This is a genomic window from Natrinema salinisoli, from assembly GCF_020405205.1.
In the GTDB taxonomy this organism is placed as follows: domain Archaea; phylum Halobacteriota; class Halobacteria; order Halobacteriales; family Natrialbaceae; genus Natrinema; species Natrinema salinisoli.
In genome coordinates, this window is the sequence record NZ_CP084470.1 from 1 (window position 1) to 230,686 (window position 230,686).

The following is a 230,686-nucleotide window of genomic DNA, read 5'->3' on the forward strand; positions in this document are numbered from 1 at the left end:
AAGATACTTAGAGATATGACTTAGATACTTATCTTTGACGAATTTCTTAGCTGGTAGTTCAACCGAAATCTGTCTGTTGGAGGTCTAAATACGCTGTATATGTTATCTGGGGCCCTAATCTAAGAATCTTAGATTAGTGTCTAAGGTATCTTACTTAGCTATCATTCTCACATACCTTGTCTTGCGAACTTTCATATCTCAGTAACTCATCGGAGACAGTATGCTCTCATACACAGTCTATTCCGAAGCAGGTGGCGTCGGAAAAACGTCGCTGACAGCAAATTTGGCCGCCGCGCACGCTCGTGCCGGTCTCAAACCGCTGGTCGTCCCGCTGGATCCGCAGGATGGCGATCTCAGTCGACTGTTCGGCGTCGACGATGACCGAGCCAACAGCGACGCAGACAACCTCGTCCGGCACATGGTCAACGCTCCGAAAGGCCCGTTCGAGAGTCTCGTCCGAACTGCGGGGGGCGTCGATATCATCCCGGAGCACAACATGCTCTCGGATCTCTCGGATCACCTCGCTCGGGAACAAAAGAAGGCCGAGGACTTCGGTGACGCGTACAACATCTACGCGCAGCTCCAGCGTGTTCTCGCCGACGCTGGTATCGCGGATCACTACGACGTCCTGATCTGTGATCCGCCGGCGACTGAATCGGACCACCTCTACAACGCGATCTATGCGACGCGGAACTTGGTGATCCCAGTCGAACCATCGGCGAAAGGTGAGGCGTCGGTCGAAGGTCTCGAGGAACTCGCGACGAACTTCGCCGACAAGCTGAACATCGAAGTGGGTGTGCTGGCCGCTGTGCCAAACGGTTTCAAGAATACAAACGACCAGCGCGACGTCATCGACGCGATCGAGTTCCCTACGCCCGAAATCATCGGCGACCGAACTTCGATGCTCGAGGGATGTTGGCGAAAGCAGTGTTCGGCGTTCCAGTACGTCCAAGAGCACCGTAGTCGCCAGCGTGACTACGAGATCGAGACGCTCGCCCAGTACGATCGGATCGCACGCTATCTCGAGAACGAGTCCGACGTCGAGGCACCGAACCCGCCAGAACCCGGCACGCTCGAGGTGGATGCATGACTGGATTCAAGAGCGGGAGTGCTGGGGATCCGTTCAGCAATAGCGGTGACAGCGACGATGACAACGATGAGCCCAGTGATCCTGCCCCGTCACTGAGGGACGATACGGAGCCACGTGCTGAGTCCAGTGTGAACCGTGACCAGCACCGGGACACCGATCGCACTGAGTCACCGTCAGTCGGCAACGGCCTCCCCTGGATCTACGAGCGCGACAGTATTACCGACGGGCGCGCGAAGACAGTGCAGCTCCACCTGCAGCAGTCGACGCTCGACCGGCAGCGTGAGGCTCGGACGGACGTCGGACACGTACTTGGGGAATCAGTGAAAAAAGCCGATCTTCGTGAGGCTGCCCTCTTGGTTGGCCTCGAGCAGATCGACGACGTCGCTGACCAGCTTCGGGAATGGGGCTACGATTTCGAATGAACCGCTTCTGGTTCAAGTAGTTCGAGATACTATCTTACGGGCTCTCCACTGAGAGCAAGCTGGGTATCTCATGGTTGACCTCAAGCGGTTCTCAGTTGTCCTCTCAATATCGGACATCACGAACCCCGGCTGCCCTGATATTCGTTGTATCCGGCTTTGAAGCCACTTTTCCCACCCTCGAGAGCGAATTACCCGATTGAACCGCGTAAGCATCTCGTCCTCGGACCCAAGCAGCATTTCGTTGGGAGTAGATCTGTCTTAGATATCTATCTTAGACAAGAATCTTAGATGTAGGTGGGACAAGAGAGGTACCGACAGCGGTCAAGAGAACCGGACAAGATCCGATCCGTTGACCGCGTAGAGTCCCTCGCTCGACGCGGCCAGTTCTGCGTTCATGACCGTATCGATCTCCTACTGTTTCGCACCTGTTCGTCGGTCGATTGCCGCTAGCGTCCGTCCCGTGGGAACATACAGTAAATAGTTGGGACGCGGTGACTGCCTCGAGCTCAAGTAGTAACGATCTGTGGGCACAACTCGGTGAAGCGGGTGGTGTCTCTGCTGAATCGAACGGAGTCTCGATCCAAGAAGAGAAATTTACTCTGATAATCACGACCACTTTCACGTACCCCGACGCTGTCCGGTAAGCACGAATCGTGGAACCACCTCACGATGCTGTTTCCCTTGCGTAAAGCCGACAAAACCGGGCTCCGAGTTTACTCTGGCACCCCTCAGCCAAAGTCGATAAGATGGCTAAGCGGTAGCTTCGATATAGGACTAATGATCTCAATCTATATTAAGACAGAGCACGAACTGAGTTGTATGACCGAAGATGAATTAAACTCCAAGGGTCTGATGAAACGCCAGACTACGGGCGAAGACCGTGTTCGGATGGTCGCCCGGCAACTATCTGAGCCACGGACAGCCAACTGGATCGCTTCCGAAGCGGGCTGGTCACACGAGCCGACCAAACGCGTCCTCGAACGGCTCGTCGATGATGGCATCCTCCACCGCGACGAAACCGGTACTCACACGACGTTTTACCCTGATTATCGCCGCCAAGCGCTGCAGGAGGCGATGCGTCTTCGAGACAGCGGGCACACTGTCGAGGAGCTTACAGACCGTCTTAGCGACATGAAGGCGGAGATCCGGGACTGGGAGGATGAATTTGGTGTCGAGTCACCGAACCAACTTCGCGGGACGCTCGCCGACGAGACACTGGACGCCGACGAGGAAGACCGTCGTCGTGAGATCGCACGCGATTGGGAGCACCTGCAGCGACACATCAAAATTGTCGGGTTCGCCATCCGCGAATGGGATTTCCTCGCCCCGACGTCAGAGCCCGCTGATGCCAGTAGCTAACGGATGTCGGTCCCACATCCGGGTAGCGACCCGAACGCGAATCTCTACGCCCAGCTGAAACGGGACGTTCTCGACCATGTGCCACAAATCAGTACGGTCGAATACGTTCCCGACGATATCGAGGCCAAGCAGCTGCGGGCGAGTTTCGATCCGGTCCGCCTTGACCCCCGACAGGCCCTGATTCGCCGGAACTGACCGTTAAGTGGTATCGGCAGGATCCTCACGATTGGTTTCGAGTCGATTACACCGATCCAAACACGGGATTTCACGCTGGCTGGCACCAGGATGTGGACCATCCCGATCTCGGGCGGGCGCATTTCCAATACTCTGCCGCCGATGAGGAGGACCGCTGGGGAATCACGTTCGAACACGTGATTCCCTCCCTGATCCTCTGGGAAATGGTCGACGAGCTCCTCGAGGACGTTCGTCCGACGTACCAGTACGCGAACGAGGAATCATGACTCCCGGCAAGACACTTTTGGTACTAAATCAAAATAGCGCGGTGGCTGATTGCACTGTCACAACTACTCGAAATCTCTGGGGCTGATAACACGTTGTTGAAGATGGAAATGGAGTTGGGTAGTGGCGGAGCTATACTTGTGTTTGCGCGGCGCCTGAGAGGCTACACTATCCGGGCACTCGGAAATGCTACGAATTAGTTGTCAGATCAATAAGAACGCATATTTGGAGAGCGCCTAAAGCAGTTTCCGCACTCCGGTTCGGCTGAAACCGCGCATTACAGCCCCGCTATACCCGCTGTAGTCTCAACCCCCTCACCCTCACAATTCTGTATAGCTATATTTAGTTTACTAGTTAGAATTCGGCCGTGTTGTGACTTCTAACCGGTGCTATTGTTGAAATAGGCCCACCATCAGAACACACTTGATTAGCTCAATAATCAAGTGTAGTTTTATGAGTGTCCACTCCCTCTGTGAATCACGAACGATGGTACCCAGCAGGAATCCGGGTCTCGAGGGTGATCGAACGTGAAATCCGAATCGACGTCGGTCGCCGACCCGCTCGAGGAATTCCTTCGATCGAAATCGAAGGGCGGTGAGGGAAGCGGGAACTACCGACGAAACCTCGAACGCTGTATCGAGGACTTCCTCGAGTGGCTCGAGGCAGATCCCCAATCGGGGGAAACGTTCGATGACCTGGACGCACGAACGTTCCGTCGGTACGCTCGTGAGCTCACGGGACGGGATCTCGCGCCGGGAACGGTACAGACGTACTACGCACAGGTCAGTGCCTACGTCGGCTGGTGCGTTCGGGAAGGGCTCCTCGAGGCGAACTACGCACAGCGCAACGTCGCGAAGGAACCGCTTCCGGAAAACGACGGACGTCGATCAGGGGATCAGCAGGCCTGGACCGACGAACACCGGCTGTTGATAACCCGTTACGTCGATACACGTGCTCACGATGCTGCCGACGAGAAGGGGCTGGGTGCGATCAAAGAGTTCCGTGACCGAGCGCTCGTCTACGTCCTGTGTTACTCCGGTGTCCGTGGTGGTGAAATCTTCGCGGACCCGAAAGACGATCGCCGTAATGGGCTCCAGTGGGGTGACGTCTCCTTCGAAGACCGGAAGATGACTGTCCTCTCGAAGAAACAAGACTGGTCCGATCGTTCGCTGACTGAGCAGGCCATAAATCCTATGCGACGATACAAAGATTTGCTCAGTCCCGCCACCGATGACTGGCCGGTATTTCCGACGTTTCACCTTCCAACGCTCTACGAGACCCTTCGAACGGGACTCCGGACCGAACACGGGTGGTCAGAAGGAAAAACCGAGACGTTCGTCGATGATCTCACTGGTCAACGCGAGGTGTTCGAGGCCCTTCGGGAGTACGAACTGGCTCCTCCCTCGATCAACACTGATGGGGCTCGTCGGATCATGCGACGGCTTTGTGAGGACGCAGATCTTGACCTCGAGGGGAAACACGGGTATCTCGCCCCACACGGTGGCAGGCGTGGAGCTGGCGAGGTGATGGTTCGGCAACGCGGCTTTACCGCCGCTGCTCGACTCTTGGACAATAGCGAAGCAGTCGTGCGAAAATCGTACTCCCATATCGAAGCGAAAGAGATGGCCAAAGACGCCGGCGATGCGTTTACCGAACACGACTCGTGAACCGCGTGACCGTCATCGGATTTAGCGCTGTAACTCGAACCGAGAACGGGAGGAACTGCACGAAGAAACTGTCATTTCGATCGTCTCCCGTCTTTGTTCTGGTCCTCTCGCTGAACCCATTTTGGCCGACGTGACCGACGTTGGCCTTCCATTCATATGACTGTAATAGTTGATCGACTCGTTACAGCATTTACATTCATATGTTTGTAAATCATGTGTTTCTCGTAACCCGATCGTAGTACCATTCGTTCCTGAAACCGCTATCGCCATCAGTTCCCCGTGAGCGTTACCTGGATCGATTTCGTCGTGCTCAGTACTTGTCCCGTAATATCTTCTTCGAGATATCTTCCGTTTAGCCGATCGACCGGGCCAGTGACACCGAGGGCAGCGGTCCGACAACCACCCGTCGTCGGAATTGTCGCTGCAATCCCGACGATCCCCTCGTAGTGTTCTCCTCTGCAGAACGCTGCGCCGTCGTCACGAATGCGTCGTACCTCTTTCATGAGGTCGGCGGAGTCAGTGATCGTTGCATCAGTAAACGATTCGCGGTCGTTCTTTTCGAGCATCGTCTCGAGTTTATCGTCCGACATCGATGCCATGAGGCACTTACCCGGCGCGTTGACGTGGAGCGGTAGCCGATCTCCGGCGTGAAATCGCGGTGTCCAATCCACATCGTCTTCGGCTATATATACCGGCACGGCGTAGTTCTCTTCCCTGATAAACAATGTCGCTGTCTCGCCAGTCGCCGTCGCCAGATTGTCGACTGCTTCCTTGCCAGTCTGGTAGATCGGCAGGTCGCTTCGTGCCCGTTTACCGAGTGATAGCATGCTTAGCGATGGTTCGTACTGCCCGTCGCGCTTGACCACGTACCCCTGTGCACGGAGCGTCGATAGATGGTTGTGGGCGACGCTCTTGGCTACATCGAGCTGGTCGGAGAGTGCCGTAACGCCCATCGGTTCCGGCGTCTCGACGAGCGTTTCGAGTATCTCCAGCGACGTTCTCGTCGCCTCGACCGCGTACTCTGGCGTTTCACTCATTCTGATATCGTCTACGATGTAGGGGACTAAAACACTGTTCACTATAGCAGAACGATTTCGCCCCGTGTCACCTCTTGGCACTTCGTGGGGTATACAATGATCTTTCATACGGGTTCAAATATTAGAAGAAACGAAGCTGCAATATTCGTGTTCATTTCTACAGAACAACTGGGGGCAGTCAATGAGACGACTGATAGCACCGTTCATATCCGGCCCCGGCTTACCCATCGCTCCAGTTGGAACAGCAGCCAACCATTGGTAGCCGACGAGGATATCGATAGAGGACTGTTCGACGCTTTCTCGAACTATTCGCCGACGGAAGTGATGGGTGCGTTGTTGTAACCGATCGACCGCTCTGTCTTCAGTACGGCTTCCGCGTTCGTGCCCCTCGGCGATTCTCATCTCGAGCCGTTCGGTAGCTCGATAGCGACAACATCCACGGAGAGGGTCGTCACAGATGGCCCCAATCGATTACTCTGAGTCGGGAATGACGACGTGTTTCAGTCCGTCGCCGTTCTCCATCCGCTCGAATGCCGTCGGTAAATCCTCGAGACTGATCTGGTCGGTAATCAGGGAATCGGCCTTGATCCGTTCGTGTTCGAGCAGCGTGACCGCCCGCTCGAAGTCTTCGGTCGTCAGTGAGTACGATCCTCGGTAGCCCACTTCGTCGAAGAAGACGTCGAAGGGGCTGATCTCCATCGTCGCGTCCTGGTCTGGAACGCCGAAAATGAGGGTCGAGCTGCCCTTCGCTGTCACTGCGTTGGCCTGTTCGATAGTTGGAACGAGTCCGATGGCCTCGACGCCGACGTCGACGGGTCCGCCCGCGGCCTCCTGGATAGCCGTCACCGGGTCGTCGGCTTCCGCTGGGTCGACAACGACGTCTGCCCCGAGTTCTGCGGCGAGCTCTCGGCGCGCTTCGTCGAGCTCTGAAACGACGATCGGTGCGGCACCGACGTTGCGGAACGACTGAAGCAAGAGCAGTCCGATCGGACCTGCGCCGATGATAGCGACGCTGTCCCCTGGATCACAGTCGACCTGACCGACCCCGTGGAGACAACAGGCCAACGGTTCGGCCAGTGCGGCTCGCTCGAACGGCATGTCACCGATCTCTTCGACGTTCGTCTGTGGAACCCTGACGTACTCGGCGAATGCGCCGTCGATGACGCTGTCGGCGGCCCCGCCGATGCTCGTGTTGTTCTCACAGAGGTGGGTCTCGCCGCGCTTGCAGTACGTACAGGCATTACACGGGACTGTCGGGTTGATCGCAACTCGATCGCCAGTCTCGTACCCGGTGACGTCCCTACCCACCTCGGCAACGGTCCCGGCGCTTTCGTGGCCTAACACCAGTGGGGTCTCCACCGCGAACGAGCCGTGATACATGTGAAAGTCGGTCATGCAGACGCCACACGCACCGACCTGAACCAGTAACTCGTCGTCGGCCGGAACCGGTCGATCGCGCTCCTGTACCTCCACCGATCCGACGTCTGTCAGCGTTGTCGCACGCATTGTTAGCTGTTCTCCGTCCGATAGTCTGCCGTCGATGCGATTCCACTCACGTACCGCGTGCAGTCTCTCGTTCTCATGATTCGTAATCGCTAGGCGTCGGCCCTGCTGGTTTCGTTCGGACAGCGCCGACACGAGGAGCACGTCGAGCGTGGCTGTCTCCCACTCTCGAGTGACGTCCTCTGAGCAGGCATTCTCGGATCCTCTATTAAAACTTGTCACGTCCTCGCGGCTACATGACCTGCGAGACGAACTGGAGAGGCGGTGGAACGTTGCTTTCGTGCCGATTTACGTTTTTAAGAAGTGTGACATAACTAATCAATGGATAGTTTTATTATTAGGCAGTAAGTCGGTTGGCAACGAGGTCGGCAAATATGACCAGCAAACGTAGCGGACGGAAGAGGCGTAACTTTATCAAAGCTACCGGTGTCGGACTGCTTGGCGGCCTTGCAGGTTGTACGCGAGGCGGCGACGAGGCCAGCGATGGCAACGGAGACGGGGCCGATGACGTCGATCTCTCCGTGAGCGAATTCCAGGATGCTGACATCGATTGGCAGCAGTTCGAGGGTTCGACGATCAATATCGGTGCTGTCCAGCACCCGTGGGTCGATGCAATCAAGCCGGCTATTCCCGTATTCGAGGAACTAACCGGGATCTCTGTCCAGTGGAACGTCCTGCCCGAGCAGGAATTCCGAACCAAGCGCCTCACTGACGTCAGCACCGGTGCTGGCGAGTGGGACGTGTTCTTCCTCGATCAGGTCGTCAACCAGTTCCGCGAGGCCGGGTGGCTCCAGCCGCTCGATCCCTACTTCGACGACGACAGTATGTACGACGAGGAGTGGTACACGATGGACGACCTCTTCGAGGCCACGCGCTGGCAGGCACACGGCGGTGGCTACAGCGATACGTGGACCGGCATCCCGATCACTGTCGAGGTCCAGACGCAGTTCTATCGGACGGACCTCTACGAGGAATACGACCTGGAGGTCGCCGAAACACTCGAGGAGTTCGTCTCGAACGCACAGACCATCCAGGAGAACGAGTCCGACATGGTCGGAACTGCCGGTCGCGGTCAGAAAGGATACGGGATGAACATCTACATCCTCAACACCTTCATCCGCGAATACGGGTCCCAGCTGTGGGATGACTACCCTGACGACTCGGGGCTAGACTCGGAGGGTGCCATTTCGGCGGCCGAGTGGTATGTTAGTCTGCTTCAGGACTACGGTCCGGACGGAGCCTCCAGCCAGACGTGGTCGGACGTCCTCTCGACGATGCAGTCCGGAAGTGCCGGCCACATCGTCTCGGACGCAAACCTGTTCTGGCCGAGCTTGACCGATCCGGAGGCCTCGGATGCAGCCGACAACATCGGGATCGCGAAAACGCCGGCACCGGCCGACGGCGAGTTCGCACCGAACGCATACTCCTGGCAGATCTCGACCTCGAAGAACGCCGATAACTCCGAGGCAGCGTTCCTGTTCATGCTGTGGGCGTCCTCGGAACCGACCAACACTTGGCTCCACCTGAACAGCAGTGCGGCGTTCTCGGTGCGTCAGTCCGTGTGGGAGAACGACGAGTTCCGTTCCCGTGTCGGCGACAACTTCGCACAGGTAACGCTGGAGTCGCTTCAGGCGGCCGCACCGGATCCGTTCGACGCCAAATATCCCGAGTGGGGACAGACCTACTCCGAGGAACTTCAAACCGCCATCGCCGGTGATCAGAGTGCCGAAGAGGCGCTGACCAACGCCGCGACTGCAGCGGAAGACACTGCTGACGAGTAATATCCGGTTGAGAGTATCCAAATGAGCACCCCAACTCAAACGACGAAGTCCGACCCGTCAGTACTGGTGAGGCTACGGGACCTGTGGAACGATTACCTGCCGTACTGGTTCATGGCGCCGATGGTGCTCGTGATGTTGCTGATCACGATCTTCCCGGGCGCGTATGACCTGTACCTGAGCCTCGTCGAGTACAAGCTCTCCGAGCCGGGGACGATGGGGCAGTTCAACGGGCTGGACAACTTCCGGACCGCGTTCACCAGTGGCGGCGCAGTCAACTCGTTCACCCTGACAATCATCTTCGTCAGCGGTGCGTTGGCGCTCGAGACCGTCCTCGGGTTCCTGCTTGCAGCACTCGTGACCGGCGTCAAGTCCGAGCGGATGAAGACGTTCTATCGCGTCGCGTTCATCCTCCCGATGGCAGTCGCACCGGTCTCGCTTGCGACGATCACCAGGATCATGTTGAACTCCGAGATCGGTGTCATTCCCTACATGATCACTCAGTATACGCCGTTCGCAGCGCCGAACTTCCTCAGCGACATCCCACTACTGACGGTGATGCTCGTGGATACGTGGAACTGGACGCCGTTCATGTTCATCATTTTCTACGCCGGCATGTCGTCAGTCCCCGAGACACTGCTCGAGGCCTCGAGGGTCGACGGCGCACCACTGTGGCGTCGCTACGTCCACGTCATCATTCCGTACATGAAGCCGGTGTTGTTCGTCGCCATTCTGATCCGGTTGATCGACCTGTTCCGAACGTTCGGATTGGTATTCAGCCTGACGAGCGGTGGTCCCGGAACCCAGACGGAACTGGTGAGCATCAATATCTTCCAGACCGGATTCACGTTCGTCGACCTCGGCGCTGCGAGTGCCATCGCGATCGTCTATCTGGTCGGGATCATTGCCCTGTGTAACATCCTGATTATCAAGATCGGGTTCGAGGGGGTGTGGGAATAATGGCAACCATCGATAGCCCGGAGAAACCTGAACGGCTGCTCTCGAGGACCACGCGGGAGCGTCTCGTCGCCGCGGGTCGACACGCTGCGTTGCTCGTGTGGTCCTTCGTGGTCCTCTTCCCGCTGTACTGGATCGTCTCGATGTCCCTCAAGCCGCCGAGCGAGGCGATCTCGCTTCCGCCAGACTGGATCTTCCTACCGACGGTGTACAACTACGTCCAGTTGCTCCAGCAGTCGAGTTTCATCACCGCGTTCGGGAACAGCGTCTTCATGGTGAGCACGTCGGTTGTACTCGTCTTGCTGATCGGTGTGCCGGCCGCGTACGTCCTGTCGCGGTACGACGTCCCGAAACAGCGGGACGTGCTCGTCTGGATCCTCTCCTCACGGATGCTTCCGCCGGTCGCCGTCGTCATCCCCTTCTTCGTCATCTTCCGGACGTTGAACCTTTACGACACGCGAATCGGGATGATATTCATGTACATTACGATCAATATCTCGGTCGTGATCTGGGTCATGAAGGCCTTCTTCGACGGTATCCCGGAAACGCTGGAAGAGGCAGCGCGCGTCGACGGTGCGACGCAGTTCCAGGCGTTCCGGAAGGTGATCCTACCGGCGGCCAAGCCCGGTATCTTCTCGGTCGCGATCATCAGCTTCATCTTCGCATGGATTGAGCTGCTGTTCTCGCTAGTGCTGACGAACAACAATGCCGTGACGGTGACGATGCAGGTCTACCAGTTCATCGGCGTGCGCCAGATCGAGTGGGGAATGCTCGCAGCAGCGACGACCGCGACGATCATTCCCATCGCGTTGTTCGTCATCGTAGTCAACAAATACCTCGCTGCCGGACTCAGCTTCGGCGTGGTGGTCAAAGAATGAGAACTCATCGCTTCCGATCGACAGTATCGATGCCGAACTACGCCCGCGCGGCGGGGCTAATCAGCTGCACTCTCGAGACAGAATAATGGCACGAATTGACATCGACGACGTGACGAAACAGTACGGAGCCGGCGGGAACGAGATCGTTGCCGTCGACGACGTTTCCCTGCAGATCCAGGACGGCGAATTCGTGGTTTTCGTCGGTCCGTCCGGGAGCGGAAAGTCGACGCTCCTCCGGATCGTCGCCGGCCTCGAAGAACAGACGGAGGGCGACGTTGTCATCGGCGACACGATCGTCAACGAACTCGAGCCCCGGGCGCGGAACATCGCGATGGTGTTCCAGAACTACGCGCTGTACCCGAACATGACGGTCGAAGAGAACATGTCGTTCGGGCTCAAGATGTCGACGGATCTCTCCGCCGACGAGATCGAGAGCCGCGTCCGCGAGACGGCCGATACGATGGGGATCGAACAGTTGCTGGATAACACGCCCGGGGAGATGTCGGGCGGCCAGCAACAGCGAGTGGCGCTGGGACGGGCCATCGTCCGCGATCCGGACATCTTCCTGATGGACGAGCCACTCAGTAACCTCGACGCGAAGCTCCGAACGGAGATGCGAACCGAAATCAACCGCCTCCAGAACGATCTCGACGTGACGACGCTGTACGTGACACACGATCAGACGGAGGCGATGACGATGGGCGATCGGCTCGTCGTTCTCAACCACGGAGAGATTCAGCAGGTCGGCACGCCACTGGAGTGTTTCTACCGACCAGCAAACCAGTTCGTCGCCGGTTTCCTCGGCTCACCCTCGATGAACTTCTTCAGCGGCACCGTCGAGGACGGAACGTTTGGGGCCGACGGCTTCGACTACGACCTGACAGAAGGGATGCAGATGGCGGTCGCCGATCGCGACGAGCTCGTACTCGGCATCAGACCCGAGGATTTGTCGCTCCACGAGACGGACAGCTCACCGCACGAGTTCGAGGCCGTCGTCGACGTCGTCGAACCGATGGGAAGCATCTCGTACGTCTACCTGCAAGCCCAGGACCAGTCCGGCGATCGAACGTTCATCGTCGAAACGGACGATCAGTATCCGATCACCGAGGGACAACACGTCTACGTCGAGATTCCGGATCAGAGTATTCATCTGTTCGACGCAGCTGGTGGTGAGACGATCCATCAACGCCAACTGGATGAGGGAGCCGAAGTCGCACTTCAGGAGCGAAAGCAGACCGTTACCAATCCAGCAGAGTGACGCCGAGCCACTAGCTGGCGCTGTTTCGGCCTCTTCGACCAACCGATTCACAACCGACGATTCACTTCACACGACACATGACAGACACACCCATTCAACATCACGAAACACGTAGCGACATTTGCGAGTACGGCCGCGGACTACTCGAGGACGACCTGACGACCGGTACCGGCGGGAACCTCAGCGCCAGACTCGATGAGAACCATATCGCAATCAGCCCGTCGGGGATCCCCTACGAGGAGATCGAACCAGAAGACGTGCCAGTCGTCGACATGGATGGCACGGTCGTCTCCGGCGACATCGATCCCTCGACCGAGCTCCCGATGCACTTGGCCGTCTACCGCGAACGGCCCGAAGTCGGCGGCGTCGTCCACACTCACTCGCCGTATGCGACGACGTTCGCTTCGCTCGGCGAGCCGATACCGGCCTCCCACTACCTCCTCTCCTTTACCGGGTCCGAGGTACCGGTAACGGAGTACCGCACTCACGCCACCGCGGAACTCGGCGAGGCTGCGGTCGACGCGCTCGGGGAGTCGTACAATGCGACACTGCTACGCAATCACGGCGTGTTGACTGCCGATGACACGCTGGACGACGCCTACACCGTTGCACAGATGGTGGAGTACTGCGCTCGCATCCACTATCAGGCCCGCGCCATCGGCGAGCCCGAGATCCTTCCGGACGACGAGATCGACCGACTGAGCGACAAACTCGACAGCTATGGCCAGTAAACGGCCGCACCTGATCCCATGAACCACGTGGCAATCGATCTCGGTGCCAGCGGCGGGACGGTGTTCCTCGGGAACGTCACCGCGTCGTCGTTCACCGTCGAAGAAGTCACCCGGTTCGACAACCGCCCCACCGAGAGCGACGGCCGATACGTCTGGGACCTCGAGTCGCTCGCCGATCACATCGTGGCCGGACTCGACGCCGCTGCCGATCAGGCCGACGGTCTCGACACGGTTGGAATAGATACCTGGGGGCTGGACTTCGGACTACTGGCGGACGGCGAGCTCCTGCGAGCCCCGACCTCGTATCGCGATCCCGAGGCGACGGCGACTCGCGAGGACCTGTTCGAAACCGTCGGGAAGCGACGGCTGTTCGAGGCTACTGGCATCGCGAACTGGAACACGCCGAACACGTTGTGGCAACTTCACACGATCGCCGAACGCGACCCCGAACTCCTCGAGCGGGCCGACGAGCTGCTCATGATACCGCAGCTGCTCTCGCACCTGTTGGGCGGCCGGCCGATCGGCGAGACGACGATCGCCTCGACCACGCAGATGGTCGATCCGGAGGGCCGTACCTGGGCGGGTGACCTCCTCGAGGAACTGGGACTGCCGACAGAGATACTCCCTTCGCTCACCGAACCCGGCGAACGGCTGGGGGCCGTCGACGAGCGATTCGCGCCGGACCCCGAGGTACCGCCCGAGCTCGTCACGCCCGCGAGCCACGACACCGCGGCGGCCGTCGCCGGGCTTCCGTTGACCGGCGATGCCGCGTTTCTCAACACCGGCTCGTGGTTCATTCTCGGCGTCGAGCGCGACGACCCGGTCCGCACGGATACGGCCTTCGAGTACTCGCTGTCGAACGAGCTGGGCGCGAACGGGACCGTCCGGCTGCTGAAAAACGTCAACGGGTTCTTCCTGCTGGAGGAATGCCGATCGGCGTGGCGCGAGGCCGGTGAGCCGACCGACTACGATCACCTCTTGTCGGCCGCCCGGCAGGCACCGCCGCGGGAGTCACTCGTCGATCCGGACGCCGACGCCTTCTCGATCGAGGGATCGATGCCCAAGCAGGTGCGATCGTACTGTCGGCAAACGGGACAGCCGGTCCCGTCCGGACAGGGCGGTATCGTCCGCTGCCTGCTAGATAGTCTCGTGACGAAAACGGCGCTCGTCTTCGACCAGTTGGCGACGGCCGTCGACGAGACGCCGGCCCGGATCACCCTCGGAGGCGGCGGGGTCCGCAACGAGTTGTTCTGCCAGCTCCTGGCCGACGCCACCGATCGGCCGGTGACGGCTGGCCCGGTAGAGGCGACTGCCGTCGGGAACCTCCTCACGCAAGCGGTTGCAGTCGGTCCGATCCCGAATCTCGAGACCGGGCGCAGATTGATCCGGACCTCGTTCGAACCGACGACCTACGACCCCGCGGGCGGACGTGATTGGGACGGCGCAAAAGAACGGCTTCGGGCGCTTCCGACGAACTGAGTTCCCAGTCGGATCGGTTCGTTCGGCGATTACCTCGACGTGTACCCGCCGTCCATCACGACCGTCTCGCCGGTCATGTACGACGACGCGTCCGAGGCGAGATAGACGACCAGTTCTCGCAGTTCCTCCGGTCGACCGAGCCGACCGATCGGCGTGTTCTCCAGCCATGTCTCTTCCATTTCCGGATTCTCCTCGAGTACCTCGTCTACGAGCTCCGTCCGCATGTACCCGGGTGCGATGGCGTTGACCCGGACGCCGCGGTCGCCCCACTCGACGGCCAGAGATTTCGTGAGCATCGAAACGCCGGCCTTCGTCGTGTTGTAGCTGGCCTGTTTCTGCGGAACGTTGACGTCGAAGCCGGACATCGAGGAGATATTGATGATACGGCCCTCCCCTCGATCTAACATCTGCTGGCCGACGTGTTTCGCACAGAGGAAGACGCCGTCGAGGTTGACCGCGAGGACTTGCCGCCAGGAGTCGATCGGCGTCTCTTCGGCCGGCGAATTTTCGACGATACCTGCGTTGTTAACGAGGATATCGATCGGCCCCAGTCGATCCGTCACTGTTTCGACCATCGACTCGACCGAGGCTTCGTCGGTCACGTCGACGTCGACGCTAATCACGTCCGTTTCACCGTCGAGTTCCGCCGCAGTCGTCGCCGCTTTCGCGGAATTCACGTCCGCGATGGCCACGTCGGCCCCCATTTCCGCGAGGCCAGTTGCCATCTGCTTGCCGAGTCCCTGTGCTGCACCGGTGACGATAGCCGTCTCTCCCTCGAGGGAGAAACTCTCCAGTACGCTCATGGTACACAGGTAGTGTGGTCTCACTGAATTTAAATGTGTGTGACATCCGCCCACGACCGTGTGATCCCGGCCATTCAAGTATACGGTCTCAGTTAACACGGCTATGCAAATCACGGACTACGAACTGTTCGCCGTCCCCCCGCGGTGGTTACTGCTCAAGTTAAAGACCGACGAGGGGATCGTCGGATGGGGGGAGCCGATCGTTCAGGGACGGCTCGAGACAGTCCGAACGGCAGTCGCTGAACTGATAGAGCGGTATCTCCTCGGGGAGGATCCGCTCCGGACGGAATATCACTGGCGAAAGCTCTATCAAGGCGGGTACTTCCGTGGCGGGCCGATTCTGATGAGCGCGCTGGCGGGGATCGATCACGCGCTGTGGGATATCAAGGGTCGACACTACGACGCGCCGGTCCACGAACTGCTCGGCGGTCACGTCCGCGACCGGATGCTCGTCTATCAATGGCTCGGTGGCGAGAATCCGGAAGGCATCGCGGCGTCCGCCCACGACGACTACCAGCGAGGGTATCGTGCGTTCAAGCTCAACTTCGTGCAGGACTTTCGACCGCTGGAGACGACCGCTGCCGTCGATCGCGCTCTCGAACGGGTGGCGGCGGTTCGGGATGCCATCGGTGACGAGGCCTTCCTCGGCGTCGACTTCCACGGTCGCGTTTCGAAGCCGATGGCCGTCGACCTCGTCCAGCGGCTCGAACAGTACGATCTGATGTTCATCGACCAACCGCTCCTGCCGGAACACACCGATGCATTCGCCGCGATAAGCGACCGAACGACGATTCCCATCGCTACGGGCGAGCGATTTTACTCCCGATACGAGTTCAAGCAACTGTTCGTCGATAACGCCGTCTCCGTAATCCAGCCGGACGTCACTCACGTCGGTGGCATCAGCGAACTGCGGAAAATCGCCTCGCTGGCCGAGTCGTTCGACGTGGCCGTCATCCCGCACTGTCCGCTTGGCCCGATCGCCTTCGCCGCCAGCCTCCAGGTCGGATTCTGCTCGCAGAACGTCGTCATGCAGGAGCAAGACCTCGGTATGCACGATCCGGATTCGAGTCAGCGTCTGGCACTGCTCGAGGATCCGGAGACGTTCACGTTCCGGGACGGCTACGTCGAGCGGCCGACGGGTCCCGGTCTCGGCATCGAAATCGACGAAGAGTACGTCCGCGAGCAGGCTCAGACCCAGGTTAACTGGTATAATCCGGTCTGGCACCACGAGGATGGCAGCCTCGCCGAGTGGTGACTGACCCACGGCCACCGCTACCGTGCTGTCCCGCGTAGTCCGTTACCCATACATTTTAGTTGTCAATACTCGACGTTTCCCGTATGCGAGCTGCTGTGTTAGTCGAACCGACGGAGTTCGAGCTGCAGGAACGTGATCGTCCGGAGCCCGGATCGAACGATGTACTCGTCGCGATACGAGACGTCGGTATCTGCGGTTCCGACGTTCACTATTACGAACACGGCCGTATCGGTGACTACGTCGTCGATGATCCGCTCGTCCTCGGTCATGAAAGCGCTGGCGAGGTCGTTGAGGTCGGTGAGAACGTTACCGATCTCGGACCCGGGGACCGCGTTGCGCTGGAACCCGGCGTCCCGTGTCGGCGCTGTGAGCACTGTAAGCGCGGCGACTATCACCTCTGCGAGGACGTGGTGTTCATGGCGACGCCACCACACGACGGTGCGTTCGCCGAGTACGTCTCCTGGCCGGCCGACTTCGCCTACGAACTTCCCGAGACCGTCTCGACCGTCGAGGGGGCGCTCTGTGAACCGCTCTCGGTCGGCATCCACGCCTGTCGTCGGGGCGATGTCGGGACCGGCGATACCGTTCTGGTCACCGGTGCGGGCCCCATCGGCCTGATGGTGGCCGAAGCGGCTCGTGCCGCCGGCGCGACGGACGTGATCATCACCGACGTCGTCCCGGAGAAGATCGAGTTCGCCCGTGAACGCGGCATCGATTTCGCAGTAAACGTCATGGAGACCGACCTCGAAACGGCCGTCGACGAATACACCGACGGTGTCGGCGCCGACGTCGTAGTCGAAGCCTCCGGCGCGAAACCGTCGATCGAATCAACGCTGGACGGCGTTCGGCGCGGGGGGACTATCGTGCTGGTCGGATTAGCTGACGAGGCGAACGTCCCGTTCGATTTCCTCGAGGTGATCGACAACGAACTCGATGTCCACGGGTCATTCCGGTACAAGAATACCTACGCTACGGCTGTCGACCTGTTGGCGGACGATGCCGTCGATGTCGAGGGAATCGTCGACTTCGAGTCCTCGCTGTCGGACGTCGACGACGCCTTCAACCAGGTCATGGAACCGGCCGTCGTCAAAGGGATGATTTCCCTCGACGATGAGTAGCCGCGTCCGGTTGCGACTCTGCACGGAATCGCTCTAGTGAACTCCATGAGGTGGAACTCCCGTCGAAATGGTGAACTGCGGTTCTCGCAGCTGCACGTGAATGTGGGTATTCACACAACCGCCGCTATTGAATGAACCCATAGATTTTACTCGAATCATTGTAAGTTAACCATATGGGACAGAGTATACCTGAAGAGCGACGGGCAGGGCTCCTCGCGACGCTCAGGCTTCAGTACCCTGATGGTCTGGCCGATCGTGGGTTTCGACTTATACACCCGGCGACGGGGGAGCTGTATACCGACCATCGTCGACATCTCGTCGCAACCTGCCGATCGATAGCGAACTTCTCGGCGGGAGTTCTGGCTGATGGTCCGGAGTGGTGTCTCGACGCAGCCGAACACGGGCTCGAATTCCTTCGTAACGGGCACGGTGCCGATGATGGGAGTGGGTATCACCTCGTCGTCGATGCCGACGGCGAACCACTCGAGCGGACTCGCTCCGCGTACGGGCACGCCTTCGCCCTGCTCGCGTACGCCCGTGCGACGGCCGCCGGTATCGAGGGGGCTGGGGCCGACCTCGAGGCGACTCACGAACTCCTCGAGGAGCGGTTCCGGGACGATGCCGGGATGCTCCGTAGCGATTGCGACGCTGACTGGCGTGAACTGGAAGCGTACCGGGGGCAGAACGCCAATATGCACGCCTGTGAGGCATATCTGGCCGCCTACGAGGCAACTAACGACGGGCGGTACCTCGAACGAGCACGCCATCTCGCCAGCACGATCTCGGTCGAACTCGCGGGCGACACTGACGGACTACTCTGGGAACACTACACCGACGAGTGGGATCACGACTTCGACTACAACGCGGACGAACCACGTCACCAGTTCCGGCCACCGGGGTACCAGCCCGGCCACCACGTCGAGTGGGCGAAGTTCTTCGCACTGCTCGACCGTTACGACGAGGGTGACACCGAGGCCGCACCCGACGAGGGATGGTTCGAGCGTGCGTTAGATCTATTCGACGCTGCGATCGAACTCGGATGGACCGAATCGGGATTCGCGTACACCGTCGACGCCGATGGAGACGTCATCGTTCCCGATCGGTACGGCTGGGCGCTCGCGGAAGCTATCGGTGCGTCTGCTGCACTCGCCGAACGAGCCGATGCGCACGGCCGAGCCGCCGACGTCGATCGACTTCGTCGCTGGGAGCGGCGGCTCGTCGACCGTACCGACGACTACCGCGGCCCCGCTGGCGTCTGGTACGAAAAGCGACTCGCACCGGACGAGAGTGGCGATCCCGTCCCACCGGACCCGCCGGTCGTCGAACCCGACTATCATCCCGCGAGTGCGTACTATGAGAGCTGGCGCTCCGCACGGAGAGTGAGCAACCGTGAGTGACGAGGTAACGTCCGACACTGACTCCGTAATACCAATAGGGACGGGAAATCGTGATTCGGATGAGATGGACCCAACCGTCATGTTGCCCCCGAAACCGGACCGACGCTGGACGATCGCGAAACAGCTCGGCCTCGACACGGCCGTCGTCCGGTTCTGGGGGGTCGACGAGTGGTGGGAGTACGACACGCTGATGCGGACGAAAACGCGCTTCGCTGATCACGGGTTCTCGCTCGATGTCGTCGAGGACCGCCCTCCGATGGAGAAGACCGTACTCGGAGAGGAGGGGCGCGACGAGGAGATCGCGACCGTCAAAACGCTCATCCGCAACATGGGCCGACTCGATATCGATACCTATTGCTGGGTGTGGACCGAGAACCCGCTCGGCGTGATCCGGACGTCCGATTCGTTGCCCGGTCGTGGTGACTCCCAGCGAATCGGCTACGATCACGAATGGATGGAGCGTGCTCCCGACCACGAGGCCGCAGGCATTACCGAGGAGGAACTGTGGGACAACCTCCAGTACTTCCTCGATCAGGTCGTTCCGGTCGCGGAGGAAGCAGGCGTGAACCTCGCGCTCCACCCGGACGATCCCCCGACCTCGCCGGTCCGTGGCGTCCCCCGTATCGTCAAATCCGTCGACGATTACCGACGTCTCCTCGATATGTACGACAGTCCACGCCACGGCGTGACGTTCTGTCAGGGGAACTTCTCCGCGATGGAGGCGGACATACCTGAGACGATCCGTGAATTCGGTGATCGGATCCATTTCGTCCATTTCCGCGACGTCGAGGGTGGCGAACGGAACTTCGTTGAAACCTGGCACGACGAGGGGCCAACCGACATGAAAGCCGCGATCGAGGCCTACCGAGACACAGGCTTCGACGGACCGATCCGTCCCGATCACGTCCCCCGGATGGTCGGTGAGGAGGACCGTGAAGATGCGATGGCCGGCTACACCGATATGGGTCGATTGTTCGCTATCGGCTACATCAAGGGACTACTGGAGTAACGCAATCCGACTACCGCAGCGACGACCAGACAGACACAGATGACACTCAACACGATCGCAGTCACTGGAGGTAACGGCACGATCGGATCAGCGATCCTCGAGGATCTCGACGATCACGGCTACGAAACCGCAAACATTTCACGCGGCAAGCGCCGCGAGGAAATCTCGGACACCTACATCACGACTGATCTACTCGACGCCGGTGAGACGTATAGTGCCATCGCGAAAACCGGCGCCGACGCCGTCATCCACATGGGTACCATCCCGGAACCCTATTATCATCCTGACTATCGGGTATACGAGAGCAGCGTGATGTCGGCGATGCACGTCCTCGAAGCGGCTGATTCTCTCGGTCTCGAATCGGTTTGTCTTCCATCCAGCATCAACGCTATCGGGAGCGAACATCAGGAACGGGAGGCCGACGTTCGATATCTCCCAGTTGACGAGGAGCACCCGCGTACGCCCGACGATTCGTACGGCATTGCGAAACACGCTATGGAGGTGACTGCCGACGGGTTCGGGCGTCGTCCCTCGACGGACCTAACCATCGCCTCGCTCCGATATCCGTGGGTGATGAACGAGGCCGAAATGGACGACCACTTTCTCGAGACGGACCGCTCGCTCGCGGCCCTCTCGGATGTCCATCAGGCAACCGGCCGTGACGTGTTGTTCTCGTACCTTCATACCGATGACGCAGCGACCGTGGCACGCAAGGCGGTCGAGGCTGATTTCGACGGGCACGAGACTTTCTGGGCCGTGGCGGGGGATACGACGGCAGACGCTCCGACGGAGGACGTGGTCGCGAAGTACTTCCCCGATGCCGAGGTCCGCGACGGATTTGAGGGGTACGATGGACTGTTTGATCTCTCGAAGGCTGCGGCCCTTCTCGACTGGGAACCGCAGCGGAGCTGGCGTGATCTCGCATAATCGGGTCAAACAGTAACGATTCACTTGCCAACGTCTTCCGAGTCAGCGACGGCGTACAGCCAAAACGCCGTCCGTTAATCGGAATCGCTGTTTTGTCGACTGCGGTTTGATTCGGAATTTTCCGGCATCTGGCTGTAAATCGTCTTTTTGCACCCGATCATGGTTCGTTTTCCGACTCCGTTTGACATCCAACGCATTGAGTAATTTGGCGGTATTCGTCAGCAACAGCCTTGCACCATGTGATTTGAATACTCAGTGCCATCGTTGTCTCGGGTGGCTACTCGCGTTCTACAAACTCCAAATCAATCCGGTCTCTACTTTCGCTGAAACGGCGATTCCTCAAATTAACTAACAAGAGTTTCTTCTACTATACTTTCGCACTTAACTAAACACTCCGCTCACGGTAACGTCTAAACAAGCTGACTCCATGCGAAGTCAAACGTTTTCGACAACGTATATGTAGTTTCTTTTCTGGCGCTGCTGAAATAGTCTGAGAAGCAGAGGGTACATAGAATTCTATATCAAAATATATTTTGACGCTGTTTTGGTATCCATGATTTCGCATCTGAAATTGAGACCGTGTCGAGAGTATGTGTCGTGGTGCGATGTTGCTCCATCAATTAGAAATCCGGTATCATTGATGTCGTGTTTCTCTCGTAGCTCGGCGAAGACCGCGTGAGAAAACAGTTGGTAAGCATTGGTTCCAGCTTTGTGTGGGACAAATCATTCGACGTAAGATCGACAGCAGCGTATAGCCAATATCGTTTGTTACCGAGTTCGATTACCGTTTCATCGACCGCAACGTGATCCAGATGTCGTTTATATTCCGGTTGTATATCGGTCTTAAGAACCCAGTCGTGAACAGTCGAACACGCCCTTTTAACACCAAAAATATAAAAAATCAGGATTATATACTAAAAAGATGCTTTAACGATATAGAGCGAATTCCGAAGTTAATAAACAGACTCAATGTTTCTTACCGTTCTACAGAATCTAATTCCGCCTATCGATACAACCGTTGGTATTAGGGTTTTCCGACATTGACACCTAGAAACCGCTAACCCTCTCCCTTTAATTCCAATCTGAACACGGCCTATCCAAGAGCCTGGACACTTTTTTCTATCAACGTTGAGAACGAACTTGATGGATCCATTCGCAATTACGGACTCAAACCCGTTCGCGCAGCTCCTTGGGATTGAATTGATCGAAGCGGAGGACGGCCATGCCGAAGCCCGGCTGCCGTTTCGAAATGAACTCTCGTCGAACTCCCACACCGAAATCGCACACGGCGGTGTGACCTACGCGTTGGCGGATCACGTTGGCGGGATGGCGATTATTTCAGCCGTCGAAGAAATCTGTCCGACAGTCGATATGCGAATCGATTACCTCGCACCGGTACGCAGCGATCTCCGAGCGACCGCGACCGTCGTTCGAAATGGGGGTCAGGTCGCTCCGGTCGATATCGACGTTCGCGATGGGGACGATACCCACGTGGCGACCGCCCGTGGCGTCTACAAGGTCGGTCGATCGTCGACAGATTCGACCGACGAGAATCCCTGGTCGAAAGGGTATGATGAAAGAGAGTGACGAAACCAGATTGGTGCTGTGCGCATAGTCTTATCGCAATATTACCGCTTGAGGCGTGGACTACCGAAATTCATTCAGGGATCTGAACCAACGTTCTTATTTATAACGCGTGAAAATATACTCACAATGAGTGAGTATGGTTGTAAAGTCTGCCGAGTATTAGATGAGTACGGAATGGAGCGCTACGAGGAGCAACTACTCGAGCAGTGGCAAGCAGACGCCTCTCAGCGGAAGGGATATCGGCAACTCGCTGAGTGGTTCAATACGCTCATGTTGCGCCGCGAGATGGACCGTGCGGGCCTTTCGACGCTCGGCGACGAAGCGGAGTCCAAGTACGAGCGGTTGCAGTCGGACGAGGCGGTCGCAGCGGAGGTCGCGACAGAATTAGAAAATGCAGGGATTCCGATTAATACACTACGGGACGATTTCGTTTCGTACGGTGTGATTCGGACACATCTGAAGGAGTGTCTCGAGTCCGATGTCGATCTTTCGAGCGGGGACTGGGAACAGAACGCGATCGAGATCTCACGGGACCATGCAACCACGAAAATTGAAGAGGCAGTCCGATCGCTCCGAAACAAGGGGCAGCTCACCGCCGGTGGTGACGTGAGTATTTCAGTTACTGTCGAACTCGAATGCGAGAACTGTCACGCCCGCGTTCCTTTCGATCGGGCGCTCCGTCGCGAATACATCTGCCGTTGTGATGATTAACCATGACTGACCGAACACTTCACCTTGAACTCGAGAATATTGGCGGCATCGAACACGAAGAGCTATCGATTACTGCGGGACCCACGTTCATCCAGGGTCCAAACGCCGCGAACAAGAGCTCGTTCCTCAAGGGACTGCTCTTCGCACTCGGGAGTACGACGGTTCCGATCCGAAGCGGGGCCGACGAGGCTCGGGCGGTGCTTTCGTCCGAGGAAAAACGCGTCGAGCGAACCGCTCGACGGACCGACGCCGGTATCGAGACGGCCGGCGAGGCGTGGATCACGGATCCCGACGAGATCACGCTTCTCGAGCGGTTCGCGGGTCTGTTGGAGACGAATTCACTCAGAAGCGCCGTCACTCGGAACGAAGACATCGAATCGCTCCTGAAGGAGCCGATGGACATAGAAGCACTCGAAGAGGAGCAAGCGTCGAAGATGGCTCGAAAGCGGGAGCTCACGACGGAGATCGAGTCGGCCGGTGACGTCGACGAGCGCCTCGAGGACCGAAAACGGGAACGTACCGAGAAACGGAACCGTCTCGACGAACTCGAGTCGACGCTTGAGGAACTGTACGATGAGCAGGACACCACCGATACCGACACTGACGATGTCGTCCAAGAATTGCGAGACGAACGAGCCGATCTACGGTCGGACGAAACCGAGTGCGAAACTCAGATAAACCAGCTCGAAGCTGCTATCGATCGCCTCGAAGGGCGACGGGACGAGATCGAAGACGAGCTCGAGGACGCTCGTGACGCCGTCGATGAGAACGATGTCGAATCCCTCAAACAGAAACGCGAGTCCGCTCGGTCCGAACTCGACGATGTGACGAAGCGTCTCGACGTATTGCAGTCGGTCCTCACCGCGAATCGTGAGATGGTCGATTCCGAGTTTACGGGGGTACTCGGTCGCGATACGGGATTGATGGGCGACGAAGTGACCTGCTGGACGTGTGGCCGATCAGCACCGGTCGAGGAACTCGAGGAAACGATTGAGGATCTGACGGCACTCGTCAAGGAAGACAAACGCCGAAAGCGAGAAAGAGAACCGGAGATCGAGGCGCTTACCGAACAGATCGAGGAAGTTCAACGCTCGAAAACGGAAATACAGCAGCTCGAAGCGGAGAAACAGGACGTTGAGCAGAAGCTAACGAACCGTCGTGACTCCCTCGAGGAACGACGTGACCAGCTAGAGGCGATTCGCGATCAACTCTCCGAACTCGACGACGAAATCGCCGATCAGGCGGCCGACCAGCGCTCTGAGCAGTCGGAGCTCACCGACGAAATCGAAGAGACACGAGTCGAAACAGAGACGCTTCGACGGGAGATCACGCGACTCGAGGAGACCATCGATTCCCTCCGCGAAACCCGCGAAGAACTGGAACGCAAACGAGAGAAGATCGACCAACTCTCCAACGAGATCTCCGCTTTGACCGATCGGATCGAAAACCTCGAAAGCGAACTCCGAGCGGTGTTCAACGAGACGATGGACGAATTGCTGGACGCGCTCGAATTCGAACGGATCGAACGTGTCTGGCTCGACGGGGAGTTCGAACTCGTGATCGCTCGGGAAGTCGATGGTCGAACACAATCGGATTCGATCGAACATCTCGCTGAGAGTGAACGGGAAATGATCGGCCTCGTCCTCGCACTCGCCGGATTCGTCACGTACGATGTTGACGCCGTGACACCGGTACTGGTTCTAGACTCACTGGGTGCGTTCGACGCGGAACGGACTCGCCGATTGGTCGATTATTTCGCCGACGAAACCGAGTATCTGATCGCGACGGCCCATCCGGAATCGACCGTCGATACCGCGTTTGATACCGTGACGTTCAAGCCACCAGTACAGAACTGATCTGACACTTACAACCCTTCTCCTTTCATTCTCCCGGTTCGAAATAGTTTTGATCCGGTTTGCCCCGATGTGATAATTTAAGAAAAACATCAGTAGACTGGTAGGTAATTCCTGATATTCACAGCGCGGTCTGTTTCGATGAAGTAATCGATTTCAGTCACCGAGTCGAGCGCCCGCATCTGGACGAGGAGGTCGTCGATCTCGGTGTTCGACTTCGCGGTGGCGATTCCGTACAGGTCGACGGTACCGAACCCTTCGGCGACGAACCAAAAATCCATGTTCGACATCTCCTCGAAGAGGTCTCTTTTCGAATTCGCCTCGTCGGCGGTTCTGGCCGTGACGAGGACGATTTCCCAGCTGTTGCGTTCCGGCCGGGGTAAAAAGAAACTCGTCATATTCTCGAGCAGCGATGTCACACGCCGGCGGACACCTTCGCTGCTCAGATCGATATCGTATTCGGTTAACTCATCAGCGATATCCGCATACGGACTCCGTGGATCGTTCGCGAGTATTTCGAGGATTCGGCGATCGATCTCGTCAATTTCGAGAAGGTCATCGTCAGAGTGATCCGCCATAGTCGAACACTGTGTGTACCAACTACTAAAATCTCTAGATCGTCGGAGATCGATATCGCCTACCGAGTTGACCCAAGCGGTAGCTCATCGGTGGATCAACACGGACGGATTGGCAGAACTCGAGTCGCGATCGACCGATGTATCGACTACGGCGCTAAGGCGGTCATCGTCTCGTGTACTTCCTCAGGCCCGGCACCCCGTGGGAACGAGACGTTGACGGCGTCCAGTCCGTTGAGATCGACGAATTCCTGCAGTTGGTCACGAGCCTCCGTCGGCGTTCCTGCGGCTCCCATCTGGTCGCGCAACTCCTTCCGTACGATCGCCGTGGCACGCTCTTTGTTCCCCTCCTGCCAGCTCTCGTAGATCTCGTGGGCGACCTCCTCGTACCCCTGCCGTGCGAGGTTGTCGCGATAGAACGTCCCCATTCCGCCGATATAGAAGGCGGTGTGTTGTGCGACGAGTTCGCGGGCGCGCTCGCCGTCTGCGAGGGCGCAGCAGCCCACGGCGAGCGTCACGCGGAGGTCGTTGGGGTCTCTACCGCCTAATTCAGCTCCGCGTCGGAGATCGTCGAGTCGCTCACTGAGGCCGTCTCTGGTGTAGTTGACGGCGTGCCAGCCGTCGGCGAAGCGCCCGGCGAGTTCGACGGCTTTCGGACCGAGTCCGGCCGCGTCGACCGGTGGCGCCGGTTCCGGTGGGTCACAGCGGAGTCGGAAGCCATCCAGCGAGAAGTACTCGCCGTCGTAGGAGACCGTCTCGCCGGAGAGAACCCGCTGGACGATCTCAATCGTTTCTCGCGTTCGACGCAGCGGATTGCCGAATTCCATTCCGTGCCAGTTCTCGACGACGAGGGGCCCGCTTGGACCGACGCCGAGGCGAAATCGACCGTCACTGGCCTCCTGCAGCGTCGCGGCCGTCTGCCCGAGCAGGGCCGGCGATCTGGAGTAAATATTCGCGATACTCGTTCCGATCCCGATTTCATCGGTCCGTTCAGCAGTGGTTGCCATCGCCGTGACGGCGTCTCGCCCCCAGGTTTCCGGAAACCAGACGCGGTCGTATCCTAACTCCTCGGCGGTGACCGCCTGATCGACGATATCCTCGAGGGTGGGTTGTGCGCCGACCGGCAGAAAGACATCCCTATCGGTCATGCTTGTCCCGTGTTTTGCATCCGTATTAAAAGTACGCGCCGGACCTGAACATTGCTCCCAAATCGCTATTTAACTAGATTCAGCTGAATGCGCCGTAACGGGTTCGCCTCGCTCATTCCAATAGTCCGTTCTGCTTGGCGATCGTGTTGAGTTGTAACTCGTCGGTTCCTTCAACGATACGGAGGAGGCGCGCGTAATTGAGGTGATCCATGAACCCGTAGTCTTCGCTGAGACCGTTGCCGCCGTGGATTTGGACGGCGGAATCCGCGGCCTCCCAGTAGGTCTGCGTTGCGAACCAATTGAAAATCGAGATGTCCTCGACAACTGACTCGTCTCGATCTAGCTTCCACGCACAGCGGAGGCCCGCGGAATCGGCTGCGTACTGTTTTGCACGGCCTCGAGCGACCTTCGACGAAATTTGCTGGAAGTTGCCGATCTGCTGGTCGAACGCTTCGCGCTCGCGGGCGTACTCGGTGGCTCGTTCCAACACGTACTCCGCGAGACCAACGGCCTGTGCGCCGAGCTCTAGTCGTCCGATAGAGAGGAAGTCCATCGCGTCGTAAAACGCGTGTCCGACTTCACCGAGGACGCGATCCGTCGGTAACCGAACGTCGTCGAACCGAAGCTCCGCCTGTTGGCCGATCTCGGCGGGAGTGTTGTTGAGCGAACCGAGTTCCCACTCGTCCGATTCGACGATGAAGCAGGTGATCCCGCCGTACCGTCCGGCCTCTTCTCGCGACGAGGTCCTCGCGAATACCTGCGCGAAATCGGCGTACGGGGCGTTCGTAATCCACTGCTTCTGTCCGTTGAGAACCCACTCGTCGCCGTCTCGCTCCGCGGTCGTCTGCATTGCCGGGGAGTCCGAGCCTGCGGTCGGTTCGGTCTGTGCGAATGCCGTTGATTTCCCGCCCCTGACAACCGGTTCGACGTACTCGGCGCGCTGATCGTCGTCGCCGAGCAACAACAACGGCTTCGGCCCTTCGGGGCCTGCCAGAACGTGCTGGTTCAATCCCCGTCCTTTGGCGAAAACGTGGGCGATCGCCCGATACCACGTCACGTACGACACGTCAGAACCGCCGACGTCTTCGGGCATATTCATTGCGTAGAACCCCGCGTCCGCGGACTTCTTTCGGACCGTCTCGATGAGGTCGAGGTATTCGTCAGTGAGGAGCCCGTCTTCCTCGTGACCAGTTCTCGGGTTCGTCAGGATGTCTTCGTACTCAGCTTCGAGCGGATCGATCTCCTGTTCGATAAACCTATCAAGACTCTCGAGAATCAGTTCGGTTTCCTCGTCGGTATCGAAAGCGACTCCGCTTTCGCTAGTCGGTGAACTCATACTGGTAGTTGTCAGACAGACTGCGGAAGTCAAATACCTTCGGGTCACCCCCACGCTGTGTGCCGACTATCGATCTATCATCGTATGACTCGATGCCGTCGTCGACCTCGATGTACCTGAGGAGATGATCAGTGATGGGATTTATGCGCACACGCCACACAGTAGGAGTCGATGACACGAGCGAGTGTCGTAGGTGCCGGAATGACGACGTTCGGCCCCCACGAACGGACGCTTGCGGAACTGTTCGCCGAAGCCGCATTCGAGGCCCTAGACGATGCAGGGGCGACGAACGATAGAATCGATGCGTTCTATCTCGGGAACACGCTCGGCGGAATGACAGAAAACGAGACCCATCTCGCGCCGAAACTGGCGACGCACGTGGGGATCAACGGCGTGCCCGCACAGCGCTTCGAGGACGCCTGTGCGACGTCCTCGAACGCGTTCAAGCACGCGGTTCAGGCGGTAGAGAACGGAATCCATGACGTTGTCCTCGTCGGCGGGGTGGAGCGATGTACACCGGAGACGGGACTCGATACGCCGCGGATGACCGAGATATTCGCTAGTGCGTCGGACAAACAGTACGAGCAACCTGCGGGACTCACCTTTCCCGGTGTATTCGCGTTGCTGACCAAACGACATATGCACGAGTACGGAACGACGGAGGAACAACTCGCCAGCGTCGCCGTCAAGAACCACGCCAACGGGCAGCACAATCCCCACGCGCACTTCGGGAAAGAAACGACCGTCGAGGAGGTTCTGGAGTCGCCACTGATCGCGGACCCGTTTCGATTGATGGATTGCTGCCCCTTCTCGGACGGAGCGAGCGCGGTCGTCGTCACCAGTTCGGATGCGGCCGATTCGTTCGACTCACCGGTCGATGTCAAAGGGATCGGCCACGCTACGGGTACCGTTCCGGCCGCAGATAAAGAGTCACTGACCGCGACCCAGCCGGCCCGCGATGCGGCGGCGTCCGCATACGAGCAATCCGGCCGCAGTGCCGCCGATGTCGACTTCGCCGAAGTCCACGACTGTTTCACCGGTGCCGAGATACTCGCGACGGAAGCGCTCGGGTTCTTCGACGACGGTGAAGGTGGCCCCGCCGCCGAAGCGGGGCGAACCGCTCTCGACGGTGAGATACCGATCAACCCCAGCGGTGGGTTGAAAGCGAAAGGTCACCCCATCGGGGCCACTGGAACTGCACAGATCGTCGAACTAACGACACAGCTTCGCGGTGAGGCCGGCGATCGACAGATTACCGGCGCTGAAACGGGACTCGCGCACAATCTCGGCGGCGACGCCGGAACGACCCTCGTAACGCTCATGGAGGCGCGAGCATGAGCGCCGACGAACTGGTCGACGGCGATCTGACGTACGCGTCTTGGAAACGGTCGCTCCGGGACGGCGTCCTCCTCGGACAGGAGTGTCGGGATTGCCGTCACGCCACCGCGGCACCGAAGGCCGCGTGCGCACACTGTGGATCCCGCGAGCTCGAGGCGGTCGAACTACCGACTACGGGGGTCGTTTATTCCGAAACCACGATCACCGTCCCACCGCGACAGTTCAGTGATGACGATCCCTATCAGGTGGCGATCGTCGAACTGGACGAGGCGCGCGTGATGGCGCATATAGACGGATCGGTTGAGATCGGCGATGAGGTTCGCCTCCAGGGATCGATCGAAGCAGACGACGAACCGGCACCGCTTTTCGGTTGACAGGAACGGAGGCCGTGATCTCCGTGTCGCGGTCCACAGACAGTCCCTCCGTCGACAGTAACTATATTACGGAGGGGACAAATGATAGCGGTGAGGTTTGACACAGCATGAATGTTGCAGTCCTGGGAGCTGGCGCTATGGGTCACGGTATCGCCCACGTCAGCGCCCTCGGTGGACACTCGGTTATCGTTCGCGATGTTGAACAGGAACTCGTCGAAAACGGCCTCACACAGATCAAGGACAATCTCGAGGGAGGAGTCGAACGCGAGAAGATCACGCCGGCGGAGAAAGACGACGCGATCGAGCGGCTCACCGGAACGGTCTCGCTCGAGGCGGCCGTCGAGGACGCCGATCTCGTCATCGAAGCTGTTCCAGAGGAGCTCGAGATCAAGCAAGACGTCTTCGAGGAGGCCGAGGAATTCGCGCCCAGCGACGCAATCATGGCCACGAACACCTCGTCGCTGTCGGTTACGGAAATCGCCAGCGTGTTCGAGGACCCGTCCCGCTGTATCGGCCTTCACTTCTTCAATCCCGCTCACATTATGCCGCTCGTCGAGATCGTTGTTGCGGAACAGACGAGCGGAGACACGAAGGAGTTCGCCGACCACTACGTCGAAAGTATCGAGAAAACACCGACGACAGTCACCGACGTTCCCGGCTTCGCTTCGTCCCGGCTTGGCGCGATGTTCAGTCTGGAGGCAATCCGAATGGCACAGGAGGGTGTCGCCTGCATCGAGGACATCGACGAGACGATGCGACTGGGGTATAATCTCCCGATGGGGCCGATCGAGCTCGTCGACCACACTGGGATCGACGTCAACGTCGAAGTGATGGAGTACCTCCGGGAAGAACTGGGCGAACGGTTCAAGCCGCCGCAGTTGCTGAAACGGAAGCTTCGGGCCGGAAAACTCGGTCGGAAGACTGGCGAGGGATTCTACGTCTGGGAAGACGGGGAGATCGTCGGCGTCAGCGACACCGGAGACGTCACGGAATAGTCGATACGAGAACCGGATTCTCATCTTCCTTCGATCAACCGACACTTTCCGTCGATCCGCGGCCGTTTGTTTCCCAGCCGGCGGCGCGTTATGCCGGTCCCGTTCGAGAGGCGCTACCCAAAGTGGGGTACCAGGTATGCTGGACCGAACTCGTTCCTCACCGCACTCGAGGACGGGATTCGGTGCTCGTTTGTTTCTATGGCTTCACGAATCCGATATCAAAGAAAAAATCCAGTATAAACATACGACTCGATATAATGATGTGCTAAGTCGGTTACCATATTTCGAGATTTTATCGTGAGTGATGTGGTACTATACTTCGTCTTTGGTCCATCGCAGCTCTCGCAACGTCTGTAAACGCTATTTCAGATTCTCTTTGACGATCTTTCCGGTCGGGTTCCGGGGAAGTTCTTCGTAAAACTCTACCTCGCGGGGCTTTTTGAAATCGGCAATACGACTCCCGACGTATTCCGTAACCTCCTCAGCGGTCAGTGACTCGCCTTCGTGGAGGACCACGGCCGCTTTCACCCGTTCGGTCCACTCTTCGTCGGGAACGCCGACGACGGCTGCCTCGGAAATGCGCTCGTGTTCGTGAAGCACTTCTTCGATTTCCGCGGGGTGGATGTTTTCTCCACCGGAAATAATCATATCATCGTGTCGTCCAACGAAATACAGGAACCCGTCCTCGTCCCGTCGTACGAGATCTGATGAGACGAAATGCCCCTCATCGTCGAACACTTCCCGGGTCTTTTCGGGCATTCCGAGGTACTTTTTGAACGCAGTCGGCCCGCGGTACGCGATCCGCCCGATTTCACCGGGTTCGACCTCTTCGCCGGTATCGTCGACGACTTTGACCGCGACGTTGACGATCGGCTTTCCGATACTCTCGGGCTTTTCGAGCGCGTTCTGTGGGTCGAGTAGACAGGTAACGGGCGACATCTCGGTCTGACCGAACACCTCGTAGAGGTTCGCGTCGAACGAATCGATGATCTCCTGTTTGAGCTCCTCTCCGGACGGTGCCGCACCGGTCATGTAATGTTCGAACGAACTGATATCGTAGTCGTCGAACCCATCGACGTTCAGCAGTGCGCGACTCATCATTGGTACGAAGAACGATCCGGTGATATCTTCGGCGTCAATGACGTCCATCACCCGAACTGGATCGAAATCGTTCATCAAATACGTCGTCGACCCGCAGTAGAAGGTGTTGTTGAACAGCGCGAACGCCGCGATATGGAAGAGTGGCGTGACGACGAGAAACCTGTCCTCGTTCTCACCGAAGTTACAGCTGTACACCGTGTTCACCGAGTTCTGAATGACGTTATCGTGTGTGAGAACGCATCCTTTCGGCTTGCCCGTCGTCCCGCTGGTATACATGAGTGCAGCGTCGTCGAGTCGGTTCGGAACTACTTCGACCCGGTCGTCGGAAACGCCTTCACAGGCGGCGCGGAACCCGTCGGCGAAGTCGGGCACGTCCGCACCGAGGTACAGGTACTCGTCGATTTGCGTCTCGGACTGCGAAGCGACCGCCGAGATCGTCCCTTTCGCGTCGCTATCGAAGACACAGAACCCCGCGTCGCTGTCTCTGAGAACGTAACTGACTTCGTCGTCTTTGAACCGATGGTTGATCGGTACCGGCAGGGCACCGAGTTTCATCGCGGCGTAGTACGTTTGTATGGTCTCTGGGTGGTTCTGCATGTAGACTGCGACCCGGTCACCCTCCGAGACGCCGCGATTCGAGAACATCCGCGCGATTCGATTCACTTGGTCGTCGAACTCACGGAACGTGATCACGTCTCGATCGCCGCCAGTGAGGGTCACGAGGCAGTCGTCCTCGGGATATTTTCGCGCATTCGTCACAGCGATGTCTCCGAGGGTCAATCCGTCCATAGTCGCAGTCTCTCTGGTATCATTATAATATTTTTCACGAATGGACTCCTGTTTCAACCGCTCAAACTTCGACGTTCACCGCGTTCCCCAGTAGCTCGATCGTTGCGAGCGGTTTTCTCCGTTGGATCGACCGATTACTGGCCCTCAGCGAATCGATTTATAACCCTGCGTGCACTCGTTTGAGATCCATCACATGCACAAGAAAATAACGACCTAAGTGTGTTATTAGACGGGAGCCTCGAGAACCGTAATATGCCCAGCCAAACCACGGGCTTGTTTGTCACACGATAGCACAGCAACAGACCTGATTCGAGCGCGCTGGGGAGCGGGCGAAAACGGTGTTCGGACGAATTGTAGTGTGAGCACTGTCTGTCGTGCAATCCGCCCACGAAGAAGTTCGTCACAGAACTGGCCGGGTCAGGGACGCTCCTCGGTGACTGTGATCCGATAGTAGTCGGTGTACTTTACGATCTCGTGCGTCTCGAACATGGCACCGACGCTGTCCGGCGTTCGAGATACGGTTTCGTCTTCCTCGAGCAAACGGGGGAGACGGTTTTTCGCCTGGTCGGCGAGTTGGTCGTAGTGGGTGACGTGCGTGTCACGCGGTACTCGTTCGACTGGGGACAGGCTGATCCATGTTGTCATTGGTCGTCGTATACGATTGTCGTTGGTTGTTCGAGCACGACCGTGACGGACATACGTCACGGTCGTTGGGTTATTCGGTCACTGTGATCGACACTCGCCGAGCGTCCGACGACGGTCTCACTGGCCCTCGAACTCAGGCTCCCGGTTCGCCACGAACGCGCTGACGCCCTCGGCGTGGTCGTCTGTTTCCGCTGCCGTCGCGATCGCGTCCGTCTCTGCTGCGAGTTGTTCCTCGAGCGATCGATCGAAACTCCTCGTGAGAAGCTGTTTCACGGCACCGTACGCTTGCGTCGGCCCGTCCGCAAGTTGCCGAGTCAGTTCGTCGAGACGCGCATCGAATTCGTCATCCGGAACGGATTCGGTCGCTAGGCCCCACTCGACGGCTTCTTCCGGCGAGATCGGCTCGTCGAGTAAGGCGATGTCCTTTGCCTTCCGGAGGCCGACGAGCCGCGGGAGATGGAACGTCGCACCGCCGTCACCCGGAAGCCCGAGGCGCGGATAGCCGTATTCGAAGCGAGCGTCCTCGCTGATCAGGACGAGATCTCCGAGGAGGGCGATACCGAGGCCGGCACCGGTCGCGACACCGTTGACGCCGGTGACGAGCGGGACCTCCGCCTGGTGGAACTGGACGATCGCGTCGTGGAGAATCGATGCGCCGACTCGCACGGAATCGGATCGATGACCGTCTTCGTCGAAGCTCTCGACGTCGGCGCCGGCACAGAATACGCCGTCAGATCCCGTCATAACGGCACATCGAGCGCTGTCGTCGGCGTTGAGAAACGATGCGATCTCGAGTAGTTCGTCGCCCATCGTGTCGTTGAGCGAGTTGAATTTCGTCGTACTGTCGATCGTGATGGAGACGATACCGTCGTTTCGTTCGAGAACGAAGTTCTCACACTCCGGCAGTGATCGTGCCATGGTATTACGTATACATCCCATCGTTATAATTCTCCTGTCCAGTAACGAGCGCCGGTCGACGAAGCTCCGGTCGGACACGGGGTTTGCGGCGATTCGGACGACCAGTGGCCGGTTCCCGTCGTCGCTGGATCAGTTACCGCCCCTCGAACTCCGGCTCGCGTCCCTCGAGGCGGGCAGTGAATCCCTCCGTGTAGTCATGGGTATCGTCGAGCTGTTCGCCGAGCGCCCGTTCGTACGCGAGCCCGTCGTCGAGGGGCATCTCCAGAGCGGCGTTAAGCGCCTTTCGCGCTCGTTCCATCCCCAACGGCGCGTTCTCGGCGAGATCGTCCGCCAGCTCTCGTGCGCGTTCGTCGACCGCCTCCGCGTCACAGACCTCGTTGACGAGCCCGATTCCTTCCGCCTCTTCGGGATCGATGAACTCGCCGCTCAGAACGAGCTCTTTCGCCTTCGCCAGCCCGATCAGGCGCGGGAGTCGTTGCGTCGCTCCGCCGTGGGGGAAAGTGCCGAGCTGTACCTCGATGACGCCGTATTTCGCGTCCTCGGAGATAATCCGAAAGTCCGCGGGAAGCGACAGCTCGAACGCGCCCGCGGGTGCGGCACGCTTGATGCCGACGACGGTCGGAACGCGTGCGGTATCGACGGTCTCGATGACGTCGCCGAGGAGACTCCCGCCGCTCTCGGCGCCGCGGGACTCGCCCTGCTGGGCTCGTTCGCCGCGTTCGCGCATCATCTCGAGGTCCATCCCCGCACAGAAGACGGGACCCTTCCCGAGCAGTGCGACGGCGCGGACGTCCTCGTTCGCATCGACCTCCTCGAACGCCCGCTTCAGATCGGAGAGAACGTCCTCGTTCAGCGCGTTTCGCTTGTCCGGACGGTTCAGAACGACGTCGGCGCGGTGGCCGTCGACGTCCACGAGTACGTGACCAGTGCCAACTTCTCGCATACAAGGCGATCAACCAGACCGAACTTAATTGTACCGTCCCGGTACCGTACACACCCGCTGTTCGAATCACGGGTTCATCGCGAGATGGGGTCTGAGTGCACCGGTACGGCCGCTATCGACCCCTGAACTCCGGTTCGTAGTCGTCTTCGGCGAACGCCCTCGCCCCCTCTTCGTGGTCCTCCGTCTCCAGCAATCGTTCGAACAGCTGTCGGTCGTACTGTCGTCCCTCTCGCAGGCCGGTTTCCATGGCGAGGTTGCCGGACTCCTTGATCGCCTGAATCGAAAGCGGCGGCTTCGACGCGATAGCGACGGTGGCAGTGGCGACCGAGGCCCGTATAGTCGCGGCCGTTCGCTATCGCCTTCTGAATAGCGTGGGCCGAACCTAGTATAGCTTTATCACCTCGAACGGTTAATGAAACACCGTATGACAGACCGTGATGTATTTCTCCCGGTCGGCGCACAGCCCACGCTCGATCAGCTCGTCGATCAGGCGGTCGCCGCGGAGGAACTTGGATACGATCGCGCCTGGTTCCCCGAATCGTGGGGTCGAGACGTCGTGACGGCGCTCGCGATCGCTGCCGAGCGAACGGATCGGATCGGTCTTGGAACGAGCATCGCAAACGTCTACTCCAGATCACCGGCCCTGCTCGGACAGACGGCCGCGACGCTGCAGGAAGCCAGTGACGGACGCTTCCGACTCGGATTCGGTCCGAGCGGTCCGCTCGTCGTCGAGAACTGGCACGGGATGGACTTCGGCAACCCGCTGCGTCGAACGCGAGAGGCGATCGAAATCGCTCGACAGGTAGTGAGCGGTGAGACCGTCTCCTACGACGGCGAGTACTTCTCGCTGGATGGCTTCCGACTCCGATGTGACCCGCCAGAGCCAGCGCCGCCGATCGACACGGCGGGACTCGGCCCGAAAGCCGTCGAACTCGCTGGGCGATTCGCCGACGGCTGGCACGCCGTCAACTACACGAGGGACGGAATCGCCGAACGCCTCGAGGACCTCCGACGCGGCGTCGAACTGGGAGACAGGGATCGGGATGACCTCCGCGTCACGCTCTCCGTGAGCTGCTGTGCCCTCGAAGACGGTGAACGCGCCCGTGAACTCGTCGCACAACACATCGCCTTCTATATCGGCGGGATGGGAACGTTTTACCGCGATAACCTCGCTCGACAGGGCTACGACGAACTGGCACACGATATCCACGACGCGTGGCAGCGAGGGGAGCGCGACTATGCCACGGATCGAGTGCGGGCGGAGTTACGCGATCAGATGGGCGCTGCCGGCACGCCGGACGAGGCCCGCACGCAACTGGAACGGTTCGAGGCCATCGACGGCGTCGATGCGATCTATGTCTCGTTCCCGCGCGGGGCCGAACCCGACGAGATACACGAGACCATGATCGCGATGGCTCCGTAGTCTATCGGTCTCGATCCCTCCGGAGCGGTGGACTGTGTGTTCCCACTCAGCGTCGGAGTGCCACCCCGACCGCCGCTGATTGCTTCGAAACGATGGCTCTCACATCAGAATGCGTATGTGAATGACGAGGTTTATATGTGTATTCAAATAATGTTCCATGTACACATGGCACAATCAGCCGAGACTAGCCCCGGCGTTTCGTTCGGGACCGACGACGAGACGGAACTCATTCTCCAGAGCCTCGAGGAGTTCGTCGAGCAGGAAGTGAAACCGATCGCAGACGAGCTCGGTGAGACGCTCACGAACCCCCGGCTCGGACACGAACCGAACGGTCGGCTGACCGACGAGGTGCTCGAGGCGAGACGGGAGGTGCGACGAAAGAGCGCGGAGGCCGGCTTCTACGCGATGAACATGCCAGAGTCCGTCGGCGGCGAGGACGTGTCGGCCGTCACGTGGTACCGCGCGAACAAGCACCTCGCGAAGCAGGACGTGCCACTGGCATCGAACGTTCTCGCCGGACCTGGTGGTCCGAAGCCGCTTCTCGCTCAGGCGGAGGGAGAGCAAGTCGAGCGATATCTCGAGCCGGCGATGCGCGCGGAGAAGACGACCGCGTTCGGCCAGACGGAACCCGGCGTGGGGTCGGACTCGCCGAACATGGAGACGCGAGCCGAGAGAGACGGCGACGAGTGGGTACTCAACGGGCAGAAGCAGTGGATCACGAACGCTCCGTACGCCGATTTCATTCAGGTCTTCGCGAGGACGACGCCGCAGGAAGAAGTGGGTCGACACGGCGGAATCACGTGTTTCATCGTCGAGGCCGACGAGTACGAGATCGGGACCCTGAACAACGCCGTCGGCGCGACCGGCATACAGGCGGAGGTCCACTTCGACGACGTCCGGCTCTCGGACGATCGCGTCCTCGGGAGCGTCGACAACGCGTTCTACGACGCGATGTCGTTCCTCGGGCTCGGTCGCGTCGAGATCGGCGCGACGGCGGTCGGCCACGCGGAGTGGCTGCTCGACGAGGCCACGAACTACGCGAACGAGCGAGAGGCGTTCGGCGAGCAAATCGGCCAATATCAGGCGATATCGCACAAGATCGCTCGCGGACGAGCGAACGCGCTGGCGGCCGACACCGTCGGTCTCAAATGCGCCTGGCTGCTCGATCAGGGCGAGCCGGCGATCGCCGAATCGTCGATCCTCAAGTGGTTCGCGAGTAACACCTTCTGGGAGATCGCCGACGACGTCGTCCAGATTCACGGTGCCAACGGCCTCGCCGAGGAAAACCCGTTCATGGACCGCCTCCATCGCGCCCGAATCCAACGAGTCGTCGAGGGAACCGACGAAATTCAGCTCAATACGATCGCCAAACAGTACGGCGTGGAAATGTAAGCCGGGAGACCGAGCGAGGAACTCGAGCGTACTGACTGGGACGCGACCCCGCCGATATGTATCGGTTCCGGTCAGTTCAGCTCGCGATCTCTGAAACGGGAACAGGCTCCCTCTCGCTGTACGGCGGCGCTTCTATGGGATGGCTTTGCCGCTAATCGAAACTTATCCATCGTGGACAACGGTATCTATCGGCATGAGCGAACCGAATCGGATCGCTGGGACCGATCTCGATGCGACGGTCCACCGGCTGGAGTTCTCCGTCGATTGGCCGCCGGGTCACGCGGCGGCGTACGTGATTTCGGGTGACGAGCCGATTCTCATCGACGCAGGGACGCCCGGTGAGCGCGGCTCCGAGGAACTACGCGCCGAACTGAGCGACCACGGGTACGGTCCGTCGGACATCGAACACGTGGTGCTCACGCACGGTCACACTGATCACGTCGGCCAGACGCCGACGCTGCTCGAGGCCGGGTCGCCGACCGTCTACGCGCCGAGACAGCTACGGGATCGATACGAGCGGGAGATGGAAACGGTCGCCGAGCGGACTCGAGCGAATCTACTCGAGGCCGGGCTCGAGCCAAAATACCTCAAGTCAGCCAGCGAACGCTTGCTTTCCGCTCACCGCACAGTGCGCGAGTCGCTTCCCGAAGACGCGGTCGACGTCTGGATCGATGATGACCCGTTCACCGTCGGGACGCACGAAATCGAACCGATCTATTCACCGGGGCACCACATTAGCCACGTCTGTTTCGGGACGACGTTCGACGGTGAGCGAGTCGTGTTTTCGGGCGACATGGCGATGGAACCGTTCCGTGCGCCGTCGCTACTCGTCAACTTCGACGACGGTGTCGAGGACAGCGTGCGACGGTTTCGAGCGTCGTTAGATCGTCTCAAGACGTACCAGTTCGACCGGGTATTCCCGGGCCACGGTCCGATACACGATCGATACGAGGAGTGCCTCGACCGGTCTATCGCCGATCTGGACTCCAAACTCGAGCAGTGCCTCGAGCGGATCGAATCGGACCGAGCGACGGCGTTCCAGATCGCGACGGAGAGGGCGGGCACGGAGCACGGAATCAATCGAATCTTCGCGGAGACCGTCGGACTCGTCGAATATCTCGAGGATCGAGGGGATGTCCGGAGCGTTCTCGAGGACGGCGTTCGATTCTACGAGAGTACCTGAACGGTTCGCGTACTCCTGTGTGATCAGCGGACCCGAGAAACCGTCTCGCGGAGAGAGGTCCGTCGCTAGTGCCGGTCGATGCCTTGTTTTATATTTTCTCGTGAGAAGATGAGCGTATGCCCGTTTCCGAGACGGAAGTCCACGATCTGATCCGGAGTTCGGTACGCGACCTCGCTGCCGAGTACGACGCCGATTACTGGCGCGAGCACATCGATCAGAAGCGCTTTCCCGAATCGTATTGGCAGGACCTTGCGGACAACGGCTGGCTCGGCGTCGCGATCGACGAGGAGTACGGTGGAGAGGGACTGGGAATGCACGAGATGACGATCGTCATCGAGGAACTCTCGCGTGCCGGTGGACAGGGAGGTATCATCTTCATTCTGACGCCCGTGTTCGGTGGTATCAGCATTCAACGACACGGGACTGAAGTCCAAAAGCGCGAATACCTCCCGGAGATCGTCGACGGGAACTGCCGGTTTTGTATGGGGTTGACCGAACCGAACGCCGGGACGAACACGCTCTCGATCGAGACGACGGCCGAACGGGACGGTGACGAGTTCGTGATCCACGGCGAGAAGACCTTCATCAGCAGCGTTGAGACCGCCGACGAGATGTTACTCGTCGCGCGTACCTCCGAACTCGAGCCCTCGGATCCGACCCACGGCGGAACGCTCTTTCTCGTTTCCGACCCGGCTGATCGCGACGCGATCTCGCTGTCGCCGCTCGATACGGCAGTACCGTGGTTTGAGCAGCAGTATCAGGTCAATATCGACGGCTTACGGGTTCACGAGGACGATATCCTCGGTTCCGAGGACGACGGGTTCAGGCTCATGTTCGATACGCTCAATACCGAACGTATCGCCGGTGCGGCGAGTGCTCTCGGTGATGGACTTCGGGCCGTCGACCTCGCAGTCGAGTACGCCAACGACCGCGAGGTGTTCGGACAACCGATCGGAGCTCACCAGTCGATCCAACATCCGCTGGCCGAAAGCTACGCTAAGCTCCTCGCCGCCCGCCAGATCACCTACAGTGCCGCTGCGAAATGGGACCGCGGCGAGGACTGTAGCATGGAAACGAATGCGGCCAAACTGCTCTCGAGCCAGTTCAGCACCGAAGCCGCGTCGCAGGCGATTCAGACTCACGGCGGGAACGGATTCACGAAGGAGTACGAGGTCTACGAACTCTGGCAGAACGCGCGCGTGACCGAGACAGTGCCCGTTTCGAACGAAATGGCGAAGAACCACATTGCGGAACATCACCTCGGACTCCCCCGTTCGTATTGACTTTGCAGGAGCAGTGAGACACCCCGAACCACCCTCCCGTCACAGTTTTCGTGCCGTTGTCGAATCAGCGTCAACTATTCGGGTCACGCTATTCGAGACGAATATCGCCCTCGAGTGAGTTCGCAGCGAGATGCACCTCAGTCCTGACAAACCAAAAAACTATACACCATTTCATGATACATGGTATTGTATGACATACGGAAGCGTATACGAGGCCGTGTACGACCAGTACGAGACGGACGAGAGCTGGGACGAGCACGCCCACGTCGGAGACAGAGAGTCGCTCAATATCGCAACGGAGTCGCTCGGTCGCCATGCGTCCTCGGAAGAGACGGGACTTCGGATCCAGGACTTCGAGACCGGCGAGACTGAGACCTACACGTTCGCCGAACTCGATGCCGCCGCGAATCGAGTGAGCAATTACCTGGAAGCACACACCGAACGCGGCGACCGAGTCGGTGCGATGCTCCCCACGCAGTTCGAGCTATACGCCGTCGTCTTCGGGACGATCAAGGCCGGCCGGATCTATCTCCCGCTCGCACCGATGTTCGGCCCGGACGCGCTGAACTACCGCCTTGAGGACTCGGGAGCGACCGCGTTGTTCACCACGGCGGACGGCTGCGAGACCGTCGACGGGAGTCTCCCCTCGCTCGAACGCATCGTCACGGTCGACGGCGGAAGCGACGCAGTCGATAGCGACGTGACAGTGGAGGATTACGACGCAGTCGGTGATCGATCAGAGACGTTCGAACCCGTCGATACCCACCCGAACGACCCGTACACGCTGACGTACACGTCCGGGACCACCGGCCCGCCGAAAGGCGTCCTGAGCAGTCACGGCGGGGTGATCGAACTCCACGCGTACGCGGAATACGTCGCCGATGTTCGCCCCGACGATGTCTATCTGGTCGCCGCGTCACCGTCGTGGTCGTACGGGCTCAACATGGGCACGATCATGTCGGGCGTTCGGGGGACCGCGATCGGTTGCTATCGCGGGCAGTTCGATCCCATTGCGTTCTTCGAAACCCTGGAGGCGTGGGACGTCGACAACGCGATGATACCGCCCACGGCCCTCCGCCAGTCGCGAGCGGGCGGAATCGATCTCGAGGCGTACGACATCGATCTCCGCGTGCTCCTCTCGGCCGGCGAATCGCTCGACGAGGATACCGTCGAATGGTGTGAAGACGGTCTGGGCGCACCACCGCAGGACGCCTACGGGTTAACGGAGGCCGGTATGGTGGTCTGTAACTACGCGTTCGACGACTGGGAAGTAAAGCCCGGGAGCATGGGGAAAGTCCTCCCCGGGGTCGAGGTAGCGTTACTGGACGAGGACGGCGAGGAAGTCGAACAGGGCGACGTCGGTGAAATCGCAGTCAAACGCGATGCGGACGCGCACGGATCGTACTGGGGCCGACCCGAGGCGACGCTCGAGACGTTCACCGGCCGCTGGCTCAGAACCGGCGATCTGGCACGGCGAGACGAGGACGGATATTACTGGTACGTCAGTCGCGCGGACGACGTCATCATCTCCGCCGGCTATCGCATCGGTCCGGCGGAGGTCGAGGAAACGCTGCTCAACCATCCCGCGGTCGAGGAAGCGGCCGTCATCGGTACGGATCACGAGACTCGCGGCGAAATCGTCAAAGCGTACGTTACCCTCGTCGACGACTACGACCCGAGTGAAGGACTGAACGATGAACTCCAGGAGTTCGCCCGAGACGAACTTTCGAAACACGAGTACCCCCGTGAACTGGAATTCCTCGACGAACTCCCCAAGACCGCCAGCGGGAAAATAAAGCGGTCCGCTCTCGAGGGGTGAATCACTGAGCATCGAGCGATTCGGGTGCGTTCAATTCGAGACGACGGTATGGATTCCGGGGTAGTTACCGTGGGGCCTGCAATCCGTCAAATGTCTCGAGGCCATCCGACTGCAGAGTTCGGTGAATCGCACTCGCTCGAGGCCCTACCATGGCTGCTTGTTTTCGCGCCGGAGATGGCAACTCGATGGGCGATACTATTAATACGAGTCCTCTTGTGTCCTTGTTATACAATGACACGGATCGGCCAATACCATTTCTACGAGCGTGACTGGGAGAGCTACGAACAACTCCGAGAATCCTTCGAGTGGGAGATTCCAGACCAATTCAATATGGCAGAGTACGTCTGTGATCGGTGGGCCCGTAATCGCGGGCGCGTCGCGTTCTTTGCGGAAGACGAAGCGGGGGACCGTCGGACGCTCACGTTTCGTGATGTGCAGATCGAGGCGAATCGGATCGCGAACTACCTCTCGGAGGCGGGAGTTACGCCGGGCGACAGAGTTGGGATCTGTCTCGGGCAGCGTCCAGAGGCCGCCGTCAGCCATATCGCGGTGTGGAAACTGGGCGCCGTCTCCGTCCCACTCAGTACGCAGTTCGGGAACGACGCGCTCGCATACCGACTCGACGACTGCCGCGCCATAGCTTGTATCGTCGATGGGTCGAGTGTGGACACCGTCCGGTCGATTCGTAGTGATCTCAAGGCGCTGGAGACGGTGCTAACCATCGGGGCGGACCCGGTGCCAAAGGAAACGACGTGGGACGCAGTCGAGCGTCGATCACCGCAGCAGTTCGAAACGGAGGAAACGAACGCCGACGACGACGCGATCATCATCTATACGAGTGGCACGACCGGCGAGCCAAAAGGTGTACGTCACGCACATCGGCTGTTGCTCGGTCACTTACCGATGTTTGCCGAGAATTTCATGGAGAAGGGAACGGCGGACGAGAGCGTGTTCTGGACTCCCGTCGAATGGTCGTGGATCGGGTCGCTGTTTTCGCTCGTGATGCCGACGCTATACTACGGCCAGCCGGTCGTCGCGTACGATACCGATCGGTTCGACGCCGAATCGGCGTTCGACCTCATCGAACGATACGGGATAACGAACCTCGGGGCACCGACGACGGCACTCCGGATGATGATGCAGGTCGACGATCCCGCGGATCGATACGCACTGGGGACGATCCGGCACGTCGCCGCAGGAGGTGAGGCGGTCGGTGAAAGCGTTATCAGGTGGGCGAAGGAGACGTTCGATGGTGCCGCTATCGAAGAGGTGTATGGACAGACGGAGGCGAATCTCGTCGTCGGAGACTGTCACTCGTTGAAGGAGCCTCGGCCGGGGAAGATGGGTCTCGCAGCACCGGGCCACGATGTGGCAATCGTCGATCCGGAAACGGCCGAACCGATCGACGAACCGGGAGAAGTCGGCGAGATAGCGGTTCGATACGAAGGGAATCCGGTTTGCTTCCGAGAGTACTGGAACAAACCGGAACGGACCGACCGAAAGGTCCGCAACGGTTGGTTGCTGACCGAGGACCTCGGAACGGTCGATGAGGACGGCTTCTTCTCGTTCGAAGGCCGCAAGGACGATGTGATCATCACGTCGGGCTATCGAGTGAGTCCCGAGGAAATCGAGGAAGTGATCGCGAGCCACGTCGCCGTCGCGGACGCCGCGGTGATCGGCGTTCCCGACGAGGATCGGGGGAGCGTCCCGAAAGCGTTCGTAGTCACTGGTGACGAGGAATGGCGGACTCCCGAATTAAAAGAGGAGCTCGAGAATCGCGTTACGGATCGTCTCGCCCGCTACGAGTACCCGAGGATGATCGAATTTCTCGACGAGTTGCCGACGACATCTACTGGCAAAGTCCGACGGCAGTCCCTCCGCGAGCGGGACGGTATCGCGGATTCGTGAGGTATTGCTCGGGATCAGACCGACGAGACGGGGAGCGGTGACGCCTCGAATCACGTGGCTTCGAAGCGATTCACCAATGATATCGCTACTTGGCACTTCGTAAAAGAGGGTACCACGGAGTGGAAGTGACAGGTTCGATGTTCCGCTGTCTCGTAATCATCACGACTGGTGTGCTATTAGTTCTCTTCTGTTATAGACACGAATGCGCACCCGACCGCCGAATGTAATAGGTATTTATACAATATAAAGCATTTAGATTCCCAACAGCGGCCAAGGTAATAACACACTTAGGGCATTATTCTATGTCGAGATTACGGTTCCGTTCGCTGGAGAACCAACGAGATCGTTGGTAGTTACAGGATAGCATAGGTGGCACAGATCACTCAAGTAAGGACCTGGAAAAGGCATATCGCCGGCTAAACTAAAAATTCTAACATATACCGGAACAGGGCCAAAGCCTATTAGCACCACCGTAGTTAACGATACACGCACCATGAGAAACGCAGTTATCGTCGACGCAGTGCGTACCCCGTTCGGAAAACGAGACGGCTCGTTCCGTGACACGCATCCACAAGACCTCGCGGCAGAACCGCTCGAGGCGCTGCGCGAGCGCAATGGATTCGAGCCGGAGACGATCGAAGACGTCATTTACGGCTGTGTGACGCCGATGGACGAGCAGGGACTCAATATCGCCAGACTCGCACCGATGGTCGCCGGCTGGGGTGATATCGTTCCGGGCGTGCAACTCAATCGGATGTGCGGTTCGGGACAGCAGGCGGCCAACTTCGCTGCATCGAACGTTATGGCCGGCCAGCATGATGTCCTTATCGCGGGCGGCGTCGAACACATGACCCGCGTTCCGATGGGGTCCGACGCTGGCGGGCTGACGGACACGTATTTCGAACACTTCGACGAACGGACTCATCAGGGCGAGGGTGCCGAGCGCATTGCCGAGGAGTATGACTTTACGCGCGAAGAACTCGACCGGATCGCCGTCGATTCACAACAGCGCTGGAAACGTGCCTGGGACGACGGTCGCTACGACGATCAGATCACGCCGGTCGAGACTGAAGTCGACGGTGAGGAAGTCGTCGTTGAGCAGGACGAACACCCCCGTCCCGGAACCGACATGGATACCCTCTCGGAACTGCCGCTTTCCTTCCGCGACGAGGGCGAGGGCTTCCACCATCCGGGCAACTCCTCGGGAATCGTCGACGGCTCGTCCGCATTGCTTATCGCGAGCGAGGAGGCCGCCGAAGCACACGGTTGGGAACCGATGGCCCGCATCCGTCAGACCGAAGTCGTCGGTGTCGACCCGATTACGATGCTGAAAGGCCCCATCCCGGCCACCGAGGGAGTCCTCGAGAAGGCGGACATGGCGGTCGGTGACATCGACCTCTTCGAAGTCAACGAAGCGTTCGCATCGGTCGTCGCCGCGTGGCTCGAGGAGACCGGTGCGTCATGGGAAAACGTCAACGTCAACGGCGGTGCGATCGCCCACGGCCACCCGCTGGGTGCGACCGGGGCGGCGTTGCTGACGAAACTAGCCCACGAACTCGAGCAAACCGACCAGGATACCGCTCTCTCGGCGATGTGTATTGGGTTCGGGCAGGGCATCGCGACGATCCTCGAGCGCGTCTAGCGGCGACGGATCGCCTCGATGATTGTCGGCAGTCACGCTCCGAGGAGTGCAGCCCCTCCTACCCGGTGTGACTAGTTCTCTTCGCATCGAATTTTGTACACCGTGATGACCGCGTGCCTGGGATCGTCTCTGTGATCGTCAGTGCCTGTATTCGCTCGAACAGAGCTACCGTCTCGACCGCTACGTTGTCGACGGATGCGTCGATCGATGACTCATTTCGCAGGGAGTTGTGCTGATGGATTCAGTTTCCGTCTCCGTCGCTTCGTGACTATCGTCCCGAATCACGATCTGAATCTCGTCCGAAGCTATTACTGTTTCTATGCCGACAATACATGCGCATGGTGTCAAGTGTTACCGTCATGTCCGGTCCGCGCGTGAACAGAGAACCCGAGGACGATACGGGGGGAGGCCATGTTAGACCTTGAGGAGACGTTCGTGTACGACGCCGTAACGCACTCGTACAACATGTCCCCGTCGAACTATCGCAATGAACAGCATGCGGAGGGAATCACGGAGATGCTCTTCGGGAACGTGTCGAGCGTCGTCTCCGACGAGTATACCCTCTCCCCGGAGGGCTTCGTGCGAGATTGGGGCGTCGAAGAGACGGCGACCATGTTGTTCGAAGAGAGCTACACGGACATGGCGACGTTCCATCCGGTACCGATGTACGCCTTCCACGACGGGCTGGTCGCCAACGACAAAGCGGGCGAGGTCGCGGACCGATGGCCCGATCGGTTCCGTTCCTACGCCTGCGTGGATCCGCTCCGAGACGAGTGGGAGGACGAACTCGAAGCGCAAGTTCGGGACTTCGATCCGATCGGAATCAAACTGTATCCGTCTCACTGGAGCGAGGACCATCACGAGGGCTGGAGTATGGGTGATCCGGAGGTCGCGTTCCCCGTCTTCGAAAAGGCACACGATCTCGGTATCGAACTCATCGACATCCACAAAGCCATTCCGTTCGGGCCCGTGCCGCGAGGACCGTATCACCCTGGCGACGTCGACGAGGCGGCCGAAAGCTTCCCCGATCTCACGTTCAGCATCGTCCACGGCGGCTATTCGTTTACCGAGGAGACCGCTTGGCAGCTCGCTCGCTTCCCGAACGTCTACGTGAACTTGGAGGGATTGCCGGCCATCCTGCTCGGTAACGAACGGCGGTTCGGCGAGCTACTCGCCGAGCTGATTAGCTTCCTCGGAGAGGACGGAATGGACCGCCTGTTCTGGAGTTCGGGAGCGATGTCCGTCCATCCGCGACCCCAGCTCGAAGCGTTCCGCGACTTCGAGTTCTCCGAGGCGGTTCGCAAGAACACGAGTATGATGGGCGAACTCCCACAGATATCCGACGAGCACAAACGGAAGATCCTCGGCGAGAACTACGCGAACCTCATCGACCTTGACGTTGACGAGGCCCGTACTCGCATTGAGGACGACGAGTTCAGCAGCGCACGGTCGAACGGGGAGCTCGCGGAACCGTACTCGACGACGAACGCCGAGGTGGCGTGATGTCCCCCCTGGAAAACCGGATTCGAGATCGGCTGGACGAGGTCATCGATCCGTGTAGCGCGGCCAACGGAACGAATCTCAGTATTATCGAAATGGGCCTCCTCGATGAGATCGATGTCGATGAGGGCCACGTCACCGTTTCGATGCGACTCACCACTCCCTTCTGTATGCAACTCCCCTACTTCGTCGAAGAGATCGATGAGCGAATCGGCGCTATCGACGAGGTGACGTCCGTTAGCCTCGAGACGGACGAGGGTGTCGACTGGCACACGGGGATGATGTCCGAGGAGGCCCAGACGCAGCGACGGGAACGCAAAGCTGCCCGCGAAGCAGAGTACTTCGACGAGACGTCCGAGGACGTCCGCGCAGACGATTGACGGGAGCAGGGCGGGGGAGACTGTTTTTTACACCGTCATTACAGGGAGGAGCCACGGCTCCCATAGAACGAACCGCAGCAGCGGCAGTGAATGAGAGAATTCACACGTAACCGGCGTCGACTTTCAGCGCCCGTCCGGTCACGTACGACGCGTCCTCGCTGGCGAGGAAGGCAACGCAGGACGCGACTTCGTCGGGATCGGCCCAGCGGTCCAGCGCCGTCTGCCGACGCATCGCCTCCTGTTCCTCCTCGGAATACCACTCGTCGGTCATTGCCGTGTCGATCAGACCGGGACAGACGGCGTTGATGCGAACGTCGTACTGTGCGAGTTCGCCCGCGACGGACCGCGTGAAGTGGAGCACTGCCGCCTTCGTAAGCGCGTAAGACGTGATCGGGGCCGATTTCCATCCCGCCATCGAGGACGTGTTGACGATGACGCCGCCGCCGTCCGCCTCGAACAGCGGAAGTGCGGCGTGACAGCCGTTCCAGACGCCCTTGAGATTCACATCGATTAGCTCGTCCCTGTGTTCGCGCGTCGTTTCGCGGAAGGACCGCGCCTCGCCGATCCCGGCGTTGTTGAACAGAATGTCCAGTCCGTCGTAGTCCTCGGCGACAGAGTCCAGACACTCCTCGAACCGATCGTAATCGCTGACGTCGAGCGAGCGGAATTCGGCCGTTCCGTCGGCCCTCTCGTTCGCGTCGATTTGCTCGACGGTCTCTTCGCCTCGCTCGTCGTCGATATCAGTGACGACCACGTTGACGCCCTCCTCGGCCAGTCGATGCGTCGTCGCGCGGCCGATACCGGACGCACCGCCGGTAACGACTGCAGTCTTGCCGTGCAATCCTCGCATGTGTTCCGTTATTACGGTTGTTCTATAAGAAAGTACGCCTCGAGCGCCCCTGGCTGCGCGATTTTTCGCCATACGGAATTCGCGGAAATACGCGCCCGCGGCGCTATCGCGATACCGCTCACCAGGGGTAGATTTATGCGGTATACTGAAACATCCTTAGATGTGAGTCCGAATGACACAGAACGTTAGCGTCGACGACGACATGGCGAGAGATCTCCTCGAGGAGATGCTCCGCATCGATATCTTCGAGGAGGAGACGAAAGAGCGGTTCGGAGAAGGAGAAATTCCGGGATTCGTACACCTCAGCGGCGGCCACGAGGGATCGCACGTCGGCATGGGTGCCGCAATGCGAGACGACGACTGGCTGGCCGTCGGCGGTGCGCGGCTCATCGGCCAGTACATCGCCAAGGGGGTTCCGTTACCGGATATCATGGCGGAGCTCTACGGGCGCGTCGGGGGATCGAACAAGGGCCACGGCGGCCAAATGCACGTTTCCGACATCGACCGGAAGCTGTACGGCCACGCCGCGACGATCGGCTCCGGCCAGAATCCCGCCGTGGGACTCGGGCTAGCGGAGGAAATGAAGGGAACCGACAACGTGGCGGTGACGACAATCGGCGACGGCGGAACGAGTCGCGGCTCGTTCCACACGGCGCTCGTCTTCGCCGCGTACTGGGATCTTCCGGTCGTTTTCGTCATCGAGAACAATCAGTGGGCGATATCGACGCCGTCCGAGTCGCTCTCACCGGACAGTCTCTCTGACTACGGGATCCCGCACAACATGCCGACCGAAAGCATCGACGGGAGTGATGTGGAAGAAGTGTACCGCGCGGTCTCCGAGGCGATCGAACGCGCTCGCAACGGCGAGGGACCGTCGGTCATCGAGAGCCGCGTTGTCAGGCTCGTTCCTCACTTCGAGGGCGACAAGGAAACGTATCGCGACGAGGAGGAGTACGAACAGCTCAAGGAGGAGAAAGACCCGATCGGGAACTACCGCGAGCGGTTGCTCGAGAACGACGTCGTGACCGAGGCCGAAATTGAAGACATGATTACGAACATCGAATCGGAAGTGGAGGAGGCCGTCGAGTTCGCTCGCGAGAGCCCGGAACCCGAACCGGAAGCGGCCTACGATCACGTCTACCGGACGCCCCTCTACGGGCAGGGTGAATAACGATGACACGAGAAATCACGTACGTCGAGGCGATTGCGGAGGCGATCGACGAGGAACTCGAGCGAGACGACGACGTCATTCTGTTCGGCGAGGACGTCGAGGAGTTCGGCGGCAACTTCGGTGAGACGGAGGGGCTGTACAAGAAGCACGGCCGCGATCGCGTCCGTAACACGCCGCTCTCGGAGATCGGCATCGCCGGCATGGCTCTCGGTGCGGCCGTCGGCGGGATTCGGCCCGTCGCCGAACTCCAGTTTGCCGACTTCGCTGCGACGGCCGGTGACGAAGTGTTCAACCAGATCCCGAAACAGCCCTACGTCAGCGGCGGCCAGATCGAAGCACCGCTCACGATCTTCGCTCCGTCTGGTGCCGGTATCGGTGCGGGCGCACAACACTCACAGTCCGTCCACTCTTGGCTCGGGAACGTCCCGGGATGGGTCGTCGTCACCGCGACGACGCCCTACGACGCGAAGGGCCTGTTCAAAAGCGCTATCCGGGACGATAATCCGGTCTTTTTCCTCCCCCACAAGATGCTGAGCGAGACCAAAGGTGAAGTGCCCGACGAGGAGTATACGCTCCCGCTCGGGGAAGCCGCGGTCGAGGAGGACGGAGAGGACGTCACCGTCGTCGCGACCCAACTCATGTTCCACCGCGCGAAGGAAGCCGCTGCCGAGGTCGACGCCGACGTAGAGATCGTCAACCCGCGGACGTTCGCCCCGCTCGACACCGAAACCATTGCCGAGAGCGTTCGGAAGACAGGGCGACTGGTCGTCGTCGACGAGACCGTCGAGCGATACGGGACGCAAGGACACATTGCGAACGAGATCGTCGAGAACGACTTCTTCAGCCTCGACGCACCGCCGAAGACGATCGGCGTGAAGGACATCCCGATCCCGCTGAGTCCACCCCTCGAGCAGGAAGCGCTCCCCTCCGCCGACCGCATCGCGGACGGGATCGAATCGCTCTTCTAAGGGCGATTTAACGGGGAACGCGCTTTTTTACCCCGCCCTGAATTTCGACGATTCGTGATCATCTGTCGTCGAGTACCTGCTCGACGAAGTCAGGGTGCGACCCGGTACGTCTCGAATCGGACCGCCGTGAGACACGGCATCGATGTTGTAATCTTCGAGAGTTTTCAGATATGCGATATTCGCGGACGGACGGTGGGGTGAGTGTGGTGAGATTTTAAATAGAAGGGTGAATCATGATACCAGACATGGTAGACGTAGTGCGAATTCCGAAGCTGGGGCTGAGTGACTACGGCGATCTCGTCGCCTGGGAGACTGATACGGGCAATCGCGTCGAGAGGGGCGACGTCGTCGCCGTCCTCGAGTCGGATAAGGCCAGCGCCGAAATCGAGGCCCCCGAAAGCGGAGTCCTGCTCGAACAGTACGTCGAGGAAGGCGAAGAGATCGCTATCGAAGTGGGGAAGCCCCTCGCGGTGATCGGTGAAGAGGGAGAGGCGGTACCGTCGCTGGCGGAACTCGAGGACGACGGAGAGAGCGACGAGGGGCCGGCGGGAGCCGGTGAGGCGGCATCGAATACGGGTACCGGATCCGGCGACGATGTGGCAGCCAACGGTGGCGCGGCGACTCCAGACGTCAAGGCGACGCCGCGGGCCAAGCGTCGCGCCAACGAAGCAGACGTAGATCTGGCGGAAATCGACGGGACCGGGCCCCAGGATGCAGTCACCGAAGGCGATATCGAGGACTTCCTCGAGAGTGGCGACGGAGCACCGGCGGAGGGCAGCGACGAGTCCGACGCTGACGCCGCGTCCGCGACGGACATTAAGGCGACGCCGCGGGCCAAGCGTCGTGCCGAGGAGGACGGCGTCGAGTTGTCCCGGATCGACGGGACGGGCCCACAGGGAGCGATCACCGAGAGTGATGTCGAAGCGGTCGCGAGCGGTGCCGACGCCGACCGGTCCGACGCGTCGGCGACCGCGAGCGACGAGACGACCGCTGACGGACTCACCGTGACGGAAGCGCGGACGCTCACCGGCGCACGGAAAACGATCGCGGAGCGCCTGAGCCGGAGCGCTCGAGAGAAACCCCACGTCATGGGGACGCGTGATATCGGCATCGAGCGCCTCGAGGAAGTCAAGGACCGACTCGAGGAGAAAGGGGTCGACGTCTCGCTAAACGATCTCATCCTCCACTTCGTCGGCCGAACGCTCGAGGACCTCCCCGAGTTCAACGCGCACTTCGAGGACGACGACCACCGCCTCATCGACGAGGTCAACGTCGGCTACGCGGTCGACAGCGAGCGAGGACTCATGGTACCGGTGATCGACGACGTACCGAATCGCGACCTCGAGGAGCTGGCGTCCGAGCGGCGACGGCTCGTCGAGGCAGTCCTCGAGAACGAACACTCGTCGTCTGATCTTCAGGGAGGAACCTTCACCGTCACCAACGTCGGTGTCTTCGACATGGACGTCTCCTATTCGATCATCAATCCTCCTCAAGTAGCGATCCTCGCACTCGGTCGACGCAAGCAAATTCCCGTCGAGCGCGACGGTGACGTCGAATTCGAGCGGGCGATCACGTTCAGTCTCACGATCGATCACCGCGTGCTTGACGGGGCCGACTCGGGCGCATTCCTCGAACGCCTCGCCGAGTACCTCGAGTACCCCGGACGAGCGTTCGACGCCGTGTGAACCGGACGCGGCTCGCGCCTATTGCCCAATAGAACGAACGAAGAAGCGGCACCTCTTTTGGGAGTCTTCAGGCAGGACCGAGGTCGGCGTCGGCGAGGACCTTCTCGTGGAATCGCTCGTTCTCAGCGGTCCGTTCGGGCGGAAACAGACACATCACGTGATCGACGCCGAGGTCGTCGAGCGCTCGCAGGCGCTCGCGACACGCCTTCGGCGGCCCTGCGATCGCGAAGCGGTCACCGAGGTACTCCCACACCTCGTCGCCGATGTCGTCCAGCGCCGCGGCCGCTTCGTCGCCGTGCTCCTGCATGTCGTGGGCGTCGACGAGCGAGCGCAGATCGTCGCGAACCTCGCTCGGCGCGTCCTCGACGGAGAAGCTGAAGTTGTGATAGGCGATCGGTTCGATGACCGGCTTGAGCTTCTCTACCGCCTCGGCCCGCGTCTCGGCCACGCAGGTCGGGGCGAGCGTCACGATGTCGAGATCGCCGAGTGACCGCCCGGCCCGCTCGGCACCCTCTCGGATGTTCGCCAATCCGAGGTTCTCGACCGTGTCGGGGTTCGGCCCGCCGCCGAAAATGACGCCGTCGGCCACCTCGCCGGCCATTCGAAGCGTCGTCGGTCCCTCGGCGGCGACGTAGACGGTGCCGTCTCGCTGCCGCGACTCGAGACGGAACGGTTCGCCGCCGAACGTGACTTCCTCGCCGCGGAGTAGCCGTCGGAGCTTCTCGGCGCTCTCTGCGAGTTCGTCGACGGTGGCCGGTTGCTCGCCGACCGAGTAGACGGCGCTGTCGCCCGCGCCGATCCCTAAGACTGTTCGCCCGTCGGCGACGTGATCGAGCGAGGCGATCGCGTTTGCCGTCACGGAGGGATGCCGACTCTTGGGGTTGGTGATTCCGGGTGCGAGCGTCAGTTCGTCGGTTTCCACCGCACACGCCGTGAGCGTGACGTAGAGGTCGGTGTAGAGCTGCTGGGAGTCGATTGCCCAGAGCGTATCCCAGCCCCACCGCTCGAGCGAACGGGCGTACTCGGTCGCGTCGGCGACCGAATCGGTGGCAACGAATCCTCCGAACTTCATGAGTCATCGGGCTCGTAGCCGTAGACCTCGCGGGCGCGTTCTTCGGTGATCAACCCCCGCTCGACATCGGCTTCGACGGCCTCAGAGTCGCGGTCCTCAGGGTCGCCGTATCCGCCGGGCGTCGCCGAAACGAGCGTGACAGTTTCGCCGGGCTCGAGCACTCCGGGCCCGTTCGGCGGAATCTCTTTATCGTCGCTCGAGGAGGCGGTTGTCGCTCGCTTGCCGGACTTGCCGCCGCGGAAGCCCGACGGGTCGCGGTCGGCCCGGCCGGACGTGAGCGCGAAGTACACCGGTCCGTCCGTCGGGTTGTGGTACGACGTCCGCATGGCCGGTCCGGAACGGTGTTCGCCGGCGCCCTCAGTGTCGGGAACCAAGGCGGTCTCCTCCCACCGGAGGGGACTGTAGCGCTCGAACATCTCGATAGGGGTGTTCTGTCCGTTGTAGGGGAAGTAGACGCCCGGGATCCCGTCGTTGTGAGCGCTCGGTGGGAATCCGCCCGCCGTCCCGCCGACGGCGATGAACTCCTCGCCGTTCTCGTCAGCACCCGAGAACGGCGCGAGCTGGATGCCGGCCATTTCCGAGAGCGCCGATTCGGGGATTACCTGACCGAGCGCGCGGATGAGCGCGTCCTCCGCGTGCGAGTAAGTGAGGTGTCGAGCCATCGTCGCCACCGGCCGGTCGCAGTTGAGGATCGACCCCTCCGGCGCAGTCACCTCGATCGGGCGGAAGAACCCCTCGGCGTTCGGCAGGTCCGGGACGAGCATACACTTCACGATGTACTCGGTGACCGTGACGATGTTCCCGAACGGACAGTTGAGGCCGGCGTCGACCTGCGCGGACGTGCCGTCGAAGTCGACCTCGAGGTCGTCCCCGTCGATCGTCACGGCGACCTGAATGGTGAGGTCGTGCTCGGCGACGGTGAATTCGGTCGAGTCCTCGTAGGTGCCGTCCGGAAGGTCGGCGAGTTCCTCACGGAGCGCACGCTCGGTTCGATCGATGACCTCCTCGGCGACACGGTCGAACGTCTCCTTGCCCCGGTCGTCGACGATCTCGCGAACGCGTTCCTCGCCGACGGTGTTGCCCGACCGGAGCGCCTCGAGATCGCCGAGAGCCTGATGCGGAATGCGGACGTTACTCCGGATGATGTTGTCGATCGCGTCGTTTCGCTCGCCGCCCTCGTAGAGCTTCGTGGGCGGGATCAAGATGCCTTCCTCGTAGACCTGTTCGGCGTCGGTCGACCAACCGCCGCGGTTCCCGCCCACGTCGTCGGTGTGGCCGAGGCTCCCAGTGATCCCGACGAGGTCTCCGTCGTGGAAGACGGGGTTCAGGACGACCACGTCCGACAGGTGGCCGCCACCGATCCAGGGATCGTTCGTGATGATGGTATCGCCCGGTTCCAGCGTCTCCGGCGGGAAGTGGTCCTCGAGGATGATCCGCGTCGTTCGCGACAGCGCGCCGGACAGGACGGGAACCGATTGGTCCGAGAGGCCGATCGCGTTCCCGTCGGCGGTCATGACCGCCGTCGAGGCGTCGGCCGCCTCCCTGATGGAGAAGGAGTAGGCGAGCCGCTCGGCGGCGTCGTACATCTCGTCCGCGGTGGCTTGGAGTCGGTTCCACAGCACTTGCGTCTCTAAGTCGGCCGATTCGGTCGCGTCGGTGTCGTCTGTCGTGCTCATAGTTCGATGGTGATGTCGTAGTTGTCTGCCACGGTCAGCGTCGAGTCGGGGTCCGCCACGACCGTCGTCTGATCGGCCTCGACGACGACGGGACCGTCGATCGATTCGTCAGGCGTCAGTTCGTCCCAGCCATAGACGTCGGTCGCGACGCTGCCGTGCTCGCCGCCGAAGTAGACGTCGCGGCTGTCCGGTTCAGCGCTCTCGCCGTCGGGTACGACGAGTCGTGAGGTCTCGGCGTCGCGGTCGCTCTCGCTGAGTTCGAGCCGGTAGGTGAGGACTTCGACGGGGAACTCCAGGGTTTCCCGGTTGAATGTCTCCTCGTACGTCCGCTCGAAGGCCTCGCGGGCGATGTCGGGCGTCACGTCGTCGATGTCGCGTCCCCCGAGTGGGACCTTGATCTCGTGTCCCTGGTCGACGTGGCGCATGTCGAGGCTGAGCGACGTCTCGGTCTCATTCGGGTCGATGCCGGCCCGCTCGAGAACGGACGCGGCCTCCTCGCGGAGGGACGCGAACTGCCGTTCGAAGTCCTCGGCGGACAGCGTCTCGAGGACGGCCTGACTCGTCGAACTGGCCTCGTACATGCGGGGCGCTTCGGTGAGCCCGATCGAGGAGCCGACGCCCGCGCCGTACGGGCAGACGACTTCGTCGATATCGAGTTTGCGGGCGACTCGGAACGCGTGTGAGGGCCCGGCGCCGCCGAGCGCGGTCATCGAAAGCCCGCGCGTATCGAGGCCGCGGGAAGCGGCGTAGCGTCGGAACGCCGTCGCCATGTTCTCGTTGACGACCTCGAACACGCGCCACGCCGCCTCTGTGACCGACACGTCCAGCGGGTCGGCGAGTTCCTCGCCGAAGATGGACTCGGTCTTTTCTGCGGCCAGATCCATTCGTCCGCCGTAGAAATTCTCGGGATTGAGATAGCCGAGTAACAGCGAGGCGTCCGTCACCGTCGGATCGTCACCGCCCTGATTGTAACAGATCGGGCCGGGATCAGACCCGGACGACTCCGGACCGACCTCGATGAGTCCGACGTCGTTCACGGACGCGATCGAGCCCCCGCCGGCACCGATCTCCGTCAGGTCAATCAGCGGCGAGACGAGGTCGTAGCCGCTCCCCTCCTTGAACCGGTGGACGCGAGCGACGTCGGCCTCGTACTTCATCCGCACGTCGCCGTCCTCGACGATCGACCCCTTCGCCGTGGTTCCGCCCATGTCGAACGAGAACACGTCGTCGTTGCCGTGGGTCTCGCCGAAGATGCGCGAGGCGAGCACGCCCGCGGCCGGCCCGGACTCGACGAGGCAAATCGGCTCCGCCTTCGCCGTTCGCACGTCGACGATACCGCCCGACGACGTCATCATGTAGACCTCGCCCGCGAACCCGTCCGACTCGAGTTCCGACTGGAGGAACTCGAGGTAGTCAGCCACCACGGGCGCGACGTAGGCGTTGATAACTGTAGTCGACGTCCGCTCGTACTCCCTGATGACGGGGACGACCTCCGACGACAGCGAGACGTTCAGGTCGGGGTACTCGTCCGCGATGACGTCCGCCACGATCTGCTCGTGCTCGTCGGACTCGTAGGAGTGCAGCAGCGAGATGGCGACGGAATCGACGTCGTGGTCCTCGACCAGCGTTCGCGTCCGTTCGCGGACCTCGTCACGGTCGAGAGGTTCGACGACCTCGCCATCGTCGTTCAGGCGCTCGCTCAACTCGAGACGGCGCTGACGGGGTACCAGCGGATCGGGGTACTCCATCTCCCAGTCGAACATATCATAGCGCGACCCGCGTCGCAGTTCGAGTATATCGCGTGTTCCCTCCGTCGTCAGCAGCCCCGTCGTCGCGCCGGTGCCTTCGATGAGCGTGTTCGAGACCAACGTCGTGCCGTGGATGACGGTGTCGAGTTCCTCGAACCCGACGCCGTTCTCGTCGAGAATTCGATGGGCGCCAGTTAGCGCTCCCTCCGCCGGGTTGGCCGGCGTCGTCGGCTCCTTGTCGACGGTGACTTCGCCGGACTCCCGATCGACTAGCGTGAAGTCCGTGAAGGTGCCGCCGATGTCCATGCCAAGTGTGTACATGCTGTTCGTCTTCGGTGTCCACAGCCGATCCAATATATGTTGTGGTGAATGTTAGCAAGAGTCTCCAGAACCGGTGAGCGAGACGGCCGTATCTCGGCACGGAACGGCCGATCTGAAACGAGGGGGCCTCGGGTTCGCTGCGCTCGAGGTCTTCAGAGGCGGTCGTCTTCGATGATCGCGAGCAGGTCCTCGATCAGCCCCGGAACGGGGTACTGGAACCAGGCGTTGCGGACGTCGTCGCTCGCGCCGGTCTCGTACTGGTTGGCGCCCCAACAGCAGATGGTGAGCATGACGAACGCCGAGAATGCCTGCCAGTAGCGAACGCGCTCGCGGTCAACGGTCCGCCCCGTCCGGCGTTCGTACTCGTCGTAGAACCATTCCCGCTCGAGCAGCGAACAGGCGAGTTCGGGCCGCTCGATCGGCTCGACGAGCTTGCCGGCGAAGTACCGGGTGCTCGCGTAGCCCAGGTCGAATAGCGGATCGCCGACGCGGGCGAACTCCCAGTCGAGCAGGCCGGTGATCCGATCGTCGTCGACGAGGGCGTTGCCGATCCGGAAATCGCCGTGGATAAGCGTCGTTTCGGGAACTGTCGGCTTGTTTGTGCGGAACCAGCGGATCGCCTCCTCGACTGCCGGTTCTCGTTTCAATTCGGCAGACCGGTAGAGTTCCTCCCAGCGGTCGATCTCGCGGGAGACCACCTCGTCCGGTGGTACGTCATCGATCCCCGGCACTGCCGCCCCGTCGATCGAGTGGACGCCCGCGGCGGCGTCGACGAAGCGGTCCGGAAGGGACCTGTCCGGTGAATCCCACGCGTCGTACAGTTCCCGCCGATCTCGCGGATCCCACGTGATCGGCGGCTCTCCCTCGAGGTGCTCCATGACAAAGAGGCCGCGCTCGAATGGTCCGCCATCCGCGTCGAACCAGCGGACTCGCGGAACCGGAACGGGTGCGTCTTGGCTCGCGACGAGGGTTTCGTACTCCGTCTGGATGTCGTTCCCGGGGAGCGACGCCGTATCGATATCGTGTTGTAGTTCGTTCTCCGCTCGGAGAACCAGACGTTCGGAGACATCGTCGCCGCCCTCGCGGTACCGAGCAGTGAACGAGACCGTGTCTCGAGACCACCCCTCGGTGTGCGCGACGATATCGTCGACAGACACCTCACTGTCAGCGACCGTGCCGGAGAGGTACCTCGAAAGCGTGTCAGCGGAGAACTCCGTCATTCGTCTCCCTCCCGGCCGAGCATGCGTAACTGCCGGTCGACGCGCGTCCGTAGGAACTCGTACAGGGGTCGCCGCGCGATCGCGGCCCGCTCCGCGTCGAGTTCGTTATCGATCGCCGCCAACACGTTGTCCGCGGCGGACAGGAGGGCTTCTTCGACGTCTCGAGTCGACCCGTCCGTGGCGTCTATTTCGCTGCGGCCCTCTTCGAGCGCGGCGCGAACGTCGGGCGCATCTATCTCGTTTCGGTCGAGCACCGCCTCGAGTTCGTCTAGGCGATCAGCGAGGGTCCGACGCTGGGCCCGAACGGCCGCCTCCCGGCCGCCGACCTCGCCGGCCAGGAACTGGAGCGTCGAGGCCATCGAACCAACCTGGGCGTGGACGAACTCGTCGTCGGTAACGGCGGGTCGGACTTCCTCGCGCGTGAACGTCGCGAACCGGTCCAGTATCAGCTCCGGATCGAGGTATGGCATACCGTGGTATAGTACGGTGTTATTACAAATAACTGCGGGTCGAATCGGCCCCTATCCGAGATAGCCGAACAGGTGACCGGCGACGTTTCGTTTCTGGATCTCTTCCGATCCCTCGGTGATCCGGTACCGTCGGTGGTGCCGGTAAATATGTTCGAAGGGCTTGTGACGAGTGTACCCCTGTCCACCGTGGACCTGCATCGCCCTATCGGCGGCGTCGCACGCGAGGAGGTTTGCCCGGTAATTCGCCATCGAGACTTTGTCGCTCACGCTCTGTTGGCTGTCCTCGTCTAGCTGCCACGCCGTCTTGTACACCAGGTTTCGCACCATCTCGGCCTCCGTGTGGAGGTCGGCGAGCGGGAACTGGATTCCTTGTCGCTTCGCGAGCGGCTCGTCCCACGTGTGGCGTTCCTTCGCGAACTCGACCGCCTGATCGATACAGTACTGGGCCGCTCCGACGCTCGAGGCGGCCTGTCTGATGCGGCCCTCGTGAACGAAGTACGATGCCTGCTGGAGCCCTTTGTCTTTCTCGCCCAGAATCGCGTCCGCAGGGACGCGGACGTCGTCGAGCGTTACTTCGGCGTGGTCGGTCGGCATGTTGAACGTCCAGTGGAAGTACTCGACCTCGAGCCCGTCCGCGTCCGTCGGTACCCAGAACGCCGTGATCCCCTCGTGATCGCCGTCGTCACCGTCAGTTCTGGCGAAGATAACGTCGTAGTCGGCGGTGTGCAGTCCGCTGTTGTATCGCTTCGCCCCGTTGATCACCCATTCGTCGCCGTCCTTTTCAGCGGTCGTATCCATGTGCGTAGCGTCGCTGCCGTGCTCTGGCTCTGTCAGTCCGAATGCGGCGGTCGTCTCGCCAGTGATCAGGTCCTCGAGGTGACGGTCTTTCCGTTCCTCGCTCCCGAATTCGATCAGTAGTTCGGGAACGTTGAAATTTCCGACCACGGCGGCCTCCTGTTGCAAAACGTTGTGTAGGCCGATCCCCCTCTTAGCGAGGTGTTCCCGAATTACGGCCATGCCGAGGTTGCTCCCGTCTCGACCACCGTATTCCTCTGGGAGCATGTATCGATACAATCCGGCCTCATCGGCTCGGTAGCGCATCTCCTCGAGCAACGCCTCCCACTCCGCGGTCGGCGTCCCGTCCTCCCAGTTCGTACGAGCGTCTTCGCGCCGATGGTCGAAGAACCGTTCGTGCTCTCGCTGGAGCGGCTCGATCTCGGCTTCGATGAACTCGTCGATCTCGTCGAGCAACTGCTGGAGCTGCTCTGGCATCCGGAAATCCATGTGTAAAGACATTCGGAGACAGTATATTATAGTTCGGGTGACTCCCTCCTCACCCTACTGCGCTACTCGGCCTTCGGCCTGCGTTGCTCGTTGAGGGCGGAACAGTAGAGCCTAAATTCAGGTAAACACCGAGGACGCGTTCAGAGACGCACGCGAGGATATCGGTTCTGCGGAACTCCGACCAGGTAAACGATTAAGGCTCGGGCAGACGACTGCCAACTATGACCGGATTCGTTCGATCGGAGGACGAAATCGAGGCGATCCAGGAACGGATGGCAGAGAACTGCTTTTACGACGCGAAGCAGGTGGCGATCCGGTTCCGCACCCGCGAGTCGATACTCGAACGGATCCTCCCGCCCGGTCTAGAACCGACCGAGGAGCCGGTGATACGGGTCGATGTCGTCGATGTCGGACGCAGTAACTGCGTTGGTTCGTTCTGCGGAGCCGGCGTCTACGTGCGAGCGCACCACGACGGCCACGTCGGCGAGTACTGCGTGACCATGCCGATGTCGACGGAAGCCGCGATCACGTGGGGACGAGAGCTGTTCGGGGAACCGAAAAAGAAGGCCGCTATCTCGCTCGAGCGGACCGAAAACGAGGTGAACGGACGCGTATCCCGGGGCGACGGGGCGCTCATCGAAATCGATGCGACCATGGAAACGGAACGGCAGCTCGATCCGAAACCACAGACGATCTATCACTACAAATCGCTCCCCGACGTGACCGGGCGAGGGTTCCAGTTCGATCCGATGCTGATCCGAGTCACGTTAGACAGCGACCTCCACGCGTACGAATCCGGTTCCGGCTCGCTTTCGCTCGGAGCGGATCCCGCCAGTCCGCTCGACGAACTCGAAATAGAAGAGATCCTCGGAGCGTCGTACACCGAGGCGGACTTGCGCTCGACGCAGGAGAACGTAACCACCGTCGACCCCGAATCGTTCCTCCCGTACGCCTTCGGAACCGGGCGCAGTAACGATTGGCTCGAGTTAGACAACCTGACTGACTGAAACCGTCCGTGAACGAGGCCGTTTGGACGATCGGGACACCCGGTCGTCTCTGAATGGGGCCCTGCGACACAGAGCGGAATGTCGAGAGCACTGCGCCGCGGAACCGCCCCCCGTCGAAGAGACCGAACGGAGAACCCGATCCGCTATGACCCCGAAATCGGAAACGAGCGATCTCAAAAGCCCGACCACGCGATCACACCCACTCACCGACTCGGGATCCACCGCGGCGATCCATAATTTTTTGACTAATGTCATCGTTTGACAGTGTATGAACGGACTCACTGTCGGCTATCTCGCCGAACGGAACGCACGAATCCAGCCGGACGCCGAAGCCGTCGTCCAGCGGGCGGACGGAGAGCGAACCGAGACCGTGACCTTCGAGGCGCTCAACCGACGGGTCGACCGACTGGCGAACGCGCTCGCGGAGCGGGGAATCGAGGAGGGAGACACCGTCGCGACGTACACGGGGAATCGGGCCGAGACGATCGAGAGCTACCTCGCGACGATGAAGCTCGGTGCCCTTCCGGTGCCGATCAACCACCGGTTCAAGGCCGGCGAAGTGAGCTACGTCCTCGAGGACAGCGACGCGACGCTGTGTATCTTCGGCGAGGCCGGTCGGGAGACGATCGCGGGCGTCCACGACGAGTTCGACTCGCCGATCGACACCTACCTCCACGTCGGCGACGAGACGCCAGGGTTCGCGACCGATTACGAGACGTTCCGAGACGACGCGCCGGCCGATCCCGTCGAGGTCGTGCCGTCCCGAACAGACGAGGCAGCTATCATGTACACGAGCGGGACGACCGGCAAGCCGAAGGGGTGCGTGCTGACCCACGATAACGTCGTTCAGGCTGCGGAGAACTCCCTTTACGAGGTGAACCTCTCCCGCGACGCCCGATTCATGGTGGTGACGCCGCTGTTCCACATCGCCGCGTTCGGCCTGTTCATGATGTCGTTTTACGTCGGTGGGACGACGATCCTGGTCGACGACTTCGAGCCGACGTCCGTCCTCTCGGTTCTCGAGGACGAATCCGTGACGGCGTCGTTCATGGTCCCGATGATGAGCCGTGCGGTGCTGTCGGCCGACCCCGAGTCGTACGACCTCTCGAACTTCGAACACTACATGACCGGCGCGGCACCGTCGGAGCGCTCGCTCAAGGAGGCGATCATCGAGACCTTCGATTGCAACCTCTACGACGTCTTCGGCCAGACCGAACTCTCGCCGTCGACGACGATGCTGCGACCGGAGAACGTGCTTGAGAAGCCCGACAGCGTCGGTCGGCCGATCATCAACGTCGAAGTCAAGGTCGTCGACGAGACGGGCGACGAGGTCGAAACCGGCGAGACGGGCCGGATCGCCTACCGCGGTCCGACGGTGTTCAAAGAGTACTACGGCATGCCGGAGAAGACCGCAGCGGTGTTCGACGACGGCTGGTTCGTCTCCGACGACCTCGTCCGGATGGACGACGACGGCTTCGTCTACTTCGTCGGCCGGGCCGACGACATGATCATCACTGGCGGCGAGAATGTCCATCCCGCGGAGATCGAGGAAGTTCTCCACGATCTCGAAGGCGTCGACGAGGTCGCGGTCGTCGGCGTTCCCGACGACCAGTGGGGCGAGCGGGTCAAGGCCGTCGTCGTTCCAGAGGGGGAGGCCGCCCTGACGGAGAGCAACGTCGTCGGCCACGTCGATGCGAACCTGGCCGGATTCAAGAAGCCCCGCGAGGTCGAGTTCCGAGACGAACTGCCGCGGAACCCGACCGGGAAGGTCCTGAAGAACGAACTCGCCTGAATCGGATTCGTGATCAGGGTTCCACGATGAGCTTTCCGACCGCGTTGCGATCCGCCATGTCGGCGAACGCTCGATCGGTGTCCGCGAGCGGATAGCGCTCGTGGACGACCGGATCGAGTCGGCCGCCTTCGACGAGGTCGACGAGGCGCTCGAGGTCGCCCTGCGTTCCCATCGTGCTCCCGATGACCCGCTTCTGATTCAGGAAGAGGTCGTCGAGCGTGAGCGTCGAGGTCGGGCCGGCGGTCTGTCCGCAGATCGCCATCCGCCCGCCGCGTCGCAGGACGTTCAGCCCTACCTCCGAGAACGGGCCGCCGAGGTGGTTGATCGTCGCGTCGACGCGACCGATCTCGAGAACGGCGTCGCGGATCTCGTCGGGCCCACCGGACTCGATGGTGTGGTCGGCACCGAGGGCCTCGAGCCGATCGAGTTTCGCTCGGGACGTTGACGTCCCGATCGTCCGCGCGCCGACGACGTCCGCGAGCTGGACGGTCGCTACGCCGACGCCGCCCGTCGCTCCCGGGACGAAGACGAGGTCGCCCGGACCGACCTCGGCCGCCTCGAGCATTCGAAATGCGGTCATATACGAGACGGGAAGCGCCGCCGCGTCCGCCGGTTCGACGGCGTCGGAGAGCGGAATCAGCCGATCGGCACGGACGGTCGCGTACTCCGCCAGCCCGCCGTTGTAGAGACTGAACCGCTCACAGTAGCTCTCCGGCCCCTCCCGACAGAACCGACAGGAGCCACACGTCTGATTCGGACAGAGGAGGACTCGGTCCCCCGTCTCGATGCCGTCGACGTCGTCCCCGATTGCGGAGACGGTCCCCGAAACGTCCATCCCGGCCACGTACGGGAGTTGGTCCTCGTCGACCCAGAAATCGCCGTTGAGAATCCACAGATCGTGGTGATTGATCGAACAGGCCTCGACCTTGAGGACCGCTTCCTCGGGCCCGGGCTCAGGATCGTCGAACGATTCGATCGTCACGTGTTCCGGCCCGCCGAATCCAGTGAACGCTGCAGCGCGCATGTCTCCTCGCTCGAAGGCCATCGGTATATAATTCCCGTTCAGCGAGGGCGGAACGGGTCCAGTCGGTAAGTGACAAGCTGACACGTGCCGTGTCCCGACGGCCTCGCCGGAGTGAGCGGTCCCGTTCTCCCCGATCCGCGGAAGCGTTTTATTCCCGGATGAGATTTAGTAGCACATGTCATCGGCCGTCGACTACACCGTCGATTCGGATCGAGCGACCGCGCTCGTCACGCTCGATCGTCCCGACTCGCTGAATACGCTGAACGAGCGCTTGATCGACGAACTGTGCGACGCGATCGCTCGAGCGGAGGCCGACGACGAGGTGAGAGCGATCGTCCTTCGCGGTGCGGGTGATAAGGCGTTCTCGGCCGGCTACGATATCGCCCCAGCAGAGGAAGATGGGGAGGAAGCAGACCCCGTTCCGTCGGTCGACGACCTTCTCGACGAGTTCGACGCCGCGACCGATCACGTCCACGCCGTCTGGGAGTGTGACTCACCGGTGATCGCCGCCGTCGACGGCTACTGTCTCGCCGGCGGGAGCGATCTGGCGATGGCGTGTGACCTCGTGATCGCGACCGACGAGTCGGAGTTCGGCTATCCGGGGCTGCGGATGGCCGGCGTCCCGCCGACGCTCGTCTATCCGTTCGTCATGAACCTCCACGAGGCGAAAGAACTGCTCCTCTCGGGCAAGGTCGTCGACGCGCAGCGAGCGTCGGAGTTAGGGATGGTCAATCGCGTCGTTTCCCGGGACCGACTCATGGCGACGGTCTTCGCGGAGGTCGAAGAGATCCGAAAGATGCCGGGAAACAACGTTCGCATCCTCAAACAGGTACTCAACGGTACCGCGGAGATGCAAGGCGCGAAGCCGATGTTCAAGTTCAGCGAACTGTTCGACGCGCTCGGCCACCACACGGAGTACGGGAGAGAGTATTATCGCATCGCGGCGACCGAGGGGTTCGACGCGGCGCTCGAGTACATGAACGAGCGGAACAAGGGAACGAGGCCGCCCGAGTGACCGGAACGAAGAAACGATATCGATCGAACGATCGTCAACATCACGATCGCACTGCCGACCGCACTCAGTCCTCGTCTCGGAGCTTGTACTTCTGTATCTTTCCGCTCGGGTTCTTGGGGAGGTCGTCGCGGAACTCGTACCGCCGCGGCCGCTTGAACTCGGCGAGGTCGTCGCTCGCTCGACAGAACTCGTCGAGGTCGTCCGCGGTCAGGTCGCCGTCCGGAACGACGTGCGCGACGACGCGTTCGCCCCACTGGTTGTCTTCCTCGCCGATCACCGCGACTTCGGCGACGCCGTCGTGCTGGTAGAGGACGTTCTCGATTTCGGTCGGGTAGATGTTCTCGCCGCCGCTGATGATCATGTCGTCGATCCTGTCGACCAGGAAGAGGTACCCGTCCTCGTTGAGATAGCCCGCATCGCCCGTGAAGAACCAGCCATCGCGGATCGCGTCCGCCGTCTTCTCCGGCAGGTTCCAGTATTCGTCCATCATCGGCGGACCCTGCAGGATGATCTCACCGGTTTCCCCTGTCTCGACGGTATCATCTGGCGTGACGGGGTCGTTCGGTTCCTCGTTCTCGGTCGGCTCGACGATCCGGACCTCGTGGTTCGGCGCGGCCCGCCCGACACTCTCGAGGTGTTCCCGAACCTCGAAGGGGAGGATGAACGTCGCGCACGGCCCCATCTCCGTCATCCCGTAGGCCGTGGCGTAGTCCTCGGTGAACGTCTCGATACACTCCTCGAGCAGCGATGGCGGCATCGGGGCAGCCCCGTAGACGCCGAGTTCGAGCGACGACCCGTCGAACGACGCCATCTCGTTCGATTCCTCGAGCAGTTTCCCCCAGATACGCGAGGCCACGAAGAGGTGTGTCGCCCGTTCTTCGTCGACGATCTCGAGGGCACGTCGTGGGTCGAAATCGTGGAGGACTACCGATTTCGCGCCGAGGTTGATCCGCGTGAGGAGTCCGCAATTGAGTTCGGCGTTGTGATACAGCGGCATCGCCGAGATCCCGATATCCGTGAAATCGAGCCCCATCTGGCCGGCGTATAGCATGTTGTGGTACGTCGCGTCTCTGTGAGAGTGGACGACTCCCTTCGGTCGGCCGGTGGTCCCGCTCGTGTACATGATCGCGTACTGGTCCGTCGGATCGACCGAGACGGACGGCGTTCCGGCGTCGGTACGCTCGAGCAGCTCGTGGAACCCAGCGGCGTATTCGGGCGTCCGTTCGACGTCGTCGTCGACGTACACGTACTCCTCGATCGTCCCGAACTCGTCGCGGCCGCTCTCGACCGTGTCTCGCGTCGCCTCTTCGAAGACGAGGACCGTCGATTCGGAATCGTCGAGTATGTAGCCGACCTCACTGGGTGCGAGGCGGTAATTTACGGGATTGAAGACGGCGCCGGCCCGCAGGAGGCCAAACAGTGCGATAGAGAACTCCGAAGAGTTGTGGAGCAACAGTGAAACGCGATCGCCGCGTTCGACACCGCGCTCTCGGAGTGCGTTCGCGAACCGATTCACTCTGTCATCGAATTCGGCGTAGGTGAGACGGACGTCCTTTCGGGGGTAGACGATCGCTTCCTGATCTGGATACTTCCGCGTCGTCCGCGACAGCGTCTCCGGTAGCGTGGGAAGATAACCCATACCTCTCTGTATTCGGGATCAGCGTGTTAGCTTTTTCGTCCACAACCCGCCGACCGTCACGGGGATTTATTAGAGGAACCGATCTCTATTCGAGCGGACATGCAGGAGTACGAAAACCTAGCGGTGACGCTCGACGACGACGTCCTCCAGATCGCAATCGACCGCCCGGACGCGCTTAACGCGGTAAACGCTCCGCTACACGCCGAACTCGCCGAGGTATTCGACGACGCCTACGACGCCGACGCGAGGGTGATCGTTCTCACCGGGAACGGCGACGCGTTCTCCGCCGGCGGCGACGTAAACTGGATGAAAGAGAGCGTCGAGGAGCCCGGCAAGTTCCTCGAGACGGCCCGAGAGGGGGAGGAGATCATCGAGAGCATCGTCAACCTCGAGAAACCAGTGATCGCGAAGGTAAACGGCGATGCGACGGGACTGGGGGCAACGCTCGCGCTCTTCTGTGATATCGTCATGATGAGCGAGGACGCACGGATCGGGGACCCACACGTGAACGTCGCCCTCGTCGCCGGGGACGGCGGCGCGGTCATCTGGCCGCTACTGACGAGTCTCAACAAGGCGAAGGAGCTGCTGATGACGGGCGACTTGCTCTCCGCCGAGGAAGCCGAAGACCTCGGACTCGTCAATCACGTGGTCCCCGCCGCCGAACTGGATGATGCCACCGACGAGATGGTCGCCAAGCTAGCGACGGGGCCCCAAACGGCGATCAGGTACACGAAGAAGACCCTGAACAGCTGGCTCGAACTCGGGAACGATCTCGCGCTGACGAAAGGCATCGCGCTCGAGGCGGCAGCGCAACAGCATCCGGACCACGAGGAGGCCGTCCAGGCGTTCCTCGATAAGCGACAGCCCGACTTCCCGAGCGGTCGCGATCGTGAGTAGTACCGCTTCGAATACCAAGAGAATCGAATGGTATCGATTATCTGCAGACAAAGTAGACGAGGAAAAATAATACAATGACAACAGCACTGACGGCGGAACACGAGGCAATTCGCGATGCGGTTCGCGAATTCGCAGAAACGGAGATCGAACCGGTCGCCAGAGACTACGACGAACCCGGTGTGGTACAGTTCCCTCGGGAAATCTTTCAGGATGCCGCCGATCTGGACTTCCTTGCTCCGCACTATCCCGAGGAGTACGGCGGTGCCGGGATGGATTTCCTCGCGTCGGTCATCGTCCACGAGGAGTTCAACCGTGCGGATCCCGGAATTGGGACCGCCGTTCTGACCGGCAAGTTCGGTACCGAACTGCTTCTCGAGTACGGTGAGGACTGGCAGAAAGACGAGTTCCTCCGACCGGTCCTCGAAGGCGAGGCTGTGTGTGGCACGTCCATCAGCGAACCGGACGCGGGAAGCGACGTCGCCGGGATGCGGACGACTGCCGAGAAGGACGGCGACGAGTGGGTCCTCAACGGGAGCAAGACGTGGGCGAGCAATAGTCCCGTCGCGGAGTTCATGATCGTCATGGCAAAGACGACACCCGATGCGGGCCACAACGGAATTAGTGCCTTTATCGTACCGACCGAAACGGACGGGTTTGAGGTCGGACGCGATATCGAGAAGATGGGACTTCGGGCGAGTCCGACCGCGGAAATCAACATCTCGGACGCACGGATTCCCGCCGACTATCTCGTCGGGGAGGAGGACCGCGGTTTCATTCAACTGATGAAGTTCTTCAACGAGAACCGCATTCTCGTGGCAGCGAACGCGCTCGGTGCGGCCGCTGGTGCGTTTCGCCACGCGTTCGAATATACACAGGAACGCGAGGCCTTCGATCAGAAGATCGGGGAGTTCCAGGGCCTCCAGTGGAAACTCGCGGATATGATGACCGGGATCGAAACCGCCCGTTCAACCACGTATCGAGCGGCCGGCGAGTTGATGGCCGGTAACGATCCGCGACGCCTCGCCTCCATCGCCAAGTATTACACGAGCGAAGTCTGCGAAGACGTTTGTTCCGAAGCCGTGCAGATCCACGGCGGCTACGGCTACACGCGGGAGTTCCCGGTGGAAAAGTTCTATCGGGATTCCCGAGTCCAGAAGATCGTCGAGGGAACGAGCGAGATTCAAAAGAACATAATCTACGATAGCCTCGAGTAGCGGTCTCAGTATCGGCTCCGAAACGAGCCGCTGTCGTTCCAGTGATCGGATCCTCCGACTACGAACGCGTACTCGGTGTGAACCGATTTCACTGGAAATGATCTGTCTCACTGCCGTTCGATCGAGAACGGTATTAGTTATAAGGTATCGGAATCGGAATTCCGGGTAGCATTCTCGAGGGAGTCGCGCTCATTCCCAGAGATAGTATAAGGTATATTATAGAAAGACATATAGGGTAACCTCCGGGACTTATTGGTGGTCGATACCAATGAGCAGAGAGGCTAGTCAGCAGAATTGCGATAGTAGTAGCAACTCCGGGAGAACGAATCGACGAACTGTTTTGAAGACTGTAGGGGCGGGTGCAGCAGTCACGTCGATTGCTGGCTGTCTGGGCGGTAGTGGCGGTACGGGTGAAACGATAAAAATCGGGCACGTCATGCCCGTCGAGACCGACAACGGGCTCGGCTCAGAGCGGTCGGCACAGTTAGCGGTCGACCAATTAAACGAGAACGGAGGTATCCTCGACAGAGATGTCGAACTCGTCACGGCCGACTCCGCTGGCCAACCGTCCGAAGCACACTCTGTAGTGACGGAAATGATCAGCCGAGATAACATTCGGATGCTGGTCGGAACGGTCGTGAGCGAGGTAGCGCTCTCGCTGGCCGATCTGGTGGCCGAAAACGACCTCCCGTTCCTGATCACCGGCGCAGCGTCACCGCGTATTTTCGCCGAAAACCACGCACAAAACTACGACCAGTTCAAGAGCATCTTCCGTCCAGGGCCAGTCAACTCGATCAAACAGGCCGAATACCTCGCACAGTACGGCCAATTCCTCAGCGAAGAACACGGGTGGGACACGATGGCTGTCGTCTGCGAGGACGCCGCGTGGACGCAAGATATCACGGACATGACCGCGAGTCTGCTCGAAGAAAACGGGATAGACGTCGCGGTCAACGAGCGGGTCGCGCTCGACACGAACGACTGGACGCCGATCCTCGACCAGGTCGAGAGCTCCGGTGCACAGACGATGATCGGAGCGCTTTCGCACATTCCGATTACCGGCATGACATCGTCCTGGTCGCGAAACGAGTACCCGTTCTCGCTCGACGGCGTCATGATCGCTGCGCAGTCGCCGCAGTTCTGGTCTGACACACAGGGGACGGCCGAATACCTGTCCACCGCGACCTCCGCTGCGGACGGATTCGCGGACATTACACCGAAAACGAGCGAAGTCATGGACGCCTACCAGTCCGAGTACGATTCGCGACCGACGACGCCCACGTTCGTCGGTTTCATTACCCACGACGCGATCAACCTCTACGCAGAGGCCGTCGAGCGCGCTGGGACCGCGAACCATCGGGAGGACATCGATTCGATCGTCGAAGAACTCCAAGCGACCGACTTCGAAGGATCGTACGGACAAATTCAGTTCCAGGGGCCCGACGGCGAGTACCCCAACGACGTGTACCCGGGTGAAGGGCCGGGCGACGAATTCGCGCCGTTCACTATCACTCAGTGGCAGGCGGCGGAAGATGGCAACGGTATCGGTGATACGGATGGAACGAAACGTTGTGTCTGGCCCGAGACGTACCAGAACGGCGATCATCAGACGCCGTCCTGGATGTAACGTGAAATAATATGATATCAGATATAATCACAATACTCATCGTTGGGGCAATGATCAGTGCGATCTACGCGCTGATCGCAATCGGATTCACGATGATCTTCGGCGTCGGAGGGATACTCAATCTGACCCACGGTGCGTTACTCATGATCGCCGCCTACGCATACTTCGTCACCCAGCCGTATATCGGTCGAGCTGGGGGTGTACTCGTCGGGATCGTCCTCGCTGGGGTCGCGTCGTATGGCGTCTACATGGGTCTCGTCAGATACATCGAAGAGAACGTGGTCATCACGTTTATGGCGACGATTATGGCCGCGCTCGCCTTGCAGGAAGCGATGACGATGGCGTTCTCCCAGCAGGCTCAGGTTCTCACACCGATACTGCCGGGCTCTGTCGCTGTCGCGGGAACCCGCATGCAGTACGATCAGCTGCTGGCGTTCGTCTTTTCGTGGGTAATGATCGGAATGCTGTGGTACTACGTCACGAACACGAAGGACGGGCGAGCGATCCTCGCAACGTCGATGAGTGAGCGAGGTGCGATTTTCACCGGTGTCGACCTGCCTCGCGTTCGGCGGCAGACGTGGCTCATCGCGGGCGCGTTCGCCGGTGTCGGCGGCATCTTCATCGGTCGGCTCCAGCAGACCAGTCCCGAAATGTGGCTCGAGCCGTTGACGCTCGCCTTTATGATCGTCATTATCGGAGGCGTTGGATCGATCAAGGGGTCGATCATCGCGGCGTACCTGATCGGCTACATCGAAACGCTCACGGTTGCACTTCTCGGCGCTCCGTATCGCGTCGTGGTAGCGTTACTGATCATCATCGCGGTGATCATGTACCGGCCAGAAGGCCTCTACGGGAGGGAGTACCTTGAGTAACGAATACGACCGTTCCGGCGAACCGATAGTACAGCGATTCACGAGAGAATTCCTCGGCGAACCGAACAGATACCAGATCGCAGCGGGCGGGGTCGCGCTCCTCGCGCTCCTCACCGTGCCGTTCTGGGCTGGTCAGTATCTGTACGTATTCGCGCTAGCGAGCATCTGGGCCATCTTCGCAATGGGATGGGACATCATTAGCGGGCACACCAATTACATCAGTTTCGGTCACTCGGCATTATCCGGCGGGGCTGCGTACACGACCGGCGTTCTCGTTCACAACGTTAACCCGGATATGGCAATGTACATTACGTTCCCGCTGTCGATCTTGGCAGCGATCGTCATTGGTCTCCTGTTCGCTGTGCCGACGCTGCGACTCGAAGGGCCGTACTTCTCGTTGATCACGCTCTTGGGCGTGTTGGTGCTGACCCAGTTGGTCTACATCTACGGGGAGTACACCGGCGGCGAGCTGGGGATCACTGCCGTGTCGACGTTCACGTACAATCTCACGAACCTGTACTATTACACGCTGATTCCGATGCTGCTCATCGGTGCCGTACTGGTCGTGGTGAGCCAGTCGAACATTGGACGGATCCTGCGCGCGATCGGAGAAAACGAAGCCGCAATCGAGTCCTCAGGAATCGATACGACGAGATTCAAATTATGGGCGTTCCTGATGAGCGCTATCACGATGGGAATCGGCGGTGCTATGCTCGCCCACTTCTACGGGAACATCACTCCATCGACGGTGCTCGTGGTCGATCGAAGCCTCGAAATGGTCGCCATCGCAGTGATCGGCGGCATGGGAACGATCGCTGGACCGATTGGCGGTGCGTTCGTCTTCATCATCCTCCGCGACGAGGTGCTGACGGTCTTCGGATCGACCGGCCGTTGGCTTGCACTGTGGCTAATCGTGTTGTTCTTCCTCGTGTTCCTCCGGGACGGGATCTTCCCGTTTATTTGGTCTCGAATCGGCTCCATCGGCGGTGATCGCAATGAGTAGTGACACAGTCTTCCGGATCGATGAGTTGCGAAAAGAGTTCGGCGGCCTCGTCGCCGTCGACGACCTGTCGTTCGATCTCCGGGACGACGAGATTCTGGGACTGATCGGTCCGAACGGGTCTGGAAAGAGTACCGTCTTCAACTGCATCATGGGGATCTACGACGTGACGGGTGGCTCCGTCCAGTTCAGGGACACCGACCTCACGAAGCTGGATACCCACGATATCGTTAACCGCGGTATCGCACGCGTTTCTCAGGAATCGAACCCGATTCCGTCCTCGACAGTCGGCGAAAACATAGAACTGTTCACGTATCCGAACGACATCTTCTCACTCACCGGCGGTGCGAGTCAAGCGGAAATCCTCGACATCGCTCGGCGATTCGACCTCGATGAGAAGTTGGATGTGCTTCCTGGATCTCTCCCTCACGCCGATGTCAGGCGGCTAGAAATCGCCAAAGCGCTGGCAACGGAGCCCGAAATGCTTCTCCTCGACGAACCGTTCGCGGGGATGAATCAGGCGGAAATTCGCAAACTGTCCGATCAAATTCGCGACATCCACGCCGAGGGACGGCCGATCATCATCGTCGACCACAATATGAAAGGACTCATGTCGATCGTCGACCGCGTCGTCGTCATCAACAGCGGGCAGAAAATCGCCGAAGGATCACCCGAGGAGATCGCGAACGACGAGACGGTCCAGAAAGCGTACCTTGCTGGTGCGGAGGTGACCAACTGATGGCCGATCCCGTTCTCGAAATCGACGGATTAGACGTGACTTACGGCAAGACGCAAGCGCTCGACGACGTCTCATTACGCGTCGAGGAAGGCGAGACAGTTGGTGTCATCGGCCCGAACGGCGCCGGGAAGACGACGCTGTTCGACACTCTCTCCGGGATCAAGGAGTACGAGGGCAGCATCAAACTGTTCGGCGAGGAACTGTCCGAGCTATCCAAGCGCGAAATCGTCGACCGCGGGCTCGTCCACTGTAGCGAAGAGCACGACCTCTTCCCGTTTTTCTCCGTCCACGAGAACCTCCTGATGGGGGCCTATCCTCGAGACGATCAGGAAGCCGCCAGGGAGACAATCGATTGGGTCTACGAGCTGTTCCCGCGGCTGGACGAACGTCGCGAACAGGACGCGGAGACGCTGAGTGGCGGTGAACAACAGATGCTCGCCATCGGCCGTGCGCTGGTCAGCGACCCGAAACTGCTGATCCTCGACGAGCCGACGCTGGGACTCGCTCCTGTCATCATCGACGACCTCGACGACACCTTTGAGCAGCTCAAACGGGAGGGAATCACCATCCTGATCGCCGAACAGAACACCACGTTCGCGATGCGCCACGCGGAACGACTCTATCTGCTCGAGACCGGAGAGATCACGCTCGAGGGGCCTGCCGCGGAACTCCGAGAGGACGACTACGTCCGTGACGCCTACATTGGCGTCACATAGCGTCGCTGTACTTTTTTGACGGGGACTGCGACAGATCGGCGCGCAGTCACGGCCGCGATCGCTACGAGGCCCACTGTACTCGCGGACATAGATTTACCTTGTCAGGGATCGTACGGGATGTCAGGACGATGGATGCTGTATACCTGCACGGGCCTGGAGACCTCCGTGTCGATGATGTCGAACAACACGATGTATCGACGGGGACGATCGCTGTCGATATCGAATACACCGGGATCTGTGGCTCAGACCTGCACGAGTACGAGGTCGGTCCGGTACCGATCCGAGCCGAAGCGACCGATCACTCGATTCCGGAGTCGGAGTGGGACGAGTACTTACCGAAACCAATGGGGCACGAGATCGCTGGTACGGTCTCGGATGTAAGTGAGACCGTTGACGACGTTCAGGTCGGGGATCGCGTCACATTAAATATGGTGGCTTCCTGCCATGACTGCCGCTACTGTGCGGCCGGCAAGTACCACCTCTGTGAGCGGGGGGACGGCGGGGTCGTCTCGAGCCGCGGATTTGCGGATCGAATCGTCGTCCCGTCCTCGATGGCAGTTCACGTCCCGGACGAGGTGTCGCTGCGCCACGCCGCGCTCACGGAACCACTCGGCGTCTCGCTTCGGGGCGTCCGCCGATCGGGCCTCGAACCGACCGACCGCATCGCGGTATTCGGCGCCGGTCCGATCGGACTCGGCGTCGTCGCAGGCGCTGCGGCGGCCGGTGCTCGCGAAATATACGTCAGTGAACCGCGAGCAACTCGTCGAGAGGCCGCAAAGGCGCTCGGCGCCGACGTCGTCATCGATCCGACTGCCGTCGACGCCGTCGAGAAGATTCAGCGGGAAACTGACCGAGTTGATGTCTCTTTCGAGTGCGCCGGAACGGCCACGACGCTGACGGATGCGCTCCGAAGTACCGCATACGGAGAAACGGTCGTCGTGCTCAGTGTGTTTGAGGAAGAAGTCCCGATACACCCGAACGATATTATGCAGGCGGAACGGGAACTCGTCGGGTCATTCGGATTCCAGGGCGGCCCGCTCGTTTCGCAGTCGGAATTTTCGACTGCGTTGGATCTGATCGCTGACGGCCGCATCGATCCCGAGCCGATGATCACGAAGACGGTGTCGTTGGACGCCGTTGAATCTGCGTTTGAGAGCCTCCGCGATCCCGAGACCGATCAGATCAAAGTACTCGCCGAGCCCTGACCCGTCGCGCGATCCATCTGGCCGGTCACCGATTCAGCGTGTGGATCGCTTGTCCGAGTGCGTTCTCGCAGGCTTCCATCACTGCCTCCGAGAGCGTCGGGTGCATGTGGATGGAACCGGCGACATCCTCGAGCGTCAGCCCTGTCTCGACTGCCAACCCGAGTTCACCGATCAGCTCGGACGCTTCGGGACCGACGATCTGTGCTCCGAGGAGTCGGCCGGTGTCCTCCTTGGCGACGACGCGGACGAATCCCTCCGTCTCTGTGAGCGTCAGCGCTCGACCGCTGGCGTTGAACGGGAATTCTCCAACGACGGGGGAGTGGCCGGCGTCGCGTGCTTCGGATTCCGTTAGCCCGACGGTCGCGATCTCGGGGTCGGCGAATATCGCCGTCGGAATCGCTGCTTGATCGAGTGCAGCGTCACCTCCGGATGCGACTTCCGCAGCGACGAGGCCCTCCGCTACTGCTTTGTGCGCGAGCATCGGTTCACCGGCGACGTCACCGACTGCGAAGACGTGATCGCAAGCCGTCCGCATTCGATCGTCAGTCTCGAGAAATCCTCCGTCGGTCGGTTCCACACCGACCGCCTCGAGATCGAGCGTGTCGGAAACGGGTTCACGACCGACCGCAACGAGTATCCGTTCCGCGGCCGTCTCGTGACTGTCCCCGTTCGTGTCTTCCGTATGGAGAGTTACGCTCCCATCGTCTTCTCGAGTCCACTCGACCGCGACCTGACCGAACTGGAAGTCAACGCCGACGGATTCGGCTCGCTGCTTGACTGGCTGAGTGAGATCCGATTCGTACCCCGGCAACACGTCGTCTTCCATTTCGATGACGGTTACATCGGTCCCGAGCTTCGCAAACACTGTCGAGAGTTCCATGCCGATGTATCCTCCCCCGACGACGGCAAGCGATCGTGGTGCGGCTTCGAAAGCGAGTGCTTGCCGGGAGTTCAGAATCGGGTCGTCGTCGAAGGAAAATCCCGGTACTGTCATCGGGCGGCTACCGGTTGCAATGACCGCATTTTCGAATTCGAGTTCCTCTCTGGTCCCATCTGCTGCAGCGATTTCGACGGTTTGACTCGTTGTGAAACGCGCAGTGCCTTCTCTCACGGTGACGCCGTTTGCCTTGCAGAGTTTTTCGATTCCACCCGTGAGCTGGTCGACGACATCATCCTTCCAGCCAACCATTTCTCCGACATCGACGAACGGCTCTGCGTAGATACCCATTTGGGATGCCGACTCGAGTTTCGTGACGAGATTTGATGCGGTCAACAGCGCCTTTGAGGGGATACAACCGTGGTTGAGACAGGTGCCGCCAATGCCGTCTCGGTCAACGAGTGTTACGTCACAGTCACGCTGTGCTGCACGAATCGCAGCCGTGTAGCCACCCGGTCCACCGCCTATTACGAGAACGTCAGTCGCTGCCATGTAGAGGAAATCGGTTAGGTCGTTTATAATGGTTTGGTGACCGATTCGATGTTGGAGGGGTCACAATGAAGGTTGATTTGATATTTACAAGAGGAACAGGCCGACTGCTCGGGGTCATTCGGAAAATCAAGGAACGTCCGTGATGACGAGACGCGAAATGTCTCGAACGACTTGGCCCGGGGCGATTCACGTTCCACATAGCTGTATCCCGATATTGCAAACTGTGTGAATATGTCTTGTGACGGATTTTGAAACGCTATATTATAGCAGTGAATATAACACCCTAAGTTCGTTATTATCTATCGCCGCCCCCGGTATCAGTGCAGAGTCAGACAGTCCCACTGTGGTACTACTGACCGTTCATATGACACATACTGGTCGACGAGCTGCTGATAAAGGCACAGCGAGGAACGAAACGCACACTGAGAATCGGTCCAATGGCTAATTGAGTCTCAAAGACTCTAGTGGCGCTCCGCCCCTGCTGTGTAAGTCATTATCACACTATGGTATATAAATATTGTTGTCAGATTCCGCGGAGACATAATAGTATGAAAACTAGGACTTCTTCTTTCTTATTCTTTTGGTTATATATTCACTAGTGCCCAGACTGCGTTCCGTTGCTTTCTGAAATCATAATCAAGGGATGATAATTATATCTTAACAATAGAGTAATATTGACAAATATTTCAGAACATGGCTCCATGTTACCCGTGCAGATCTCGGAAAACAAACCGAGATAGCACCAGTTATAGTTGCTTTAGATATTATGTAGCGCAAATATCTACATTCAGAATTTGAATAGTACACATCCAATACTGCTCGTATAGCCTATTCACGGTCACAGTGGTTGTACCGTAGTCCAGGCTTCGGACAATGTCGTGCCAGAGATCAGCGTTGTGAACGAAGTCTTGGCCATCAGCTCTGACTGAATACTGGTATCTATCGAGAAATATAGTATTACTTAAAACAGATAATTACTGCGGCAGTGATTGATACCGCGCCTCATCAGTGACATCCTCATCGTCGTAAACGGAGAGGGAGCTTCGCTCCCTCAAGCAGTCGGGCTAGCCCGACGACGGCGAGGCTTCCCATCCCGCAGGTGGGATATTTCCCGGTCTATGACACGACCTGTTCTCTCGTGTGAAACGTCCCGCTCTCGCGGTCGAACAGGTGTGTCGATGACTATGTCGTTCGAAAGGAGCTCCGCTCCTTTCGTGATGACGAGACGGGAAGCATCTCGAACCACCTGATCCCAAGGCAATTCATACCACTCCGTCAAACTGCGTCCTCGAGTCCACGTCGAACGTGGCCCAGACCAGGTGTTTTGTCGCGGTACCAAGCGATGAGCGCGATGAGAACGAGTCCGAGTTGGGTCCACTCGTACCAGCCCATGGAGTAGCGGAGGAAGCCAGCGAGAATGCCGTCGACTGGATCGTACGCTGGCGGCTCGTCTTGAGTACCGATGCCGATCTGAGCAACGTTGACCCTGCAGATGTTATTGCGGAGATCGTCGATACGATCGAGCCACCAAGCGCCGATACAAGCTACGCGTTCGACTCACCCGCGGCGAGCGATGGTGGCACGGGATCGCTCGAGTAACGATTCCTATCGGCATCGGCTCCAAACGGAGCTCTCATCGACCGACCCTAGCGAACAGACGATACCAGGACAGGAATCGCTGTTATAATGCTTGCGAGAGGATTTCCTCGAGATCGTCTCGAGAAACACGGCGCGGATTGCCGACCAAGAGCCGCTGAATTTCCTCCGATTTCTCGGCGAGTCGCGGAATGTCGTCCTCCGTAACACCGAGCTCAGCGAGTCCGGACGGGATCCCGATGTCGGAGCTCAGCGCTTCGACCGCGGCGACACCGCGGTCGCTTGCGTCGCGATCACTTACGCCCTCGACGTTCTCGCCGAGAAGTTCGGCGACTCTCCCATAGCGATCGGCCACTGTTGGAGCGTTGTAGCGCATCACTTCCGGAAGGAGGACGGCGACCGTGACTCCGTGAGGAGTGTGGTTCTCCCCAGCGATTGGGTAGGCCATCGCGTGAGTCGCCCCCAATCCAGCATTGGTGAACGCGATCCCCGCTAGCAGACCCCCCAACGACATGTCACGTCGTGCCTCGACGTCCGAGCCGTTGTTGACCGCTCGTTGCAAGCTGGAGCCGATGAGTTCGATGGCTTTCTCAGCGAACAGGTCGGTCACCACCGTTCGGCCGCCGTAATCCGGTCGTTCGTCGGCTCGTTCGGGCAACGCCTTCGTATCGTATCGACGGGTCGTATACGCCTCGATCGCGTGCGTGAGTGCGTCCATTCCCGAGGAGGCAGTGATTGCGGGCGGAAGGGACACGGTCAAAAGCGGATCGACGACCGCGAGATCCGGGTACAGGTGTCGACTGGAGATCCCGACTTTGAGTTCCCGTTCCGGCAGGGAAACGACCGCAGCAGGCGAACTTTCCGAACCGGTGCCGGCGGTCGTCGGAACCGCGAAGACAGGTAGCCCGGAGTCGGGGACCGAAACGCCGTCACCGATCGGCGGTGCAACGTATTCGAGTACGTCACGGTCCGTGGCTGCGAGCGCTCCGGACACTTTCGCTACGTCGAGAGAACTCCCTCCACCGACGCCGACGATTCCGTCGGGATCGACCGTCGCCGCGGTTTCGATCGCCGATTCGTAGACCTCGACGTCCGGGTCCGGTTCGACGCCGTCGAAGACATCTACACTGACCTCCTCCGGTACGGAGGTCCGGACCGTTTCGACGACACCAGCCTCCCGTAGCTGTTCGTCTGTGACGATCAGGATACTCGAGATGGCGCGCTTTTCGAGTTCGTCGCCCAACTCGGCCGTCGAACCGTTCCCGAATTTAATCTGATCGGCGATTGCGAATTCCCATACCGTGTCAGACTCAAACATACACAATGACGGAATCCGAGGGGAGACACTTAACAGTATGCTGAAATTCAGCGGTAGCGAGACGAAAGCAAACCCGTGAACGGACGGGAGCATATTGACCGCGGAGACGGGAGTGAACTCGCCAGCTGATCGGTCCCGTTGCTCGTCGAGACGATGGCGAAGGGCAATGTGCTAGTACCAGGCCGTTCCGGCATCGACGTTGATATCTTGTGCGGTAATATGTCGCGCTCGCGGTCCGAGCAGGAAAGACACCGTATCCGCCACGTCTTCGGGTTCGACGAGTTCGCCGAGCGCCGCATCGTCCGTGAAGACGACTCGCTTCGCCTCCTCGTAGGAGATTCCGCGCTCCTCCGCTTGCCTGCTGATTACGTCCTCGATACGCGGTCCCTCGGTAGCACCGGGACAGACGGTGTTCACAGTAATATCGTCGTCTCCCAGTTCGAACGCGAGCGTTCGTGTGAGGCCGATCACTGCCATTTTCGATGCCGCATACGGCGTCCGCCCCTCGAGCGGCCGCTTTCCGCTAATCGACGAAATGTTGACGATGCTTCCGCGATCGCTCGCTGCCAGCAAGGGGGTCGCGTGTTTCGCGACGAGAAACGGTCCCCTCGCATTGACCGCCATCGTCCGTTCCCACTCGTTGACGTCGACGTCGGTTACGGACGCTGTCGGTCCAGCGATGCCGGCGTTGTTTACGACACCATCGAGACCGCCGAAGGCCTCGTCAGTCCGGTTGATCAGCGACCGGACCGCAGATTCGTCCGTGACGTCGGTCCTGATCGGAAGCGCTCGATCGCCAGATTCGGACGTCGCGGCTGTCTCCTCGATACCGTCGCTCCGGGCAGCCAAAACGACGTTCGCGCCTTCCTCGAGTAATTGGTGTGCAATAGTTCGACCGATTCCACGACTCGCACCAGTGACGATGAACGTCCGTCCGTCGTGCATGACCGATCTATTTTCGGACCAGAACAATAACATCTCCCCAGTCATACGGATTTCCGTTGTCGTCTCGCCTTCGTGACTCAAAGCTCACCTCCGATAATCGGTCAACATATTTTATACACCGGCGCAGTGATTATGAGTGTGTATATCTGGCATGATTGACTATCTCAAAAAGGCCGATGACGCGTCGATCGAGATCGATCAGGAAGTAACGGACGCAGTGCGCGACATTCTCTCCGACGTGAGGGAGCGAGGTGACGACGCACTCTTCGATTTAACGAAGCGATTCGACGGCGTCGAGATCGACGATTTCCGCGTCGGCGAGGACGAGATCGAAGCCGCTAGGGCGGAACTCACCGACGCCGAGATGGAGACGATCGACAACACGATCGACAACGTTCGAGCATTTCACGAGGAACAGCGCAAATACATCTCGGGCTTCGAAAAAGAGTTCGAGACCGGCGTTCGGCTCGGCCAGCGCATCGTCCCGGTTGAGTCCGCTGGAACGTACGTCCCCGGCGGTCGCCATCCGCTCGTCGCTGCCCCCGCAATGTCGATCGTTCCGGCAGCAGTCGCTGGCGTCGATCGGATCGTCACGTGCGCACCGCCGCAGGAAGACGGGAGCATTCAGGCGGCTCAGCTCTACGCGATGGACCAGGCCGGTGCCGACGAAATCTACCGCATCGGTGGGGCACAGGCCATCGGCGCTATGGCGTATGGAACGGAGACGGTCCCCGAAGTGGCAAAGGTCACAGGGCCGGGAAACGTCTTTACCACTGAGGCGAAGCGACAGGTCTTCGGTCACGTCGGTATCGATTTCCTCGCCGGTCCGTCGGAAGTGCTGATCCTGACCGACGAGACGGCGGATCCCGAGTTGGTCGCGACGGATCTGCTCGCCCAGGCCGAACACGATCCGAATTCCCGCCCGATCCTCGTCTCGACCGACCGGAGTATCGCCGAGGAGACCGTCGACGAGCTGTACGACCAGTTGCCGGATCTTCGAACGGAAGACGTCGCCCGGGAATGCTGGGAGGAAAACGGCGAGGTGGTCGTTGCGGATACCTTGGAAGCAGCGGTCGATGTCGTCAACGACTACGCGATCGAACACCTGCAGGTGATGATTGACGAGCCTCGATCGATCGTCGACGACCTCTCCAACTACGGGTCCCTCTTCCTCGGCGAACACTCGCCCGTCGTCTTCGGTGACAAAGCCGTGGGAACGAACCACAGCCTCCCGACTCTCGAGGTAGCCCGTTATAGCGGCGGCATTTGGGCCGGCACGTACCTGAAGACGCTGACTCATCAGGAGGCGACCGAGGACGGTGCCGCCCGTATCGCTCCGTGGGCGGCCAAGATCTGCGAGCTCGAGGGGACTCACGCCCACCAGCTTTCGGCGGAAGCGCGCCTTCGACCGGACATCAGTCCCGACTACGGACCACAAGAGTAGGCGAACTAACGCACCCCTCCGACGGGCAGGAATGCCGTCTCGCTGGTTCCAGTGGGTGACCGAAGCTGGTCGCCGTGTGTGATGAGATGACCGATTGTGTCAGCGGTCACGTCGACGGATCGGTGCCAACGGTTTCTCGTGCGAATACGTCTTCGTAGCCGGAAAACGACATCCTGAGCGACGGAACGCCGGTGAACGACAGCGCTTGCAGGATGAGTGCCGGTTCCTCGAGACGAGCCCCCAACTCGCGGAGCGCCGAACTCACGTCGGCCATCTTCTCGGCGGTCTCGGAGATATCACGGTCTGCACAGCGGGCACCGATCGGCGTTGGGAACGTGACGCGAGTCGTCTCGTGGCCACGAACGGCCCATCCGCCTCCCATCTCGATCACGTCCGCAATCGATCGCCGCATCGCGTCCTCGTCCGCACCGACGGCGATCACGCCGGGGGTCTGCCACGTGTGGGACGTCGCGACCGCGCCCGCCTCGAGTCCGAACCCCGAGAGGAATCCGGTAAAGCCGTCCCCGACTCCACTTGGCGAGCGATCGAAGAGCGCAACCTTGAGCGCGTCGCGGTCCGCCGTCGCGACGAATTCCCCGTCCGCAACCGCCGGTTCGACGGTCGTCTCGCTGGTCACTGTTCCGCCCTCGCAATGGATCGATCTGACGGCACCGTCGGAACCGTCCGCCGTCGGGACTCGCAACGCCCCTTCGTTCAGCGACAGCGAGATCGAATCGCAGAACCACTCGGGGTAGGCGTGCGAGCGGGACTCGACAACCGGCGTGCCGCCGTCGACCACGATTTCGCCGCCGCTGATAACCGTCTCGATGGCAACGTCTTCGAGATCGTCGAGAACGACGATGTCGGCTCGCGAACCGGGAGACAACGAGCCGATATCGGGAAGACCGAAGTGACGAGCAGGGTTGAGGGTCGCCATTCGAACGGCGTCGACCGGGTCAATACCTGCTTCGATAGCCCGGCGAACGACGGCATCCATGTACCCCTCGGAGACGATATCAGTCGGCCAGATCCAGTCCGTCGAGAGCGAGAGCTCCGCCGACCCGAACCGCTCGTAGGCGTCGGCGAGCGCATCGATATCGTCGCGAAACGTACCATAGCGCCCGATCGAGTGAATTCCGTTCTCGAGGCGCTCGGCGACCTCCTCGCTCGAGACCATCTCGTGGTCGTCGGTGATCGTCGCGGCGAGAGCGGTCAGTCGACGACCCGAACAGCCGGCTCCGTGACCGCTCACCGTCTTGCCGAGCGCTCGAGCCCGCGCAGCGAGTGATTCAGCCGGCGACGAGCGCCCGACGAGCTGTATCCAAGGAATTTCACCGGTACCGACGATTCGATCCTCTTGGAGCAGGGCAGACAGCTCCTCGCGATCGGTATCGTCGAACTGATCGTACCCGATACTAAATGCATCGAGGAACGCCTGCGGCGGAACGGTCCCGAAAACCCGAATCGGGAGGTCGGCTGTCGCCTCGAGGAGTTGTCGGACACCGGGTTCGCCGAAGCAGCTCCCGAATTCACAGACTTCGGTTACGACGGCCGTGGTTCCGGTCGCGAGAATGCGGTGATAGGCCCGTTCGAATGGCTGGAAGGAGTCGACGTGTACGTGGGCGTTGACGAATCCCGGGGTGATCACTTTCCCCTCGGCGTCGACGACCGTCGTTTCCGGCCCCGTCGCGTCGCTCGCATCGGCCGTGACTGCTGCTATCCGGTCGTTTTCGACGGCAATGTCTCGATCGACGATGCTGCGGGATTCCGGTAACAGTACTCGCCCGTTCGTAACGACGAGATCGGCCGAAGCAGTTCCGAGCGCAACGTTTTGCAGTTTGTCAGCGTTCCCGGTCACGCGTCTTCCCTCGCTCCCTGTAGTTGATCGTCCGGAAATCGTACGAAAGGGCCATAGATACGGCACATTGGTATGCTATGAAAGAACATAGGCCAGATTGGAATGCCAGCCATATAACAGTAATTGGTAATATTATTTTTATATAGAATTTGATTAGAACTGAATTGTTTAGTTCGATAATTACAGATGCGTACTTACTGCTGACTCGAAATTGGCTGTTTGACTCTTTCCGACTTCTTGATCACACAGCTCCCAAAGTTAGTGGACATATAAACAGGTCATCGGAATATTCTTCATAAATCACTCTGCTGCAGACGTGTTGGAGTTCAGTCTGTCATCTCCCCATAGAAATAGTTACGCCCATCAACAACTATGTAGAATCCACAGACCTCATAATGACTCTCAGCGCGAAGTTTCGAATTCCGGTCAAAGTCCTTCCGTTGGGATCTATTCTATCGGATTTCGATAATATTGTGTTTGAACTCGTTCGTGTTATCCCGACCCGAGATGGATTCATCCCATACTTTTGGATCTCGGGTGAGAATTTGGATGAGTTTGAACACGCCCTTGAAGACCATCCTCGTATCCTCTCACTCGAACTGCTTGATACTGTTAATCACGACCACCTCTATCAAGCCGAATGGGACGTGAAACATGGTGAATTCTTCGCAGGTCTTATCGACACGGATGCTGCAGTTCTGGAGGCATATAGCACCGACAGATACTGGTTTTTTCATTTCCGCTTCCCGGATCATGACCAACTGACTCAGTTCTACAACTACTGTCTGGAGAATGAGATCAAAGGGATTGAACTAGAACACGTCTATTCGTTTAATGAGCGGTCAAACCACTTCTTCGAGTACAATCTCACTCCAGAACAGCGAGAGGCGCTTGTCCTTGCCGCTCAACGTGGATACTTCAGCACGCCACGTGAGGTGACTCTTGAGGAACTCGCTACTGAACTTGACATCTCTCAACAGGCGCTTTCACAACGGGTTAGAGGTGCCACCGAAAAAGTCGTATTAGGCGCGTTGAACCTACCTCTCAAACCGGAATAGGATTGGAGTGATATGCCAACTTCCAATCCCCCTTACTAAGACCCTTGTTCGGACAAGGGTTAAAACCAGTGCCACAAGGGCCAGTGGACTATATGGAAATGGACACCAATACACAACAAGATCAGTTGTTTGACTGTCTGGCACATCACCATCGACGGATAATCATAGATGTGTTGCGGAATTCAAACTCGCAAAAACCTACAACCGAATTAACACAGGACATCGTAGCGAGAATCTCTGAAACATCTGACACGGAGATTTTGTCTATCGAAGCTCTGCAAACATCCCTCTATCACTCGCACCTTCCGAAACTGAAAGAAGCGGGTCTCATCGAATATGACGAGAAGCGAGATCTAGTAGCACCTGTTGAGTACGTATCTCATTTAGGTACTCTTGTGGATTTGGCAGAGCGAATTGCTGGAGAACGTCGCCAATACGATCCAGAGGCTCATGACTGGGATGATGAACCGATTATGGGATAGGAAACAAGAATACTATTCAACACAATATCTGGTCAGTGATTCACCTGTACTTATCGAGAGTTCCGCGGACGGATCTACACAAAACCCGTGCTACTATCTGTTACAAAACCCCTCCAAAACGGAATTCCAGTTACGACTGCGATGCTACTGGTCCTCAGTACATGTCTGAGATGCTGATCTAATACAAATACCTAACTTTCTGGTAGTACAATAGTATGTTATGGAAAGACGTAACATCAGCGTTGAGCGATCGGACGGACGGGCCACGCTCACGCTCGACCGACCAGAGAAAGCGAACTCGCTGACCGGAGAGATGTTCGGCGCGATCGGCGATGCGTTCGCCGAGTTGGACGAGGACGGAATCGACGTCGTGACCATCCGCGGGGCAGACGGGACCTTCTCCGCTGGTGTCGATATGTCCGACGTCCCCGAGTGGGGGGCTGAGAACCCGCTCGCCGTTCGGGATCAACTCGAGTCGATCCACGACACGTTGCGAGCCATCGAAGGGCTCGATGCACCGGTCGTCGCCGCACTGGAGGGCCACGTACTCGGTGGCGGCCTCGAGTTGGCTTTGGCCTGCGACATCCGTATCGCCGACGAATCTGCACAGTTCGGGCTGCCGGAGTCGGAGATGGGCCTCGCGATGGATCTCGGCGGCGCTCAGAAGCTCCCGGGGTTCATCGGTGAGGGATTGACGAAATACCTGGTCATGACCGATCGGTCGATCGGTGCCGAGCGCGCCTTCGATGCGGGGCTGATCGAAGAGCTACACGCTACATCGGAGTTCGAAACGGAACTGCGCGATCTCGAGGACGACCTCGCGAGCAAACCCGCGTATATCCACGGGCTCGCCAAGCGGCAAGTTCATTCGGTTCGTCCGCCGAACCTCGACGAGGCGATGCAGCAGGCGATCCATCACGCCATCGCAGCCTATCAAGAGGAGGAAACCCAACGGCGAGTCGCCGATTTCTTCGAGGGGTGATCGACGTCCGGTTTCGGCTACCGGCCTTCGAACTCCGCGTCTCGTCCCTCTAACTGTGCTTCGAACCCCTCCCGTCTGTCGTGAGTCCCGTACACCTGCATCGCCAGCCTGTGTTCGGTCGAAAGCCCGTCCTCGAGGGGGACATCGAACGTCGCCTGAAACGCCTCGAGTGCGTTCTCGATTCCCAGTGGGGCCTTCTCGGTCAGATCGTCGGCCAACTCCCGCGCTCGGTCGTCGACGGCCTCCTCGGACACGACCTCGGTGACCAGGTTACACTGTTGGGCCTCTTCGGGATCGATATACTCGCCCGTCAGGACGAGCTCCTTCGCCTTCCCGATACCGACGATTCGTGGCAGACGCTGGGTAGAGCCCTGATGCGGGAATATACCGAGGTTCACCTCGATAATTCCGTACTTCGTCTCCTCGCCCAGTACGCGGAGGTCCGCGGGGAGCGTGAGTTCGAACCCACCGGCGATCCCGGCCCCTTTGATACCCGCGACGATGGGCGTCGTGGTCTCGTCGATGGTATCCAGCAGCTCCCGGAACTCGCGATGGAACTCGTCGTGGTCCGCGACGTCCTTCTCGTGCATCATCTCGAGCTGGAACCCGGCACAGAATACCGACCCCTCGCCCAGCAGGGTCGCTGCGCGAATGTCGTCGTCCTCGTCTACCTGCCGGACGGCAGCGGTGATATCTGCGACGGTCGCTTCGTTCATCGCGTTGCGCTTCTCCGGACGAGCGATGACGATATCCGCACGCTGGCCGACGCGCTCGAGACGAACGTGACCGTTTCCGATTTCAGACATAGGAACACCTCATTCGGAAGCAGCAAAAGCGTTTTCCCGGTCAGTTCGGTCGACAGGTCACGGTACGATAATTACGGCGGTTCCGTCGGCCTCGCGACGAACCGAGCGGGTGCTCCGTCTCCGCCGCGGAGGGAGAGCGGGAACCCGTAAACCATCGGCCGCGTGCCAGCGATCGAGGGCGGAATTCGGAGATGTTCCGCGATGAGTATGCCCTCAGGAAGTAGCGTCCGATGGATCGGATACTCGTCCCATCCGTCGGGTCGCGTGGCACGGGGTCGGTCGGGGCTCGGTGTGTCGACGGCCAGCAATTTCACACCCTGTTCGAGCAGCCAGTCGCCGACATCCGCCGCGAGCCACGGATACCTCTCGTAGTCCTCGCGTTCGTATCGGTCGCCCCAGCCGGTTCGGACGAGGAGGATGTCGTCGGGGCGAACGTCACCAGCGGCCGCCGCTAGTTCCTCCGCAGTAATGGGTTCTGATTCTTCGCGACGCACGTCCGCGACCGTCGCCGGCCCGGCGAACCGTTCAAGCGGAATCTCATCGATCGTCGCGCCGCCGGCGATCATGTGTCGGGGTGCGTCGACGTGCGTACCGACGTGGGTCGGCGTGCCGATCCACTGCGCGTTGACACCGTCGCGGTCGACGTCGCTGATCGTCTCGAACTCCGGTTCCGGGAGCGCTGCCGAATGCGGAACGTCGCCGTCGAAGGGCTGGGTAAGGTCGATCCAGTCGGCGTCGGAACGTCGGTCGTGCATAGGTTTCGGAAGGGGACGGAGAATTGTGGAAGCGGCGGTCGACAGTCGGTCAGGCGCCGCCGATGATCTGCATCAGCTCCTCGTCCTCGGTGATCGCTCCGGCGTCGTCCGTCTCGGCGATGATCTCACCGCGCTCGATGACGTACAACCGGTCGACGGAGTCTTTGACCTGATTGATTTGGGATTCGGCGATGAAGACGGCTGCATCGAACTCCTCACGGATTCTCGGAATGCTCTCGACCAGGTCCTGCTTGATGCTCGGTGCGAGCCCCTCGAACGGTTCGTCCAGCAAGACCAGTTCCGGTTCGGCGACGAGCGCCCGGGAGACGGTGACCATCTGCTGTTGTCCCCCAGAGAGCTTTCCGGCTGGTTGATCGAGGAAATCTTCCATGGCTGGAAAGATATCGAGGACGACCGAGAGCCGGTCTTCGAGATCGACGGCGTCGTCGTTAGCACCCCACAGCGCCATCTCGATGTTCTCCCGAGATGTCAGCTTAGATATCAGTCTGCGGTCTTCGGGAGCGAACCCGATGCCCAGCTGCTTGCGTTCGTGGGTCGGAGCGTCCGTGATGTCCTCACCGCGGAACGACACGGAACCGCGCTCGACGTGCTGGAGACCCATCACGGATCGGAATGTCGAGGTCTTTCCGGCACCGTTTCGGCCGATGATGCCGACGGTTTCGGCTTCGTCGACCTTGAGGTCAATCCCTCGGAGCACGGTAACGCCCTCGATCGACGCGTTCACGGCGTCGAGTTCGAGCAACATCAGGCCTCACCTCTGATGCGCTGTTTGACCGTCTGGTCCTCGAGCACTTCTTCCGGCGTGCCGTCGATAATCTTCCGGCCTTGATCCATCGCGACGACGCGTTCGGCGTAGTCGGCGACGAGTTCCATGTCGTGTTCGATGAACAGTACCGCCGAGTCGGACGTCTCGAAGTAGTTTTGCAGTCGGTCCATGATCGCGTACTTGTTCTCCGTCGCGACGCCGCTCGTCGGCTCGTCGAGGATGAGCAACTTCGGCCGCATTGCGACGCTCATACAGACGTCGAGGATCTTCTTGTCGCCGTGTGGGATCGCCTCCGCCTCCGATTCTCGCTTCTCCGCGAGACCGAACTCGTCGAGCAGGTTGATCGCCTCGGCACGCGTGTCGTTCTCCCAGTTGAGCACCGTAAACAGGGAGTTGTTTCGCTGCTCCCGAGAGAGGATGGCCGAGCGGACGTTCTCGACGAGCGTGAGATCGTCGCAGACACGCGGAATCTGGAACGAGCGAACGAGTCCCGATTGCGCACGACTGTGGACCGGTGACCCCTTCAGTGACTGCCCATCGAAGACGATTTCTCCGGACGTCGCGTCGAGAACGCCAGTCAACAAGTTGACGAAAGTCGTCTTGCCAGCACCGTTCGGGCCGATGATGCCGACGATTTCCCCGCTGTCCACCTCGAAATCCATACCGTCGACGGCTCTGAGATCACCGAACTCCTTGGTGAGTCCCTGTGTTTCGAGGACTGACATTACCTCTCACCTCCGCCGCCTCGCCAGCGGCGAATCCGCCGACGGATTCTCGCACCGATACCCGAGATTCCTTCGGGCTCGAACACGATCACGAGGAACAAGACGAACCCCATCACGAAGTGCCAGTATTCGGTCAGCTGCTGAGCCTGACTACGGATGAGGATGAACGCTCCTGCGCCGGTGATCGGGCCGAAGAACCATCCCGTGCCGCCGAGGACGGTCATGAACGCCAGTTCGCCGGAGCGCGACCAATGGAGCACTGTACCCGGCGTGACGTGGCCGTTGAGGAACGCGTACATCGCGCCACCGAGGCCGGTAAAGAGACCGGACATGATGCTGGCGTACCACCGGTAGCGTCGAACCGGAATGCCGATCGCTCGCGCTCGGTCGGGATCGTCTCGGATGGTCTTGAGCGTGAGCCCGAACGGCGAGTGCATGAACGTCCACAGCAAGACCATTGTCACCACGAACCCTATCAGGATGACATAGTAGAGAATCCCCATCAAGTAGCCTTCGTACCCCCATGCGGTGAGGTAGTTGACTCCTCCGACGGTCGGCGTCATGATCGCGACGCCGTCGGTACCGCCGGTGACAGTGTACAGCTTCACCGTCAGTATGTAGATCAGGTGAGCGAGTGCAAGCATCAACAGCGCGTAGTACACCTCGGTGTGGCGAACCGAGATGAATCCGATCACGGCTGCAATGGTACCCGCGACGAGGACGCCGAGCGGAATTAACAGCAATAGCTCGGATACCCCGTAGTACTGCATCACGAGCCCGACCGCATACGCCGATCCACCGAAGAACGCCGCGTGGCCGAACGAGAGCAGACCAGTGTAGCCGAGGAGCACGTTATACGCGAGCGCCGCGATGGCGAACGCGAGTATCTGCCCCAAGAGGAACACCTGGTACTGTCCCGTTCCGGGAAGATATGGAAAGACAAAAGCGCCGACGAGGAGCAGGGCACCAGCGGCGCTCGAGAGGTTCCCAAATTGCTGCTTGATGCCAATCATGACGCCGGTTTTCGTATCCTGACTCATGCTTCGATCTCTCCGAATAGTCCGGTTGGTTTGATCAACATTATCACGGCCATCAGCAGGAAGACGAGAGCGAGCTCAAGCACCGGAACGTAGTACGACCCGTAGGCCTGGACCATCCCGATAATCAGTGACGCCGCGATGGCCCCCTTGAGGCTCCCGAGACCGCCGATGACCAGCACCGCGAAGGCGAGAATGACGAACTCGAGTGCTAGCCCGGTCGTCATGGAGGCAGTCGGCAGGTAGAGCGCACCACCGAGTGCCGCCAACGAAATGCCGATAACGAACACTTTGAGGTGAATCGACCGCGTATCGATTCCGGTGAAGCTCACGGCTTCCTCATCCTCGGCCATCGCGAGCGTGATCTTCCCGAGACGGGTTTTCTCGAAGAAGTAGTAGAGCGTGCCGGCGACGGAGGCAGTTACGAGGATCGTCAATACAGCCCACCACGGGTACGTTCCGCTAGGTAAGGTAAACGACCCGAGCAGATTCGACGGTGCCGTTGCACTCACCGGCTGTCCGCCCCAGATGAACTTCATCGCGTCCTCCATCATCAGGATGATTCCGAACGTCGCCAACAACTGGTAGTCGTCCTCGAGCCCGTACAGCGGCTTGAATGCGGTCCGCTCCATCGCGAGTCCAACTAAGGAGACGATGGCCGGAACGACGACGAGGAGCAAGACGAGAAAGACTACGAACAGGCCGATGAATCCAAGGGATCCGCCGACCGCTCCGACGGTCCTCTGGATGAGGCTCGCAGCCAGATACGCCCCGAGCGGCAGGAACGCAGCGTGGGCGAGGTTCATGAAATTGAGCATCCCGTAGATCAGGGAGAGGCCGGTGCCCAGTAGGAACAGCGTCGCCGCTCCGGACAACCCATTGAGGATGATTACCAGTTGTTCGCTGAGGAGTTGTTGAACCATAAATTGCTACTGATTGTAAGTTACAGGTTGTCGATCCACTCGCCCGTGGTTATCGATGCCGGCGGGTTGACGTATTCGGGGGTAATCCAGACGGTATCCGTGAGGGCGACTCGGTCGTCTTGGGGATCCGAGAACCCGTAGAAGGAGGGTTCAACGACGTTATGGCTCCCTTGGGGCATATTGACGAACCCGCTCGGGGAGTTAAAGCCGATCCCCTCCATCGACGTCACCCACTGGTCTTTGGTGGGGTACTCTCCGCTCAGGTTGTACGCCCGCTCGATCGAGTAGACGTAGGCCCAGATCGCCTGCCACGCGTGGAAGGCCCCGTGGGCGTAGGGCGGTTCGTCGTACTCGTCCTGGTAGTTTTGGACGAACTCCTCGTGGAGCGGGTTCCACTGCTGGTCACCGAACGGGAAGTGTGGGCCGCGAGCGCCGAAGATTATCCCCTCCGGAATCTCGTCCGGGATATTTCCGATCACGTGACTACCCGCAGTGAAACAGGGGATTGTGTCGTCGAACAGCCCCTGGTTGTTCGCCTGCGTGATGAAATTCACTGCGTCGCCACCCCAGTGACTGGAGTAGATGAAATCGGGGTCGGTGCTGTTCAGTGCACTGATGGTCGAACTGTAATCGTCGTTCGGGAACGGGGTGAACCGCGAATCGACGAGCTCGACGTCGACACCGAGACTTTCGATGGCCCGTTCGAACAGGTCCCAGTTGTTCCGACCGAAGGCATAGTCCTGATTGACGCCCGCAACGGTTTCCACGTCGGGGAGCGCGTTCTGCAGGAGACGCGCCGCACCGACGGCGTCTGTCGAACTACTCGCGCACGTCCGGAAGACATACTGTGGATCCGTAACCGCATCGTCAAACAGATCCGTCGTCCCCGTGTCCCAGACCACTGTCGGCTGTTCGAGTTCCTCCGCGATGGGGGCGACTGACAGAACGTTCGCGCTCGAGATGTAGCCCATGATCACGTCGAAATCCTCTTCAGTCGCCAGTCGTCGGTATTGCTGAACGATCTCGTCGACGTTCTCATCGAACTCCTCCATCTCGATCTCGCGCTCGCCCAGAATGCCGCCGTTCTCGTTAATGTTATCGACAACCATTCTGGCGGACTGCATCATCGGAGTGCCGAAGACGGACGCCGCACCGGACGTAAACCCGATACAGGCCATTCGAAGCGGTTCATCGGGAATCGCGCCACCACCCGAGTTGTCCGTCCCCTGATCCGCAGGGTTGCTACAGCCAGCGAGGCCCATCGATGCGGCGGCGGTTGCCGTTCCAGCTCCCTTCATGAACCGCCTCCTTCCTATCTTTTCTTTCACATTCGGGATTCCGCGCTTTACGATTTCACCATCAGGATCGAACGGCGATACCATAGTGAGGCATGAGACCACCCCACATAATAAATATTATCCCCTATCTGATATATTATTCCGCCATATTGTTTCTGTTATGATAATCAATATTGACTAGAAACGATAATTCATACTGGCGGTAGCGTGCTACTGAGCCTTTCTCTCCTATTAGTGATTGCTCACGAGTACCCATCGCGCTCCTCGAGCGAGCTGCGACGGATCTTTCCGGACGAGGTTTTCGGGAGCTCGTCGATGAACTCGATGTGCTGGGGGTACTCATATTTCGCGAGACGGTCGCGGATGTCCTGTCGGAGCTGTTCCTTGAGATCGGCGGAAGCGTCGTATCCGTTCGCGAGTACGACGAACGCTTTCGGTACTTCGCCGCGTTCATCGTCGGGAACACCGATGACACCGGCGTCCGCGACGGCGTCGCTGTTCGCTAACGCCTCCTCGATTTCGACGGGCCCGATGCGGTATCCCGCGCTGATAATGACGCTGTCCTTCCGTGAGATGAACTCCAGATAGCCGTCCTCGTCCATTCGTCCGAGATCTTCGGTGAGCAGCCAGCCGTTCCGGACCTTGCGATCGGTCTTCTCGGGCTTGTTCCAGTATTCTTTGAAGCAGACCGGGTTGCCCTCGTACCGGACAGCGATCTCACCGACCTCACCGGTTTCGACCGTCTCCTCGGCGGTGTCCGGATCGACGATTGCGATCTCGTGGCCCGGTGCGGCGCGGCCGATCTTGCCGTCGCGAAACTCGGTTAGCGCCGTACAGTCCCCGGCGAGCATATTCGCCTCGGTCTGCCCGTATGCTTCGTGAACGGCCGCACCGTCGAAGACGTCTCGAGCCCACTCGACGATCGACTGTCCGAGGGACTCGCCGCCGCTCGGGAGACACCGCATGCTGGATACGTCCCACTGGTCAGGGTTGTCCAGTTGTTCCATCATCCGGAGTGCCGTCGCAGGGCCGAAGAAAACCGAGACGCCGTGACGTTCGATGATCTCCATGGCGGTCTCGGGATCGAACGACTCGTCGGCGGTGTGGGCGACCACCGGCTTCCCGTAGAACAGGGCCGGGAAGACCACGTCGAACAGCGTCGCGACCCAGGCCCACTCCGACGGCGTCCAGAACACGTCGCTCTCCCGCAGTTCCATGTTACAGAAGCCGGTGACGACCAGCGGAAGGTTTCCGAGGAGAACCCGGTGTGCGTGCCGGACTCCTTTCGGATCGCCGGTCGTTCCCGACGTGTAGATGATGATCGCGTCGTCCTCGGCGGCTGTCTCGACCGTCTCGAACTCCTGCGAATGCGAATCGACCAGCTCCCGGTAAGCGAGTTCGTCCCCCTCAGGGGCGATGTCGCCGACTGTAATCACGTTTTCGAGCGACGGGGAATCGCCTGCAATGTCTCGAACAGTGTCCACGTTCGATTCGCCGACGAAACAGGCGACCGCATCGGCGTCGTTCAGTCGGTACGAGACGGCCTCCGTTCCGAACAGGGTGCTCAATGGGACCGAGACCGCACCGAGTTTCCAGCAGGCGACGTGGGCGACGATCGTCTCCGGCCGCTGTCGGAGATTAATTGCGACCCGGTCGCCACGGTCGACGCCGCGCTCGCGCAAGGCGTTCGCCACCGTGTTGGCGTCGTTCCGGAGACGCCGATACGTGTACGTCTCCCGGTCGCCCTCGCCGTCGTCAGCGAATATCGCAACGCGCTCCTTCTCGTCCGTCCACCGATCACAGACGTACGCCGCCATGTTGAATGTCTCCGGAATCTCCCACTCGAACGCCTCGCGGAGGCTATCGTAATCGTCCCATTCTTCGTCGTAGAAGTGGTACGCCTCGAGTTCGTCCATGACTGTCATATCATACTGAATTACCAGGTTAGGTAATACAATTTATGGTATGATGTGCCAACCCACGGACGTTAATAGGTTTTTCCAGCTCTATATGACGAAAAATAGATTGAGATACAGAGAATTTATTGATCGATCTGAAAATAAATCAGGATAACTATAAGTATTCGAGTATGAAAATCACCCATCGGACAATATGCGTAGACAGAATTTCGGGCAGTCGATGCGATGGATGGCGAAATGAGCGACCATCAGTCCCGAGCCGGCGTCTTCGCGGCGACCTTTCTCGTCTCGGTCGGCGCGAACGCGTACATGATCGCTCCGGCGAGCATCGTGCCGCTGCTCGAGGCAGCGTTTCGGATCGACAAGGCCAGTGCCGGGTTGGCGATCAGCGCGGCCGTCCTCGGCTCCGTTCTCATCCAGCTCCCCTTCGGCTACCTGATGGACCACTACGACAACCGGCGGCTGATGACGCTCGGTACGGTCGTCTTCACACCGGTCGCGATTGCAGGTTCGTTCGCAGCCACCTACCCGCTCTTCCTCGTGACTCGAGTCATTGCAGGAGTCGCTGGTGGTGCACTGTTCGTCCTCAGCACAAACGTCGTCGCCCAGGTCTTCCGCGGTCCCCGACAGGGATTCGTGACGACGGTGTTCATCGCGAGCGCGCCGCTGGGGTTCGCGATCAGTCAGTTCGGCGGCCCGATCCTCGCATCACGGTTCGGCTGGGCGGCCGTCTTCGTCGCCTATCCGCTTCTGTCGGCGTTCGGCTATCTCGTCTTTCGCCTCTCGAGACCGGCGGCGATCCGCGGTGAGGACCAGATCACGCTTCGGGAATTCGGGGGCGCATTGCGGAACCGGTCGGTACTTCTCGTCTCCCTCTCCGGGTTCTGTTCGTATCTGCTCTATATCTTCATGAACTCGTGGATGCCGACCTACGCGACGGAGCGATTACCACTGTCGCTCGGAGAAGCGGGCGCGATAACGGCGTTGCTGCCCGCTGTCGGCATGGTCGCTCGCCCCATCGGAGGGTGGGTTTCGGACTACGTCGGCTACCGTCGCCGGCTGATCGTCATCCTCTCGCTCGGATTTGCACTGCCAGCGTTCTTCGTCGTCTCGCGAACCATTTCGACGGTCCTCTTTTCGGCCGTCATGCTCGGCGTCGGCTTTTCGCTTCAGTTCGGAATGGGTGTCTACTACGTTTACACGCGGGAACTTGCGACGGCCGGGACCGGTGGGACGAGCCTCGCAGTATTCACGTCGATCGCGTTCAGCGGAACGCTCGTCTCACCGACTCTGGGTGGCTGGCTGATCGGTGCATTTTCCTGGGAGACGACGTTTCTCCTGTACGCGCTGATCGGAATCGCCGGTATCAGTGTCCTGTTTCTGACAAGCGACTCGAGTCCAGAATCGACTGGGTGATCACTGTAAGGACGAGTCCGAATTTCAGACTGGTGCGATTTCTTCTTGGTAACTGCCGTGGTGCTCCTCGAAGACCTGCATGATCTCGCCCATCGTCGCGTAGGCTTTTACCGCGTCGATGACGTACGGCATGACGTTCTTGTTGTCCGAGATGGCGTCCGAGAGAGCGTCGAGCGTCGCGTCGACTGCGTCGTCGTCGCGTTCGTCTTTGACCCGCTCGAGGCGCTCGAGCTGACGTTCGCGAGTCGTCTCGTCAACCCGAAGCGTTTCCGGAGACGTGTCTTCCTCGATAGTGAACTTGTTGACACCGACGACGACTTCCTCCCCGCGTTCGACCCGCTGCTGGTATTCGTAGCTCGCCTCGTGGATCTCCCGATGGAAGTAGCCCTGATCGATACCGTTGAGAACGCCGTCCCGAACCGAGCCGTCGCCCATCTCTCTGATTTCCTCGAGGTACTCCATGATCTCCGATTCCATCTCGTTCGTGAGCGTCTCGATGGCGAAACTGCCGCCCATCGGGTCGACGATATCGGCTGCGCCCGATTCTTCGGCGATGATCTGCTGGGTCCGCAGCGCGACCCGGACCGCGTTCTCGCTGGGCAGTGCGAGCGCCTCGTCGAAGCTGTTGGTGTGTAGCGACTGCGTTCCGCCGAGAACGCCCGCGAGCGCCTGAACGGTGACACGAACGATATTATTGAGTGGCTGTTGTGCGGTCAGCGACTGCCCCGCAGTTTGCGTATGGAACTTCAACCGTTTCGACTCGGGTCGCTCGGCCCCGTACCAGTCTTCCATTACGCGGGCGTACAGGCGGCGCGAGGCCCGAAACTTCGCGACCTCTTCGAAAATCGAATTGTGGGAGTTGAAAAAGAACGAGAGCAACGGTGCGAACTCGTCGATATCGAGTCCGCGCTCGAGACAATCTTCGACGTAGGCGAAGCCGTCAGCGAGCGTAAACGCCGCTTCCTGAGCAGCCGTGGAACCGGCTTCGCGAATGTGGTAGCCGGATACCGAGACCGGATGGAACTTCGGCGTCTCCTCGACGGCGAACTCGATCGTATCGGTGACGACCTCGAGCGCCGGTTCGGGTGGGATCACCCACTCCTTCTGGGCGATGAACTCCTTCAGCATATCGTTCTGCAGGGTTCCGTTGATCTCTTCGCGCGGAATCCCTTGCTGGTCCGCCAGTGCGACGTACATCGCGTAGATTACTGGCGCAGAGGGGTTGATCGTGAACGACGTCGACACTTCGCTGATATCGATCCCGTCGAAGAGGACTTCCATGTCCGCGAGCGTGTCGACGGCGACGCCCTCTTTTCCGACCTCACCCTCGCTCATCGGATGGTCAGAATCGATCCCCATTAGCGAGGGCATGTCGAATGCCGTCGACAACCCTGTCTGACCTTCGTCGATGAGATAGTGAAATCGTTCATTCGTCTCTTCGGCGGTTCCAAACCCTGCAAACTGCCGCATCGTCCACGTTCGCCCGCGGTACATCGTCGGATACGGTCCGCGAGTATACGGCGGTTCACCGGGGAATCCGAGGTCCTCTTCGAAATCGAGGTCGGCGATATCGTTCGGTGTGTAGAGCCGATCGACTTCGTGATTCGAAACCGTTGCGAACCTTTCCTTTCGTTCTCCACGCTCCAGCGACGGCTCAAGTGTTTCTTTCTCCCAGTCGTCGCGTCGCTCGCGGATCGCCTCGAGCTCACTTCTCTCAAACATTGGTATGAAAACTCATACCATCGTCCTAAAGTCTTCTCATTACTTACCGGAGGGTTCTTTCCTTGTTGAGTGTCGAAGACGACGACTCGACTCTTTCTGGCCAGTCACAATAGCTATATCCGGCGCGCCATTCGCCAGCGATAGATGCCGCTACGCGAACCGATCGGTCAGCGCGGCCGCCTCGCCCTCATGGCGTTTCTGCTCTGCTGCGTGGCTGGCCTCCTGTTCTGGTACGGTACCCTCCCCGCCGCGAATCCCGCGATGAACGAGTATCCGGACGGAGATCGTGTCGGCTCAGACCCCACAGCGTACGTCGGGGAACAGGTCGTGCTCCGTGGTGCCGTCGTCGCTACCGAACCGGTAGTCCTCGAGGTGCGCTCCCCCGACGGCTCGCGACGGGTGACGCTCGAGGGCGCAGGCAGCACCCGCCAAACCGACGATGACCCGCTCGACGTGGGTGAGCAGGTCACGGTCTTCGGGACACTAACGGATCCCACGACGCTCGCCACCGAGCGGACAATCGTGCGAGCCTCCTGGGAAGTACTGTATATGTACCTCATCTCGTTCCTCGGCGGGTGCTGGGTACTCGGTCGCTTCCTCCGCGGCTGGCAATTCGATCGCGCCCAACTCGCGTTCGTTCCGCGCGACAGCCCACGTAGCCGCCAGCGGTCGGGCCAAGCCGCCACGACCGCTGCGAGTGACCAACCTACACCCGCGGATGAACCGGCGATGGAGGGTTCAGACACGAACCCGGGTGAGCGCTGATGCCGGATATCCTCACCCACGTCTTGGTGGGCTACAGCCTCGGGACGCTGCTCGTGCTCCGCGACGCACAGCTGCGACCGGCGCACGTCACCCTCGTGATGATCGGCGCACTGTCCCCGGATTTCGTCAAAATAAAGCTCCTGGTGCCGGACGCGATCGTGCAGACACTGCTCGGGGTGCCGTTCGCCTGGACCCCACTGCACAGGCTCGGCGGCTCTATCCTTGTCGTCTCCTTCGGTGCCTTGCTCGTGGCCCCCGGATACCGTCGCCAGGTGATTGCGTTGCTCGCGCTCGGGGCGGCGTCGCACCACGCTCTCGATCTCCTGTTGATAACTCCGACAGGCTACTCGTACGCCGTGGGCTGGCCGCTCTCGACGTACCACTTCCCCTCGCCGGATCTCTATCTCAGCAGCGATCGCTGGCCAGCGCTCGTCGCCGGGACGGTCGCGGCAGTCATCTGGGTCGGACGCCGCCGCTGGTCCCAGTCAGTTGGGGACTGATTCGTCGGTCCGATAGGCGCGGCGTCACAGAGATACAAGGAGGAAGCCCACGGCTTTAGCCGTGGGAGGAATCCGACCAGGTGCAGAATGGCTGCGGCAACCACGGACTTCGCGCGGACCACCATGTATGTCGACACCAGCGAGAAGGCGAGACATGTGATCGTCTTGGGGACGACGCGTAGATTGGGGGAAACAAGGGGTAGTTGCCGACGATCACCGAGATCGGTCAGTAAGTCCGAGTTCGCTAGCTGAGTCCCATTGCTTTAATCTGCTCTTGATATCGATTTCGAATGGTGACTTCGGTGACTTGGGCAACGGCTGCAACCTCCTTCTGCGTTCGCTTATCATTACACAGGAGCGACGCAGCATAGATGGCAGCGGCGGCAAACCCGGTCGGAGATTTCCCTGACAGCATTCCCTGTGCCGCCGTGGTATCGATAATCTCGTTGGCTTTCGCCTGAACCTCTTCGCTCGAGTCGAGTTCGGAACAAAACCGCGGGACGAACTCCTTTGGATCGACCGGCTTCATTTCAAGCGACAGTTCCTGAGCGATATATCGATACGTGCGCCCGATTTCTTTCCGTTCGACCCGCGAGACATCGGCAATTTCCTCCAAGCTGCGTGGGATCCCCTCTTGACGACACGCCGCGTAGAGACAGCTCGTCGAGACGCCTTCGATCGAGCGGCCGCGGATGAGGTCCTCGTCCAATGCCCGTCGATAAATAACGCTGGCGACCTCGCGAACCGAGCGTGGGACGCCCATTGCAGAGGCCATCCGATCGATCTCGCTGAGCGCGAACTGCAGGTTACGCTCGCCGGCGTCTTTCGTTCGGATGCGTTCTTGCCACTTGCGGAGGCGGTTCATCTGATTACGCTTTTTCGAGGATAGTGACCGACCGTAGGCGTCCTGGTCTTTCCAGTCGATCTGTGTCGTGAGCCCCTTGTCGTGCATCGTCTGCGTGGTGGGTGCCCCGACACGGGATTTGTTGTTCCGTTCGGAGTGATTGAACGCTCGCCATTCCGGTCCCCGGTCGATGTTCGTCGCTTCGATGATCAAACCACAGTCCTCACAGACGAGTTCTCCCTGATCATCGCTTTTGACGAGAGCGTCCGAGCCGCATTCGTCGCACGTTTTCTCACTGTTAGTTTCCTCGACTTGTTGACCCGTATCTGGGTCACGCTCACGCTGACGAGTCGGGCGCTCCATGGTGTGTGATCAATATTCAGGGTTTCTTAATACCTTGTTCCCGCCCCAATGAGTTTTTAGCTGAATTAAGGCCCTATATGTCCTTTCTCAACGAGTAAGTGGGGTAGTTCACACAGTCTTATAGAAAGTGTGAGGCGAAAACCCACGGCTTTAGCCTGGGATGTAACCGACAACTGAGATGCAATCCACGTTACTGTGGCGAGTCGACCCTAAAATATTTAATGATTATCGCCAGAATATATAAGATATGGAAGTGCGGCGTACTGTCCCCGTTGTACTCGACGTGGACAGCGACGATGCCGTACTCCTTGAAGACACCGTCGACACGTTCCTGTGGTGCGCTCAGTACGTCGTAGACCACGCCTTCCACGGCGAATACGTCACCACCAGCAAAACCATACTAGACGACGAAACCTACGACGACGTGCGAAAGGAGACGGACGGCTTCAATAGTGGGCTGGTGCAAGCCGCTCGTAATAAGGCCGCCGAAGCCTGCAAGAGCGTCGTCGCCCGCTGGAAAAAGGGGAAGAAAGCGTCGAAACCACGCCTCACCAGCCCACACGTCGTCTACGACAAGCGCACCGCCACCTTCCACGATGAGTACGTGAGCCTCGCCACCACGGACGGTCGAATCGAAGCCGACTACTTGCTACCGGACGACGATAATGGTACACCGCACTCGGAGCACCTGTTTTCCGAGGAGTACGAGACGACGGGCGCGGAACTGCACTATCGGGACGGTACCTGGGTGCTTCACGTCCACTGCAAGAAGGACGTGGAGTCAGACACGTCGGAACAGGCGACCACTGAGAACGGAACGGTTCTCGGGGTTGACCTCGGCGTGAACACCCTCGCCGTCACCAGCACAGGCACGTTCTGGCCGGGTGACGAGTTCGATCACTGGCGCAGAGAATACGAGAAACGACGCGGTTCGCTCCAGCAATGCGGGACGCGCTGGGCGCATGAGAATATCCAGTCGGTCGGGCGGAAAGAAGACGGTCGGTTCAAGCTGATGCTTCATCACATCAGCAACGAGTTGGTCGACGAAGCTCGTGAGAACGGCTGTTCCGTGATTGCGTTCGAGGATTTGACCAACATCCGCGAGCGGACTGGCGCATCGTGGGGGCACAAGTGGGCGTTCGCCCGCCTGTACGATTACGTCGAGTACAAGGCTGAAGCATACGATATCGCGGTCGAACAGGTAACCTCTGAAAACACGTCACGGCGGTGTTCGCACTGCGGGTTCACCCACCCTGACAACCGTGATGGCGAGGACTTCGAGTGCTTGAAATGCGGGTACGAGAACCACGCTGACTACAATGCGGCCAAAAACATTGGACTGCGATATCTCCGTCGCACCCAAACTGGGAGTGACGGAGGCGCACCCTTGGGCGTGCGCTTGAACAGCGGGATGTTGAACGAGAACGGAGGCTATTCTCCTGCCGAGGAATCGGCCAGAACGGGAGTCCACGCTGAATCCCACCGCTTTAGCGGTGGGTAGCTCAACAACGTCGTCCCGATTCCAACTAACTCGGAACCGGTCCTGTGAATCAGACTTGGTCGCCGTTCATTGAGACGAGTGAATCTCCTACTTTCCCAGGCCCTTCGCTTGACGAGCCAAATAGCGTTGGGGATACTAATATCATCTTCACACCTCAAGGTAGAGGTACAGCAGGGCACCACATCGATGCTCCCTCTCCCCGGACATCCTCCCCCCCAGACATGCCCTGCTGGTTCTACTTGAGAACTAAAGCCGAGGCCAACGCCATTCGAGAGTGCCGACGAGGTACTCGAGTGCTAAGGAAGACCGACGTTCAGGTCGAATAGGCAGCGAAAACTACGCAAATGATACGAACGCCCCGCACATATCTGCCGACCCAGACGAAGTCGGTTAATCAGCCGCCGAAGCGATCTCTTCGGTTGTAATCTGCAATTCCTCATCGAACTCAGCGATCACCGTATAGCCATTATACTGGAACTCGACTCGTCCCGGCCGCTCTGCTCCATCTTTTTTCGGCGCAAAAAGCCGCTCGAGTAAATCTGGATCGATTGCTTCGTAGAGAGGAGGAAGTTCTACCGGCTCAGTTCCCTCTTTTTTTGCAATATGTTCGATGATCTTGGTAGATATGCCCCTTCTCTCCCCAGGACCTCCAAGCATACCACTTCGTGCCACGGTGGTATATTAAAAACTGTCGTCCTTAGAACTCCCATAGGACATATTCTAAAGAATGTTTTCTTCTGGTGACAGTAGTGTTACCATGCTATTTGGGCAATAGGCTTACTAATCAACAGATGGAAATCAGAATTGGCGAGAGATGGGGGATCTGATCGTGCAGTCACTATCCGATCCACTTCGAGACATCACCAGAACTCGCCACCTCAAATCGGTCCACCGACACCAATTGCCATATTGTCACTCGGTTCCGGACCACCACCCCAAGTCGAACACCCATTGACAGGGGGCACCAACGCTGGCACCCCCTCCCCCCGTCAGCGTTTCTGTTCAGTAACTAGAATTTGTGACCATTCGAAGCCGTGCAGAATACAAGCAGCGAATCGGTCATTCCCGCCTGCTCGATATTGGCTCGAACAACGCCTTGATACGACAACCAACGTAGGCGGACGTAGTCGTAGCGGCTCTCGCCTATCCTCCTCCAACATTTAAACGGATCTTTCCCGTAGTTCTCGTATGTCGACAGTTGGTACCGATCGATCATGCGAACTTGATCAGAGTGAGGGGTTTCTGTGAGCCTTTTCGGACGGCTCTCGTTCGTTATACAGTCGTGGGCGAATGCACTGTTGAACAGGGTTTCCGATCCCTCGGCTGAACTGGACTACTCGTACGAACAGCTGCGCGACGAGTTACAGGCGATCAACCGTGGAATCGCTGAAGTCACAACCCAGAAGAAACGCCTGGAAATGCACCGCACTCGTCTCCGTTCGAACGTCGAGAAACACGACGGTCAGGTCCGTGAAGCGATCCGGCAGGATCGAGACGACCTGGCCAGACGTGCGCTCGAAAAGAAGCACACGACCACCGAGCAGATCGCGGATCTTGAAGAACAGATCGCGCGTCTCCAAGCGACGCAGGACCAGATGATCGAACGCCAGGTCGCGCTCCGCGGCCGAATTGAGGGCTTCCGAACACAGAAGGAGGTGTTGAAAGCTCGCCACGATGCCGCCCAGGCCTCTGCCCGCGTTGCCGAGGCGTTCAGCGGCGTCGGCGGTGATCTAGCGGACGTGAACCGCACCATCGAACGCGCGACCGAACGCACCGAACAGATGGAAGCGCGGGCGGCCGCCCTCGAGGAACTGGAGGAGACCGGCGCGCTCGACGACATACTCGCTGAAGGCGACGAGATCGACCGCGAACTGGAGCGTCTCTCAACCGATAACAGAATCGAACAGGAACTCGAGGATCTGAAAGTCCAACTGGGACGAGACGTGGAGTCCCAGACGGAACTCGATGACACGGCCGGGTAAATTAGGTTGTGAACGGGTCGTCTCTCCGAGCTTCGAGGAATGTGATCATTCCCCAAAGTGTGAACGATATCCGGGGACAATAAGAACGCGTATTTCGAGTGGAGACGCATCAACCAGATCGTAGCCGACTACTCAGTCGAGGAACTCCAGACCCGCGTTCGTGAGTTGACGACGCGCATTATCGAGTATGAAGACAGCCACGACGCTGAGCCACCAGCCGCTGTCGGCGCCGTCGCCGCCGCGGAGACGAACGACGAGCAGACCCCCGATGATGTGTATCGTGGACTCGCTGACTGGGAAACAGCTCGCGAGGAACGTAGCCGCTACGAACGTGCCCGCCAGCAGCGCACAGGAGGGGAGCGCGAGCAGTTGGCCGACGTACGCCGATGGTGAAGCCGGTAGAGATACTCGCGGGTATCGTCCCGACCGAGAGTCAACACCCGGCTACATCTGGCATGGTGTACTTGGAAATCCGCCTTGTTCGATGCCGTGATGACTGGTGACGACGCGAATTTGGGGGACGGATCGACCGAGAACGCGCGTCGGCTGATTCTCAATCCGACGAGCGGGGACGAGGAGCACACTTAGCAGGCCCGCCGACTCGAGTTCGATTGTCCAACTCTGTTCTGATTTTCGGACACGGCGCTTTCGGTAACTACTGATGATTACTGAACCCCGATCGCTCTGTCAAGAATGAACGATGTACGGAGCCGTGTGCTGAATACAAGGCGCGAATGGGGCACAGACTGAGCGCCCATCTGCGAGGGTAGTGATCGTTCAATAGAGATGGAGTACTTAGTAACCCGACGACATTGAAGTGTAAAAGAGATGTTTCCTCGGCGGAAGGAATTTCTTCAATTTCCCCACTTGGAGATGTGACTTGGTTCTGATTGGTCTTTGTTTCGATCCCGCCAGATCCCAACAAGTATCACACTCCATGTCACTATAGCTAAGAACGGGAGGTGCCATGACGGGAGAGAGATATCTGTGAACATCAGAATATACGGATACGCAACTGCAACCGTTAAGAGGGTAGCACCATACCCTACAGAGAAAAATGTCGGTTCAGCTGAACGGGCAGACAACCTACGGTATAACAAAAAGAGAGCATAAGGGCCAAGAACTACACATTTTGTGAGGTAAATGAAAAACGGGTATAGCCTCCAGGTTGCGCCTGCTTGACCGATTTTGATCAAGAATCGATCCCCAGTCGAATCTTCTACAGCAAAATGTCCATATTCAGTACTTCCTTCATTGATAGGATGCGGAAACTTCTCATATTCATCGCACAGGAGTAGTCCGGGGCTGCACACAGGGGGTCTCCCTAATGACCGTAACCCAGAACTGATTGGCTCCTGTTCCTTCGCCTCTTCGAAGGCTCTTCGTTGGGTCTCAGAAAGGCTCTCAACGGGAATACCACCCTCACTTCTGTGAGAGGCGTGCTTGATGTACTCTTCATAATGTTCTGAAGATTCATGTGCGATGGCATAATGGGTGCTGTCTCCGTTATACGGTTTCATGAGTGTGCTTGGAAATAAGATAGCACCTACAAGGAGAACGGCGATGATGAATGAGGCGCTCAAAAACCTTTTAGATTTCATTGAGCAAGAATCATCTGATCAGGTGTAAGTATTTTCTGGGATTTGAGTCATCAATACGCCCATCTACTGAACAGCTGGTTCATTGATTACAGGGTGAAACAAACAAGGCTATCGTGCTGAACTTATCCTCTGTATTTTGCACAGTCCCTCTGGCAGTTGTCGGGGAAATAGAGGGACGTTCCGGTAACGCTTTCGCCTGTACTGAAGCGATGTTTACAGTCCGAACTGATTGACATCCTCCTCCGGCTAAAGCCGGAGGAATCCCGAGCGTTGGGATATTACGGTTTGCAGACTCCCTGCTCTCTCGTGTTGAATGACCCGCTCTCGCGGTCGAACAGGAAGACTCCGGGCTGTGCCAACCAGCTGTTACTCATATCCCCCGTCGGGGGACTCTGAGTTATCTTTCTACGAATGTTCACCGCACCGTTCACGTCTGCATTCATCGTCGTTTCGCACGCCTCGCAGACATACAACCCGCGCTCCACGCGGTTGCTATCGCGAATCTGCCCACAACACGAACACGTCTTACTCGTGTTCTCTTCGTCCACACGGTCAACGAGGATGCCGTATTCCTTGGCCTTGTATTCGAGCAGACGGGCGAATCGGTCGAACTCCCACCCGTGGAGCTTTTTGTTCCCCGACGCACCCCAGTTCCGAGACTCACCATTCTCGCCTTCCCGGATGTCGTTGAGGTCGCCAACCGCTATCTTCTCCACACCTTCTTCGACACACCGCTCAACGATGTGTTTCGAGAGCGTGTGGAGGAAGTGGTCTTTACGCCGGGAGAGTTTCTGACGAGCCTTCAACGCACGCTTCGACGGCCCGTTCTCGCCTTCGGTCTGGTACTCCTCGCGGCTGAAGTAGTGCTTGTCCTCTTTCAGCACGTTCCCCGGATATAGTTCATTTGCGCCATCTTCGTAGTCGATGGCAAGGTAGTTACTGATACCGAGGTCAATACCCGCCGTCTTGTCACCGGTGCGTCTTCGACTGGAATCTCTTTCTTACAGACGAGATGCAGTTCCCACTCGTCACCATTCCAGACGGCACGCACCTGCTGGATGTTCTCGACTTCTACGTCGGGGCGGGTTTCGTACTCTGCGAGGATGAAGTCAGACCGGCTTTCTTTCAGGTTGAAGCCTTTCGAGAGGCGGAGTTGGCCGTACTTGTCGTCGTGCTTGATAGCCCGTTTCTTCCACGTGACGGTGGAGCGCGGGTGGCGGGTGCCACGTTTCCGGTAGCCTGGTGGGTTGTTGCCGTCGTCGGAGTTGTACCAACCGGTAAACGCCTCAGCAAGTTCTTCGAGAACTCGCTGACTTGACTGAGAATGGAGGTCACTGTAGCGTTCGTGGTCTTTCAACTCCGACTTCATTTCGGCTTCATCGGGTATCTCACCGTCTTCATCCCACCGTTGTTGGATGTAGTAGCGTCCGACGTTCCACAGTTTCGAGGCTGCGAACCCGCACTGGTCAAGGTCGTCACGAACCTGACTGTGGTTCGTGATTTTGGCGACGTAGGTGCGGGTTGTCTCCAGCATCGTTCTGTGGTACATAACTAGTTATGAATAGATACCTATTAAAATCAACTACCGGGCGTTGAATATCCAGCTGGACTGTCGTCGGTAGATCGGCAGTCAGAGTGTCGGATTCATCCCGCGCCTAAAGGCGCGGGTATTCTCCTTGCTCTTTATAACATTCCGCAATCCGTTTTCGGCCACCCACAATCGAACAAACGGACTTTCGCCTACTCGTTCTCGGAATCCTTATCTGCAAATACACGGAAATTGCCATATGTACGATCTCACTGGTTTCCAGCGTGACCTGCTATACACGATTGCCGGACAAGACGAGCCACACGGGCTTGCGATCAAAGACGAACTCGAGGACTACTACGAGAAGGAGATCCATCACGGACGCCTCTATCCGAATCTCGACGAAGTCGTGGACAAAGGTCTGGTCGAGAAAGGGGAGCGCGATCAGCGAACGAACTACTACACGGTCACCGCTCGTGGCCGGCGTGAACTCGAGGCTCGACGAGAGTGGGAAGACCAGTACGTCGGTGAGTTGCTCTCGAAAGTAGAGTGAGGGAAGTAATGAATCGACACGCACGAGTGGTTCCTCATTCGGTCGTGAGCCGGTCGTCTTCTACAAACCACTGAAATATCAGCCCTGTTTGCTCCCGACTTCTATTTTGAGGGTGTGGACTACCAGCGTAGGGTCTTAACCAACAGTTCCCGAATATCCGTTGCTTTGTTGGTTAATCTACAGCACTACAATGGGACTGCCAGTTGCGTGAGCTTACGACTCTTTACAGGTGAATAACAAACATTACAGCAATTGGATGTTCGCGACATGGATGACCTCACAGGGTTTCAACGAGATCTCTTGTACGTGATCGCTGGCGCTGACCAACCATCGGGACAAGATATCAAATCAGAGATTGACCAGTACTACAGCAGCGAGATCAATCACGGGCGATTGTATCCAAATCTCGATACGGTTGTCAACAAAGGTCTCGTCGAAAAGGGGGAACTCGACAGAAGAACAAACTATTATGCGATTACAGAGGACGGCGAGCACGCTATCGAAGACCGACAAGAGTGGAAGTCACAATACATCGACTAGCTTGGTGTACTCTCCTCCGGTCTTGAACTGAGGATTCTATGTTTAAGCACTAGCACACGCATTTGGGCCACTAACTGAAGGCATAGATTTAGGACGTGTCTGATTCGTCTTCTGTATCCCCTGCCGTTGGTGGCCGCTGGGAGAGTTCGTCAAATCGCTGTTGGGCCTGTTCAGATCGATCGACCGTCTCACGCTCCTCGTATATGATGTCGACTACGTCCTCGTCTTCAAGTTCGACCGTCAGTACCGCACCGGCGTGACGGCCGTCTTCGGGAAGTCGTTCGCGATCGAAGACTGTTTCGTCGACCGTTTCGCCGTCGTTCTCGAGCAATACCACAGCGAGATTGTCTTCAAACCGGTCTACGACCGCCGTGTACGTTCCATCAATCATGATCCATATTCCTCCTGAAGCACGATAGTCCCGCTGTCGTTTCGCACGATAACAGTATCACCGGCATTATTCCAGACCGCGCTGCCAGACCCCCAGTAGAGATCACTCGGTGAATCCGTTCCGCTGCCGGTGTGAAGGGTGACCTGTGTGCCCGGATCGAGCGTAAATCCACTCGGGAACGTATACGTGTGATCTGCATCATCCACTACCGACCAGCTGGTGAGATCGAGCGGTTGATCGCCTGTGTTTTCGAGGACGATATACTCGTCATTCAGATTGTTGTGATCGTCACCCGAAGCATCCTCGTGGATCGTGGCGATAGATACCGTTCCCTCTTGATCCGTTGGCTCTGTTGGTTCAGTCGTTGTTCCACCGTCAGTCATGATCGGCGATGCTGTCGACCCATCTATTGGGATGACGAGACGGTTCTGAAGTCCGGTGTCGGCACCAGGTTCAACTGGGTCTCCATTTCGGAGTTCAAGCGGCGCAGTTGGCGCGTCGTGTTGGGTCGCAACCGTGATCGCAGATCCGTTGCTCGTCAACTGTATGTTCCCATGCGTTGCCGTCCAGTAGGTCCGAACGGATCGCTGGGAAAACCGCTCGAGGACCTCTTCGTGCGGATGGCCGTATTGAGAGTCGTATCCACTCGAGATGACAGCGATGCGTGGGTTAGTAACGTCGAGGAACTCGTCTCCCGAACTCGATTGACTCCCGTGATGGCCAGCACCCAAGACACTTGCATTGAGATCAGCCCCGTATTCGTCGACGAGGAACTGTTCACTGGCTGTCTCGCCATCCCCCGGAAGCAGGAAGTTCGATTGACCGAAGCCGAGGTGAACGACGATACTGTTCTCGTTTCGATCGCCACTCGCGAGATACCCCTCGGGTGGCGCAAGCACTTGCGCCTCGACTCTTTCGAACGGAATCTGGTCACCGGCACGCGTCTCGTACAGCGTCACGTCGTGTTCCTCGATCGCATCCAAATATCCCTGATAGGTCTGGGAAGTCGACGTGATCCCTGGGTCGTACACTGCTCCTACCCCTTCCGTCTCAAGATAGTCGATGACGGCCGCATGGCCGCCGATGTGATCCGCATCGGCGTGTGTCGTGACGAGGTGGTCGATTCGATCGATGTCGTGTTTCTCGAGATAGGCAAGGACATCTTCGCCGTCGTCAGACCAGTCTCCCGTATCGATGAGCATCGTCTCGTTCGTCGGCCCGACAATTAACGTACTCGAGCCCTGACCGACATTGATGAAATTGACCGACAGCGTTCCGTTCGAACTCACCGTTGGTTCGTCCGGTGTTTCACCCGGTGACTCGGGTGTCGGTTCAGTCGTTCCATTTTGGGTGGTCGTTTCGTCGGTGATAGCACCGCCACACCCTGCCAGGGTGATGAGGACGACCACCGCAAGCACACTGAGGAGCTGACTCCGCATCACGGCCACTAACAATATGTAGATATATAGAGGCACTGTCTTTCAATATGATGAGTTCGATGCAGCTAGCCTCTATTGAGTTGCTCTAACCATGGGCGCGAAAATATAAAGCAAGTAACTAATGGCTGGGATCAGGACCTCGACCGTTTTCCCAAATATTGGAGTCAACATCGAGAATATGAGCTATAATTTTCTCAGTGAATCTGCTGCAGAGGGATGACATGCCGATGTACGGGACCGACCGGTCAGTCGCTCACGTCTGTGAAACAGTTGACCTCAACGGTGACGAAGTCGACGGTTTCGCCGCCTGTGTTCACCGCGAGGACCCGGTAGCGTCCGTGGAACGGTCGATGGCCAAGAGATTGCTCGTACAGGAGCTGTCCCTCATTGACGCCTCCCTTGTTCGCCATCAGTCCGGCGTCGTCCGTCGACACTGGTATCGTGTACGCTAGCGTGTCTGCCGAGTCGTACACTTCGAGTCTGTCGATGTCGTTTTCTCGGACATCGTCGACGGACAGTGGAACCGCAAGCCTCACGTCACTGTCTTCGACCATCCCGCGTGCGCCGGTGTCGAGAACATCCCCGTCGCCGTGATCGGGGGCGCTCGTTTGACAATCGATCGTGTCGGAACCTCCCGATTCCGAGCCGCTACAGCCGGCTATTCCGGTAAGAGCTGCGCTACCGACGGTGGCCAGCAATCCTCGTCTGGAGGGCATGCAACAAAATTCCAACCTGTTACAAAATCTCTTTCGATTCTGCTCACTGACAATAATTGATACAGACCAATAGCGTATGCCTGCGTATTCAGGCGCAGGTCAAGCGATGGGCACTGTTCGACACCTGCTGTCAGTAGCTTGGCCGGATTTCTTCCGTAATTATTTTTTAGTGATACGATGTAATATAAAGTGCAACGAATACCGTGAGATGCCGTCCCTGAACAGACAAGGGGTGGTGAGGAACGCGGTCTGTTCCTCACACGGCGATGACATGGTATTCGATGGGGCCTTATTGACCGGGCCACAGCCCTATATTGGGGAGGAAACGAGAGTTTCTCCGGTATGCTGCCGGTTCCCCATGAGTGCGGGTTGGAACCTCAAACGTCACACTCGACGGAAATCCCATGGTAGGATTCCACGTCCTTCAGGGCGTGGAGGAGGTCAATTGCATAGCGTCTCCTTCGAGAAGCGTGTTTTGGATTGAGTTTGACTGCCAGCGACAAAGGTGTCCATTCCCCACCTGCTACTGAGGTCGAGCAGTACCTCGCCTGGTTCGTGCTCGGCCAGGTCGAAGTAGTAGTCAACACCCGCGAACGAGTCGATCACCGCATCGGGAACGTATTCGAGCTCGTCGGTGCCGTAGCCGAGACGGACTGCGAGATCGCGGCCTGTCTCGAAGTGGAGCTCCGTGTCAGCGGACTCAGTGACGTCCCGGTACATCGACTTACTCTCACCCCCGAGTTTATTCGCGGCGAGTCATTTGCTATCGGTGGTCTCCAGTTAGTCGTCGCTTGCCACCTCTGCGGGCGTGTTGATGGTCACATCGACGTCCTGATTGAGGGAGACGAATGTGTAGACGGGTGCCCGCCGGGCCCATTCGTCGATCAGATCTCGATCGAGATCTTCGCCGTCGATCTCGACTTCGGCGGTGAGGTTCTCGAAGACCGAGTCGGCTTCTTTGAGTGCCTCGAGACTGAAGAGAACTGCCGGATCGAAATCAGTCCGGACGCGCGTTTGGAGGTGTTCGATATCCACACCGTTCGCAGCGGCGTTGATGGTGATACCGACGTTGATACAGGCGGCCAGCGCCGACAGCGCCGCCTCTATCGGTTCGAGCCGGTCGGTCCCGCCGACCCACCCGCCGGCGTCTAATACTTCCTTCCATGCGCCGTAGGGAATCGTGTATTCGCGCGTCTCGCGATGGATCGTCTCGCCCCCGAGTTCGTAGCTATCGACTTTCGCTAGGCTGTGCGCGGCTGTCCCCTCGTAGGTCGCGGACGCCCCGAGGCCAAACTGGACGGCGTCGGGATTCTCTGCTGCGTGTGCGGCGAACCCTTCGAGTGTTTCGAGGTCGATACCGTGCAATAGTTGTCGTTCGTCAGTCATTGTTTGTTTCTCACTCCGGTTAGAGCAATTTTCGTGTCCCTATCCGGCAAGGGACATTACGAAGTTGAACGTATTGTAGCTATTTCGTGGTAATTCGGCAGTTCCTGTCGTTACTGCGTCCACTGCAAAAGAACCAACAACTGCAGTCTGGCACCCGTTGAATCCGATCACACTAAGTTAGCCATTAGGGCTCAAACTCCTGCGAAAAGCGATCGGAACGTAATCGGTCAGAGTGTGTCGCTGGAGCCCTCACTCGACACTCTGTTGCAGTTCGACGGGGCGTGCACCCGCCCTGTAGGTTTCGTAGACGGACTTCGCCCACTCGCGGACCGCCGGCGCGTCGGTATCGATTAACGCATGTACCGTTCCACTGTTCTTCTCGTAACAACTGATCGTAACGCTGTCGTCGAGCAGGCCAATTCCGTAGAGAGGGAGGTCATCGTGCTCTAGAACCGTGAAATTATCCTGTTGTATCATCTCCGAACTGCGATCCGGGTATGTCGAAATAAAGTACATGTGACATTCCGGTCGGTCGATCAACGTCATGTCTACGCCCTCGTCAATCAGTTGGTAGAGCACGTCGAAACACAAATCCATCAGCGCAACTTCTGGGCGAAGAAATCGCAGGGTGGTCGTCTCCCGGAGAAGCAACTCGAATCGCTTCACCGGACGATACGGAGCGTCGGGTTCGGCGACAGTTATGGTCAGTTCTGACCACATCTCAACCGGAAACTCGCTGATTGCGTCGGGGAGCCAGTGCCAGACATGACGCAACTTTCGCTCGGTTTCGACTCGTTCGATCAAGTCCTCCATCCCGGATGCGATAGCCTCTCCCAGTCGTGTCGCTACGTACTGGTATCCGTCTTTGCGGATCCAGAACCGGTCGTCGAATTCGTCCAGCGTCCGACGAATCGTAGAAGACGAAACCCCAGCCAACTCGCAAAGTTCGGAGCGGCTCCGGGGGCGCTTCGTCAGTGCGACGAGCGTCGGGACGCGATGCTCAGCCCGCGCGAGATACGCTATGTCGACGATCGGCGAGTCCTTATTATGTACCATGTTACCATTCTCCAACGATAGAGGTACGATAAGGAACGTAAAAACGATTATGTCATCTCATGCGACTACCGTCAGTTTCTGACAGAGTCCTTGGTGCTCAGTTCGTATCTTTACTTACAGTAAGTACTACTCGCAAATTCCGTCCTCGAGGACAGCGATAAGTACAAACGAAGGTGTCACCGTGGATTCCATCTATTTCTTCGATATCTGTCAGAAACGACGTGCGGAATATAGAGAATGAGTTCAGCACGGCGGGTTCGTTTGTTTCATGCCGTGGCTACTGAACCAGCCGTTCTCCAGACAAAAACGCAAACTCTTGGATGATCGGCGAGTGGCTTAAGTTGGATGCTGATCATAAATAGGTAATGAGTACACGAGCGGGCTGCCCCGACGAGGAATTTTGGGGTGACGTCGACGACGACGAGGCACTCCATCGGTATCGGACACTCGTCAACACGATCGACGACGGGGTATATCAGCTCGATTCGGATGGACACTTCGTTGCGGTCAACGACGTGATCGTTGAGACAACAGGGTATTCTCGCGAGGAACTCCTCGGTGAGCATGTCTCACTTGTTCTCACTGATGCCGTTATCGAACGCATCGAGCGCGAAATCAAGAATCAGGTCGAGACTGAAGATGAGGACATTGCTACCTTCGAATTCGGTGTCCACACTGCCGATGGAAACGTGGTTCCCTGCGAATTACGGATCAACCTGCTGCTCACCGAGGGGGAGCTTCAGGGAACGATCGGTGTCGTACGAGATGTCTCCGAACAAAAGCAGCGGCTGAAAACGATCGAGTCAGCACAAGCGTCGTACGATTCGATGACGAGCGTTCTTGACGAAGCAAATATCGGCGTCTTCGTTCTCGACGACGAGTTCGAGGTCGCGTGGGCCGACGAGACGATCGAACGGTATTTCGGCCTCGATCGGGACGACCTCATCGGCCGCGACAAACGACAGGTCGTACACGAACTCGTCGCGGACACAGTCGACGATCCAGACAGATTTGTAGAGACGGTCTTGGCGACATACGACGACAATAGCAACATCGGGGAGTTCGAGTTCCGCATCACAGCGGGCGACGACCGTGAGGAACGCTGGCTCGAGCACCGGAGCAAACCGATCGAATCGGGTGAACACGCCGGCGGTTGGATCGAACTCTACTACGATATCACGGATCGAAAGCGATCGGAGGATGCCCGCCATGAAACCGAAGAGCAGTTTCAGTCGCTGGTCGACGCCGTTGAGGAAGATGCAATCTTTCGACTCGATGCGGAGGGTCACGTCGTCAGCTGGAACGAAGGGGCGAAAGCGATCAAGGGATACGACTCTGAGGAGGTCCTCGGCGAACACTTTTCGAGGTTCTACACCGAGGAGGATCGTGCAGCGGGCGTCCCCGAACGGAATCTCGAACGGGCCGCCGAAGCGGGATCCATCGAAGATGAAGGCTGGCGCGTCAGAAAGGACGGCACACGCTTCTGGGCAAACGTGACGATTACAGCGGTCCGCGACGAGAAAGGAATCACCCAAGGATACCTGAAAATCACCCGCGATATGACTGATCGGCACGAGCGCGAGCAGGAACTCAAGAGCGAACTCCAGCGGGTGTTCGGTCGAATCTCCGATGCATTCTACGCAGTCGACGAAGAGTATCGATTCACCCACGTCAACGAACGCGCCGAGCAACTCCTCGAGCACTCCGAAGGGGAGCTGCTCGGCAAAAACATCTGGGAAGCGTTCCCTACTATCGATCGGATGGACGACGTTCGGGACGCCTTCGAAACGGCAATGAACTCACAGGAGTCGACCAGTCTCGAGTTCTACAACGACAACCTCGAGTTCTGGGTCGAGGCGAATCTCTATCCCTCCGAGTCTGGTATCTCAGTCTACTTCCGAGACGTTTCCGAACGGAAAGAACGCGAGCGGGAGTTAGAGCGGTACGAACGGACTATCGAAACGGTCTGGGACGGCGTGGTGACGCTCGACAGTGATAATCGGTTCGTGATGGTCAACGACGCGTTCTGTGAGATGAGCGGCTACGATCGCGAGGAGCTGCTCGGGGAACGCGTCACGCTCATCCACGACGAGGACGTTAACAAACGAGCCGAAGAGTTGAATGAAGACGTCCTCGCGGGCGAAATGGAGTACGCCACGATCGAATTCGACCTCGAGACCGCGGGCGGTGACCGCGTTCCGGTCGAGGGACGATTCGGCCCAAACGAGGCCAGTGGCGGATCGATCGGTCGAGCAAGTGTCGTCCGCGACATCTCCGAGCGGAAAGAGCGCGAGCGGGAACTGGCGAAGTACGAGAAGATCGTCGAAACCGCCAACGACGGAATCTACACGGTCGACGAGGACGGGCGTTTTACGATGGTCAACGACGCGTACACCGATCTGACCGGGTACTCCCAGGAGGAACTGCTTGGATCGCACGTCTCACTCGTCGTCGACGAGGATACGATCGAACGGGCAACATCCTTGGAGAAGGCGATCGCGGAGGGGAGCACCGACAAATCGATGATAGAAGCGACAGTACGGACGGCAGACGGCGGTCGCATTCCCGCGGAGGCGACGTTCGCTATGTTGCCCGGCGACAGAACCGAACGAATCGGCATCGCGCGTGACATCAGCGAACGGAAAGAGCGCGAGCGTGCGCTCGAGGAATCCGAACGGCGCTACCGGACGCTCGTCGAGAACTTCCCGAACGGCGCAGTCGGCCTCTACGACGAGGATCTGACCTACAACGTCGTCGGTGGTGAACTCCTCGACGGCCTCGGCTTTTCCCCGGACGAGATCGTCGACACGACGATTTACGGGCGTTATCCCGACGAACTCGTCGACCGTATCGAACCGAACTTCCGCGCCGTCTTCGACGGCGAATCGAATTCGTTCGACATCGATCTCGATGAACACACCCTGTTAGCGCATACGCTTCCTGTCCGGAATGCCGACGACGAGATTTACGCCGGGATGCTCGTCGTCCAAGACGTTACCGAACTTCGAGAGTACCAACGCCAGCTCGAGGAGTCGAACGAACGGTTAGAGCAGTTCGCCTACGCCGCTTCCCACGACCTCCAGGAGCCACTGCGAATGGTGACGAGCTACCTCCAGTTGATCGAGAATCAGTACGGCGATGCGCTTGACGAGGACGGCGAAGAGTTCATCGAATTCGCCGTCGACGGCGCCGAGCGGATGCGCCAGATGATCGACGGGCTGCTCGAATACTCGCGCATCGAAACGCGTGGCGATCCGTTCGAACCGGTCGACCTCGACGACGTCCTCGATGACGTTCGCGAAGATCTCCAAATACGGATCGACAAGAGTAACGCCGAGATCACAACCGACGATCTCCCACGCGTAGATGGCGACGACAGCCAGTTACGCCAGGTCTTCCAGAACCTGCTGAGTAATGCGATCGAGTACAGCGGGGACGAACCGCCGCAGGTCGATATTTCTGCCACGCGTGATGGCGAACAATGGATCATTTCAGTGCAGGACAATGGTATTGGGATTGATCCAAATGAACAGGAGCGTATCTTTGAGGTGTTCCAACGACTGCATACACACGAGGAACACTCGGGGACGGGCATCGGTCTCGCGCTGTCCCGTCGGATCGTCGAGCGCCACGGCGGCGAGATCTGGGTCGACTCCGAACCTGACGAGGGATCGACGTTCTCGTTTACCCTTCCGGCTGTCGATACCTAAATGGCCTGTGTCGACGTCGCCACCCCTTGTTACTGTATAGTCAGAGAGTTCTGCATTCGCGCTCTATATTCAGCAGACGATTTTTGGCATAATTCGGACAGACCGATAGCCACTTCGGTAACGGCTTTCCCTGTACTGAACGATCACCAGCTCCGCAAATCATGCCAGAGCTCGTGCAACATTCGCGCGTTCTATCCAGCAGCGGCTGCTCATTCTACGCGAACACTGTCAGAAACGGCGTGCTGACTACAGAGGATGAGTTCAGCACGACGATCCCGTTCGTTTCACGCCCAATCTAACGAACTAGCCGTTCCGTAGATATGCGTATTGAACACTGAGTTCCACAAAGCACTTACCTTCAATCGGATGATTGTTTTTTAATGAAGTCTAGAACTCTTCTGATAGCGTCATTTATCGTCACGGTTCTCCTCACAGGTGCGATCTTCTATCCCGGTGCCCTTACAGAACCATATGGTCCTGATGAGTATGATCAAATGACTTATTCGGTTGTACATGAATCGACAGAGGCGTTTAATAAAACTGTACGTGAGAAGTCTCTTAATACGGAGGCAGCTATCCCTGTAGAAGAACTATCTGAGAACCAACAAAGAGCATTTCAGGAAGCGAAAGACCAACCACAAGAACCACAAGAGTTCGGAGATAATACCCCTGGGCGACAATATTTAGAGATACGAACCTGTGATCCCGCGCTTATCCTCTGCGATGAATATAGAGAACTTCCAAACCCATCCAATTCTGGCAGTGAACATACTCTGATAGAAGATTCTGATGGAGAACAATATCTCGTAGAAGCACGCTCATTTAATACGGCAGGTGCAAGTTGGAATGGAGTTTCCCGTACAATTGAGCAGGGTGCCAGATTGTTGATTCTTAGTCCATATGTTCTCTTCCTTTCTTATCGAACGTGGACATCCACCCCACCTGCCCCAACACGCACCTCAGTAGGATACGGAGCTACTCTCCTCACCATAGTGCTTGGATATCCGTATCTCCTGATGTTCACAGATATCTCATTTTCGTCGCGGCATATTCCTGCCCTACTCGCGATAACATGGTGTGTAATACTCATTGAGGTGTGGCGGGGACGTACCGGAACTCAAGCAAAGTCAGGGTAAATCTACAATGACAACATGGGAGAAGTCCTGTTTCACGGATAGCACTCTTTTACACGCTCAGTGTTCTCTCTGTACTTAGCGATTCCTCGCCAACGGTTTCAGCTGTAATGACATGACCGATACGCGCGGTGTATGCAGCACAGCTTGGCGGTACTCCCAATCCACCAGCATGAGGATCGTTACGGGTGTCTCATCACAACCAACCCGCGACTGAGTGGGCAGATCGCCACCGACGGGCCTAACCACCCGGCATACTCACGAAGACGTCCTAACCGACCGCGAGTTCGAACTCTTACTGGAAGCGTGTTCGACGCTCACAGAACCACACGACTTTGAAGCGCGGTTCATTTGTCTCATCGCAGGCCGACTCGGGCTTCGGGCTGGCGAAATCGCCCACTTTCAGACTGCATGGGTAAACTGGAACCACCGAAAGATTCGCATCCCACAGCACGAACCATGTCGGTGCGGATACTGCAAACGACAAGCTCGACAGGAAGCCACCCACAACGACGACCTATCTGTCGAGGATACCGTCGCGTCCCGCTGGCATCCGAAGACCGTGGCCTCGGCTCGCCTCATCCCGTTCGACCTCTCGCTTCGGCTGGAACTGTGCGTCGAACGCTTTGCCAACCGCTACGATTCGTTTCCTCGCTCGCGGTCAACAATCAACAGACGAGTACAGGCTGCCGCGAGCGCAGCTGACCTTCCTGGTCATGTCTATCCACACTGTCTGCGAGCGACCGCCGCCAGCTACCACGCCTACAAGGGCGTCGCCCCGGTGCCGCTACAGGCGCTGATGGGGTGGAGCGATCTGGCGACTGCACAGAAATACATCCGTATCTCTGGGACAGCGACTGCCGACGCACTGCGTCGAGTCCACCACCGATAGAGATTCCTCAAACGTCCATCAGTAACGGCGTGGCCGATACAGAGAAGGAAGGCAGCACGCGATCCGTTGATTTAACGGTGTTCATTGGATCAGTACACAGCTTCGGGATACTGTGAGGCTTTAACCAGTCCGCAGGAAAAGACGGTCCGTGTTAGCCGAGCAGATACCGAAGCTTCGGGTACCGCTCGAGGAGCGGTTGGCCGCCGACTTTGATCTGTTCGATGTAGCGGTCAAGGCCGGCGATGCGGCCCGCCGCAAAGGCACCAAGCGCCAGGAAGACGACGACGTAGATCAGCGTGGAGTCGAATAGTGCGAGCCACTGTCCTTCCCAGCCGCCGAGGTAGAACATCGTCATCTGGATCGTGCCACCGAGGGCTGCCAGGCGGACGAATGCGCCGGTGATCAGCGCGACGCCGATCAACACTTGAGTGACCGGTACGACGACGTTGATGATCTCGAGCAGGGCGGCGTTGCTGGCCATCGCGGCGAAGAGGCCGCTGACGGGGCTAGCCGGATCGACGTGCATGAGATACCCGCTGGCGTCGAACGGCCAGTCAGTGATCTTGCCAAGTCCCGCGAACAGGATCATTCCGCCCATCACGACCCGCAGGGCGACGACGAACCACGCCGTCAGTGCGTGGGGGTGTCCTTCGAGCGTAATTCCCGCGTATCGGCTTTCGAGTCTGTTTCGAATGGTAGTTGACATGATCTGGTAACCTCTTGTATTTGTATAAAGGGGTCGAACGGGGATGATCGAGTACCCTTTATATAATGGGTCCGGGGACGGTCCCTACCTGTGCCCTGTACCGAGCGATCACCACTTTCACAGACCGAGTCGAATCCCGAGGAACATTCGCGCTCTCTATTCAGCAACGATTGAGTGTTCTGTCCGGATATTTCCACAAACAGCGTACTGAATACAGAGGATAAGTTCAGCACGACGGCTTTGTTTGATTCACACCAGATACAATGAATAATAAATCCAGTAAATACGCTTATTTGATCATTAGAAGGGCTTAACCTTCCGTGTGAATTTATATATTACAATTCGATGACAATGTGTTCTAACTGATGCCTACTCTTTATAACCACTCATGAATATTCTCTGGTAATGGATTCGCAGGACCAAGACCTCATTCGGCTACTCACAGATGCCACCAATCGGGCGGTTTTGACCGCACTCACCGATGCTTCTCACGGACTTTCCGTGACTGAGGTTGCTGAACAACTCGTTTCGGAGGACGAACGAGATATGGAGGAGATGGTTATCTCGCTCCATCACAACTATTTGCCTCGGCTTGACCAAGCAGGGCTGCTCACGTACGACCGCGATGAAAACATCGTCACCAGCGAGAACTATGTGACAAGTGACACCGAGTGGATGGACATAGACGTACTCAAAGATCTGCTCTCACGGTTCAGCCTGGGTCGCAAACCAGACGAAAGCACCGTTGGGCGACTGGAGGGGCGTGAGGCCGTGTACGACTACTGCCGGGGGTTGGCTGATAGAGCTGAGGATGAACTGTTTCTGATTTACGCCTCTGACGAACTCCTCGACGAGGAGTGTCTCCCTCATGCGGAGAGAGCTATCGAGCGAGGAGCTGAACTCCATGCTGGGACGAAAAGTCGAGAGGCACGGGAGTTCTTTCGAGATCGTCTTCCAGAAGCGACGATATGGGAACCTCAGATGGACTGGATGTATGAACACTCGAGCTATCCCAAAGTGAGTCGGCTGATTGTCGCTGATCGAGTGAAAGTCGTTGTTGGTCTGTGGGACGAAGATGCTGATGGGGCGAAAACGGAAACTGCAATAGTCGGAGAAGGAACGACTAATCCCTTGGTGGTCCTTGTCCGTGAACTGCTCGGTCCTCGATTAGATCATCTCGATTACCAGAGTGACGAATTCCTTGGAGGTCTTCCGTTTGAAAGCTGACCACCAATATCCGCTGCGAGGAATGAGTTCAATAACTGCTTCTCCTGTACTGACTGATCACTACGTCGAAGATCGAGCCGAACCCCGTGCGACATTCGCGCTGTGTATTCAGCAAGACCTGAGCGAACTCCCGGGCCACTGCCAAGAACAGCGTGGTGAATACAGAGGATGTGTGCAGCATGACGACCCCGTTTGTTTTGGATCGAAAGTAGTGTACCAGCTGTTCACTACACATGCAAACTGAACGATTAGGCGTACGAAGACAGTAAGGAGTTGTGACTGAGTCAAATTCCATTACACCCTAGACCAAAAAACACTTACTGTTGACACGAAGATGAGTGATGATGAAGGTGAAAGTTACGACTCTATTTTCGATACTCGTTGTTTTCTTTTTGTTTGCCACTATAGTTCATCCAATGTCGCTCACAAATCCCTATCATAAATCTGGACCATCGTATGAGATCTCTCATGAGCCAACAAATGCCTTTAAAGAAACGGTAAGAGAGAAAAACATCAGTACATCAAATCCGACACCTGTAGATGACCTTTCATCAGACGCACAGCGAGCATTCGAGGAAGCAAAAGACCAGCCCCGGAGGAGTGGGGATAGATATGCTGGCTCGCAATACCTTGGAAGCGTCAACGTGTGTAAAGACTATCTATATTATTGCAATGGTTATACAGACTCGCCAGAATTCCCTACTGCTGAGACTCATGAAAACTCTCCTAGTGGAGTATATAGTCCACAATATGGTCTCGTAGAAGATACAGATGGTGAGATATACCTCATAGAAACTGATATTGGAGGAGATAGTTTTGGCCTTGGAGGATTTGTCGAACTGTTTCTCAAGTTTATCTCCTTTGGACCGTATGCTGTATTTCTTACACTACTAACATGGACTCAACGTAATAATAATCCTCATAAAATACGCAACTTTGCAGGATATGGAGTAGGAATGATTGTGCTGGCTTTTGTATTTCCGTATCTCATAATGATTCCCTATATTCCAGCAGGCCCAACAACTATACTCGGATTTGTAGGCGTAACATGGCTAGTGATATCGTACGGAGTCATAAATCTCACAAGGTCAAAAGAAATACTAATGAGAGATAGAGGCGAGTGGTGATACTATTTATTAATTCAAATTCATATATGGAGCTCAACTCCTTTCTTTCTGCGGGTCCAGCTATGCCCAGCATTTTGGACGTAACATGGCTATGATATACCACGAGATTATCAGTCTCACACGTTTAAAAACGATGCTGAGAGAAGATAGGACACTGGATTAGGAATATTTCAGGACCACTAAGCAATGTGTGTCTTACCTGTACTAAGTGATCACCACTTCCGTAGATCGATTACAATCTCGTGCCGCATCCGCGCGGTGTATTCAGCATGTCTTGCTCGATCTATCCAGTAACTGGTAGAATTGGCGTGACCGATACAGAGAATGAGTTCAGCATGATGGCTTTGTTTATTTCGTTCTCAGTCGATGAACCAGCCGTTCAGCAGATCTGCGTATGGAACAGTACCCGTGTCACTATCCCAAAAAGAATTCATGTACATATTATTAACATATAGTATGAATCGACGGCAGTATCTCTCTGTAGTTACCGCTGGTGCCACAATCTGCTTTTCTGGCTGTACGGGCTTTTTCAACGATGATGTCGAACTTCTCGGCGTTGCCCTCGGAAATATGCAGAGTAAGGAACGGACACTGTCCGTTCGAATTACGAACGAGGGGGAAATCATTGATGAATCTACTCATGAACTCCCCCAGAGGACTCTTGGACTTTCCTCGACTGTACATGGCCACATGAACCGGGTCAGTTCGCTATTACAGGCCAGCTGGAGGGGGATAAAGAGTGGGTTGAACGCGAACTCACTAATGCCGAATCTGATTGCGTAGCCGTCACTATCAAAGTCACCACGTTCGACCACGTCGGATTTACGGTTACTGAAACCTGTGACACCTCTGCTGAAACGGAACAGTGTTAGCTCAATATTGGTAGAGAGTTCTGTAGTAATTTCTTCAGCTGTACTGAGCGATCACTGCCGTCACAAATCGGCCCCGATCTCATCCGACATTCGTGCGTTCTATCCAGCAGCGGCTGCTCATTCTATGCGAACACTGACAGAAATGGCGTGCTGACTACAGAGGATAGATTCAGCAGACTCCGACGCTCAGTCAGAAGTGGGTCCGATCGATGCAGAAGAATGCTTTATGGCTATTCGTGAAAGCTGGTGATCCGCTCAGTGAAGAGGCGATCCGCAGAGCGGAATCTTCCCACTTGCAGGCGGTGACGACCTTGCATCGTCTGCACCGACGTCAATAGCTGCCAGAACCCCACTAGATACTTATTCTACTCGCGCAGTCGTGTCGTTCTCTGCGGAGGCATAACCCGAATGGGCACCGGAACAATCGAACGAGAGTACGAATGATACATAGAGAACCGGGAGAAGATAGGTCAAGGGTGACACAATGTCCATTAACGAAGACAGACTCGAAGAACTGATAGAAACTGCCACTACCGATATCGGCGCGATCGCGTACGCACCGCTAGCCGTCATCGGCGATCGGCTCGGACTCTACGATGCTCTTGCCGAACACGGACCGCTCACAACGAGCGAACTCGCCGACCGCACTGACACCGCTGAGCGGTATGTGCGCGAGTGGCTCGCTGCCAGTGCAGCCAGCGATTACGTGAGCTACGACCCCGAGACGGAGCACTACAGCCTCTCCCCGGAACAGGCACTCTTGCTAGCCGATACGGAAGGTCCAGCATCTCCGCTTGCGGGCTTGTTCCAGATCGCTACCGCCGCCGGTAAGATCACGCCCAAGATTGAGACAGCCTTCCGTACCGGTGACGGCGTCGGATGGCACGAACACGACGAGGGGGTCTTCCAAGGCATGATGCGCGCCTCCGAATTTGACTTCAAGGAAAACCTTGTTTCCGACTGGATCCCTTCCCTCGACGGGGTTGACGAGAAACTCCAAGAGGGCGCACGAGTCGCTGACATCGGGTGTGGCCAGGGCGAATCGATAATCACTATGGCTCAAGCCTATCCCAAGTCGACGTTCGTCGGATACGATTACCACGAGGGGTCTATCAAAGCGGCACGCGAACGCGCGGCTACCGCCGAGGTAACCGATCAGGTCAGCTTCGAGGTTGCGAGAGCCAAGGAGTACGACGGTAGTGATTACGACTTCGTCACCTCCTTTGACTGCCTGCACGACATGGGTGATCCAGTCGGTGTTGCAGCGCACGTCCGAGAGACACTCGCTGACGACGGCACGTGGATGATCGTAGAGCCACTCAGTGGTGATCGAGTTGAGGAGAATCTGCATCCGCGTGGGCGGATGTATTATTCGGTGTCTACGATGATGTGTACGCCAAACGCACTCAATCAGGAAGGTCCCCACGCATTAGGCGCTCAGGCTGGGGAAGAACGGCTACGTGAGGTGGTCACCGAGGGTGGCTTTTCGGAGTTCCGCCGCGCGACCGAGACGCCGCCGTTCGAGATGGTTCTTGAAGCAAAACCGTAGCGGGGGTGGGTGCCTCATCTTGACACGAAGATATGACTACGGCGATTTCGAGGAGGCTGACGCGGTCTCGAAATCTGGCTCAGAACAGCAGAGGGTTCCGACGTACTCCTCGGCGGTGTGTCTCTGAGCGCGTATCCGCCGGTCATCACGTCCAGCACGTTCTGAACCCTCGGGAGAACCCGGCGTCGAAACGCGTTGTAGGCGTCGGCCGATCGTCCCATGCTCGTTCGTGTCGGACCTGTGCCGGATAGCCCCGATATATTATCAGAAACGCCCTGCTGAATACAGAGGATGAATGCAGCACGGGGTTGCCGTTCATTTCACGTCGAGACGGGTGAACCAGCCACTCACTATATCTGACTATCTAACGGCTGTTTCAGCGGGAAAGTAATCGAAAATAGGAATTCAATAGAACGACTTGGTTATGGTGTGTTATTCCGCGGATGATTTTGTCTTAGTACCAATGACATCATAAATTTCTATGTGTTCCTTTTCTTCCAAATAGGACGCTTCCACCCGGTCGTACACCTGTGCTTGATTGAAATTTCCACGGTCCGTGAAATCGTTATGACAACCCGTGAAATCACCAGTTTCCCATTGCTCACTACAGACGCCGATCACATACCAAACCTGATCGTATGTCTGGTGTAATTCGTCGTGAAACGTCTCCGAGATTATCGGTTGGTCGGGGTCATCAATGTAATCACTCCACTGTTCGGAAATATAGCCGTCCACTTTTTCTGCACGATCATCAAAGGAAACATCCAGTACGGTCTCGTTGGCACCGTCCGTTGGCCAGCCTTCAATACTTTTTAGTTGAACATATCCACTCACGGAACCGGCACTCTCGAAGGCAGATGCCTGACAACCTGCCAATCCAGCAGCACCAGCTACTGCGCCTGCAAGAACATCACGTCGGGAGGGCATACTCGATATATATGAATAAAACTACATAAAAACACCGTTCTTTTGTGAAGGAACTCTACATTTTGTGATTTGTCAGAATGGCTGAGTCGCTGCGTGTCATCAGTGAAAAGAGCAGGCTGCTGCTCCACGTCTAAACAGAGGACCAGTTTCGCTGAACTCATCCTCTGTATTCAGCACGCAGTTTCTGATATTTCTCGGACAAATTGGTCATCGCTCCGTTATCTGCTTGTCTGTACTTACCGATCACTATCCCTCGCAGATCCCGTCTCAGACTGTACCTCATTCGCGTTATCTATTCGGCGCGACCCCGGACGTCCTACGATTCCGTTCCGTGCACATAGACACCGCGTTCACCTGTGCTTTCGCCGGCTTCCACGCGTACCGGGAACTCGTCATCTCGAGCCACGGGATACGTCTCGAACAGGAGATCGAGTTGTACCGTTTCACCGGCGGGGACCGTCACCATGCGACTGTCCACGGTCTCTGGATCGTTGCCGACCACCAGAGTGACTTCGCGGGTCACCTCTGACGAACCGGTATTTTCGATCGCAGCAGTCACCTCGAGGGTCTCCCCACCAGTCACCGGACTATTTGTCTCCTGAATCCGCACAGCAACGTTCCCTTCATTCGTATCATCATCGTTGTCTGCCGCGTCGGAAGCTTCGAACACCCACGGATTGACCGCCGTATACGCATTGTTGTCGTCGATCACCCACGCCTCGATCTGACACGTGTGGCACCCCCCATCGATCTCGATCGAAGCAGTGTCACTGTCCCCTGCTACGTCGGACACGTCGAGGATTACGTCCGACTGGGTCAGCCACCACACGACACGATCCAATTCGGCCGCGCCGCTCGAGACCTCGAGTTCGAGGGTAGCCGATTCGTCGGCGGCAAGTTCGCTGGTGGCTGGCCGGGCCACATCGACGGTTGGCGGTGCAGCCCCATCTTTAAACAGCGAGGGAACCCCGGCCTTTAGGCCGGGTGGGGAATCGCGTTACTTGACTACGCCGTCCACCGGTCAGTTGCCCCTCTCGGAATCCAACTGCTCTTGTGCGTAGAGCATCATCCCCTTCCAAGTCAGCCCGTGGCGTTTTTTGTCTCTTTCAATCGCTCGTACTGGTCATCGTCTACCTCGAAATTGATGTTTGGCACAGATCATTGTTTCAATCCGTCATACTTAATTTTGTCTGGTCTTTATCTAAGTGTGTGTCTGATACGGTGACGAAAACGTTGCAGGCCACGCTCGCTACGCCCACAGCGGGCAAAGAGCACCGTCTGCAGCGTCTCTTGGACACCTACCGAGACGCACTCCACGACGCGTTCGATGCTGGTGCGAATACGATGTCTGCCGTCAACGACGTTGTGACGCCCTATGACCTGCCGTATCAGGCCAAAGACGCGCTCAAGTCGTACGTCCCGAAGCTCCGGAAGACGTACAATGCCCGCGAACTCGACGACGAGCATCCGCTTCGACTCGTCAACCGGGCCGCGAAGTTCGACTACTCTGATGAGCGCGAATACGGTTTTGTCTGGCAAGCACCGCAACCGGGTCGTGGGACGAATTTCTGGATCCCGCTTCGGATCAATCCCGAACAGGAATCGCTCTGGTTCGACCTTCTGAACGACGACGCGAAAGCGGGTGAACTCCGCCTGCAGCGTCGCCGAACGTCGTGGGAGTTGCACGTCACCGTTGAGTTCTCGGTCGCCGAACCGGCCGATCCGGACGATCCGACGTACATCGGTTTCGACGTCGGCGAGAGCTCGCTGATTACGGGCTGTGCCCTCAAGCGCGACGCACCACGGAAACCGATGCTCGAAAGTGGTAGTCGGGCGCGACACCTCCGCAAAGAGATGTTCACGACGTTGAAGCGTCTGCAAGAACGTGACGCCGAACAGTGGCGAATCGACGAGCGCTTTGATCACTACCAGAACGCCCTGACGGATATCGTCGAGAAGGCGTCTCGCGAAGCCGTCGAGTACGCCGAATCCTTTGACGACCCGGTGGTCGTACTCGAGGATCTCTCGTACATCCGGGAACGACTCGACTACGGCAAGTTCATGAACCGACGCTTGCACGCGTGGGCGTTCGCCCGCCTTCAGGGCCGTATCGAAAACAAGGCCACCGAAGCCGGGATTCCGGTCGAGTACGTCAATGCGGCATACACGTCGCAGACCTGCCACGCATGCGACCGCCTCGGTCGTCGGGACGAACAAGCAGAGTTCGTCTGTCCACACGACGACTGCCACGTAACAGAGTTCCAGGCAGATATCAACGCGGCCGCGAACATTGCCGGTCGCGTAGATCCGTGGGGAGAGAGCGTTCCTTGGGAACCGGAACGCGATGACTCGCCTCGGAACGGGAGTGCCAGTGACAGCGCCACAGTCCACCGTGAGACGAGCGAGAAATCCTCGCAAATGACGCTCGCGGCCTACTCGGACTGAAACCTGCCAGATTGGATTCCTCTCGTAGGGGAAGCCCCGCCGTGAACGGCGGGGAGGATGTCACCGACGTACCAGTGTGTCGACCCCTGTTGATCCACCAGTTCGGAGTCAGCTTCGAAGAGGACCGTCGTCCCCGGTCGAACCGTTCGCTCGCTCACCAGCACTGGGTCCTCTCCCACGATAAAGTCCAGTTCGACGCGTTCATCGGTGGATCCGCTGTTCTCGAGTTCGGCAGTCACGTCGAGCAGGTCGACACCCTCGAGCGGTGCAGATGTCTCGACGATGTCGATACTGAGGTGGCCGGTCGCCCCACCACTATACGATACGAGTGGAACTGCGCCGAGACTGGTACCAGCGCCCACCAAATACTGCCGGCGGTTCATGGCACTATCTACCTTGTCTAATGGCAAGAAGTTTCCATAGGCATCGGATCTGCTATTTCTTCAAGACTTTAACTCTTACAGGCTAGGGCCTCGTCCTCAAGGAGCAACGCAGGGAGCGCAAGCGACCGAGTAGGGTGGGGTAGTTCACTAGAGTATCCACTACTTTGACCGCGGCTCGTACGTCGAATTGACGAAGGGAACACTCACATCGCGGCCGGCGGCGTGGGCGTTCAGTTTCGCCGCTGCTGGGGACTCTCTGATCGCTCCGTCATCGTAGTCTGCCTCCGCGAACGCATCGGTGATCCACCGCTTTCCGCGAAGATTGAACTTCTGGTGGTAGTCTTCTGCGACGTGAAATCGGTCGAGCTTCTCGAGGCGCGTATCGATCGTCTCTCGGCTGAACTCATTCCCGTCTAGATAGGATCGCAGCTGATCGCGTTGTACAGCCGTTTCAGTGAAGATGATGTTCTGGTACTGGCGTTTCCTAGACTGCTGGTAGGAATTGTGTTCGTCGAACGCCCGCTCGAGCAACTCACTGAATGAGAGTTGCTCGGGGTCGTACTCGAGTTGAACGACTTCCGTGTGATCTCCAATGGCTTCGTACGACGGGTCAGCTTTCGTCCCACCGGCGTACCCGACTCGCGTCCGTACGACGCCGTCTAACGCACCGAAGGTTGCATCGGGGCCCCAGAAACAGCCGAGACCGAACGTCGCTGTTGCCGTCTCTTCTGGTACCTGTCTATCGAACTCCGTGATGACTGTCGGTGTGAGCATTATCGAGGGTGGTCGGTGTACTATGGAACACGTGGTGCACTCCATTAACTCTGTCTCGGCTTTCCGGTCCTGGATTTGAGGACTAAGACCTCTTTTCTGATAGTGCATTCACGATGTCATCGACAGTGAAACTGTCTTCATAACCCTATGTCAACCCAACCACTTTTTTGTATGATAATTATGATTGTCCTGTAATGGGGAGTGATACTGTATGTCACTGACTGGGGCACAAAGACCAGCGAATCGACGCGAACGGTACCGGTTGATGACTGATGCCGCTAGCCAACCATTTGCGGTCGGTTCTGTCGCCATTCCTCTTATACTCCCTATCTTGGGCTACTTATCCGCTGATGTCCGGGTCATGTTTACCGTTCACCTCTTCCTCGGTGCGTTCTGGTTCGGTACTGCGGTGCTCGGTGCGGTCGTCCTCGGCCCTGTAATGGGTAGTCTCTCCGAGGAAGCGAATGCCGAGTTCGCCGAAGGGTTCGTGCCGAAGATGAACCTTCTCATGGAACCAGTCTCGGTCGGCGTTATCGGCTCTGGAATCGGCCTCGCCAGCATGATGGGGCTCTTGGCATCCCCGACACCGTCACTGTGGGCGGCACTTGTCCTCGCTATCGCGCTGCTCGTCCTCGGGTTTGGCCCACTCCACAAATTCACAGCCGGTATGTTCGATGAAATTGCCGCCGAAGAGACCGACCACGAACGACTCTCTGACTTAAATAAGAAGTATGGTATGCTGAGTATGATCGAACTCCTCCTTATGGTCGCGATCGTCGTCACTATGTCTGGCCTTCGCTGGGGGTTCTAAACCCTCAGTTCCTGTTCGGGTACGTGGAGTACAAGGCACCCGAGAGAGGTGTGTCCGTGGATCAAATTGAGCGAACAAACGTCCTAACACTGTTCTCGGACGGATTGTACGTTCATGCACGAGGACGACCGTGCAACCAGAAGAGATCGCGTCGCTGGCAGTGTTCCTCGCCTCAGACGGGGTTACGCAAGTGAGATATCCCGTCCGGAAAGATATCTATCGGCGTCTTCCCCACGAAGTCAGATACCGTCTCACTCAACAAAATAGTGCGATAACGTGCGTTCCGTCGAGGAGAGACTCACCCTTAACTCGCTCCTGCGCGAACGGGTCGTATGACCGGGACATCCGAGTATCGACCGAACGGGCGGGGAGCCACCGTCACGACACCCGAAGAACTCGTCTTGCATCTGTGTCAGGCGGGTGCAAAGGGCGTCTACCTCTCGCGAACCGACGCCTTTCGCGATGGAGTGGTTCCTATCATCGCCACTTACACGCCTACGCCCGCGGAAACCGTCCTCGACGTAGACCCGAAGACCGTCCGCGAGCTACTTCAAAGCGTATTCGAATCGATCGACAATCGGATCCGATTTCACGGCCGTGAGTGTGCCCTCGAGTGGACCGTCGAACCCGAATTCACGGGGCCGCGGACGGACCTCGTTCCGCTGTACGATCGCGACGTCGAGCAGAAATACGGTGATGGATTCAACCTCTGGAATCTGTTTTTCGTCTACGAAGAACGTCAGGAGTCGAACAGCGACCGGTGAGCAGTCCCCTCTCGTTCGAACAACTCCTCTGGACCGGAATATCGGGACCTCGAGCTCCAGTCGGTTCCCTCGGGCGACCGTCTCGTGGGTGCGTTTTATTGAACTGGCAAGCGTCGTGATCCGTGATGACCCGAACGATCGAACTCGACGACGACCTCGCGGAACGGATCGAGGGCCACCTCGAGGACGACGAGACCATCGAGGAGTTCATCACGGAACTGGTCGCGATCTACGAGCAGGAGGGGCGGTTCCTGCAGGAAGGAGCGTAGGCCGGGACGTCACCCACGGCCGATCGGCCGAGGGGACCGTCTTCGTGCGCCCCATCGATTTCCGCGAGTCCATACCGTCCGCCCGACCTCGAGCACTAGGCGGCACAGCTGTGAGTGACCAACCGCTAGTCGTTAGATCTCTTCACGGATGAATGCAAGTACCTCTTCGATGAAGCGGTCGGGCCCGGTGAGCATCGCCTCGTGTGCGTGCCCATCGAAGGTAACGATCCGGCTGTTTGGGAGCGCGTCGTGAATCGGGGCCGTCGCATCTTTTAAGACCTGAGGGCTCTCGCTTCCGGTCAGCAGTAACGTCTGCGCCGTCATATCGGCGAATCGGGCTGCATCGAACTCGTACTCGCCGATTGCCGACAAGCTGCGGGGCCAGACGTGTGCCGCGTCCACGAGGTCCTGCCAGTCGGGAGCCGAACGTTGTGCCTCGATTTCCTCTGGCGTAGATTGGGCGATTTCTTCGAGGAACAGGACAAGTACCTGCTCGTTTTCACCGTCGTCCAGCAGCCGTTCCATTTCTGCGAGCACCTCCTCGGAGTAGAGTTCCAGATCGTCGAACGCAATGGGTGGCTCGTACAGGACGAGTTTGTGTAGGTTGTTGGTTCGTAGGGCCGCCTCGAGCGATAAGAGCGCTCCCGACGAGTGCCCGAGGAGGGTTACAGGTTCGTCGATCGCCTCGACGACCGTAGCCACGTCCTCGAACTCCCGTTCCAAATCGTACTCATCGGCGTCGCCGCTTTCGCCGACACCACGGCAATCCATCGCGTAGACCGTGCAGTGGTCCGCGAAGGTGGCACGGACGTCGGATAACTCCCAGAATCTGTGGTCACAGACACCTCCGTGGACGAGCACGAGCGGTGGCCCGCTCCCCGTCCGTTCGAAGGCAATCTCAGTCCCGTCTGCAGACGTGACTGTTTCCATGTCTCGACCTGTGTCTGGTGGTGTTGCTTCCGCCATAGGTGGTTCACCATTCACTATGTGATGCGGTCCCATAGAGTCATCTCGTGGAAAATCCCCACGGTCTGAACGGAGGCACGATCTGCCTCGAGTCGAGCAGACGATGGAAAATATGCGCCCCAGATGGGGGTTTGACCTCCTCCATTGGATTGGTTGAAAGTACGCCTGTATAACCTCTGTGATCGACCTGTCGATTACCTGAGAGTCCGCCGAATCCGACGTCGTCCGTTGCCGTCGTTGTCGGTCGGAATCGTCTGATTCGGTTTTGTTCTCAAGAAAAAGACCGCGACCGATCCAATTTAAACAACCGAATCCGAAGACGAATTACTCACTGATCGCTTGGTGACGAGGATCTACCGTCGCTACTACAAAGGCGCGATAGGCGAGCTGGCGCAATGCTATCCGAACGAACAGCGCTCCCTCGAGGTCGACTGGCGAGACATCTACAAGTCCGATCCGGACGTCGCCGATGACTACCTCACGGCACCGGAGCAGATGCAGCGGTACTTCGAGGAGGCGTTCCGGATGTTCGATCCCTCGATCGACATCAATCTGCTTGCTCACGTACGCGTGGGGAATCTAGAGGAGTACACGTTCTACCTCGGCGAGTTCTCTCGATCGGAACAACTCGGCAACTACCGGTCGATCCGTGACGAGATTACGAAGGCGACGTCAGCGCCCAGCCGCGGACGGTCGTCGAGGACATTCCCGCTCTTGCTTCGAAGCAAATGTGCAATCAGGTAGCGTTCTACCTCGTTGAGGAGACCGGGGCCGCGCTTACTGAGGCCAAGGTGACACTTCCTCATGACAGCGTGGAATGGTCCGTGATCGAGGCGATCGACCCCGAGCAGCTGCCCACCGACGGACCGATGCAGGTCCGCGAGATAGATAGCACTGCCAGCGAGACGACGCTCCGACTGGCCTCGAGGCAGTCGGTCGGCGATGCCATCCAGGACATCCGCGACCGGACCCAGCGGAACAGCGAGCGGGTATGATTCACTGGATCGATTCTTACTAACTCGGAATTAGGACGAAGTTGATAATAAGGTCACCGAACATATTCACTGTCGCGTTCCCACAGGCGCGACACGATCCAATCAGCTCCCCCACCTGAGTCATCCCACCTACCACGTCCGACGGCCACCACCCTGGCCCATCCGGGCGGTTTTGAGGTTTTTGGGATCGCAACCGACCCTCCAGCGATAGCTATCTGATATTGAGTGTGCCGACTGCCTCGGCGGGCCCGGCGTCGTGATCGACGAGGCGGTCGGCGGCGAACTGCCACGCTTGTTTGGCGAATTCGGGATTCGCTTCTCCGTAGTAGACGCTGACAGCCTAATGCCGAAAATAAGTATAATATTTCGGTTTCGTCGATAGTACTCGAGCACAGTGTCTCGAGTCCAACTAGGGACGCCTGACGCCGATCGGGTCTGAACGGCTGACGTATCCGCGGACGACTGGTGACGTCTCCAAGCTCGTATCTCGTGGCGATCACATCCGACTGCTGGACGATCGCGACCAGATGGTCGTCTCGGTGACCAAACAGCAAGCACTCGACCTGCCGACGTGGACAGTGAGTTTCCGTGATTCAGACGCCGACCTCGTCGACAGGATCCAGAGTGGTTCGGGAAGAACGAGTCTATCGCTCGCAACGGCGACGTTTACTATCGCTACGGCGAGTCTGACGGTGAGTGAAGTCCAAGTTGGGGACAGTCTTATCGACTAAGAGTTACGATTCTGGATTTGATTGACGGAATTCAAACCGTGCGCCACCTTCTGCGCTTTTAGAAAAGAAGATCGTAAGTCCATGGTCATCAGCGATTCGACTAACAATTGTAAGCCCTATACCGTTTCCACTGTCTCCTGTCGTAAATCCATGGTCAAACACTCGTTCCTGTTCTGTTTCTGGAATACCGTCTCCCGTATCCTCAACATAGAACCCATCATCTAAGGGACCTACTCGAACGGTAACGTCGCTCCCACCATGGTCGATTGCATTTCGAAATAGGTTCTCAAAGAGTGCTTGTAGCTGACTTCTATTTCCATTGATTTCGCCATTCTGAATTGTGAGGGTTGCTGATTGGGACTCTATGATCTCCCATGCGCTCTGAGCAACTGCTGCTAGCGAGACTGATTCGGTCTCAGTCGGTGGATTACTAGACTGGGCGAGTGCTGTAAGGTCCACAACGAGATCGTTTATTCGGTCCAAAGCAACTTCGATTCCGTCTAAGTTAGCATCTTCGCCTGTCTCACGATATTGCTCCAATTCTCCCATCGCAATTGTCAATGGATTTTTAAGATCATGAGACACCATGCTGGCGAATTGATCCAGTCGCTTATTTTGTTGTTCTAGTTCTTTCGCTGTCTTCCGGACGTCAGTCACATCCTGTGTTACTAGAACTCCATATGGATCTTCGTCGATATCCACTGGTTTCGTCTCAATATGGTGGACCCTTTCATCATATTTGATATCAATTGAGCGAGTTGTACCGTCAATCGTGGAACGGAGCACTGGCTCAAGCTCAGTTGCTGTTTCTTCAGGAAATATCTCGTATATGTTATTACCTACTAAATCTGTAGCTTTTCTTTCCGAGAATGGGAGTGTTTTTGGACCAACTATACGATAACGGAGAGCCGAGTCAAACAGCACTAATACTCCGTTTGGGAAATTTTCCACTAGGGTTTGATGGCCGTCTTCTGGAGGATGTATCTCACTCACAATTCAGTTATCACCACATTCTCTCTTTTAGAGCTTAAAGCTATTGGCCATATGAAAAATAGTTCTAGAAATACTACTAGACAATATCCACAAGTTCCGAAATAATCTATCTAATAGAAATTCACGATACATCATTACTGTTTCCGTTATATCACCTTTTCATGTAGGATATATGTAATACATTCAAATAAAAATTCTCAATCAATACCCCTCGTTTAGTTTTCGGTATTAACTGATAGGGTATTATCAATAGGTGATTATCACCTTGAATACCACCTATATATTGCCGAATTTTCTATTAGTTTCCATGGGATCGTATGAAAATGTGATGTTGCCTGAATCATTTGATGATTTAGATGTTGGTATTACTCTACGCAATCCCAACACGGGGGAGCTTATTGATATGAATGGGCAGGTAGAAGAATTATATGGGTATTCTCGACCAGATCTGCTCGAAATGAGTCTCGGAGATTACACAGCTCCCTCAACAAAATTCTCAGAAGAGGAAGCGATCCGTCGAATCCGGCTTGCTGCTAGCGGTGATTCACAGGTATTCGAATGGCGAATCGAACGGGGGAATGGGGAACTGATTTGGGTTCAGGTCCGTCTTAATCAAACTACAATATCTGGGACCTTATGTGTCCTTGCTGAGATCCGTGATATAACCGGATATAAAGCACGTGAACAGCGATTACGCCTTCTTAACCGCGTCGTTCGGCATAATCTCCGTAACGAGACGAATATTCTCATGGGATATGCAGACCGTCTCAAAGGTGCTGTCGAAAAGGAAACTCTTGAACAAGAAGCCGAAACAATCCTCGAGATTGCTACAGAAATTGGGACGCTGAGTGACTCGGTCCGTCAGATCGAAGAAATCGCGGAGCCTGATGCGACCCAACGAACCTCGTTGAATATAGGTGAACTCGTTGAAACAACCGTTTCTGAGATCCGATCTGAATATCCAATAGCTGAATTAACTATCGAGACACAGGCTGATATCTGGGTGAAGGCTGACAAAGGTCTCAAGTATGCAATCGAACATGCAGTTGACAATGCAATCGTCCATAATGACCAGGAGATCCCAATTGTTGGAGTATTCGCAACTGTGAATGAAAATACCAATCAAGCGGAGGTCAAAATTATCGATAATGGACCAACGATACCGCAAATGGAAATCGACGTGCTCAACGATCAAGAAGAGGCAAGTAATACATATCATGGGTCTGGGCTTGGTTTGTGGGTGATGCAGTGGTGTGTCGGTTCACTTGGTGGCGAACTCATTTTCGAAGAAAATTCTCCTCGTGGGAACGTCGTTCGTATCTTACTCCCGCAAGCCGATCCAAAAGGATCTTCGTGAACTAAATTACCTTCACTCTGGTAACAGGGGACGGGAAGCGGTTGTTCGGCGACGGTGCGATTCCCGCACCCCTCCAACTCCTCGTCGACACTCTTGAACGACATTGGCTTCGGCTGTAATTATAAATCGTCTTGCAACTGGGCAGCGGCCAGCGCCTCGAGGACGCGATCCCGCCACTGCGCGAGGAGTCGACCGCGTCTCGAAGCAGGTGTGTGCCGATCGTTCGGGAGCGTCGTAATCGGAGCGTGATCCTCCTGTCGATCAGTGAGAGGCATTGCTGGCGTTGGCCACAACTTTGGATATATTCCTACGGAGTCCAAAAAACGCCGCCAGGGGGTGACGGCGCTCATGTCCCTACGGCAGTGTGTCAACCATGGTGGTTCTGAGACCGGGCGACAATCTGGCTATTGGCTTCACGTCGGAGCGATCTCAGAGCGGCGAGGTATGGATGTCTCGTGTCGAACAGTCGATGGGTGCTGACTGGCCTTTCCCCCTCGCCATCCGATCATTAGAACACAACTGCAATCAAACTATTGGACGTTTGATAGTAATGGAGATAGAGAGTGACAATATCTGAAAATAATTGACTGTCTCTAATTCCCAGACCCTGTGGAGGCATCCGCCACTCTCTCATCTGCTTTCCGTTTCGATATATTATCGGAAGAATTGGAACTGACCCAGCTACCGCTAAGTGGGGTCGTGAACGTTCTCTTTGTATGCGAGACCAGGAGCGCAACCGCCGCGTCGTCAGATATGAGCTGGGGAGGCGACTGCTCGAACTCCGTGGAGGCGACGTTGAGGCGATGGTCGAGCAGTTAGCGCGAGGGTTCGTCGATGGAGATCTCGTCGCCCTTCGCGATCAGGGTCAGGAGGCGCTGGTCTACGATCGAGTCCGAACATCGATTGTTGACGGTCGGTTGGACGTCTTCGGCATCTCTCGCGGTGGATCAGTATCGCGGCAGGAGACAGGGATCTGGCGCGGCGATGATCTTGAAGGCTGGCTCGAGGTACATCGTGGTGAACTGGACTGGGTGCATCACGAATGGCGGTAAAGTCCTGATAGAATTGTCAGTGCAAGACTAGTAAGTCTTAGATTCACCGGCGAATTGGTGTGTCTACCGTCTTGGCGGGTCCTATTTCAAATTCGGCAATAGATTTCCGTTTATCGTCAGCTCTGAGTGCATCGACCGCTTCATAGGGATCAATATCATACTTTGCAAGGCGGCTGACCGCGAGTTGCCAGGATCGCGCAGCCAGACGTGGACTATCACTCTGCCATCGGTATGAAAATTCGGCTAAGGCGACGGCAGTGAGGAGATCATCGCGATGCTGGTCAGTGAACATTATCTCTGACTATTTGTATGAATAGTGATAAAGTCATGGTACTGTACAGAAACGCTGACAGGGGGTGCCAGCGTTGGTTCCCCCTGTCAATGGGTGTTTGACTGGGGGTGGTGGTCCGGAATCGAGTGACAATATGGCAATTGGCCTCGGTGGACCAATTCGAGGTGGCGAGTTCTGGTGATGTCTCGGAGTGGATCAGATAGAATAGATCTCACTGTTTTAGTTTAGATGAGTGTTTGTAGACTCACGTATCAATAATCACGTTGCCATTCTTAACCGTCACCTTGTATCCGCAATAGGTGAAATGAATCGTCGCGTGCGATGTTGCGACCCTCTCGAGTGCATCGGTATCGATCGAGTCGTGTAATGGCGGAAGTTCTGTGTAATCACAGTTCTCCAAGTCAGATACTTCTTTAATAATCTCGTGTATTACTGAGTTTTCACGTATTTGACTGCCGCCTTGCCCCATATTTGATCCATAGTATGGTCCTATATAAACCTGTGTGACATGATGTCATTCCCGCCACCTAATGTATAAAATTAATTAATCGAATCTTTTGACTGTCTGATACAATTCCTCGATGCGTGGATCGCCACAGTATCGGACTTCGAGATTGTGCGTATCATACTCTAAAACGCCAGCATCAGTGAGCTTCGGGAGATGGACATGGTGCACCGTGGCCGAAACAGAATCGTGACCTGGTCGCTCCCCCGTTGCAGCTGCTTCCTCGTCGATGATCTCGGTGACGAGTTCATCAATCGATGCACGGTCCCGATTTGAGTCACAAAAGAACCTCAGAAGTACACGCCGCTGTCGATTTGCCAGTAGCTCAAGGCACGTGTCAACGGAAAGCTCGTCGCTATCAGGCCCACTATCCATAGTTGAAATCGTGTTACTACATAGCACAGGTATTGTTGTAGTGTTTGGGGTTGGCGCATATGACGTTTTATTCCGTCTAATAGCCTGTTAGCCCCGCCAGGAGGCTGAAAAGGAGATACTGAAAAAGAGCTCCAAAGATGAGTGAACCAATCGCAAGCGGAATGAGCAACAGAGACCTGCTCATTGATCGATTTGCGGGAGCGTGTACGATTCCCTTTTCGTCGACAGTACCGATCGACTCGAGAAGAAGCCATCCTGCAACGAAGAGTCCTATTGGGGGAACAGTGAGTAGAAGAAGTCCTGTTGTAATCCATACCCAAGTTCCGACATCGTCAGTGGACAGTACATAATTACGAAAAAGATCTGTATTGCGGTTCAGGCGATTTGGTTCTCCGTCAGTACTATCAGTAGAGCCTAGCCCATCGTCGCTACAAGATTCAGTAGAAACGGATGGATCTGAACCATCCTCCCGGAAATTCCCCATGGTTATGAACTTGTTGTATGTACTAAAAAGTTTTCGCCTAACGGACCTCTAATCCTCATTTTGATCGGTGGCATCAGTGAGCACGAGAAACTACCTACAGAATTTGGTACTACCCACTCAACAGTTGGTGCTGGCGTATCCCTGCACAGGAGTCTACCGGACAATAGTGTTGGTCCTATCTGGCCCCTCCTACCAGAAGCTCCTGCACTTCATAATCAGATGTGTCAATAGGGCCACCGAAGGCGACCCCACCGGGTCGTTTAATTTTTTGCCTCAAGCCGTTTTAGAATTGGCCTTGGCTGTGCCGACATCGTCACTATCCGCGATCGGGGTCAGGAGGCGCTGGTCAATGATCCAGTCCGAACATCGATCTTTGAGGGTCGGTTGGACATCTTCCGAATCCATCGCGATGGATCAGTATCGCGGCAGCAGACTGGTGTCTGGCACGGCGATGATCTCGAAGGCCGGCTCGAGGCACATCGTGGTGACTTGGATTGGTTGCATCACGAGTGGCTATCAGTTTGGAGTATCTAGGGCGTCTGCTCAGGGACGATGCCAGCGCCCTGGAGAAGTGGGCGAAACAGAAAGTGAAAGAGCACTGGATCGACCAAGGGAAGTCCAAAGAAGAAGCCGAAGAGAAAGCTACCCGATGGGAGAACAACTACGGAGAAGCTTGGGATGCAAATTCGAGTGACAAAACGGTGTAGGTTGATCCCTCCAAAATGCTACTCGTCCAGCATCACGTCTTTCGCCTTCTGAATTTGGAGATGCTCCTCTCGATCGGGATAGTCGCTGTCGGGGTGAACATCTGCCGACTTCCGACGGGTGGCCGTGGTGACGATGTCGGGTTCAATCTAACCGAGACGGTCGATCTCGAGGAGTTGCCCGTCGGTCGCCCACTCCGAGCCCGCGAGAGATACGACTCGCCGGAGAAGATCGTGCTCAAACTGAGCAGTGCCCAGCGCCTCGAGGATGTGATTCGGGCACTGAGCGAGTAGGTCAGCCGCGTCTCGCGGCAGGTGTGACCCCATCTTCAGATATTCGTGACCGGACCTCGAGGAACGCCCGATTGGGTGTGATACAAAAGGCCAAGGGGACGATTCTGGCTGACTGATAATCGGAGGCGCATTGATAACCTTCGAGGCGAACATATTCACTGTCGTGCTCCCCGGCGCGACACAGATCCAATCAGCTCCCCAACCGAGGCATCCGCCTATCACGCCCGACGGCCATCACCGTGGCCCATCCGGGCAATTTTGAGACCACAACCTGTCCTTGAGTGATAGCTATCCCATTTCGAGTGCATCGACGGCCTCCGCGGAACCGACGTCGTGATTAATGAGGTGGTTGGCGGCCAGCTGCTACGCCTATTCGGCGAGCTCGGGATCAGCGGTTTCGTAGTGGACGCTGAACTCGGACAGTGCGACGGCGATTAGTAGGTCCTCCTGTCGATTGGTGAGCATCAACAGTGTTCGCCGCGGCTTCGCATACAAACTGCGTAGTCGAGAAAACGCCAGCAGGGGGCGCTGGCGTTAATCGCCTCTGACAATGGGTGTCAATCGTGGTGGTGGTTCTGAGATCGAGTGATAATATGGCTATTGCTTCACGCAGAGCGATCTCAGAGCAGCGAGGTTGTATGTCCTGTGTCGAACAGCTGTGGGTGCCGACTGGTCTTCCCCCCTCGCCATTTGAAGCTTAGGAGACTTTCATCATCAACCTATCGGCCGTTTTCAGCCGTTTAATACCAGTAGGAACAGCGTTTAGTTTCTTTTCGGGCGAAACAATATGGGACAACTCAAGAATTGAAATGGAGCAAACCTTCAAATCTCATGCGGACGTAGTGATTGATGTCCGGGCCGATAACTCACATCCATGAGGTTATCTCCTCAACCCTCTCATCTTCCCGGACAATTTCACTTCCTGGCTTAGTCAGTGGTCTTCAGCTATGGAACTGGCATACTATACGGGCAGAGGTCACAGTCCTACGAGGAGGACATCCTCGAGATGAAGCGACTACTATGTGTCTGTCTCAGTTGATTCGTTTTTTGGTATTGTTATTTGAACGACGTTTCCACGAGGCGCATTTTCCTCAAAGGTGAGTTTGCCACCGAGAGAGTCGACACACCATTTCATCACCCACAGACCAACGCCTGAACCGTGATACGTACTGTTAACTTTTTCTTCAGATTCTAATACGTCAATCTCGATATCTGGAATAGGCGGCCCATCGTCGGCAATTCGGACGACACCGAGGTCGTTTTTTGAATCATCAATTACTCTCGCTGAGACGGTTGGGTTCTCGCGACCGTTGTGTGTGATCGCGTTATCGAAGGCGTGATCGAGCGCGTACTGAAGGCTTTTGTCGGCTGTGACCCAGACATCAGACGGTGCATCGACTGTTATATCTGCTTCTGGATACTCTTCTATAGACTTCTTGGCAGACTTGCGGACGGAAGTACTCATATTAGTTCGTTGCCGCTTCGTCGCATCAGGTTCGACTATTTGTTCAACTTGGTTCAGCGATTCACTTAGTGTTCCGACTTCAGAGGCGATAGATACGATGGTCTCGACCTCTTCTTCGAGCGCGTCATTTTCAATCGCTGCTTTGACCTGTTCAGCATATCCCGTGAGAATATTCATATCATTTCGGAGATTGTGACGGATAACTCGGTTCAAGAGTCGGAGCAGTTGCTCTCGAGCCCTGTATCTAGTGATGTCGGTTATTTCGGCTATAACATATTTTTCATCATCGATTGTAGTCGAGGTGAGATCGACATTCACCCACCGATATTCTCCGTTGCTGCGTTCTACCTGCCACTCAAAGGATTGTGTGTTCCCATTGCTGGCTGCTTGAATTCGTTGGACAGCCTCCTCTTGAGAGAATTTTGTTGAAGGTGCAGTATAGTCTTCAACCGACATTTCCTGCAATTCGTCTGTAGAGTATCCATACAACTCTTCTAACTTCGTATTCCCGTCCAGAACGGCCCCTGTCTCGGGCTCGTGTAGTGTGATACCAGTCTTTAGATCTTGTAATACTGAAGGAAGGGAGACATTCTCATTATCCATGGTTACGTTATATACAAAATTTGGTTACAGGCTCTTAGCTACAATACCAAATAAATTTGGATGTCGTTCTCTAGTACTGTTTGATTAATCTGTTGAGCAGGTGCAAAAGCTCTCATGCGTGGTGATGAGCTCGTCCGGAGCCTCCAACGCGGCATCCATAGAGACCATGCTAGAACACACTATATGCCTGCATATCGTTTTTGTGATAAATAACTCCTATTCCTAATTGAAGCCATCAGATCGCCAGTCATTAATACGGGTGGGTAGAGTCTGACTAACGCACAAGGGGCACGATGGAAATTATGGCGGTCGAAGACTTGAACGTGAAGGGGATGATGGAATCGCCGTCGAACAGCCGCAACACGGCGTCGGCGGCGTGGCGAACGTTCCTCTCGCTACTTGAGTACAAGTGCGAACGCGGTCGTCAGACTGGGTCTGACGGGCAGCAAAATCGCTCGCGATTTTGCGACGGCGTGGAGCATCCTTTCTTGCGGCCTCGAAGATGTAGGAGCGGGACACTCCGAAGCCACGCCTGTGGAGACTACGCTCCCTGTGAATACCTCAGTATCTGTTGAGCGCGTTCGACAGATTACGTCTGGCGGGCTGTCAGACTCGCAGAGTTTGACAACGTCGTGGAAGCAGGAAGGCCTACCCTCACGGAGCGAACGCCGTTAGCCGTGAGCGAGTAGGGTAGTTCACATGAGCCCAGGATCACTAACGTACGTCGCCTGATTGTGTCCCCCAGCTCGGCTACCGACGCCGAAAAGTCGCGATAGCAGGAAACATGGGTTGACTTGGCATACCTTTTTGAAGAATTCTGTAGATTAGAATTTCATGCGGGTAAATGACTCTGGGTACGACTTCGTAATCGTAGGTGCTGGCTCGGCAGGCTGTGCGCTGGCACATCGACTGTCGGCGGATCCGGAGGCAGACGTACTGTTGCTCGAGGCCGGGCGTCCGGACGAGAAAGAGGAGATCCACGTCCCAGCACTGTTTCCGAGCCTGTTCAAGACCGAGTACGACTGGGACTACCACACGGCGCCCCAGTCCGAACTGAACGACCGAGAGATCTACATTCCCCGCGGGAAGATGCTGGGCGGTTCCAGTTCGATCAACGCGATGATCTATATTCGCGGGAACCCACACGACTACGACACCTGGGCTGACCTGGGCAACGAAGGCTGGGGATACGACGAGATGTTGGAGTACTTCAAACACTCTGAGCACTTCGAGCCGGGCGACTCGGAGTACCACGGCCAGGATGGCCCGCTGAACGTTGCCGACCCGGCTGACCCCCATCCCGTCTCGAGCCAGCTCGTCGAGGCGGCAGTCGAGGTGGGCCACGTCCGGAACGACGATTTCAACGGCGAACAGCAACAGGGGGTCGGCCACTACCACGTCACCCAGAAGGACGGCCAGCGGTGTAGTGCAGCGAAGGCGTTCATCACTCCTATTCTCGATCGGGACAACCTGACCGTGGAGACGGGCGCGCAGGTGACGGAGATTCGCTTCGAGGGCGACCGTGCGGTCGGAGTGACCTACGAGCAGGACGGGGCCACTCACGAGGCCGACGCAGCTCAGGAGGTCATCGTCAGCGGTGGCTCGATCAACTCGCCACAGCTCCTCATGCTCTCCGGCGTCGGACCGGCCGATCACCTCGCCGAGCACGGTATCGAGGTGCAGACCGACCTCCCGGGCGTCGGTCGGAACCTCCAGGATCACCTGTTCTCCTTCGTCATCCACGAGCGGAAAGCCGGGCCAGACGAGCCCGCACCGTCCTCGAACATTGGAGAGGCCGGCGGGTTCACCTACGTGGACGACGATACGCCGGCGCCGGACCTCCAATACCACTTCGCGCCGGTGTACTTCATGGACAACGGGCTCGGCAACCCCGACGAGGGCGTGGGCTTCTCCGTGGGCGCGACGCAAGTCCGACCCGAGAGCCGCGGTCGGATCACGCTCGCCTCTGCCGACCCCTTCGAAGACCCGGTGTTGGATCCGAAGTTCCTCACCGAAGATACGGACTGGGAGAAGATGGTCGAGGGAGTCAAACGAGCCCGCGAGATCGCTCGTGCGGACGCGATGGACGAGTACCGCGGGCCGGAAGTTTGGCCGGGTGAGGACGTCACCACCGACGAAGAGATTCGCGAGCACATCCGCGAGACGTCCCACACCGTCTACCACCCCGTCGGAACCTGCAAGATGGGCGACGACGACATGGCCGTAGTGGACGATTCCCTCCGGGTCCACGGTGTCAAAAACTTGCGCGTCGTCGACGCCTCGATCATGCCGACGCTCACCAGCGGGAACACTAACGCCCCGACGATCGCCATCGCCGAGAAGGCCGCCGACATGATTAAATCAGAAGTCGCGGCGCCTGCGGACGACTGAGGGCTCGCGGCCGCCGCGAACCTCGCCATCACCTCAACGGGCACGTTCTGGACGGGCGATGAATTCGATCATTGGCGGCGTGAGTACGAGAAACGCCATAGTTCGCTCCAGCAATGCGGGACACGGTAGGCGCACGAGAATATCAAGTTCGTCGGACAAAACAAAGAAGGGCGGTTCAAATTGATGCACCACCGCTTTAGTGGTGGGCATCTCAAAGACGAAGACTCAGTACGTTTGGGGCGGCCGCTCGAGGATCTCGAAAATCTCCTTCGCGCGGTATTCCTGATTACGCTTTTTGCCCGTAACCTCTTCTAGGACTCCTTCGTCTTCCAGATTGGCAATCGCACGGTACGCAGTCGATCGCTCGATATCGAGCCTCTCCGAGACTGTTTTGGTCGTTACGTAGGGCTGTTCGAAGAGACTGCACGCTAAGCGGTTTTTCGCGTATTGGACGCCGCCGTACTCGTCCTCGTAGCGGCGTCGCAGCTCATCTAGTGCCAGCGTTCGATCGACGGACTCCTTGGCTTGCTGGGCGATTCCCGTAACGAAAAACGACACCCAGTCTTCCCAGTCGCCGTGGGATCGTACAGCCTCCATTCGGTCTACGTACGTGGCTTTGTTCCGATTGAAGTACTCGCTGAGGTAGAGGTTTGGACGCTCAAGCAGGTCGTTATCGTGTAACTGGAGCGTAATAAGAAGACGACCGAGCCGTCCGTTTCCGTCACCATACGGATGGATCGTTTCAAATTGGTAGTGGAAGAGAGCGATGTCTACGAGCGTGTGATAACTACCACCAGTCTGGTAATACGTCACCAACGCGTCCATTAGACCGTCAACTTCGCCTGGTACTGGTGGCAGAAAGTTTCCGAGGTGGTTTGGGATCGCCTTGTAAGCGCCGATCGTATCGGTGTCGACACGGTCGTCCGGAACATCCGTGAGTAGCGTTTCGTGAAGATCATGAAGCAACGATACAGATATCTTTCCGCCGCTGTTGAGTGCTTCAATCCCGTCTTCGACAGCCTGCTCGTAGTTGAGGACTTCCTGTGTGTCTTTTGTACCTGGTTCACTCGTCGGTTCGATCGAATGTTCGTCTTCGCTCTCATCGAGATTGTGCGTTTCGAGACTGTAGAGTGCGTTATAATCGACATCTGCACCTTCGATTTCGGCCGATTCCATCGCTTCTTTCCGAAGGAGCGAAGTGTACAAGACGGGCGGAAAGTCAAGTTCGAGACTGATACCACTGAGTTTGCCAAGCCAAAACGTGGCGTCGGCGAGCAGGTCATAAAAATCCGAATCTAACTTGAGATTGTCCGACGGAGGGAGGGGCTCAGGCCTGTAATACGACTCTCTCCCGTAGGAGATGAGTTCGCCGGGTGCCATTTCTTCGATTTCCATGTCTCTCATGCACGTAATCGCCCTACTCTACTCGAGTAAATGAATCTAACGACCCTAAATGCAAACAACGATCCTCAGGGAGTGGTGTCGTTGTGTAACTATAGGTCGTATGCAACTATAGTCTGATAGTGGCCTGTTCATTCTCACTGACTCTGGTCGATTCAAGATTGCAGTTGTGCGCAGTACCACTGCTTGGGCGCTGCGTGAAACAGTACACCGACAGATTCGCGACTATACTCTTACTACAGTACCGTGTCCGCGAAGCCGGGTTTACCGACCAACATTCCGAAACGGCTTGAAGGTGAAATCGAACGTTATGGTACTTTCTACCTTCTCATTCGAGATTTATTGTCCACAGAGAGTCACTGGTTTTCGAGAGCGTCGAGGATACACGCGGAAGCGATCACAGCCTCTTTCGGAATGTCGCTGGCGTCGTCGATACTGACTGTGTAGGAATCACGCAGTGAAAATTTTCCTTCGATGTCGCCGACATGGTCGCCGTCGGCATCGAATATCTCGTACTTGTTCGGGATGAAGTTCGCAACGGAGACGAGGTGACGAAGTGCGGAGAGAGGCTTGCTCTTCGATTGAATAGTCGCCAACGCCTCCCCCGTGTCGGGGTCTCGAATCGTCCAGTTCTCCACGAACAACGAGTAATCCTCGTCAAGGACGATGACTTCCTCGCCGGTGCCTGCGTCCGTGATGGTGTAGTTCCCTGCAACGTCCATGATACCGCCAGCCTTCACGGTGAACGCGTCCTCGTCGTCACCAGTGACGAACGGGAACTCCTCTTTCATCTTGAACATCTTCTGTTTCCCGCGCAGGACGACCTCGCCAGTGCTGTCACGGACTACGTACTTGTTTCGGATCGCTGACTGCTTGACCTCGTAACGGTTGTCATCGAGGTCAACTGTGGAAATGTTATAGTTGTCTGACGGTGAATCAGATGCGGAGGGCTCAACCATATGTACAGAGTGGATCATATTCCACGAAAAAACTTCTGTTAGCTCTAGTCGAGCACTGGACTGCGATTACTACCTTTATGAATTGAACATCTAGACATCTATATTCAAGGCCCTCTAATATGGATGAATAACTAGGACGGAGTGATATAATACCAAATATTAATTATCTCGTTTAATGACAATCTCACCGTATGGCAGACAGTGACAGTCGTAACAAAATCGCGATGCTAGTCGCACTGCTTGCTGGTGCATTTCTGCTCGCAGCTGCAATCGAGTCGACAGTATTGCTGTCATATATAGCAGTCCTCTTTATCCTCTCCGTATACAGCGTCGGTGCGATAGAAAACAATGGGTCCGAATTGAACGTCCAACCTTACGGAGGCATCATTCTCAGTCTCGGTTTCCTGCTTTTAGCGGGAATGACCGGAATTTGGCTCACGTGGACGCCCGGGACGAGCGCAGATGCGTACACATACACGTTCGGACTACCGACGCCGACCGCTATCTTCCTCACGTTCATCTGGTTCCTCCCGTTTTTCATCTCGATCTATTACGCTATTGGCCCCTTCGGTCGGACAATAAACGACGAGATCATCGACTCGATTATAGACGATGCTCGAGATAAGCAGGCGGAGTCCGAGTTCGCTATGGCACCGTCTGACGAGTCCGTCGGAGGTGATGACTAATGGACGCTCCGTCTGCCGTCCTCCAGACCTCAGAGATACCGATCGCTGACGATCCGGTCGTACTGATTTTCGGGTCCCTGTACATCCTTATGATCCTAGCGATCGGGGTCTGGGGGTATACCAAGACGGAGACGCTCAGTGACTTCCTGATTACTGGGAAGAGTATTGGCACGTGGGTGCTCGCGATAACCGTTTTCTCCGTCGTCCAATCAGGATTCGGCTTCGTTGGTGGTCCCGAGCTCATATATGCGTTCGGGACGACGCCCATCTGGATCTTCGGGACTGCACCGATCGGTTTCCTGATCATTTGGCTGGTGATCGGAAAGCGAATGCGGATGCTGGCGGATATCCGGGACGTCCTAACACTCGCTGATGGGATGTACGCTCGCTACGAAAACGACTGGGTACGCGGACTAACCGGGATTACAGTCATTATTTCGGTGACGGGATATCTCGCGACGAACCTCGCTGCACTCCAATACGTGATGCGAGCTATCTTCGGTATCCCGGTCGCGATGGGATTGCTCCTCGGTGCGAGCGTACTACTATTGTATAGTGTCATCGGCGGGATGATCGCGGGCGTCTGGACGGACTTCATCCAGGGAATCACGATGATCATCGGCGCTATTCTCGTATTCTTCTACGCGGTCTCGTTCGGAGGAGGCGTAAGAAATATCTCCGAAAACCTCGCTGCTTCCGATCCAGCGTTGATAAGCCCATTCGGCGCTCTTGGCGGTATAACGGCACTCAGTTGGTGGATCCTCTTCTCCGTCGGTGGTATCGGGCAGGCGCATACGATCACGAAATTCTATATGATAAAGGACATCAAGCTTCTCAAATGGGGAGCACCCATCGCTGCGATATCCTACGGAATTTCGAGTCTCTTAGCATTTACGACGGGACTGAGTATGCGAGCGATGGTCGAGGCAGGCAATATTCAAGCGCTCGAGAGCGCCTCTGAAACGATGCCGATTTTCGTGCTGAACTACGCGCCGAGTATCGTCGCTGGAATCGTCCTCTCCGGCCTGCTCGCTGCGATTATGAGTACCAGCGACTCGTTCCTGAACATCGCTGCCGCGGCCGTTACGCGAGATATCCCACGCGCTCTCGGTCGACCGATCGAAGACGATCAAGTCGAGTTCCGTGTCACTCAGATCGCCCTCGTCGGGGTCACCGTAGCCGCTACCCTGATCGTCCACTTCTCGAGTGCACTTGTCGGGATTCTCGGTGTGATCGGGTGGGGGCTGTTCGCTGCGTCCTTCTTCCCAGTGGTCGCTCTCGGACTCAATTGGAAGGGAGCGACGGCACCGGGTGCTATCGCAGCCATCGTCGTCGGCCTGCTTCTCAATATCGTATACGAGGTCCTGCCAACGGCATTCAGCACGTTCGGGATGGGCTCCCTCGCTGAATCCATTTCGGCTACCTACCCCTTCCCGGAAACGCTCGTCGTTGGAACAGCAGCTATGCTGATCTCGACGATCGTACTCGTTGTCGTCTCACTCGTGACCCAGAGTGAATACACCGTTCCAGCCGATATAAAACCGCTTCTCGAGCAATAGCCTAGTACCACGTTTTAGTTCACGGTCAATCTAACTCATGGATACTAACTCTGATCCCGACGGGCGCAGAACTGATGAAAGCGAGCAACTGGTCTGTCGATTTACCGGTTGGTGCAAAAAGACAGGATACTCGCTCGAATACTGGGAGATTTTCGCCACCGACAGGCGACTCATTTTCTGTTTTGTCGGTGAGTCGTATAGTTCCCTTCTCCTGAAAGCCGATATGGGCGGAACGTATCGCGACCGACTCTCGGAGCTCGAGCTCTCTGAAATCGCCACGTTCGACGAACGGAATTTCACTGTCCCGCTATCTAAGCTAGAGACGATTGAATATACCCCTGGATCGGTTAGCAAAAAGGCGACATTGCGATTTGAATGGCGTGATGGTGAGATAGTGCTGTATAACGTTCCTCAGACGTCTACCAGTGATGACACGGTCGATACTATACGCAGCCTTTCGAAGTACGATGTCCACAATAACGTGGTGACTACGGTATCCGATGAACGGGCAGGTCCGTTTCGGAAGCTCCGGCAGGTAATTCAGACCTTCCTGTGAGAGGCCTGAGACCACGCCGTATCGAGCGCGGAAATTCAGCCCTCGACAAGAGTATCGTCGGAGCGAGCCACTGACCACGCACCTCCCGCTCTCGGCTCTAGTAAGAGGAGCTACCCCTTACTGATCGTTAGCGACAGTCCTCCGTCAGTGAGCCCGATCAATACGATTGATACTACTTTGAGAATAGATTGAACGATTCCAAACGGCAGAAAACGGTGAGAACGATAGTCACGTGTTTAATTCATCAATTCACTGTCTCGGTCGCAACGATGATCGACGACCAAACTGAATACCCTGCTACACTCGATCGGAAGACAGTCCATTCGATGGGTAAGCTCCTACTCATGACCCTGTCGTTGATACTACTCTTGGTACTCATCTCACTGTTACCGGGGATTGATAGATTGGTCCCGGGCTCGCCAATAACATTGTTCGCGGTTGTCAGTGCGGTCCTGACGATGGCGACAGTCGGACTTCTCCTATCGCTGGCCCCCGCGGTCGCGACGCTCGTTCAATCGACGTTCGAGGGGCCAGCACAGGTTGTTGACGACATCGCTGCCATCATGCAACTGCTAGTCGTGTTCATTGCGATGATTATCGCCCATCGCGGGCTCGCTCCGGCGATCGTACCACTGCTTGACGAAACTGCGTGGATGTACGACGTTGTATTCCTCGCATTTGCGCTACCACCGCTCGCGATCCTCGCCATCCGCGTATACGTATCGCTCGATCCAATGGCTGAACTGCTGGCCGAGCGAGTGACACAATCGGAGAACGGCGATGACACGATACCAGAGGAGAAATAACTTCCACTGAAAAGGTCGACTCTTCTTGGTGGAGATTAAGTGTATCGCCGTCAGCCCCCCCCCTCGTATGCATGTTCCTAACATACTTTAGATAGTTTGCTGGCCGAATCGACGTTGCTGAGGAACTGCAACTCCTCGAGCAACGATGGATTCAACGAGGGTTGGAAAACCTTCGAAGAAGACGGCGAAATGGTCAGCAGTCCCGGTGAACGAAGCGTCCGTGACCGTGAACTCGAGACACTCCGAGATATACACGAACTCGGTGTGTTCGTCGCGACAGATACGTTCGACGCTCAAATCGATCCCGAACTTGTACTCGATATCCAGGGCCGCGGAGAGGAACGCTTCGATTTCCGAGATGCCGCTGAAACCGAGGTGGCGACCCAATGAAAGACGGCTCTGGGAATCTCGATACGGTGACAGTAATAGCAGTGAGGAGGAGACAACCGACTCTGAACCGCTGGGTGGACCGATCGACGACAACCAGCCGAATCGTGGACGATCGAGATCGTCATCAACTCGGTCGGAACCGATACCTGACCAGCCTGGCACATCGTCGACGTCGACCAACGAGTCAGAGCAGGACGAGCACAAGTACCCGTATTTCGTCCGTCGAAGTAAGGTCCTCGACGAGCGAGATGAACGGATCGAGGCCCATCTTCGGGAAGTGGTCACGGACCAGGAGTCGGACTTCCGGAGTGAGCTCGCCGATGAACTCGAGACGAACGGCGACATTTCGAAATCAGACGCACGCGAGTTCGCGCTCCTGTATGCGTTCGGAAACCCGGAGGGCGTCGCGGAGTTGATGCGGGAGGAAGGCTTCGGCGAACTCGAGTAATCGACATCTGTTTTTGACGATCCTACAGCGTTGGAGGAGTACTCTATAGAGTACTTCTCAAATCCAGCCTAGAATTAAGTAAGTAGTCGTGATGGTTCCAGTATGAGGAATATCGCAGTTGAGGGGCTTCGGCTCCTCTTAGGTCTGTTCGTCGTAGCCGCTGTACTGGTAACAATTGCTGGCGGGAGTCTGACTGGCATTACGGAGGTATTCACAGCGTTGTTTATCTTCGGTGTGATCGTTGCCCTCGTGTTGGGGGCGTTCAACGCTGGCTGATAGTCACGCTGGTGTTGCGACGAACTCTCTGATTTATCAGATTTAGATAATAGTTCTCGGAGACCGGGCCCGATCGGCCCGGGCTGGACTCTACGTACGGGCGCGCGTGTATAATTGCAGCACACCCCCCAGGGGGTCAACCGGGGACAATAATTATGGACCTTCCTGCCCTGTAGACTGTGTCGTTTGCCCAGACAATCGGGAGAAACGACATCATATCAGATTCAAAATAATGTACGAAGCTATCGAACTCGCGCGGACGTATCCCACTCTCGCGATGGTTGCTGTACTCGCTGTGATCTTGGCCTATGCGAAGGCCAAGGACACCGTGTACGGGCAACCCCGTGATGGTGGCAACTTCGACAAGTACCGAACGACTCGAGTCAAGGAAACGTACAGATACGCGTCGTACACGATCGCACTCGGCGTGCTGGTGTGGCTGTTCCAGAGCTCGCAGTTCCTCTCGTAGAAGGACAGCCACACTCTCACTCATATCGTCGGCCAGATTCCGCTGTCAGCTTTCTCGCTGTGCCCTATTCTAACTCAGATTCCAAGTCGATCCCGTATTCGGCTTGGATCTCTTGCTTCGCAGTAAGCAGACTCTCTTGGACCTCCCCTGAGAAGTCAAGGAATTGCTCTTGCTCGTCATACCACTGCTCTAACTCCGGTACAACCTCCGTTACTGCTATTACCGCGTCAGCACGGCTTTCCACCCACCAATCTGGAAAATCTTCGTCGTGGGTCCCGTCATACACGCCCAGTAAAAGCGACATCAATTCATCATGGTCGTCTTCTGTGATACCTTCCGTATTCCGACGAAATTCCGTAACTGGCTCTTGCAACTCATTTACTAATTCCCGGGCAGTATTATTCAATCCGTGAATTCGATCATCATACCTCCGAATTAGCTGTGCTGTCTCTGGGTAGGATTGTGAGAAACGTTCAACAGCTACTAGATCTGGGTCATCAAGACACGTGTCGAGATTCACTTTAACAAGTTCCAGTTCCATTCCATCGAAAGTAGCGTCTGCCCACCTCACTTCCCCGTTGAGCATTTTTGATCTATTCGAATTTACACTATCTAACGATGATTTCACTACATCTTTGAGTACTACTGTTTGTATGGGTTTCTCGCGGTCCTTCAACCTCTCTTCGACCAAGACTCGATTATTTAGAATAGTCAAGACGGTCAGGCTTGCGAGGAGAACTGTTCCTAAAACACCAAACCCTGCAATCAGTAGTTGCGAGACTGTCTGTGAAATGTACCCTTGAGTAAAGGCTATAATTGGAGCTACAACCACAAACACAGCTGACAGAAGAAACAACACCAGGCTGAGGAAATCGAACGCGCCCTCGCAGTATTCGACGAACTCGACCGTGACCTCGAAAGCGACGCATCGAAGCTACGGTATCTCGGGGACGTTTCGCAGTTCTACGAACACCTGCAACGCCGTGGGAAAGCCGCATACAACCCGGCCGAAACCATCGACATGGAGTACGGCTGGGAACGAGACGACCCCGACAACCTGACCCTCTCGAGCGAGCAAGTCCGGCGGCTCTACGACGCCGTCGAGACGCCCGACGAGGAGCTACTGGTGCTGGCGCTGTGTGGCTGGGGCCTTCGTCGGAACGAAGTCGCGTCGTTGCACGTCTCCCAGCTCGTGCTCGAGGGCGATGACCCGCATATCCATTTCGAGGAGCGGAAGAACGGCCCGGGGACCGTCGCGTTGATCTACGGCCGTGAGACACTGGCCGATCGGATTGATACCCTCGGCTCAGTCAACCGGGAGTGGACGGGCTATCTATTCCCCTCGCGCCAAGCGTCGAACTCCCAACATCGAGTGAACCGATGAGGTCAATGATTTTCGTTTGGATGTTCTCCTTGAGATCGTTCGCCCTTGCATGGAATCAGTTTATCTGAACACTTAGAAGAGGCTACAAAGCTTTGTCTACCGGAGACACAGCTGTTCTGATTCATGAGTGGAACCCAGTATGGGGAAACTATTTTGGGTATCGCAGAGAGAATGTTATTATGATGGATAGTTACACTGGTGCCGATCTATTCGTAGATGCACTGGAACAATACGGAGTCAAGCACGTTTTTGGCAATCCTGGGACGACAGAACTTCCGGTGATGGAAGCGCTGGGAGATAGCGGCCTTGAGTATATCCTTGGGTCACATGAAGATATTGCTGTAGGTATGGCCTCCGGGTATGCAAGTACGCGTCGCTACCATAGTCATCACGATGATAGTGTGTTGCCTGCTGGTGTAGTGAACCTACATATCACGCCCGGATTGGCCCACGGTCTCGGTAATATATATGCGGCAGAGTTTGCGGGTGCGCCGTTAGTAGTTACTGCTGGCAATCATGAAAAGGACTTCCGCCATGAAGAGCCGCTTCTTCATGGGGAACTGGAGGAGATGGTTGAACAGTTCTGTAAGTGGTCCGACGAGGTGCTCGACGTCTCAGCCCTGCCGACGATGCTTCGGCGGGCATTCCGGGTCGCACTCACTCCACCGACCGGACCGGTGTTTCTAGGGTTACCGATGGATGTGATGCTTTCAGAAACGGATCCTTCCGAGCTCGAGCGCTTGGGTCCGATCCCGACTGCAGGACCTGGTGATCAGGCCCAGTTGGATCATGCTACAAATCTACTGATCGAGGCTGATGAACCAGTACTCATTCTCGGAGACCAGGTGGCTCGTTCGGGTACCGATGCTGTTGATGCGGCTGTTGATTTTGCTGAGGCAGCTGGTACACGTGTTCATGGAGAAATCCTCGCTTGTGAAGTTAACTTCCCGACTCGCCATGAGCAATGGATCTCACATGTTCCTCCTGACGAGGACGTCGCAAGTATGTTGATGGATACAGATACGATCGTGTTTGCAGGCACGTCGACGAACACGACCGTCATGCGTCATGAGGATGACCTTGTAGCCTCGGATACAACCGCTATCCATCTCAGCGACGATGCTTGGGAAGTAGGAAAAAACCATCCAGCCGATGCCGCCGTCATCGGCGATCCCGGTCAAATCCTCGAAGGATTGGCGGGGCGGCTGCAAGACCGTCTCCCAGAAGAGGTCCGGCAAAAGCGACTTGAGATGGTTGCAGAGACGAAGCAGTCTCTGGGGAGCACCCTCGAATCGATGAGCGTTGACGAAGCAGAAGAGGGCGAGACCCGTGCAGGCAAACACGAATTGGTGGATACAATACAGGAGGTTGCACCTGACGCCTATATCGTTGATGAAGGGATTACCGCCAAGTATCCACTGCTGCTACGTTATGATATGGTACCGGAGCAATTCGTCTCGAACAAGGGTGGTGGGCTCGGCTATGGTCTTCCTGCCTCTGTCGGTGCAGCGCTAGCTGAATCTATGCAGGATGACCCGCGGACCGTAATCGGTTACATCGGTGATGGTTCCTACCAGTACTATCCCCACTCGATTTACTCCGCGGTCAGGTATAATCTGGATCTGACGGTTATTATTCCGGACAATCGCAACTACCGCATCCTGAAGGATAACACGATCAAGCTCTTTGGTGGTGATGATTCGGATTATAACTTCACTGGAATGGACTTCGAGCCGCCAATTGATCTTGTAAAAAATGCCGAGAGTCACGGTGCACGTGGCCACCGTATTGAAGTCCCTGAGAATATCGGACCCGTGCTTGAAGAAGCGATGGATACGCCCGGCACAGATGTGCTGGATGTACTCGTCCACGACTAAACAGCTACACCCGTTGCAGTCTATCCTTTTACTGCTTATCTGGCTGGTACACATTCGTCCGTTAGCATTCCATGACGGTGTTCTTGAGAACGCCTGATCATATTCCTCTCTGCTGTTCAGATTATTTGTTTAGTAGGGTCCATTTCGAGAGCGGCAAGCAATTCTCGATTTCCGCCACTAGTATTTTTTCGGCAACATCGGTTACCGCTGCCTGAGTCCGTAACAATAGTGGTTCTACCCTAATCTATAACTATCCTACCAGATATATATTGGACGAATGCGTATTGTCAGATTCACACCCAGTGATGGGATAGTACGACCAGGAATTCATCTTCATAGCGAGGATACTGTAATTGACGTGCCCACAGTCGGCAATTCCCTCGATATAGGGGTTCCATCGTCTGTTCAGTCGCTGCTAGCAGAACCATGTTGGCAAGAAAAACTTGAACTGATTCAAACTCATGCCAGAGAGTCAGGAGAGGGCTTGATCGATCGTGAGAAAGTATCATTTGATGCTCCGATCACGGATCCACAGAAGATCATCTGCGTCGGCCTCAATTACAGAGAACACGTTGAGGAGGCTGGGGATACAGCACCCGACAATCCGGTTTTATTCGCGAAATACCCGACCGCTATTACAGGCCCAGAAAAGCCGATCAGGTGGGACCCGAATCACACATCAGAGGTCGACTACGAGGCCGAATTAGCTGTTGTAATTGGTGAAGAGGGTCGCCGTATTAACGAAAGTGATGCTCGAGACTACGTCGCGGGCTATACTGTCGCGAACGATGTTTCAGCACGCGATCTACAGTTTTCCGATGAACAATGGGTTCGTGGGAAGACACTGGATACGTTCTGTCCGCTTGGGCCGAGGATCGTGACTGATGAAGAGATAACTGACCCGGAATCCCTCGAGATATGGGCGGACTTGAACGGTGAACGCATGCAGGAATCAACGACAGACAATCTTCTCTTCGGGATTGACAATCTTATCTCCTTCTGCAGTGACGCGTTTACATTGACACCAGGAGATGTCATCTTAACCGGGACACCACCCGGCGTTGGCAAGTTCCGGGAGCCGCCAACTCTCTTGGACGACACAGATGAAATAACGGTTGGCATTGAAGGTATTGGTGAGCTCACAAACCCGTGTGTCCATGAACCAACGACGGACTTTGATCGAGACGTCGATGGCTAATTGAACAAATATCAGGACCACTGACCCGACAGGATAGTGGATTCAGCAGAGCAGTTCATTAAATATGGTTTCAGGTACGATGCGCCCTCATACTTTTTCGGAAAGGATTCAAGGATAATCGTGAGAGTGTTACCGTTGACGGGTTGACGAACTGTTTGTTAACACGGTATCCTTCCGATGATTTCCGAAGTTTACAGAGCGAGAACAAAAGAAACTCTTCCACCGTCATTGACACCCCATTGCAAGGGAGACAAATAGACGGCTGCTTCGACGTTTGCTCTTCCGAAATAGATGTCGAATAGTCTGGCGGTTCGCGGTCACAGTTTTGGGCGGTTATCAGTGTGTATTATGAGTTGGGAACAATGTAGGAAATCGATATATGTGAATTGAATTGAGTACAGGAGTTACCAGTATCAACTGTGTTAGTTATCAGACGTCTCTTCGATAGTAGCAACTGAAGCAGTATAAAGAGGAGAAGACGTCTATATCATATAAGACCCTCAAAGAAGAGGCTGATCCCGCGGAATATACCAGCTCCTCGAGGGAGAACGATATTAAAGAAGTTCCTGAACACGACCTGAAGGACGACACCGGTCACAAAGCCGAATACAACTAGTTTGATCGGTGATCGGTATCCGACGTTCCATCCTGTGATGATCAGGAAGAATGGTGTGAGTACGACGAAGCCGACCGTATCTAGCAGACCCACGTACAGGAGCAGAAGCCCGATAGTACTGAGGTACGTAAGTCGATTATCCTCTGTTTCTGTATCGGACGTTGACTCGTCATCCACGTCTGCGAGCGCGCTATCTGCAGAGGGTGCAGTATTGGTCTTTATCCGGTAGGCGATGATACCGAGATTGGCTGTGCTTGCGATAATCATAACCCCTAGCACGATACGTGGCCAGAATGCTGCTCCTGGATCCCCGGTGGATGCTGTTACATCGGCAAACTCCGATGTTAGTGTGAAGAAGTATATTGCGAGTAGCAGGACTACTGTTGTGATACCCGCGTCCTTCAGGTGCCATTTCAAGGCTTCTCCGTCAGTTTTCAAGTAGCTTTCACTCATGTGATCTCACCCGTGTGCTGATGATGGTTCGGATTCCGTCGCGGTTGTCCAAGATCAGTGGCACAGTGAACAGCAGGATTCCAGCGACCATGAGGACACCAGAGATCGGTCGGGTGAAGAACACGGACATGTCTCCACCGCTTTTAACGAGTGCTCGACGGAGGCTAGGTTCTGCGAGCGGGCCGAGTACGAGACCGATTACGAGTGGGGTGACCGGATAGCTATAATCCAGAAGGTAGTATGCTATCACCCCGGCAACGATCATAATCCATACATCTAACATGATGTTGTTGATCGCAAATGCACCGATGACAGTGAACATCAGTATGAGGGTTAGAAGAATCGATTGGGGGATCAACCGGACCTTGAGATACGAACGGACGACTAGCCGATTGAGAAGGAGGATACCGATATTTGCTAAGAGTAACCCGGCAAAGAGGGTGTATACAAGGTTAGTCTGATTCTCAATAAGGGCCGGGCCGGGTCGGAGCCCGTGAAGGATAAACGCTGCAAGGATCACTGCTGTTGTTCCACTGCCGGGAATTCCCAGTGTAAGGAGCGGAACAAAGGCTCCTGCCGCAGCGGAGTTGTTCGCAGCCTCTGGGGCCGCAACACCTTCTGGGATCCCGGTCCCGAATTTTTCTCGGACGTTTTTTGGCACAATCCGCTGGGCAAATGTATAACCGAATAGGGCGCCTGTCGTTGCACCAGCACCAGGAAGTACTCCAATAAGTGTTCCAAGGACCGAGTTTACTGGGATGATCTTCGGAAACCGTTTGAAGTAATTAAATGGTGGGAGCCACGAGACGTCGGAAACATCCGATGTGTCGTCATTGGAATCGCTAACAACCATCTGCCCGCCGGAGCGGATCTGGTTGAAGACCTCTGCAACGGCAAAAGTACCGAGAATGATTGGGACAAATCCGATCCCTGTGAATAATGATCGGAGGCCGAATGTGAATCTCGTCTGGGAAGTTGTTGGATCGAGACCGACCGTTCCGATAAAGAGGCCGATCGCCATCATCATAACTGATTTCGTGATATTGTCTGCGCCGATAGTCGATACCAGTGCTAATCCCATGAAGATCACGGCGAAGAACTCGGCATCAGACATTCCGACTGCCCATTCTGCAAGCGTCGGGGAGAACAGGATGAGGATGACTGTCCCGATAATTCCACCGACCGCTGACGCAAACACCGCAGTACTGATTGCTTCCGAGAGTCGGCCGTTTTGATTCATTTCATAACCATCCAATGTGGTCATAACTGAGTTGGACTGGCCCGGAACCTTGAACAGAATCGCGCTGAGTGATCCGCCGTATACGCTAGCTACGTAGATTACACCTAAGACCATGATCGCGGTCGAAGGATCGAGCACGTATGTCAGCGGAATCAACAGGACGACGGCCATGAGACCGCTCATTCCGGGAATTGCCCCGCTGAACATACCCAGTGCTAAAGCACCGAGGAAAAGCAGCATGTTCACCGGGGACAGCAGGGTAGAGAATCCGGCTACAATATTACTTACTAATCCCATGATGATGGATATTATATGTGTGGTTATGAGCTCTCGGCCTGCACTTGATTCGCCCACTCGATGGACTGTTCAATCACCTCGATATTCCGTTGGATCTGTTGTCGGTACTCTTCTGGTGGCAGGTACCCCTCTCTCAGGTGGACCATTGTCTCTTCCTCCAGCTGTTGGTATTCTTCACTTTCCATCGCTTCTTGGTAGAGTTCATGGAGGTAGTCCACTCGTTCTTGTTCGACACCGGATTTTAATGCAACACCCCGCGAAACACCATACGTTGCGTCTGGAGCACCGATATCTGCTACCGTGGGGACATTCGGGAACTCATCGATCGATTCTTCAACACCAACTAGGATGAGTTCGACGTCACCGGATTCGTACTGTTCTGTGAGCTCTTGAATCTCACCGAACGAGGCATCAAGTTCCCCCGACATCGTATCAGTACGCATCCGGCCAGCATCATCGTATGAGACGAGTCTGTACCCGTCGAGAAGGTCCAGTGCGTTAGTCCATTGGAGGACGAACGTGGCACTTGACGGTTGTCCGACGACCCCGATTGTTGCTTGGCTTGAGTTGGAGTCCATGATGCTGATTAGTTCATCAATATCATCGACACCGTTTCCTTCGCGTCCACTCGTGAACATCCAACTGGTATCATGCTGAATCTGCATCAGGGGTTGCCAGTCGTCGATGGTGAACGATGCGTTGCCATTAGCGATATTCGCGGCAATTCCCATCGTATTTGCCCAGATGGTGTATCCGTCCGCCGGCTGCTCTAACACGTAGTTGGCGGAGTTGAGACTTCGTGCACCCGTGATATTACTCACGTTGATCGATACATCGTTGCCTCGCTCTTGGAGAATTGATTCGGCTGGCCTGGCGATCCCCCGGTGGAGGGTGTCAGTTCCGCCACCGGCACCGTATCCGACAACCACTTCTAGGTCACGGGAAGGATACTCAGTGCCTCCTGAGCCTGAGCTACCTCCGATGCACCCTGCGAAGCCGACCGTACTCAGTACACCTGCTGCTCCGATAACTTCTCGCCGATTGTATGCTCTTGTCGCGTCTGTCATTATCTATCAATCCACGACTGCATCCACCCAGTATATCAGGGGTATTAATAATAGTTAGGGATATATCCATCTTTTCACAGATGGAATGAGATCTAGGAACTTGTGTGACTGAATCACCGAAAAGAACTCTATTTCCTAAATCGGTCTTCTCTACAGTGAGAGGTGGAGTTACTGACTGGCATCTTCGTGTATACGATTTCGTGATACCACATGGATCACCGGAGGAAGAGCAGTAATCACGGTGAGGTGCAGAAGATCCGGTACTAGGGAACGTCCTGCCCGGAGGGGAGTTCGTTACATTCTCTGTATAGTCTTGACCTCCAGCGGATTGATCGAGTGAACCTATCGACAAAGAAGCGGAGATACACTACCGGCCAGAGTCCTATAATCCCGCTAAGATCACTGCTCTACAAGACAAGCATTGAATGACCCATATTCGAAGGAGAGAATCTGACCAAGAAGTTAGTAATTCTAGTCAAACTCCCTCAAACATCGATATTGGCCAGAAGAAGTGTTGTGTAACCTAATCTGTCCTATACGAAGTTTTATTAGACCGAATCCCAACACGTTACGTGTACGCATGCCAAGAAGAGTGAGTAATCACCTTTACTGGGTACAAGAGGTTGGACCGGACCGCCGTAACATGATCGAAGCAGGATCGAACAAGCAGGAATGGTACATCGAGGATGAATCTGTTCATATCCCACAGAACGTCTTCATATTCGATGATGAGCAGACATTGGTACTCGATACCTTTTCACCGGCGTCGACAGACAAGGTGCTACAGGATATTGAACATGTCCTAGATGGGCGAGAACTTGATTATCTGGTAGTGTCGCACCCAGACGTTCCTCACGCGGGTAATACGATGGCGATCCTTGAAAAATACCCTAACGCTGAACTGGTCGCCCCTGCATATGGGAAGGGTCACGAGCTCTACCATCTCGAGGACTCACGACTCGTCGAAGAGGGAGATACGATAGATCTCGGTGAACACGTCGTTGAATTCCACGAGGCAACGTTCCTTGATGCAGCTGTCTCATTGTGGATGACCGATCAGTTGACGGAGACGCTGTTCCCCATTGACTGGCTCGGATTTCCTCATCTTGGGACTGAGGAACTCACCTTTGTAGACGAGCTAGAGACCGAAATCACGCCCAACCGGCTTGAAGAGTTCCACGGTCGTGTGTTCTTCTGGTTCCAGTACGTAGATGTAGAGAAGATCCAGCGTGAGATTGACCGTCTTATCGAGAAGTTCCAGCCAGCAATAATCGCCCCAGGACACGGATTGGTGATACGAGAGGAACCCGAGCAGTATATGGAAATGATCAAGCCAGTGATTGAATCGATAAATTCTGATGGACGTGTGGGGACCCTCGGATAACTATGGCACGACAACTCACCTCTGAGATCACATGGATCCACGAGTGTTACGATCACGGTGATGCTCATGAGCATGTCTCGGTCTATCTTATCGAAGAGTCCGACGGATACATCGTAGTTGATACTGGCTCATTTTATCACCGGGAACGGATCACACAGGAGATCAAGTCCGAAATCGGCGAAAAAGAGCTCAAGGCGATTATCCTGTCTCACTCAGATTATCCTCACTCGTCTAATGTTGGTGTGTTCCGTGAGGAATGGGATGATATCGAAGTGTTTGCCTCGTGTGGATCACCTGCCGCACAGGGACTTGGGACAGCTACCCGGTGTAATATCGGGAGTACGATGGAGATCGTTGGTCGGTCATTCAGCTTCATTGATCCACCGTTAGCGGATAGGTCCCACACAGCCTGGATATTTGATCACAAAACGAGTACTCTCTTTGCTGCGGATGGATTCGGGACGGAACATCACGAGGGACAATGCTCATTCACCTCGAAGGAATTCGAGAACGGAATACCAGAAGAGGAAATCTATCGGTTCCATCGCGATACCCTCGTCTGGCTTCGATATGTGGATCCAATCCAGTTGCGGTCGGCTCTCGAGTCGATTCTCGATGAATTCGAGGTCGAAAACATCTGTCCAGTCCATGGCAACCCGATTATCGGTACGGATATCGATAGATACCTCGATCGGCTTACGGGTGCAGCCGAGCGTATCAGCAGTGAATACGAAGTTGGGGCCTCTGATACAGCCCGCGACTAGTTTATAGTCTCCTGTACTGTCCTTTAGAAAAGACCCGTCCACGCATCCAAACTCTCCATAACACTACGATTTGAAGTCTGCCTCCTCCCTCAAATATCCATGTAGTTCAGTGTTAGAGGAGAGAATTTCTCGTTATGAGTTCCATCTATATTGTTTCCGTGTGGTCTCTGACGTGTATCCACTAACAGTAAAATATACATGTTAGCAAGACACAGGAAGTAGTATGGAAGACACAGACACACTCGGTCTGGTCAAGTCTGATATACGCCTATTAGAGATTATCTCCACGCTTCAAGAGATCGATGGCGGAGGTGTAACCGAGGTCGCAGAATGTACTGGGATGAACACTAGTACTGTCCACAAGCATTTGAAGACGCTCCACCACGAGCGTTTTGTCCAGAAACAGGGGACGGAATATCATCTTGGGCTTAAGTTCCTAGACCTTGGAAGATATCTTCAGAACAAAACGGAGTTAATAGCCATCGCAGAGGAACATCTACGAGACCTAGCCGATAGTGTTGATGAACTGGTATCGCTCTCTGTAAAGGAGTACGACTACGGAGTCTATCTCTATTCGTGTAACGACAAATACGATATACAGGGCGCAACGAAGCAAAAAATCGGCCAATCCCGATTTGACCTCCATACCAGCTCTGCCGGTAAAAGCATTCTCGCTCAACTCGATGATGAACAGGTTGAATCAGTCATAGAGGAGCACGGACTTGATGCAGAGACGGAGAACACGATCACCGATCGGGAGAAGCTGTTTTCTGAACTTGAAGAGATTCGGAACAAGGGGTTTGCATTGAACCGAGGAGAACGCATTGAAGGCGTCTGGGCTATCGGATCGGGGTTTTATTCACCTGTCGGGGATTGCTATGCGGCACTCAGTATTACTTGTCCTGAGCACCGGCTCGCTAACGATGAAATCCGCGAGAAATACGCCGAGGAACTCTTTAACACAATAAATGAAATAGAGATAAAGCTCCGGTTCAAAGATCAAGACTGATTTTGCTCCTGAATTTGCTTGTGCGTATCATCCACTCACAGTAGATCAAGAGGAGTAGTATACGAGTCTTCCGCGTAGTATGTTCTCGAGATCGATGAGTCAACAGTAGAACCGTAATGGATCGCATTGAGAAAGCGGTCGTCAGCATCCAAAACAGATTACAATCATATGTTTGTAAATCCGCTCTTGTAGAGTGCTGTCCACCAGTAAAACCGTAATGGGTCGCTTTGAGAAAGCGGTCGTCAGCATCGAAAGTAGATTACAATCATATGTTTGTAAATTCGCCCTTGTAGAGTGCTGTCCACCAGCATAGCGAGTCGAATTCTTTCCACTGCCAGTGGATATAGCTATGGTAGCTAAAAAGGATTAAACCTGAGTTTGAGAACTTTGCAGTCAGACATTTAGCCGGTGGTTCCTGATATTGGCGACGTATTCTATCCAGGCAGAATTATTCAATAATGAGCGTCGGGAAACCATCTATCACCTTTCTCCTACAGGTCAGAACGATATGTACGCGCACTGTAAAAAACATGATAACATATGACGTGATAGCAGATTAATAACGAACGATGAAAAGAGGACCATTAGAAGGAGCTGGTCGACAGACGACGGCAACTAGTTCTGCCTGTAGCGTGGCGGTTTTTGTCCTTCTAACGCTGGGGTTCGTACTCGTGATCGTGAGTAAAATCATTGAAGGGCAATTTCCTGCAGGTGGTCGAAGAACTAAGATAGCTTGGGACACAGCCATCATCGGCCAGATCCCTGTAGCGATAACAGCTGTCCAGCAGGAACGTGAGCTGTTACAACAGGAAATAGATGCGTTTGACAAGTTCATAGTTGAGGTTAAATCGATCACGGTTCCAACGAACAGTACAGATAGTCTCGGCCCTACTCTCACCAGCCAGACCAACGTGAGCAGTAGCGGACTTCAGGAGGTTCAAAATGCCTACCGAACTACAATCATGGATATGGACCATTTCGATCAGGAGTATGGTGAAGAGTTACACGAAAATATGGCTGTTGAACTAACTGATAATGTTGCAACAGCAGTTACGAATGGCCATCAGTTCTCGCACCCGCTTAAACAAGCGGTGATACAGCAATCTCATCTGTCCAAGTCCCAGCGGGAGTCGTTACTGCAAACAGTTGATTTAGAACGTGAATCGCTTGAGCACGCCAAAGAGAAGTTACAAGAAATCAATCCTGATTTTGAATACGGGACAGATCTGTCCAGTCTTACTCTTACCAACCTTTTTTGCTATGACCGCCGTCTACGTCAATGTATGGCGAAATATGAACAACTACTTAGTAATCGTCAGAACCATATTCAATCCCACAGCAAGGTAGGATCAAAGATTGGACAACCGTATGTTCAGTTCTATCTTTACGAATCCCTTGAGGTCACCTTCCCAGTACTATCTGCTACTATAAATCAGTACAGTCTGCTTCGGGAACAGCAACAAAAAATTCACCAAAAGATTATATATTGATAATTTGCTGCATAGTACGTAACCACTAGTTTAAGGGAAATTACAAGATTATATACTGGAATTTTATAGTTTAGCACCTTCACTGGCGTCTGTCTGTTGAGTGACTGGTGTGGTCGTTTCGTGTTATAATTGTGTGCTAAATACCCAAGACTGTTCCTGATGCTCGCCCGACTGTTCACCTACGATTCGTGAAGCAATCAATACGCATCTTAAGGGTGTGAAACCACTTTTTGATCAGGTTTTGATCAATGTATCCGAGTTAACCACTCAATCCGAACCGAGAGAGGGTAGTCAGATAGCCATAGTCATAAACGAGAAACACAGTGTCGGATAGATCGTGCTTCTCGGTCAATCGGTAGAGAAACGCAGCAGGTAGATTGGTGCCTTATGCTTAAACACTATGACATTGAGAATGAGCCATGAATATAGCAGAATTGTATTATAAAACAATACCGGTTGCAGCTAATCTTGTCAAAAGTCTCACTAATAGCGGTCCGAGACGGCTTCGCCGTCCTCAGAACCCAGAGCGTTTTGATGAGCCGCACGGAAGCAAAACTCTCGTGGACGTTAGCGGGTCTGAGACGTCGTTAGCCAGTCGGTGGCCGCGCCGAAACCCACGAACACGATGAGGACGATCGTTGAGTTAGAGGCCGCGAGCAGCACGAGCGTCGGATACGACAGGACTGCCAGCTCTGGGACCGTTCGGAGGGCCGGCACGGAGTAGACTACGAGTGCAACGACGCTGATCAGCCCGATGCAGGAACAGCGCGACTGTACCATGGGCGGCGGAACGCCACGGCGGAGATTCGCCGGTCACGGTTCTTCCGTTGACGGTCGATGATCGGAAAGGATGTCGAATGACTCCTCAATATCGCCGAGTACGAGCAGCGCGTAGTATCGGAGATACATCACGACCGGGACCTGCGCGAGCGTCGAGATGACGAGCATCGCCAGCCCGAACAGGAGTGCGAACCCGACGAGGAGGACGATCCCGATTGTCGACGACAGTGAGACGGTCACGTGCGTGATTCCGGCCACGATGAGAACGGGAATGAGAAGCACGATCGCGATGATTCCGACAACGCTCGAGGCGATGATCCCGGCCGCGACCGTCAGCAGGAACGCGATCACGATATACGTTAGATACTGTTTCCACGCTGTCTTGATCGAACCCCAGAGGCGACGCCACGCCGTGAGTACGCCCGAATCCGTCTGAATCATGAGCGGCACGACGAACACGGTCGTCAACCCTGACACCAGCGCGTACAAGAGACCGATGATGAATAACACCGGGATCCCGATGAGGAATGCTGCGAAGGGAATCGTGGGGTCAAGCCCAGTCAGGATCGGGACGACGGTCAGCGCGAACCACCCAGCAACCAGTGCGAACATGGGGACCCCGATCGCGATCCGGAACCCGAACAGACGGAGTCCCTGTCGCCAGCGTTGGCTCCAGTAACGTCGGATCGACACCTCGCCGGTTCGAAGCGATTCGATCAGCACGAATTCCATGATCGCCCCGATGAGTGCTAACAGCGCACCGAGGATGAGTCCGGCAACGATGAGTGCGACGACGAGCGTTACGATGTTTACCGGGGCGTTGAACGGGAGACCGCTTTCAGGGACATATGCGGATGGCGTCGACGTGTTGAACTGTGCCGATGGGAAGCTCACGCCACTCCCGACAAAGAACACGATGAGCGCGAGCTTCAGCCAGCGGCGCACATCGATCGGCGTTAGGAACTCCCGGGTGACGCTGAACGCCTCCCCGATATTTTCGAGGGCGTGGAGGGACATAGGTCTGATATCTCAAACAGATAATTAGCCCTTCTGGTGGTCCTTCGTCCAAATTCCCCGCATGAATGTTCGTTAATATATTGTTCTGCTGGGGCCTAAGACATGTTATTTCATATTGTTTCAATCAAAGAGTATATTTATATTCCCATAGATAAGGCAGCATGCACCGGGATTGAACCGATGCATACCCAGATTCGCATATATGATTACACGGTCAGTCACTATCGAGGAAATCGATGACCTGTACCTGATGTGGAACGACCATATCAACGCCTCCGCCCTCTATCGTCGCGCACTCCGCGATGAGATGGACGTTCGAGATATCGATCCTGATGAACTTCGTGATTTCTTCCAGCGGGCCCGCGAGCAGGGCTACACATTCGAAGAGATCGCTGAAAACACCAGCCGATTCGCTGATCTCCAGTCGCTCGTGGAGGACCAGCAATGCCAGCCTACGGCTGGAGATGCCACTGATGAGTAACTCGCTATGTCCCAGGATACCAACTCCTCCGGCCCCGAACGTAGTACCGAAGCAGAGCCAACGACGACCAGTAGAATCCTGAAACAGGTCGCACTCGCCATCGTCCTTTTGAGTCTGTTTACCGTACAGCCTGTCTCGGCACAGAGTAACGCAGTCTGTAGTGCGGACAACCTCCCCAGCATGATTGAGGGCTTCTTCCAGCTAACTACCGCATTGGGAATCGTCGGCCTCGCCATCGTCTGGCAGGCAGACTCCCTTATCGAGATGTTTACCCTCAATCCGGAGCAGAAGAAGGGGCTCAAGCGTCACAAGCGCTCGGCGATGAAGTCCGCAGTCATTCTCGTCGTTCTCGGTCCACTGTACACCGTCGCCGGGTCGATGATGAGCCTTCCGCTGGCGGAGTGCGTTGACCTCGTCCCCTGGTAGTCACTCTGCCATCCCCATCGTGAGTCACATGTTCCACCGAAAACTCTCCGTGTTCATGGCCGCCATGCTCGTGACGAGCCTAGTTACCGGTATCGTCGCAGCCGATCCGCCGCGGCCAGGCACAGAGGGGAACGGGCTCACTGAAAACGAGTCCGCATCGCTGTGGTCACACGATGCGGACACCTACATCTCCCAAGAGGAGTACCGCCAGCGATACGGCGAAAACCGCTCCGCCGTCCACCAAGTCGCGAATGGGACAGATATTACGTTCAAACGGCCGCCGGAGACCGCTGCAACGTGGACGCGAAACGACTTCGAGGACCTCGAGGCTGGCAACGCAGACACCTCCGTGCATCCGCCACACGCGGACCTTGAGGACGGCGTCTTCATCGATGACGCTCATGCCACGATCTTCGCTGTCCACCCCTCCACACGGGGACACCTCGAGTCCAGCGAGGCGCCGCTCTATATCGCACCGAACGGGACGATTCGGGGATTCATCGACTATCGTGTTCGAGTTCCGAACGGGAATTCCTCTGAGAACGCGACTACGGAGTGGTCGCTTGCGGAGCACGAGATTGAAGAGGTCCGATTGAAGAACGATCGAGAGGTCATCGCAGAGCAGGACGGTTCCCACACGCCGACTCTCAACTACCAGATCGAGGATGCCTGGAATGCGAATCTCACGCTCGAAGCGGAGATCGACGTCCGTCTGAAGAAGACCACCCAGACTGGTCGAGACAATCAAACAGACGTCACCGTCACCTACCAGACGGAATCACGTACCGTCTCGGATTCGATCAACGTCGAGATCTATGACTTCTCGGCATCCACCTATTATGCCGAGTATCCCAACGGGGATTCCGGTGTTGCCACCTTCCAGTCCCGGCCGTGGCAGGGATATACCTTGACTGAAGATGGTGAGACGAGGGTTCGTGGCGTCTGGCGGTTCTACACAGCTCGAAACACTAACTGGGATACGCTCGTACGGTCGGACCGGACGGATAGCACCACAGTCGAATCCGATGCGATTCCGGTCTACGTCCATGCGTATCCATCGCGTATCGGTCCGCGTGCCGAACCAGTTCGAAACGGCCCGGAACTCATCGATACGTGGGGGATTGACCGCCCATCACCGGTCGATACCATCGGAGAGAACATCAACATCGACATCGTCAACCAGTCGTACACGACGACGTATGGGGTCGCGGTGCGTGCCGAAAACGTCGACCGCGACGCTCTCCAGGTAGCCGGAATCGTCCGGGGCGTGAATGCCTCGATCATTGAGCCAGAGGGAGGATCCCAGCGACAGCTCCGACGTAGCAACCTCTCCGTGGAGGTCATCGAGCAGAACCAATCGCAAGCGACTGTCCAGCTCGAGCTCCGGGATAATCAGACCGGCACACCGATCGAACTCGACGATAGCCGGCAGTATCCAATCGGAGGGGCCACCCGGAACGGATACATCACCATCGCGAATCAGCGTGTCGAAACCAACGCATCCGGGGTAGCTATCGTGACGATCGACGAGCCGGGTATCTACACGGCTCGATACTACCCCGGTTCGTGGCTTAGCCATAATCCTGCATACGTGAGCGACACCGCAACCACTCGCTGGCACCCATTAGGGACGATCGAGGGATGGTTCGCTCTCGTACTTGAGGTTGGCTGGCAGCTCCTCCCGTTTTTCGTGATGTTCTACGCAGGCAAGCGTCTCTTGCGGATGCTCGGTCCAGAAGACATCTTCCAACGAAATCCATGACACAGAAGAATCCACGAATCAGTAGGCGAACCGTCCTACGAACATTCACAGGCGCTACGTTCGTGAGCATTGCTGGCTGCCTGAACAACGATGGAGGCTCTGGAACGCTTAGTGACAGAACTACCTCGCCAGATGGACAGGGTCCACTCCAGCGTATCGCTATCGATGAGACAACGCTTGTCGTTGAGCTCTCAGCAGAAACCGATGTCGATCAGATCAATCTCATCCAGCCGGATGGAGAAGTGTTCGGACAGCGTGATGTGGCCACCGGTTCCCAACAGGTCTCGTTCGAAATCGGAACCACGTATGCCCCCGGTGAATATCGTGTACTCGCTCTAGAAGGTGAAGAGACTGTAGGAGAGTCTTCCCTTTCTATCCAGCCTGATCTCAGAATTATGGAAATGGGAATAGGGAAGAACCGACCTGAAAAGATGTGGGATAGCTCAAGTGACAAAATCACTAAAGAGGCTTTCGTATCTGTCGAAAACCAAGGGAGTGGCCCAGATGCGATCATGCAGCTCCTCTTCGTTGGAGATGTCCCATATCCCTCAGATGAGGAAGGAACGAACTACGCCGACAGCGATGAAATCAGTGGCATATACGATCCAGAAAGGGATGCAGAAGTTGATGAAATGGTCATAGAACCAGGAGAGAAGCTTACACTGTACAGTTACCGTTCACCGTTTGCATTCATCAGAGGAGAGGGGACTTCGTGTAAGATCGAAGAACAAAACGGGAGATTCGAAGTTATCTTGGAAACACAAGTAGGGACTAACCGAGTTTCTAAGTCTTACAGTATCCACTATTCTGCGTCAGAAGAGTTCGATAATTGCGGGATCACAATTAGTGAGGACTAACGATGGTAGATTTAATTGATGTCATCCTAGAAGGGTTCAAAGACATCGTCGATTGGGTAATCAGCCTCTTCATGGAAGGGTTGAACACCGGTTATGAAACCCTCTCTGAGGAGATGTTTAGGACCCCTACGCCCGAAACGGAGGAAGCATTTGTCTTTGGTGCGCCGACAAACGGACCCTGGCCAGCAATTCGCGATGCGTTGGTTGGGGGTGAGATTCTGCTTATCTCTCTACTTCTTTTGGTAATGTGTGTACAAGGACGACACACAGTTCGAATATTCAATATTGGAAGTGCCTATGAAGCGAGGCGGACAAAAAAGACCGCTTGGGTTGGCGCCTTCCTCATTATCAGTTGGTACTGGGTGAGTGTTCTCGGCCTTTACATCGTCGACGGATTCACTATTGCGTTGATGCCGAGTCTGGACTCCCTAGGTGATGCGATGCTGAATTTTCTCAAAGAGTCACTGACGAACCCCGGACTTGCATTCGTGTTTGCGATTATCGGTGGCCTCTCAATGTGGGCTTTGGAGGCCCTATATTACATCCGGGAGGTTTTGCTCTACGTGTATGTCTATGGAATGCCGTTGGCGTTCGCCCTCGCATACGGTAATATTCCGGTCCTTTCCGACATCGCGATGGAATTTTCCAAGCGATTTGTTCCTCTGGCAGTTCTTCCCCTTCCAGCAGCAGTCGTGTTCAAAGGATACGATCTTCTCTACTCAGAAGGGGCTCTTTCTCCAAATAGTGCGTTTCTGAAGTACTTAGTTGCCGCTTCACTACCTCTCATCGCGGTCTATCTCACTTGGAAGACCTTCAAATTCGCAACCCCGCTGACCGCTAAGGCCCTTGGAGGTGCGACAAAAGGAGCAGCTCTTGTCGGCGGCGTCGCCGCCGGGGCCTACATCGGCGGCGCCGGCGTTGCGACGACCGCCGCACGGTGGGGCCCGAAAGCCGCCGCGGGCCACGCTCTCGCCCAGAAGGCTGCTGCTCGAGGTGGGCACAACGGTGAGGGAGGAGACGCACCATCGTACCGCCGCACCGAAAACGACCCCGGTGGAGTCACAGCGGAGACAGCGGGTGACAGCCGTGGAATGGACTTTGACCGAGGTGTCCACTAACGATGTCGATCGATAAAGACGCAGCCGCACGGCGTATCATGGATCAGTTCGGTGAGGAGAGCCGTATTCCCTACCTCAACATCGAGGAGGGGGACGTGGGCGTCTTGATCGCCTTCCCGATTATCGGCCTGTTCATCGCCGGCCTAACCGGCATCGAATCACTGGCTCTCCCATTCGTCGCGGGTGGCTTCGGCTTCGGCGTCGCGATCGTCTACGTCTCACCCGATCACGTGAATGCATGGACGTGGACGAAGGACGTCTATCGATACGCTAAGCGGCCACAGGTCACGTTCAGCGCACCTGAAGAAGCCGATAGTACCACCAACGAGACGGAACGGAACGAGGGTGGGCTCGCAAACTACACGCCGTTCAAGCCGGACGAACGAACTCAGGACCTCACGAACATCGAGCGAGCGTGGCCGGGCGCTGGCGCGATTCAACGTGCCGACGGGACGATGGAGGCGTTCATCGAGATTGACCCGGGCAACATGGATTTCGCGATGTCCGACGACTGGGCCCAGCTCCAGAAAGCCGGTGAAGAGTTCGCTAACAAAGAACTGGACTCAAAGCTCAAACTCCACGCGACAACCCGTTCGTTCCCAGTCGAACAGATTACGGAGAACATCGAAGACCGACTGAACGACGAAGACGTCACGGAGAATCCGATCTTCGAAGAACTTCTCGAGGAGTATCGGGAGACTCGACCGAAGGAGATGCGCGAACGTGGCATCCAGCAGGTTCGATACTACATTGGTGTCGAGGTCACGCCGCTGGAGGTCTACGACCGCTTTCGCGATGAGGGCACTCCTGCCGAGAAGCTTACCCAGTTTCCCGTTATCGGGTTCCTGTTCAATCCGTTCGTCACCCGCCGTGAGGACCTCACTGACGTTGAGCGCCGCGTCCAGATGTTCGAGAAACTCGATAGCCGAGTCAACGACGTCCGTGCCGAATTCATCCAGCAAACATCCGGGTGGTCCGCGCGTCGACTCAGCACGGTCGAGCTGTTCGTCCTGAATATAGATTTCTGGAACGGCCGCGAACACGACTACGACGACGCAGCACGCGTCATTCGCGAACAACCCATCATTGGCCACTCGCGCCGGGAGGATGATCACGATGCGTGACCTGCCCCTCCAGTCTGGTAGCCGCGCTATCAGCCGGGTAGTCGAGTGGCTCTCGAACCCGACATCGGCCGAAGGTGCAGCACTCTACGTCGGGATCGTCGTCGTCCTCGGCGCCGTCGGGAAATTCCTCTGGGACAAGTATACCGAAGACGACGAAGAAGAGGTCGAGTTCTCGGACATGCTTGACGAGGAAACGCTCGAAGAAGGGCACGCCGAACGCCAGCTCCTCGACGACATTGCCGAGTCACACAAGACGGTCACGGCGCCGGCCGCCATCGAGTGGGAAACGCGGGCCGCACGTGTCGGGGAGCAGTGGACGACGACGCTGTACATCGCTGACTACCCGGATTACCCCAACGACGGCTACCTCAGCGACCTCTTCGAGATGACCGACGTGCAGTTCGACTTGACGGCCCACATCACGCCGAAGAACCAGGAACGGGCGCCAAACGAACTGCAGGATATCGCTGATGACCTCCAGGTCGACGCCGACCTCGAACAGAGCGTCCGGAGTGCCTATCTGCAGGAGCGCGCCAACGAGGCCGCAGCGACGTATACGGCCGTCGAGAACGGAGCGAGCGTCTTCGACCAGGGGCTGTTCATCACGGTGCGAGCTGACGAGAAAGACGAGCTCAGAGACGCCGTCCAGACGGTCAAGAGTGCACTCCGCGACGATCCGGCGAACCTCACGCCGAAGACCGCGATCTGCCGGCAGGACCTCGCCCTCCAGTCCGCCGCGCCCATCGGCGACAACGAGTTCGGCCGCACGTCGATCGCGCTCGGCGGCGCCGTGGGGGCGTTGCTCTCCTCGCCGCACAACGCGACGATTCTCGAGGAGGGCGGCGTTGAGTTCGGGATTCACAAGGACAACCAGAGCCCGGTCGTCATCGACCCGTTCGCTCGAGACAACGGGTACGCGATGTTCACCGTCGGCGACACGGGGTCGGGGAAGTCGTTCAGCTCCAAGCAGAACTTCATCCGGTCGATCGAGCAGAGCAAGGACCGCATCGGCATCATCCTCGAACCGCTGAACAACTGGGCTGGCGTCTCGGAGGCGCTCGATGCCAAGCGGATCACCGTCGGCGGGACGCTCGGCCTCAACCCCTTAGAGATTCGGGAGACCCCCGAACACGTGCAGCGAGCGATGGGTGAAGACGCCAGCCCGTTCAACGAGAAGCTCGACGACGCGATGAGCTTCCTCACCAACTTCTTCGCGCTTCGTGGGATCTCACTGGGCGACCGCCGGACGACGCTGGAACTCGGCCTCAAGCGTGCGTACAAGCGCAACGACATCACCGACGACATCTCCACGCACGGCAATCCGAGTCCGACCATCCGGGACATGATGGACGTCTTCGAGGAGATGGTTGACGAGCCCGAGGAGTTCGTCGTCCGGTCCGACGAGGAAGCGGGGAAGATCAAGGAGGACGCAACATGGCTGCTCGATCAGCTCCGCCCCTTCGAGGAAAGCGGTCGGCACGCAAATCTCGGGCAGCCATCGGATTTCGACATTCGCGACGAGAAGGTCATCTACCTCGATCTCGCCCAGCAGGAAGGCAGCGTCGACAGTAGTACGGCACTGACGATGCAGCTACTCATCTCGCTGGTCTACGAGCGGGCGAAGGTCTCGGAGAAGGAGGTCGTGTTCTACATCGACGAGGCCCGCTACATCATGCAGGACGCTGCGAGTCTTGCCTTCCTCGAGACGGTGTTCCGGCACCATCGACACCACGACCTCTCGATCCGGCTGGTCACGCAAACCGTCGACGAGTTCTTCGAACACGCGGAGTCCGAAGCGATTCTGGATCAGTGTGCGGTCAAGCAATTCCACCGATTGGACGGGATGGACGGAGAGTGGGCCGACGAGTTCGGGTTGAACTACGCGCAGATGCGGTTCGTCCAGGATGCCGTTCCCGGCAATGAGGATGCCGGCTTCTCCGAAGCGCTGGTCGGCGTCGACGGTGAGTGGCGCGGGATCAAGGTCAAAGCGATGCCCAAGGAGAAGGAGATCATCGACTTCGACCCGACTGCACAGGTTCGGTCCTCGCTCCCTGGCGCCGGCGACGGCGCCGTCGGTACCGAGATGCAGGAGTTCCAAGAGGAGCTCGAAAACCGAGCAACGAACGACGAAGACGACGACGCAGACATCATTGCGGCCGAACCGGACGGCGGGTCTGCCGAGGGGGATAGCGATGGGTGAATACCTTCGCGTGACGCCGACCTCCGAGCGACTCGATCCGGAGCGTATCCCTCGAGTCCTCGAGAGTCTCCACAAACTAATCACGCCCGGATCGTCGAGTCTCGGGGCGACACTGAATCCGCTCCACAGTGAGACACCGCCGCGGTTCGAGTTCCTCGCGATGAGTGACGGCCCAGACGATCCGGTGGAGTTCTTCTACGGGGCCGATGCGCACCTTGATACGCTCGAGAAGCGCCTCCGTTCCATCTACCCAGCAACGTTCGATATCGAACGCGTCGACGTCGACATCGCCACCCGACTCATTCAGCCGGTCGAGTTCACATTGCAGGAATTCGTCGAACACTACGAGGCCGGGCGGCTGCAGTACGAATTCGGCCCGGCGGAACAGTACGAGCTCGTCGACGAGGAATCAGCGGACTCCGAGTCAGCCGAAGCAGATCCTGTTGTCGACGGCGGTACGGCATCCACGACAGTCCCAGATCATCACGTTCCAGTCGGGGACTCGGCTCTCGAGCTAGCGCCGCCTGATGCACTTCCAGACGACGAAGAGGAGCAACGGGCAATCGAGAAGCCGACGATGACACCGGCGGGAACAATTCTGGCTCGCCCGGCGAAAGATACCGTCTCCCCACTTGGTGTCCGGTGGTGTGGATCGGCGACGCGAAAGCGGGACTGGATGACCTCGTTGACGCCGTTCTCAGCGGAGGAAACGAACGGGGATCTCTCGTCCGTCGACCAAGCCGGCGCAGCGCTCGCGTCACTCATCGATCACCTGATGGAAGCAACAGCGCCGACCGCGTTCCAGGTCGTCTTCCAACGCCGATCCAGCTGGCAGTCAGACGCGGAGGTGCGGAAAGAAGACCTCGTCGACGGCCGAGATACGTTCTTCCAAGAGGTAGTCGGATCGTTGCTCGAGGTCGAAGACCAACGGAGCGACCAAGACGAACGGCAGATCAGCGAATCCGTCGAGAAACGGATCGAGTACATCGACACGAAGAACGCCAAACGGTCGTTCACGGTCAATATCCGCGCTGTCGGCGTCCCCACCGACGACACCCGCGACGACCTCGATGCCCGAATGGAGTCACTGCTTCCAGTGTTCGATCCGCTTGATGGACCGTTCTACGAGGTCCAGGGGAAACGCCTCCGTGACAGTGGCTTCCGTGAGAAAACGAAGATGAAAAACGCACAGGCCGCCCTGCAGCGTCTCCTCGACCGCGAACTGACGACCGGACGAGGAAAGACACGGCCCGAGCTAGTTCTCTGTGGGACAGAGCTGGCGAACTTCGTGTTGGTTCCCTCTTCCGAACAGTTGACGGTCGAGGGGACACGGGGCACTCGAGCCGAACAGCAGAGCAGGAATCCGTTGCCGTGGCCGAATCCAGACCTGATTCAGCAGTTCCAAGACGGGATGGCCATCGGGTATGCCCTCGACGAGAACGGCGAGCCGCGACCGGATCCGATCCGTATTCCGCCGGATCTGTTGACAACGCACTACGGCCGTTTCGCGTCGACTGGCGGTGGAAAGTCGAAAGCTATCATCAACGATGCACTGTCTCTCCGGGAGACGACCGGTGGACCCGTCGTAATCGTTGATCCGAAAGGCGATGGGATGTGCGAGAACTACCTTCGCTGCCATTACGAGCGGTTCGGGGGCCTAGACGACGTCTACCAGTTCCGTGTTCCGGAAGCCATTCCTGCGTTCTCCTTTTTTGACATTCGTCCCGCGCTGGAAGCCGGGCGCAACCGCGAGGACGCGATTCAGGATAAGGTCGACCACTTCCACGACATCATGCGGATGGTCATGGGCCGCGAGCAGTACGGCCAGGCGTTCGTCGCGAACGAGATCCTCAGTTACCTCATTAAGTCTCTCTTCGACGAGGAGTACGGGAGCGACGCCTTCAGCCTCGATGATCTCTTCACGGCTGCACTCCAGATGCAACGTGAGCGAACAGTACCTCCGGTCTCTGCAGAGAACCAGAACGTCGAAGAGTCGCTCACGCGCCACTTCGCGAAGGACGACCACCAGTTCCAGGTATCGATGGATGCCGTCGGGAACCGTCTCGATAAACTCAGAGAGGACGCGCATCTGCGACGGATCTTCAGTCACGTTCCCGAGCAGAACGACGCCGGCGAGTATGTCGACAACTGCTTCGACTTCCGCGAGTTCCTCGATGAAGATGCCACCATCATCTTCGACCTCGGCGATCTTCGGCCGGAGGCCCAACGAGCCCTCACACTCCTGCTGTTGAGCAATCTCTGGGACGCCGTTCAGGTGCGCCGGCGAGACGGCCAGACCGACTATGAGAAGCTCACGAACCTCATCATCGAGGAGGCGGCCCCGGTGGCGTCGACGAAGCTCGTCTCTGAGCAACTGCTTCCCCAGGGACGGTCGTTCGGGCTGAGTATGGGACTCGTGATGCAGTTCCCCGAACAGGTGCGAAATCGTAACGAGCGGGCCTACGATGAGGTGCTGAACAACATCAAGACGAAGCTCATCGGCAACATCTCGATCGAGCGCGATCTTGCTGAATCGCTCGCTCACGAGGACCTCAGCCCGACCGAACTCCGCAACCGGATCAACACGCTTCCGAGCGGCGAGTGGATCGCGCAGCTCCCGAGCCCGTCGTTCGGGGAGACTGGCCCCCCGCCGTTTTCACTGAAGCCGCTCCCGATTGCGGCAGGGCATCCAGAAAGCGACCAGCCGCTCACAGAGCCCCAAGAAGAGCATTTCGAGTCCGTGTCCCAGCCACGGATGGCCGAGCGGACACAGGCCCAGTACGGGCTGACAGAGACGACTGAGTCCAACACTGCTCCGGAAGAGACTGGCTGGGGGAGTACGGGGGCCGAGACGACGGGCTCAGCTGCCGAGGGCGACTCAGGAACGAACCCGACGCAGTCCGCGTTTATCAGCGAATCGACGGCCGAGGACGCATTGACGTCGACCACGCAGCCTGAAACGGACAGCGACCCAGATGCGGATGAAACAGCGATGAACCCCCTGTTCGGGCAGGCCACCGAGACGGACGAGAACCCAACTGGTGACCAAGCAGCGCAGCGGGAGAACGGGGCAACACCCGTCCAGGAAAGCAGCGTGCCCGTCCCCGATGACGAACTCCGACAACGCGGGCTCAGCCGTGACGACGTCCGGTTCCTGAATCGGATCCTCGACGTGATGAACCGAGAGGACGACGAGTACACGCTACTGGACAGGATGAGCCAGCTTCGGGACGAATACGACGACCTCCATATAGAGCGGCTCACAGAGCAGGGTCTCCTAGAAGCGGAATCCGCGGCGGGGCGCAAGTACTACACCGTCCTCCCCGACGGTCGAGACCTCCTCGGGAGAGAATTGAAGGCGGGACCAGGAGCGGGCGATCTCGGCGAGAAAACGCCACACAAGGTTGGCGTCCGGCTCCTCGAGCTGTGGCTCCACCAGCGGGACGATGTCGTTCGCGTGGAACCGTACTACGAAACCGATGACGGCACCGTACTGGACGTGGCCGGCTTCGACGAGGACGGCGATCCCGTCTGGGCCGGCGAAGCAGAGCTCGCAAGTAACAACCGGCACGCCCCGGTCGAGGATTACGACAAACTCAGCGCGGTAGACGGCGACGCGATCTGGGCCTTCAACAATCGCGAGACAGCGCTCGACGTCCTGGATAGCCTTGCCGACGCGGATCGGATCGACGAGCGGGTCAGCGGGCGGGCGGCACGGTCGTTCGCGACCATCAGAGACGCCGTCGACGACTTCGGTGCTGCGGGCCTGACCACCGTTCAGGGCTTCAAAAATCTCGATCAAGTACTCAACCAATGACCTGGCGACAGGCTACCCGCGAGGAGATTTACGCCTACTACGCCGAGGAGTTCCCCCGGTATCTGGAGGACCTGCCAGAATTCATCACGGCGACTGGCCCGAAACAGTACGCCGTCGCCTTCCGAGAGTCCCACCCGGTTCGCAAAGACGATGTGCCGGCCAAGGACTTCATCCGGCGAGATACATGGCAAACAGATGCGTCGGGGGACCGAACGACGCCCGAGTTCGACGACTTCGAGGATGTCGTTGAGTTCATTCGACATCCAGCTCGCAACGACCCGCTGGGGCGGAGCGAGTTCGCGCTTGCTGACCCGGAGGTACTGGAGAAACCGGAGCCACGACCTGACGCCGTCTACTATGCGCTGGATCACTGGGAACGGCCGTGGGTCCTCCTCGTCGACATCGACGCGAAAGAGATTGCCCGAGACCGGGCGGAGCAGCTGGTCCCGGCGGACGTCGACGACCCGGACGACGATGCGCTTCTCGACGCCGCGGGTATCCTCGACGCCGCTCCCGAGGGGTATCCGTACGCCTTCGAAGACGTCGACCGCGCCATCGAGGACGGATTCGAGGTGCGCGACATCTTCGAAGACGATTTCGACGCCGAGGAGACGATGGTCGTGTACAGCGGACAGGGTGTCCACGTCTACCTGCTGGATACCGACCCGGCGCACCGATACGACGAGCAGAGTCGCGAGGTGTTGAACGACCTCCTGCTAGAGACGTACGACATCCCAATCGACCCCGTCGTGACGGCCGACCGCCGGCGTGTCGCCCGCCTGCCCTATTCACTTCACGCCGACGTCTGTAGTATCGTTCAACCCATCGAGAGCCCGGCGTTCGACGTTCGGTCGGCGACACCCGAGGTGATCGACGAATGAGTCCGAGTACGCCCACCGACGACGAAGACATGGCGTATCGAGTTGTGGCACTTCCGTTGGAGTACGGGGATAGCCGCATCAACCAGCTGTTTACGCGTGGCTACAATCGATACATCGTCGACGGCGAGGACCAACCCGAGGACCTCGTGAACGACGTCGAGCGGTTCGGGACAGCGGCGTTCAAAGAGCAGGTTCGCGCCGACGCCGCCGAGGAGCCGTTCGTCGACGAACCGGGGACGCTCGCCGTGCTCGCGACGTTGAGCGCGATCTGTGTGAAAGAGCACCCGAAGTTCGAGCACGCGTCGCCACGGAACATCCAGGTGCTCTACGACATCCGGGAGCTGTACGTCAACAATCTCGCTTCCCTCATCCGCGGCCACGGCGATGGGGCGCTCCAGCAGGACATCGCCGAGGTGCTGTACAGCAAGGAGCCCGGGGAGGATGGCCCACATCCTGGTCGGGTCTGTACGGGCATCACAGAGATGCCGGAGTTCGGGGATGGCCTGTACCTCGAAATCCCGATGGCAGCGGCGTCACGCAAATGTCTCGTTCGGGAGGACGAGGCGTCGACGGGGAGTGACGATGGCGGGGAGATACTGACGCGAGTGAAAGACAACAATCTGTACGTCCCGGTCGGTGATTTCGACAGCAAGTATCGGGACTATGCCGAGCGGGCGTTCAAGAAGCTCCTGCGGGTGCAAGAAGACGGCCTCTCCGACGACCAGCTGACGTGGCTGACCACGAACGAATCGGCGATCACGGAGCGGATTGATCGCTTCCTCGAGACCGCCCATCACGAGCGAATCTGGCGGAACTGGGACCGTGGGGAGCGAACAATCCGTGTCCTCCGGCGGGCCCTGAGTGACGCGCCCGACGACGTCGCGCAAACGGGCGAGTTCCACACGGCGAAGGAACTCTATCGAGCGGTTGCGGCGTACGACGCCGAGGACGACTGGGAATCCTCTGTGACGGACTTGATCTCGAGTCCGAGCAGTCTCGCGAAGACGCTAGCCGACCACGAGTCCCACTCGGCAGTCACAATCGACCGCGACGGGCGCGTCAATAAGTACCGAATCGGGCGAGCCGGAACCGGCGCCGAACAGATCGAAGTGCGCGAGATCGAGGACCTCTTCGAACTCCCCTGTATGGCGAATATGGAGGAGCGACTGCACGAGAAGAAGCCCGTCCGGAAGGACCTCTACAACTTCGCGCGGATGGTGATGTGGCTGCCGCAGTACCAGGACAGCAGTCTCGACGAGATCGTCGCGGACCTCAAGGACGTTTTCTCCCGGTGGCCGTGGTACGACGAGCAGGAGACCGAGTACCAAGTTCGCTACGAATTCTCGAACACGATCGACGGCGACACGCCGTTGCCGATGAACTGCGATAACGACGATCTGCAGCGGTATTGCATCGGCCAAGACCAGTGTCCCTACTCGATCTGGGGCAGTCTCCCGTTCCCGGATGAGATGTACGAGCAAGTGGACGAGTAGTCCGCCGGTCCCGCTGAGGAATTCTAAATCATAGTCTTCCCTCATATTTTCGAAAAATGTTTTGTAGACCAAAACCAACCTCTTCTGAATCCCCGTCGAGCAATTTTCAGCGTCTAAAACGGCCAGAATCGAGAGAATCGGGGGTGTTCTACGATTCGAAGTGCCGAGACGGAGGACCTCGAGGGACTCAGAAAAGGTGAAGTGGCGACCCTAAGGAATCCAAATACGGCTGGTATCACCTTCGTTACCCCGCCGTCGAGCAATTTCTGAAACTACATCATTATCACGGAACTCGTCGAGGTACTTTCTACGCGCTCAAATCGGCCCGACGGATTTCTTCTGCAATTTGAGTCCGTTATTTTGGCTTGTATATCGCGGTTTTCGTCCAAAGAAAGAGGCGATATGCAGTGTGCGAAGGCCGCCGGCTCTCTCAGGCCGAGGGGCCGTCACAGGGGGAGCGGAACTACAGAAGTATCAGATTTAGAGTATAGGTTGACCGGGTACGTTTCGGTAGTGTCTGTTGCCCCCGCGAGGGGGTGGCGGGGCGCATCACGTGCCCCCGATAGACGATGGCTTCGGAACGACGCAGCGAAACACGAGCAGCGCATCAGGCAGGAACTACCCCTGACGGTGAGGCGCCGTGGGCAGATCTCGAGGTAATGATCCCGACCGACCGGGATCACGCGTCGGTCGTCGCCCTCGTGGAGTGTGCTCTCGTCGAGCTCACGCACGAGGCCGTGGGCGCCGTCTTCGTCTCACAGCAGGTCGGGCGGTCGACGCGGACGCAGTACGTCGCCCGCGACGACGTCGGCGAGCAGTTCCAGAAACGGCGCTTCGACGACCGGCTGGGCTGGCACGAGACCACCGTCACCCGACGAACCGTTCGCGACGAGCTCATCACCCAGCTCACGCGGTCGCCTTCGACGCCGACGGAGCGGTCAGGTGAGGGAGCAGCCAGCGATCCAGACATCTTCGTCGTGAAGCCAGTTCGAGAGCTCCGAACGCCGTAGCGGCTAGGCTTAACCAACATTCCCGGCCGATACCGGCACGGTGTTGGTTAACGCTGGGGTTGGATCCACTCCCTCGCCCCACCCACCGCCCGACTCCTCGAGTGAATGAATCCTGGCGGTCGGGCGATCCGAGGAAGTACCGAATCTGTACGCCATGAGTTGTTTGTCGGCGCCGGGAGGCGTGCAGCGCGCGACAGCGTGCGCTGCGTGACTCACCATGCCTGGTCCCGATCTTCACGACGACACGAGTACCGACTACGAACAGTTCGAGAAAGAACATCTCGCCCAGGACCGCGACGCCATCGGGGTCGACACGGTGAACGTCGACGACACGACGGCCCAACGCCTGGTCAGCGACCTCGTCGACGCGGACGTCGTCACTCCGGTTCCTGAAGACCAAGTTCTGGTTCACGAGCCGAGCGGCACCGCGTTCGACTCATCGACACAGTTGGCCGTCTTCTACCGGGGCTGGACGGCCAGTCGCGACGCCGACGGAGAGGGCGAGTGATGCAGCAGACGCTCACTGGCTGCGTGTTCTGCGACGCCCCGCCCGGTACCGACACTGGCGAGGCGCACACATGGGGCCAGGACGAGCGGGTCACCCACCCGATCTGCGTCGACTGCGCGATTCAGACGGAGCCGGATTCCGACGAGTGCGATCACGTCGTCTGTGACGGCTGTGGGCTGGTCGTCGACACGCTTGCGGCACTGACGCGGTTCCGGGTCGAACTGGGGCACCTGGAAGGCCCGTTGCAGCTTTGCGCTCGCTGTAGCCCGGGTGGGCTTGCGACGTACTGGACGCGTGAACTCGAGGAGCATCTCGTCGCGACGCCGGCAGAGTGACCCCAACACTCATTACTGTTTCGCTGTAAACTGTAATCAAGACCGAACCGTGTCACGCACCTCAAACCGCGCCGACGGCGACATCGTCCAGGACTTCCTCTCAGTCGCTGACCTCCTCGAGGAGCCACAGCTCGCCCAGCTGTACGCGTACCTCGCTCGGGAGGGGGAGGCGACCGTCCAGGACGTGATGGACGACCTCGAACTCGCCCAGGGGACGGCCTATAGCTACGTCAACCGGCTGGTCGACGCCGGCGTCGTCGACGTCACCGACGACGAACAGCCACGCCGGTACGCTGCTCGGGAGATCGACCTAACCGTGACGACGGCCGCGGGCGACCGCGAGTACACGATCACGCCGGCGCTGATCGACGCCGTCGGCCGCCGCGAGACGGACGCCGACATCGACACCTACATCGACCGCCACAGCGTCGCCGGCCTCGCGACCGCGCTCACCTACGCCGTCGCCCGTGAACGCGGCGACGTGACCCACCGGCTGATGGCGGAGGACCTGGACATCTCGCCGCTAGCTGCGGAGATGATCTTGCAGGCGCTCCGGCCCGTCGTCCACAAACATTACGACATTGAGGAGGCTGGGGCGGGACTCGACGAGTTGGACATCGACGACGGCGACGCGGCTGACGACGCGTGAGCCGGCTCCACATCGCCGACACCGGTCTGTTCGTCGCGATGGGGCAGCCGTCGAACAGTCGCTACCAGGCAGTGCGGCGATTCGCCCGCCGGAACGACGTCACCTTCGTCCTGCCCGAACGGGTGTACGAGGAGTTGACCGTCGATGACCCTGACGTCGAGGCTCCACCTATCGACGCTGCTATCGACGAGGGCTGGGCGACGGTTGCGGCGCCGCTCGAGTTCTCCGAGCCTGTCGTTTCCCGGGTGATGGACGGTGTCCAACGGTACATCGCGAACGCTGACGACCGCCCTGCCGACGAGGTCGAGCGTGCCGACGCCGCCCTCGCAGCCCTGGCTGCCCAGTACCTCAGCGCGGGGACGACGACTGGCGTGTACATCTACACGACGGATATCGCCGCCGGCGAAGGGGCTGAAACCGTACTCGCAAGCGAGGGGTACGGTGACTCGGTGACGTTCGTGAACGGGTTCCGGTTTATCGAGGACCTGGTCGCCGGCAACAGCTGACTGATTGCTAGTCTGATTCGGTGGGAGAGAACACTCGAAAGCCCTCGGCCGCTCGACGTCCCGCGACCGCCGCTGCGCGCCTCGTGCCTGCGGTGCTTGCGGGGCCGGGGGACGGCCGAGACGGCCTCGCCCTTTCTGAGTCCGCCAGGAGGCGGGTTGCTCCACAGTCGATTTCGCATGGTAAGATTTCGGTCTGCAGCTGAGTCTACCACCATCAACTAATTCCAGCAACTGAGATATCCCCCCAATATGCCAAATGGAGGGCACCAACGACGGGCAGATGAGGAGGAACTGATTGACGCCGTCGAAGATGAGGGGTGGGAGTATTACGCTGATCCCCCAAACTGGATCGTTGAGAGCGCGACAGCAGATGGTGTCGACCAGTCTGCTGGGTTTGACGCTGATCGGGAGGTCTATCAGGGAGACAACTATGTTTATCTCGCAGTTTCGTCCGTTCATGGTCGGGACATTCACGTGTTCTCACAGCAGAAATCGGAGTACTACGAAACCTCCTCCGAAGAGGGAGTGTGTCCCAACTGTCAGGCATATGTCCGTCGCTACGACGAGGATGAATATCTCACGTGCCATCGCTGCGGGTGGCAGTATAAACCGTTGAAAGAGCGGCTTCGAAATCTCTTCTGACCGATTCTGATTCAGGTGTACGTACCGGCCCGCCCCGCTCGCCGCTGCCGCCCTCCGCGTCGCTCGCGACCGACCATTCCGGGCGGTCTGCCTGCAGTAGCGGGCGGACTGCCGGGCTAAAATGGATGTGCCCTCGGCGCCAGCGCTTCACCCGTTCGGGTCCTGCGGACCGTGGTTGCGTCGCGGCGAACGGGGAATGCGCTGGCCGCTCGCTCCGGGCGGGTCGGCGCGCGGTGCTGGTTGGGGCCACCTCATGCAGGCGCGCTCTCGCTCGCGCCCAGTAGGGCGCTCGCGAAGGCGCGAGCGAGAGCGCGCAGATGGGTCTGTCGGTCGTTGTCGTCGGAAAACCGCGATGCTGGGACATCGCGGTGGTGGCGCGTGAGCGCCTTCAGTGGTACCTTGGTGAGATACCAATGTCCAGTAACAACGCTAGCGGAAAGGTCGTTACGGTCGATGAACAGGCATTCGAGAAGGCGGGCGAGCAGGCGGCCGATGAAGACGGCTTCCCGGTCGTCGACGAGACGCCGGAGTTCGAGGCGGCAGTCGAGCAGGAGACGCAAGCAAAGGTGGATACGAACCACCCGGACGGGATCGCGGACACGAGTGAGGACCGGATTCACGGTGTCACCCTCGAACAGGAGGAGCGCATTCAGGCACGGGAAGCCGAACTCGAGCGCATCAGTGCCCAGGCCGAGTTCGGGACGCAGGACGGCCGGGAGCAGCGCACGCGCGAGATTGCCGCCCAAGGAAGCAAGCAACGCCGGCGGGAGTTCCAGAAGCGTGCCGCGAGCGTGGACCCGATGGCCGACCCCGAACGGGATGATCCTCGAGCGGAACTCTCCCAGGATGAACTGGCGACAGTGAACACGGAGGCAGACCGACTCGCGACGCGGTTGGATGGCTGGTCGCGTGCGGCGATCAGTCGACGCCTGGCCGAAGCGGTCGTCGACGGCACGGACATGACGAGTGCAGTCGTCCGGATGTTCGAAGAGTTGCAGACGGCCCCGGGGGGCACCGTGCCCATCGACGCCCTTGAGGAGGTCGATCGCGGCACGGTCACGATCGAAGGTCGTGTGAAGACCCTGTGGGAAAACTCCTCTCCCGCCATCCAGCAAGTCGGGCTGATCGCGGACGAGAGCGGGCAAACGAAGGTGACGATCTGGAAGGCATCGGACGCGCCGTGGATTGAGGAAGGCGAGAAGGTGCGCATTCACGAAGCGGCCACGAACTGGTACGAGGGCCGGATCTCGGTGGCCGTGACGGGGTGGAGCATCATCCACTTCCCGGAGCGCGGCCGCTGGTGGGAAGGATAGCCAGTCGAAGCAGCCTTCTTTTTTGCTGTGTGCCGGACCGACCCAGGCCCCACCGCCCCACCCTCCGCTCCGTGCTCGCTTCGCTGCGCGCGCAGCCACGGCCCTCATGATTCTACAGCCTTGCTCAATTCGGTCGTAATCGTATCGAGATCAGCCCGTACGTCATCGCGGATTTCGTCCAGCAGGGTTTTGATTTCGCCGGCCGTTTCCTCGATGTCTGAGCACTTCGTTTTCACACTGCTGAATCGGTCGATAGAGTCACGAATTTCCTCGACCTGTGCCTGAATCGTCTCTGTATCGACTGATTCCCCAGTGTCAACATGGGACTGGATCGTTCGCATTCGCGCCCAGTTCCAAGCGATGTTGAGAAAGCCGGGATCGATGTCGTCATCTTCGTCGGCGGAGAGAGCGACACATAGAATTTCCTGATCGTATTCTTGGAAATAGCCGACCTTGTCTGGAACATACGACTCGCATTCCGTGACGAAAATCCCGTACTCAGCGTCCCTGTTCTCGATAGCTTCCGCCATCTCATCTTTGATGTCTTGAGCGTAGTAGTCCTTCTCGCTCTTCGCTTCGACGACGATGTCTTGGCCCGTCTCTCCGAGTGTCAGCACGTAGTCTCCGACGTCTCTCCCTGGAATTTCGCCTTCCTTGTCGCCAGTATGCTCGACTTCGTGGGTAGTGTTGTAGACAAGCGTATCAAGCAGATTGCCGAGCGTCTCCTCGAAACTCTCGCCTTTCTTCCAGCTTTGCTGACGCTCCTCCTCACGACCTGCCTCCCGCTCCAGTGCTTGGCGAATGTCGCGGATCTCCTGTTTCAGTCGATACGTGGGGGTTCCCTCCACGTCCGGATCTAATGCGTCCTGAATTTTGCTGCCGTCCTCACCCAAGACGGATTCTAACCGCTCGGTGAGTTCACCGTCTTCGCCGAACGCGTCCTCAATATGATCTCGGAGTGTTCCATCCTCTCCGAGGTGCTCAGTGAGAGCTTCCTCGAGATCACCGTCCTCGCCGAACGTCTCCTCGAGTTCGTCGCGAACCTGCTCGATTTCTTCCTCGAAGTTCGACTGTAGTGACTCGAACTCTCGCTTGACGTGCTCAACGTCTTTCGTCGTTTCGCTCAGTTGGAGCGTCATCATCCCCACTCGGAGTGCACGCTCGACGACGTCGACCTGTTCTGAATCGTCGTACTCTGCAAGATAGTTGGCGAGGTCTTCGTCGTGGACGGTAAACTGGACTGAGACCTCATTCGTATCCGGGTTTACCTGGACATCGCGTGCAGTTGCCATATTGCTACCGTATACTCCAGTTATGTTAGAATTGGTGTCGGAATGACGGAATCCATCTGTAGACACCAATACACGGCCCGGAAATAGCACAAAAGTCGTAAGGGTGACGGATATCAATCAGGCATCATCCGTAAACTAACATAAGTTGGCGAGCTCTTCGTCCTCTAACGAAAGAAACTCTGTAACGTAGTTTTCCAGCGTTGGGTTATCAGCTGCGAAGAATTCCACGGTTTGGAAGATCTCTCTACTAAATCGCTCATAGAGCCCCAATATATCGGGGTCAAGAAGCTCGGGGTTAGATGAAACCAGCTCCCCTTGGGTCGAAGTCTGGATACGGTACGCGAACGAGAGATGAGCATTCAAGCCTAACAAAAACACTGACAAACTAGACTGTCGACTCTGGTTGGGTTGAGCAATATTCTCAGCATTCACTTTCGAGAAGTCGAAGTCCAATAGATGATTCTTGTCTAACATCAATTCGTCTGGCTGTATTTTGTGTTCGCTGTTTACTAGACCAATGATACGGATAAGACAAGGAATACACTCACCACAGTTGTAAGGGTGTCCGGAAGCGTCCTTTCCTTGTGACAATTCACGCGGATGCGGACATGTTCGAGTGAAGAAAATATCTGCCTTGTTTGGGATACAGTCGACAACCTCTTTCTTCGTGTAATCAAGGAACGGATTGCTGATTTTCAGCTTACGGTCCGGGAATAGATCGTCAAAAATGCGGTTCAAGCTCTTTACGAATAGCGGATGAACTGTGCGAGTCGTCGTCCAGCCAGATTCTAGCGATGAGAACCGCGATAGGACGCCATTCTCGGGAACAAAGATATCATCAACATCGAGGGCCACCGCGACAGCGGCGGCGAAAGCGAAGTACATGAACGAACGAGTGAACTGCGTATCCTCATATGCATAGAATTCTTCGTCGACACCTATTGAGGTCAGATCACCATCAAAGAGATGGTCAAAATTCCGCACTAGATGACCGACGTTTCGACCATGATCTACACTGACAAAGTGTGGATTGTACCCGTCCTCAGCGAGGTGAAATCGGCCACCCAAACTATCTAACCCGCCAGAAAAAAGGGCGACAGAATCAGCCTCAGGCAGCTGATCACGATATCCATCAGCACCATCGTCAATAGACTGGTTTTCGTCAATCGCATCGATGAACCGATACTGGAAATTATCACGCGAGATGAAGCTAATAGCGTGGTTCAATTCAGGCTCTATTGGTCGCCATTTCTCCACGTCAGCAACAGGGTGCAAAATCTGTATCTGCCGTGATTTCAGCATTTCCTCCCCATCATCCTTCGCGCCAGTAGGCCCCCGCTTCACCAAACGATCTGCAACGTATGTACCGAGTGCGAGCTCAACTAATGCCGTGACTGCTGGAGGGGGACTCTGTCCGAACAGGTCGTTTAGAACCTCCTTCTTGTACTTTATCAGACGACCATCCTCCGTTTCAGTCTCGGTGCGATAATCGTCAACGACGATTGTGTAGTCCGAGTCAGCTTCGCTAAGATTTGATCCAGTCCCGGACTTGATCAAGAATCGCTTAGTTCCCTTCAAAGTCCTCGTCCTCCCATGCTTCAATCATCTCGTGCATAGTATCTCGGATCATTTCCTCTACATCCTCATGCTCTAGTAGCTCTACGTTGGCATCTTCGAAAATTGGAGCGAGTTCGGGCTGGTCTTGGATCTTTTCGACGAGTTCATCTGCCCGACTGGCACACTGGTCTCGCAGCTACTCTTCAAATTCTTCTAACTCTTGATCTGTATTGACGTTCTGGCTGAAGTGAAGCTGAAGGGCAGAGTCTGACTCAGGATCATTTGCAGCTGCCTCAATCTCCTCGTTGAGCAACTGAAACAGATACTCCCGAAAGTATACCCGGAAGAATCCCTCAACGCCATGTGTCTCTACGAACTCGTCAATATTATTTTGAATTTTGGTGTCGTTCAAGAGCATCAGCTCCTTCGGTCATGATGTCACCCATCGCACTTTCCATTGCTCGTTCTGCAGACTCTGAAAAGGCTCGGTCCGTACCTTGAGACCCCTCTGCGAGGCCCCGAGTAGCGGCCTCTTTCGAAGCCTGCTCAACGACGGCTTCAGAGGCACCAGCTGCAACGACCTCTTTTGTCACAGAGGCACCGACATCTTTGGTAGCGGACTCAACTCCGTTCTGGTGGCTTTTTATGATGAATTCCGAACCATATCGGACCGCTAGGTATGCTGGAACTTTGGCTGCACCGTTCGGTTGAGCAGCCAGAATCATCTTGAAATAAATTTCACTCGCCCTAGCAGCATCTTTATCACCCGCAGCATCAGCTAATTCGCGTTTCGCATCCTCATAACCAGCGTTGGATGCCCCAGATCGTCCCCGGGTTGCCGTTCCCATACTACATTATTGCTATTGTGTATTATAATTCTAATTATTGGATGGTCTCGTCGTCATCAGTACAGTATGAAATGTATAGGGAAGACACAAACTCGAACATCAGCAACGTATTCTCGATTCGTTAGTTGCTGTAGCAATAGTTCAACCTTGGATTTCGTACTCAGCGTGTAGAGCGAGGAGTCTTTTGGCCCCTCAATGGGCGAGGGGATCGCTGTACTGGCGGGTTCCCTGAACACGGTGAGAACGATGGCAACCAGAGACATCTACGAGAGTGGATTCGATGAAGACGTCCGAGCTGAGTCGAGCACGAACCAATGCCCCGAATGCGATGGCCGAGTCACGACGAACGCGGTCGAAACGGTTTGCGAGGACTGTGGCCTGGTCATCAACGAACACCATATCGATCACGGGCCGGAGTGGCGGGCGTACGACGACGAGGAGTGTCTCCCCCATGCGGAGAGAGCTATCGAGCGAGGAGCTGAACTCTACGCTGGGACGAAAAGTCGAGAGGCACGGGAGTTCTTTCGAGATCGTCTTCCAGAAGCGACGATATGGGAACCTCAAATGGACTGGATGCATGAACACTCGAGCTATCCCAAAGTGAGTCGGCTGATTGTCGCTGATCGAGCGAAAGTCGTTGTTGGTCTGTGGGACGAAGATGCTGATGGGGTGAAAACGGAAACTGCAATAGTCGGAGAAGGAACGACTAATCCCTTGGTGGTCCTTGTCCGTGAACTGCTCGGTCCTCGATTAGATCATCTCGATTACCAGAGTGACGAATTCCTTGGAAGTCTTCCGTTTGAAAGCTGACCACCAATATTCGCTGCGAGGAATGAGTTCAATAACTGCTTCTCCTGTACTTACCGCTGTCCTCAAGGATGGGACTCGCGGACACGGTACTTGCAGTAAGTACGTGTATGGACTTAGCGTAATACTTCTACCACCTACGTACTCCAGAAAACGCCGACAGGGGGTGCCGGCGTTCATGTCCCTATGGTGGGTACGTCAACCATGGTGGTTCTGAGATTGGGTGACGGTTTGGCTATTGACGTCACGTCGGAACGATCTCAGAGTGGCGAGGTTGATATGTCTCGTGTCGAACAGTCGATGGGTGCTGACTGATCCTTTCCCCCTCGCCAGCTGGTTATTAGCACACAACTGGTATCAACCTATTGGCCATTTGCCAGTATTGGGAATAGTGGATACCAATCTCTGAAAACAATAATAGAAGTTGACAATCAGCTACTTCAAGTCAACATATTGGTTTTCCCAGTCTCGACGAGCTTTGAGTTCTCGAGTGCCGCGAGCCGTGATCGAGTAGACGTTCGTCCGTCGGTCCTTCTCACCTTTTTCAACCAGTCCTTTGTCTACGATCTCGTCGAGATTCGGGTAGAGCCGTCCATGATGGATTTCGTTCTCGTAATAATCTTCAAGTTCGTCTTTGATCGCCAGCCCGTGCGGCTCCTCCAGTCCCGCAGCCACGTACAGCAGATCGCGCTGGAAACCGGTCAGATCGTACATATAATAACTCATGATAGTCACCGATATAAGAACGCGGATGATCTCGCCTTGTCTAACATGAAAGACCGTGTCCAATTCAATAGGGTTTGGAAATCCTTTTATACCGGAGTCTTGGATTTTAGGGTCAATGGGAAAGATGGGCACCCAGATTAATACAGATGAATCTTCAGCTGAAATTACTCTGTCGACTACTGCCAAATGGGAGCAGGATACCGAGAATACGCCTGTCTATGCGGTTGTTTCGGCGGTGTCAGAAGCGTCTGGTCTAGATATAGTTGAGTTGCCGCCACTCTATGAGGTAATCAATCCAGACGCGCTGAACGCGTTGTTCACTTCCCGAGCTGAGCCTGCTGTCAGAAAAGTCTCCTTCGAGTACGCAGGATACGACATCGTTGTACGCGGAACCGGTGCGGTTGAGGTACGGACCACAGTCAACGCCTGAAATACGGTTTCTCACTCTTTGCTCAGACCATCGGTGGCAGACTTCTTGAGTCACGGCTGTCGCCAATCATGGATATCCCTCTCAATGACGTCCTGCCGCCGGTATGGGACACTCAACTGTCGATTCCAAGAGTAGTATGGCTGGGTCAATCAGGGGCTTATCCTTCACGACAGTCCTCAACCGCCTGCGCCGACTTGTTCAGCGCATCTTCTCCCCCCCCTCAACGATATTACCAGTAGTGATATCGCCGCCACCATCCAAGATCCCACCATCGTCAGATCCACTGTCCTCATCCTCTGTCTCGAGTACAGCATCACGGCACTCCCCGGCCTCATCAGAAACGGATTCAAGCGTTTCAGACGCGACTGATGAATTCACATCTTCCAATATCCTGTCCACGTCGGTGTTATGCTCGTCTGCCACCGCTTCCAGATCCTCTCGGCGCAACTCTACACCCATCTTCCCTGCCTGTCGCAGCAGGTTCGAGGTCCCGGTCACCATCGATCCTCGGAGCGCCACGTGCACCTCGCTCATCGCAAGCGCCCAGCACCGATCCCCACACACGTACCGCAACCGGTACAGCCCGAGTTGACTGGCCTTATTGGCAGTGAACCGTGTTCCAGCAAACGCCGGCTGGTAGAACGCTCCCGTCGAGATCAGCATCGCATCCACACCGAACATCACCGTCGCAATCTGGTACTCCTGAATCGCAGCGTCAGTCCGTTCCTCAGAGGCAGCACACGCCTTGTTGCTCATCTGGTTGTAGCTACCGAGCAGCGGCGCATACTTCGTCAGTTCTCCCGTCTCACTGCGGATGTCTCCAAGCGGTTCGACCGGAACCTGCCCACCGAACTCATTGGCGATCTGGGCCGCGTAATGCGCCCGCCGCACTGTACGATCCGTCGTTTCCCCGCCGTCTTCCAGCATCGACTTATTGACCTCGTTCTCGAAATCTTGGTTGAAGTCACAGAGGTCGTCTGCGCTCTCGAGAAAGACCTCGCGTCGCTCCGATTCATTGTCCGGCAGATCATCGTAGAACCCGAGATTTGCCAGTAGCTCAAGATACGTGTCAATGGAAAGCTCGTCGCTACCAGGACCACTATCCATAGTTAAACCATGGTATCACGTATCACAGGAGTTGTTGTAGTGTTTAAGGTAGGCGCATATGATGTTTTGATTCGTCTAATAGGCTGTCAGCCACCCCAAGAGATTGAAAAGGAGATACTGAAAAAGAGTTCCAAAGATGAGTGAACCAACCGCAAGCGGAATGAGCAACACAGGCCTGCTCATTGATTGATCTACGGGAGCGTGTACGATTCCTTTTTCGTCGACGGTACCGATAGACTCGAGAAGAAGCCATCCTGCAACGAAGAATCCTATTGGGGGGACAGTGAGCAAAAGGAGTCCCGTTGTAATCCATACCCAAGTTTCGACGTCGCCAGTGGGAAGTACATAACTGCGAAAGGAGCCTCTATTGCGTTCCAAGTGACCTAATTTTCCGTCGACATGATCGGCAGAGCTTGGCCTATCGTCGCTACGAGATTCAGTAGAAGTGGATGGATCTGAATCATGCTCACGGGAATTTTCCATGGCGATAAACCCGTTGTATGTTTTAAAAAGTTTTCGCCTAACATATCTCTAGTCCCCATTTTGATCGACGGGATCAGTAAACACGGAGAACTACCTACAGAATTCGGTGCTATTCCCTCAACAGTCGGTGTTGGCGTATCCCTGCACAGGAGTCTTCCGAACAATAGTGTTTGCCGGTTCTGTTGAAATCCTCTTCTTTGGAGACTTATTTACGAGAATCTACTGTACACTACACGTGCGGATATAACGTTTAGGATACTGACAATTTTGAATGATATTCGGTAAGCCGTTCTGAATAGAGGGATCGAATGAAGCCCGGGTCAATGCCCACTCAGAGGGATGAAAGATTTACCGTTCAGTACGGGATCATTTAATATGACACTAATTCTCTCTTAAAATCCCTTATAGGTGTTGAGGACAGATATTAGACGGTAGCAAGGGGCATAACCAAATGTCTGGCCAAATAATTCGTTCCATGGTAACATTAGACAAAATATTTGGATTGCTAAAGGATGAACGCCGCCGGTACGTGCTGTATTATCTTTATGAGCAAGACGGTCCAGTAGCTATTAGAGACGTAGTTGAAACCATTGAGAACTGGGAAGACGATCCACCTCCAGAAGACAGTTCACTTGATAAATTTGAGAGGATATCTCTTGATATAAAATATAATCATATTCCTAAGTCTGACGAGGTTCAATTCATTCAATACGATTCCGAACAATCCGTTATCCAAATTCAAGGGTCGCCGCCAGAGTTCGACACACTTGTGACAATAGCGAGGCTGATTGAAGAACCGTCGAGTTGAGAGTACTGCCCTCTGAATTCAACACGCTATTTCTGGCAGCTATCAGAGAGATAGCTGCCGCTCCGGTAACGTCCTTGTCGTACTGAGCGGCAACTACATGTGCGTATTGACCACCAACGATTCTGCTAGCTTCGATAGGTGTTCTTCCTGGCGTGCTGAATACACAGCGCGAATGCTGCATGAACTCTGGTTTTAATTTGCGGAGCTGGTGATCGTTCAGTACAGATGGTTTATGCTCTGTAACCGCGTACAGCATACTTGGCGGTCTCGATAAATGGTTGGGGCCTCTGGGAGCGTCTGAGGCCATCGCTCCCGACATTTCTGCCCAATGGAAAATACGCAATCGGAAGTATCTACAAGTGATTTATAGTTGATCGAGGAGCGATTCCAGTTGGGTAAGTTTCTCTGTCGGTTCAACGAAATTTCGGTTTGAGTCATAATTGACGACTCCTTTATCCTCCAATTTTGGAATGTGAACGTGGTGCAATGATATATGAACCCCTATGCACCTTCACTATATTTTATCCCATCAATATAGATAACTTCGTCTTGATTTATGGTTACTTGATGGTCAGACACTTGGAATGTTATTTTCCACGTTCCCTTTTCCATCTTTCCTAATTTTATCAAAACATCAGGGTCGATGTAGTCTTGAAGATTATAGTTTAACTCAGTTGGTTCCAAATCATCGGCATCAGCCAAGCATTCAATTACCTTAGTGGTGAACTCGACACTATCCAATTTCATGCAATTACTCAAGGATTTCACAGCCGTAAATTAGTGTCTTGGGTAAATGATCAAGTGAATCAATAATCTGTTTGGAAATAATTTCTACTTCCTCGTAACGGGGCCCACGCTGGACGCAAAACGGATCGCGCTCCCATCGAATGTACCCGGCATCAGCCAACTTTGGAAGGTGATGATGTTCCAGTTGGATATTTAATGACTTCGAATCTATTGAAGTATTAGGAGATTCTGCGGCTTCGGGCAATGGGAGTCGCCGTTCCTCTGGGACATCCAGTAACGAAAAGATCACCATGCGTCGTGATTCGTCAGCAAGTGCCTCATGGAGCTGATTCCATCGATCAATGGCTGATCCGTTCCCTTCGGTCCAGTCAGTGTCCATAGCTCAAATACGGTTCACAGGTGGTTATAGATAGGCATTTTTAAACATACCATAATTAGCTCTAAACGGAGAGTGTACTCAACCTGACTTTCGAAATATGATAAAAAGTGCTATATTCAACTGACTCGGCGGAAATAGGTTTATAGATCCGCGATGGCCAGTCCTGAGTAGATACATAGTAGTGATCTCTGATTTCTGATTTGTTCAATAAGCAGGTCTACTGATCGGCTGATTCATTGGTTTCAGCGCGAAACAAACGAAGCCGTCTTGCTGAACCCATCCTCTGTATTCAGTACGCTGTTTGTGGAAACATCCGGACAGAACACTCAATCGTTGCTGAATAGAGAGCGCGAATGCAGCACGAGATTCAACTCAATTTGCGAAGGTGGCGATCACTCAGTACAGGCAAACGATGCACCACGGTGGATTGGATGTATCCAACTCCTGGCAAGGATCACATACAGAATCCAGAGGTTGTGTGTGTTTCAGTCAGCTGGCCGTTTAAATTCATCAGACTCATGCTGTTCAAGACGCTTGGCCGTGCGTTTCATCGCCTTTCGGACACGCCGGTGGATCTTCTCCGTGTCAGTCACCAACACTAATTTGAGTCTGGGTGGCTTTTGAGATCTCGGGCCTATGGGTGACACTTTCTTCGGGAGGGGCCTCCGGGTGAGAGGGTCAGTATCCCACAGGACACCTCCTTTAGAACACTCCTCTTCACACTGCAGAATGATGTCAACAGCTCCCAGCCTGCTGGCTCGGTCCCGTCCCCTTGAAAAGCTCTTCCACGAAAAATGGTAGCTCACGAAAATATTTTTCTTGGCCATTGAATTGGAAAAGCACGCTCGCGATGGCCAGAGCATTAATCAACCTGTAGAACCTGTCTACTCATAGTACAATCATCCACATTTTCGAGAAAAGATTCGGGGACCGAACCAGCTACGAGACGCCATCCGGTAGTCGAGACCGAATTAATCGGTCTCAAACATAGTGAGTGTGTCACCGAATCGTCACCCCTTGAGCCCCACTCAATAAATGGATCACGCACAACAATTGGACGCGCTCCACGAGCGAACACGGATGTTCATGCGGGCTGACTCTACCCACGATGTCGCACAAATTGCGACCGACGCGGCCCGCGACCTCCTTGGGCTTGAAGTGAACAGTGTACTCGTATACGACGACAATCTGGATGCACTCGTGCCGCTGACGGAGACGCGGGAAGGACGAGCCTTGTTCGGCGAATACCCAGTATTCTATGCAGGCGAAGGATTCGTCTGGGAGGTCTTCGAAACAGGGGAGCCACAACTCTACGAGGATGTGAGCGCTGAACCGGGTGTGTACAATCCGGAGACACCGATTCGGAGTGAACTGATCTTCCCGCTCGGCGAGCACGGCGTCTTCATCGCTGGGTCAACGACCGCCCGTGACTTCGACGAGCAAACCAAATCGGTGGCGAGCGTGTTAACAGCCAATGTCGAAGCCGCGCTCGATCGCGTGACTCGGGAAGAGACCATCAAACAGCTATATCTCCAGCTCGAGGCGCTTATCCGGGCCGACACCCGCGAGGAGGTGGCGACTCTCGCAGTCGAGACGGCTCGGGATGCCCTTCACCTTCCGTTAAGCGGGATTCACCTTGCCAATCGAGCACGAACAGCCCTCGAGTCTGTTGCCGTCACTGACCAGTTCCGAGAGCAATTCGGGACAGCGCCCTCATACGATCGGACTGCCCCGTCACGATCCATCGACTCCGTCATCTGGGACGTGTACGAACGCGGCGATACGGTCGTGATCGACGATGTCTGTGAGAACGATGAGATCGAGGCTACGGAGACGCCCGCTCGGAGCGGCATCATTCATGCCCTGGACGAGCATGGTGTCTTTATCACGTCGTCGCCCGATACGCGTGCGTTCGACGACACCGATAAAGCACTGACGGACATCCTGGCAACAACCATCACCGCCGCGCTCGACCGGGTCGAACACGAAGTGTATCTCCGTGGGCAGAAAGCCACCTTGGAAACGGAGAACGAACGGCTCGAAGAGTTTGCGCATGTCGTTTCACACGATCTGCGCAATCCGCTGACGCTCGCAACCGGACGGCTTGACCAGGTGAAAGACGAGCACGAGAGTGAGTCTCTCGAGGAGATCGACGCGGCGCTTGAGCGCATGGAGACGCTCATCGAGGATCTACTGACGCTCGCCCGCGAAGGCCGGACCGTCGCCGATTTCGAGGCGTTGTCCCTCGAAGAAGTAGTCCGTCAATGCTGGCACCTTCTCGACACGGATAATGCAACTCTAACTACCACTGGCGATTGTACCGTGCGCTCCAACCGGAGTCGATTTGCTCAACTCTTCGAGAACCTCTTTCGAAACGCAATCGAACACAACGAGGGGCCGGTAACGCTGACTGTTGGGCCACTCCAGGATGGGTTCTTTGTCGAAGATGATGGAGTTGGGATTCCGCCGGCCGACCGCGACCAGGTGTTTGCTGCCGGCTACTCAACGAATGATAATGGAACTGGGTTCGGGCTGCGGATTGTCCGGGAAATAGTCGACGCGCACGGCTGGGAGATTATGGTGACGGAGGGGTCGAACGGCGGAGCGCGCTTCGAGATAACGAATGTTGCGCTCCCACCATAGCGGGTTCAGCAAAGCAGACGATGCCAAGATCACTGACCAACACAGCCCGCTTACGGCAGAGGGAGGACAAAATCGGATTTTGAGCGGAAGTTTATGAATTTGGAACCACCGGCTCTGTTGAAATCCTCAAAGAGTTACAGGTTCGCCCTGTAATTCCACGAGATGAAGGCCCTCCCGAAGTCGCAGATTCTCCGCTTTACTGAGAAGGCGATCCATCTGGCACGCCGAGCGGTCTCTCGATACTCCTCGAAGTTCTCCAAACACCGCTATACACTCCCGCAGCACGTTGTTCTGTTGTGTCTCAAAGTTCGAAAGAACACAACCTACCGTGGTCTACTTGACGAACTGATCGAGATGCCACGCATCCGACGAGTTCTTGGATTAGCCGAACTTCCTACGCCATCAACGCTCTGTAAGGCATTTAACCGGCTTGATATGGCCGTATAGCGTATTATGCTGACTCTCTCAACGACGCTACTTCCGATGAGCGGAGTTGTTGGAGTTGATGCGTCAGGGTTTGACCGCAGTCACGCTTCGAAACACTACACGAAACGCGCCGAGCTCACGATTCAGCAGCTCAAAGTGACGCTGTTGGTCGATACAAAGGTGAACGCAATTCTCGATCTCCACGTGACGACGACACGAAAACACGATAGCCAGATCGCTCCGTCGTTGGTCAAACGCAATCCCGAGAGCATCGATATTCTGCTCGGTGACAAAGGGTACGACGATCAGAAAATCAGGAGACTTGCCCGTCAATACGAGGTACGTCCACTGATTAAGCATCGTGAGTTCACGTCACTTCCCGGGAATGGAACGCACGCTTGGACGCTGATCTCTACGGACAACGGAGTCAACCAGAGACGGTCAATTCAACGCTCAAGCGGAAGTTCGGTGCGTTCGTCCGCTCACGACGGTGGTGGAAGCAATTCCGTGAACGCACTATCGCCTGTCTCAGTCACAACATCGACCGATCACTCTGAGTAATCAAAAGAGGGGACTTACAGATCGCTTAGCACAGTGACCACTCCCAACGGATATTTCAGCGACCAAGATGTCGAACAAAGATGATACCAACATAGCCTTAGACTCCACCTTATGGTGCCAACATTGCTTTCCTGTTAATTATCCGTGCGCACAGAAAGTTGGAAGGGCGTTCTTCAATAGCCGCCCGCATCCGAAAAGCACCGTCCGCATCTGCTAATTTCATTACTAGCAATTTCCTGTTCTACGGAGGTGTTGCGTAACTGCTCTTGCCTAAGGTGGCGGGTCACACCACAATCCGTATGGAACCCGGAGGTACCCCGCTTTCGTTTGTGTAGCGTGTCCGTATTCACGTTCACAATCCCATCCTGGAGAGGTTCGTCGAGGGTATTGCCCATAGCTACCGTGTCCTACCACCTCAAATAGTTATTTTCCCTAACTGTCAAGGTGTGTTCGATCGTCAATCGGTGGCTACCGGTTTCTCTTGCTATTTGCAGAGCCGTCACAATTAGTGACACTCTGTCTCGACCAGAGCCCAGCAATTAGGTCGTTAATCCCAGAGTACATTGTGGTATGATAACGTATACCACAAGATATTTGTCCCATTCCCGGGTACTGGGTACACCAATGTCTCTGCAAGAACCATCAGCCAGACCTGTGTGTGAAGTTGAGTTTGGCTTTCAGGACCCTCGGTATCCGTTCGTGGGTGTCACTAAGAAGGAATCGTGCCGGTTCGAACTTGCCGAAATGCTCCCTCGTCCCGATGGGCGGTACGCCGAATACTTCCACGTTAGCGGAGTCGAACCGGAGCGAGTAGCAGGCTACGCAACCGAGCTGGAGACCGTCGACGTCACGATCCTTGCCGAGTATGAGGATGGAGGCAGTTTGGAATTTCTTGTATCTGGCGATTGTCCTGCATTTCGACTAACCGAACTCGGAGCGCTCCCGCGCGAAGTCTGCGCGATAGAAGGCGTTGGTCGTCTCGTCGCCGAAATTCCTGCTGAAGAAAATCCATCGGAAGTCGTCGAGACATTTTTGCAAGAGTATCCGGATGTATCGCTGCTCTCGAAGCGGGAAAAAGACGGTATTGCGCCCCGATTTCCAGACTCCGGGTTCCAACGAGTCCTCCAGAATCATCTCACGGATCGCCAACGCGAAGTACTCAAAGCGGCGTTTGAAGAAGGATATTATGAGTGGCCACGCGAATGCACCGGCGAAGACATCGCTACGGAACTCGGTATTACATCAGCCACCTTTTCCGAGCATATTCAAGCCGCTGAGCGGAAACTACTCACAGTTATGTTCAATGGTTCCGATGGCGGAAACTAATTCCGCGCACAGTTTGGTTGATTACGGCCCACCGAATCCGCCTTCTGCTATTACTCGGGTCCTTTCACGACTACCTCCCCATCTGCGAAGACTGTGACATCGCAACCCTCGTACTGGAAGTTGACAGTATCCGATGGGAAATGATGTGAATCCGTAGATTGTGGTCCAAAGAGATCTGCAAGGGCATCGACATCGATGCTGTTGTAGAGCGGGGGGATTTCGGTGGGATTCTTTCCAGTTGCTTTTAAGACAGAAGTAGCGATTGTGTGGATTACGGATTCACAGTCCATTTGGTTACATTTCGATGTGACGACGATTTGTTGTACGTCTGTGCTAGACCCGTGCTCGGGGGGTGGGGTATCTCGTTCACTCATGGTGTCCAACCTCACAAGAGGTCCGGATGAGATACTGCAGGCTCACTCCATAATCGATGTCCCTACATCGCAAGGGCTTCTGAGTCATGATTGCTTTATTATTAGGGATTCACTTATCGGTGCAGGAAACGTACCGTTCATTATGCCTGAAGAAGTCCTGTTCAAATCAGAAAGTGACCAGACCCGAGAAGAAATCGCATCGTATCTCCGCAATGTCGCTGATAAGCTCGAACAAGGGGATGCAATCACACTCAAATCCGGTTCCGAGTCTGTGACAATGGAACCACCAGCACGCCCGACGTTTGAGGTCAAAGCCGAACGCGAGGGGCCAACGGACGGGCCCGGTGAATTGAGTCTCGAGTTCGAACTCGAATGGGAGGAGAACGGCAATGAGGGGGATGGCGGGAGCGAACAGTTAGAAATTGAGTGATCAATTTGCATCTTTTAGTGACTAGCCGTTTCGGACGAGAATCTATCTGAATAAGAGGATTTCAACAAAGCCGAACCACCGTATTTTTAGAATTGTAAGGAGAATTGTTAGTATGGATTCTCCGCCGCCTGGATGGACGACGCATCGGTTCGATAAGCGGTCAGTGCGGTTCAGTAACAATGCAAAACGGATAGAAGTGGGCATTAAACCGGTTCCCCGTGCGGGTAGGAGGGAGCAGTCTGATACAAATTCCACAGGGTTCGTTGTCCATGTCCATCAGGATCGGGTTGGTAAAGGAACCCTCGGGGATCGGAACATGGCGACGACCGTTGAGACGTGGGACAAGGCGTTGACAATTATCTACACGTTCATGGAAAGGTTCAATGCGGAGCAAGCAGCGCTGCCGCGGGACGATGTAGAATCGGTTCATCGAAGTCTTGACGACGTCAATACGGCCGAAGCCGTTCTCTCGACAACAACAGCTGCGGAAGCACTCACTGATGCCGCAGGGTACACAGACGAGTTATTGCTGGATGTCTTAGCGACAGAGACGAATAGCCAGTTTCGGTTGGTAGCCCATCGGAAGGGGAGCGAGGTTAACACTATTTATCGGAATCGGGCCTCTGACCTTGGTAATATCTCCATTGCAAAGATACACACTACGTTCCCGGTGGACACATTAGGGGTTGAAACGATACTGGATGCTGAGATGCCGATTGCGATAACGGTCCATGTTGGCAACCATACGATCTATCGGTTCATTTTCGGCGACAGGAAAGAAACGGACGTCGTCCTTCCTCGCGGGATTCAGCTCGTAACACCAGAGTTTGAGCGAACAGTCATGAACGTCTTAGACGAGAAATGGACGTAGTATCGCTCTGGTTTGATTACTACGAGTCGAAGATATCGACTGACTTCATTGCATCTTGGACTTCCGATAGATCCGGCTTCACAAGAGCATCTTCCGTCATCCATGCATACTGGACGGTTTGTGTGTCGTCGATCACGAAGAGTGCCCGTTGTGAGACGTTTTGATGCTGTTCCCAGATATCGTATCGGACACCGTACTCCTCACAGATTTCAGCGAGGCTGTCGCTCAGGAGTGGGAATGTCAAATCGTACTCGTCAATGAACGCGCGGTGGGAATAGGCACTATCAGTAGAGATGCCGAAGAGATTGACTCCCTCGGTGAACGTTAGCCACTCGACATCGCGGAAGTCACAGAGCTCTTCCGTGCAAATCGGACTGAAATCGAATGGGTAAAAGGCTAACACAGCAGCGCCCTCATTGGTGTACTCTTCGAGACTATACTCGTCGATTGTCTCACCGTCCGTCCCTGGAAGAGTGAACGAAGGCGCTGTCTCACCGGGTTCGAGCATATCTCGTATGAATCTCGTCTAATCAACCATAAAATAGTATGAAGTATGTGAACATTGAACAGTTCGCACAGCTACGTAACAGTTGATTCGGTTGAAAGAAGATAAACTTCATAACCAGATGTTCCAATGGGGTCATCGAAGGCGACCCTACCGAGTCGTATTATTTTTTGACTCAAGCCGTTTTAGAATTGGTCTTGATTAAGCCGATATGGCCGCTATCCGTGATCGGGGTCAGGAAAGGCTACGACACCGTCGACATCGAGGCGTTCGAGAAGATCTTGCATACACTCGATACCTACGGGAGCCGGTTTGGTGACAACGCAGACCCACCCGAATAGTACACCGTCACCCTGTTAGGAGCCCTGGCTACAGCTACTCAAGCGGTTCTATCTCGTCGCTCGGACGGATACTGCCACCTTCAAGGATATCTGCCCGGAGCCCTCCGCGATGAGCCAATGGCTCCAATACGTCTTTTTCGGTGATGCGTTCCAGATACCCGCAGGGCTCACACAGTCGGGCGCCGCGACAGACAACCTCACCGACGCGGAACCGCTTGCCGACGAGATGGTTGAGTGCAGCGTCCTGGGTGACAATATTTCGGCGGTGTTCCCCCGGCGCGAGTTCGATATCCGCCTCGCGCTCGATCCCTTCGATGGCTTCCCGCTCGATGAGCGTTAAATCGTAGCCATCAGGGCGCTCCTCGTTCGGCCCCCCACTTGACGAAGGTTCCGGTCTCGATCTCGCGGAAATATCGGTCCCCTCGGAGGCCTCCCGGGACGGCCTCGACGTCACTCCGATCGGTCATCTCGGCTTTGGCCTCCGGAGCAGTGAAGATACGTTCAACAGTCCCCATGCCGTTCATACTACAAGTTCTCACTCCGTTAGCAAATCTTTTTCGTGAGAGTCTCTCGTTTAACATCTCGTGAGCAGGAAGTCAGCTGTACTGAACGGCAGCCTCACCCTCACTCCGAACGAGGAAAGCACATTGTCAGCTACTGGGACCCCCAACGAATGCGTTCGGGAGAACTTCCTCCGGAGATCTGTGACCACGAACCACTATGTCCGACGCAGCGCCCGCCACTTCGCGGCGACGAACCCCGCGAGGATGAACGCGAACCCGGCGACGGTCGCGGGAGTCACTTCCTGGCCGAGCACGAGCCACCCCGCCAACGCCGCGAACACGGGAATCACGTACTCGATGAAGCTCATCTCGATGGGGCCGAGGTCGTCCAGCAGCGTGAAGTACAGCAGGAAGCCACCGACGCCGGCGACCGCCGAGAGGTACGCGATGGCGCCGAGTGCTGACGGCGTCCACGTGGCGTCCGCGAACGACTGGCCGGGGAGCGCGAGCACGGCGGCGTGGAGGACGACCGCGCCGACGGCCATCATCCACGCCTGCGTGGCGAGGAACGGCATCGACGGCGATCGGCTGTGGGTGACGACCGCGGCGACGGCGAACGCGAGCGCGGACGCGAGCACGAGCGACACACCGAGGACGCTGTCCGCGATGTTCGCGGGGTCGAGGTCGGCGATGACGACGACGCCAGCGAACCCAAGCGCGACGCCGAGCGCGGTGGCGGCGGTGAACTCCTCGTCGGTGGAGACGAGCCGGGTGAGTGCGGGCGTCACCACGGGGACGAGACCCAATAGAACGGCGGCGACGCCGCCCGTGACGTACCGCTGGCCGGCGAAGAGGAACGCGTGGTGGGCGCCGATGATGAGCGCGCCGCCGACGAGCACGTAGACATAGTCGTCCCGAGTCCGGGGGCGGACGTCCGCGCCGGAGGCGAGAACAGCGGCGAACAGCAGCGCGGCAGCGACGTCGAAGCGCACGGCTGCAAACGGCACCGCGGGGAGGTCCGCGAGGCCGACGTCCGTCGCCATGAACGCCGTCCCCCAGACCGCGCACAGCAGCAAGAAGCGGCCGACCGTCCGGTAGCGACTCATTCACGAGGAGGTCGCCGCCGGACGGCGAAATATGCGTCGAACCGCCCCAGCTATCCGAGCGTCCGGACGCGCTTGGCGACGGCGTCGACTTCGCGGTGTGGTGGATCGACTCCTCGAGGAGAGTGAGGATCTCTGGATCGTACCCGCTGATGTGTATTTCTAACCAATGCCCGGGATCACCAATTGGCGACGCGAGAGCCGCTCGCAGACACTCGCGTATCGGAACACCGAGACCGATATGCGAGTCGTCCTGCATCGAGCGCTGGACTCCTACCGGTACAAATGGAGTGGGGTAATCCTCGTCGACGGCTACCCGATCTGGTCGCAGGGGTACGAGACAAAGGACGTGAAGTCGTTCCGTGACGCGCTTCGGGAGCGGCCAATCCCGGAACTCAGCTGTCAGGAGTGTCCGAACGTCGACGTCCTCCTGATGGAGATGGACACAGCAGAACACGATCCTCTCCGCATCGACGTACAGCCGTTCTTGTTCGAGCGTTTTCTCATCACGACCGTCGTCGACGATGCCACGTGAGCGGAACGCGTAGGCTTGGGTGGTGCCATTCGCAAAGTGCGTCGTACAGACCGCCCAGCGATGTTTATCGCCCCAGAAGGGGTGAAGGGGCTGTTCCGTTGTCCCTTCGGAGCCAACGATGGCAACGAGAGAGATCTATACGACGGCGTTCGACGAAGACGTCCAGACGACTACAACTGAGTGTCCTGATTGTGGTGGCAGTATTCGACAGGCTGGCCATGAAACGAGCTGTGAGGACTGTGGACTCGTCCTCGAGGAGAACCAACTCGATCGAGAGCCCGATTGGGGGCGGAGTAACAGGCAGGAATCGAAGAAACGGACTGGTGCACCACTGACGCCGACGCGTCACGATCGGGGTCTGTCCACCGAACTCGGCTATCATCGAGATGGGAACGGAAACACGCTCTCGAGTCAGAAGCGACGGCAACTGAACTGACTGCGTCGCGAACAGTCTCGAGCACAGTGGCAGTCAAAAGCGGAACGGAACCTCGCATATGGCCTCAGCGAAGTCCGGCGGATCGTCGCTCGTCTCGGTCTGGCGGAGAGTATCCGTGATCAAGCGTGTACGCTCTTCCGACGGGCTCAATCCGAGGGGCTCTGTCAGGGTCGATCGCTCGAAGCGGTAGCCTCAGCCAGTGTCTATGCAGTAACTCGGTGTAACGGACTCGGGCGATCACGCGCAGAAATCGCTGCCAGTGCTCGCTGTGATCAGGGGAGACTCACCAACGCCTACGATGCGATGAACGTCGACCTCGAGTTACCGACACAACCAATTTCGGCGACCGATCGCATTCCAAAACTAGCGACGGAGCTCGAGGTTCCGGACCGAGTCCGTCGACGGACAGTTGAGCTCGCACAGCAGGCGAGTGACGCTGGATTCACGATCGGACGTCGGCCGAGTGGCGTCGCAGCGGGGTGTCTGTATCTCGCTGCCGAGCGAGCTGGATTGTCTCTCTCACAGCGCCAGATCGCCGATACTGCAGGAACATCGCCGAATACACTTCGAAACCGACGGGACGAGATACTCGAGCTCGACGCCTGATCTGATCAGAAAGAACCGGATAGTGAGCGCCCGTTCGGATATATTTATCCAGCGACGGCGATGGGTGGCAAAGACGTTCGAGGATGCCCGGGAAGACATGGATGCGCTTCGGCGGTACATCTACCGGCTCGCAGCGGACTACATTAAATCCAGCCAGCAGACCCACACGAAGAGTAATCCTTTTGGCTGTTGCACAGAATTATGCAACTATAGGATGTACGACGTATGTGGCGAGAAGGAACTCAAGGTCATCCTCGCGCTTGACCCGGGCGATTCCATCTCGGGCGTTGCGCGGAAGGTCGACGAGAATCGGGAGACGATTCGGCGCGTCGTGAACCGTATTGAGGAGGCAGGATACGTCGCGTACGATGATGGCCTCCAGCTCGTCGACCAGACGATTCGAGACGCCGGTCTCGAGTTCCTGACAGTGTCAGCAGATATCTCCCCACCGTCAATCTCGGAGGCGTACGTCCTCCCGCAATTCGCCGGTATGGACTACGCCTTCACCGCCATCGATGCAGTCTACGTCTGGACCCGCGGTGGCTACCAGGTCGCTCGCGACCCAGCGGACTATCCGCTGTTCATCGCTGTCCACGAATCCGACCTCAACGCCTGGACGGAGTTCTTCGATCGGTTCGGAATCCCGACTTCGGAAGAGCGCCAGCCCGCTGAAGATGTCGATGGCGCCATTCAGGTCATTCTGGAGCCATGGTCACAGATCGATGCCGAGATGATCGACGGACGGCCTGTCATTCCGCTCCAAGAAACCGTGGCGTTCGCAAACGAGTACTATGCGACCTTCGAGTCGGCACTTGACATGCTCGGACGGATGTACGACGACGTCGACACTGACGCGAGCTACCGCATGGAGCCAGCTTGAACATGAGTCAAGAAGACCGAAGCGAGGCACTCATCGAAGTGCTCGAAGAGTTGGAGCAGTCAAATATCGGGTTCGTACTCGTTGGAGGCTACGCGATCAGTCAGTTCGAGACGCGGTTCTCGACCGACCTTGACCTCGTTATCGCCCCCGACGACTATGACAAAGTCATTACCTTTATCGAAGCGCGCGGCTTCGAACGACAGGCCGATCTCGAAGTTCCACCAGAAGAGACAATCTATAATCGTGAAATCGAACTCTTCGAGCGCACCGAAGGGCTTCCTCACCCGGTCGGTGTAGACATCCTTGTGAACGGCCTCGGCTGCCGACAGACCGAGGCAGAGTGGTCGTTTGACTATCTGCGCACGCATAGTTCCCCGACGACGATTTCGGGCGGGACTCGGTCGACGACTGCACGAGCAGCAGACGGGGAAGTACTCGTCGCGGCCAAACTCCATAGTGGCCGGAAAACGGATCTCGCTGACGTCCTTGCTGCGATCCCCTCGGTCGACTTAGATCTAGTCGAGACGCATCTGCATCGCGGAGATGCTAATGCCCTTCGTCAACAGCTCAGTGACGCACACACATTCATCGAAGAGGGTGGGTTAGATCACCGTTTCAAGAGCATGTTCGGCCAATCCTCGGCCTCAGCCGAGGATATCGAGACACTCCTCGAGTTCCTCAAGCGGCAACAGGAGTGAGAGAGCGCTCACTCCGACAGCAACAGCGACGGTAACTGCGAGTACCCGTCGCCGAAGTTGAGCTAAATAAGAGTGAGTTGGTGCCGTTTGTTGGCGCCTTGAGAGCACGGAGGCGAATACCAGTGAACGACTCGTCAGATAAATCTGGAGAATCAGGTGGTCTTACACCGAACCAGCGTCTCGAAGCACCGAATCATCGATTGATCGAGGCAGGTATCGCGACGATTCCAGATATGGAGACGCTCCAGGAGTGCGTTGCCTACGAGAACGTACACCAAAACCGGACGCAAATTCTGCGGCGGCTCAAGTGGAAGGCGGAAAAATTGCGTGAAAATGAAGAGTAGGATCCGTTCTTAACCAACAATATGCGAGTTAGTTCACCTATTGTTGGTTAAAAGTATGTAGTCCCACGTTTTTTGCGCCCCCAGAGAGAGCGAGGGCTTCATCAAGGGTCTTCGTCCAAAGGTGACTTCCTGTGAGTCAACAACAGAGTGCCGACAACGTCTCAATCGACGACATCCCGGTTGATATCGATAACACGCAATCAGAGGACATCGATCCCGCTGACGTCCCCGACGAAATCGAGTCCATCACCCGTGGGCTTGCCGGCGAGCATCCACCGACGAACCCGCTGGTCGTTCTCAAAGCGGCTCGCTGGTGGCACATTCACGGCAAGGGCGGAACGGATCCCGCCTTCCGGTGGGCTATCGAATGGGCACGTCACCTTGCGACCGACACGCCCAGCGACGTCGATCTGTTCGACGAGTACCTCGAGTACCTCATCACAGTCGGCTTCGCTGACGAATCCCACGAACTCCGGTAACCGAGAGCTCGGTTTTTATACGCCCCGAAGGGTGCGGCGCGTCCTGAACTGACGCAGTCGCCGAGAACTTTATTCGGTGAACACAATGGCTACGACCAGTGATTCGTCGGTTTCCTTCGAGGAGACCGACACGCGAGACGACGAAATGAACAGCACCATCGAACAGTGGATCGACGACCTCGTCGCCGGCGTCGACGACGTGCAGGCTAGCGACGAATTCCAGGAGTGGCTTGACGTCCAGAGTCGCTTCCACGACTATTCGTATCGAAACACGCTCCTCATCAAGCACCAGTGTCCCGAGGCGACCCGGGTGGCGGGCTACCGGACGTGGCAGGAGGAGTTCGACCGCCACGTCAAGGAGGGCGAGTCGGCCATCTGGATCTGGGCGCCGATCATCACCAAGCAGTGCCCGGAGTGCGAGAACTCGCCGAGTTACCACGAGGACAGTGACTGTGACTACGACGAGACGCCGCCCGAAAAGTGGTCGAAAGGCCTCGTCGGGTTCAAGCCAACCCCGGTGTTCGACGTCTCGCAGACCAAGGGTGAGGCGCTCCCCGACCTCGACACGGAAGCGACCGGGGACGCCAGCGACCTCGTCGCTCAGCTGACTGAGACCGCTGACGAACTCGGCGTGACGGTTCAGATAGTTCCAGACGAAGAGTGGACACACGGGGAGGCGAAGGGTATCTGTGAGCAATTGAGTCTTTTTGACGTACAGCCGCTTGTCGAGGTTCGTGATCGAGAAAACAAAGCCGATATCGCACGGACGCTGGTCCACGAGTACGCGCACGCCCTGCTCCACTTCGACATCGACGACGACGACACTGAGCGGTCGAAACGCGAAGTCGAGGCCGAGGCCGTCGCGTACGTCGTCGGCCGGTACTGCGGGCTCGACACCAGTGGGTCGGCGTTCTACCTGGCCGCATGGGAGTCAGACGATCCGGAGGTTGTTCGAAACCGGCTCGACCGGATCAGTCGAACGGCAGAGGAGATCATCGATATCGTTGACGAGGTGATGGAGGATGAGTGATCGAAATCTACTCCTCGAGATCGTCACTGCGCTCGAAGAACAGGGACTCGGTCGTGACGAGTACCAACTGCAACGAGTGGTCGATGTCGAAGCGCTCGAGCAACTCGTCAACTCAGCACGTGCTGATCTCGAAGTCAAATTCTCGGTTGGTGAGTTCCGTCTCTGCGTGACGCAGTCCGATGTGCAGGTTCTTGAAAGCCCATAGTAGGAGAATCTAGCTGGTTCTCCTATCGTATCGCGCTCGAGGAGCCGCCGGTCTCGACAGTCACCGCTCGAGGAGGCTATGGGCGAACAGACACAGTTAGGGGAGGAAGAAAAACGGTTGCTACCGTTGTGTCCATACTGTGGAAAGTAGTGATTCCGGTATACACACAGTCCGATAGAACATAACGCATCACCGTATGGCTGTCGAGTGGCGTCGCCAGACCTCTGGGGATACTCTGCCATCGATGCGATTGCGACTACCGATGCTACATATTTTAGACCGGCGCGATCAACGCGATTTTGAACCGCATTCAGGGAATTAGTTTTCCGGCATCGTCACTCGAAGTTCGCCGTCAACCTCGTAAAAGTAGCCTCGCTCGATCAGCCGGGAGAGTGCATGAGTCGCGTCCTCGGATTCGAGAGCTACGTCATCAATACTGCAAAGAACCTCGATCGCTTGCTCTCGAGGGATCGACTGCACATCTTCTGCTTCAGCCGAATTGAAACTGTGAGTACAAAGGACATCGTATGCGTCCAAAATCCACTCTGGAAGCGGCGGTCGTGGATCAGAGAGATCCCTCATCTCGACTGTGTACGCTACTCTTTGCTATCGACTTGGTTAAGCGTATTCCTCAGCGAGGTACAGGACTGACGCCGTGAGATACCAATCGGTCTCGGAATACTACTTCGCACAAACGGAAACTACGATCCTACTCAGAATTGTCTTTCCACAACCGATTCCAGGACTTGAACGTTGTTTTTTCGCGCCTGATGGGTGAGGCGCGACGACATGTGCCTCGAGAGTACCCATGAGTACAGATCGACCGATTCACTGCGAGCAGCAGCAGGATTACTACCACGATCGCGGCGACACCACTGACCGAGAGCAGCGGTATCCCGGTGATGTCGCTCGACTGAACGAGCACGAGCTCATCGCAATCGACGAGTGGCTACCAGGCAGGGAACCAACCCCATACGAGATCGATCTCACCAACGGCTACGAGTACCGGACACGCTACTGGCGCTGCCGAAACTGTGGTCAAGAACGAAATCGTCGCGAGGAGTTCAGCAATCAGTGTGAGACACCAGCACCACCGACTCCACTCGAGGCTGGCGGCTACTCGATCGACGAGCCACGAACACGTCGTGCTCTGAACGAGGATATGGACGTCCGCTTCGCTATGGTGGGTTCTCTCTATGAGGTTGTTAGCGACAGTGGAAATACCTACGAAGTCGACAGCGAGAGCGAGACGTGTACCTGTCCGGACTTTGAGCAGCGCCAGCCAGACGATGGCTGTAAGCATCTTCGGCGTGTCGACCTCGAAATCCGTACCGGACTAGTTCCCGCACCAGATGGGACATTCAGTCACTGACTCAGGTAATGTAGTCGTCACTCAAGACTATTTGTAGCCCCGAACGGGTGGTCGAGTGTTAGATCGTCAGAGTATGTTCGTTGGATCGTCACAGTGTGATCGCAAAGGGTCTGAAATGTCGCTCAACGCGCGACTGGGAACCCGCCACGGTGAGTAGGGAGCAGTCACAAGATCATAGTTGGCGACCTTGTGATACAACCGATCGATCTGTTTCGATTGTTTAAATGACACGATGCATAGTGTGTTGGATTATTAGATAATAAGTCGGTATACCGGTCGTTACGGACACTAACCTCTATATGGTTGATCAAGGCTCGCTCAATGTTTCAAGTGACGAGTTTTCCCAGAATGGTATGTAGTATCGACAGACAACCGGCCGCCATCACTTAGTATCATCAGTTCAGTTAACATATTGGCGGATATCGAAGTTTCCAGTAACGAGAATAGGAGACACATTCAGCATCTAATCATGTCACAAGACATCACGCCACGAGTACTCCAATTGTTCAAGATCAAACTTAAGAATCATCCGGATATCTCTGCAGAGACAGTAGAAGGATTGCTTCAAGAGCAGGGGAAGAATGACTTCGGTGACGATGACGAACTCCTGGATACCGTCGTCGAAATGATAGAGGACGACGAATGACTATCCAGCTCGAGTCGCTCACCATCCGTGCGTTCCGCGGAGTTCGCGAGGAAGAACAATTCGAATTCAACGGCAAAAACGCCGTTATCGCAGGACCAAACGGATCCGGCAAGAGTACGGTCCTCCAAGCGATCGAGTTCCTACTTACTGGACAGATTGCTGCGCTCAGAGGGTCCGGTACTGGCGGAATCAAAACGACCGAACATATTCCGAATCAATACGCTAATCCCGACGAAACAGCCGTCGAAGGGACGTTCACTGTCGAAGGTGAAGACTCGTTTCGAATCGTCCGGGAATTCACGAACCGCTCACAGATGCAGGCCGAAGATCGCCCAGAAGCATTTACCGAACTTGTCACAGCAGCGAATCAGGGCCTCTTGAATCTCTCTCGTGATGAACTGCTGGAACTTGTTATCACGACTCCAGGTGACCGGAAAGATCAGATATACCATCTGATGAACACCGAAGGACTCGACGAGCGACGTCGACAACTCAAGCGGTTGGCGAAAAATGCAGATCGTCAGGCATCAACGAACAAAACGCGCTATGAAGATAACCTCCAACAGATCCAGAAAATCGTTGGCGATGGAGTCGTGACGTCCATCGACGACGATTCGGAACTCCGACCGGCAGCGCTCTGTGAAGCCGTGAACGTCCGGCGAGAGCGCGTCGGCGGTGATCCAATCGAGAGCATCGACGCGGTCGAGTCGTTCGAGGAAGGATTGACATCACCACTCGATCAGGCATCGAATCCGCTGCAGCGCGACGACGTCCGTCGACAACTGACTCAACTCGAGGATTGGGTCGACGATGGGCAGACGGAGGTAGCAGAAGCATTGGACAACATTCGACAGGAAATTCGTGCACTGAGTGCAGACGAGGACGCACTCACTGCCCTCGCAGAGCGCTCACTTGTCGACCAGGGCCGCAAGCTCGTCGATACGACTACGCGTGAGTGTCCGCTCTGTGAGCAACCGTGGGACAAAGGAGAGTTGCAAGCGCACCTCGAGAACCGAGCCGATCGACTTGAGCGTATTGAGGGGCGTATCGAGACAATCGACGAATTGGCCGAGAACGCAGATCGGAAACTGAATTCGATCACAGGAACGATCGACCGATTGGTCGAAGCACTCTCGACGGATGAGGTCGATATCGATCTTCGACCATTGGCGCAGTACCAAGAGCAACTCGAAGCAATCGTACAGGCTGTCGATACCGATCTCACAGACGATCCGAAAGCAGTGGATCTTGACAATCTGTCTCTTCCGAAGGCCGACCAGACTAACGTTCCCGAAACCCTCACTGAGCTCCGTGATACGGCAGCTGCGCTCCCGGAACGATCGACGATAGAAACCATGTGGGGCGAACTGCAGACGCTAGATAAGACACACAAACGGCTACAGACAGCTTCCATAGAACAGACGCGATATGCACGAGCAGCGAACGGGTTCGAAATCGCTCACGAAGAGTTCCTCAAGGCACGGGATGACGTCCTCAGTGATATCTTTGAAACGATTAGTGACCGGTTCGCGAGCTTTTACCAAGCGGTGAATCCCGACGAAAGCGCGTTCAATCCAACGATCGGACAGACGGATACCGGGGTCGAATTCTCTGTGGAGTTCTTCGATACGGGCGACCACCCGCCGAATGCGCTGCATAGCGAAGGCCATCAGGACCTCATGGGCGTCTGTCTCTTCCTGGCATTAGCATCCGAGCTCTCTCCACTCGAGCGGACACCAGTATTGCTAGATGACGTTGTGATGTCGGTCGACGAAGGGCACCGAGAACAATTTGCAAAGGTGCTCCAAGACGAGTTCAGCGACCACTTCCAATTCTTGATTGCAACCCACGACGAGACGTGGGTCAACCAGCTCGTGAATACAAGTGTCGTTGATGATAGGGAAGTGATCAAATTCGCTGAGTGGACGCCAGACCGTGGGCCAGTTCTCGAGGTGAAATAAGTCCAATCAGATCATAGTCTAACGACTAACAGTGAACCGAACTGTTCAACCGATAAGATCATATACGTCAGAAATATTCTTCCAATATGATTCAAAGAGGGCTAATAGATGCTTTGGATAGCACTCATTTGTTGGATACAGAAGAGAGGATATTCCTGAAAGGTAAGGTGATCCAGCATGCAAATTGAGGACACCCGAGCAATCTGTACTACACTTTTTGCTGGATCCATTGTCCTCGCCAATGTACTAGCAGCAAAATTGACGTGGGTCGAATTACCTGTTATCGGTGGCGTTGCCGTTCCAGCAGGGTTTGTTGCGTTCGGTGTCGCCTATCTCGCGTCAGACTTGCTTGTTGAGTACCACGGACGCGAGTATGCGGCATCAGTCGTCAACGGAACTGTAGCCACGCTTGTTGTAGCGTACGCGCTAGTCTTCGTGGCGATCTGGATGCCGACAGCGCCCTTCTATGATGGAGAAGCAGCGTTCGTAGCTACGCTTGGTGATTCGGCGTCGATTATCCTAGCATCTGTCGTAGCGTTGGCAATCGCTCAACACCTTGATGTCAGACTTTTTTCGAAACTCAAGTCTCGAACAGGTGGTCGACATCGGTGGATACGCAACTGTGGGTCGACCGCCACCAGTCAGGGTGTCGATACGGTCGTGTTCATCACACTCGGGTTCGCGATCTTCCCAACTATCGGTCTCGGCGGTGACCCAACGTGGGGGTGGTCGTTGATATCGATCGTCATCGGCCAGTATTTGGTCAAACTACTGGTTGCACTCGTTGATACCGTGCCGTTCTACGCGGTGACGGAAGTCGTTGAGCAGAGGGCGTGAAACCTCGATGCGACCGCCCGTAGTGAGTCCGTGGAGACCGCTCTTGCCCGGTACCGACGGGTTGAACTGGCCGCTACGAACGAGGAGCGCGACCTCGAGACCCTCGTCTCGTTGCACAATCGGCTGTTGGTCGACCTCGGACTTGTCGACGCCGAGCAAGAATCGGAGACTGGCCCGGTCTCGGAGGTCGGCGCGCTCGTCCTATGCGGTGAGGATCCTCAAACCCTCCTGGAGACCCTCGCCGTCGCTAAGTGGCGGAGCGCCCGCCGTCTCCTCCGGGAATGCCTGGCAATCGACGGGGAACTTCCCAGAGAGGAGTACAACGGCCTACTCCGCGACGACTGGGAAAAAAACGTCCTGACTCCCCTGCTCGGATCGTTCGGGCTCCTGACCGCGTATCCGACCGGCGTCGACGTTACCGAGTCGGCCGCACAGGCGGCCATGGACGCATACGATGCGACCTCGACGGACGTCGCAAGGGCGTCGCTCTACTGCCGCGTGCTCTCGTCAACGATGAGCCTCGACGACTCGACTGGGGCGGACGTCACAAGTGAACTACTAGGTATCGAACCGGGCAGCGAGGTCGTTCCCGCAAACGCGATCGGGACGCTCGGAGAGGACTTTCCGCGAGCGATCGACCACGAAGCGGTCCTCGAGGCAGCGAGCGAGATCCGGGTGGAGTACGAGCAGGCGTCCCAAAGATATCGCCGCCTGGCCACCGGTGACGTCTCGGTGCCCGAGCGAGCCGATAAGGTCCTTCGCGTTACGTCCGAGGACGTCGATCCTTCTGATATCGCGTCGGTCGATGAGATCTTGAATCTGGTCGCGACGGTTATCGATGGCGATCTCGGTCGAATCGAAATGGACTATGTCACTGACGCCCTCAACGCCGAGCCCTACGATTGCTTCCAAGTACTGAACAACGTGCCCGGACTCGAATGCGATCTTGCAGACGAGACCGTCGAGGTGGTGCGCGTCCCGTCCGATGTCGCCGGGACAAGCCGCCTCGACGAGTACGTCGAGTACTTGCTTGATCAACACGCGATCGTCTCTCAGCGGATCGAAGCTCTCTCGCATCCCGAGTTCGAACTCGAGGGGAACCACGCCGACGCGAACCTCGTGGATCGCCTCGATCGTCTCCAGGATCGTCAGGTCGCGCCAACGTACTTCGCGTACACGTTGATCGACCCCGAGTCGCTCGGCGAAGAGGCGATGGACGACTACGTCGGCGACTCCCGGGGCCTCCGCCGCGAGCGCGCCCTCCTCCAACGGTGGCATGAGGACCTGCCGAGCGGCCTTCGGTCGTACACGGCGATGACCGACCGCCTATTCAGCCTCGGGCTAGAGGAAGAACTGGATCACCGTGTCCTCCGGATCATGACGCCGTTCGACGATGACACGTTCAGCGAGTACGCCGCGCAACTGCGGCGCCTCCTGGAACGTGGCTTCGAACTCCGCCTGCTCACTCGTCACACGAAAGAGCCCTGGGAGTGGCGCCGTCTTCGGGACAACCTGCTCGCACAACTCGAATCGAACCGCAAGAACGTCCACATCCGGACCTACTCGCGCTTCAAGACCCACCAGCGGGTCACCCGTGACACGGACCTCAGCGACCTCAGTGAGCTCGGGATCCACGGCAAACTTCACGTCATCGGCGCTCCCGACGAGGGTGCCGCACTGCTTGGCTCGGCGAACTTCATGGAGAACAGCTACCACTGGAACCCCGAGTGTGGCGTCTACACCGAGCAGTCCGCGTTCGTCGACAGCGCCACCGAGTTCTTCGATGTCGTCTGGGATATCGCCGGTGCGGACCAGCTCTCGCTGGAACGACTCCAGGAGATTCCGGAACGGCGGTTTATCCCGAGCTACTACAGTTAGCCCTCGCTATCTGTTCTTTAGACCTTCTCAAAGAGTCCTGGACTGGTCGGAGGGGTATAGGAATCGAGGAACGACCGGACGCTCCCGTGCTTCGCACGAAGCGTCTCGAAGCGCTCGTCGGTGGGTCGCATGAACCCCTGCGGGTATTCCATCGAGTACCCCAGCGCCTCGTGGAGTTCCTCCGCGGGGAGATCGATCCGTCGAACGCGATCCAGATAGATCACGAAGGGCCACGGCTCCTCTTTGTTCGCGACGATTCGGCCCCCATCGTAGGGCACCCACAGTTCCTCTGCGACATCAAGACAGTAGCACACCAACCAAAGAACGCCTGGAATGTCACCACTGCGACCGGACAATCGACCCCGGAAGACGCCCCGAACGGGAGCAAGGACGGCATTGCGATCATCCCCATTGTCAGTTAGTGCAGAGTCAGCCCACAATCTGTGGATCACCTATCTGAAGGTCGCAGGAGAAAGGGACTTCTGGCCCAAGAGCGTCTACCAAATCAATGGATGCAGGAGCAGACGCCACGGATCCGACGTTCTGGGCAGACACCGATGATGAGGTGGCGGTCCAACGATTCCGGACACTCGTCAATACGGTCAACGACGGGATTTACCAGCTCGACGCTGCCGGACGATTCGTTGCGGTCAACGCTGTTATCGTCGAGATGTCTGGCTATACCCGTGACGAACTTCTGGGCGAACACGTCTCACTCCTCCTTGCGGACGACGATATCGACCGTATCAGACGCAGAATCGAGGCCTGCCTGGCAGATAGCACACAACTAAACGAGACGTTTGAATTCATTGCCCGGACTAAAAACGGAGAATCTACTCTCTGTGAACTCCAGACAAGTCTACTCGTCGAAGACGGATCGTTCGAAGGGACTGTTGGTATCGTTCGTGATATCACCAATCGGAAACAACATGAACAGTTGCTTCAGGACCAGAAACGTCAACTCGAGCGCGAACGTGACCTGGTACACCATATTCTCGAGACGAGCCCCATCGGCATTCAGGTGCTGGATGCAGACGGTGAAATCACGCGGATGAACGATCGTCTCAAGGAAATACTGGAGATTTCAACCGCAGAGGCAAACACGTACGATCCATCAGACCGATCCGTCTACGACGAAACCGGGGAAGAACTCACGATTGACGAGCATCCGTTTGCCCATACGCTTGAGACAGGTGAACCAGTCTACGAGAAAATGATGCGCATCGAGCTCCCCAGCGGTGACACCCGCTGGCTCTCGGTCAACGCAGCACCTATTCTCACGGACGACGGGACAATCGACCGCGTCGTTACCACTGCTGAGGACGTCACCGAACTCAAGGAGCGGGAGCGCGAACTCTCGACGGAACTGGACGAAATGTTCGGGCGGATTTCGGACGCGTTCTACGCGCTCGACGAGGAGTTTCGGTTCGAACACGTCAACACGCAGGCCGAGGAACTCCTCCAGCACTCCGAGAACAAGTTACTCGGCAAGAAACTCTGGGACGTGTTTCCCTCTGCTGCCGAGATCGACGAGGTCTGGGATGCGTTCCATACGGCACTCGAAACACAGGAGGCAACCAGCTACGAACTCTACTACGACGAACTTGACTTCTGGGTCGAAGCGAATATCTATCCCTCTGAGACTGGCGTCTCGGTCTATTTCCGCGACGTCACTGAGAGAAAGGAACACGAGCAAGAACTCGAACTGTTCCGGACGCTGCTGGATCACTCTTCCGACAGCGTGTTCGTGATCGATCCGTCCACGGGGCAGTTCCTTGACGTAAACGGGACCGCCTGCCGTCGCCTCGGATACGACCGCGAGGAACTGCTGGAGCTATCAGTCCCCGATATCGAATGGGGGTTGCCCGATCTTTCGGTGTGGGAATCTCACGTTAAGGAGGTGAAAACTGAGGGAGGAGCGACCTTCGACGGGAGACACGAACGAAAGGACGGGAGTACCTTCCCAGTTGAAGTCAACGTCTCATACGCCGATCTGTCTCAGGAATACGTCATCGCAGTTGCCCGTGACGTAACTGAACGCCGGCAGCGCGAGCGTGAACTCGAGGAGTCTGAACGCCGGTACCGGACGCTCGCTGAGTGTTTCCCAAACGGGATCGTTACCCTGTTCGATGACGATTTGACGTATACCCTGGCGGCAGGACGAGCATTCGATGATCTCCCCCTCGATCCCGATGAGGTAGAAGGGAACCCCGTCCAGGACGTGTGGGGCGCCGATACCGTTGCGGCACTGGAACCACAGTTACGGGCCGCACTCGACGACGAGGAGACCGCGATCGAACTCGAATACGCGGGGCGGGAGTGGGTCGTGTACGTCGTCCCGGTCGCGAACGACAGCGGTGAGATATTTGCCGGGATGACGATGGCCCAGGACATCACTGAGCGCAAGGAGACCGAACGACAGCTGCGCCACCGCGAACACGAGCTCGAGCAGTACAAGGAATACACTGACGACATTCTGGGTGCGATCGACGACGTGTTCTACGTCCTCGATGAGAACGGCACCCTCAAGCGGTGGAACGCGACCGTCTCCGAAGTAACAGGCTATGCAAGCGACGAGGTTGAGACGATGCACGCACTGGATTTCTTTGCCGAGACGGATCACGAACAGATCGTGAACGCCATCGCTGAGGGATTCGAGACAGGGACGACACAAGTTGAAGCGAATCTGCAGACCAAAGCGGGTGATGAAATTCCGTACGAGTTCGTTGCCAACAGTCTGGAGAATCCCGCCGGGGATCAAGTGCTTACGGGTATCGGCCGGGATGTGTCTGCACGTGAGGAGAAACGGCGGAAACTCGAAGAGACGGTCGAGCAACTCGAAACTTCCAACGAGCGCCTCGAACAGTTCGCCTACGCCGCCTCGCACGATCTACAGGAACCGCTGCGAATGGTTTCCAGCTACCTGCAGCTCCTCGAACGCCGCTACGGCAACGCACTCGACGAAGAGGGGGAGGAATTCCTCAAGTTCGCCGTCGATGGTGCTGACCGGATGCGGACGATGATCGAGGGGCTTCTCGCCTATTCTCGTGTCGAAACGAAGGGCAATCCGATTGAGCCAGTTGATCTCGAGGAGATACTTGATGATGTGGTCGACGATCTCCAGCTTCGAATCGCGGAGACCGATGCTGAACTCACCGTCGAGGAACTTCCGTGCGTCGAGGGTGACGCCAGCCAACTGCGCCAAATGCTTCAAAACTTGCTGAGTAATGCCATCAACTACAGCGGCGACAAACCGCCGCAGATTCACGTCGATGCGGAGCGACGAGGCGAGATGTGGACGATTTCGATCCACGACGAGGGCATCGGTATCGCGCCCGACGATCAGGAACGGGTGTTCGAAATCTTCAAACGGCTTCATGGCCGCGAAGCGTACGAGGGGGCTGGGATTGGACTCGCACTCTGTCAACGGATCATTGAGCGCCACGGCGGTGAGATTTGGGTAGAATCGGAACTAGGTGAGGGGGCGACGTTCTCGTTTGCCCTTCCTGCGGCAGGAAATGATAATTGAGTGCTAGATACCGTGTTAAGCTCTCCACCTGTACTTACCGCTGAGGACTTCAACAGAGCTAATGAATTATCTTCTAATCGTGTCCTCAGTTGGCTGTCGGCAGCCCACGCGAGTACGAACGCTCACCGAGACGGCTACACTGCTCACGATAATTATTCCGACCATCAGTAATGAGGCAACAGCGCCAACGAGCCAGATATTGTCCGAAGGAGTACGAGGAGAAAATATTTCAAGATCGATCGGTTCGATCGAATTTCCCTGTGTTTCGAAGCGAGAATAGTCGCGGAATTCCTCTCCCTACTCATCTAACCCGTCCTCCTACCGGAGCTCAAGGAGTTGCAGATAGATCGAGACCATGCGCGACGACGACTCTGGGAGCCTGCCGTCGACTCAAACTCGAATACAGTACCGGAAAACGCGAGTTCCATCTAGTGAATTCGTCTTCAGAATTGCGCTCGATGGAGAAAGTGATCGTGCCCGCGGTCGTTTACTGAGCCGATGACAGGAAAGGTCCCGTCTGTCATCGATCATAGCAACAAGCAAACTACATACCAATGAGTTTGGCCAGAACCCTTATCATTTCGCTGTTTAGTTATGTTTCTGGTAGAAGTAGACAGTCTGGTTTGGAGCCTGATTCACTGAACGGGAGAGAGTAGGGAAAATAACACCTATATGATGGGGGGATCGCGGGAGGTTACGAACTAACTGCCATCTAACAACACAGATCAGTATGCACGGAATCATTCTGAAAGGGCTGAAGGACTTCACGATCGAACAGTACGATGAGGCCACTTGGAATCGCATTCGGGACGAAGCAGACGTCGAGCGAAGACTGTATGTCCCGGTGACCGAATATCCCGACGAACACGTTTTCGAACTCGTCACGACGGCCTCGGAGATTTCAGGGGTAGATCCGCCGATACTCTTACGCGCGTTCGGCCGGTTTCTCGTCCCACAACTCGTTCAGACCTACGGCGTCCACGTCGAGAAGGACTGGGACGGCCTCGAGTTGATCGAGAACGTCGAGGAATACATCCACATGGCGCTTCGGGCAAAAGACATGGCGGACTTCACTCCGCCGGCCGTCGACGCTCGTCGGCTCGACGAGAATCGTGTCGTTGTCCGCTACAACTCCGATCGGCAACTGTGCGAAGTCGCCATCGGCATTCTTGTGGGAATAGGTGAGTTCTACGATGAGTCCTACACAGTGACCGAATCTCAGTGCATGCACGACGGCGCTCCAAAGTGTGAGATCGTCGTCGAGCGCGAGATCCCCACATCGCTCGATAACGGAGACGACAGCATGAATTCCGTGAGGACACCATGAGCAGTGGGGACGCTGCGATCCGCGAGGATGACAGGGAGTCTAACCGAGACGACGATCGCGGCGACCGGCCGGGAAGCTACGGCGAGCATGTTCTCCAGAAGCGGTTCGGAACCGAAGACCGCGCTGACCGATTCTACGACTCGGAGATGCAGGCGACGCTGACTGACCGAATGCAGTCGTTCCTCGCGGAGCGATGGACCGGCTTCGTCGGTTGGCTAGACGATGGTCGGCCGCGGGTCACCCCGGCTGTCGATGGTCCGGGGATGGTGCAGGTACTCGACTCCGAGACCGTCGCGTGGCCTGCTGGCACAATGATCGGTCCAACGCCAACGTTGGACGGTTCTCAAGAAGAACGGTGGCTATCGTTAGTGACCGTTGATTGGTTCGATACGACGGTCGGGTTGCACATCAACGGCGTCGGCGAACGCGTTGAGTACGTCTATAATCAGCAACACGAGCGTCTCCCCGGGACCGACTGGATCGTGCTATCGGTCGAAGAAGCGTACATCCACTGCGCGAAGCACGCCCCACAGCTATCTGTAGAGCAGCTACCACTGGCCGAGGCTGCGCGCGATCCTATCGAGAAATCATTCGGACGGCTGTCCAAACGGGCCCAGCGGTTTGTCGGATCGCGACTTCAGGCAGTTCTCGGAACCGCAGACGCCGACGGGGAGACCGACGTTTCACCGCGGCTGGGGCCGGCAGGGTTCGTGCAGGTACTCGATGAGTCGACGCTGGCGTGGCCGGAGTACCGCGGCAACGGTGTCCACGCCTCGTTGGGGAACATGTACGAGCGACCCGTCGCTACCCTTTCGTTTGTCGACTGGTGGTCGACAGAGGCCATCCTCGAGGTGAGCGGCACTGTGTCTCTCGAGGACGAGGTCGATGATGCAACGGATTTGACCGATGTCGATCAGACGAAGACATGGGTCAGTCTGGAGGTTGATTCAGTCGGTCTCGTAACGAATCCACCGTTACCTCGCCTCTCGCTCGAAGAGTTCGATCCACCGTGGGGGACCGACGATGCGAGCATCAAGAAAAGCGGTTATTTTACGGATTGATATCCTCCCCGCCGTGATCAGAGAGGGACCGTCGGTCCCTCAAGCAGTCGGGCATGGCCCGACGACAGCTTGGGCTTCCAACCGCAGGACTGCGGCTAGTTTGGGGACCTCGGATTTACAGACTAACACTGTTGAGGTACCACGCCCCCGTTACTCCTCACAGATTGGATGTTCAGTGTTAGTTCAGAATATTGTTGTTTTAACCGCCGTTGCTGCCGATAAGGGATACAACTGGGAGGTTCTTCGCATGAAACTGCGATCGGAAGGTATCACACCGGTTATCCCGACAAGAGTGATGGATTTGCATGGCCTCGTGAGGAACCCCTTGACCGATGATCGGACGGACCACCAACGCTCGGACATTGAGTCGGTGCTTTTCGGATTACGCCGTCGGTACGGCGAGACGCTGTGGTCGAGAACCTGGTACGGACAGTTCCGCGAACTTGTCATGAAATCCGCGGTCCGAAACATCGAACGCGCCATCAAGGGCTCTGACCCATGACAGTAGGCGTCTAAACAGGAGCCGATAGATGTATTCATCAAACTGTCATCTGTAGGCTGTTCAGATCCCCCGAAGCAGGCGATTTACTGTGGATTCTGAAGCGTCAAAGAGAATGTCGCGCCATCGCTCGGCGTCGAGTCGACCCAGATCTCGCCCCCGTGGCGCTCAACGATTCGCTTACACAGCGCGAGTCCGATCCCTGTGCCAGCGTGTTCTTCTTGGGTGTGGAGCCGCTCGAACACCTTGAAGATGCGCTCTTGATCCTCGGGATCGATCCCGATGCCCTCGTCGGTGACCGACAGGGTCCACTCTTCACCGGACCTCGTGGCCGAAACGTCGACGCGGGGCGGTTCGTCGCCGCTGTACTCGATAGCGTTCTTGAGCAGGTTCTGGAACAGCTGCCGGAGCTGACTGGCGTCGCCCTCGACCGTCGGGAGTTCCTCGACCGTAATCTCCGCGTCATGCTCCTCGATCTGGATCTGGAGATCAGCCATCAGGTTTTCAAGGACATCATTCAGATCTATAGGTTCAAATGGCTCTCCCTCTGTCTCGACACGCGAGTACTCAAGAAGCCCGTCAATCATCGCACGCATCCGGTCTGCCCCGTCGACGGCGAACTGAATGAACTCCCTGCCGTCCTCATCAAGTTCATCGGCGTACTGCTGCTCGATCAACTGGAGGTAACTAGAGACCATCCGTAGCGGTTCCCGGAGGTCGTGGGAGGCGGCATAGGCGAACTGTTCGAGGCGTTTGTTCGACTCCTTGAGCTCGCGCTCGTAGGTCTTCCGTTCGGTTATGTCACGGGCCACGCCGATCATCCGCGTCGGACCGTCGTCGTCCTGGATCGGATGACCGGGAGCTTCAATCCATCGCACCTCCCCGTCCCGGACAATGCGAATCTCTTCGGATTTCGGCTCGCCCGTCTCGAGGGCATTCTCGATACCTTCTTGTACCTTCTGTCTATCTTCCGAGTGAATCACCTCGACGAAGTCCTCCCAGGTCTCGACGGTCGTTCCGTAAAGCGACTCTGCCGAGGGGTAAAACGACGCCTGGTCTTCGTCGACGTTCCAGTCCCAGACGACCGCGTCGGTGGCGTTGAGCGCGAATTCCATCCGTTCTCGGACATGCTGAAGTTCGCGCTCGCGCTCTTTGCGCTCAGTGATGTCTCGAAAGTAGACGGACATTCCCGACTCAGCGGGATACCCTCGGACCCCCACCCAAATGTCGAGTACATCCGAGTAATATTCAAACTCCAGCAATTCGTTGGCCGCCATTGCTTCCTCGGCCATCTCACGGAGATGGCTATCAGCGATCTCGTATAGAACATCCCAGACACGAGTCTCTAGGAGCTCCTCTGGGGGTAACTGGACCAGCTCGGTCGCCTGGTCATTGACGTAGGTGATGTTCCACTCATCGTCGAGGGCCATGAACGCCTCGTCGACTCGCTTGAAGATCTCATCAAGTTCTGCCTCGAGTTCGTCTCGCTGCTGTTCGAGCCTCTCGGCCTGTTCTTCCAGTTGTTGCTCATACTCGCGGCGGTCAGTCATGTCACGTGTGACCTTCGTGAATCCCCGGATATCTCCCTCGTCGCCTCGGATAGCGGTGATCGTCACATTCGCCCAAAACCGCGAGCCGTCTGAACGGACCCGCCACCCCTCGTCTTCGATTCGGCCATCTGCCACTGCGCCCTCGAGGTTCTGCTCCGGCACGTCATCGGCGACGTCCTCGTCGGTGTAGAACGTCGAAAAGTGTTTGCCCACGATTTCGTCTTCCGAATATCCTTTGATCCGCTCAGCCCCCTCATTCCAGCTCACGATATTGCCGTCGGGATCGAGCAAGAAGATGGCGTAGTCCTTGACGGCATTCACGACGGCACGGAACTGTTCTTCATCCGGTTGCCGGCCGCTTGATACCTGTCCCTGGGGTTTCCACCAGACTCTGCCTGAACCGGCTCCTTGCTTGGTTCGAATCTCCCCCCGGTTGACAAGGTCTTCCAGCCAGCGCCGGGCGACTTGAGGGGAACAATCCAGTGCCTCCGCGATCTCTTCAGTAAAAAATGGCGTCGACGGGTTGGGTGTTTGACTGAAGAACCCCCGGATATCGTCTCCCGTCACGTCCTGTGTTGGCCCCTGAGATCCCATTACCTTCGAATCTCATCGTGTGCCTATAAGCGCTTGGCATTCCCAAACAATAGACTCCACGTCTATCCCGTTATAGTGTGAGAAATGCGCTGTGCATTCAGCACGACTCTCTGAAGATATACGAAGATTGGAAAGTTCCCTGGCAGTCAATACGCAACTGTAGTATTTACTGATAAACTGTGAGTTGAACTGGTCGTTCACTCGAGATGGATTGTCGCCCCAGGAGGGGCGCGGGGGCTCGACTGAAGTCCGCCGCATCAATCCATGCGAACAACTGATAGCAACAGCGTCGTCAGACGTGGGGACGACTCAGTTCCTGAAGCGAGCTATCGCCAGATGACCAACCATAACGCGTGTCGGATGCCGGGTTGTTCAGCGCTTACTCACGATCAGGCAGGATACGCTGGCCGATTCTGTTCGGACAGCTGTGAGGTCCTGCAGGCGGACGCTCGAGACGCTGCTCAAGAGGACGTGTACTGATGCTCGAACAGGTTGATCACCGTGGCAAGTGCTTGACGATCGATGATTCCATCGTCGACGAAATAAATGACGAGAACTCCCGACAGACAGATGCACTCGAACAGCAGGCCCAGCAAGAAGCTTGTGAACTCGAGCGTGCAAAAGCGGTCGCTGGTCCAGCTGGTTCGAATCCCTCGTCCAGTGCATGTGTATCGTCTTTGATCTGGTAGATAATCCCTCGATGCTGGAGTAGATCGAGGGCGCGATGGCGGTACTCTGATGGAAGTCGGCGCGGCGTGCCAAGTCCGTTGCGGCATGCGGTTTCTCGAGATAGTAGAGGACGCGAAGCGTCACACCGGACAACAGTCCGGGCCACTCGAACCGAGTACCAGGTCCGCTACGAGTTTTCGAACACGATCGACGGCGACACGCCGTTGCCGATGAACTGCGATAACGACGATCTGCAGCGCTACTGCATCGGCCAAGACCAGTGCCCCTACTCGATCTGGGGAAGTCTCCCATTCCTAGATGAGATGTACGACCAAGTCGACGAGGAGTCTGCCAGTCCCACTGAGTAGTTCTGAATCAAAGACTTCGCCGAATCTGTTTATTATCCAGATAGACTTCTGCAGTTCCGCTAAATAGAGGGCATATTTCCGTATTCACTCATGATCTGTTCTTCCACTGATTGTCCCCTTCTTGTTCGCGTGGGTCACCGATGGCGTCTTTGATTATTTCGCCTTCAGCTCGGTGAAGAACGCCACTGATCACCGATTTGTTGACCTCGAGTTCCTCGGCAAGATCAGTCAAAGAACACCCTCGAGGGTTATCGTAATATCCTCGTTTAATTGCGACCGTGAGAATCTCTCGTTGCCGAGCGGTGAGAGAATCGAGAACGTTGTAGCCCTCAGTGATTGAGAGAATTTCATAGTTGACGTTGCGTTCGTCGAGTGACTCCCACATCGCCGCCATCTTTGACTCTGGCATCACGAATTCGATGAAGAGGTGGCCGTCACGAGCGACGACAGGAGTCGTTGGGTGGTATTCAATGTCCTCAGAGACGAAATACCCATTGGGCGGCTGTCCCTCAAGCATCATGACTACTGTATCATCATCGCTGTGCAACAGTGTGGTCGAACTCGAAAACCAATTCTCGGTTTCCTGAACAAATTCTTCTGGGTGGTCCGTCTGAATCTCCAAAACGCTGGTCACACCATTCTCTGAGGGGTAATTCGAGAGAAATCGGATAACTGTATTCGGAAACTTATCAGCGATAGCGACCATGTCCGGCATTGGGCCGACCTTGAGACGTACCCGTGGCATACTCGTCCTTGTCTCCCTCAGATAATGAGCACAGAGGTAAACATGTTCACCTCCATCCTTAGAATAGCTCTGGAAATTTCAGGGTAACTGGCTTTGTTCCCGATGCCAACATGTCCACGTGAATTTTCATCCAGCACACAGCGAAACCTCGTTTGTGATGTATTCAGCACAAGTAGAGAAGAGGGACAACAGAGACTCCGTTCCGACACACGTTCAATGGGCGACGTACTCCTACCTCGGCGCAGCTGTCCTCCTTACAGCCAGTGTTCTCATCCAAATTTACATCGCCGGAATGGCCGTGTTTGTTGATCCGGCCCGATGGAGCAGTCACGTCTCGTTCGGCAATATTCTGCCGGTAGTTCTTCTGATACTGTTCGTCCTCGCGTTCCTCGGGCGATTACCCCGGATTCACAAGGGACTTCCAATTGTAATCTTTCTCTTGTTCTTCATCCAATTCGCCACCGCCCATCGGTTCGGGTCGCTCGTCGGGGCGATTCACCCGGTGAATGGAGTCGTGATATTCTGGTTGTCGACGATCACAGTCCAGCGTGCATGGGCAGAAGTTACGGCTAACAGAGGCGGAGTTCTATGAAAAGTACTCTACCTGAGTCGGAACTCGACGCGTGGAGATCCAATCCTTGGTACCGCGTGTTTGAACCGCGAAACACTGACCAAACGGCAGAAGATCTGCAACTCGACTATGAATAAAGGACTTCCCGATCCATCTCTACGCGTCGTTATTCATGTGTTCGGAGCAACAGTAATTGGAGCAAGCTTCGCAGGGTGTCTCGGCAGTCCTAGTGAGAATAGCGATGAATCAAGGCGTGCTGACGAAACCTACGTTGACGATCCTCCCGACTACGTCGGGTGGTTCGACGACATCGATAATTATCGTTGGACTGTAGACGAACGTGGACAGGACGAGGTATTCGTCCGTGTCGGTGCAAGGAGCCGAGGAATGGCGTCTGACCCACCGGCGGTGATGATCGCTCTGGGTACGACTATTGTCTGGGAATGGGCCGGTGACGGTGGAACACACAACGTTGTAGCCGAGAGTGGTGAGTTCGAGTCAGAATACTCTAACTCGAGCGATTACGCGTACGAGTATACGTTCGAGGACTCCGGGGTCTTCAAGTACGTCTGCGAACCGCATGGTCAGCGGGAATGAAGGGAGCAATCGTGGTCGAATGATCTTACTACTACTTGAATTCGGATTCTACTTCGAGTAGCGTCGTCAGTTCCTCCTCAAACTCACGCTCGGTGAGATGCCCGTCCACGTACCGAGTCCGAACCTCCGTGAGCGACTCTGCCGCCCTCTCTTGGGGCGATCTCGGATCCGGAGGTGTGATTGCCGTTGAGAGACCGATGATACGGATTGTCGAGTATTCCTCTTCGAATTCTTCGAACCACTTTCCGAGTCGATACCGGCCCTTTCTGACGCCCATAGTCGCAACCGACAAAGTCCATTGTACGAGATACCACGTGAGACTGAGCACGCAAAATAGTCCTGCCAGAGTGAAGAGAACGATTGCGAGAAGTAGGAGACCGAGGGGATTCACCGGATCCGAGTACGCTATCAGGGTGCTCACGATGGTGGCAAATCCGAAACAGAGGAGACTAGCTCCGGCGAGGATCACGTATGGATTCCCGGACGGAATTCCGTTTCTACGTATGTTAGATTGTCGCGTCATTTGTGTACTCTGGCACTTCGAACGGCCGATCATACTGACTCATTCCAGTCCACCCTGTACGAGTAGATTTCTTCGAAGCTTTCCACACCTCGCTTCAGGAAGAACGGAAGGACGAGGTCCCGAACTTTCCGAGTGACCAAATTGGAAGGTGCTTTCTGATTCCCAGTCTCCCGAGACATCTCAACGATTCCCTCGACTCGATCTCGTCGCAGGGACTCGAACGTCTCGAACGCGTCCGGGACCCCTTCAACGTCCCGTAGGCACTTTGCCAGGACAATTGCGTCCTCCATCGCCAGCGAAGCCCCCTGACCGACGTGCGGGGACGTCGCGTGAGCGGCATCTCCGATAAGGCAAACCGTCCCCCGATTCCACGTTGGGAGCGACGGCAGGTCGTACACGGGCCACTTGCCGATTTCTCCATCAGTCGAGCGGATGATTTCAGAGACTTCGTTGTGATCGTTCTTGTGGAGTCGAAGTAACTTCTTTTTCCACTCTGCTTGCGAGATCGCGTCGAGTGCTGCACGATCTGGAGCCTGCTTCCGTTCGTGGTTCTCGAACCAGTAAATCTCGCCCGTCGGAACCTTCTGGTAACCGAAGAACCCGTCCACACCGAACGTCATTCTCATGACCCCGTCCGTCGGCGGGATCGAGTCGTTCCTGGTGAACGCGCCTGAATCGATGATTCCCGTATACTCGGGATCCGGCGCGTTAGGGAGAATCGAGCGACGAGTTTGTGAATGAATACCGTCACAACCGACGAGGAAGTCTCCGTGGGCTTCCGTACCATCGTCGAAATACGCGATAGCCATGTCTTCGTGTGGAATTTGGACGTCGGTCAGGCGCTTGCCGAACTTCACGGTGATGCCCTGCTCAACCGCCGCTTCTCGGAGACTCTTGGTCAGGAGACCTCGCTTGATGAGAACCGTCTCGGAGGGGTTCTCACCGAGCTGTTTCTGTTTGTGGTTCTGGAAGACCAACCGATTAGATTCGTGACCACCTTCGAGGACTTTCTCCCGGATACCGAGTGTTTCCAGGACGTCCGTTCCGTTTGCAGCGAGGTTGAGGAAGAATCCGGCGTCATCTCGTGGTTCAGGCCGTCCCTCGTAGATGACGGGAGTGATACCGATCCGCCGGAGATACAGTGCGAGCACTGGTCCCACGACTCCGCATCCGATGATCAGTGCTTTCCGATCGCGAGCAGGCGCACTCATCGTGAACACCTAGTGTTGGCGAATTCGGTCACTTGGATTTCCACGCCGTGGCCGGTTCCCGCAGCATCTTTACCAAACTTCGATTTTCTGGTCATCAGAGAATAATTGCATTGGTTCTCGCATCATCATTCAGATGAACATGTTGACGAGAACCCATTGGCGATGGAATTCGGAGAAAACTCCTACCCCGACCTACTCTCCGAATAGGACTGGCAATAACCTTGCGCCGAGGACTCCTGCCCCAACCGTGAGGACAAAGCGGACCAACATCATCGCATCGAGTGCTCCGAACGCGAAACCGATGAGGCCAGCGAGGGTGCCCACCGCAACACCGTGAAGTGTTGCTGAGTTGGAATCAACTCGTCGAACGACCCACGCTGCCGTAACTACGGTCAGCAGGATTGTTACGATTGGGTAGATTTGGGTGCCGGATACGGTATTAAACTGCTGTAAGGATCCAGGGTCGGGCTCTCCTCCAGTTCCGAACGCGAGGAGGAAAGTATACGCGACAATCGATGCTATGAGTAGCCCGGTCGAGATAACGTGAGGTGCGATTCCACCCACGGCGATCTGTTTCCACTGTAAGTCTGATACTGTCGTCATCACTCGTTAGGTGGCTTTGCTGGTGAATCAGGATTGACGTATACATGTTCACCCGAGATTTTGTTAGTTAATGTTGGCGGCCAGCGAATCCGGCACAAACGGGCCTCAGAACTCAAATTACGGCATTCAGCTTCGTACTGCGTTGTCCTCTCGTTCCATTACTGGAGAACTCGTTCTCGACTATCGTTACAGCATCTCCAGGCTTGGATGGTTGTAGGATCATCAAAGGCAACATGTTTACGTGAAGGTTGACCGCAGGGTGGACCCTTTCTCGGCATGAGAGATGAAGTTCAATCGAAGAGAATTCTCGAAACTCGGATTGATGACCGGTGTCGGATTTGGAATCCCTCTCGGAACGGTTGCAGGACCCGCTGGTCGTCTTGTTGAATCCGCAAGTATCACGAGTCCCCAGGTCAAGAAGTTCGAGGTTCCATTACCTGTTCCCCCGGTTCTCGAACCAGTGCGCACCGAAGAGACGACTGACTACTACGAAATCACACAGCGAGAGGAGACGGCCGAAATCCTCCCCGGATACGAAACAACGGTATGGGGGTACAATGGAATCTTTCCAGGACCGACTATCGAAGCCAGAAGAGGCCAGGAAGTCGTCGTCGAACAGCGAAACGAACTTCCCGTTCCTGTTTCCACGCACCTCCACGGCGGGGTGACACCACCTGAGAGTGATGGGTTCCCCACGGACCTCATCCTCCCGCCCGATCTCTCAACGGACGACCTACCGGGGCATATCTCCGGGACTGTCGCTGGGGTTTCACGCGGCTCCAAGGAGTACAGATACCCGAATGAGCAACGGGCAGCCACGCTCTGGTATCACGACCATCGGATGGACTTCACCGGTCCACAGGTCTACAAGGGGCTGGCCGGGTTCTACATTATCCGCGACGACGTAGAGGATGAGCTCCCCCTTCCCGAAGGGGAGAAGGAGGTCCCGCTCATGATCGCGGATCGGACCTTCACCGACGACGGTGAGATGTACTATCCATCAGTCGATCCATCACTCATGGGCGAGCACGGAGTGCTGGCCTCAACGAGTTTCGGGGAGCACACCGGCGCCTTCGGGGACACGATCCTCGTCAACGGTGCACCGTGGCCGCGAATGGAGGTTTCAAACACGAAGTACCGATTCCGCATTCTGAACGCGTCGAATGCGCGAACGTATGAACTGGCACTCGAACCCTCGCCGTCTGAAGGCAGCTCGTTCGTCCAAGTGGGTAGCGATGGCGGCCTGCTTTCGGAGCCGATTCCACACGACAAACTCCTCGTCTCTCCCGCTGAACGCTTCGATGTCGTCATCGACTTCTCACATTACTCAGTGGGCTCCGAAGTGACCCTCGTTAACCGACGTGGAGAGGGTCGGGTGTCCGATGTAATGCGTTTCGAAGTTGTCCGTGAAGAGGAGGAGGAGAGCGATATCCCAAGTCAGCTCGCGCCAAACCTCGACTTCCCGAGTCCTGAGGAAGCGGAAGTCACCAGGCAATTCTTTTTCATTGCAGGGATGCTCGGAGGGATGTCAACCATCAACGGAAACGCGTATGACCCAGAACGAATCGATGCAGATCCCCGCCTCGGGTCTACTGAAATTTGGGAGTTCGATGCTGACCCAGCTCACCCAATTCACATGCATCTCGTTCATTTCAAGGTCATTTCTCGTGATGGTGGCCCACCTGGTCCCTATGATGCCGGTTGGAAGGACACAGTCTTCCTAGATGGCGGCACCGTTCGAGTGGTTGCCAAGTTCACTCCTTACCGTGGAAAG

General features: G+C 56.9%; 210 protein-coding genes and 15 pseudogenes (1 of these 225 cut by a window edge). 138 read left to right on the plus strand and 87 right to left on the minus strand.

The window, feature by feature from the left end; genetic code table 11:
- Window positions 1-220 precede the first annotated feature (220 nt).
- The 5 genes and pseudogenes from LDB05_RS20795 to LDB05_RS20815 all read left to right on the plus strand — a co-directional run bounded on the left by LDB05_RS20795 (window position 221) and on the right by LDB05_RS20815 (window position 4,997).
- Window positions 221-1,090, plus strand: a complete 870-nt coding sequence (locus tag LDB05_RS20795; protein ID WP_226008137.1) for a ParA family protein — start codon at window positions 221-223, stop codon at window positions 1,088-1,090.
- A complete protein-coding gene (locus tag LDB05_RS20800; protein WP_226008138.1) occupies window positions 1,087-1,512 on the plus strand; it encodes a DUF7970 domain-containing protein in 426 nt (141 codons plus the stop codon). The genes LDB05_RS20795 and LDB05_RS20800 overlap by 4 nt, the downstream gene beginning before the upstream one ends.
- Window positions 1,513-2,289: 777 nt before the next feature.
- Window positions 2,290-2,871 carry a DUF7342 family protein gene (locus tag LDB05_RS20805; RefSeq protein WP_226008139.1) on the plus strand — a complete coding sequence of 194 codons (582 nt, stop codon included), beginning with the start codon at window positions 2,290-2,292 and terminating at the stop codon, window positions 2,869-2,871.
- Window positions 2,872-2,874: 3 nt separating this feature from the next.
- Window positions 2,875-3,332 (plus strand): annotated as a pseudogene (locus tag LDB05_RS20810) (hypothetical protein).
- 525 nt (window positions 3,333-3,857) lie between these two features.
- Entirely contained in the window at window positions 3,858-4,997 is a 1,140-nt protein-coding gene (locus tag LDB05_RS20815) for a tyrosine-type recombinase/integrase (RefSeq protein WP_226008140.1), read from the plus strand.
- Between the two features lie 269 nt (window positions 4,998-5,266).
- Here the strand turns inward: LDB05_RS20815 and LDB05_RS20820 are convergent, their stop codons facing one another.
- Window positions 5,267-6,115: an IclR family transcriptional regulator gene (locus LDB05_RS20820; protein WP_226008141.1), complete on the minus strand. Its 849-nt coding sequence runs from the start codon at window positions 6,113-6,115 to the stop codon at window positions 5,267-5,269.
- Between the two features lie 390 nt (window positions 6,116-6,505).
- Complete coding sequence (locus LDB05_RS20825) at window positions 6,506-7,540, minus strand: alcohol dehydrogenase catalytic domain-containing protein (protein WP_226008142.1); 1,035 nt, start codon at window positions 7,538-7,540, stop codon at window positions 6,506-6,508.
- 371 nt (window positions 7,541-7,911) lie between these two features.
- Between LDB05_RS20825 and LDB05_RS20830 the strand changes: the two genes are divergently transcribed.
- The 6 genes from LDB05_RS20830 to LDB05_RS20855 all read left to right on the plus strand — a co-directional run bounded on the left by LDB05_RS20830 (window position 7,912) and on the right by LDB05_RS20855 (window position 14,618).
- On the plus strand, window positions 7,912-9,318 hold the full coding sequence (locus LDB05_RS20830; RefSeq protein WP_226008143.1) for an extracellular solute-binding protein: 1,407 nt from the start codon (window positions 7,912-7,914) through the stop codon (window positions 9,316-9,318).
- Window positions 9,319-9,339: 21 nt separating this feature from the next.
- Window positions 9,340-10,275 (plus strand): carbohydrate ABC transporter permease, encoded by a 936-nt coding sequence (locus tag LDB05_RS20835; RefSeq protein WP_226008144.1) that lies wholly within the window; start codon window positions 9,340-9,342, stop codon window positions 10,273-10,275.
- Complete coding sequence (locus LDB05_RS20840) at window positions 10,275-11,150, plus strand: carbohydrate ABC transporter permease (RefSeq protein ID WP_226008145.1); 876 nt, start codon at window positions 10,275-10,277, stop codon at window positions 11,148-11,150. The genes LDB05_RS20835 and LDB05_RS20840 overlap by 1 nt, the downstream gene beginning before the upstream one ends.
- A gap of 85 nt (window positions 11,151-11,235) precedes the next feature.
- Window positions 11,236-12,408 (plus strand): ABC transporter ATP-binding protein, encoded by a 1,173-nt coding sequence (locus tag LDB05_RS20845; protein WP_226008146.1) that lies wholly within the window; start codon window positions 11,236-11,238, stop codon window positions 12,406-12,408.
- Window positions 12,409-12,485: 77 nt separating this feature from the next.
- The gene (locus LDB05_RS20850) at window positions 12,486-13,139 is read left to right on the plus strand and encodes a class II aldolase/adducin family protein (protein ID WP_226008147.1); all 654 of its coding nucleotides are present in this window, start codon (window positions 12,486-12,488) and stop codon (window positions 13,137-13,139) included.
- Window positions 13,140-13,157: 18 nt separating this feature from the next.
- On the plus strand, window positions 13,158-14,618 hold the full coding sequence (locus LDB05_RS20855; protein WP_226008148.1) for a rhamnulokinase: 1,461 nt from the start codon (window positions 13,158-13,160) through the stop codon (window positions 14,616-14,618).
- 29 nt (window positions 14,619-14,647) lie between these two features.
- Here the strand turns inward: LDB05_RS20855 and LDB05_RS20860 are convergent, their stop codons facing one another.
- On the minus strand, window positions 14,648-15,421 hold the full coding sequence (locus tag LDB05_RS20860) for an SDR family NAD(P)-dependent oxidoreductase (protein ID WP_226008149.1): 774 nt from the start codon (window positions 15,419-15,421) through the stop codon (window positions 14,648-14,650).
- A 103-nt stretch (window positions 15,422-15,524) separates the two neighbouring features.
- On the opposite strand from LDB05_RS20860, the gene dgoD reads away from it, so the two are divergent.
- The 8 genes and pseudogenes from dgoD (at window position 15,525) to LDB05_RS20905 (ending at window position 25,281) form a co-directional block, all read left to right on the plus strand.
- On the plus strand, window positions 15,525-16,676 hold the full coding sequence (gene dgoD, locus LDB05_RS20865) for a galactonate dehydratase (RefSeq protein WP_226008150.1): 1,152 nt from the start codon (window positions 15,525-15,527) through the stop codon (window positions 16,674-16,676).
- Window positions 16,677-16,759: 83 nt separating this feature from the next.
- The gene (locus LDB05_RS20870) at window positions 16,760-17,794 is read left to right on the plus strand and encodes an NAD(P)-dependent alcohol dehydrogenase (protein ID WP_226008151.1); all 1,035 of its coding nucleotides are present in this window, start codon (window positions 16,760-16,762) and stop codon (window positions 17,792-17,794) included.
- A gap of 173 nt (window positions 17,795-17,967) precedes the next feature.
- Complete coding sequence (locus tag LDB05_RS20875) at window positions 17,968-19,191, plus strand: AGE family epimerase/isomerase (RefSeq protein WP_226008152.1); 1,224 nt, start codon at window positions 17,968-17,970, stop codon at window positions 19,189-19,191.
- Between the two features lie 64 nt (window positions 19,192-19,255).
- Window positions 19,256-20,200 carry a mannonate dehydratase gene (locus tag LDB05_RS20880; RefSeq protein WP_226008153.1) on the plus strand — a complete coding sequence of 315 codons (945 nt, stop codon included), beginning with the start codon at window positions 19,256-19,258 and terminating at the stop codon, window positions 20,198-20,200.
- 39 nt (window positions 20,201-20,239) lie between these two features.
- Entirely contained in the window at window positions 20,240-21,127 is an 888-nt protein-coding gene (locus LDB05_RS20885; protein ID WP_226008154.1) for an NAD-dependent epimerase/dehydratase family protein, read from the plus strand.
- Window positions 21,128-22,270: 1,143 nt separating this feature from the next.
- Window positions 22,271-22,651: pseudogene (locus LDB05_RS20895) on the plus strand (PaaI family thioesterase); the annotation flags it as partial.
- A gap of 189 nt (window positions 22,652-22,840) precedes the next feature.
- Window positions 22,841-23,425, plus strand: a complete 585-nt coding sequence (rdfA, locus tag LDB05_RS20900) for a rod-determining factor RdfA (protein ID WP_343232933.1) — start codon at window positions 22,841-22,843, stop codon at window positions 23,423-23,425.
- 2 nt (window positions 23,426-23,427) lie between these two features.
- A complete protein-coding gene (locus tag LDB05_RS20905) occupies window positions 23,428-25,281 on the plus strand; it encodes an archaea-specific SMC-related protein (protein ID WP_226008157.1) in 1,854 nt (617 codons plus the stop codon).
- 89 nt (window positions 25,282-25,370) lie between these two features.
- On the opposite strand, the gene LDB05_RS20910 is transcribed toward LDB05_RS20905, so the two are convergent.
- The 3 genes from LDB05_RS20910 to LDB05_RS20920 all read right to left on the minus strand — a co-directional run bounded on the left by LDB05_RS20910 (window position 25,371) and on the right by LDB05_RS20920 (window position 28,337).
- The gene (locus LDB05_RS20910; protein ID WP_226008158.1) at window positions 25,371-25,856 is read right to left on the minus strand and encodes an Lrp/AsnC family transcriptional regulator; all 486 of its coding nucleotides are present in this window, start codon (window positions 25,854-25,856) and stop codon (window positions 25,371-25,373) included.
- Between the two features lie 146 nt (window positions 25,857-26,002).
- Complete coding sequence (locus LDB05_RS20915) at window positions 26,003-27,001, minus strand: TIGR04024 family LLM class F420-dependent oxidoreductase (RefSeq protein WP_226008159.1); 999 nt, start codon at window positions 26,999-27,001, stop codon at window positions 26,003-26,005.
- Between the two features lie 112 nt (window positions 27,002-27,113).
- The gene (locus tag LDB05_RS20920; RefSeq protein ID WP_226008160.1) at window positions 27,114-28,337 is read right to left on the minus strand and encodes an acyl-CoA dehydrogenase family protein; all 1,224 of its coding nucleotides are present in this window, start codon (window positions 28,335-28,337) and stop codon (window positions 27,114-27,116) included.
- Window positions 28,338-28,508: 171 nt separating this feature from the next.
- On the opposite strand from LDB05_RS20920, the gene LDB05_RS20925 reads away from it, so the two are divergent.
- The 3 genes from LDB05_RS20925 to LDB05_RS20935 all read left to right on the plus strand — a co-directional run bounded on the left by LDB05_RS20925 (window position 28,509) and on the right by LDB05_RS20935 (window position 31,044).
- The gene (locus tag LDB05_RS20925; RefSeq protein ID WP_226008161.1) at window positions 28,509-29,675 is read left to right on the plus strand and encodes a thiolase domain-containing protein; all 1,167 of its coding nucleotides are present in this window, start codon (window positions 28,509-28,511) and stop codon (window positions 29,673-29,675) included.
- Window positions 29,672-30,049, plus strand: coding sequence for a Zn-ribbon domain-containing OB-fold protein (locus tag LDB05_RS20930; protein WP_226008162.1), 378 nt, complete (start codon window positions 29,672-29,674; stop codon window positions 30,047-30,049). Before LDB05_RS20925 ends, LDB05_RS20930 begins: the two co-directional genes overlap by 4 nt.
- A 107-nt stretch (window positions 30,050-30,156) precedes the next feature.
- Window positions 30,157-31,044, plus strand: coding sequence for a 3-hydroxyacyl-CoA dehydrogenase family protein (locus LDB05_RS20935; protein ID WP_226008163.1), 888 nt, complete (start codon window positions 30,157-30,159; stop codon window positions 31,042-31,044).
- A gap of 360 nt (window positions 31,045-31,404) precedes the next feature.
- Here the strand turns inward: LDB05_RS20935 and LDB05_RS20940 are convergent, their stop codons facing one another.
- The 5 genes and pseudogenes from LDB05_RS20940 to LDB05_RS20960 form a co-directional block, all read right to left on the minus strand.
- Window positions 31,405-32,934 carry a class I adenylate-forming enzyme family protein gene (locus tag LDB05_RS20940; RefSeq protein ID WP_226008164.1) on the minus strand — a complete coding sequence of 510 codons (1,530 nt, stop codon included), beginning with the start codon at window positions 32,932-32,934 and terminating at the stop codon, window positions 31,405-31,407.
- 417 nt (window positions 32,935-33,351) lie between these two features.
- The gene (locus LDB05_RS20945; protein WP_226008165.1) at window positions 33,352-33,579 is read right to left on the minus strand and encodes a DUF7979 domain-containing protein; all 228 of its coding nucleotides are present in this window, start codon (window positions 33,577-33,579) and stop codon (window positions 33,352-33,354) included.
- Window positions 33,580-33,696: 117 nt separating this feature from the next.
- A complete protein-coding gene (locus LDB05_RS20950; RefSeq protein WP_226008166.1) occupies window positions 33,697-34,497 on the minus strand; it encodes an enoyl-CoA hydratase/isomerase family protein in 801 nt (266 codons plus the stop codon).
- Between the two features lie 133 nt (window positions 34,498-34,630).
- Window positions 34,631-35,440, minus strand: a complete 810-nt coding sequence (locus LDB05_RS20955) for an enoyl-CoA hydratase/isomerase family protein (protein ID WP_226008167.1) — start codon at window positions 35,438-35,440, stop codon at window positions 34,631-34,633.
- A 112-nt stretch (window positions 35,441-35,552) separates the two neighbouring features.
- Window positions 35,553-35,744: pseudogene (locus tag LDB05_RS20960) on the minus strand (enoyl-CoA hydratase/isomerase family protein); the annotation flags it as partial.
- Between the two features lie 120 nt (window positions 35,745-35,864).
- Here LDB05_RS20960 and LDB05_RS20965 point away from each other — a divergent pair.
- From LDB05_RS20965 to LDB05_RS21005, 9 genes are all read left to right on the plus strand, one after another.
- Window positions 35,865-36,863 (plus strand): TIGR04024 family LLM class F420-dependent oxidoreductase, encoded by a 999-nt coding sequence (locus tag LDB05_RS20965; RefSeq protein ID WP_226008168.1) that lies wholly within the window; start codon window positions 35,865-35,867, stop codon window positions 36,861-36,863.
- Between the two features lie 165 nt (window positions 36,864-37,028).
- Window positions 37,029-38,255, plus strand: coding sequence for an acyl-CoA dehydrogenase family protein (locus LDB05_RS20970; protein ID WP_226008169.1), 1,227 nt, complete (start codon window positions 37,029-37,031; stop codon window positions 38,253-38,255).
- A gap of 193 nt (window positions 38,256-38,448) precedes the next feature.
- Window positions 38,449-39,438, plus strand: coding sequence for an MBL fold metallo-hydrolase (locus LDB05_RS20975; protein ID WP_226008170.1), 990 nt, complete (start codon window positions 38,449-38,451; stop codon window positions 39,436-39,438).
- A 116-nt stretch (window positions 39,439-39,554) separates the two neighbouring features.
- A complete protein-coding gene (locus LDB05_RS20980) occupies window positions 39,555-40,721 on the plus strand; it encodes an acyl-CoA dehydrogenase family protein (RefSeq protein WP_226008171.1) in 1,167 nt (388 codons plus the stop codon).
- A 190-nt stretch (window positions 40,722-40,911) separates the two neighbouring features.
- Window positions 40,912-42,540, plus strand: coding sequence for an acetate--CoA ligase (locus LDB05_RS20985; protein WP_226008172.1), 1,629 nt, complete (start codon window positions 40,912-40,914; stop codon window positions 42,538-42,540).
- 231 nt (window positions 42,541-42,771) lie between these two features.
- Window positions 42,772-44,448, plus strand: a complete 1,677-nt coding sequence (locus LDB05_RS20990; protein ID WP_226008173.1) for an acetate--CoA ligase — start codon at window positions 42,772-42,774, stop codon at window positions 44,446-44,448.
- Window positions 44,449-44,941: 493 nt separating this feature from the next.
- On the plus strand, window positions 44,942-46,090 hold the full coding sequence (locus LDB05_RS20995) for a thiolase family protein (RefSeq protein ID WP_226008174.1): 1,149 nt from the start codon (window positions 44,942-44,944) through the stop codon (window positions 46,088-46,090).
- Between the two features lie 411 nt (window positions 46,091-46,501).
- Entirely contained in the window at window positions 46,502-47,593 is a 1,092-nt protein-coding gene (locus tag LDB05_RS21000) for an amidohydrolase family protein (protein ID WP_226008175.1), read from the plus strand.
- Window positions 47,593-47,970 carry a metal-sulfur cluster assembly factor gene (locus LDB05_RS21005; protein WP_226008176.1) on the plus strand — a complete coding sequence of 126 codons (378 nt, stop codon included), beginning with the start codon at window positions 47,593-47,595 and terminating at the stop codon, window positions 47,968-47,970. Before LDB05_RS21000 ends, LDB05_RS21005 begins: the two co-directional genes overlap by 1 nt.
- 100 nt (window positions 47,971-48,070) lie before the next feature.
- Here LDB05_RS21005 and LDB05_RS21010 read toward each other — a convergent pair whose 3' ends face one another.
- A complete protein-coding gene (locus tag LDB05_RS21010) occupies window positions 48,071-48,820 on the minus strand; it encodes an SDR family NAD(P)-dependent oxidoreductase (RefSeq protein ID WP_226008177.1) in 750 nt (249 codons plus the stop codon).
- A 172-nt stretch (window positions 48,821-48,992) separates the two neighbouring features.
- Between LDB05_RS21010 and LDB05_RS21015 the strand changes: the two genes are divergently transcribed.
- The 3 genes from LDB05_RS21015 to LDB05_RS21025 all read left to right on the plus strand — a co-directional run bounded on the left by LDB05_RS21015 (window position 48,993) and on the right by LDB05_RS21025 (window position 52,644).
- Window positions 48,993-49,991 (plus strand): thiamine pyrophosphate-dependent dehydrogenase E1 component subunit alpha, encoded by a 999-nt coding sequence (locus LDB05_RS21015; RefSeq protein ID WP_226008178.1) that lies wholly within the window; start codon window positions 48,993-48,995, stop codon window positions 49,989-49,991.
- A gap of 2 nt (window positions 49,992-49,993) precedes the next feature.
- The gene (locus LDB05_RS21020) at window positions 49,994-50,959 is read left to right on the plus strand and encodes an alpha-ketoacid dehydrogenase subunit beta (RefSeq protein ID WP_226008179.1); all 966 of its coding nucleotides are present in this window, start codon (window positions 49,994-49,996) and stop codon (window positions 50,957-50,959) included.
- 245 nt (window positions 50,960-51,204) lie between these two features.
- Window positions 51,205-52,644: a 2-oxo acid dehydrogenase subunit E2 gene (locus tag LDB05_RS21025; RefSeq protein ID WP_226008180.1), complete on the plus strand. Its 1,440-nt coding sequence runs from the start codon at window positions 51,205-51,207 to the stop codon at window positions 52,642-52,644.
- 67 nt (window positions 52,645-52,711) lie between these two features.
- On the opposite strand, the gene LDB05_RS21030 is transcribed toward LDB05_RS21025, so the two are convergent.
- The 6 genes from LDB05_RS21030 to LDB05_RS21055 form a co-directional block, all read right to left on the minus strand.
- Entirely contained in the window at window positions 52,712-53,716 is a 1,005-nt protein-coding gene (locus LDB05_RS21030) for an LLM class flavin-dependent oxidoreductase (protein WP_226008181.1), read from the minus strand.
- Window positions 53,713-55,392 carry a hydantoinase B/oxoprolinase family protein gene (locus LDB05_RS21035; RefSeq protein ID WP_226008182.1) on the minus strand — a complete coding sequence of 560 codons (1,680 nt, stop codon included), beginning with the start codon at window positions 55,390-55,392 and terminating at the stop codon, window positions 53,713-53,715. The genes LDB05_RS21030 and LDB05_RS21035 overlap by 4 nt, the downstream gene beginning before the upstream one ends.
- Complete coding sequence (locus LDB05_RS21040; RefSeq protein ID WP_226008183.1) at window positions 55,389-57,461, minus strand: hydantoinase/oxoprolinase family protein; 2,073 nt, start codon at window positions 57,459-57,461, stop codon at window positions 55,389-55,391. The genes LDB05_RS21035 and LDB05_RS21040 overlap by 4 nt, the downstream gene beginning before the upstream one ends.
- A 152-nt stretch (window positions 57,462-57,613) precedes the next feature.
- Complete coding sequence (locus LDB05_RS21045) at window positions 57,614-58,681, minus strand: phosphotransferase family protein (protein ID WP_226008184.1); 1,068 nt, start codon at window positions 58,679-58,681, stop codon at window positions 57,614-57,616.
- Window positions 58,678-59,151, minus strand: a complete 474-nt coding sequence (locus LDB05_RS21050) for a hypothetical protein (RefSeq protein ID WP_226008185.1) — start codon at window positions 59,149-59,151, stop codon at window positions 58,678-58,680. The genes LDB05_RS21045 and LDB05_RS21050 overlap by 4 nt, the downstream gene beginning before the upstream one ends.
- A 51-nt stretch (window positions 59,152-59,202) precedes the next feature.
- A complete protein-coding gene (locus tag LDB05_RS21055; RefSeq protein ID WP_226008186.1) occupies window positions 59,203-60,435 on the minus strand; it encodes an acyl-CoA dehydrogenase family protein in 1,233 nt (410 codons plus the stop codon).
- A 221-nt stretch (window positions 60,436-60,656) separates the two neighbouring features.
- On the opposite strand from LDB05_RS21055, the gene LDB05_RS21060 reads away from it, so the two are divergent.
- Together LDB05_RS21060 and LDB05_RS21065 are read left to right on the plus strand one after the other, a co-directional pair.
- Window positions 60,657-61,442, plus strand: a complete 786-nt coding sequence (locus tag LDB05_RS21060; RefSeq protein ID WP_226008187.1) for an acetoacetate decarboxylase family protein — start codon at window positions 60,657-60,659, stop codon at window positions 61,440-61,442.
- 268 nt (window positions 61,443-61,710) lie between these two features.
- Window positions 61,711-63,234: a class I adenylate-forming enzyme family protein gene (locus tag LDB05_RS21065; RefSeq protein ID WP_226008188.1), complete on the plus strand. Its 1,524-nt coding sequence runs from the start codon at window positions 61,711-61,713 to the stop codon at window positions 63,232-63,234.
- 13 nt (window positions 63,235-63,247) lie between these two features.
- On the opposite strand, the gene LDB05_RS21070 is transcribed toward LDB05_RS21065, so the two are convergent.
- Complete coding sequence (locus tag LDB05_RS21070) at window positions 63,248-64,258, minus strand: alcohol dehydrogenase catalytic domain-containing protein (RefSeq protein ID WP_226008189.1); 1,011 nt, start codon at window positions 64,256-64,258, stop codon at window positions 63,248-63,250.
- A 175-nt stretch (window positions 64,259-64,433) separates the two neighbouring features.
- Here LDB05_RS21070 and LDB05_RS21075 point away from each other — a divergent pair, with 175 nt between their 5' ends.
- Window positions 64,434-65,273 (plus strand): enoyl-CoA hydratase/isomerase family protein, encoded by an 840-nt coding sequence (locus LDB05_RS21075; RefSeq protein ID WP_226008190.1) that lies wholly within the window; start codon window positions 64,434-64,436, stop codon window positions 65,271-65,273.
- A gap of 64 nt (window positions 65,274-65,337) precedes the next feature.
- Here the strand turns inward: LDB05_RS21075 and LDB05_RS21080 are convergent, their stop codons facing one another.
- On the minus strand, window positions 65,338-66,912 hold the full coding sequence (locus LDB05_RS21080; protein WP_226008191.1) for a long-chain-fatty-acid--CoA ligase: 1,575 nt from the start codon (window positions 66,910-66,912) through the stop codon (window positions 65,338-65,340).
- 99 nt (window positions 66,913-67,011) lie between these two features.
- Here LDB05_RS21080 and LDB05_RS21085 point away from each other — a divergent pair, with 99 nt between their 5' ends.
- The 8 genes from LDB05_RS21085 to LDB05_RS21120 all read left to right on the plus strand — a co-directional run bounded on the left by LDB05_RS21085 (window position 67,012) and on the right by LDB05_RS21120 (window position 75,182).
- On the plus strand, window positions 67,012-67,809 hold the full coding sequence (locus LDB05_RS21085) for an enoyl-CoA hydratase/isomerase family protein (protein ID WP_226008192.1): 798 nt from the start codon (window positions 67,012-67,014) through the stop codon (window positions 67,807-67,809).
- Between the two features lie 74 nt (window positions 67,810-67,883).
- The gene (locus tag LDB05_RS21090; protein WP_226008193.1) at window positions 67,884-69,023 is read left to right on the plus strand and encodes an acyl-CoA dehydrogenase family protein; all 1,140 of its coding nucleotides are present in this window, start codon (window positions 67,884-67,886) and stop codon (window positions 69,021-69,023) included.
- Between the two features lie 340 nt (window positions 69,024-69,363).
- Window positions 69,364-70,650 (plus strand): ABC transporter substrate-binding protein, encoded by a 1,287-nt coding sequence (locus LDB05_RS21095; protein ID WP_226008194.1) that lies wholly within the window; start codon window positions 69,364-69,366, stop codon window positions 70,648-70,650.
- An 11-nt stretch (window positions 70,651-70,661) separates the two neighbouring features.
- Window positions 70,662-71,522, plus strand: a complete 861-nt coding sequence (locus LDB05_RS21100) for a branched-chain amino acid ABC transporter permease (RefSeq protein ID WP_226008195.1) — start codon at window positions 70,662-70,664, stop codon at window positions 71,520-71,522.
- Window positions 71,515-72,525 carry a branched-chain amino acid ABC transporter permease gene (locus tag LDB05_RS21105; protein WP_226008196.1) on the plus strand — a complete coding sequence of 337 codons (1,011 nt, stop codon included), beginning with the start codon at window positions 71,515-71,517 and terminating at the stop codon, window positions 72,523-72,525. Before LDB05_RS21100 ends, LDB05_RS21105 begins: the two co-directional genes overlap by 8 nt.
- A complete protein-coding gene (locus LDB05_RS21110) occupies window positions 72,518-73,261 on the plus strand; it encodes an ABC transporter ATP-binding protein (protein WP_226008197.1) in 744 nt (247 codons plus the stop codon). The genes LDB05_RS21105 and LDB05_RS21110 overlap by 8 nt, the downstream gene beginning before the upstream one ends.
- The gene (locus LDB05_RS21115; RefSeq protein ID WP_226008198.1) at window positions 73,261-73,977 is read left to right on the plus strand and encodes an ABC transporter ATP-binding protein; all 717 of its coding nucleotides are present in this window, start codon (window positions 73,261-73,263) and stop codon (window positions 73,975-73,977) included. Before LDB05_RS21110 ends, LDB05_RS21115 begins: the two co-directional genes overlap by 1 nt.
- A 98-nt stretch (window positions 73,978-74,075) precedes the next feature.
- Window positions 74,076-75,182 carry a zinc-binding dehydrogenase gene (locus tag LDB05_RS21120; protein ID WP_226008199.1) on the plus strand — a complete coding sequence of 369 codons (1,107 nt, stop codon included), beginning with the start codon at window positions 74,076-74,078 and terminating at the stop codon, window positions 75,180-75,182.
- 25 nt (window positions 75,183-75,207) lie between these two features.
- Here the strand turns inward: LDB05_RS21120 and lpdA are convergent, their stop codons facing one another.
- Window positions 75,208-76,611 carry a dihydrolipoyl dehydrogenase gene (gene lpdA / locus LDB05_RS21125; protein ID WP_226008200.1) on the minus strand — a complete coding sequence of 468 codons (1,404 nt, stop codon included), beginning with the start codon at window positions 76,609-76,611 and terminating at the stop codon, window positions 75,208-75,210.
- A gap of 1,305 nt (window positions 76,612-77,916) precedes the next feature.
- Here lpdA and LDB05_RS23505 point away from each other — a divergent pair.
- Window positions 77,917-78,210: a hypothetical protein gene (locus LDB05_RS23505; protein ID WP_343232934.1), complete on the plus strand. Its 294-nt coding sequence runs from the start codon at window positions 77,917-77,919 to the stop codon at window positions 78,208-78,210.
- Window positions 78,211-78,292: 82 nt separating this feature from the next.
- Here LDB05_RS23505 and LDB05_RS21140 read toward each other — a convergent pair whose 3' ends face one another.
- Window positions 78,293-79,618, minus strand: a complete 1,326-nt coding sequence (locus LDB05_RS21140) for a hydroxyacid-oxoacid transhydrogenase (RefSeq protein ID WP_226008201.1) — start codon at window positions 79,616-79,618, stop codon at window positions 78,293-78,295.
- A gap of 78 nt (window positions 79,619-79,696) precedes the next feature.
- Window positions 79,697-80,470: an SDR family NAD(P)-dependent oxidoreductase gene (locus LDB05_RS21145; protein WP_226008202.1), complete on the minus strand. Its 774-nt coding sequence runs from the start codon at window positions 80,468-80,470 to the stop codon at window positions 79,697-79,699.
- A 151-nt stretch (window positions 80,471-80,621) separates the two neighbouring features.
- On the opposite strand from LDB05_RS21145, the gene hisD reads away from it, so the two are divergent.
- Window positions 80,622-81,914 carry a histidinol dehydrogenase gene (gene hisD, locus LDB05_RS21150; protein WP_226008203.1) on the plus strand — a complete coding sequence of 431 codons (1,293 nt, stop codon included), beginning with the start codon at window positions 80,622-80,624 and terminating at the stop codon, window positions 81,912-81,914.
- Between the two features lie 106 nt (window positions 81,915-82,020).
- Here hisD and LDB05_RS21155 read toward each other — a convergent pair whose 3' ends face one another.
- Window positions 82,021-83,772 (minus strand): adenine deaminase C-terminal domain-containing protein, encoded by a 1,752-nt coding sequence (locus tag LDB05_RS21155; protein WP_226008204.1) that lies wholly within the window; start codon window positions 83,770-83,772, stop codon window positions 82,021-82,023.
- Window positions 83,773-84,167: 395 nt separating this feature from the next.
- On the opposite strand from LDB05_RS21155, the gene LDB05_RS21160 reads away from it, so the two are divergent.
- The 3 genes from LDB05_RS21160 (at window position 84,168) to LDB05_RS21170 (ending at window position 86,294) form a co-directional block, all read left to right on the plus strand.
- A complete protein-coding gene (locus LDB05_RS21160) occupies window positions 84,168-84,830 on the plus strand; it encodes a helix-turn-helix domain-containing protein (RefSeq protein ID WP_226008205.1) in 663 nt (220 codons plus the stop codon).
- Between the two features lie 92 nt (window positions 84,831-84,922).
- Window positions 84,923-85,312, plus strand: a complete 390-nt coding sequence (locus tag LDB05_RS21165) for a DUF7344 domain-containing protein (RefSeq protein WP_226008206.1) — start codon at window positions 84,923-84,925, stop codon at window positions 85,310-85,312.
- Window positions 85,313-85,532: 220 nt separating this feature from the next.
- Complete coding sequence (locus LDB05_RS21170) at window positions 85,533-86,294, plus strand: enoyl-CoA hydratase/isomerase family protein (RefSeq protein ID WP_226008207.1); 762 nt, start codon at window positions 85,533-85,535, stop codon at window positions 86,292-86,294.
- A gap of 17 nt (window positions 86,295-86,311) precedes the next feature.
- Here LDB05_RS21170 and LDB05_RS21175 read toward each other — a convergent pair whose 3' ends face one another.
- The 8 genes from LDB05_RS21175 to LDB05_RS21210 all read right to left on the minus strand — a co-directional run bounded on the left by LDB05_RS21175 (window position 86,312) and on the right by LDB05_RS21210 (window position 94,550).
- Window positions 86,312-87,100 carry an enoyl-CoA hydratase/isomerase family protein gene (locus LDB05_RS21175; RefSeq protein ID WP_226008208.1) on the minus strand — a complete coding sequence of 263 codons (789 nt, stop codon included), beginning with the start codon at window positions 87,098-87,100 and terminating at the stop codon, window positions 86,312-86,314.
- Window positions 87,101-87,171: 71 nt separating this feature from the next.
- Window positions 87,172-87,855, minus strand: coding sequence for a cyclase family protein (locus LDB05_RS21180; protein ID WP_226008209.1), 684 nt, complete (start codon window positions 87,853-87,855; stop codon window positions 87,172-87,174).
- 49 nt (window positions 87,856-87,904) lie between these two features.
- Complete coding sequence (locus tag LDB05_RS21185; protein ID WP_226008210.1) at window positions 87,905-88,621, minus strand: ABC transporter ATP-binding protein; 717 nt, start codon at window positions 88,619-88,621, stop codon at window positions 87,905-87,907.
- Window positions 88,621-89,367, minus strand: coding sequence for an ABC transporter ATP-binding protein (locus LDB05_RS21190; protein WP_226008211.1), 747 nt, complete (start codon window positions 89,365-89,367; stop codon window positions 88,621-88,623). Before LDB05_RS21190 ends, LDB05_RS21185 begins: the two co-directional genes overlap by 1 nt.
- A complete protein-coding gene (locus LDB05_RS21195) occupies window positions 89,367-90,407 on the minus strand; it encodes a branched-chain amino acid ABC transporter permease (protein WP_226008212.1) in 1,041 nt (346 codons plus the stop codon). Before LDB05_RS21195 ends, LDB05_RS21190 begins: the two co-directional genes overlap by 1 nt.
- Complete coding sequence (locus LDB05_RS21200; protein ID WP_226008213.1) at window positions 90,404-91,327, minus strand: branched-chain amino acid ABC transporter permease; 924 nt, start codon at window positions 91,325-91,327, stop codon at window positions 90,404-90,406. The genes LDB05_RS21195 and LDB05_RS21200 overlap by 4 nt, the downstream gene beginning before the upstream one ends.
- A 20-nt stretch (window positions 91,328-91,347) precedes the next feature.
- A complete protein-coding gene (locus tag LDB05_RS21205; protein WP_226008214.1) occupies window positions 91,348-92,709 on the minus strand; it encodes an ABC transporter substrate-binding protein in 1,362 nt (453 codons plus the stop codon).
- A gap of 158 nt (window positions 92,710-92,867) precedes the next feature.
- Complete coding sequence (locus tag LDB05_RS21210; protein ID WP_226008215.1) at window positions 92,868-94,550, minus strand: acetate--CoA ligase; 1,683 nt, start codon at window positions 94,548-94,550, stop codon at window positions 92,868-92,870.
- A 231-nt stretch (window positions 94,551-94,781) separates the two neighbouring features.
- On the opposite strand from LDB05_RS21210, the gene LDB05_RS21215 reads away from it, so the two are divergent.
- On the plus strand, window positions 94,782-95,960 hold the full coding sequence (locus tag LDB05_RS21215; RefSeq protein ID WP_226008216.1) for an MFS transporter: 1,179 nt from the start codon (window positions 94,782-94,784) through the stop codon (window positions 95,958-95,960).
- A gap of 24 nt (window positions 95,961-95,984) precedes the next feature.
- Here the strand turns inward: LDB05_RS21215 and LDB05_RS21220 are convergent, their stop codons facing one another.
- On the minus strand, window positions 95,985-97,682 hold the full coding sequence (locus LDB05_RS21220; protein ID WP_226008217.1) for an acyl-CoA mutase large subunit family protein: 1,698 nt from the start codon (window positions 97,680-97,682) through the stop codon (window positions 95,985-95,987).
- Between the two features lie 144 nt (window positions 97,683-97,826).
- On the opposite strand from LDB05_RS21220, the gene LDB05_RS21225 reads away from it, so the two are divergent.
- Both LDB05_RS21225 and LDB05_RS21230 read left to right on the plus strand, forming a co-directional pair.
- On the plus strand, window positions 97,827-98,447 hold the full coding sequence (locus LDB05_RS21225) for an OB-like fold-containing membrane protein (protein ID WP_226008218.1): 621 nt from the start codon (window positions 97,827-97,829) through the stop codon (window positions 98,445-98,447).
- On the plus strand, window positions 98,447-98,947 hold the full coding sequence (locus LDB05_RS21230) for an alpha/beta hydrolase (protein ID WP_226008219.1): 501 nt from the start codon (window positions 98,447-98,449) through the stop codon (window positions 98,945-98,947). Before LDB05_RS21225 ends, LDB05_RS21230 begins: the two co-directional genes overlap by 1 nt.
- A gap of 244 nt (window positions 98,948-99,191) precedes the next feature.
- Here the strand turns inward: LDB05_RS21230 and LDB05_RS21235 are convergent, their stop codons facing one another.
- The gene (locus tag LDB05_RS21235) at window positions 99,192-100,154 is read right to left on the minus strand and encodes a transcription initiation factor IIB (RefSeq protein ID WP_226008220.1); all 963 of its coding nucleotides are present in this window, start codon (window positions 100,152-100,154) and stop codon (window positions 99,192-99,194) included.
- 247 nt (window positions 100,155-100,401) lie between these two features.
- Here LDB05_RS21235 and LDB05_RS21240 point away from each other — a divergent pair, with 247 nt between their 5' ends.
- Window positions 100,402-101,655: an RNA-guided endonuclease InsQ/TnpB family protein gene (locus LDB05_RS21240; RefSeq protein WP_226008221.1), complete on the plus strand. Its 1,254-nt coding sequence runs from the start codon at window positions 100,402-100,404 to the stop codon at window positions 101,653-101,655.
- A 390-nt stretch (window positions 101,656-102,045) separates the two neighbouring features.
- Here LDB05_RS21240 and LDB05_RS21245 read toward each other — a convergent pair whose 3' ends face one another.
- Complete coding sequence (locus LDB05_RS21245) at window positions 102,046-102,312, minus strand: HalOD1 output domain-containing protein (protein ID WP_226008222.1); 267 nt, start codon at window positions 102,310-102,312, stop codon at window positions 102,046-102,048.
- A gap of 587 nt (window positions 102,313-102,899) precedes the next feature.
- Here LDB05_RS21245 and LDB05_RS21250 point away from each other — a divergent pair.
- Entirely contained in the window at window positions 102,900-103,637 is a 738-nt protein-coding gene (locus LDB05_RS21250; RefSeq protein ID WP_226008223.1) for a PspA/IM30 family protein, read from the plus strand.
- Between the two features lie 75 nt (window positions 103,638-103,712).
- Window positions 103,713-104,030, plus strand: a pseudogene (locus LDB05_RS21255) (DUF7342 family protein); the annotation flags it as partial.
- Between the two features lie 461 nt (window positions 104,031-104,491).
- Here the strand turns inward: LDB05_RS21255 and LDB05_RS21260 are convergent.
- Together LDB05_RS21260 and LDB05_RS21265 are read right to left on the minus strand one after the other, a co-directional pair.
- Window positions 104,492-105,238, minus strand: a complete 747-nt coding sequence (locus tag LDB05_RS21260) for a hypothetical protein (RefSeq protein WP_226008224.1) — start codon at window positions 105,236-105,238, stop codon at window positions 104,492-104,494.
- Window positions 105,239-105,516: 278 nt separating this feature from the next.
- Window positions 105,517-106,772 (minus strand): annotated as a pseudogene (locus tag LDB05_RS21265) (RNA-guided endonuclease InsQ/TnpB family protein).
- 253 nt (window positions 106,773-107,025) lie between these two features.
- Here LDB05_RS21265 and LDB05_RS21270 point away from each other — a divergent pair.
- Window positions 107,026-107,319 carry a PadR family transcriptional regulator gene (locus tag LDB05_RS21270; RefSeq protein WP_226008225.1) on the plus strand — a complete coding sequence of 98 codons (294 nt, stop codon included), beginning with the start codon at window positions 107,026-107,028 and terminating at the stop codon, window positions 107,317-107,319.
- 267 nt (window positions 107,320-107,586) lie between these two features.
- A complete protein-coding gene (locus LDB05_RS21275) occupies window positions 107,587-107,859 on the plus strand; it encodes a PadR family transcriptional regulator (protein WP_226008226.1) in 273 nt (90 codons plus the stop codon).
- 88 nt (window positions 107,860-107,947) lie between these two features.
- Here the strand turns inward: LDB05_RS21275 and LDB05_RS21280 are convergent, their stop codons facing one another.
- From LDB05_RS21280 to LDB05_RS21305, 6 genes are all read right to left on the minus strand, one after another.
- Window positions 107,948-108,250 carry a DUF3006 domain-containing protein gene (locus LDB05_RS21280; protein ID WP_226008227.1) on the minus strand — a complete coding sequence of 101 codons (303 nt, stop codon included), beginning with the start codon at window positions 108,248-108,250 and terminating at the stop codon, window positions 107,948-107,950.
- The gene (locus LDB05_RS21285; protein WP_226008228.1) at window positions 108,247-109,689 is read right to left on the minus strand and encodes a lamin tail domain-containing protein; all 1,443 of its coding nucleotides are present in this window, start codon (window positions 109,687-109,689) and stop codon (window positions 108,247-108,249) included. The genes LDB05_RS21280 and LDB05_RS21285 overlap by 4 nt, the downstream gene beginning before the upstream one ends.
- Before the next feature lie 245 nt (window positions 109,690-109,934).
- On the minus strand, window positions 109,935-110,387 hold the full coding sequence (locus LDB05_RS21290) for a hypothetical protein (RefSeq protein ID WP_226008229.1): 453 nt from the start codon (window positions 110,385-110,387) through the stop codon (window positions 109,935-109,937).
- 459 nt (window positions 110,388-110,846) lie between these two features.
- Complete coding sequence (locus LDB05_RS21295) at window positions 110,847-111,125, minus strand: class I SAM-dependent methyltransferase (protein WP_226008230.1); 279 nt, start codon at window positions 111,123-111,125, stop codon at window positions 110,847-110,849.
- Window positions 111,126-111,185: 60 nt separating this feature from the next.
- Window positions 111,186-111,791 carry an OsmC family protein gene (locus LDB05_RS21300; RefSeq protein WP_226008231.1) on the minus strand — a complete coding sequence of 202 codons (606 nt, stop codon included), beginning with the start codon at window positions 111,789-111,791 and terminating at the stop codon, window positions 111,186-111,188.
- A gap of 249 nt (window positions 111,792-112,040) precedes the next feature.
- A complete protein-coding gene (locus LDB05_RS21305) occupies window positions 112,041-112,847 on the minus strand; it encodes a helix-turn-helix transcriptional regulator (protein ID WP_226008232.1) in 807 nt (268 codons plus the stop codon).
- Between the two features lie 365 nt (window positions 112,848-113,212).
- Here LDB05_RS21305 and LDB05_RS21310 point away from each other — a divergent pair, with 365 nt between their 5' ends.
- The 3 genes from LDB05_RS21310 to LDB05_RS21320 all read left to right on the plus strand — a co-directional run bounded on the left by LDB05_RS21310 (window position 113,213) and on the right by LDB05_RS21320 (window position 118,582).
- Window positions 113,213-116,557 (plus strand): PAS domain S-box protein, encoded by a 3,345-nt coding sequence (locus tag LDB05_RS21310; protein WP_226008233.1) that lies wholly within the window; start codon window positions 113,213-113,215, stop codon window positions 116,555-116,557.
- A gap of 380 nt (window positions 116,558-116,937) precedes the next feature.
- Entirely contained in the window at window positions 116,938-117,693 is a 756-nt protein-coding gene (locus LDB05_RS21315) for a hypothetical protein (RefSeq protein ID WP_226008234.1), read from the plus strand.
- A 214-nt stretch (window positions 117,694-117,907) separates the two neighbouring features.
- Window positions 117,908-118,582, plus strand: coding sequence for a tyrosine-type recombinase/integrase (locus LDB05_RS21320; protein ID WP_226008235.1), 675 nt, complete (start codon window positions 117,908-117,910; stop codon window positions 118,580-118,582).
- 151 nt (window positions 118,583-118,733) lie between these two features.
- Here LDB05_RS21320 and LDB05_RS21325 read toward each other — a convergent pair whose 3' ends face one another.
- Window positions 118,734-119,288, minus strand: a complete 555-nt coding sequence (locus LDB05_RS21325; protein ID WP_226008236.1) for a DoxX family protein — start codon at window positions 119,286-119,288, stop codon at window positions 118,734-118,736.
- A gap of 405 nt (window positions 119,289-119,693) precedes the next feature.
- Here LDB05_RS21325 and LDB05_RS21330 point away from each other — a divergent pair, with 405 nt between their 5' ends.
- The 3 genes from LDB05_RS21330 to LDB05_RS21340 all read left to right on the plus strand — a co-directional run bounded on the left by LDB05_RS21330 (window position 119,694) and on the right by LDB05_RS21340 (window position 124,063).
- Complete coding sequence (locus tag LDB05_RS21330) at window positions 119,694-120,515, plus strand: DUF7344 domain-containing protein (protein WP_226008237.1); 822 nt, start codon at window positions 119,694-119,696, stop codon at window positions 120,513-120,515.
- 344 nt (window positions 120,516-120,859) lie between these two features.
- Entirely contained in the window at window positions 120,860-121,642 is a 783-nt protein-coding gene (locus LDB05_RS21335) for a hypothetical protein (protein WP_226008238.1), read from the plus strand.
- A gap of 1,356 nt (window positions 121,643-122,998) precedes the next feature.
- Window positions 122,999-124,063: a methyltransferase domain-containing protein gene (locus LDB05_RS21340; RefSeq protein WP_226008239.1), complete on the plus strand. Its 1,065-nt coding sequence runs from the start codon at window positions 122,999-123,001 to the stop codon at window positions 124,061-124,063.
- 432 nt (window positions 124,064-124,495) lie between these two features.
- On the opposite strand, the gene LDB05_RS21345 is transcribed toward LDB05_RS21340, so the two are convergent.
- On the minus strand, window positions 124,496-124,990 hold the full coding sequence (locus tag LDB05_RS21345) for a hypothetical protein (RefSeq protein WP_226008240.1): 495 nt from the start codon (window positions 124,988-124,990) through the stop codon (window positions 124,496-124,498).
- A 316-nt stretch (window positions 124,991-125,306) separates the two neighbouring features.
- Entirely contained in the window at window positions 125,307-125,912 is a 606-nt protein-coding gene (locus tag LDB05_RS21350; RefSeq protein ID WP_226008241.1) for a hypothetical protein, read from the minus strand.
- A 287-nt stretch (window positions 125,913-126,199) separates the two neighbouring features.
- Here LDB05_RS21350 and LDB05_RS21355 point away from each other — a divergent pair, with 287 nt between their 5' ends.
- Window positions 126,200-127,435: an RNA-guided endonuclease TnpB family protein gene (locus LDB05_RS21355; RefSeq protein ID WP_226008242.1), complete on the plus strand. Its 1,236-nt coding sequence runs from the start codon at window positions 126,200-126,202 to the stop codon at window positions 127,433-127,435.
- Here LDB05_RS21355 and LDB05_RS21360 read toward each other — a convergent pair.
- Both LDB05_RS21360 and LDB05_RS21365 read right to left on the minus strand, forming a co-directional pair.
- Window positions 127,423-127,818: a hypothetical protein gene (locus LDB05_RS21360; protein ID WP_226008243.1), complete on the minus strand. Its 396-nt coding sequence runs from the start codon at window positions 127,816-127,818 to the stop codon at window positions 127,423-127,425. The two genes, LDB05_RS21355 and LDB05_RS21360, sit on opposite strands and share 13 nt — an antisense overlap.
- 159 nt (window positions 127,819-127,977) lie before the next feature.
- Window positions 127,978-128,595 (minus strand): peptide-methionine (S)-S-oxide reductase MsrA, encoded by a 618-nt coding sequence (locus tag LDB05_RS21365; protein WP_226008310.1) that lies wholly within the window; start codon window positions 128,593-128,595, stop codon window positions 127,978-127,980.
- 262 nt (window positions 128,596-128,857) lie between these two features.
- Between LDB05_RS21365 and LDB05_RS21370 the strand changes: the two genes are divergently transcribed.
- The 3 genes from LDB05_RS21370 (at window position 128,858) to LDB05_RS21380 (ending at window position 130,436) form a co-directional block, all read left to right on the plus strand.
- The gene (locus LDB05_RS21370; protein ID WP_226008244.1) at window positions 128,858-129,403 is read left to right on the plus strand and encodes a hypothetical protein; all 546 of its coding nucleotides are present in this window, start codon (window positions 128,858-128,860) and stop codon (window positions 129,401-129,403) included.
- A gap of 332 nt (window positions 129,404-129,735) precedes the next feature.
- Window positions 129,736-130,167, plus strand: a complete 432-nt coding sequence (locus LDB05_RS21375) for a hypothetical protein (protein ID WP_226008245.1) — start codon at window positions 129,736-129,738, stop codon at window positions 130,165-130,167.
- 125 nt (window positions 130,168-130,292) lie between these two features.
- Complete coding sequence (locus LDB05_RS21380) at window positions 130,293-130,436, plus strand: DUF7557 family protein (protein WP_226008246.1); 144 nt, start codon at window positions 130,293-130,295, stop codon at window positions 130,434-130,436.
- 132 nt (window positions 130,437-130,568) lie between these two features.
- Here the strand turns inward: LDB05_RS21380 and LDB05_RS21385 are convergent, their stop codons facing one another.
- Window positions 130,569-131,366 (minus strand): alpha/beta fold hydrolase, encoded by a 798-nt coding sequence (locus tag LDB05_RS21385; protein ID WP_226008247.1) that lies wholly within the window; start codon window positions 131,364-131,366, stop codon window positions 130,569-130,571.
- Between the two features lie 378 nt (window positions 131,367-131,744).
- On the opposite strand from LDB05_RS21385, the gene LDB05_RS21390 reads away from it, so the two are divergent.
- Window positions 131,745-132,146 (plus strand): hypothetical protein, encoded by a 402-nt coding sequence (locus tag LDB05_RS21390; protein WP_226008248.1) that lies wholly within the window; start codon window positions 131,745-131,747, stop codon window positions 132,144-132,146.
- Window positions 132,131-132,397, plus strand: coding sequence for a hypothetical protein (locus LDB05_RS21395; RefSeq protein WP_226008249.1), 267 nt, complete (start codon window positions 132,131-132,133; stop codon window positions 132,395-132,397). The genes LDB05_RS21390 and LDB05_RS21395 overlap by 16 nt, the downstream gene beginning before the upstream one ends.
- Before the next feature lie 734 nt (window positions 132,398-133,131).
- Here LDB05_RS21395 and LDB05_RS21400 read toward each other — a convergent pair.
- Window positions 133,132-134,121 carry a sensor histidine kinase gene (locus LDB05_RS21400; protein ID WP_226008250.1) on the minus strand — a complete coding sequence of 330 codons (990 nt, stop codon included), beginning with the start codon at window positions 134,119-134,121 and terminating at the stop codon, window positions 133,132-133,134.
- Between the two features lie 307 nt (window positions 134,122-134,428).
- On the opposite strand from LDB05_RS21400, the gene LDB05_RS21405 reads away from it, so the two are divergent.
- On the plus strand, window positions 134,429-135,478 hold the full coding sequence (locus LDB05_RS21405) for a PAS domain-containing sensor histidine kinase (RefSeq protein WP_226008251.1): 1,050 nt from the start codon (window positions 134,429-134,431) through the stop codon (window positions 135,476-135,478).
- 119 nt (window positions 135,479-135,597) lie between these two features.
- Here LDB05_RS21405 and LDB05_RS21410 read toward each other — a convergent pair whose 3' ends face one another.
- A complete protein-coding gene (locus tag LDB05_RS21410; RefSeq protein WP_226008252.1) occupies window positions 135,598-135,753 on the minus strand; it encodes a hypothetical protein in 156 nt (51 codons plus the stop codon).
- Window positions 135,754-136,194: 441 nt separating this feature from the next.
- On the opposite strand from LDB05_RS21410, the gene LDB05_RS21415 reads away from it, so the two are divergent.
- A complete protein-coding gene (locus LDB05_RS21415; protein ID WP_226008253.1) occupies window positions 136,195-136,530 on the plus strand; it encodes a hypothetical protein in 336 nt (111 codons plus the stop codon).
- A 43-nt stretch (window positions 136,531-136,573) separates the two neighbouring features.
- On the opposite strand, the gene LDB05_RS21420 is transcribed toward LDB05_RS21415, so the two are convergent.
- The 3 genes from LDB05_RS21420 to LDB05_RS23665 form a co-directional block, all read right to left on the minus strand.
- Entirely contained in the window at window positions 136,574-136,822 is a 249-nt protein-coding gene (locus LDB05_RS21420; RefSeq protein ID WP_226008254.1) for a hypothetical protein, read from the minus strand.
- A 244-nt stretch (window positions 136,823-137,066) separates the two neighbouring features.
- Window positions 137,067-137,291, minus strand: a complete 225-nt coding sequence (locus tag LDB05_RS21425; RefSeq protein ID WP_226008255.1) for a HalOD1 output domain-containing protein — start codon at window positions 137,289-137,291, stop codon at window positions 137,067-137,069.
- A 75-nt stretch (window positions 137,292-137,366) separates the two neighbouring features.
- The gene (locus tag LDB05_RS23665) at window positions 137,367-137,702 is read right to left on the minus strand and encodes a DUF7344 domain-containing protein (RefSeq protein ID WP_425498616.1); all 336 of its coding nucleotides are present in this window, start codon (window positions 137,700-137,702) and stop codon (window positions 137,367-137,369) included.
- Between the two features lie 1,206 nt (window positions 137,703-138,908).
- Here LDB05_RS23665 and LDB05_RS21430 point away from each other — a divergent pair.
- Complete coding sequence (locus tag LDB05_RS21430) at window positions 138,909-139,184, plus strand: hypothetical protein (protein ID WP_226008256.1); 276 nt, start codon at window positions 138,909-138,911, stop codon at window positions 139,182-139,184.
- Window positions 139,185-140,202: 1,018 nt separating this feature from the next.
- On the opposite strand, the gene LDB05_RS21435 is transcribed toward LDB05_RS21430, so the two are convergent.
- Complete coding sequence (locus tag LDB05_RS21435) at window positions 140,203-141,252, minus strand: PAS domain-containing sensor histidine kinase (protein ID WP_226008257.1); 1,050 nt, start codon at window positions 141,250-141,252, stop codon at window positions 140,203-140,205.
- A 296-nt stretch (window positions 141,253-141,548) separates the two neighbouring features.
- Here LDB05_RS21435 and LDB05_RS21440 point away from each other — a divergent pair.
- From LDB05_RS21440 to LDB05_RS21450, 3 genes and pseudogenes are all read left to right on the plus strand, one after another.
- Window positions 141,549-141,941 (plus strand): annotated as a pseudogene (locus LDB05_RS21440) (RNA-guided endonuclease TnpB family protein); the annotation flags it as partial.
- A 145-nt stretch (window positions 141,942-142,086) separates the two neighbouring features.
- Window positions 142,087-143,643, plus strand: coding sequence for a GMC family oxidoreductase (locus LDB05_RS21445; RefSeq protein WP_226008258.1), 1,557 nt, complete (start codon window positions 142,087-142,089; stop codon window positions 143,641-143,643).
- A gap of 18 nt (window positions 143,644-143,661) precedes the next feature.
- A pseudogene (locus LDB05_RS21450) lies at window positions 143,662-143,844 on the plus strand (RNA-guided endonuclease TnpB family protein); the annotation flags it as partial.
- Window positions 143,845-143,868: 24 nt separating this feature from the next.
- Here the strand turns inward: LDB05_RS21450 and LDB05_RS21455 are convergent.
- Together LDB05_RS21455 and LDB05_RS21460 are read right to left on the minus strand one after the other, a co-directional pair.
- Window positions 143,869-145,047 carry a Fic family protein gene (locus LDB05_RS21455; protein ID WP_226008259.1) on the minus strand — a complete coding sequence of 393 codons (1,179 nt, stop codon included), beginning with the start codon at window positions 145,045-145,047 and terminating at the stop codon, window positions 143,869-143,871.
- Between the two features lie 353 nt (window positions 145,048-145,400).
- Window positions 145,401-146,003, minus strand: coding sequence for an LURP-one-related/scramblase family protein (locus LDB05_RS21460; RefSeq protein ID WP_226008260.1), 603 nt, complete (start codon window positions 146,001-146,003; stop codon window positions 145,401-145,403).
- Window positions 146,004-146,194: 191 nt separating this feature from the next.
- Here LDB05_RS21460 and LDB05_RS21465 point away from each other — a divergent pair, with 191 nt between their 5' ends.
- The 7 genes and pseudogenes from LDB05_RS21465 to LDB05_RS21500 all read left to right on the plus strand — a co-directional run bounded on the left by LDB05_RS21465 (window position 146,195) and on the right by LDB05_RS21500 (window position 151,193).
- A complete protein-coding gene (locus LDB05_RS21465) occupies window positions 146,195-146,689 on the plus strand; it encodes a hypothetical protein (RefSeq protein ID WP_226008261.1) in 495 nt (164 codons plus the stop codon).
- On the plus strand, window positions 146,689-148,248 hold the full coding sequence (locus LDB05_RS21470; protein WP_226008262.1) for a sodium/proline symporter: 1,560 nt from the start codon (window positions 146,689-146,691) through the stop codon (window positions 148,246-148,248). Before LDB05_RS21465 ends, LDB05_RS21470 begins: the two co-directional genes overlap by 1 nt.
- A 37-nt stretch (window positions 148,249-148,285) precedes the next feature.
- On the plus strand, window positions 148,286-148,804 hold the full coding sequence (locus LDB05_RS21475) for a hypothetical protein (protein ID WP_226008263.1): 519 nt from the start codon (window positions 148,286-148,288) through the stop codon (window positions 148,802-148,804).
- A 269-nt stretch (window positions 148,805-149,073) separates the two neighbouring features.
- Window positions 149,074-149,610 carry a hypothetical protein gene (locus LDB05_RS21480; RefSeq protein ID WP_226008264.1) on the plus strand — a complete coding sequence of 179 codons (537 nt, stop codon included), beginning with the start codon at window positions 149,074-149,076 and terminating at the stop codon, window positions 149,608-149,610.
- 386 nt (window positions 149,611-149,996) lie between these two features.
- Window positions 149,997-150,448: pseudogene (locus tag LDB05_RS21490) on the plus strand (DUF7970 domain-containing protein).
- A gap of 102 nt (window positions 150,449-150,550) precedes the next feature.
- Window positions 150,551-150,724, plus strand: coding sequence for a hypothetical protein (locus LDB05_RS21495; RefSeq protein WP_226008265.1), 174 nt, complete (start codon window positions 150,551-150,553; stop codon window positions 150,722-150,724).
- A gap of 232 nt (window positions 150,725-150,956) precedes the next feature.
- Entirely contained in the window at window positions 150,957-151,193 is a 237-nt protein-coding gene (locus tag LDB05_RS21500; RefSeq protein ID WP_226008266.1) for a hypothetical protein, read from the plus strand.
- A gap of 64 nt (window positions 151,194-151,257) precedes the next feature.
- On the opposite strand, the gene LDB05_RS21505 is transcribed toward LDB05_RS21500, so the two are convergent.
- Window positions 151,258-152,025: a hypothetical protein gene (locus LDB05_RS21505; protein ID WP_226008267.1), complete on the minus strand. Its 768-nt coding sequence runs from the start codon at window positions 152,023-152,025 to the stop codon at window positions 151,258-151,260.
- A gap of 27 nt (window positions 152,026-152,052) precedes the next feature.
- Here LDB05_RS21505 and LDB05_RS21510 point away from each other — a divergent pair.
- The 3 genes and pseudogenes from LDB05_RS21510 to LDB05_RS21520 form a co-directional block, all read left to right on the plus strand.
- Window positions 152,053-152,553, plus strand: a pseudogene (locus LDB05_RS21510) (site-specific integrase); the annotation flags it as partial.
- Between the two features lie 203 nt (window positions 152,554-152,756).
- Window positions 152,757-154,454: a thiamine pyrophosphate-binding protein gene (locus LDB05_RS21515; RefSeq protein ID WP_226008268.1), complete on the plus strand. Its 1,698-nt coding sequence runs from the start codon at window positions 152,757-152,759 to the stop codon at window positions 154,452-154,454.
- Window positions 154,455-154,731: 277 nt separating this feature from the next.
- The gene (locus LDB05_RS21520) at window positions 154,732-155,652 is read left to right on the plus strand and encodes a fumarylacetoacetate hydrolase family protein (protein WP_226008269.1); all 921 of its coding nucleotides are present in this window, start codon (window positions 154,732-154,734) and stop codon (window positions 155,650-155,652) included.
- A gap of 487 nt (window positions 155,653-156,139) precedes the next feature.
- Here LDB05_RS21520 and LDB05_RS21525 read toward each other — a convergent pair whose 3' ends face one another.
- From LDB05_RS21525 to LDB05_RS21535, 3 genes are read right to left on the minus strand one after another with little or no spacing between them, the layout of a single operon-like run.
- Window positions 156,140-156,721 carry a tripartite tricarboxylate transporter TctB family protein gene (locus LDB05_RS21525; RefSeq protein ID WP_226008270.1) on the minus strand — a complete coding sequence of 194 codons (582 nt, stop codon included), beginning with the start codon at window positions 156,719-156,721 and terminating at the stop codon, window positions 156,140-156,142.
- Window positions 156,714-158,315 carry a tripartite tricarboxylate transporter permease gene (locus LDB05_RS21530; RefSeq protein ID WP_226008271.1) on the minus strand — a complete coding sequence of 534 codons (1,602 nt, stop codon included), beginning with the start codon at window positions 158,313-158,315 and terminating at the stop codon, window positions 156,714-156,716. The genes LDB05_RS21525 and LDB05_RS21530 overlap by 8 nt, the downstream gene beginning before the upstream one ends.
- Window positions 158,282-159,325, minus strand: a complete 1,044-nt coding sequence (locus tag LDB05_RS21535; RefSeq protein WP_226008272.1) for a tripartite tricarboxylate transporter substrate-binding protein — start codon at window positions 159,323-159,325, stop codon at window positions 158,282-158,284. Before LDB05_RS21535 ends, LDB05_RS21530 begins: the two co-directional genes overlap by 34 nt.
- Before the next feature lie 643 nt (window positions 159,326-159,968).
- On the opposite strand from LDB05_RS21535, the gene LDB05_RS21540 reads away from it, so the two are divergent.
- The 4 genes from LDB05_RS21540 to LDB05_RS21555 all read left to right on the plus strand — a co-directional run bounded on the left by LDB05_RS21540 (window position 159,969) and on the right by LDB05_RS21555 (window position 163,972).
- A complete protein-coding gene (locus LDB05_RS21540; protein WP_226008273.1) occupies window positions 159,969-160,709 on the plus strand; it encodes an oxygen-binding di-iron domain-containing protein in 741 nt (246 codons plus the stop codon).
- Between the two features lie 2 nt (window positions 160,710-160,711).
- Window positions 160,712-161,473, plus strand: coding sequence for an MBL fold metallo-hydrolase (locus LDB05_RS21545; RefSeq protein ID WP_226008274.1), 762 nt, complete (start codon window positions 160,712-160,714; stop codon window positions 161,471-161,473).
- A 223-nt stretch (window positions 161,474-161,696) separates the two neighbouring features.
- A complete protein-coding gene (locus tag LDB05_RS21550) occupies window positions 161,697-162,482 on the plus strand; it encodes an IclR family transcriptional regulator (RefSeq protein WP_226008275.1) in 786 nt (261 codons plus the stop codon).
- Window positions 162,483-163,051: 569 nt separating this feature from the next.
- On the plus strand, window positions 163,052-163,972 hold the full coding sequence (locus LDB05_RS21555) for a DUF7260 family protein (protein ID WP_226008276.1): 921 nt from the start codon (window positions 163,052-163,054) through the stop codon (window positions 163,970-163,972).
- 68 nt (window positions 163,973-164,040) lie between these two features.
- Here LDB05_RS21555 and LDB05_RS21560 read toward each other — a convergent pair.
- The 3 genes and pseudogenes from LDB05_RS21560 to LDB05_RS21570 form a co-directional block, all read right to left on the minus strand.
- Window positions 164,041-164,484, minus strand: a pseudogene (locus LDB05_RS21560) (integrase core domain-containing protein); the annotation flags it as partial.
- 55 nt (window positions 164,485-164,539) lie between these two features.
- Window positions 164,540-164,752, minus strand: a complete 213-nt coding sequence (locus LDB05_RS21565; protein WP_226008277.1) for a hypothetical protein — start codon at window positions 164,750-164,752, stop codon at window positions 164,540-164,542.
- A 33-nt stretch (window positions 164,753-164,785) separates the two neighbouring features.
- Window positions 164,786-165,769: a DUF7544 domain-containing protein gene (locus LDB05_RS21570; protein WP_226008278.1), complete on the minus strand. Its 984-nt coding sequence runs from the start codon at window positions 165,767-165,769 to the stop codon at window positions 164,786-164,788.
- 202 nt (window positions 165,770-165,971) lie between these two features.
- On the opposite strand from LDB05_RS21570, the gene LDB05_RS21575 reads away from it, so the two are divergent.
- The 17 genes from LDB05_RS21575 to LDB05_RS21655 all read left to right on the plus strand — a co-directional run bounded on the left by LDB05_RS21575 (window position 165,972) and on the right by LDB05_RS21655 (window position 184,891).
- A complete protein-coding gene (locus tag LDB05_RS21575) occupies window positions 165,972-166,250 on the plus strand; it encodes a hypothetical protein (RefSeq protein ID WP_226008279.1) in 279 nt (92 codons plus the stop codon).
- Between the two features lie 6 nt (window positions 166,251-166,256).
- Window positions 166,257-166,676: a DUF7985 family protein gene (locus LDB05_RS21580; RefSeq protein ID WP_226008280.1), complete on the plus strand. Its 420-nt coding sequence runs from the start codon at window positions 166,257-166,259 to the stop codon at window positions 166,674-166,676.
- Window positions 166,677-166,704: 28 nt separating this feature from the next.
- Window positions 166,705-168,438, plus strand: coding sequence for a DUF8186 domain-containing protein (locus LDB05_RS21585; protein WP_226008281.1), 1,734 nt, complete (start codon window positions 166,705-166,707; stop codon window positions 168,436-168,438).
- The gene (locus LDB05_RS21590; RefSeq protein WP_226008282.1) at window positions 168,435-169,295 is read left to right on the plus strand and encodes a hypothetical protein; all 861 of its coding nucleotides are present in this window, start codon (window positions 168,435-168,437) and stop codon (window positions 169,293-169,295) included. Before LDB05_RS21585 ends, LDB05_RS21590 begins: the two co-directional genes overlap by 4 nt.
- Window positions 169,296-169,297: 2 nt before the next feature.
- Entirely contained in the window at window positions 169,298-170,413 is a 1,116-nt protein-coding gene (locus tag LDB05_RS21595; RefSeq protein ID WP_226008283.1) for a TrbL/VirB6 family protein, read from the plus strand.
- A 2-nt stretch (window positions 170,414-170,415) separates the two neighbouring features.
- On the plus strand, window positions 170,416-171,537 hold the full coding sequence (locus tag LDB05_RS21600; RefSeq protein WP_226008284.1) for a TraC-like domain-containing protein: 1,122 nt from the start codon (window positions 170,416-170,418) through the stop codon (window positions 171,535-171,537).
- Complete coding sequence (locus LDB05_RS21605) at window positions 171,521-173,737, plus strand: VirB4 family type IV secretion system protein (protein ID WP_226008285.1); 2,217 nt, start codon at window positions 171,521-171,523, stop codon at window positions 173,735-173,737. Before LDB05_RS21600 ends, LDB05_RS21605 begins: the two co-directional genes overlap by 17 nt.
- Window positions 173,730-177,554, plus strand: a complete 3,825-nt coding sequence (locus LDB05_RS21610) for an ATP-binding protein (RefSeq protein ID WP_226008286.1) — start codon at window positions 173,730-173,732, stop codon at window positions 177,552-177,554. Before LDB05_RS21605 ends, LDB05_RS21610 begins: the two co-directional genes overlap by 8 nt.
- On the plus strand, window positions 177,551-178,435 hold the full coding sequence (locus LDB05_RS21615) for a bifunctional DNA primase/polymerase (protein WP_226008287.1): 885 nt from the start codon (window positions 177,551-177,553) through the stop codon (window positions 178,433-178,435). The genes LDB05_RS21610 and LDB05_RS21615 overlap by 4 nt, the downstream gene beginning before the upstream one ends.
- The gene (locus LDB05_RS21620; protein WP_226008288.1) at window positions 178,432-179,928 is read left to right on the plus strand and encodes a primase-associated protein; all 1,497 of its coding nucleotides are present in this window, start codon (window positions 178,432-178,434) and stop codon (window positions 179,926-179,928) included. Before LDB05_RS21615 ends, LDB05_RS21620 begins: the two co-directional genes overlap by 4 nt.
- A 569-nt stretch (window positions 179,929-180,497) precedes the next feature.
- Window positions 180,498-180,938, plus strand: coding sequence for a DUF8030 family protein (locus LDB05_RS21625; protein WP_226008289.1), 441 nt, complete (start codon window positions 180,498-180,500; stop codon window positions 180,936-180,938).
- A 217-nt stretch (window positions 180,939-181,155) separates the two neighbouring features.
- Window positions 181,156-181,446 carry a DUF8069 family protein gene (locus LDB05_RS21630; RefSeq protein ID WP_226008290.1) on the plus strand — a complete coding sequence of 97 codons (291 nt, stop codon included), beginning with the start codon at window positions 181,156-181,158 and terminating at the stop codon, window positions 181,444-181,446.
- On the plus strand, window positions 181,446-181,781 hold the full coding sequence (locus tag LDB05_RS21635) for a DUF7558 family protein (RefSeq protein WP_226008291.1): 336 nt from the start codon (window positions 181,446-181,448) through the stop codon (window positions 181,779-181,781). The genes LDB05_RS21630 and LDB05_RS21635 overlap by 1 nt, the downstream gene beginning before the upstream one ends.
- Window positions 181,782-181,830: 49 nt before the next feature.
- Window positions 181,831-182,430, plus strand: a complete 600-nt coding sequence (locus LDB05_RS21640) for a helix-turn-helix domain-containing protein (protein WP_226008292.1) — start codon at window positions 181,831-181,833, stop codon at window positions 182,428-182,430.
- Window positions 182,427-182,936 (plus strand): PIN domain-containing protein, encoded by a 510-nt coding sequence (locus LDB05_RS21645; RefSeq protein ID WP_226008293.1) that lies wholly within the window; start codon window positions 182,427-182,429, stop codon window positions 182,934-182,936. The genes LDB05_RS21640 and LDB05_RS21645 overlap by 4 nt, the downstream gene beginning before the upstream one ends.
- A 249-nt stretch (window positions 182,937-183,185) precedes the next feature.
- Window positions 183,186-183,578, plus strand: coding sequence for a hypothetical protein (locus tag LDB05_RS21650; protein WP_226008294.1), 393 nt, complete (start codon window positions 183,186-183,188; stop codon window positions 183,576-183,578).
- A 413-nt stretch (window positions 183,579-183,991) separates the two neighbouring features.
- A complete protein-coding gene (locus tag LDB05_RS21655) occupies window positions 183,992-184,891 on the plus strand; it encodes a DNA-binding protein (RefSeq protein ID WP_226008295.1) in 900 nt (299 codons plus the stop codon).
- Between the two features lie 104 nt (window positions 184,892-184,995).
- Here LDB05_RS21655 and LDB05_RS21660 read toward each other — a convergent pair whose 3' ends face one another.
- From LDB05_RS21660 to LDB05_RS21675, 4 genes are all read right to left on the minus strand, one after another.
- Window positions 184,996-186,249: a hypothetical protein gene (locus tag LDB05_RS21660; RefSeq protein ID WP_226008311.1), complete on the minus strand. Its 1,254-nt coding sequence runs from the start codon at window positions 186,247-186,249 to the stop codon at window positions 184,996-184,998.
- Window positions 186,250-186,318: 69 nt separating this feature from the next.
- Window positions 186,319-187,761: an adenine nucleotide alpha hydrolase family protein gene (locus LDB05_RS21665; RefSeq protein WP_226008296.1), complete on the minus strand. Its 1,443-nt coding sequence runs from the start codon at window positions 187,759-187,761 to the stop codon at window positions 186,319-186,321.
- Between the two features lie 175 nt (window positions 187,762-187,936).
- On the minus strand, window positions 187,937-188,158 hold the full coding sequence (locus LDB05_RS21670; RefSeq protein ID WP_226008297.1) for a hypothetical protein: 222 nt from the start codon (window positions 188,156-188,158) through the stop codon (window positions 187,937-187,939).
- The gene (locus LDB05_RS21675) at window positions 188,127-188,588 is read right to left on the minus strand and encodes a hypothetical protein (RefSeq protein WP_226008298.1); all 462 of its coding nucleotides are present in this window, start codon (window positions 188,586-188,588) and stop codon (window positions 188,127-188,129) included. The genes LDB05_RS21670 and LDB05_RS21675 overlap by 32 nt, the downstream gene beginning before the upstream one ends.
- A 246-nt stretch (window positions 188,589-188,834) precedes the next feature.
- Here LDB05_RS21675 and LDB05_RS23670 point away from each other — a divergent pair.
- Window positions 188,835-189,138, plus strand: a pseudogene (locus tag LDB05_RS23670) (TFIIB-type zinc ribbon-containing protein); the annotation flags it as partial.
- Window positions 189,139-189,830: 692 nt separating this feature from the next.
- On the opposite strand, the gene LDB05_RS21685 reads toward LDB05_RS23670, so the two are convergent.
- Window positions 189,831-190,109 carry a PadR family transcriptional regulator gene (locus tag LDB05_RS21685; RefSeq protein ID WP_226008299.1) on the minus strand — a complete coding sequence of 93 codons (279 nt, stop codon included), beginning with the start codon at window positions 190,107-190,109 and terminating at the stop codon, window positions 189,831-189,833.
- 127 nt (window positions 190,110-190,236) lie between these two features.
- Between LDB05_RS21685 and ddfA (LDB05_RS21690) the strand changes: the two genes are divergently transcribed.
- Window positions 190,237-190,551 (plus strand): DdfA family disk-determining factor, encoded by a 315-nt coding sequence (ddfA, locus tag LDB05_RS21690; RefSeq protein WP_226008300.1) that lies wholly within the window; start codon window positions 190,237-190,239, stop codon window positions 190,549-190,551.
- A gap of 198 nt (window positions 190,552-190,749) precedes the next feature.
- On the opposite strand, the gene LDB05_RS21695 is transcribed toward ddfA (LDB05_RS21690), so the two are convergent.
- Window positions 190,750-191,658 carry a hypothetical protein gene (locus tag LDB05_RS21695; RefSeq protein ID WP_226008301.1) on the minus strand — a complete coding sequence of 303 codons (909 nt, stop codon included), beginning with the start codon at window positions 191,656-191,658 and terminating at the stop codon, window positions 190,750-190,752.
- Between the two features lie 958 nt (window positions 191,659-192,616).
- Here LDB05_RS21695 and LDB05_RS21700 point away from each other — a divergent pair.
- Window positions 192,617-192,949: a DUF7344 domain-containing protein gene (locus tag LDB05_RS21700; protein ID WP_226008302.1), complete on the plus strand. Its 333-nt coding sequence runs from the start codon at window positions 192,617-192,619 to the stop codon at window positions 192,947-192,949.
- A 364-nt stretch (window positions 192,950-193,313) separates the two neighbouring features.
- Here the strand turns inward: LDB05_RS21700 and LDB05_RS23675 are convergent, their stop codons facing one another.
- From LDB05_RS23675 to LDB05_RS21710, 3 genes are read right to left on the minus strand one after another with little or no spacing between them, the layout of a single operon-like run.
- Window positions 193,314-193,436, minus strand: coding sequence for a DUF7344 domain-containing protein (locus LDB05_RS23675; protein WP_425498617.1), 123 nt, complete (start codon window positions 193,434-193,436; stop codon window positions 193,314-193,316).
- A gap of 14 nt (window positions 193,437-193,450) precedes the next feature.
- Complete coding sequence (locus tag LDB05_RS21705) at window positions 193,451-193,696, minus strand: HalOD1 output domain-containing protein (RefSeq protein ID WP_226008303.1); 246 nt, start codon at window positions 193,694-193,696, stop codon at window positions 193,451-193,453.
- Between the two features lie 4 nt (window positions 193,697-193,700).
- Window positions 193,701-194,075 carry a DUF7344 domain-containing protein gene (locus tag LDB05_RS21710; protein WP_226008304.1) on the minus strand — a complete coding sequence of 125 codons (375 nt, stop codon included), beginning with the start codon at window positions 194,073-194,075 and terminating at the stop codon, window positions 193,701-193,703.
- Window positions 194,076-195,110: 1,035 nt separating this feature from the next.
- Here LDB05_RS21710 and LDB05_RS21715 point away from each other — a divergent pair.
- The 3 genes and pseudogenes from LDB05_RS21715 (at window position 195,111) to LDB05_RS21725 (ending at window position 199,031) form a co-directional block, all read left to right on the plus strand.
- Window positions 195,111-196,718: a sensor histidine kinase gene (locus LDB05_RS21715; RefSeq protein ID WP_226008305.1), complete on the plus strand. Its 1,608-nt coding sequence runs from the start codon at window positions 195,111-195,113 to the stop codon at window positions 196,716-196,718.
- Window positions 196,719-196,880: 162 nt separating this feature from the next.
- Window positions 196,881-197,701 (plus strand): annotated as a pseudogene (locus LDB05_RS21720) (IS5 family transposase).
- A 628-nt stretch (window positions 197,702-198,329) separates the two neighbouring features.
- Window positions 198,330-199,031 carry a helix-turn-helix domain-containing protein gene (locus tag LDB05_RS21725; RefSeq protein ID WP_226008306.1) on the plus strand — a complete coding sequence of 234 codons (702 nt, stop codon included), beginning with the start codon at window positions 198,330-198,332 and terminating at the stop codon, window positions 199,029-199,031.
- 50 nt (window positions 199,032-199,081) lie between these two features.
- On the opposite strand, the gene ddfA (LDB05_RS21730) is transcribed toward LDB05_RS21725, so the two are convergent.
- The gene (ddfA, locus tag LDB05_RS21730; RefSeq protein WP_226008307.1) at window positions 199,082-199,321 is read right to left on the minus strand and encodes a DdfA family disk-determining factor; all 240 of its coding nucleotides are present in this window, start codon (window positions 199,319-199,321) and stop codon (window positions 199,082-199,084) included.
- A gap of 226 nt (window positions 199,322-199,547) precedes the next feature.
- Here ddfA (LDB05_RS21730) and LDB05_RS21735 point away from each other — a divergent pair, with 226 nt between their 5' ends.
- Together LDB05_RS21735 and LDB05_RS21740 are read left to right on the plus strand one after the other, a co-directional pair.
- Complete coding sequence (locus tag LDB05_RS21735) at window positions 199,548-199,835, plus strand: amphi-Trp domain-containing protein (protein WP_226008308.1); 288 nt, start codon at window positions 199,548-199,550, stop codon at window positions 199,833-199,835.
- Between the two features lie 112 nt (window positions 199,836-199,947).
- Window positions 199,948-200,706: a hypothetical protein gene (locus LDB05_RS21740; RefSeq protein ID WP_226008309.1), complete on the plus strand. Its 759-nt coding sequence runs from the start codon at window positions 199,948-199,950 to the stop codon at window positions 200,704-200,706.
- 19 nt (window positions 200,707-200,725) lie between these two features.
- Here LDB05_RS21740 and LDB05_RS21745 read toward each other — a convergent pair whose 3' ends face one another.
- The 4 genes from LDB05_RS21745 to LDB05_RS21755 all read right to left on the minus strand — a co-directional run bounded on the left by LDB05_RS21745 (window position 200,726) and on the right by LDB05_RS21755 (window position 203,161).
- Window positions 200,726-201,214, minus strand: coding sequence for a redoxin domain-containing protein (locus LDB05_RS21745; RefSeq protein WP_226007955.1), 489 nt, complete (start codon window positions 201,212-201,214; stop codon window positions 200,726-200,728).
- A 372-nt stretch (window positions 201,215-201,586) separates the two neighbouring features.
- Window positions 201,587-201,964 (minus strand): MOSC domain-containing protein, encoded by a 378-nt coding sequence (locus LDB05_RS21750; RefSeq protein ID WP_425498618.1) that lies wholly within the window; start codon window positions 201,962-201,964, stop codon window positions 201,587-201,589.
- Window positions 201,903-202,076: a hypothetical protein gene (locus LDB05_RS23680; protein WP_425498622.1), complete on the minus strand. Its 174-nt coding sequence runs from the start codon at window positions 202,074-202,076 to the stop codon at window positions 201,903-201,905. Before LDB05_RS23680 ends, LDB05_RS21750 begins: the two co-directional genes overlap by 62 nt.
- Before the next feature lie 194 nt (window positions 202,077-202,270).
- Window positions 202,271-203,161 carry a DMT family transporter gene (locus tag LDB05_RS21755; RefSeq protein WP_226007956.1) on the minus strand — a complete coding sequence of 297 codons (891 nt, stop codon included), beginning with the start codon at window positions 203,159-203,161 and terminating at the stop codon, window positions 202,271-202,273.
- Window positions 203,162-203,246: 85 nt separating this feature from the next.
- On the opposite strand from LDB05_RS21755, the pseudogene LDB05_RS23735 reads away from it, so the two are divergent.
- The 10 genes and pseudogenes from LDB05_RS23735 to LDB05_RS21795 all read left to right on the plus strand — a co-directional run.
- Window positions 203,247-203,324 (plus strand): annotated as a pseudogene (locus LDB05_RS23735) (DUF7995 family protein); the annotation flags it as partial.
- A 3-nt stretch (window positions 203,325-203,327) separates the two neighbouring features.
- Window positions 203,328-203,693 (plus strand): DUF7568 family protein, encoded by a 366-nt coding sequence (locus LDB05_RS21760; protein ID WP_226007957.1) that lies wholly within the window; start codon window positions 203,328-203,330, stop codon window positions 203,691-203,693.
- A gap of 118 nt (window positions 203,694-203,811) precedes the next feature.
- Window positions 203,812-204,129: a TFIIB-type zinc ribbon-containing protein gene (locus LDB05_RS23510; RefSeq protein ID WP_343232923.1), complete on the plus strand. Its 318-nt coding sequence runs from the start codon at window positions 203,812-203,814 to the stop codon at window positions 204,127-204,129.
- Between the two features lie 99 nt (window positions 204,130-204,228).
- A complete protein-coding gene (locus tag LDB05_RS21765; protein WP_425498619.1) occupies window positions 204,229-204,735 on the plus strand; it encodes a transcription initiation factor IIB in 507 nt (168 codons plus the stop codon).
- 214 nt (window positions 204,736-204,949) lie between these two features.
- The gene (locus LDB05_RS21770) at window positions 204,950-205,615 is read left to right on the plus strand and encodes a helix-turn-helix domain-containing protein (RefSeq protein ID WP_226007958.1); all 666 of its coding nucleotides are present in this window, start codon (window positions 204,950-204,952) and stop codon (window positions 205,613-205,615) included.
- Between the two features lie 2 nt (window positions 205,616-205,617).
- Complete coding sequence (locus LDB05_RS21775) at window positions 205,618-206,313, plus strand: nucleotidyltransferase family protein (protein WP_226007959.1); 696 nt, start codon at window positions 205,618-205,620, stop codon at window positions 206,311-206,313.
- A 122-nt stretch (window positions 206,314-206,435) separates the two neighbouring features.
- Window positions 206,436-206,657, plus strand: coding sequence for a DUF8129 domain-containing protein (locus tag LDB05_RS21780; RefSeq protein WP_226007960.1), 222 nt, complete (start codon window positions 206,436-206,438; stop codon window positions 206,655-206,657).
- A 131-nt stretch (window positions 206,658-206,788) separates the two neighbouring features.
- Window positions 206,789-207,136: a DUF8013 domain-containing protein gene (locus LDB05_RS21785; RefSeq protein WP_226007961.1), complete on the plus strand. Its 348-nt coding sequence runs from the start codon at window positions 206,789-206,791 to the stop codon at window positions 207,134-207,136.
- Window positions 207,137-207,221: 85 nt separating this feature from the next.
- Window positions 207,222-208,166 carry an ArdC-like ssDNA-binding domain-containing protein gene (locus LDB05_RS21790; RefSeq protein WP_226007962.1) on the plus strand — a complete coding sequence of 315 codons (945 nt, stop codon included), beginning with the start codon at window positions 207,222-207,224 and terminating at the stop codon, window positions 208,164-208,166.
- The gene (locus tag LDB05_RS21795) at window positions 208,159-208,371 is read left to right on the plus strand and encodes a HalOD1 output domain-containing protein (RefSeq protein ID WP_226007963.1); all 213 of its coding nucleotides are present in this window, start codon (window positions 208,159-208,161) and stop codon (window positions 208,369-208,371) included. Before LDB05_RS21790 ends, LDB05_RS21795 begins: the two co-directional genes overlap by 8 nt.
- 318 nt (window positions 208,372-208,689) lie before the next feature.
- On the opposite strand, the gene LDB05_RS21800 is transcribed toward LDB05_RS21795, so the two are convergent.
- The gene (locus LDB05_RS21800) at window positions 208,690-208,953 is read right to left on the minus strand and encodes a hypothetical protein (RefSeq protein ID WP_226007964.1); all 264 of its coding nucleotides are present in this window, start codon (window positions 208,951-208,953) and stop codon (window positions 208,690-208,692) included.
- A gap of 226 nt (window positions 208,954-209,179) precedes the next feature.
- Here LDB05_RS21800 and LDB05_RS21805 point away from each other — a divergent pair, with 226 nt between their 5' ends.
- The 5 genes from LDB05_RS21805 (at window position 209,180) to LDB05_RS21825 (ending at window position 215,065) form a co-directional block, all read left to right on the plus strand.
- Window positions 209,180-209,743 (plus strand): hypothetical protein, encoded by a 564-nt coding sequence (locus LDB05_RS21805; protein ID WP_226007965.1) that lies wholly within the window; start codon window positions 209,180-209,182, stop codon window positions 209,741-209,743.
- Window positions 209,744-210,212: 469 nt separating this feature from the next.
- Window positions 210,213-210,389, plus strand: coding sequence for a hypothetical protein (locus LDB05_RS21810; protein ID WP_226007966.1), 177 nt, complete (start codon window positions 210,213-210,215; stop codon window positions 210,387-210,389).
- Complete coding sequence (locus LDB05_RS21815; RefSeq protein ID WP_226007967.1) at window positions 210,386-212,350, plus strand: AAA family ATPase; 1,965 nt, start codon at window positions 210,386-210,388, stop codon at window positions 212,348-212,350. Before LDB05_RS21810 ends, LDB05_RS21815 begins: the two co-directional genes overlap by 4 nt.
- 177 nt (window positions 212,351-212,527) lie before the next feature.
- Window positions 212,528-213,187 carry a queuosine precursor transporter gene (locus LDB05_RS21820; RefSeq protein WP_226007968.1) on the plus strand — a complete coding sequence of 220 codons (660 nt, stop codon included), beginning with the start codon at window positions 212,528-212,530 and terminating at the stop codon, window positions 213,185-213,187.
- 30 nt (window positions 213,188-213,217) lie between these two features.
- Window positions 213,218-215,065, plus strand: a complete 1,848-nt coding sequence (locus LDB05_RS21825) for a phospholipase D-like domain-containing protein (protein ID WP_226007969.1) — start codon at window positions 213,218-213,220, stop codon at window positions 215,063-215,065.
- 17 nt (window positions 215,066-215,082) lie between these two features.
- On the opposite strand, the gene LDB05_RS21830 is transcribed toward LDB05_RS21825, so the two are convergent.
- Window positions 215,083-215,343 (minus strand): hypothetical protein, encoded by a 261-nt coding sequence (locus LDB05_RS21830; protein WP_226007970.1) that lies wholly within the window; start codon window positions 215,341-215,343, stop codon window positions 215,083-215,085.
- A 227-nt stretch (window positions 215,344-215,570) separates the two neighbouring features.
- On the minus strand, window positions 215,571-215,774 hold the full coding sequence (locus tag LDB05_RS23515; protein WP_343232939.1) for a hypothetical protein: 204 nt from the start codon (window positions 215,772-215,774) through the stop codon (window positions 215,571-215,573).
- Here LDB05_RS23515 and LDB05_RS23685 point away from each other — a divergent pair.
- Window positions 215,679-215,945 (plus strand): annotated as a pseudogene (locus tag LDB05_RS23685) (PAS domain S-box protein); the annotation flags it as partial. The gene LDB05_RS23515 and the pseudogene LDB05_RS23685 sit on opposite strands and share 96 nt — an antisense overlap.
- Here the strand turns inward: LDB05_RS23685 and LDB05_RS23690 are convergent.
- On the minus strand, window positions 215,925-216,056 hold the full coding sequence (locus tag LDB05_RS23690) for a hypothetical protein (protein ID WP_425498623.1): 132 nt from the start codon (window positions 216,054-216,056) through the stop codon (window positions 215,925-215,927). The pseudogene LDB05_RS23685 and the gene LDB05_RS23690 sit on opposite strands and share 21 nt — an antisense overlap.
- On the opposite strand from LDB05_RS23690, the gene LDB05_RS21835 reads away from it, so the two are divergent.
- The 3 genes from LDB05_RS21835 to LDB05_RS23455 all read left to right on the plus strand — a co-directional run bounded on the left by LDB05_RS21835 (window position 216,003) and on the right by LDB05_RS23455 (window position 220,982).
- Window positions 216,003-218,594, plus strand: a complete 2,592-nt coding sequence (locus tag LDB05_RS21835; RefSeq protein WP_425498620.1) for a PAS domain-containing sensor histidine kinase — start codon at window positions 216,003-216,005, stop codon at window positions 218,592-218,594. The two genes, LDB05_RS23690 and LDB05_RS21835, sit on opposite strands and share 54 nt — an antisense overlap.
- Before the next feature lie 730 nt (window positions 218,595-219,324).
- On the plus strand, window positions 219,325-219,921 hold the full coding sequence (locus LDB05_RS21840; RefSeq protein WP_226007972.1) for a heme NO-binding domain-containing protein: 597 nt from the start codon (window positions 219,325-219,327) through the stop codon (window positions 219,919-219,921).
- A complete protein-coding gene (locus tag LDB05_RS23455; RefSeq protein WP_343232924.1) occupies window positions 219,918-220,982 on the plus strand; it encodes a pyridoxamine 5'-phosphate oxidase family protein in 1,065 nt (354 codons plus the stop codon). Before LDB05_RS21840 ends, LDB05_RS23455 begins: the two co-directional genes overlap by 4 nt.
- Window positions 220,983-221,567: 585 nt before the next feature.
- On the opposite strand, the gene LDB05_RS21850 is transcribed toward LDB05_RS23455, so the two are convergent.
- Window positions 221,568-223,625: a PAS domain S-box protein gene (locus tag LDB05_RS21850; RefSeq protein ID WP_226007973.1), complete on the minus strand. Its 2,058-nt coding sequence runs from the start codon at window positions 223,623-223,625 to the stop codon at window positions 221,568-221,570.
- 839 nt (window positions 223,626-224,464) lie between these two features.
- Here LDB05_RS21850 and LDB05_RS21860 point away from each other — a divergent pair.
- Window positions 224,465-224,662 (plus strand): annotated as a pseudogene (locus LDB05_RS21860) (primase-associated protein); the annotation flags it as partial.
- 88 nt (window positions 224,663-224,750) lie between these two features.
- On the opposite strand, the gene LDB05_RS21865 reads toward LDB05_RS21860, so the two are convergent.
- Window positions 224,751-225,407 (minus strand): helix-turn-helix domain-containing protein, encoded by a 657-nt coding sequence (locus LDB05_RS21865; RefSeq protein ID WP_226007975.1) that lies wholly within the window; start codon window positions 225,405-225,407, stop codon window positions 224,751-224,753.
- A gap of 157 nt (window positions 225,408-225,564) precedes the next feature.
- Here LDB05_RS21865 and LDB05_RS21870 point away from each other — a divergent pair, with 157 nt between their 5' ends.
- Entirely contained in the window at window positions 225,565-225,999 is a 435-nt protein-coding gene (locus LDB05_RS21870) for a DUF6220 domain-containing protein (RefSeq protein ID WP_226007976.1), read from the plus strand.
- Between the two features lie 108 nt (window positions 226,000-226,107).
- Window positions 226,108-226,575, plus strand: coding sequence for a halocyanin domain-containing protein (locus LDB05_RS21875; RefSeq protein WP_226007977.1), 468 nt, complete (start codon window positions 226,108-226,110; stop codon window positions 226,573-226,575).
- Between the two features lie 31 nt (window positions 226,576-226,606).
- Here LDB05_RS21875 and LDB05_RS21880 read toward each other — a convergent pair whose 3' ends face one another.
- From LDB05_RS21880 to LDB05_RS21890, 3 genes are all read right to left on the minus strand, one after another.
- Window positions 226,607-227,044: a hypothetical protein gene (locus tag LDB05_RS21880; RefSeq protein ID WP_226007978.1), complete on the minus strand. Its 438-nt coding sequence runs from the start codon at window positions 227,042-227,044 to the stop codon at window positions 226,607-226,609.
- An 83-nt stretch (window positions 227,045-227,127) separates the two neighbouring features.
- Window positions 227,128-228,309 carry an FAD-dependent oxidoreductase gene (locus tag LDB05_RS21885; protein WP_226007979.1) on the minus strand — a complete coding sequence of 394 codons (1,182 nt, stop codon included), beginning with the start codon at window positions 228,307-228,309 and terminating at the stop codon, window positions 227,128-227,130.
- Window positions 228,310-228,501: 192 nt separating this feature from the next.
- Window positions 228,502-228,912, minus strand: a complete 411-nt coding sequence (locus LDB05_RS21890; protein WP_226007980.1) for a hypothetical protein — start codon at window positions 228,910-228,912, stop codon at window positions 228,502-228,504.
- Window positions 228,913-229,195: 283 nt separating this feature from the next.
- On the opposite strand from LDB05_RS21890, the gene LDB05_RS21895 reads away from it, so the two are divergent.
- A protein-coding gene (locus tag LDB05_RS21895; protein WP_226007981.1) for a multicopper oxidase family protein crosses the window boundary here: on the plus strand, window positions 229,196-230,686 show its 5' portion. 69 nt of this gene lie beyond the right edge of the window; the window shows 1,491 of its 1,560 coding nt (coding positions 1-1,491); its start codon is at window positions 229,196-229,198; its stop codon lies beyond the right edge, outside the window.

What these genes read in the sequence shown, in the direction of transcription:
- LDB05_RS20795 (WP_226008137.1), top strand. Translation starts at nt 221, where the DNA reads ATGCTCTCATACACAGTCTATTCCGAAGCAGGTGGCGTCGGAAAAACG.
- LDB05_RS20800 (WP_226008138.1), top strand. Translation starts at nt 1,087, where the DNA reads ATGACTGGATTCAAGAGCGGGAGTGCTGGGGATCCGTTCAGCAATAGC.
- LDB05_RS20805 (WP_226008139.1), top strand. Translation starts at nt 2,290, where the DNA reads ATGATCTCAATCTATATTAAGACAGAGCACGAACTGAGTTGTATGACC.
- LDB05_RS20825 (WP_226008142.1), bottom strand. Translation starts at nt 7,540, where the DNA reads ATGCGTGCGACAACGCTGACAGACGTCGGATCGGTGGAGGTACAGGAG.
- LDB05_RS20830 (WP_226008143.1), top strand. Translation starts at nt 7,912, where the DNA reads ATGACCAGCAAACGTAGCGGACGGAAGAGGCGTAACTTTATCAAAGCT.
- LDB05_RS20835 (WP_226008144.1), top strand. Translation starts at nt 9,340, where the DNA reads ATGAGCACCCCAACTCAAACGACGAAGTCCGACCCGTCAGTACTGGTG.
- LDB05_RS20840 (WP_226008145.1), top strand. Translation starts at nt 10,275, where the DNA reads ATGGCAACCATCGATAGCCCGGAGAAACCTGAACGGCTGCTCTCGAGG.
- LDB05_RS20845 (WP_226008146.1), top strand. Translation starts at nt 11,236, where the DNA reads ATGGCACGAATTGACATCGACGACGTGACGAAACAGTACGGAGCCGGC.
- LDB05_RS20850 (WP_226008147.1), top strand. Translation starts at nt 12,486, where the DNA reads ATGACAGACACACCCATTCAACATCACGAAACACGTAGCGACATTTGC.
- LDB05_RS20855 (WP_226008148.1), top strand. Translation starts at nt 13,158, where the DNA reads ATGAACCACGTGGCAATCGATCTCGGTGCCAGCGGCGGGACGGTGTTC.
- LDB05_RS20860 (WP_226008149.1), bottom strand. Translation starts at nt 15,421, where the DNA reads ATGAGCGTACTGGAGAGTTTCTCCCTCGAGGGAGAGACGGCTATCGTC.
- dgoD (WP_226008150.1), top strand. Translation starts at nt 15,525, where the DNA reads ATGCAAATCACGGACTACGAACTGTTCGCCGTCCCCCCGCGGTGGTTA.
- LDB05_RS20870 (WP_226008151.1), top strand. Translation starts at nt 16,760, where the DNA reads ATGCGAGCTGCTGTGTTAGTCGAACCGACGGAGTTCGAGCTGCAGGAA.
- LDB05_RS20875 (WP_226008152.1), top strand. Translation starts at nt 17,968, where the DNA reads ATGGGACAGAGTATACCTGAAGAGCGACGGGCAGGGCTCCTCGCGACG.
- LDB05_RS20880 (WP_226008153.1), top strand. Translation starts at nt 19,256, where the DNA reads ATGGACCCAACCGTCATGTTGCCCCCGAAACCGGACCGACGCTGGACG.
- LDB05_RS20885 (WP_226008154.1), top strand. Translation starts at nt 20,240, where the DNA reads ATGACACTCAACACGATCGCAGTCACTGGAGGTAACGGCACGATCGGA.
- rdfA (WP_343232933.1), top strand. Translation starts at nt 22,841, where the DNA reads ATGAGTGAGTATGGTTGTAAAGTCTGCCGAGTATTAGATGAGTACGGA.
- LDB05_RS20905 (WP_226008157.1), top strand. Translation starts at nt 23,428, where the DNA reads ATGACTGACCGAACACTTCACCTTGAACTCGAGAATATTGGCGGCATC.
- LDB05_RS20910 (WP_226008158.1), bottom strand. Translation starts at nt 25,856, where the DNA reads ATGGCGGATCACTCTGACGATGACCTTCTCGAAATTGACGAGATCGAT.
- LDB05_RS20915 (WP_226008159.1), bottom strand. Translation starts at nt 27,001, where the DNA reads ATGACCGATAGGGATGTCTTTCTGCCGGTCGGCGCACAACCCACCCTC.
- LDB05_RS20920 (WP_226008160.1), bottom strand. Translation starts at nt 28,337, where the DNA reads ATGAGTTCACCGACTAGCGAAAGCGGAGTCGCTTTCGATACCGACGAG.
- LDB05_RS20925 (WP_226008161.1), top strand. Translation starts at nt 28,509, where the DNA reads ATGACACGAGCGAGTGTCGTAGGTGCCGGAATGACGACGTTCGGCCCC.
- LDB05_RS20930 (WP_226008162.1), top strand. Translation starts at nt 29,672, where the DNA reads ATGAGCGCCGACGAACTGGTCGACGGCGATCTGACGTACGCGTCTTGG.
- LDB05_RS20935 (WP_226008163.1), top strand. Translation starts at nt 30,157, where the DNA reads ATGAATGTTGCAGTCCTGGGAGCTGGCGCTATGGGTCACGGTATCGCC.
- LDB05_RS20940 (WP_226008164.1), bottom strand. Translation starts at nt 32,934, where the DNA reads ATGGACGGATTGACCCTCGGAGACATCGCTGTGACGAATGCGCGAAAA.
- LDB05_RS20945 (WP_226008165.1), bottom strand. Translation starts at nt 33,579, where the DNA reads ATGACAACATGGATCAGCCTGTCCCCAGTCGAACGAGTACCGCGTGAC.
- LDB05_RS20950 (WP_226008166.1), bottom strand. Translation starts at nt 34,497, where the DNA reads ATGGCACGATCACTGCCGGAGTGTGAGAACTTCGTTCTCGAACGAAAC.
- LDB05_RS20955 (WP_226008167.1), bottom strand. Translation starts at nt 35,440, where the DNA reads ATGCGAGAAGTTGGCACTGGTCACGTACTCGTGGACGTCGACGGCCAC.
- LDB05_RS20965 (WP_226008168.1), top strand. Translation starts at nt 35,865, where the DNA reads ATGACAGACCGTGATGTATTTCTCCCGGTCGGCGCACAGCCCACGCTC.
- LDB05_RS20970 (WP_226008169.1), top strand. Translation starts at nt 37,029, where the DNA reads ATGGCACAATCAGCCGAGACTAGCCCCGGCGTTTCGTTCGGGACCGAC.
- LDB05_RS20975 (WP_226008170.1), top strand. Translation starts at nt 38,449, where the DNA reads ATGAGCGAACCGAATCGGATCGCTGGGACCGATCTCGATGCGACGGTC.
- LDB05_RS20980 (WP_226008171.1), top strand. Translation starts at nt 39,555, where the DNA reads ATGCCCGTTTCCGAGACGGAAGTCCACGATCTGATCCGGAGTTCGGTA.
- LDB05_RS20985 (WP_226008172.1), top strand. Translation starts at nt 40,912, where the DNA reads ATGACATACGGAAGCGTATACGAGGCCGTGTACGACCAGTACGAGACG.
- LDB05_RS20990 (WP_226008173.1), top strand. Translation starts at nt 42,772, where the DNA reads ATGACACGGATCGGCCAATACCATTTCTACGAGCGTGACTGGGAGAGC.
- LDB05_RS20995 (WP_226008174.1), top strand. Translation starts at nt 44,942, where the DNA reads ATGAGAAACGCAGTTATCGTCGACGCAGTGCGTACCCCGTTCGGAAAA.
- LDB05_RS21000 (WP_226008175.1), top strand. Translation starts at nt 46,502, where the DNA reads ATGTTAGACCTTGAGGAGACGTTCGTGTACGACGCCGTAACGCACTCG.
- LDB05_RS21005 (WP_226008176.1), top strand. Translation starts at nt 47,593, where the DNA reads ATGTCCCCCCTGGAAAACCGGATTCGAGATCGGCTGGACGAGGTCATC.
- LDB05_RS21010 (WP_226008177.1), bottom strand. Translation starts at nt 48,820, where the DNA reads ATGCGAGGATTGCACGGCAAGACTGCAGTCGTTACCGGCGGTGCGTCC.
- LDB05_RS21015 (WP_226008178.1), top strand. Translation starts at nt 48,993, where the DNA reads ATGACACAGAACGTTAGCGTCGACGACGACATGGCGAGAGATCTCCTC.
- LDB05_RS21020 (WP_226008179.1), top strand. Translation starts at nt 49,994, where the DNA reads ATGACACGAGAAATCACGTACGTCGAGGCGATTGCGGAGGCGATCGAC.
- LDB05_RS21025 (WP_226008180.1), top strand. Translation starts at nt 51,205, where the DNA reads ATGGTAGACGTAGTGCGAATTCCGAAGCTGGGGCTGAGTGACTACGGC.
- LDB05_RS21030 (WP_226008181.1), bottom strand. Translation starts at nt 53,716, where the DNA reads ATGAAGTTCGGAGGATTCGTTGCCACCGATTCGGTCGCCGACGCGACC.
- LDB05_RS21035 (WP_226008182.1), bottom strand. Translation starts at nt 55,392, where the DNA reads ATGAGCACGACAGACGACACCGACGCGACCGAATCGGCCGACTTAGAG.
- LDB05_RS21040 (WP_226008183.1), bottom strand. Translation starts at nt 57,461, where the DNA reads ATGTACACACTTGGCATGGACATCGGCGGCACCTTCACGGACTTCACG.
- LDB05_RS21045 (WP_226008184.1), bottom strand. Translation starts at nt 58,681, where the DNA reads ATGACGGAGTTCTCCGCTGACACGCTTTCGAGGTACCTCTCCGGCACG.
- LDB05_RS21050 (WP_226008185.1), bottom strand. Translation starts at nt 59,151, where the DNA reads ATGCCATACCTCGATCCGGAGCTGATACTGGACCGGTTCGCGACGTTC.
- LDB05_RS21055 (WP_226008186.1), bottom strand. Translation starts at nt 60,435, where the DNA reads ATGGATTTCCGGATGCCAGAGCAGCTCCAGCAGTTGCTCGACGAGATC.
- LDB05_RS21060 (WP_226008187.1), top strand. Translation starts at nt 60,657, where the DNA reads ATGACCGGATTCGTTCGATCGGAGGACGAAATCGAGGCGATCCAGGAA.
- LDB05_RS21065 (WP_226008188.1), top strand. Translation starts at nt 61,711, where the DNA reads ATGAACGGACTCACTGTCGGCTATCTCGCCGAACGGAACGCACGAATC.
- LDB05_RS21070 (WP_226008189.1), bottom strand. Translation starts at nt 64,258, where the DNA reads ATGCGCGCTGCAGCGTTCACTGGATTCGGCGGGCCGGAACACGTGACG.
- LDB05_RS21075 (WP_226008190.1), top strand. Translation starts at nt 64,434, where the DNA reads ATGTCATCGGCCGTCGACTACACCGTCGATTCGGATCGAGCGACCGCG.
- LDB05_RS21080 (WP_226008191.1), bottom strand. Translation starts at nt 66,912, where the DNA reads ATGGGTTATCTTCCCACGCTACCGGAGACGCTGTCGCGGACGACGCGG.
- LDB05_RS21085 (WP_226008192.1), top strand. Translation starts at nt 67,012, where the DNA reads ATGCAGGAGTACGAAAACCTAGCGGTGACGCTCGACGACGACGTCCTC.
- LDB05_RS21090 (WP_226008193.1), top strand. Translation starts at nt 67,884, where the DNA reads ATGACAACAGCACTGACGGCGGAACACGAGGCAATTCGCGATGCGGTT.
- LDB05_RS21100 (WP_226008195.1), top strand. Translation starts at nt 70,662, where the DNA reads ATGATATCAGATATAATCACAATACTCATCGTTGGGGCAATGATCAGT.
- LDB05_RS21110 (WP_226008197.1), top strand. Translation starts at nt 72,518, where the DNA reads ATGAGTAGTGACACAGTCTTCCGGATCGATGAGTTGCGAAAAGAGTTC.
- LDB05_RS21115 (WP_226008198.1), top strand. Translation starts at nt 73,261, where the DNA reads ATGGCCGATCCCGTTCTCGAAATCGACGGATTAGACGTGACTTACGGC.
- lpdA (WP_226008200.1), bottom strand. Translation starts at nt 76,611, where the DNA reads ATGGCAGCGACTGACGTTCTCGTAATAGGCGGTGGACCGGGTGGCTAC.
- LDB05_RS21140 (WP_226008201.1), bottom strand. Translation starts at nt 79,618, where the DNA reads ATGCTCCCGTCCGTTCACGGGTTTGCTTTCGTCTCGCTACCGCTGAAT.
- LDB05_RS21145 (WP_226008202.1), bottom strand. Translation starts at nt 80,470, where the DNA reads ATGCACGACGGACGGACGTTCATCGTCACTGGTGCGAGTCGTGGAATC.
- hisD (WP_226008203.1), top strand. Translation starts at nt 80,622, where the DNA reads ATGATTGACTATCTCAAAAAGGCCGATGACGCGTCGATCGAGATCGAT.
- LDB05_RS21160 (WP_226008205.1), top strand. Translation starts at nt 84,168, where the DNA reads ATGACTCTCAGCGCGAAGTTTCGAATTCCGGTCAAAGTCCTTCCGTTG.
- LDB05_RS21165 (WP_226008206.1), top strand. Translation starts at nt 84,923, where the DNA reads ATGGAAATGGACACCAATACACAACAAGATCAGTTGTTTGACTGTCTG.
- LDB05_RS21170 (WP_226008207.1), top strand. Translation starts at nt 85,533, where the DNA reads ATGGAAAGACGTAACATCAGCGTTGAGCGATCGGACGGACGGGCCACG.
- LDB05_RS21175 (WP_226008208.1), bottom strand. Translation starts at nt 87,100, where the DNA reads ATGTCTGAAATCGGAAACGGTCACGTTCGTCTCGAGCGCGTCGGCCAG.
- LDB05_RS21180 (WP_226008209.1), bottom strand. Translation starts at nt 87,855, where the DNA reads ATGCACGACCGACGTTCCGACGCCGACTGGATCGACCTTACCCAGCCC.
- LDB05_RS21185 (WP_226008210.1), bottom strand. Translation starts at nt 88,621, where the DNA reads ATGTTGCTCGAACTCGACGCCGTGAACGCGTCGATCGAGGGCGTTACC.
- LDB05_RS21190 (WP_226008211.1), bottom strand. Translation starts at nt 89,367, where the DNA reads ATGTCAGTCCTCGAAACACAGGGACTCACCAAGGAGTTCGGTGATCTC.
- LDB05_RS21195 (WP_226008212.1), bottom strand. Translation starts at nt 90,407, where the DNA reads ATGAGTCAGGATACGAAAACCGGCGTCATGATTGGCATCAAGCAGCAA.
- LDB05_RS21200 (WP_226008213.1), bottom strand. Translation starts at nt 91,327, where the DNA reads ATGGTTCAACAACTCCTCAGCGAACAACTGGTAATCATCCTCAATGGG.
- LDB05_RS21205 (WP_226008214.1), bottom strand. Translation starts at nt 92,709, where the DNA reads ATGGTATCGCCGTTCGATCCTGATGGTGAAATCGTAAAGCGCGGAATC.
- LDB05_RS21210 (WP_226008215.1), bottom strand. Translation starts at nt 94,550, where the DNA reads ATGACAGTCATGGACGAACTCGAGGCGTACCACTTCTACGACGAAGAA.
- LDB05_RS21215 (WP_226008216.1), top strand. Translation starts at nt 94,782, where the DNA reads ATGAGCGACCATCAGTCCCGAGCCGGCGTCTTCGCGGCGACCTTTCTC.
- LDB05_RS21220 (WP_226008217.1), bottom strand. Translation starts at nt 97,682, where the DNA reads ATGTTTGAGAGAAGTGAGCTCGAGGCGATCCGCGAGCGACGCGACGAC.
- LDB05_RS21225 (WP_226008218.1), top strand. Translation starts at nt 97,827, where the DNA reads ATGCCGCTACGCGAACCGATCGGTCAGCGCGGCCGCCTCGCCCTCATG.
- LDB05_RS21230 (WP_226008219.1), top strand. Translation starts at nt 98,447, where the DNA reads ATGCCGGATATCCTCACCCACGTCTTGGTGGGCTACAGCCTCGGGACG.
- LDB05_RS21235 (WP_226008220.1), bottom strand. Translation starts at nt 100,154, where the DNA reads ATGGAGCGCCCGACTCGTCAGCGTGAGCGTGACCCAGATACGGGTCAA.
- LDB05_RS21240 (WP_226008221.1), top strand. Translation starts at nt 100,402, where the DNA reads ATGGAAGTGCGGCGTACTGTCCCCGTTGTACTCGACGTGGACAGCGAC.
- LDB05_RS21245 (WP_226008222.1), bottom strand. Translation starts at nt 102,312, where the DNA reads ATGCTTGGAGGTCCTGGGGAGAGAAGGGGCATATCTACCAAGATCATC.
- LDB05_RS21260 (WP_226008224.1), bottom strand. Translation starts at nt 105,238, where the DNA reads ATGAAATCTAAAAGGTTTTTGAGCGCCTCATTCATCATCGCCGTTCTC.
- LDB05_RS21270 (WP_226008225.1), top strand. Translation starts at nt 107,026, where the DNA reads ATGTACGATCTCACTGGTTTCCAGCGTGACCTGCTATACACGATTGCC.
- LDB05_RS21275 (WP_226008226.1), top strand. Translation starts at nt 107,587, where the DNA reads ATGGATGACCTCACAGGGTTTCAACGAGATCTCTTGTACGTGATCGCT.
- LDB05_RS21280 (WP_226008227.1), bottom strand. Translation starts at nt 108,250, where the DNA reads ATGATTGATGGAACGTACACGGCGGTCGTAGACCGGTTTGAAGACAAT.
- LDB05_RS21285 (WP_226008228.1), bottom strand. Translation starts at nt 109,689, where the DNA reads ATGCGGAGTCAGCTCCTCAGTGTGCTTGCGGTGGTCGTCCTCATCACC.
- LDB05_RS21295 (WP_226008230.1), bottom strand. Translation starts at nt 111,125, where the DNA reads ATGTACCGGGACGTCACTGAGTCCGCTGACACGGAGCTCCACTTCGAG.
- LDB05_RS21300 (WP_226008231.1), bottom strand. Translation starts at nt 111,791, where the DNA reads ATGACTGACGAACGACAACTATTGCACGGTATCGACCTCGAAACACTC.
- LDB05_RS21305 (WP_226008232.1), bottom strand. Translation starts at nt 112,847, where the DNA reads ATGGTACATAATAAGGACTCGCCGATCGTCGACATAGCGTATCTCGCG.
- LDB05_RS21310 (WP_226008233.1), top strand. Translation starts at nt 113,213, where the DNA reads ATGAGTACACGAGCGGGCTGCCCCGACGAGGAATTTTGGGGTGACGTC.
- LDB05_RS21315 (WP_226008234.1), top strand. Translation starts at nt 116,938, where the DNA reads ATGAAGTCTAGAACTCTTCTGATAGCGTCATTTATCGTCACGGTTCTC.
- LDB05_RS21325 (WP_226008236.1), bottom strand. Translation starts at nt 119,288, where the DNA reads ATGTCAACTACCATTCGAAACAGACTCGAAAGCCGATACGCGGGAATT.
- LDB05_RS21330 (WP_226008237.1), top strand. Translation starts at nt 119,694, where the DNA reads ATGGATTCGCAGGACCAAGACCTCATTCGGCTACTCACAGATGCCACC.
- LDB05_RS21335 (WP_226008238.1), top strand. Translation starts at nt 120,860, where the DNA reads ATGAAGGTGAAAGTTACGACTCTATTTTCGATACTCGTTGTTTTCTTT.
- LDB05_RS21340 (WP_226008239.1), top strand. Translation starts at nt 122,999, where the DNA reads ATGTCCATTAACGAAGACAGACTCGAAGAACTGATAGAAACTGCCACT.
- LDB05_RS21345 (WP_226008240.1), bottom strand. Translation starts at nt 124,990, where the DNA reads ATGCCCTCCCGACGTGATGTTCTTGCAGGCGCAGTAGCTGGTGCTGCT.
- LDB05_RS21360 (WP_226008243.1), bottom strand. Translation starts at nt 127,818, where the DNA reads ATGAACCGCCGGCAGTATTTGGTGGGCGCTGGTACCAGTCTCGGCGCA.
- LDB05_RS21370 (WP_226008244.1), top strand. Translation starts at nt 128,858, where the DNA reads ATGACTGATGCCGCTAGCCAACCATTTGCGGTCGGTTCTGTCGCCATT.
- LDB05_RS21375 (WP_226008245.1), top strand. Translation starts at nt 129,736, where the DNA reads ATGACCGGGACATCCGAGTATCGACCGAACGGGCGGGGAGCCACCGTC.
- LDB05_RS21380 (WP_226008246.1), top strand. Translation starts at nt 130,293, where the DNA reads ATGACCCGAACGATCGAACTCGACGACGACCTCGCGGAACGGATCGAG.
- LDB05_RS21385 (WP_226008247.1), bottom strand. Translation starts at nt 131,366, where the DNA reads ATGGAAACAGTCACGTCTGCAGACGGGACTGAGATTGCCTTCGAACGG.
- LDB05_RS21395 (WP_226008249.1), top strand. Translation starts at nt 132,131, where the DNA reads ATGTGCAATCAGGTAGCGTTCTACCTCGTTGAGGAGACCGGGGCCGCG.
- LDB05_RS21405 (WP_226008251.1), top strand. Translation starts at nt 134,429, where the DNA reads ATGGGATCGTATGAAAATGTGATGTTGCCTGAATCATTTGATGATTTA.
- LDB05_RS21410 (WP_226008252.1), bottom strand. Translation starts at nt 135,753, where the DNA reads ATGCCTCTCACTGATCGACAGGAGGATCACGCTCCGATTACGACGCTC.
- LDB05_RS21415 (WP_226008253.1), top strand. Translation starts at nt 136,195, where the DNA reads ATGCGAGACCAGGAGCGCAACCGCCGCGTCGTCAGATATGAGCTGGGG.
- LDB05_RS21420 (WP_226008254.1), bottom strand. Translation starts at nt 136,822, where the DNA reads ATGTTCACTGACCAGCATCGCGATGATCTCCTCACTGCCGTCGCCTTA.
- LDB05_RS21425 (WP_226008255.1), bottom strand. Translation starts at nt 137,291, where the DNA reads ATGGGGCAAGGCGGCAGTCAAATACGTGAAAACTCAGTAATACACGAG.
- LDB05_RS23665 (WP_425498616.1), bottom strand. Translation starts at nt 137,702, where the DNA reads ATGGATAGTGGGCCTGATAGCGACGAGCTTTCCGTTGACACGTGCCTT.
- LDB05_RS21430 (WP_226008256.1), top strand. Translation starts at nt 138,909, where the DNA reads ATGCTACTCGTCCAGCATCACGTCTTTCGCCTTCTGAATTTGGAGATG.
- LDB05_RS21435 (WP_226008257.1), bottom strand. Translation starts at nt 141,252, where the DNA reads ATGGATAATGAGAATGTCTCCCTTCCTTCAGTATTACAAGATCTAAAG.
- LDB05_RS21445 (WP_226008258.1), top strand. Translation starts at nt 142,087, where the DNA reads ATGCGGGTAAATGACTCTGGGTACGACTTCGTAATCGTAGGTGCTGGC.
- LDB05_RS21455 (WP_226008259.1), bottom strand. Translation starts at nt 145,047, where the DNA reads ATGAGAGACATGGAAATCGAAGAAATGGCACCCGGCGAACTCATCTCC.
- LDB05_RS21460 (WP_226008260.1), bottom strand. Translation starts at nt 146,003, where the DNA reads ATGGTTGAGCCCTCCGCATCTGATTCACCGTCAGACAACTATAACATT.
- LDB05_RS21465 (WP_226008261.1), top strand. Translation starts at nt 146,195, where the DNA reads ATGGCAGACAGTGACAGTCGTAACAAAATCGCGATGCTAGTCGCACTG.
- LDB05_RS21470 (WP_226008262.1), top strand. Translation starts at nt 146,689, where the DNA reads ATGGACGCTCCGTCTGCCGTCCTCCAGACCTCAGAGATACCGATCGCT.
- LDB05_RS21475 (WP_226008263.1), top strand. Translation starts at nt 148,286, where the DNA reads ATGGATACTAACTCTGATCCCGACGGGCGCAGAACTGATGAAAGCGAG.
- LDB05_RS21480 (WP_226008264.1), top strand. Translation starts at nt 149,074, where the DNA reads ATGATCGACGACCAAACTGAATACCCTGCTACACTCGATCGGAAGACA.
- LDB05_RS21495 (WP_226008265.1), top strand. Translation starts at nt 150,551, where the DNA reads ATGAGGAATATCGCAGTTGAGGGGCTTCGGCTCCTCTTAGGTCTGTTC.
- LDB05_RS21500 (WP_226008266.1), top strand. Translation starts at nt 150,957, where the DNA reads ATGTACGAAGCTATCGAACTCGCGCGGACGTATCCCACTCTCGCGATG.
- LDB05_RS21515 (WP_226008268.1), top strand. Translation starts at nt 152,757, where the DNA reads ATGATGGATAGTTACACTGGTGCCGATCTATTCGTAGATGCACTGGAA.
- LDB05_RS21520 (WP_226008269.1), top strand. Translation starts at nt 154,732, where the DNA reads ATGCGTATTGTCAGATTCACACCCAGTGATGGGATAGTACGACCAGGA.
- LDB05_RS21525 (WP_226008270.1), bottom strand. Translation starts at nt 156,721, where the DNA reads ATGAGTGAAAGCTACTTGAAAACTGACGGAGAAGCCTTGAAATGGCAC.
- LDB05_RS21535 (WP_226008272.1), bottom strand. Translation starts at nt 159,325, where the DNA reads ATGACAGACGCGACAAGAGCATACAATCGGCGAGAAGTTATCGGAGCA.
- LDB05_RS21540 (WP_226008273.1), top strand. Translation starts at nt 159,969, where the DNA reads ATGATCGAAGCAGGATCGAACAAGCAGGAATGGTACATCGAGGATGAA.
- LDB05_RS21545 (WP_226008274.1), top strand. Translation starts at nt 160,712, where the DNA reads ATGGCACGACAACTCACCTCTGAGATCACATGGATCCACGAGTGTTAC.
- LDB05_RS21550 (WP_226008275.1), top strand. Translation starts at nt 161,697, where the DNA reads ATGGAAGACACAGACACACTCGGTCTGGTCAAGTCTGATATACGCCTA.
- LDB05_RS21555 (WP_226008276.1), top strand. Translation starts at nt 163,052, where the DNA reads ATGAAAAGAGGACCATTAGAAGGAGCTGGTCGACAGACGACGGCAACT.
- LDB05_RS21565 (WP_226008277.1), bottom strand. Translation starts at nt 164,752, where the DNA reads ATGGTACAGTCGCGCTGTTCCTGCATCGGGCTGATCAGCGTCGTTGCA.
- LDB05_RS21570 (WP_226008278.1), bottom strand. Translation starts at nt 165,769, where the DNA reads ATGTCCCTCCACGCCCTCGAAAATATCGGGGAGGCGTTCAGCGTCACC.
- LDB05_RS21575 (WP_226008279.1), top strand. Translation starts at nt 165,972, where the DNA reads ATGATTACACGGTCAGTCACTATCGAGGAAATCGATGACCTGTACCTG.
- LDB05_RS21580 (WP_226008280.1), top strand. Translation starts at nt 166,257, where the DNA reads ATGTCCCAGGATACCAACTCCTCCGGCCCCGAACGTAGTACCGAAGCA.
- LDB05_RS21585 (WP_226008281.1), top strand. Translation starts at nt 166,705, where the DNA reads ATGTTCCACCGAAAACTCTCCGTGTTCATGGCCGCCATGCTCGTGACG.
- LDB05_RS21590 (WP_226008282.1), top strand. Translation starts at nt 168,435, where the DNA reads ATGACACAGAAGAATCCACGAATCAGTAGGCGAACCGTCCTACGAACA.
- LDB05_RS21595 (WP_226008283.1), top strand. Translation starts at nt 169,298, where the DNA reads ATGGTAGATTTAATTGATGTCATCCTAGAAGGGTTCAAAGACATCGTC.
- LDB05_RS21600 (WP_226008284.1), top strand. Translation starts at nt 170,416, where the DNA reads ATGTCGATCGATAAAGACGCAGCCGCACGGCGTATCATGGATCAGTTC.
- LDB05_RS21605 (WP_226008285.1), top strand. Translation starts at nt 171,521, where the DNA reads ATGATCACGATGCGTGACCTGCCCCTCCAGTCTGGTAGCCGCGCTATC.
- LDB05_RS21610 (WP_226008286.1), top strand. Translation starts at nt 173,730, where the DNA reads ATGGGTGAATACCTTCGCGTGACGCCGACCTCCGAGCGACTCGATCCG.
- LDB05_RS21615 (WP_226008287.1), top strand. Translation starts at nt 177,551, where the DNA reads ATGACCTGGCGACAGGCTACCCGCGAGGAGATTTACGCCTACTACGCC.
- LDB05_RS21620 (WP_226008288.1), top strand. Translation starts at nt 178,432, where the DNA reads ATGAGTCCGAGTACGCCCACCGACGACGAAGACATGGCGTATCGAGTT.
- LDB05_RS21625 (WP_226008289.1), top strand. Translation starts at nt 180,498, where the DNA reads ATGGCTTCGGAACGACGCAGCGAAACACGAGCAGCGCATCAGGCAGGA.
- LDB05_RS21630 (WP_226008290.1), top strand. Translation starts at nt 181,156, where the DNA reads ATGCCTGGTCCCGATCTTCACGACGACACGAGTACCGACTACGAACAG.
- LDB05_RS21635 (WP_226008291.1), top strand. Translation starts at nt 181,446, where the DNA reads ATGCAGCAGACGCTCACTGGCTGCGTGTTCTGCGACGCCCCGCCCGGT.
- LDB05_RS21650 (WP_226008294.1), top strand. Translation starts at nt 183,186, where the DNA reads ATGCCAAATGGAGGGCACCAACGACGGGCAGATGAGGAGGAACTGATT.
- LDB05_RS21655 (WP_226008295.1), top strand. Translation starts at nt 183,992, where the DNA reads ATGTCCAGTAACAACGCTAGCGGAAAGGTCGTTACGGTCGATGAACAG.
- LDB05_RS21670 (WP_226008297.1), bottom strand. Translation starts at nt 188,158, where the DNA reads ATGCTCTTGAACGACACCAAAATTCAAAATAATATTGACGAGTTCGTA.
- LDB05_RS21675 (WP_226008298.1), bottom strand. Translation starts at nt 188,588, where the DNA reads ATGGGAACGGCAACCCGGGGACGATCTGGGGCATCCAACGCTGGTTAT.
- LDB05_RS21685 (WP_226008299.1), bottom strand. Translation starts at nt 190,109, where the DNA reads ATGTACGATCTGACCGGTTTCCAGCGCGATCTGCTGTACGTGGCTGCG.
- ddfA (WP_226008300.1), top strand. Translation starts at nt 190,237, where the DNA reads ATGGGAAAGATGGGCACCCAGATTAATACAGATGAATCTTCAGCTGAA.
- LDB05_RS21695 (WP_226008301.1), bottom strand. Translation starts at nt 191,658, where the DNA reads ATGGATAGTGGTCCTGGTAGCGACGAGCTTTCCATTGACACGTATCTT.
- LDB05_RS21700 (WP_226008302.1), top strand. Translation starts at nt 192,617, where the DNA reads ATGGTAACATTAGACAAAATATTTGGATTGCTAAAGGATGAACGCCGC.
- LDB05_RS21705 (WP_226008303.1), bottom strand. Translation starts at nt 193,696, where the DNA reads ATGAAATTGGATAGTGTCGAGTTCACCACTAAGGTAATTGAATGCTTG.
- LDB05_RS21710 (WP_226008304.1), bottom strand. Translation starts at nt 194,075, where the DNA reads ATGGACACTGACTGGACCGAAGGGAACGGATCAGCCATTGATCGATGG.
- LDB05_RS21715 (WP_226008305.1), top strand. Translation starts at nt 195,111, where the DNA reads ATGGATCACGCACAACAATTGGACGCGCTCCACGAGCGAACACGGATG.
- LDB05_RS21725 (WP_226008306.1), top strand. Translation starts at nt 198,330, where the DNA reads ATGTCTCTGCAAGAACCATCAGCCAGACCTGTGTGTGAAGTTGAGTTT.
- ddfA (WP_226008307.1), bottom strand. Translation starts at nt 199,321, where the DNA reads ATGGACTGTGAATCCGTAATCCACACAATCGCTACTTCTGTCTTAAAA.
- LDB05_RS21735 (WP_226008308.1), top strand. Translation starts at nt 199,548, where the DNA reads ATGCCTGAAGAAGTCCTGTTCAAATCAGAAAGTGACCAGACCCGAGAA.
- LDB05_RS21740 (WP_226008309.1), top strand. Translation starts at nt 199,948, where the DNA reads ATGGATTCTCCGCCGCCTGGATGGACGACGCATCGGTTCGATAAGCGG.
- LDB05_RS21745 (WP_226007955.1), bottom strand. Translation starts at nt 201,214, where the DNA reads ATGCTCGAACCCGGTGAGACAGCGCCTTCGTTCACTCTTCCAGGGACG.
- LDB05_RS23680 (WP_425498622.1), bottom strand. Translation starts at nt 202,076, where the DNA reads ATGAACGGCATGGGGACTGTTGAACGTATCTTCACTGCTCCGGAGGCC.
- LDB05_RS21755 (WP_226007956.1), bottom strand. Translation starts at nt 203,161, where the DNA reads ATGAGTCGCTACCGGACGGTCGGCCGCTTCTTGCTGCTGTGCGCGGTC.
- LDB05_RS21760 (WP_226007957.1), top strand. Translation starts at nt 203,328, where the DNA reads ATGCCCGGGATCACCAATTGGCGACGCGAGAGCCGCTCGCAGACACTC.
- LDB05_RS23510 (WP_343232923.1), top strand. Translation starts at nt 203,812, where the DNA reads ATGGCAACGAGAGAGATCTATACGACGGCGTTCGACGAAGACGTCCAG.
- LDB05_RS21770 (WP_226007958.1), top strand. Translation starts at nt 204,950, where the DNA reads ATGTACGACGTATGTGGCGAGAAGGAACTCAAGGTCATCCTCGCGCTT.
- LDB05_RS21775 (WP_226007959.1), top strand. Translation starts at nt 205,618, where the DNA reads ATGAGTCAAGAAGACCGAAGCGAGGCACTCATCGAAGTGCTCGAAGAG.
- LDB05_RS21790 (WP_226007962.1), top strand. Translation starts at nt 207,222, where the DNA reads ATGGCTACGACCAGTGATTCGTCGGTTTCCTTCGAGGAGACCGACACG.
- LDB05_RS21795 (WP_226007963.1), top strand. Translation starts at nt 208,159, where the DNA reads ATGAGTGATCGAAATCTACTCCTCGAGATCGTCACTGCGCTCGAAGAA.
- LDB05_RS21800 (WP_226007964.1), bottom strand. Translation starts at nt 208,953, where the DNA reads ATGAGGGATCTCTCTGATCCACGACCGCCGCTTCCAGAGTGGATTTTG.
- LDB05_RS21805 (WP_226007965.1), top strand. Translation starts at nt 209,180, where the DNA reads ATGAGTACAGATCGACCGATTCACTGCGAGCAGCAGCAGGATTACTAC.
- LDB05_RS21810 (WP_226007966.1), top strand. Translation starts at nt 210,213, where the DNA reads ATGTCACAAGACATCACGCCACGAGTACTCCAATTGTTCAAGATCAAA.
- LDB05_RS21815 (WP_226007967.1), top strand. Translation starts at nt 210,386, where the DNA reads ATGACTATCCAGCTCGAGTCGCTCACCATCCGTGCGTTCCGCGGAGTT.
- LDB05_RS21820 (WP_226007968.1), top strand. Translation starts at nt 212,528, where the DNA reads ATGCAAATTGAGGACACCCGAGCAATCTGTACTACACTTTTTGCTGGA.
- LDB05_RS23690 (WP_425498623.1), bottom strand. Translation starts at nt 216,056, where the DNA reads ATGGTGTACCAGGTCACGTTCGCGCTCGAGTTGACGTTTCTGGTCCTG.
- LDB05_RS21840 (WP_226007972.1), top strand. Translation starts at nt 219,325, where the DNA reads ATGCACGGAATCATTCTGAAAGGGCTGAAGGACTTCACGATCGAACAG.
- LDB05_RS23455 (WP_343232924.1), top strand. Translation starts at nt 219,918, where the DNA reads ATGAGCAGTGGGGACGCTGCGATCCGCGAGGATGACAGGGAGTCTAAC.
- LDB05_RS21850 (WP_226007973.1), bottom strand. Translation starts at nt 223,625, where the DNA reads ATGGGATCTCAGGGGCCAACACAGGACGTGACGGGAGACGATATCCGG.
- LDB05_RS21865 (WP_226007975.1), bottom strand. Translation starts at nt 225,407, where the DNA reads ATGCCACGGGTACGTCTCAAGGTCGGCCCAATGCCGGACATGGTCGCT.
- LDB05_RS21870 (WP_226007976.1), top strand. Translation starts at nt 225,565, where the DNA reads ATGTATTCAGCACAAGTAGAGAAGAGGGACAACAGAGACTCCGTTCCG.
- LDB05_RS21875 (WP_226007977.1), top strand. Translation starts at nt 226,108, where the DNA reads ATGAATAAAGGACTTCCCGATCCATCTCTACGCGTCGTTATTCATGTG.
- LDB05_RS21885 (WP_226007979.1), bottom strand. Translation starts at nt 228,309, where the DNA reads ATGAGTGCGCCTGCTCGCGATCGGAAAGCACTGATCATCGGATGCGGA.
- LDB05_RS21890 (WP_226007980.1), bottom strand. Translation starts at nt 228,912, where the DNA reads ATGACGACAGTATCAGACTTACAGTGGAAACAGATCGCCGTGGGTGGA.